This window comes from Streptomyces sp. NPDC059201, assembly GCF_042754585.1.
In the GTDB taxonomy this organism is placed as follows: domain Bacteria; phylum Actinomycetota; class Actinomycetes; order Streptomycetales; family Streptomycetaceae; genus Streptomyces.
The window spans coordinates 56,607-287,292 of sequence record NZ_JBHZBB010000002.1; the positions used below are offsets into that span (position 1 = coordinate 56,607).

At 72.5% G+C, this 230,686-nt stretch carries 184 protein-coding genes, 6 tRNA genes and 2 pseudogenes (1 of these 192 running past the window's edge); 124 read left to right on the top strand and 68 right to left on the bottom strand.

Annotated elements, in window-relative coordinates; all coding sequences use genetic code 11:
* The 4 genes from ACFXMG_RS06170 to ACFXMG_RS06185 form a co-directional block, all read right to left on the bottom strand.
* Nucleotides 1-227 carry the beginning of a hypothetical protein gene (locus ACFXMG_RS06170; protein ID WP_383818723.1) on the bottom strand. Its footprint begins 427 nt before the window's first position, so the window shows 227 of its 654 coding nt (coding positions 1-227); it begins with the start codon at nt 225-227; its stop codon lies off the left edge, out of view.
* 151 nt (nt 228-378) lie between these two features.
* The gene (locus tag ACFXMG_RS06175; protein WP_383818725.1) at nt 379-1,200 is read right to left on the bottom strand and encodes a DUF2637 domain-containing protein; all 822 of its coding nucleotides are present in this window, start codon (nt 1,198-1,200) and stop codon (nt 379-381) included.
* A gap of 107 nt (nt 1,201-1,307) precedes the next feature.
* Nucleotides 1,308-2,009: an ATP-binding protein gene (locus ACFXMG_RS06180; RefSeq protein WP_383818763.1), complete on the bottom strand. Its 702-nt coding sequence runs from the start codon at nt 2,007-2,009 to the stop codon at nt 1,308-1,310.
* Complete coding sequence (locus ACFXMG_RS06185; protein WP_383818765.1) at nt 2,006-2,929, bottom strand: hypothetical protein; 924 nt, start codon at nt 2,927-2,929, stop codon at nt 2,006-2,008. The genes ACFXMG_RS06180 and ACFXMG_RS06185 overlap by 4 nt, the downstream gene beginning before the upstream one ends.
* Before the next feature lie 269 nt (nt 2,930-3,198).
* On the opposite strand from ACFXMG_RS06185, the gene ACFXMG_RS06190 reads away from it, so the two are divergent.
* From ACFXMG_RS06190 to ACFXMG_RS06205, 4 genes are all read left to right on the top strand, one after another.
* Entirely contained in the window at nt 3,199-3,483 is a 285-nt protein-coding gene (locus ACFXMG_RS06190; protein ID WP_249463202.1) for a helix-turn-helix domain-containing protein, read from the top strand.
* 111 nt (nt 3,484-3,594) lie between these two features.
* Nucleotides 3,595-3,807, top strand: a complete 213-nt coding sequence (locus ACFXMG_RS06195; protein WP_383621955.1) for a helix-turn-helix transcriptional regulator — start codon at nt 3,595-3,597, stop codon at nt 3,805-3,807.
* Nucleotides 3,804-5,243 (top strand): tyrosine-type recombinase/integrase, encoded by a 1,440-nt coding sequence (locus ACFXMG_RS06200; RefSeq protein WP_383818728.1) that lies wholly within the window; start codon nt 3,804-3,806, stop codon nt 5,241-5,243. Before ACFXMG_RS06195 ends, ACFXMG_RS06200 begins: the two co-directional genes overlap by 4 nt.
* A 176-nt stretch (nt 5,244-5,419) precedes the next feature.
* The gene (locus ACFXMG_RS06205; RefSeq protein ID WP_383818730.1) at nt 5,420-7,567 is read left to right on the top strand and encodes a hypothetical protein; all 2,148 of its coding nucleotides are present in this window, start codon (nt 5,420-5,422) and stop codon (nt 7,565-7,567) included.
* Nucleotides 7,568-7,622: 55 nt separating this feature from the next.
* Here ACFXMG_RS06205 and ACFXMG_RS06210 read toward each other — a convergent pair whose 3' ends face one another.
* Complete coding sequence (locus ACFXMG_RS06210; protein ID WP_383818732.1) at nt 7,623-8,048, bottom strand: SUKH-3 domain-containing protein; 426 nt, start codon at nt 8,046-8,048, stop codon at nt 7,623-7,625.
* Between the two features lie 76 nt (nt 8,049-8,124).
* Between ACFXMG_RS06210 and ACFXMG_RS06215 the strand changes: the two genes are divergently transcribed.
* Both ACFXMG_RS06215 and ACFXMG_RS06220 read left to right on the top strand, forming a co-directional pair.
* Entirely contained in the window at nt 8,125-8,274 is a 150-nt protein-coding gene (locus ACFXMG_RS06215; protein ID WP_383818734.1) for a hypothetical protein, read from the top strand.
* Nucleotides 8,275-8,630: 356 nt separating this feature from the next.
* Complete coding sequence (locus tag ACFXMG_RS06220) at nt 8,631-12,356, top strand: hypothetical protein (protein ID WP_383818736.1); 3,726 nt, start codon at nt 8,631-8,633, stop codon at nt 12,354-12,356.
* 125 nt (nt 12,357-12,481) lie between these two features.
* Here the strand turns inward: ACFXMG_RS06220 and ACFXMG_RS06225 are convergent, their stop codons facing one another.
* The 4 genes from ACFXMG_RS06225 to ACFXMG_RS06240 form a co-directional block, all read right to left on the bottom strand.
* Nucleotides 12,482-12,745, bottom strand: a complete 264-nt coding sequence (locus ACFXMG_RS06225; RefSeq protein ID WP_383818738.1) for a hypothetical protein — start codon at nt 12,743-12,745, stop codon at nt 12,482-12,484.
* A gap of 162 nt (nt 12,746-12,907) precedes the next feature.
* Nucleotides 12,908-13,318, bottom strand: a complete 411-nt coding sequence (locus tag ACFXMG_RS06230; protein ID WP_383818740.1) for a hypothetical protein — start codon at nt 13,316-13,318, stop codon at nt 12,908-12,910.
* Between the two features lie 257 nt (nt 13,319-13,575).
* The gene (locus tag ACFXMG_RS06235; RefSeq protein WP_383818741.1) at nt 13,576-14,442 is read right to left on the bottom strand and encodes a serine peptidase; all 867 of its coding nucleotides are present in this window, start codon (nt 14,440-14,442) and stop codon (nt 13,576-13,578) included.
* Nucleotides 14,439-18,926, bottom strand: coding sequence for an AAA family ATPase (locus tag ACFXMG_RS06240; protein ID WP_383818743.1), 4,488 nt, complete (start codon nt 18,924-18,926; stop codon nt 14,439-14,441). The genes ACFXMG_RS06235 and ACFXMG_RS06240 overlap by 4 nt, the downstream gene beginning before the upstream one ends.
* 274 nt (nt 18,927-19,200) lie before the next feature.
* Between ACFXMG_RS06240 and ACFXMG_RS06245 the strand changes: the two genes are divergently transcribed.
* Nucleotides 19,201-19,974, top strand: coding sequence for a DUF317 domain-containing protein (locus ACFXMG_RS06245; protein WP_383818744.1), 774 nt, complete (start codon nt 19,201-19,203; stop codon nt 19,972-19,974).
* A gap of 189 nt (nt 19,975-20,163) precedes the next feature.
* Here ACFXMG_RS06245 and ACFXMG_RS06250 read toward each other — a convergent pair.
* Nucleotides 20,164-20,236: transfer RNA gene (locus ACFXMG_RS06250), tRNA-Arg, on the bottom strand.
* 299 nt (nt 20,237-20,535) lie between these two features.
* Between ACFXMG_RS06250 and ACFXMG_RS06255 the strand changes: the two genes are divergently transcribed.
* From ACFXMG_RS06255 to ACFXMG_RS06285, 7 genes are all read left to right on the top strand, one after another.
* The gene (locus ACFXMG_RS06255; RefSeq protein WP_383818745.1) at nt 20,536-22,155 is read left to right on the top strand and encodes a dynamin family protein; all 1,620 of its coding nucleotides are present in this window, start codon (nt 20,536-20,538) and stop codon (nt 22,153-22,155) included.
* A 1-nt stretch (nt 22,156) separates the two neighbouring features.
* Complete coding sequence (locus tag ACFXMG_RS06260) at nt 22,157-24,076, top strand: GTPase (RefSeq protein WP_383818747.1); 1,920 nt, start codon at nt 22,157-22,159, stop codon at nt 24,074-24,076.
* Between the two features lie 173 nt (nt 24,077-24,249).
* Nucleotides 24,250-24,783 carry a single-stranded DNA-binding protein gene (locus tag ACFXMG_RS06265; RefSeq protein WP_383818749.1) on the top strand — a complete coding sequence of 178 codons (534 nt, stop codon included), beginning with the start codon at nt 24,250-24,252 and terminating at the stop codon, nt 24,781-24,783.
* A gap of 224 nt (nt 24,784-25,007) precedes the next feature.
* Complete coding sequence (locus ACFXMG_RS06270) at nt 25,008-26,498, top strand: Cys-Gln thioester bond-forming surface protein (RefSeq protein WP_383818750.1); 1,491 nt, start codon at nt 25,008-25,010, stop codon at nt 26,496-26,498.
* A gap of 232 nt (nt 26,499-26,730) precedes the next feature.
* Entirely contained in the window at nt 26,731-28,395 is a 1,665-nt protein-coding gene (gene ettA, locus ACFXMG_RS06275; protein WP_383818751.1) for an energy-dependent translational throttle protein EttA, read from the top strand.
* A 7-nt stretch (nt 28,396-28,402) separates the two neighbouring features.
* Nucleotides 28,403-28,828: an acyl-CoA thioesterase gene (locus ACFXMG_RS06280; protein ID WP_383818753.1), complete on the top strand. Its 426-nt coding sequence runs from the start codon at nt 28,403-28,405 to the stop codon at nt 28,826-28,828.
* Nucleotides 28,825-29,499: a hypothetical protein gene (locus tag ACFXMG_RS06285; RefSeq protein ID WP_383818755.1), complete on the top strand. Its 675-nt coding sequence runs from the start codon at nt 28,825-28,827 to the stop codon at nt 29,497-29,499. The genes ACFXMG_RS06280 and ACFXMG_RS06285 overlap by 4 nt, the downstream gene beginning before the upstream one ends.
* 34 nt (nt 29,500-29,533) lie before the next feature.
* Here the strand turns inward: ACFXMG_RS06285 and ACFXMG_RS06290 are convergent, their stop codons facing one another.
* The 18 genes and pseudogenes from ACFXMG_RS06290 to ACFXMG_RS06375 form a co-directional block, all read right to left on the bottom strand.
* On the bottom strand, nt 29,534-30,484 hold the full coding sequence (locus tag ACFXMG_RS06290; protein WP_383818757.1) for an ABC transporter ATP-binding protein: 951 nt from the start codon (nt 30,482-30,484) through the stop codon (nt 29,534-29,536).
* Nucleotides 30,481-33,354 carry an FtsX-like permease family protein gene (locus ACFXMG_RS06295; protein ID WP_383818758.1) on the bottom strand — a complete coding sequence of 958 codons (2,874 nt, stop codon included), beginning with the start codon at nt 33,352-33,354 and terminating at the stop codon, nt 30,481-30,483. Before ACFXMG_RS06295 ends, ACFXMG_RS06290 begins: the two co-directional genes overlap by 4 nt.
* Nucleotides 33,354-36,674, bottom strand: a complete 3,321-nt coding sequence (locus ACFXMG_RS06300; protein WP_383818760.1) for an ABC transporter permease — start codon at nt 36,672-36,674, stop codon at nt 33,354-33,356. The genes ACFXMG_RS06295 and ACFXMG_RS06300 overlap by 1 nt, the downstream gene beginning before the upstream one ends.
* A 219-nt stretch (nt 36,675-36,893) precedes the next feature.
* Entirely contained in the window at nt 36,894-37,301 is a 408-nt protein-coding gene (locus ACFXMG_RS06305; protein WP_383818762.1) for a globin, read from the bottom strand.
* 63 nt (nt 37,302-37,364) lie between these two features.
* Nucleotides 37,365-38,237 (bottom strand): annotated as a pseudogene (locus ACFXMG_RS06310) (FHA domain-containing protein); the annotation flags it as partial.
* A 1,509-nt stretch (nt 38,238-39,746) separates the two neighbouring features.
* Nucleotides 39,747-41,072, bottom strand: a complete 1,326-nt coding sequence (locus ACFXMG_RS06315; RefSeq protein ID WP_383830625.1) for a VWA domain-containing protein — start codon at nt 41,070-41,072, stop codon at nt 39,747-39,749.
* Between the two features lie 49 nt (nt 41,073-41,121).
* Nucleotides 41,122-42,498: a PP2C family protein-serine/threonine phosphatase gene (locus tag ACFXMG_RS06320; protein ID WP_383830628.1), complete on the bottom strand. Its 1,377-nt coding sequence runs from the start codon at nt 42,496-42,498 to the stop codon at nt 41,122-41,124.
* 2 nt (nt 42,499-42,500) lie between these two features.
* Complete coding sequence (locus tag ACFXMG_RS06325) at nt 42,501-45,050, bottom strand: tetratricopeptide repeat protein (protein ID WP_383830639.1); 2,550 nt, start codon at nt 45,048-45,050, stop codon at nt 42,501-42,503.
* Nucleotides 45,051-45,061: 11 nt separating this feature from the next.
* A complete protein-coding gene (locus tag ACFXMG_RS06330) occupies nt 45,062-46,348 on the bottom strand; it encodes a hypothetical protein (protein WP_383830631.1) in 1,287 nt (428 codons plus the stop codon).
* Nucleotides 46,349-46,435: 87 nt separating this feature from the next.
* A complete protein-coding gene (locus ACFXMG_RS06335) occupies nt 46,436-47,464 on the bottom strand; it encodes a glutamate ABC transporter substrate-binding protein (RefSeq protein WP_383830634.1) in 1,029 nt (342 codons plus the stop codon).
* An 11-nt stretch (nt 47,465-47,475) separates the two neighbouring features.
* Nucleotides 47,476-48,921, bottom strand: a complete 1,446-nt coding sequence (locus ACFXMG_RS06340) for a hypothetical protein (RefSeq protein ID WP_384119828.1) — start codon at nt 48,919-48,921, stop codon at nt 47,476-47,478.
* Between the two features lie 308 nt (nt 48,922-49,229).
* The gene (locus tag ACFXMG_RS06345; RefSeq protein ID WP_383821500.1) at nt 49,230-50,204 is read right to left on the bottom strand and encodes an N-acetylglucosamine kinase; all 975 of its coding nucleotides are present in this window, start codon (nt 50,202-50,204) and stop codon (nt 49,230-49,232) included.
* A complete protein-coding gene (locus ACFXMG_RS06350) occupies nt 50,195-51,460 on the bottom strand; it encodes a 6-phospho-beta-glucosidase (RefSeq protein ID WP_383821497.1) in 1,266 nt (421 codons plus the stop codon). The genes ACFXMG_RS06345 and ACFXMG_RS06350 overlap by 10 nt, the downstream gene beginning before the upstream one ends.
* Before the next feature lie 7 nt (nt 51,461-51,467).
* Entirely contained in the window at nt 51,468-52,340 is an 873-nt protein-coding gene (locus tag ACFXMG_RS06355; protein ID WP_383821495.1) for a carbohydrate ABC transporter permease, read from the bottom strand.
* 3 nt (nt 52,341-52,343) lie between these two features.
* Nucleotides 52,344-53,345: a carbohydrate ABC transporter permease gene (locus ACFXMG_RS06360; RefSeq protein WP_383821492.1), complete on the bottom strand. Its 1,002-nt coding sequence runs from the start codon at nt 53,343-53,345 to the stop codon at nt 52,344-52,346.
* A gap of 16 nt (nt 53,346-53,361) precedes the next feature.
* Nucleotides 53,362-54,708, bottom strand: a complete 1,347-nt coding sequence (locus ACFXMG_RS06365; protein WP_383821489.1) for an ABC transporter substrate-binding protein — start codon at nt 54,706-54,708, stop codon at nt 53,362-53,364.
* Between the two features lie 99 nt (nt 54,709-54,807).
* A complete protein-coding gene (locus tag ACFXMG_RS06370; RefSeq protein WP_383821486.1) occupies nt 54,808-56,016 on the bottom strand; it encodes an ROK family protein in 1,209 nt (402 codons plus the stop codon).
* A gap of 181 nt (nt 56,017-56,197) precedes the next feature.
* Nucleotides 56,198-57,283: a mechanosensitive ion channel family protein gene (locus tag ACFXMG_RS06375; protein ID WP_383821483.1), complete on the bottom strand. Its 1,086-nt coding sequence runs from the start codon at nt 57,281-57,283 to the stop codon at nt 56,198-56,200.
* 240 nt (nt 57,284-57,523) lie between these two features.
* On the opposite strand from ACFXMG_RS06375, the gene ACFXMG_RS06380 reads away from it, so the two are divergent.
* Nucleotides 57,524-58,087: an HNH endonuclease gene (locus ACFXMG_RS06380; RefSeq protein ID WP_383821481.1), complete on the top strand. Its 564-nt coding sequence runs from the start codon at nt 57,524-57,526 to the stop codon at nt 58,085-58,087.
* 63 nt (nt 58,088-58,150) lie between these two features.
* Here ACFXMG_RS06380 and ACFXMG_RS06385 read toward each other — a convergent pair whose 3' ends face one another.
* Nucleotides 58,151-61,432, bottom strand: a complete 3,282-nt coding sequence (locus ACFXMG_RS06385) for a beta-N-acetylglucosaminidase domain-containing protein (RefSeq protein ID WP_383821516.1) — start codon at nt 61,430-61,432, stop codon at nt 58,151-58,153.
* 339 nt (nt 61,433-61,771) lie between these two features.
* Here ACFXMG_RS06385 and ACFXMG_RS06390 point away from each other — a divergent pair, with 339 nt between their 5' ends.
* The 3 genes from ACFXMG_RS06390 to ACFXMG_RS06400 are packed head-to-tail and all read left to right on the top strand — an operon-like array spanning nt 61,772 to nt 64,354.
* Nucleotides 61,772-62,014, top strand: coding sequence for a hypothetical protein (locus ACFXMG_RS06390; protein WP_383821513.1), 243 nt, complete (start codon nt 61,772-61,774; stop codon nt 62,012-62,014).
* 1 nt (nt 62,015) lies between these two features.
* Nucleotides 62,016-64,103 (top strand): 4-alpha-glucanotransferase, encoded by a 2,088-nt coding sequence (gene malQ / locus ACFXMG_RS06395; protein ID WP_383821478.1) that lies wholly within the window; start codon nt 62,016-62,018, stop codon nt 64,101-64,103.
* 20 nt (nt 64,104-64,123) lie between these two features.
* Nucleotides 64,124-64,354, top strand: coding sequence for a hypothetical protein (locus tag ACFXMG_RS06400; RefSeq protein ID WP_169084754.1), 231 nt, complete (start codon nt 64,124-64,126; stop codon nt 64,352-64,354).
* Between the two features lie 82 nt (nt 64,355-64,436).
* On the opposite strand, the gene ACFXMG_RS06405 is transcribed toward ACFXMG_RS06400, so the two are convergent.
* The gene (locus tag ACFXMG_RS06405; protein WP_383821476.1) at nt 64,437-64,943 is read right to left on the bottom strand and encodes a MarR family winged helix-turn-helix transcriptional regulator; all 507 of its coding nucleotides are present in this window, start codon (nt 64,941-64,943) and stop codon (nt 64,437-64,439) included.
* Between the two features lie 138 nt (nt 64,944-65,081).
* On the opposite strand from ACFXMG_RS06405, the gene ACFXMG_RS06410 reads away from it, so the two are divergent.
* From ACFXMG_RS06410 to alc, 4 genes are read left to right on the top strand one after another with little or no spacing between them, the layout of a single operon-like run.
* Entirely contained in the window at nt 65,082-66,092 is a 1,011-nt protein-coding gene (locus tag ACFXMG_RS06410) for an EamA family transporter (protein ID WP_383821473.1), read from the top strand.
* Nucleotides 66,093-66,097: 5 nt separating this feature from the next.
* Nucleotides 66,098-67,033 carry a DMT family transporter gene (locus tag ACFXMG_RS06415; protein ID WP_383821470.1) on the top strand — a complete coding sequence of 312 codons (936 nt, stop codon included), beginning with the start codon at nt 66,098-66,100 and terminating at the stop codon, nt 67,031-67,033.
* 9 nt (nt 67,034-67,042) lie between these two features.
* Complete coding sequence (locus tag ACFXMG_RS06420) at nt 67,043-67,969, top strand: LysR family transcriptional regulator (protein ID WP_383821467.1); 927 nt, start codon at nt 67,043-67,045, stop codon at nt 67,967-67,969.
* A 58-nt stretch (nt 67,970-68,027) separates the two neighbouring features.
* Nucleotides 68,028-69,152 carry an allantoicase gene (gene alc, locus ACFXMG_RS06425; protein WP_383821465.1) on the top strand — a complete coding sequence of 375 codons (1,125 nt, stop codon included), beginning with the start codon at nt 68,028-68,030 and terminating at the stop codon, nt 69,150-69,152.
* A 193-nt stretch (nt 69,153-69,345) separates the two neighbouring features.
* Here alc and pepN (ACFXMG_RS06430) read toward each other — a convergent pair whose 3' ends face one another.
* Together pepN (ACFXMG_RS06430) and ACFXMG_RS06435 are read right to left on the bottom strand one after the other, a co-directional pair.
* Complete coding sequence (gene pepN, locus ACFXMG_RS06430) at nt 69,346-71,925, bottom strand: aminopeptidase N (protein ID WP_383821462.1); 2,580 nt, start codon at nt 71,923-71,925, stop codon at nt 69,346-69,348.
* 139 nt (nt 71,926-72,064) lie between these two features.
* Nucleotides 72,065-73,081, bottom strand: coding sequence for an aspartate-semialdehyde dehydrogenase (locus ACFXMG_RS06435; protein ID WP_383821459.1), 1,017 nt, complete (start codon nt 73,079-73,081; stop codon nt 72,065-72,067).
* A 172-nt stretch (nt 73,082-73,253) separates the two neighbouring features.
* On the opposite strand from ACFXMG_RS06435, the gene ACFXMG_RS06440 reads away from it, so the two are divergent.
* Together ACFXMG_RS06440 and ACFXMG_RS06445 are read left to right on the top strand one after the other, a co-directional pair.
* Nucleotides 73,254-73,727 carry a sigma-70 family RNA polymerase sigma factor gene (locus tag ACFXMG_RS06440; protein WP_383821510.1) on the top strand — a complete coding sequence of 158 codons (474 nt, stop codon included), beginning with the start codon at nt 73,254-73,256 and terminating at the stop codon, nt 73,725-73,727.
* A 2-nt stretch (nt 73,728-73,729) separates the two neighbouring features.
* On the top strand, nt 73,730-74,536 hold the full coding sequence (locus ACFXMG_RS06445; RefSeq protein ID WP_383821456.1) for a hypothetical protein: 807 nt from the start codon (nt 73,730-73,732) through the stop codon (nt 74,534-74,536).
* A gap of 59 nt (nt 74,537-74,595) precedes the next feature.
* Here ACFXMG_RS06445 and ACFXMG_RS06450 read toward each other — a convergent pair whose 3' ends face one another.
* Both ACFXMG_RS06450 and ACFXMG_RS06455 read right to left on the bottom strand, forming a co-directional pair.
* The gene (locus ACFXMG_RS06450) at nt 74,596-77,913 is read right to left on the bottom strand and encodes a S8 family serine peptidase (RefSeq protein WP_383821454.1); all 3,318 of its coding nucleotides are present in this window, start codon (nt 77,911-77,913) and stop codon (nt 74,596-74,598) included.
* A gap of 195 nt (nt 77,914-78,108) precedes the next feature.
* Entirely contained in the window at nt 78,109-78,651 is a 543-nt protein-coding gene (locus ACFXMG_RS06455) for a CGNR zinc finger domain-containing protein (protein ID WP_383821451.1), read from the bottom strand.
* 149 nt (nt 78,652-78,800) lie between these two features.
* Here ACFXMG_RS06455 and ACFXMG_RS06460 point away from each other — a divergent pair, with 149 nt between their 5' ends.
* From ACFXMG_RS06460 to ACFXMG_RS06480, 5 genes are all read left to right on the top strand, one after another.
* Nucleotides 78,801-79,256, top strand: coding sequence for a VOC family protein (locus ACFXMG_RS06460; protein WP_383821449.1), 456 nt, complete (start codon nt 78,801-78,803; stop codon nt 79,254-79,256).
* A 132-nt stretch (nt 79,257-79,388) separates the two neighbouring features.
* Nucleotides 79,389-80,270 carry a pyridoxamine 5'-phosphate oxidase family protein gene (locus ACFXMG_RS06465; RefSeq protein WP_383821446.1) on the top strand — a complete coding sequence of 294 codons (882 nt, stop codon included), beginning with the start codon at nt 79,389-79,391 and terminating at the stop codon, nt 80,268-80,270.
* A gap of 212 nt (nt 80,271-80,482) precedes the next feature.
* On the top strand, nt 80,483-80,929 hold the full coding sequence (locus tag ACFXMG_RS06470) for an HPP family protein (RefSeq protein WP_383821508.1): 447 nt from the start codon (nt 80,483-80,485) through the stop codon (nt 80,927-80,929).
* A 22-nt stretch (nt 80,930-80,951) separates the two neighbouring features.
* A complete protein-coding gene (locus tag ACFXMG_RS06475; RefSeq protein ID WP_383821443.1) occupies nt 80,952-81,419 on the top strand; it encodes an NUDIX hydrolase in 468 nt (155 codons plus the stop codon).
* A 97-nt stretch (nt 81,420-81,516) separates the two neighbouring features.
* Nucleotides 81,517-82,746, top strand: a complete 1,230-nt coding sequence (locus tag ACFXMG_RS06480; protein WP_383821440.1) for a serine hydrolase domain-containing protein — start codon at nt 81,517-81,519, stop codon at nt 82,744-82,746.
* Nucleotides 82,747-82,749: 3 nt separating this feature from the next.
* Here ACFXMG_RS06480 and ACFXMG_RS06485 read toward each other — a convergent pair whose 3' ends face one another.
* On the bottom strand, nt 82,750-83,757 hold the full coding sequence (locus tag ACFXMG_RS06485) for a hypothetical protein (RefSeq protein WP_383821437.1): 1,008 nt from the start codon (nt 83,755-83,757) through the stop codon (nt 82,750-82,752).
* A gap of 137 nt (nt 83,758-83,894) precedes the next feature.
* Nucleotides 83,895-86,441, bottom strand: coding sequence for an aminopeptidase N (pepN, locus tag ACFXMG_RS06490; protein ID WP_383821434.1), 2,547 nt, complete (start codon nt 86,439-86,441; stop codon nt 83,895-83,897).
* A gap of 141 nt (nt 86,442-86,582) precedes the next feature.
* On the opposite strand from pepN (ACFXMG_RS06490), the gene ACFXMG_RS06495 reads away from it, so the two are divergent.
* Complete coding sequence (locus tag ACFXMG_RS06495) at nt 86,583-87,218, top strand: DsbA family protein (RefSeq protein ID WP_383821431.1); 636 nt, start codon at nt 86,583-86,585, stop codon at nt 87,216-87,218.
* Between the two features lie 152 nt (nt 87,219-87,370).
* On the opposite strand, the gene ACFXMG_RS06500 is transcribed toward ACFXMG_RS06495, so the two are convergent.
* Nucleotides 87,371-88,018 carry a superoxide dismutase gene (locus ACFXMG_RS06500; RefSeq protein WP_383821428.1) on the bottom strand — a complete coding sequence of 216 codons (648 nt, stop codon included), beginning with the start codon at nt 88,016-88,018 and terminating at the stop codon, nt 87,371-87,373.
* Between the two features lie 190 nt (nt 88,019-88,208).
* On the opposite strand from ACFXMG_RS06500, the gene ACFXMG_RS06505 reads away from it, so the two are divergent.
* Entirely contained in the window at nt 88,209-89,099 is an 891-nt protein-coding gene (locus ACFXMG_RS06505; protein WP_383821426.1) for a hypothetical protein, read from the top strand.
* A gap of 92 nt (nt 89,100-89,191) precedes the next feature.
* On the opposite strand, the gene ACFXMG_RS06510 is transcribed toward ACFXMG_RS06505, so the two are convergent.
* Nucleotides 89,192-90,640, bottom strand: a complete 1,449-nt coding sequence (locus tag ACFXMG_RS06510; protein ID WP_383821423.1) for an amino acid permease — start codon at nt 90,638-90,640, stop codon at nt 89,192-89,194.
* Between the two features lie 116 nt (nt 90,641-90,756).
* Complete coding sequence (locus tag ACFXMG_RS06515; RefSeq protein WP_383821505.1) at nt 90,757-92,151, bottom strand: amino acid permease; 1,395 nt, start codon at nt 92,149-92,151, stop codon at nt 90,757-90,759.
* Between the two features lie 262 nt (nt 92,152-92,413).
* On the opposite strand from ACFXMG_RS06515, the gene ACFXMG_RS06520 reads away from it, so the two are divergent.
* Nucleotides 92,414-93,007 carry a biotin transporter BioY gene (locus tag ACFXMG_RS06520; RefSeq protein WP_383821420.1) on the top strand — a complete coding sequence of 198 codons (594 nt, stop codon included), beginning with the start codon at nt 92,414-92,416 and terminating at the stop codon, nt 93,005-93,007.
* Between the two features lie 71 nt (nt 93,008-93,078).
* On the opposite strand, the gene ACFXMG_RS06525 is transcribed toward ACFXMG_RS06520, so the two are convergent.
* On the bottom strand, nt 93,079-94,512 hold the full coding sequence (locus ACFXMG_RS06525; RefSeq protein ID WP_383821416.1) for an amino acid permease: 1,434 nt from the start codon (nt 94,510-94,512) through the stop codon (nt 93,079-93,081).
* Between the two features lie 219 nt (nt 94,513-94,731).
* Here ACFXMG_RS06525 and ACFXMG_RS06530 point away from each other — a divergent pair, with 219 nt between their 5' ends.
* Nucleotides 94,732-95,226, top strand: a complete 495-nt coding sequence (locus ACFXMG_RS06530) for a ribose-5-phosphate isomerase (RefSeq protein ID WP_383821413.1) — start codon at nt 94,732-94,734, stop codon at nt 95,224-95,226.
* Entirely contained in the window at nt 95,226-96,035 is an 810-nt protein-coding gene (locus tag ACFXMG_RS06535; protein WP_383821411.1) for an Fpg/Nei family DNA glycosylase, read from the top strand. The genes ACFXMG_RS06530 and ACFXMG_RS06535 overlap by 1 nt, the downstream gene beginning before the upstream one ends.
* A gap of 125 nt (nt 96,036-96,160) precedes the next feature.
* Here ACFXMG_RS06535 and ACFXMG_RS06540 read toward each other — a convergent pair whose 3' ends face one another.
* Nucleotides 96,161-97,390 carry a GNAT family N-acetyltransferase gene (locus ACFXMG_RS06540; protein WP_383821408.1) on the bottom strand — a complete coding sequence of 410 codons (1,230 nt, stop codon included), beginning with the start codon at nt 97,388-97,390 and terminating at the stop codon, nt 96,161-96,163.
* A gap of 106 nt (nt 97,391-97,496) precedes the next feature.
* Between ACFXMG_RS06540 and ACFXMG_RS06545 the strand changes: the two genes are divergently transcribed.
* Nucleotides 97,497-98,639: a PP2C family protein-serine/threonine phosphatase gene (locus ACFXMG_RS06545; RefSeq protein WP_383821406.1), complete on the top strand. Its 1,143-nt coding sequence runs from the start codon at nt 97,497-97,499 to the stop codon at nt 98,637-98,639.
* A 137-nt stretch (nt 98,640-98,776) separates the two neighbouring features.
* On the top strand, nt 98,777-98,971 hold the full coding sequence (locus ACFXMG_RS06550; protein WP_189847604.1) for a hypothetical protein: 195 nt from the start codon (nt 98,777-98,779) through the stop codon (nt 98,969-98,971).
* Between the two features lie 100 nt (nt 98,972-99,071).
* On the opposite strand, the gene ACFXMG_RS06555 is transcribed toward ACFXMG_RS06550, so the two are convergent.
* Nucleotides 99,072-99,142 (bottom strand) — tRNA-Gly (locus tag ACFXMG_RS06555).
* A gap of 132 nt (nt 99,143-99,274) precedes the next feature.
* On the opposite strand from ACFXMG_RS06555, the gene ACFXMG_RS06560 reads away from it, so the two are divergent.
* The 5 genes from ACFXMG_RS06560 (at nt 99,275) to clpX (ending at nt 103,972) form a co-directional block, all read left to right on the top strand.
* Nucleotides 99,275-99,351 (top strand) — tRNA-Pro (locus tag ACFXMG_RS06560).
* Nucleotides 99,352-99,538: 187 nt separating this feature from the next.
* Complete coding sequence (tig, locus tag ACFXMG_RS06565) at nt 99,539-100,924, top strand: trigger factor (RefSeq protein ID WP_383821401.1); 1,386 nt, start codon at nt 99,539-99,541, stop codon at nt 100,922-100,924.
* A gap of 262 nt (nt 100,925-101,186) precedes the next feature.
* The gene (locus ACFXMG_RS06570) at nt 101,187-101,804 is read left to right on the top strand and encodes an ATP-dependent Clp protease proteolytic subunit (RefSeq protein ID WP_043221565.1); all 618 of its coding nucleotides are present in this window, start codon (nt 101,187-101,189) and stop codon (nt 101,802-101,804) included.
* A gap of 65 nt (nt 101,805-101,869) precedes the next feature.
* Complete coding sequence (locus ACFXMG_RS06575) at nt 101,870-102,532, top strand: ATP-dependent Clp protease proteolytic subunit (RefSeq protein WP_383821502.1); 663 nt, start codon at nt 101,870-101,872, stop codon at nt 102,530-102,532.
* Between the two features lie 156 nt (nt 102,533-102,688).
* Nucleotides 102,689-103,972: an ATP-dependent Clp protease ATP-binding subunit ClpX gene (clpX, locus tag ACFXMG_RS06580; protein ID WP_360309418.1), complete on the top strand. Its 1,284-nt coding sequence runs from the start codon at nt 102,689-102,691 to the stop codon at nt 103,970-103,972.
* A 69-nt stretch (nt 103,973-104,041) separates the two neighbouring features.
* Here clpX and ACFXMG_RS06585 read toward each other — a convergent pair whose 3' ends face one another.
* Entirely contained in the window at nt 104,042-104,986 is a 945-nt protein-coding gene (locus ACFXMG_RS06585; protein ID WP_383821398.1) for a hypothetical protein, read from the bottom strand.
* A gap of 138 nt (nt 104,987-105,124) precedes the next feature.
* Between ACFXMG_RS06585 and ACFXMG_RS06590 the strand changes: the two genes are divergently transcribed.
* Both ACFXMG_RS06590 and ACFXMG_RS06595 read left to right on the top strand, forming a co-directional pair.
* On the top strand, nt 105,125-107,746 hold the full coding sequence (locus ACFXMG_RS06590) for a valine--tRNA ligase (protein ID WP_383821395.1): 2,622 nt from the start codon (nt 105,125-105,127) through the stop codon (nt 107,744-107,746).
* A gap of 167 nt (nt 107,747-107,913) precedes the next feature.
* Entirely contained in the window at nt 107,914-109,053 is a 1,140-nt protein-coding gene (locus tag ACFXMG_RS06595; RefSeq protein ID WP_383821392.1) for a sensor histidine kinase, read from the top strand.
* 41 nt (nt 109,054-109,094) lie between these two features.
* Here the strand turns inward: ACFXMG_RS06595 and ACFXMG_RS06600 are convergent, their stop codons facing one another.
* Complete coding sequence (locus ACFXMG_RS06600) at nt 109,095-110,117, bottom strand: rod shape-determining protein (protein WP_383821389.1); 1,023 nt, start codon at nt 110,115-110,117, stop codon at nt 109,095-109,097.
* A 65-nt stretch (nt 110,118-110,182) separates the two neighbouring features.
* Here ACFXMG_RS06600 and ACFXMG_RS06605 point away from each other — a divergent pair, with 65 nt between their 5' ends.
* The 10 genes from ACFXMG_RS06605 to ACFXMG_RS06650 all read left to right on the top strand — a co-directional run bounded on the left by ACFXMG_RS06605 (nt 110,183) and on the right by ACFXMG_RS06650 (nt 122,873).
* Entirely contained in the window at nt 110,183-111,739 is a 1,557-nt protein-coding gene (locus tag ACFXMG_RS06605; protein ID WP_383821386.1) for a bifunctional folylpolyglutamate synthase/dihydrofolate synthase, read from the top strand.
* Nucleotides 111,740-111,745: 6 nt separating this feature from the next.
* Nucleotides 111,746-112,114 (top strand): DUF4233 domain-containing protein, encoded by a 369-nt coding sequence (locus tag ACFXMG_RS06610; protein ID WP_383821384.1) that lies wholly within the window; start codon nt 111,746-111,748, stop codon nt 112,112-112,114.
* Nucleotides 112,115-112,180: 66 nt separating this feature from the next.
* On the top strand, nt 112,181-112,594 hold the full coding sequence (gene ndk / locus ACFXMG_RS06615; RefSeq protein WP_351107245.1) for a nucleoside-diphosphate kinase: 414 nt from the start codon (nt 112,181-112,183) through the stop codon (nt 112,592-112,594).
* Nucleotides 112,595-112,829: 235 nt separating this feature from the next.
* Complete coding sequence (locus ACFXMG_RS06620) at nt 112,830-113,849, top strand: rod shape-determining protein (RefSeq protein ID WP_019886273.1); 1,020 nt, start codon at nt 112,830-112,832, stop codon at nt 113,847-113,849.
* A 76-nt stretch (nt 113,850-113,925) separates the two neighbouring features.
* Nucleotides 113,926-115,038, top strand: a complete 1,113-nt coding sequence (mreC, locus tag ACFXMG_RS06625; RefSeq protein ID WP_383821380.1) for a rod shape-determining protein MreC — start codon at nt 113,926-113,928, stop codon at nt 115,036-115,038.
* Nucleotides 115,035-115,703 carry a rod shape-determining protein MreD gene (gene mreD / locus ACFXMG_RS06630; protein WP_383821377.1) on the top strand — a complete coding sequence of 223 codons (669 nt, stop codon included), beginning with the start codon at nt 115,035-115,037 and terminating at the stop codon, nt 115,701-115,703. The genes mreC and mreD overlap by 4 nt, the downstream gene beginning before the upstream one ends.
* A gap of 19 nt (nt 115,704-115,722) precedes the next feature.
* Entirely contained in the window at nt 115,723-117,915 is a 2,193-nt protein-coding gene (gene mrdA / locus ACFXMG_RS06635) for a penicillin-binding protein 2 (RefSeq protein WP_383821373.1), read from the top strand.
* Nucleotides 117,916-117,919: 4 nt separating this feature from the next.
* Entirely contained in the window at nt 117,920-119,119 is a 1,200-nt protein-coding gene (rodA, locus tag ACFXMG_RS06640; protein ID WP_383821371.1) for a rod shape-determining protein RodA, read from the top strand.
* Nucleotides 119,120-119,151: 32 nt separating this feature from the next.
* Nucleotides 119,152-120,777, top strand: a complete 1,626-nt coding sequence (locus tag ACFXMG_RS06645) for a CHAD domain-containing protein (protein WP_383821368.1) — start codon at nt 119,152-119,154, stop codon at nt 120,775-120,777.
* A gap of 167 nt (nt 120,778-120,944) precedes the next feature.
* Nucleotides 120,945-122,873 (top strand): TIGR03960 family B12-binding radical SAM protein, encoded by a 1,929-nt coding sequence (locus ACFXMG_RS06650; protein WP_383821366.1) that lies wholly within the window; start codon nt 120,945-120,947, stop codon nt 122,871-122,873.
* 70 nt (nt 122,874-122,943) lie between these two features.
* On the opposite strand, the gene ACFXMG_RS06655 is transcribed toward ACFXMG_RS06650, so the two are convergent.
* Nucleotides 122,944-125,265, bottom strand: a complete 2,322-nt coding sequence (locus ACFXMG_RS06655) for a CDP-glycerol glycerophosphotransferase family protein (RefSeq protein ID WP_383830279.1) — start codon at nt 125,263-125,265, stop codon at nt 122,944-122,946.
* Nucleotides 125,266-125,682: 417 nt separating this feature from the next.
* Here ACFXMG_RS06655 and ACFXMG_RS06660 point away from each other — a divergent pair, with 417 nt between their 5' ends.
* A complete protein-coding gene (locus ACFXMG_RS06660; protein ID WP_383830276.1) occupies nt 125,683-129,270 on the top strand; it encodes a CDP-glycerol glycerophosphotransferase family protein in 3,588 nt (1,195 codons plus the stop codon).
* 69 nt (nt 129,271-129,339) lie between these two features.
* Here ACFXMG_RS06660 and ACFXMG_RS06665 read toward each other — a convergent pair whose 3' ends face one another.
* Nucleotides 129,340-131,376, bottom strand: a complete 2,037-nt coding sequence (locus tag ACFXMG_RS06665; RefSeq protein WP_383830273.1) for a glycosyltransferase family 4 protein — start codon at nt 131,374-131,376, stop codon at nt 129,340-129,342.
* Nucleotides 131,377-131,621: 245 nt separating this feature from the next.
* On the opposite strand from ACFXMG_RS06665, the gene ACFXMG_RS06670 reads away from it, so the two are divergent.
* From ACFXMG_RS06670 to obgE, 6 genes are all read left to right on the top strand, one after another.
* The gene (locus tag ACFXMG_RS06670) at nt 131,622-132,257 is read left to right on the top strand and encodes a hypothetical protein (protein WP_383830270.1); all 636 of its coding nucleotides are present in this window, start codon (nt 131,622-131,624) and stop codon (nt 132,255-132,257) included.
* Nucleotides 132,258-132,508: 251 nt separating this feature from the next.
* The gene (locus ACFXMG_RS06675; protein WP_383830267.1) at nt 132,509-133,300 is read left to right on the top strand and encodes a TIGR03936 family radical SAM-associated protein; all 792 of its coding nucleotides are present in this window, start codon (nt 132,509-132,511) and stop codon (nt 133,298-133,300) included.
* A 231-nt stretch (nt 133,301-133,531) separates the two neighbouring features.
* Nucleotides 133,532-137,395 carry an Rne/Rng family ribonuclease gene (locus ACFXMG_RS06680; RefSeq protein WP_384119690.1) on the top strand — a complete coding sequence of 1,288 codons (3,864 nt, stop codon included), beginning with the start codon at nt 133,532-133,534 and terminating at the stop codon, nt 137,393-137,395.
* Nucleotides 137,396-137,656: 261 nt separating this feature from the next.
* Entirely contained in the window at nt 137,657-137,977 is a 321-nt protein-coding gene (gene rplU, locus ACFXMG_RS06685; RefSeq protein WP_383821688.1) for a 50S ribosomal protein L21, read from the top strand.
* Nucleotides 137,978-137,991: 14 nt separating this feature from the next.
* Nucleotides 137,992-138,246, top strand: coding sequence for a 50S ribosomal protein L27 (gene rpmA, locus ACFXMG_RS06690; RefSeq protein ID WP_030494090.1), 255 nt, complete (start codon nt 137,992-137,994; stop codon nt 138,244-138,246).
* Between the two features lie 109 nt (nt 138,247-138,355).
* Nucleotides 138,356-139,795, top strand: a complete 1,440-nt coding sequence (gene obgE, locus ACFXMG_RS06695; RefSeq protein ID WP_383821692.1) for a GTPase ObgE — start codon at nt 138,356-138,358, stop codon at nt 139,793-139,795.
* 66 nt (nt 139,796-139,861) lie between these two features.
* On the opposite strand, the gene ACFXMG_RS06700 is transcribed toward obgE, so the two are convergent.
* Nucleotides 139,862-141,868 (bottom strand): PIG-L family deacetylase, encoded by a 2,007-nt coding sequence (locus ACFXMG_RS06700; protein WP_383821694.1) that lies wholly within the window; start codon nt 141,866-141,868, stop codon nt 139,862-139,864.
* 190 nt (nt 141,869-142,058) lie between these two features.
* Between ACFXMG_RS06700 and ACFXMG_RS06705 the strand changes: the two genes are divergently transcribed.
* On the top strand, nt 142,059-143,093 hold the full coding sequence (locus ACFXMG_RS06705; protein WP_383821697.1) for a hypothetical protein: 1,035 nt from the start codon (nt 142,059-142,061) through the stop codon (nt 143,091-143,093).
* A complete protein-coding gene (locus tag ACFXMG_RS06710; RefSeq protein WP_383821699.1) occupies nt 143,090-145,909 on the top strand; it encodes a stealth conserved region 3 domain-containing protein in 2,820 nt (939 codons plus the stop codon). The genes ACFXMG_RS06705 and ACFXMG_RS06710 overlap by 4 nt, the downstream gene beginning before the upstream one ends.
* A 75-nt stretch (nt 145,910-145,984) precedes the next feature.
* Here ACFXMG_RS06710 and ACFXMG_RS06715 read toward each other — a convergent pair whose 3' ends face one another.
* Nucleotides 145,985-147,742, bottom strand: coding sequence for a stealth family protein (locus ACFXMG_RS06715; protein WP_383821702.1), 1,758 nt, complete (start codon nt 147,740-147,742; stop codon nt 145,985-145,987).
* A 225-nt stretch (nt 147,743-147,967) separates the two neighbouring features.
* Here ACFXMG_RS06715 and galE point away from each other — a divergent pair, with 225 nt between their 5' ends.
* The 7 genes from galE to ACFXMG_RS06750 all read left to right on the top strand — a co-directional run bounded on the left by galE (nt 147,968) and on the right by ACFXMG_RS06750 (nt 154,930).
* Nucleotides 147,968-148,954, top strand: a complete 987-nt coding sequence (gene galE, locus ACFXMG_RS06720) for a UDP-glucose 4-epimerase GalE (protein WP_383821705.1) — start codon at nt 147,968-147,970, stop codon at nt 148,952-148,954.
* A 218-nt stretch (nt 148,955-149,172) separates the two neighbouring features.
* Nucleotides 149,173-149,607, top strand: coding sequence for a GtrA family protein (locus ACFXMG_RS06725; protein WP_383821708.1), 435 nt, complete (start codon nt 149,173-149,175; stop codon nt 149,605-149,607).
* A 16-nt stretch (nt 149,608-149,623) separates the two neighbouring features.
* Nucleotides 149,624-150,892 (top strand): glutamate 5-kinase, encoded by a 1,269-nt coding sequence (gene proB, locus ACFXMG_RS06730; RefSeq protein WP_383821710.1) that lies wholly within the window; start codon nt 149,624-149,626, stop codon nt 150,890-150,892.
* 184 nt (nt 150,893-151,076) lie between these two features.
* Nucleotides 151,077-151,583, top strand: coding sequence for a hypothetical protein (locus ACFXMG_RS06735; protein WP_383821712.1), 507 nt, complete (start codon nt 151,077-151,079; stop codon nt 151,581-151,583).
* A gap of 130 nt (nt 151,584-151,713) precedes the next feature.
* Nucleotides 151,714-152,997: a glutamate-5-semialdehyde dehydrogenase gene (locus ACFXMG_RS06740; protein WP_383821715.1), complete on the top strand. Its 1,284-nt coding sequence runs from the start codon at nt 151,714-151,716 to the stop codon at nt 152,995-152,997.
* An 88-nt stretch (nt 152,998-153,085) separates the two neighbouring features.
* On the top strand, nt 153,086-153,730 hold the full coding sequence (locus ACFXMG_RS06745) for a hypothetical protein (RefSeq protein WP_383821717.1): 645 nt from the start codon (nt 153,086-153,088) through the stop codon (nt 153,728-153,730).
* Between the two features lie 117 nt (nt 153,731-153,847).
* A complete protein-coding gene (locus ACFXMG_RS06750) occupies nt 153,848-154,930 on the top strand; it encodes a hypothetical protein (RefSeq protein ID WP_383821720.1) in 1,083 nt (360 codons plus the stop codon).
* A 27-nt stretch (nt 154,931-154,957) separates the two neighbouring features.
* On the opposite strand, the gene ACFXMG_RS06755 is transcribed toward ACFXMG_RS06750, so the two are convergent.
* Nucleotides 154,958-156,097, bottom strand: coding sequence for a M48 family metallopeptidase (locus ACFXMG_RS06755; RefSeq protein WP_383821722.1), 1,140 nt, complete (start codon nt 156,095-156,097; stop codon nt 154,958-154,960).
* A gap of 143 nt (nt 156,098-156,240) precedes the next feature.
* Here ACFXMG_RS06755 and ACFXMG_RS06760 point away from each other — a divergent pair, with 143 nt between their 5' ends.
* The 8 genes from ACFXMG_RS06760 to ACFXMG_RS06795 all read left to right on the top strand — a co-directional run bounded on the left by ACFXMG_RS06760 (nt 156,241) and on the right by ACFXMG_RS06795 (nt 160,835).
* Nucleotides 156,241-156,462, top strand: a complete 222-nt coding sequence (locus tag ACFXMG_RS06760; RefSeq protein ID WP_383821855.1) for a hypothetical protein — start codon at nt 156,241-156,243, stop codon at nt 156,460-156,462.
* Nucleotides 156,463-156,546: 84 nt separating this feature from the next.
* Entirely contained in the window at nt 156,547-156,711 is a 165-nt protein-coding gene (locus tag ACFXMG_RS06765) for a hypothetical protein (protein WP_030494103.1), read from the top strand.
* A 64-nt stretch (nt 156,712-156,775) separates the two neighbouring features.
* Nucleotides 156,776-157,396, top strand: a complete 621-nt coding sequence (nadD, locus tag ACFXMG_RS06770) for a nicotinate-nucleotide adenylyltransferase (RefSeq protein WP_383821727.1) — start codon at nt 156,776-156,778, stop codon at nt 157,394-157,396.
* Between the two features lie 19 nt (nt 157,397-157,415).
* Entirely contained in the window at nt 157,416-159,149 is a 1,734-nt protein-coding gene (locus tag ACFXMG_RS06775; RefSeq protein ID WP_383821730.1) for an LCP family protein, read from the top strand.
* A gap of 69 nt (nt 159,150-159,218) precedes the next feature.
* Nucleotides 159,219-159,656: a ribosome silencing factor gene (gene rsfS / locus ACFXMG_RS06780; RefSeq protein WP_383821732.1), complete on the top strand. Its 438-nt coding sequence runs from the start codon at nt 159,219-159,221 to the stop codon at nt 159,654-159,656.
* A complete protein-coding gene (locus ACFXMG_RS06785) occupies nt 159,653-160,306 on the top strand; it encodes a histidine phosphatase family protein (RefSeq protein WP_383821844.1) in 654 nt (217 codons plus the stop codon). Before rsfS ends, ACFXMG_RS06785 begins: the two co-directional genes overlap by 4 nt.
* A gap of 94 nt (nt 160,307-160,400) precedes the next feature.
* Nucleotides 160,401-160,473, top strand: a tRNA-Ala gene (locus tag ACFXMG_RS06790).
* Between the two features lie 188 nt (nt 160,474-160,661).
* Nucleotides 160,662-160,835 carry a hypothetical protein gene (locus tag ACFXMG_RS06795; protein ID WP_158718759.1) on the top strand — a complete coding sequence of 58 codons (174 nt, stop codon included), beginning with the start codon at nt 160,662-160,664 and terminating at the stop codon, nt 160,833-160,835.
* On the opposite strand, the gene ACFXMG_RS06800 is transcribed toward ACFXMG_RS06795, so the two are convergent.
* Entirely contained in the window at nt 160,814-162,118 is a 1,305-nt protein-coding gene (locus ACFXMG_RS06800) for a glycosyltransferase 87 family protein (RefSeq protein WP_383821735.1), read from the bottom strand. The genes ACFXMG_RS06795 and ACFXMG_RS06800 overlap by 22 nt on opposite strands.
* A 131-nt stretch (nt 162,119-162,249) precedes the next feature.
* Here ACFXMG_RS06800 and ACFXMG_RS06805 point away from each other — a divergent pair.
* The 11 genes from ACFXMG_RS06805 (at nt 162,250) to ACFXMG_RS06855 (ending at nt 174,963) form a co-directional block, all read left to right on the top strand.
* Nucleotides 162,250-162,322: transfer RNA gene (locus ACFXMG_RS06805), tRNA-Ala, on the top strand.
* Nucleotides 162,323-162,392: 70 nt separating this feature from the next.
* Nucleotides 162,393-162,465, top strand: a tRNA-Ala gene (locus ACFXMG_RS06810).
* A gap of 329 nt (nt 162,466-162,794) precedes the next feature.
* The gene (leuS, locus tag ACFXMG_RS06815; RefSeq protein WP_383821738.1) at nt 162,795-165,662 is read left to right on the top strand and encodes a leucine--tRNA ligase; all 2,868 of its coding nucleotides are present in this window, start codon (nt 162,795-162,797) and stop codon (nt 165,660-165,662) included.
* Between the two features lie 133 nt (nt 165,663-165,795).
* On the top strand, nt 165,796-166,575 hold the full coding sequence (locus tag ACFXMG_RS06820) for a hypothetical protein (protein ID WP_383821741.1): 780 nt from the start codon (nt 165,796-165,798) through the stop codon (nt 166,573-166,575).
* 66 nt (nt 166,576-166,641) lie between these two features.
* Complete coding sequence (locus tag ACFXMG_RS06825; protein WP_383821744.1) at nt 166,642-167,487, top strand: DegV family protein; 846 nt, start codon at nt 166,642-166,644, stop codon at nt 167,485-167,487.
* 110 nt (nt 167,488-167,597) lie between these two features.
* Nucleotides 167,598-168,536, top strand: a complete 939-nt coding sequence (locus ACFXMG_RS06830) for a helix-hairpin-helix domain-containing protein (protein ID WP_383821747.1) — start codon at nt 167,598-167,600, stop codon at nt 168,534-168,536.
* A gap of 17 nt (nt 168,537-168,553) precedes the next feature.
* A complete protein-coding gene (locus ACFXMG_RS06835; protein WP_383821847.1) occupies nt 168,554-171,058 on the top strand; it encodes a ComEC/Rec2 family competence protein in 2,505 nt (834 codons plus the stop codon).
* Nucleotides 171,059-171,166: 108 nt separating this feature from the next.
* Entirely contained in the window at nt 171,167-171,784 is a 618-nt protein-coding gene (locus ACFXMG_RS06840; protein ID WP_383821749.1) for a winged helix-turn-helix domain-containing protein, read from the top strand.
* A 5-nt stretch (nt 171,785-171,789) separates the two neighbouring features.
* Nucleotides 171,790-173,055 (top strand): MFS transporter, encoded by a 1,266-nt coding sequence (locus ACFXMG_RS06845; protein WP_383821751.1) that lies wholly within the window; start codon nt 171,790-171,792, stop codon nt 173,053-173,055.
* Between the two features lie 27 nt (nt 173,056-173,082).
* Nucleotides 173,083-173,952, top strand: coding sequence for an arylamine N-acetyltransferase (locus ACFXMG_RS06850; protein WP_383821754.1), 870 nt, complete (start codon nt 173,083-173,085; stop codon nt 173,950-173,952).
* 117 nt (nt 173,953-174,069) lie between these two features.
* Nucleotides 174,070-174,963, top strand: coding sequence for a YceI family protein (locus tag ACFXMG_RS06855; RefSeq protein ID WP_383821756.1), 894 nt, complete (start codon nt 174,070-174,072; stop codon nt 174,961-174,963).
* Here ACFXMG_RS06855 and ACFXMG_RS06860 read toward each other — a convergent pair.
* Entirely contained in the window at nt 174,960-175,202 is a 243-nt protein-coding gene (locus ACFXMG_RS06860; RefSeq protein ID WP_383821758.1) for a hypothetical protein, read from the bottom strand. The genes ACFXMG_RS06855 and ACFXMG_RS06860 overlap by 4 nt on opposite strands.
* A gap of 143 nt (nt 175,203-175,345) precedes the next feature.
* Here ACFXMG_RS06860 and holA point away from each other — a divergent pair, with 143 nt between their 5' ends.
* A complete protein-coding gene (gene holA, locus ACFXMG_RS06865; RefSeq protein ID WP_383821760.1) occupies nt 175,346-176,335 on the top strand; it encodes a DNA polymerase III subunit delta in 990 nt (329 codons plus the stop codon).
* A 257-nt stretch (nt 176,336-176,592) separates the two neighbouring features.
* On the opposite strand, the gene rpsT is transcribed toward holA, so the two are convergent.
* Nucleotides 176,593-176,859, bottom strand: a complete 267-nt coding sequence (gene rpsT, locus ACFXMG_RS06870; RefSeq protein ID WP_383821763.1) for a 30S ribosomal protein S20 — start codon at nt 176,857-176,859, stop codon at nt 176,593-176,595.
* A 251-nt stretch (nt 176,860-177,110) separates the two neighbouring features.
* Here rpsT and lepA point away from each other — a divergent pair, with 251 nt between their 5' ends.
* The 3 genes from lepA (at nt 177,111) to hemW (ending at nt 182,342) form a co-directional block, all read left to right on the top strand.
* A complete protein-coding gene (gene lepA, locus ACFXMG_RS06875) occupies nt 177,111-178,979 on the top strand; it encodes a translation elongation factor 4 (protein ID WP_383821766.1) in 1,869 nt (622 codons plus the stop codon).
* Between the two features lie 204 nt (nt 178,980-179,183).
* Complete coding sequence (locus ACFXMG_RS06880; RefSeq protein WP_383821768.1) at nt 179,184-181,061, top strand: AMP-dependent synthetase/ligase; 1,878 nt, start codon at nt 179,184-179,186, stop codon at nt 181,059-181,061.
* 48 nt (nt 181,062-181,109) lie between these two features.
* Complete coding sequence (gene hemW / locus ACFXMG_RS06885) at nt 181,110-182,342, top strand: radical SAM family heme chaperone HemW (RefSeq protein ID WP_383821770.1); 1,233 nt, start codon at nt 181,110-181,112, stop codon at nt 182,340-182,342.
* 107 nt (nt 182,343-182,449) lie between these two features.
* On the opposite strand, the gene ACFXMG_RS06890 is transcribed toward hemW, so the two are convergent.
* Both ACFXMG_RS06890 and ACFXMG_RS06895 read right to left on the bottom strand, forming a co-directional pair.
* Nucleotides 182,450-183,256 (bottom strand): DUF3097 domain-containing protein, encoded by an 807-nt coding sequence (locus tag ACFXMG_RS06890; protein ID WP_383821773.1) that lies wholly within the window; start codon nt 183,254-183,256, stop codon nt 182,450-182,452.
* Between the two features lie 10 nt (nt 183,257-183,266).
* On the bottom strand, nt 183,267-184,004 hold the full coding sequence (locus tag ACFXMG_RS06895) for an MBL fold metallo-hydrolase (protein ID WP_383821775.1): 738 nt from the start codon (nt 184,002-184,004) through the stop codon (nt 183,267-183,269).
* Nucleotides 184,005-184,142: 138 nt separating this feature from the next.
* Here ACFXMG_RS06895 and hrcA point away from each other — a divergent pair, with 138 nt between their 5' ends.
* From hrcA to ACFXMG_RS06940, 9 genes are all read left to right on the top strand, one after another.
* Nucleotides 184,143-185,162, top strand: a complete 1,020-nt coding sequence (gene hrcA / locus ACFXMG_RS06900; RefSeq protein ID WP_383821778.1) for a heat-inducible transcriptional repressor HrcA — start codon at nt 184,143-184,145, stop codon at nt 185,160-185,162.
* Nucleotides 185,163-186,302 (top strand): molecular chaperone DnaJ, encoded by a 1,140-nt coding sequence (dnaJ, locus tag ACFXMG_RS06905; protein WP_383821781.1) that lies wholly within the window; start codon nt 185,163-185,165, stop codon nt 186,300-186,302.
* A 111-nt stretch (nt 186,303-186,413) separates the two neighbouring features.
* Entirely contained in the window at nt 186,414-187,502 is a 1,089-nt protein-coding gene (locus ACFXMG_RS06910) for a nitronate monooxygenase (RefSeq protein WP_383821784.1), read from the top strand.
* Nucleotides 187,499-188,242, top strand: a complete 744-nt coding sequence (locus ACFXMG_RS06915; RefSeq protein ID WP_383821787.1) for a 16S rRNA (uracil(1498)-N(3))-methyltransferase — start codon at nt 187,499-187,501, stop codon at nt 188,240-188,242. Before ACFXMG_RS06910 ends, ACFXMG_RS06915 begins: the two co-directional genes overlap by 4 nt.
* Nucleotides 188,243-188,363: 121 nt before the next feature.
* The gene (locus ACFXMG_RS06920) at nt 188,364-189,698 is read left to right on the top strand and encodes an AAA family ATPase (protein ID WP_383821790.1); all 1,335 of its coding nucleotides are present in this window, start codon (nt 188,364-188,366) and stop codon (nt 189,696-189,698) included.
* Nucleotides 189,695-190,804, top strand: coding sequence for a tetratricopeptide repeat protein (locus ACFXMG_RS06925; protein WP_383821793.1), 1,110 nt, complete (start codon nt 189,695-189,697; stop codon nt 190,802-190,804). Before ACFXMG_RS06920 ends, ACFXMG_RS06925 begins: the two co-directional genes overlap by 4 nt.
* Before the next feature lie 60 nt (nt 190,805-190,864).
* The gene (locus ACFXMG_RS06930) at nt 190,865-191,224 is read left to right on the top strand and encodes a histidine triad nucleotide-binding protein (protein ID WP_150228136.1); all 360 of its coding nucleotides are present in this window, start codon (nt 190,865-190,867) and stop codon (nt 191,222-191,224) included.
* Between the two features lie 4 nt (nt 191,225-191,228).
* Nucleotides 191,229-192,131 carry a ribonuclease Z gene (locus ACFXMG_RS06935; protein ID WP_383821796.1) on the top strand — a complete coding sequence of 301 codons (903 nt, stop codon included), beginning with the start codon at nt 191,229-191,231 and terminating at the stop codon, nt 192,129-192,131.
* A gap of 10 nt (nt 192,132-192,141) precedes the next feature.
* Entirely contained in the window at nt 192,142-193,131 is a 990-nt protein-coding gene (locus ACFXMG_RS06940; protein WP_383821799.1) for an adenosine deaminase, read from the top strand.
* Nucleotides 193,132-193,181: 50 nt separating this feature from the next.
* Here the strand turns inward: ACFXMG_RS06940 and ACFXMG_RS06945 are convergent, their stop codons facing one another.
* A complete protein-coding gene (locus tag ACFXMG_RS06945) occupies nt 193,182-194,522 on the bottom strand; it encodes an MFS transporter (protein ID WP_383821802.1) in 1,341 nt (446 codons plus the stop codon).
* 368 nt (nt 194,523-194,890) lie between these two features.
* On the opposite strand from ACFXMG_RS06945, the gene ACFXMG_RS06950 reads away from it, so the two are divergent.
* The 5 genes from ACFXMG_RS06950 (at nt 194,891) to ACFXMG_RS06970 (ending at nt 200,372) form a co-directional block, all read left to right on the top strand.
* Complete coding sequence (locus ACFXMG_RS06950) at nt 194,891-195,964, top strand: PfkB family carbohydrate kinase (protein ID WP_383821849.1); 1,074 nt, start codon at nt 194,891-194,893, stop codon at nt 195,962-195,964.
* 104 nt (nt 195,965-196,068) lie between these two features.
* Complete coding sequence (locus tag ACFXMG_RS06955; RefSeq protein ID WP_383821805.1) at nt 196,069-198,192, top strand: PhoH family protein; 2,124 nt, start codon at nt 196,069-196,071, stop codon at nt 198,190-198,192.
* Nucleotides 198,193-198,203: 11 nt separating this feature from the next.
* Complete coding sequence (ybeY, locus tag ACFXMG_RS06960; RefSeq protein ID WP_383821808.1) at nt 198,204-198,701, top strand: rRNA maturation RNase YbeY; 498 nt, start codon at nt 198,204-198,206, stop codon at nt 198,699-198,701.
* Nucleotides 198,702-198,714: 13 nt separating this feature from the next.
* Nucleotides 198,715-200,022 (top strand): hemolysin family protein, encoded by a 1,308-nt coding sequence (locus ACFXMG_RS06965; RefSeq protein ID WP_383821811.1) that lies wholly within the window; start codon nt 198,715-198,717, stop codon nt 200,020-200,022.
* Nucleotides 200,019-200,372, top strand: a complete 354-nt coding sequence (locus ACFXMG_RS06970; RefSeq protein ID WP_376252231.1) for an MmcQ/YjbR family DNA-binding protein — start codon at nt 200,019-200,021, stop codon at nt 200,370-200,372. Before ACFXMG_RS06965 ends, ACFXMG_RS06970 begins: the two co-directional genes overlap by 4 nt.
* A gap of 19 nt (nt 200,373-200,391) precedes the next feature.
* Here ACFXMG_RS06970 and ACFXMG_RS06975 read toward each other — a convergent pair whose 3' ends face one another.
* Nucleotides 200,392-201,825, bottom strand: coding sequence for an MFS transporter (locus ACFXMG_RS06975; protein WP_383821814.1), 1,434 nt, complete (start codon nt 201,823-201,825; stop codon nt 200,392-200,394).
* Nucleotides 201,826-201,982: 157 nt separating this feature from the next.
* On the opposite strand from ACFXMG_RS06975, the gene ACFXMG_RS06980 reads away from it, so the two are divergent.
* From ACFXMG_RS06980 to ACFXMG_RS07010, 7 genes are all read left to right on the top strand, one after another.
* Nucleotides 201,983-202,804: a helix-turn-helix transcriptional regulator gene (locus ACFXMG_RS06980; RefSeq protein ID WP_383821852.1), complete on the top strand. Its 822-nt coding sequence runs from the start codon at nt 201,983-201,985 to the stop codon at nt 202,802-202,804.
* A gap of 27 nt (nt 202,805-202,831) precedes the next feature.
* A complete protein-coding gene (locus ACFXMG_RS06985) occupies nt 202,832-203,194 on the top strand; it encodes a cytidine deaminase (RefSeq protein WP_383821817.1) in 363 nt (120 codons plus the stop codon).
* 207 nt (nt 203,195-203,401) lie between these two features.
* Nucleotides 203,402-203,884 carry a hypothetical protein gene (locus ACFXMG_RS06990; protein WP_383821820.1) on the top strand — a complete coding sequence of 161 codons (483 nt, stop codon included), beginning with the start codon at nt 203,402-203,404 and terminating at the stop codon, nt 203,882-203,884.
* Between the two features lie 202 nt (nt 203,885-204,086).
* Entirely contained in the window at nt 204,087-205,424 is a 1,338-nt protein-coding gene (locus ACFXMG_RS06995; protein ID WP_383821823.1) for a beta-xylosidase, read from the top strand.
* Nucleotides 205,425-205,517: 93 nt separating this feature from the next.
* Nucleotides 205,518-206,465 (top strand): WxL protein peptidoglycan domain-containing protein, encoded by a 948-nt coding sequence (locus ACFXMG_RS07000; protein ID WP_383821826.1) that lies wholly within the window; start codon nt 205,518-205,520, stop codon nt 206,463-206,465.
* Nucleotides 206,466-206,494: 29 nt separating this feature from the next.
* Nucleotides 206,495-207,454, top strand: coding sequence for a GTPase Era (gene era / locus ACFXMG_RS07005; RefSeq protein WP_383821829.1), 960 nt, complete (start codon nt 206,495-206,497; stop codon nt 207,452-207,454).
* Between the two features lie 2 nt (nt 207,455-207,456).
* Nucleotides 207,457-207,849 (top strand): hypothetical protein, encoded by a 393-nt coding sequence (locus ACFXMG_RS07010; RefSeq protein ID WP_383821832.1) that lies wholly within the window; start codon nt 207,457-207,459, stop codon nt 207,847-207,849.
* A 186-nt stretch (nt 207,850-208,035) separates the two neighbouring features.
* Here ACFXMG_RS07010 and ACFXMG_RS07015 read toward each other — a convergent pair whose 3' ends face one another.
* Both ACFXMG_RS07015 and ACFXMG_RS07020 read right to left on the bottom strand, forming a co-directional pair.
* Nucleotides 208,036-208,287, bottom strand: coding sequence for a protealysin inhibitor emfourin (locus ACFXMG_RS07015; protein WP_383821835.1), 252 nt, complete (start codon nt 208,285-208,287; stop codon nt 208,036-208,038).
* A 21-nt stretch (nt 208,288-208,308) separates the two neighbouring features.
* On the bottom strand, nt 208,309-209,352 hold the full coding sequence (locus ACFXMG_RS07020) for a M4 family metallopeptidase (RefSeq protein WP_383821838.1): 1,044 nt from the start codon (nt 209,350-209,352) through the stop codon (nt 208,309-208,311).
* A 293-nt stretch (nt 209,353-209,645) separates the two neighbouring features.
* Here ACFXMG_RS07020 and leuA point away from each other — a divergent pair, with 293 nt between their 5' ends.
* From leuA to ACFXMG_RS07035, 3 genes are all read left to right on the top strand, one after another.
* On the top strand, nt 209,646-211,409 hold the full coding sequence (gene leuA, locus ACFXMG_RS07025; protein WP_383821841.1) for a 2-isopropylmalate synthase: 1,764 nt from the start codon (nt 209,646-209,648) through the stop codon (nt 211,407-211,409).
* Nucleotides 211,410-211,637: 228 nt separating this feature from the next.
* Nucleotides 211,638-213,014, top strand: coding sequence for a choice-of-anchor A family protein (locus ACFXMG_RS07030; RefSeq protein ID WP_383830526.1), 1,377 nt, complete (start codon nt 211,638-211,640; stop codon nt 213,012-213,014).
* 127 nt (nt 213,015-213,141) lie between these two features.
* Nucleotides 213,142-213,834: a TerB family tellurite resistance protein gene (locus tag ACFXMG_RS07035; protein WP_383830529.1), complete on the top strand. Its 693-nt coding sequence runs from the start codon at nt 213,142-213,144 to the stop codon at nt 213,832-213,834.
* A gap of 7 nt (nt 213,835-213,841) precedes the next feature.
* On the opposite strand, the gene ACFXMG_RS07040 is transcribed toward ACFXMG_RS07035, so the two are convergent.
* The 4 genes from ACFXMG_RS07040 to ACFXMG_RS07055 all read right to left on the bottom strand — a co-directional run bounded on the left by ACFXMG_RS07040 (nt 213,842) and on the right by ACFXMG_RS07055 (nt 219,158).
* Entirely contained in the window at nt 213,842-215,212 is a 1,371-nt protein-coding gene (locus ACFXMG_RS07040) for an FAD-binding oxidoreductase (protein WP_383830532.1), read from the bottom strand.
* 79 nt (nt 215,213-215,291) lie between these two features.
* Nucleotides 215,292-216,941, bottom strand: coding sequence for a LuxR C-terminal-related transcriptional regulator (locus tag ACFXMG_RS07045; protein ID WP_383830535.1), 1,650 nt, complete (start codon nt 216,939-216,941; stop codon nt 215,292-215,294).
* Between the two features lie 102 nt (nt 216,942-217,043).
* Nucleotides 217,044-218,411: an FAD-dependent oxidoreductase gene (locus ACFXMG_RS07050; protein WP_383830538.1), complete on the bottom strand. Its 1,368-nt coding sequence runs from the start codon at nt 218,409-218,411 to the stop codon at nt 217,044-217,046.
* A gap of 342 nt (nt 218,412-218,753) precedes the next feature.
* Nucleotides 218,754-219,158 carry a hypothetical protein gene (locus ACFXMG_RS07055; protein WP_383830541.1) on the bottom strand — a complete coding sequence of 135 codons (405 nt, stop codon included), beginning with the start codon at nt 219,156-219,158 and terminating at the stop codon, nt 218,754-218,756.
* Nucleotides 219,159-219,810: 652 nt separating this feature from the next.
* Between ACFXMG_RS07055 and ACFXMG_RS07060 the strand changes: the two genes are divergently transcribed.
* The 4 genes from ACFXMG_RS07060 (at nt 219,811) to ACFXMG_RS07075 (ending at nt 222,267) form a co-directional block, all read left to right on the top strand.
* Nucleotides 219,811-220,026: a hypothetical protein gene (locus ACFXMG_RS07060; protein WP_383830544.1), complete on the top strand. Its 216-nt coding sequence runs from the start codon at nt 219,811-219,813 to the stop codon at nt 220,024-220,026.
* Nucleotides 220,027-220,093: 67 nt separating this feature from the next.
* Nucleotides 220,094-220,843, top strand: coding sequence for a DNA repair protein RecO (gene recO / locus ACFXMG_RS07065; protein WP_383830547.1), 750 nt, complete (start codon nt 220,094-220,096; stop codon nt 220,841-220,843).
* A gap of 13 nt (nt 220,844-220,856) precedes the next feature.
* Nucleotides 220,857-221,681: an isoprenyl transferase gene (locus ACFXMG_RS07070; protein ID WP_383830550.1), complete on the top strand. Its 825-nt coding sequence runs from the start codon at nt 220,857-220,859 to the stop codon at nt 221,679-221,681.
* 37 nt (nt 221,682-221,718) lie between these two features.
* Nucleotides 221,719-222,267, top strand: coding sequence for a YcxB family protein (locus ACFXMG_RS07075; protein WP_383830553.1), 549 nt, complete (start codon nt 221,719-221,721; stop codon nt 222,265-222,267).
* A gap of 64 nt (nt 222,268-222,331) precedes the next feature.
* On the opposite strand, the gene ACFXMG_RS07080 is transcribed toward ACFXMG_RS07075, so the two are convergent.
* The 4 genes from ACFXMG_RS07080 to ACFXMG_RS07095 are packed head-to-tail and all read right to left on the bottom strand — an operon-like array spanning nt 222,332 to nt 225,469.
* The gene (locus ACFXMG_RS07080) at nt 222,332-222,742 is read right to left on the bottom strand and encodes a Fur family transcriptional regulator (RefSeq protein WP_383830967.1); all 411 of its coding nucleotides are present in this window, start codon (nt 222,740-222,742) and stop codon (nt 222,332-222,334) included.
* A gap of 59 nt (nt 222,743-222,801) precedes the next feature.
* Nucleotides 222,802-223,695, bottom strand: coding sequence for a metal ABC transporter permease (locus tag ACFXMG_RS07085; RefSeq protein WP_383830964.1), 894 nt, complete (start codon nt 223,693-223,695; stop codon nt 222,802-222,804).
* A 2-nt stretch (nt 223,696-223,697) separates the two neighbouring features.
* Nucleotides 223,698-224,462, bottom strand: a complete 765-nt coding sequence (locus ACFXMG_RS07090) for a metal ABC transporter ATP-binding protein (protein ID WP_383830961.1) — start codon at nt 224,460-224,462, stop codon at nt 223,698-223,700.
* A 23-nt stretch (nt 224,463-224,485) separates the two neighbouring features.
* The gene (locus ACFXMG_RS07095; RefSeq protein ID WP_383830959.1) at nt 224,486-225,469 is read right to left on the bottom strand and encodes a metal ABC transporter substrate-binding protein; all 984 of its coding nucleotides are present in this window, start codon (nt 225,467-225,469) and stop codon (nt 224,486-224,488) included.
* A 165-nt stretch (nt 225,470-225,634) separates the two neighbouring features.
* Here ACFXMG_RS07095 and ACFXMG_RS07100 point away from each other — a divergent pair, with 165 nt between their 5' ends.
* Nucleotides 225,635-227,017 (top strand): glycine--tRNA ligase, encoded by a 1,383-nt coding sequence (locus tag ACFXMG_RS07100; RefSeq protein ID WP_383830956.1) that lies wholly within the window; start codon nt 225,635-225,637, stop codon nt 227,015-227,017.
* Between the two features lie 224 nt (nt 227,018-227,241).
* The gene (locus ACFXMG_RS07105; protein WP_383825816.1) at nt 227,242-227,433 is read left to right on the top strand and encodes a DUF6243 family protein; all 192 of its coding nucleotides are present in this window, start codon (nt 227,242-227,244) and stop codon (nt 227,431-227,433) included.
* A gap of 178 nt (nt 227,434-227,611) precedes the next feature.
* On the opposite strand, the pseudogene ACFXMG_RS07110 reads toward ACFXMG_RS07105, so the two are convergent.
* Nucleotides 227,612-227,866, bottom strand: a pseudogene (locus tag ACFXMG_RS07110) (MFS transporter); the annotation flags it as partial.
* 46 nt (nt 227,867-227,912) lie between these two features.
* On the opposite strand from ACFXMG_RS07110, the gene ACFXMG_RS07115 reads away from it, so the two are divergent.
* Nucleotides 227,913-228,053: a hypothetical protein gene (locus ACFXMG_RS07115; protein ID WP_383825813.1), complete on the top strand. Its 141-nt coding sequence runs from the start codon at nt 227,913-227,915 to the stop codon at nt 228,051-228,053.
* Here the strand turns inward: ACFXMG_RS07115 and ACFXMG_RS07120 are convergent.
* Nucleotides 228,026-229,450, bottom strand: a complete 1,425-nt coding sequence (locus tag ACFXMG_RS07120) for an MFS transporter (RefSeq protein ID WP_383825810.1) — start codon at nt 229,448-229,450, stop codon at nt 228,026-228,028. The two genes, ACFXMG_RS07115 and ACFXMG_RS07120, sit on opposite strands and share 28 nt — an antisense overlap.
* Nucleotides 229,451-229,502: 52 nt before the next feature.
* Here ACFXMG_RS07120 and dusB point away from each other — a divergent pair, with 52 nt between their 5' ends.
* Nucleotides 229,503-230,639, top strand: coding sequence for a tRNA dihydrouridine synthase DusB (gene dusB / locus ACFXMG_RS07125; protein WP_383825807.1), 1,137 nt, complete (start codon nt 229,503-229,505; stop codon nt 230,637-230,639).
* Nucleotides 230,640-230,686: the final 47 nt, after the last annotated feature.

The following is a 230,686-nucleotide window of genomic DNA, read 5'->3' on the forward strand; positions in this document are numbered from 1 at the left end:
TCGCTCCCCGGCTTCGATCCGCCCCCGGTCGAAGCCTCCAGGACCTGCGCCCCCTGGCGCAGGTCCTCTCCCGCCCCTTCGGGGGCGGGTACGGCGGAAGCACTGCTTCCGCCCCAACTTGCTTCGCCTGGGGCAGCGTGGGTGGGTTTCTGCGGCAGTGCGGGCCGGTTGTTCGGCTGGGGCGGGATCGTCGAGGCAGGGGCGGGGTGCTGCGGGGTGGGTGTCATGCGGGGATCCTTCGGTGGGGCGGCGGGAGGAGAAGTCCGTGCTTCGTGGATGTCTCGACGGGGCTGGAGACTGTCCGGCAAGGCGGAGGGGACGAGCCGGTCGGTCCGGGTTGGGGCAACCCGGACCGACCGGAATGGGGTTGACCTGCGGTTATTTCCGGTCAGTGGTGCTCGGTGTTTCGGACGGCCCCTTGGGGACCGTTCCGTCGAGGCGGTTTACAAGCTCCGTGAGCCGTCCGTTGCTGATGGTGTGGCCGGCGGCGCGGAGGGTTGCCCGGATGGCCTTTCGGGTCTGCTCGCCCTCCATCTGCTCGACGATCCGCACGAACTCGTCGAGGTCTCCGGTCGGAGGGCGGCCGACCTTGCGCGGACGTACCGGGGGCTCGACGGCAGTGGCTGCCTCGGTGGCGCGGTTTGGGCCTTCGGCAGCGGACGGGGCGGGGATGGGATGTGGGCGGGGACGGTCCCCTTCCCGCGGGTGCTCGGTCACCGCAGATCCGGCTACCCGAAGATGGCCAAGGTGCGCCTTACGGTACGGGTAGGCGAGGTGCTGATGGATCTGGCGCATGAGGACGCCGAAGGCGAGGAGCGCTGCGGTCGGGGGTATGGCGGCGACGACGTAGTCGAGGACGGGGACGTCGGCGGGATCACGGGTGCCGGTGACGCCGGCGACGTTGAGGGCTATGGAGCCGAGGGATCCGGTGGCGGTGAGGGCGATGGCCCACCAGTCGGGCCTGTGGTGCAGACCGGCCCGGAGCATGAGGAGTTCACCGGCGACGACGAAGGCGTCGAGGGTGGCGGGCCAGGCCCACATGCGGGCGGGGGAGTTGCCGAGGCCGTGTTCTCCGGCGACCTCGGCGAGGTGGGCGTAGGAGAGCCAGAAAGAGACGGCGGTGAGGGCGATGATCACGGCACCGGCGGCGAGGAGGACGTACCAGTCGGCGCGGTGCGGGGCAGGGGAAGGTGTGGGCAAGCGGAGACGCTCCAAGGGCAGGGCAGGGCAGGGCAGGGCAGGGTGGTGAGACGTCCGTGGTGAGGGGCCGGACGGCTGGGGGAGGAACCGTGGCGTAGCGGCGGGCGTCAGGCGGCGGGTCTGGTGCGGCGGCGGTCGGGGCCGTCGAGAGTGGCGCGCTCGGTCATCTGGGCCAGGCGGGAGGCGACGCGGTCGCCGAGGGCCGCACGCAGCGCGTCGGTGGCGAGGTTGCTGGTGATCAGGGTGGGGCGCAGGTGCTCGTACCGGTGGTTGATCAGCCGGTAGGTGAGTTCCTCGGTCCACTCGCTGGTCTTCGCCGCGCCGAGGTCGTCCAGGAGCAGCAGCGGGCAGCGCATCAGGCCCTGCAGGTCGCGCTCGCTGTCGAAGCCGGGGCGCGGGCGCAGGCGGGCGTACAGGTCGGCGGCGGTGACGGCTTCCCAGCGCAGGCGGACCCCGGCGGCCAGCAGGGTGCGGATGGCGCCGTATGCCTGGTGGGTCTTTCCGGTGCCGGTCGGGCCGACGATCCGCAGCGAGGGGCCCTCCGCGATGCCCGGTGCGCCGGCGGGGCCGGGGCGTCCGGCGCGGGCGATCTCGTCCGCCCAGGCGGTGACCTGGGGGTGGTCGGCGAGGGCGTGGCGGTAGCGGGCGGGGATACGTCCTTCGGCCAGTTCCAGTGTGGTGACCGGCTCAGGTGCCGGCTCCTGGGCGGCAGCGTCGGGGGCGATGCCGCGCCGGGCCAGGATGTCGCCGAGTCGGCCGGTGATACGGGCGGGCTGCTGGGGAGCGCGGGTGAGGGCGGTGGCGGTCAGAGGTCGCCTCCGTAGGCAGCGGCGGTGTCGGTGGGGTTGGTCCACGCCTGGTGGGGCGTGGTGGTGGTGAGGGTTGCGTTCATGGCCTCGTGCACGAGGCTGGGCAGGGTGCTCGGGTGCAGGCCCTTGGCGCGGTGGCGGTCGAGGCCGGCGCGGATGTGATCCGGGGAGATGCCCTCGGCCAGGAGCTTCTTCACCTCGCGGCCGAGATGGCCGAGCACGTCCTGCGGCGGGCGATGGGGGCACGCGGCGGCGTACTCGCCGATCAGGTCCTTCGCCGAGACCGAGTCGGGCGTGGGGGCGCTTGCGCCCCCCAACGGGGGAGATCCTAGATCCCTGTTCCTAGGTCCTAGATCCGCACGGTGAGGGCTCACGGAGGGCTCGGGGAGTCCTCCGTGAGACTGCGGTGAGTGCTCACGGAAACGGCTCTGACCTGCGGATTCGTCGTTCCCGGAGGGGTCCGCGAGCCCTCCCGGTCGTGTCACGGAAGGCTCCGTGAGCCCTCCCGGACGACTCGCGGAACTCTCCGCGAGGGCTCCCCGCATCTGCGGTGAGGGCTCACGCGGCACCCCGAGATCATGGTGCGGGCACGGGGGCGTCCGGACGCCGCTGGGCCGGTTGATCTTCTGGTGCTTGGCGAAGGTGACGATGTGCAGGTACCGCTTGCCGTCCCCGCCCTCGTAACGGCAGATCAGCCCGGCGTCGTCGAGCTGGATGAGGTCGTCCTCGACCGCCTCCGGCCCGTGCTCGCGGCGCAGCGACCACAGCTGGCCGGCGATGACCGCGGCCTGGTCACGGAACCGGCCCTGGTCGTCGGCCTGGGTGAGCAGTCCGAAGAAGGTCCGCTCGGCGGACAGGGACACCGCCGCGAGGGACTCGGACGAGAACGCCTCGGGCTTGATGGTGCGGATACGGGCGATGGCGATCGACCGCCTTTCGGGAGGGGGTGGGGGAATCCGGCGTCGCCGGGGTGCATGGCCAACACAGCCACACCTGGTGCGCAGAAGTCCAGACTTTTCTAGGAATTCTGAGCAACTCGCCGGCATGTCGTGCCGAGGGGTCCGGCCACTGTAGGGGCGAATTCCCGGTCGGCGAAATCACCGCCGAAAATCACCGCGCGATCGGCATCGCTCACGGCAGACAGGAATGCCCTTCCGGACCGGTCGGCGCGCAAGCTACAACACCACCCATGCCGCCACGACCCCTCGCCATCGGACCCGCCGGACACGCCGCCGCCCACGCCATCGAACGCACCCGTACCGCCCGCGGCTACTCCCAGCGCCAGCTCGCAGCCCGCGTCACCGCGCTCGGTCGTCCCATGACCTTCACCGCGCTCTCCCGCATCGAACGCACCGTCCGTCGCTGCGACATCGACGATCTCGTCGCCATCGCCACAGCCCTCGGAATCGCCCCACAGATGCTTCTCGTCGACGCCCTCGCGTGCTCAGGGGCGGCCGGGCTGGGCGAAACATAGCCGACGATCCCCGGTTTCCCTAACCGGGGATTCTCCGGATCATTGTGGGTCCCGGAACGCCCGTCGATCCGATTCCTGCCAGAGTCATGCCCATTTACCGAAAGGGAAACCTTGCGCCGATCCCCGATAACCGCCGCCCGCCGCTCCGAAGAAAAGCTCACCGTCGACGAGCTCTGCGAAGAGCTGCGGATTTCCCGGTCTACCTTCTACGACTGGCGCCAGAAGGGACGCGCGCCCCAGTGCGTGAAACTCCCGAACGGCAGCCTGCGCGTCCGCCGCAGCGACCTGGAGAACTGGCTCATCGACTGTGAGGCCGCTGCGTGACCAACCGGTCCTACAAGGTCCGCTTCTACAAGACGGAGGTCTACGAGGGGAAGCGCGGCACCACCTACACCGTCCGGTGGTCCGTCGACGGTCGGCGGCACGGCGAGACGTTCAAGAAGAGCGCGCTCGCCGAGTCCTTCCGCGCCACCCTGCTCGTCGCCGCCAACAACGGCGAGCCCTTCGACCGGGACACCGGCCGTCCGGCCTCCCACGCCGCGCCGTCCACCGAGATCACCTGGTACGAGTTCGCCCTCCAGTACGTCGACATGAAGTGGTCCCGCATCTCGGCGAACAACCGCATCAGCACTGCCAAAGCCCTGACCAAGGCCACGCTCGCGCTCCTCCGCGTCGAGCCGGTCCAGTACGAGGGCGTCGACGTCCGCAAGGCGCTGCGCGAGTACGCCTTCAACAAGAACCGCCGGGACGAGGCCCTGCCCGAGTACCGGGCGATCCTGGCCTGGATCCGGCGCAACTCGCTCCCGATGAGCGCCTGGGAGGACACCAAGCACGTCGATACCGTCCTCCATGCACTCGACACCGTCCTCGACGGCACGCCGGCTGCCGCCAGCTCAGCCAAGCGCTACCGCCGCATCCTCAACGTGGCCCTGCGCCACGCAGTCCGCCAGAACGTCCTCCGGACCAACCCCATGCCCAAGGGGAAGGAGGACAACGCTGCCCCGAAAACCTCCGGCGCCGTCGACAAGCGCTCTCTCCTCAACCCCCACCAGGTGGCCGCGCTGCTCATGTGGATCGCCGCCCGCCCTCGCACCGGCCACCGACTCACCGTGTTCTTCGCGACCCTGTACTACGCCGGTCTACGCCCCGAGGAAACGGTTGCCCTGCGGGTCGAGGACGCCGTCCTGCCCGTGGCCGGCTGGGGCGAGCTCCGTGTCCACACGGCAGAGCCCGAGGTCGGCAGCCACTGGACCGACGACGGCGAGGTCCACGAGACCCGTAACCTCAAGGGCCGCGCATCCGGGGACACCCGCACGGTCCCCGTCCACCCCGACCTGGTCGCGAGCCTCCGGGACCTGATCGCCCGCGATCAGCTCAAGCCCGGCGACCTGCTCTTCCCCGGAGAGAAGGGCGGCCTCCTGGCCGGCTCGGTCTACCGGCGCATCTGGGCCAAGGCCCGCGAGGCCGTCCTGCCCGAGCACGAGTACGACTCGCCCGTCGGCAAGCGCGTGTACGACCTCCGCCATACCTGCCTGACCACCTGGCTCAACAACGGCATCCCGCCCGCTCAAGTCGCCGACTGGGCCGGCAACAGCGTCCCGGTCCTGCTCTCCACCTACGCCCGCTGCATCACCGGCCAGATCGCCGAACTCCAGCAGCGCATCGAAGGGCCCCAGGCCCTGCCCGGTCCGCGGTTGCCTTCGAGCGTCGGCCCTGTTCGTGCCGCAGTCTCTTCGGCGAGAGATGCTCAGGCACGGTGACGCTTCGACGTGATGCTTATCGTGCGTTGCCGGCCGAGCCGTGTCTTGAAGGCCGTTAGGTCCGATAGGCCGTCGCGTGACGCGGCCGGTTACTGCGACCAGTGGGAAGGATGCCCGAGGAGCCGTGCAGTTGGCTGCGGGAGGCTCTGTCAGGGGCGGATGGCACCATGCCCCGCATGGATCTCGCACACCCGCTCGACGGCCTGGATGCTGTGCCCTGGGCCTCCTCCTCCCACGCGTACGGCAGCGCGGAAGACGTTCCCGATCTGCTCCGGGCTCTGACAGGTACGGACGCCGCTGCGGCGTCCGAAGCGCTGTCGGAGCTGTACGGGAGCGTGCTGCATCAGGGGACGGTCTACGCGGCCAGCGCGGAAGCGGTGCCGTTCCTCGCCAGGATCGCGGCGGCGGGCCACCGTACGGCTGACGTCCTGGGGTTGCTCGGTGGCATGGCCGAGAGCGAGGACGAGTACGGGGTGGCGCCGGGTGGTGTCCGGGCGGCCGTGGCCGCGCAGTTGGAGCTGCTTCTGCCGTTGCTGGCCGATGCCGAGTCGGACGTCCGGCGGACCGCCGCCTGGGCGGTTTCACACACCCGCGACGGCAGAACCGTCCTGCCCGCCCTGGAGATCCGCTGGGCGGAGGAGATCGAGTCCGCCGTCCGGGCCGAGGTCCTGGCCGGGATCGCTCGGCTCGACCCGCAGCGTGGAGCGGCTGAGGCGGTTTCCGTCCTGGACCCGTCCCAGCCTGCCGTGGTGCGGCTGGCCGCCCTCTTCGCCTGCCTCGACGCAGGCGCTCCGTGGTCTGATTCCCTGCACGCGACGATGCTGACGCTCCTGCCGGCCGACTCCTTGCGTTCCGACTTCGACCTCGAACGCGGCGAGCCGCTGGCCGCCGTCGTCGAGGCCCTCCTGGGGCGGGATCGCGGACCGGAGCGGGAGGCGGCGTTCGCCCTGATCGACGCGGCCCTGCGCGACAGCCGGGCCGAGGTCCGGGCCGAAGGCGCCTGGGCGGCCGACCGCGCCTGCATGCTTTCCCGCAGTGCCCCACAGCAGTTGGTGGAGAGCCTGCGTGCGGCGGCTGTCGACGACAAGGCAGTGGTGGACATGGCGTCTCTCTTGGGGCGGCTGGCCCGCGCTGCCGAACCGGCTGCGGACGTGCTCGCCCCTCTTGCGGGACGGAACCTGGACCAGGAGGACGATCATGCCGACCGTGCTCTGGCCGCACTCGTGCTCGTCGCACCCGAGCAGGCTGCCCCGCTCCTCGCCGCCGGCCTCGGGCACCGCCCGCGTGCCCTCGACGCAGCGACCGGACTGTGGGACGCGGAGAGCGCGGCCTTCCCGTTCGACAGGGAACTCCTCGATGCCGTTCGCTCCCGCCTCTCCCAGCCCGCGGCGCTCAGCGGCAACGAACCATGGCAGCTGACCAGTCTGTTGGCCGGGTGGGGCGCCGAGGCGGCGGCTGCGCTGCCCGAGCTGTGCGCAGCGGTCCCCCATATTCCTGACCAGGCCACACGTGCTCTTGTCTCCGTCGCGGCAGACTGCGCTCCGTCGGATCGCGACATGGCCGTCGCCGCGCTGCGTGCGGCAGCCCAACGGGACGTCCTCCCGGCGGCGAAGGCCCTGTACGACCTCACGGACGATCCCGCGCCGCTGCTCCGATGCCTCGAACAGGAGCTCGGTTGTGGTGGCCCAGACGTGCGCGATGCCGCCAGGACCGCTGCCGCGCTCGGTTCCCGAGGAGCGGCTCTGGCGCCACTCCTGCGTGGGGCGCTCAGTGACCCGGGCAAGGACACCACGCCCGCGCTGGACACGGACACGGCCCTCGCCGAAGCCCTGTGGCGTGTCACGGGGGACCCGGAACCCGTCGTCGCCGTCCTTGCGTCGGTCTTCGACCGCGCCGCGCAGAGCCAGTGGACCCGCTGGTCGGTGGCGAGGGCCGCCCGGGCGACCGCGCTCCTCGGCCCGGCCGGTCGTCCGCTCACCGCCAGGCTGGAGGCGGCCCTCGACGATCCGGTGCAGGCGCCGGCCGCGGCGCTGGCCCTCGTAGCCGTGGCGGACCCTGCCGCTCTGGACCACGCCGCGCTCGCCTCGGCCGCCCTGGCGTCCGCCGAGTCGGACGCCGATCCGGCAGGGGCCTGCGACGCCCTGGAAGCCCTCGGAGGCGCCGTCCTGAGCGGCGACCACCTGCGCCGGCTCGAAGTCCTCGCCGATGGCGACGCCCGGGTGGTCCGCTCGGGAGTTGAGAACCGCATCATCCGCCAGGACGAAGCCTTCCGGGACCGCGCCCGGGCGCTCCTCGCCACGTTCAGGAATACCGCGACGTCCTGAGTGGACGACCACGAGCGTTGAGCCGGCGGCGCGGGACGTTCTCCTGCGCCCCGGCCTACTCGGGTTCCGGCATGCGAACGGGCATGACGCCGAGAACGAGGTTCTCCATGGCCTCGGGCATACGGCCGAAGCGGGCCAGCCAGTTGGCGACGACGTACAGTTCACCGTCCTCGCCCAGGCCGAGGAACGCGTGACCACCGGCGAGTTCGCCCACCGGGAAGAGGTGGTGGCCGATCTCCTCGCCCCACTCGTCGAAGCGGTCGGCTTCGCCCGGCGCCAGGAGCGGGTCCAGATCGAAGGGTTCTCGGGCGCGTGTGATGCCTGCACCTCCGTGCCCGACCACCAGTTCGCCGAACTCGCCCAGGAAGTCCTCGGCAGCGGCATGAGAGCGGAAGCCGTCCTGCTCCAATTGCTGTTTCCAGCCGGTCGTATCGACAGCCCGCCCGGGACGCCAGCCCGCCTCCCGTAGAACTCGCTCCACCTCGGACGACCATGCCTCCGGCCCCTCCGGCCCCTCCGGCCCTGGCCACCAGCATCAGCCGTGCGACGATCCCGGTGTGAACGCTCCAGAAGACCTTTCCGCCGCCGAGCGCGCATTCATGCTCAACGCCTTTGAGATCGACATCCTCCCGGGCGTCCGCGGCGATCTGGACGAACCCCTTGCATCGGCGTCGCCTGGAGAACTGCTCCTATCCTCCTTGCCCTGATCGACAGGGGGTGGATCGATGTGTGTCGTGTCATCCCATGGACGCCTCCGGGCGGGGGAGCCGGCGAACAGTCCGGTCCGCCCCTCGCTCGCGAAGAGCTGCTGAACGCCCTGGCTGACGCGGACAACTGGGAGTACCCGGAAAGCGGTGACTGGATCGGCTGCGTGACGCTCACCCACACACCGGAGGGCCGTCTGATCTCCTGGTGAGCCGCCTTGTCGACGGTCACGTAAATTCCCACGAGTCGCGTGTTCGGCTTCACGTAATTCCCCACCTCGCGGACGGGCCGCCGGACTAATGTCCCCCCTCCCCGAAACTGATCGCCACGCTGGCCGGCGCACCAGTACCGTGCCGACGTGACCATCTTCGAGGCTGACCAGATCAGGCCATCGGCGGACGACGTAGCGCTGCTGGCGGAAGGTTCTCTGTTCGCCCTGCGGCTGCAGGACTTCGGGCCCAAGCAGGAAGGCTCGGTCGTGCTGGGCCTGCTGCGCGACATCTGCGCCATGCTGTGCGAGCCGGAAGACCGCGAAGAGCCGTACGTCACCGCGCAGGCAATGTGCCGGGTTGCGATCGAGCGCCTGATGGAGATCGGCGGGAGCAATTACAAGGGGCTGAAGGCGGCCCAGGCTGAGGTCTCCAGGTCCCTCGGTACGGTCTTCAACAGGGACAGCTCTCGCAAGACCGCGACTCTGGTGGACGGCCTGATCGAGGTCCTGGACTCCCTGCCGATGTTCCCCCAAAAGGTGGACGCGGACAGTACTCTCGGGAAGACCATCGCCAAGTTGCTCCGCTCCCGGACCGCGGCTGCGGAAGCAGGTTACCCACCAATCTCGGCGCTCGGCGCGACCCAGAAGGTGCTGGACGCCGTCGACGGGCTCGGGACCACGGTGCCCCAGACGCTAACCGTCGGACACCCTCTGACAGTCGCGCTGCGCGAGCTCCACAAGATCCGGTCGGACGAGGAATTCCGACGTCAGGCGGTGCTCGATCGGCGGCTCGAAGCGATCGGTGCGGCCTACGCGCGGCTGTGCGAGATGGAGGAGCAGCAGGGCTCCTACCGGATCATGCAGCTGACCATGGTGGTCCACAACGAGACCGGCCAGCGGCCGGGCAAGGCAGAGAAGGCGGCATTCAAGCTCTGGACTGACCAGTACAGCATCGGGAACGCGGCCGTACACCCTGGTCGCGAGGCGAACGCGGTGACGGCGGTCGCAATGCTGCACGACTGCCTGGCCCTGATTCAAGAGCTCGTCGCCACGGTTGTCGACCAGGCCCCCGAGTGGGTGGCACTCGGCGCGGTCACTTCCCCGACTCCCGAGCAGATCCAGAAGGTCAACAACCTGCACAACCCCGCTGCCGCCCCCTACCTGTTCACGCGGTTCACCGGCTGGGACTGGCTGGAGAAACTGGACCCTGTCCGGCTTCTCCCGGAGGAGGACCGGTGGCCGGCCAGGCCCTACCTCGCGCGTCTCGCCGACGAGAATCCCGCCCGACTGGTGGAGTGGCTGAACAAGGACAAGCACCTGGAGACGATCTGGCGGTCCGGCCCCGGAGCCACCGCCGATCTCGTCCTGCTGTGCCGGCACCTCGGCAGCCACGGCGCGGCCCTGGTCACCGGCGCGCTGAAGAAGCACCCCGTCCACGGCGTACGGACCAGGGCGGTCTACTGGGCGCAGGAAACCCTGCCGGCACACCGGGACGCCGCGTGGGTGGAGGCGGCGGTCAAGGCATTGTCCGTCGGGTCGGACGGCTCCGCGGCCGACTCCTGGAGCATCCGTACCGTGCTGGCCCAGTTGCTGGAGGCCGGCCAAACGGGTGGCCCGAAACTGGCCCAGCGGGTTCGCACCGGACTCGCGGCCGTACTGGCCTCCCACCTTGCGGTCGAAGGCGTCCAGGGCCAGTTGCAGATCAGCGACGACCTGCGTGCGCCTAGCCTGGCTGGGGACCGGGCGCTGACAGGGGCCCGGCTCGCGGCGGCGGCCTGCATCGAGTTCGCTCGCATCGGGCTCAGCGAGGCAGGTACCAGCCTGGCCGAACGGACCGGCGCCTGGACGGCCAAGACCTTGGGCGGCTGGGAGCGCGAGCGGCTGATCGCGGTCCACCTGGTGGACGCCGCCGAGATCGCGCCGGCGGACGTCTCGTGGTGGAAGGCCGCCTTTGCGGTGCTCGCTCGCCTGGGCGCCATGACCTACCTCACCCCGGACGTCGGCCGGTTCGTCCAGGTGGCCATCGGCACTTGCGAACCGGCGGACCAGGTCGACCTCGAGGCGGCCCTGACCGAAGGCTTTGGCCCGGTGCCCGGCCCGGAGACACTGCGGGTCGCTCGCGCCGAGCTGGCCGACGACGACGCCCGTCTCGCCCGCACGCTCGCCTCCGTACTCGGCGGCACGGAGGCGTTGGCCGAGCTGCTCGGTGAGGATGCGGCCGACATGCCGGAGGTGAAGTGGGAGTCCGCTCTGCAGCCTGTCTGGCGGACCGTCTACTGCCTCTCCGAGGTGGCGCCCGCATCGGTGCTGGCGCCTTGGGGCCCGGTGGTGGACCTGCTGGCCGAGTTCACCGGGCCGCCCCCGGCACTCACCGAGCCGCTGATCAAGATTGGGCCGTACCCTGACCCCGGCGAAAGCACGGTGGCGGACTTCGTTACCCGGTGCAAGGAGCACGGTGTCCTTGAGGGCGCCGCTGAGCTCTCGGCACGCGCTTCGTCGCAGGGGGACTACTTTAAGCGCATGGACCTGAGGATGCTGGAGGCCGCCATCCACGCGGACCCCGCGGCCTGGGCGGCCGACATCTCGGCCGTCGCGGCCACCCTCAGCTCGTTCGACCTGCGCACGGTCTACCTGCAGACCCTGCACACTGACCGGCAGCAGGCATGCCTCACAGAAGACGACGGACGACTGCTCACCAACGCCTGCACCGCCGCCTGGGACCTGAAGAACCAGCTCGAAGCAGGTGAAGGCAGCGACGACCCGGGCATCGACGAACGCGCCCGCTACATCGTGGCCCAGCTGCTGCGCCAGGTCTGGGCACTCGGGGCCGACCCCGGCGTGGAGGAGGCCGCGGCCGTCACTTGGCTGATGACCGCCGTCCGCGCCTGGACCGCGCCCGCCTCGGTCCCGGACAACCCCTACGTCAGCGCGAGCGCCACCTCCGGCGGCCTCGCCCTGGTCGCCATCCTCCAGTGGTCCGTCCGCCGCGCAGCCGACCACGGTGAGCTGCCCGCCGAAGCCGTCACCCTGCTGACCGAGCTCGTCACCGACGGCCGCGACGACCGTGCCCTGGCCGCCATCGGCGCGGCCCTCACCCCGCTGCGCCACTACGCCCTGCCCTGGTACACCAACCACCAGGCCATCCTGCTCGACCTCGCCGCGCCGTCCGCCCCGATCCACACATGGCTGCGCTCGCTCCGCCGCCTCGGCCCCAACGAGTTCGCGGTTCTCGGCAACCTCGACCCCGGCAAGGTCATGGGCTACCTGCGCACCGGTGCACCCGAGGAGGTGTTCGACCGGTTCGCCACCACCCTGCTCCACTCCCCGGAAACCTTCGACACCGACTTCCTCGCCACGTTGATCAGCGGTGACGGCGGCCCGGCGGCCGTCTCGACGCTCCTCGGCGACATCGCCCGGGCACTACCCCTCGAAGACGTCGCCGGCCCCCACCCGCTGCACCAGCGCGCCTTGCAGCTCTGGGACCAGGCCCTAGACCTCGTCGACAGAGACCCCGCCCTCGCACCTGCCCTCGCAGGTATCGGCCACTTCGCCTTCGCCGAAGGAACCGACCAGCGCCAGTGGCTGACCCGGACCCTGCGCACTGTTGCCGCCACCCCAGACATCAAGTACCCCGACAGGGTCGCGCAGCGAGCCGCTCGCAGTGCCCAGAACCCGGATGCTCTAAGGATCCTGACCACGCTGGTGGCTGGCACCGGCGGGAGCCAAGACCAGATCGACTACCGGGCCCACGCCGTGATCCGAGCCGCGCAGGACGCCGTCGACACCTCCGAACCCGGGACCGAGGGCCGGGCCGGCCTCGGACAGGCCCTTGGCCGCTACGCCAACGACGTGGAACGTGCCACGGCCTGCTAGCGACCACTACCTGCGGCGGGCACCAATTGGCAGCCCGCCGCAGGGCACCAGGCGTCGCATCAGCCCACCCCATGTCCACATCAACGACGGGTGATGAAGCCGTCACGTGATTGGCCGGACAAGTCCTATTCGTCTTTCGACAGGTACCATCCGTGCTCACGATGCCTGGGCTTTGGTGGGTTCGGGTTCTCGCGGGCATATGCCTCGTTTGCGCGGCGGATCATCTCTACGTCGTAGCGGTGCAGCTCGTCGTAGAGACGATCCGCCTCGTTGACATCCTCGCAAGATACGTAACGCTGGCGCAGCGCCTCGCGCTCGTCTGCGAGTTCCGCGTCGGACAGAGGGCGGAGGCTACCGAGGCCACGCCCAATAGAGTCGAAGATGCCCACGCGTTGATGCTGACACACTGGGGACTACACCGCACTGTTGTCCGCCAACACCGCCTCGAAGGTGCGCGAAAACACCCCGCTCGCAGCCACCGAGATCACCCCCCCCGGAAGGCCCCATCCACAACTCTTGACTATTGCTCCGGACCCGATCCGGTAGCTGGCTCAGACGGCTACATGAGTGGGCCAAGCATCGGCGCGTCCGTAGGAGAGCACCTGGGCGAGGACTTCTCGGAACAGGACGACGTCCCTGGGCGGTGCTTCGATGACGGCTTCGATCTCGCCATCGCTCAAGCGCAGGTCTGCCAGTGCCTCAGGGCGGAGCGAGACGCGGAGGACGTTACCTGCCAGAACGGCTTCGCGTACACAGCCGTACGCGGTCCCCTGCCCGGCTGTGACCAGGCAGTGCGTGTCCATGCCCAGGGCGACCTCCTGATCACCTGGGTCTTCCTCGCCTGCCATGAACATCAAGATGAAGCCGCTTCCGTCCTCGCCCTCGGCAAGAGCAGCCTCGGTGAAGTAGCCGTCAGGGTCGATCTCGGTTGTGGCGACACGCGCAGTGAATCGGTATGTCATGACGGGGTTTCTATCAACGCGTCCAGCCGGGGCACGACATGAGGGCGGGGCGTCGGCGTTCCGCCCCCATGCGATGGCACCCATGACGCTGACTCCGGGATCCCCCTGGGAAAGTCCGGGGAGCATCCGGTTTGTCCTCTGCCATCCAATCGAGTCGTTTGACAGTGAATCTAGTCGTGTGAGGTGAGCGCGCTCCTGATTGCAGGAGCGTTACCTGCGACGACGGATCATCTGAGACGACGCGCACTGCCAGAATCTCAGGCGATCTGGTCCGGGATTGTCGGGTTGCGGACGAAGGGAGATATCGCTGCAGCGGTAAGCGGGGAGGACAAGTACGCTCCGAAGGTGTGGAAGTCGATACGGCCAATCGGTGTGTCGGCGTGCTGGTCAACGGGGAATCGGTCGCCAAGCCGATGAGGAATCGCCACCAGGTCCCCTGTGTCGGCGAGGTTCACCCAGTAGCGGACCCCGGCAGGTCGGGCACCCCGATCGGCGATTGGCGCGGGCACCAGGTGATCGAAAATCCCGCTCGGCAGGCCAAGGGGAGAGCCCAAGGTCACGAAGCAGTCCACGGTCAGTTCTGGGTGAGCATGGAGAGCCTCGTACGCGACGACGGAACCGAGGGAGTGCGCCAGCACCACGCGGGGGTGCACCCGTCGGATCGACTCGGCCACGGTAGATAGGGCGGCAGCCCGTACCTGCGGAACGTGGAGATAGCGGCGGACCTCGCCCGCCAGCTGGACGGCAAGCCGAATGACCGTCCCGATGGGAAGGTTGCGGCGTCGGGAAACCCAGGACAGGACCTGCCGCAGTGGTGCAGTAATCAGTCCTTGCCGTTCCTGGAGGTTGGGTGAACCTAGGGCCAGCGCCCAGGCGATGACGACGGACTCTTCTCGTTCGTCGAGGGCGAGTACATCCGGCATGACAGCCTGCCGCTCCGCGGCGTGGGTGTGGTGAGCGTAGTACGCGGCGTGCAGGGCAGGGAGCCGGTGGTCGTCCAATCCAGCGGCCTTGAAGCCATGCTGAAGTTTGAGCTGCCACTGCCCTGCTAGCTCGGTGGCCGCCTGTTCCGGCGAGCGGCCGCTCAGGTGGTTGCCGATGCCGTGCACTGCGACGATCGTCACTGCTCTGCTCCTTGCTCCGGGTAACAATGAACGGAGTACGCCGGGAATCGCCACGGGCCACCGGTGGTCACGCCGTCGACCTTGCTTATCTCGTACCAGTGTGCCTCCAGCCACACGACGTCAAATCCATCGGGCTTCAGTACGTCAACGAGAGCTTCGTGGAGTTCGGCCGTCGTCGCAGTGACGGGGCGAGCGTAGACCAGGCCGAAGGAAGGCGGCAGTCCTCCCTCCCACTCGCTGACGGTGTACAACTCCCATCCGTCTGCGCGGGCATCGCCGCATAGCAGTTCGCCCGGCAACCAAGCCAGGACGTGGGTGACGTGGACGGTCGGCCGCGTCGGTCGGAGTGCCGACGCCGCTGCGGAGCAGGCCCAGGCGAGGGCCGTGACATGGCCGGCCTTGCTGCCTATCAGCACGCCACCCTCGTAGGGGGCGATCGTGTGCACGCGATCCGGCACTGGGGCCGGTGCTCCGAGTGGATCGCCGGATTCGGCATCCCATGCCTGGACCTCTGCCTCACTGACAGCGGCCACGAGTACCGGCCTGCCGTTCACTTGGCTGATAGTCACCACCCGAGGGCCGGCCACGGGGACGGAGCCCACGAGTGAGGCCGTCACAAGGTCCCAGACCCGCACCTGATCGACGTCCGACGATTGCTCGGCAGCGAACAGGCGCCCGCCTAGCATCGCGATCGCTCCGATCCGGTCCAGCGTGATCGATTGTCGCAGGGTGCTGTCAGCCAGGGACCAGAGACAGACCCTGCGTTCGTTGTGGACGCTGATCAGGAGAGACTCGCCGCCTACGTCGCCCGCGACCAGCTCCGTGACCGGCCCCTCCACGCCGGAGAGGACGTGGGAAGGCGACTCCTTGCTTGTGTCCCACACGTGGATACTGCCGTCGGCACCGCCAACCATGGCCCATACCGAATCGCCGTGCGGCACAGCGGCCAACGCGGTGGCCGGGTCGGGGAGGCGGACCGTCGATTCCAGGGCATCCTCACGGACATTCCAGGTGTCGAGCTCGTTCTCCGTGGTCACCGTGATTACGTAGGACACGTCGCCAGCTGTCACGGTGGCGGCATGGCTCAGCCCGCCTACGTCGGTCAGTTCGTGAGCTTCGGCGCCGGTGCTCAGGTCCCAAACCTTGATCTCGCCAGACGCGAGTTCAGCGCTGATGGCGAGCTCTGAGCCGCCGAGCCGCATGGAGCCGAGAATTGTGGCGGGGTGCCAGTGGTTTTGGCCGTGACCGAACCGCGGGCAAACGTCCAGGTCCCACACCCGCATGTTGCCGTCGCGATGGGCGGTCAGCGCGAGCTGAAAGCGGCCGACATGACGGATGTCTGCGAGTGTCAGCCCGCGGTCTTTGGCCCCCGTGACGACGTGGACGGTCTCACCGTTCCCCCTCACCGCATACATGCTGGGGTGGTAGGCGATGAGGGAGAACAGCGGGGTGCGCACGTTAATGGGCTGGATCCGTACCTCCTGGAGCGGTCCCTCCGATGAGATGGTGACGGGCCGCTTGTTCAGATTCCGCAGCACCTTCGGCCCATGTCCGTGGGGCTCGGCGGAAACGTAGTGGAAGGCGAGGGAGCCGTCTGTGGACTCCACGCCGAGCAGCGAACCGATGGCGGCGTCCCCGGCTTCGACGGTGTCGAGGATCCTGCCGAACGACTCGCCCAGCAGGCCGACCAGGCTGATCTCGCCACTGACCCGACCGACTGCAAGAGCCGTTTCGTCCCCGGTGCCGACGACCGCCAGGGCTGAGACCCTCGCGCCGTCGATGCGCGTGTCGGCGACGAGCGCACTCGTCGCGAGGTCGTACAGCTGCAGTACGTTCTGGTCAGTAACCAAGGCAATGACCGCCCGCTCATCCAGATCCGCGATCACCACCTGGGTGATGGCACCCTCGTTTGTCCGGGGAGCCGAGAAGTACCGGAACGCGTCGTCGGGGCTCGGCGTGATGTCCCATGCCTGGAGGGAGCCGTCGGTGCCGGCGAAAACAGCGAGAAGCCGTCGACCGACGGAGCCCAGGGCCAGGGCTGACACCGTGGCGCCCAACTCGTCCTCGCCGATAACGTGCAGCAGGGACTCCTCAGGCAGGCCCGTGCTCCACTGCGTGCGGAGCGCGGCCTGTTCGTCGTGGAGACGGCGTGCGAGCCCGGCTGCCTGGTAGGTCGCCAGGCTCTGCTGAAGCCTGGCACGACGCGTCTCCAACGGCATGCGCTGGCCAAAGAGGCCGCCGATATCGAAGCGACCGAAGGCCGTCCGGTACGCGACCCCGGCTCGCCGCGCCGCCGGGGCCCTCGTCCTGTGGACGGCCTCCCAGATGCTGCTGTGGTCGGCGCGGACTAGGTACTCCGGGTCCAGGAACAAGGGGTCGACCGCAGATCCGCCCGGTACAGCGACGGCATGCTCCATAAGGTGTCGCAGGAGATACGGTGCGGCGAGGTCCCACCGAGGCCCCTCAGCGGCCCACCGCCCGGGGACGGCCGACAACAGCTCGTGGAAGAGCGTGTCGGCGAGCCCGTCGAGTTCGGCCCCTGCGTCACGGAAGTGCTCGGTGACCGTCTCGTGGAAGAACCGGTAGAGCTGACGTCCGTCCGCGTCGATGTTCGTCCGCAGATAGAAACGGGCGGTAGCCAGCTTCTCGCGGGCCTCGCCCGGCGTCAGCGGGCGGAGCTCCTGACCCGCGGCCATGGCGGCAGCGGTAGCCGCTGCGGCCACAAGCTCCAGCGGCATACCCTGCCCCCGCGCTTGTGCCAGCCCCACCATCAAGTGCCGCATCCACGGGTCGCCGTCCAGTGTGGCCCGCAGGTGTAGTTCGAGCAGGTCCGGCAGGCTCTGCGGCAGTCGGGCGACCGCCTCGGCGGGATTCAGGGTTACACCGCTTCGCAGGAAGTCGGCGAAGAGTGCTGCGACGAGGAAAGTGCTGCGATCGGGGCTATGAGCGATCGAGGTAGCCACCGCACGGGCTACGGACTCACGAAGGGCCTGGTCGCTGTAACCGGGTGCGCTGTACAGGATGTCGGCGATGTAGGTCGTGAGGTCGTCCGCGAGGTTCTCGACACCGGAGGAGGTGTCCAGGTCGAGCACCATCCCGTGGGTACCGGGCCCCTCCCAGAATTGGTGGCCGTCCGTCTGCGGCGGGCGCATCCCCACGAGCGCCCGGAAGGCGGAGCGGCCGTCAGAGCGGAGCGTGCCTAGGAGCTCAGGTAGCAGATCGCGGACGATACGGCCGCTCTCCAGGGCTTCGTCAACGGCATCGAGGATAAGTACCACCGGTTCTGGCAGGTCCTGGGCGATGCGTTTGAGCTCGTCCAGAGCTTGCTCGCTGCTAGCGACGGCCGGCTCCGCGTCCTCGGGAGTCAGCTGAACCGTGATCGAAGCGATCACCTCGTCCATGCTCCGGTGCCGGGCATGGACCGCGGCAAGAGTCGGGTACCGACGCTCCGGGCGGTACTGAGCAGGAATGCGGCCGACCAGTACGGTGCTCAGCTCAGCGAGCTGGTGGTGAGACAGGAAGACCGTCACCCCCAGCAGCGCCGACTTTCCGGCCCCAGGGCTTCCGGTGACAAGCAACAGGGGTTCGTCGCTCGCCAACCAGGAGCGAATCCGGGTCAGCTCACGGGTTCGCCCAGTGAAAAGGCAGCCGGTAATCGCAGAGGCGTCGTCCAGGCGGCCGGACGCCCGGGTGAGGAAGTGCACGGGGTCCAGACCGGGGTCGAACTCCGCCGCGAGCTCCCGAACTGCCAACCGGAGTCGGCTCCGAAGCCGCTGCCAGCCGTCAGTGCTAAACGCCGGGTTGGCGAAGAACTCCGGTACCGGCAACGAGGCGGCTCGGCGTGGCGAGTGCATCACGGTCTGCGGATACCCCTCGCCAAGGCGGACCAGCTCCCGCGCGATCTCGTCAGCGACAACCTCCACCGGCACGTGGGACAGCGCCGGAGAGATATCCCAGTGCCCCAAGCGGAGCCGCTCCAGCGCCTGGGCCGTGGCCTTGGTGAACCGCGCGTCGAAGGCGCTCTCGTCCGCCGTGCAGGCCGCAATCACCCAGGTCCTTCGGTCGTCCTCAGGAACGTCCTGGAACAGCTGGTAGTCCGTCGCGGCCCCTGCACCGCAAACATCGAGCAGGAACAGGACGGGCGACTGGTCGGAGCCGTGCTCGACCTCGTTCAGCCATCGGCCGACATCGATCGCCGACTCCGGGAGGTCGGCCGGACTGCTGTCGTGCACGGGCAGGTACAAGACCCGGCCACGAGAGATCCCGTGACCGGCAAAGTGAACGATGCGCGGCCGGCCCAACGAATCGTGCCGCAGGTGCCGCCAGCTCTCCTCGACGCTGACCCGGTCCGCGTCGATCACCGGTTCACTGACGTTCAGTCCGTCGAAGCGCGAGAGCACCACGGCGAGTTCACGCACCTGCGGTTCAACCGACGGCAGCGGAGACAACCCCTCCGACGTGGGGCTCCACTCGCCGTCGGCCACGTTCTCAAAGGCCCCCACCCCGAGCAGAAGTGCTCGAACCATCATCCCCCCGTGCCCGTACGATTCGGTCTCCAGGCTATCGGGATCGAGGCTGGTTGCCCCTCACGACTAGATTCACTGTCAGATAAGCCGAAACGGCTGGGTTCGCTGTCAAGCGTCTCAATTGGATGACAAAGGACACGGTTCGCCCGAGGCAGACAGGGAGGAGCACGAAAGGACTGGTCACGGCCCTCGGGCTATGTCAACGTGGACGACCGCCCGAGCCCTCGACCACGTGGAGGCGCCCCTGTACCCCCAACACTCCAGCGATTCCCGTCTTCCCGAACCTCCGTACTGGGTCACTCCTCGCCACCTGGCGGGCGATGACGATGCCCTGGCTGACCAGGCCGGCGCGGTCCTCGCCGCCGCAGGCTGGCGGATGTGGCCGACCGCCCGCGACACCCTCCTCTATACGAGCGCCAACGGGCTGTGCGGCGCCGAGTGGACGCGCGCCGCCTGCTCGTTCGAACTGGGAGACCTTCCGGTTGCCTGGCAGATCTCCGCCCGGTCGCATCCCGACAGCACCCTGCCGGAATGGAACGCGTACTTCACCGCCGGCGCCCCCCACGAGACCCTGACCGACTTCCTTCTCGCTCTCGACGCCCGCACGGATCCGGCCTTCTGCTTCGACAGCCCAGAGGCTGTCCTGGCGGCTGTCTGCGCCCAGGGCTGGGCCCGCGACATCGACCGTCCGCGCACCGCCGCTCTTGCCCCCGGACTCACGGCTGGAATCTCCCTGGAGGAAGTGCCTTCACTCGTTCGCGATGCCGACCCGCGGCCTGGGAGACTCGGCTGGCAGGCGTGGGCCGAACCCCGCGTCGGTGATGCCTACCTGTGGTGTGCGGCCTTCAGCGGCAGTACGCCGCATGACCTGGTCGCGATCTTCGCCTCCTCGCTCGCCGCGCCACACCCTGTGCAGCGCTCAATCCTGCCCGCCGGAGTCGAAGGGCAGCTCACCGTCATCCACCCGGGGACCCAACGGCAGCGAAAAGCACGCGGACCGGAGTGAGGCAGGGCAGCGGGCGGCCCCGAAACTTCGGGAAGTTTTCGGGAAATCCAGCCGCCAAGGGCCGTCTCTGACCGAATCCAGCCGGACAGATCCAGCCATCGGAGGCGCCCTGGCCGGCACCTCCTCCGCTGACCGAAAACGGCCCCTGACCAGCAAAAAGACCCTCCCGAAGGAGGGTCTTCGCTTGCGCGCCCCCGGCAGGACTCGAACCTGCGGCCAAGTGCTTAGAAGGCACCTGCTCTATCCGCTGAGCTACGGGGGCCGGTGGTGGCCGTGGGCCTGGTGGCCCGGGTGGGTGGGGTGGGGCTGCCGGGACAAGGATAGGGGTCCTGGCGGCTCGGCCCTGGTGCTTCACCTGCGTGGCACGATGTGGAGGTTCGGTGAAGCGAACCGATAATCGCAGGCAGGTGCGATTCGCGCAGCGCTTTTCGCACCGTGTGCGGCGGGTGTTGTGCACTCGTTATGCCCGGGGTAACGAGCGACCTCCTCTTCTTCGGCGCGCAGGGCCGCCATACGCTTCAAAAACGCTCACAAATTGGGCATTCTTCGCATGTGGTGACCTTGGACGAACGGCCTCAGCTGATCGACGCACTCTCCGCCCTGCGCGACCGAGTCGCGGCCGTGCGTCTTCCCCTTCCCCTTCCCGACGTGCCGCGCGCCCGGCAGACGCGGGCCGAGCTGCTGGCGCAGCTCGACGACTACCTCGTACCGCGGCTGAAAGACCCCGACGCGCCGCTGCTCGCCGTCGTGGGCGGGTCGACGGGGGCCGGGAAGTCGACGCTCGTGAACTCGATCGTCGGGCGGCGGGTGAGCGAGGCGGGGGTGCTGCGGCCGACCACCCGGACGCCGGTGCTCGTCTGCCACCCGGAGGACCACCACTGGTTCGCCGGGCTGCGCGTGCTGCCGCAGCTCACCCGCGTATGGCTGCCGCAGGCCGACGAGGACCACCCGGCCGAGGCGATCGAGGCCGAGGACAACGCGCTGCGGGTCGAGACCGCCGCCACCGTGCCCCGCGGGCTCGCCCTCCTCGACGCCCCGGACATCGACTCCCTCATCGTCGAGAACCGGCTCCTCGCCGCCGAGTTGATGTGCGCCGCCGACATCTGGGTGATGGTCACCACCGCGTCCCGGTACGCCGACGCCGTCCCCTGGCACCTGCTCCGTACCGCCAAGGAGTACGACGCCACCCTCGTCACCGTCCTCGACCGGGTGCCCCACCAGGTCATCGGCGAGGTCTCCCGGCAGTACGAGGCGCTGCTCGACAAGGCCGGGCTCGGGGACGTACCCCGGTTCACCATCCCCGAGCTGCCCGAGTCCACCGGCGGCGGGAGCGGGCTGCTGCCCGAGAGCGCCGTCGCCCCGCTCCGGGCGTGGCTCGCGCACCGCGCCGAGGACCCCGCCGCCCGCCAGCAGGCCGTCTCCCGCACCGCCTCCGGCGTCATCGACTCCCTCGACGCCCGCCTCCCCGAGCTGGCCGGCGCCGTCGCCGCGCAGTACGCCGCCGCCGTACGCCTCGGCGGCGCCGTCGAGGCCGCCTACCGCCGGCAGGGCGCGCGCGTGCGCAAGGAGCTCGGAAAGGGCGCCGTACTGGCCGGGGACGCGCGCGCACGCTGGCGCGCGTACCCCCGCGACAGCACCGCCGAGGAACTCCTCGACGCGCTCACCGAATCCCTCGCCGCCCTCCTCCACTGCTCCGTCTCCGCCGCCGAGGAGGGCATCCGCGACGCCCACCGCCGCGAACCGGCCGCCGGAGCCCTCCGCGCCGTCCCCGCCGGCGGCGACCGCCAGGTCGCCGAACGGGTCGGCCTGGAGGTACGCCGCTGGCGCCGGGTCCTGGAGGAACTGGCCGAGGAGGAGGTGCGGAGCGTGGAGAAGCCCGCCGGGCGCGGGGCCGCCCGCGCCGCCCTGCCCGACGCCGAGACCGTCGCCGCCCTGCTCGCCGCCTCCCTCCTCGGCGGCCGCCGCGCCCGCCCCGCCGGCGAGCGCCTCGCCGAACTCCTCGGCGCCCAGGCCGCGCTGCGCCTGCGCGACAAGGGCGGCGACCTCGTCCTCACCCACGTCGACCGCGTCCTGCACGCCGAGCGCGACCGGCGCCTCGCGCCCCTCGACGCCCTCGACGTCACCCCCGAGCCGCAGGCGGAGCTGATCGCCGCGCTCTCCGTACTCCAGAAGGAGAAGTGACGTGGCCGAGAAGCCGCCGGAGAAGACCGACCGTGAGCGGGACCGGGACAACGAGAGCCGACCGGGCCAGGACCAGGACCGCGGCCAGGCCCAGGTGCGGTGGGACGACGGGTTGATCGCCCGGCGGGCCGCCCAGCGGAGCGTGCCCGACGCGTCGTTCATCGGGGAAGGGGAAGGGGAAGCGGGGGCCGAGGGCGGAGCCGCCGCCAAGGACGCCGAGGACGCGCGGGGGTTCGGGGGGAGTTACGGGGGCGGGCTGCGGTCCCGGCTCGACGCCCTCCACGAGCTCGTCGGGCTCTCCCGTACGCGGGTCGAGAGCGCCGCCCTCGCCGAGGCCGGACGGGTGCTGGACGAGGCCGCCGCCCGGCAGCGGCTCTCCTCCCGGCACACCGTCGTCGCCCTCGCGGGCGCCACCGGCAGCGGCAAGTCCACCCTCTTCAACGCCCTCGCCGGCGTCGCCGTCTCCGAGACCGGGCTGCGCCGGCCGACCACCTCCGCGCCGCTCGCCCTCACCTGGTCGGAGGGGGCCGCCGGGCTCCTCGACCGGCTGGGCGTGCCCGGGCGGCTGCGCCGCCGCCCCCTCGCGGGCGGGGCGGCCGACGCCGAGCTGGCGCCGCTCGTCCTCATCGACCTGCCCGACCACGACTCGGCCGTCACCGCCCACCGCGACCAGGTCGACCGGGCGCTCGGCCTGGTCGACGCCGTCATCTGGGTGGTCGACCCGGAGAAGTACGCCGACGCGGCCCTCCACGAGCGGTACCTGCGGCCGCTCGCCGGCCACGCCGAGGTCACCTTCGTCGTGCTCAACCAGGTCGACCGGCTCGGCCCCGAGGCCGCCGAGCTCGTCCTCGACGACCTGCGCCGGCTCCTCGACGAGGACGGCATGGCGCTCGGCGAGCACGGCGAGCCCGGCGCCACCGTCCTGCCCGTCTCCGCCCTCACCGGCGAGGGCGTGGCCGAACTCCGCGAACTCCTCGCCCGTTTCGTCCAGGAACGCACCGCGCCCGAGCGGCGCATCGCCGCCGACATCGACGCCGCCGCGGCCAAGCTGCGGCCCGCCTACGTCGCCGACGCGCGGACGGGGCTCGGGGAGCGGAGCCGCGAGGAGTTCGCGGGCCGGCTCGCCGTCGCCGTCGGCGCCCAGGCTGCGGGCGAGGCCGCCGAGCGGGTCTGGCGGCGCGGCGCCATCCGCGCCTGCGGCTCGCCCTGGCTGCGGCTCCACCGCTGGTACGAGCGCAAGCGCTGGCACGGCTCCACCGATCCCCGGCTCGCGGCTCCCGTCGAGGACGAACTGACCGCCCGGCAGCGCGTCGAGCAGGCGGTACGGATCGTCGCCGACGAGGCGTCGCGCGGGCTGCCCGCGCCCTGGGCCCACGCGGTACGGGAGGCCGCCACGCGCGGCGCCGAGGGGCTGCCCGAGGCGCTGGACGAGCTGACCGTCACCCTCGGCGACCCGGCCGCCAGGCCGCCCCGCCCCGCCTGGTGGCCTGCCGCCGTCCTCGCCCAGGCCCTGATGACGCTCCTTCAGCTCTTCGGCGCCCTGTGGCTGGTCGCCCAGATCGTGGGCCTCGTGGAACCCGGGCTGCTGCCCCCGGTCCTGATCATGGTGGGCGGGATCGCGGGCGGACCGCTGATCGAGTGGGCCTGCGAGAGCGCCGTGAAGGGACCGGCCCGGCGGTACGGGCAGGAGGCCGAACGCAAGCTCGCCGAGGCGGCCGCCGCCTGCGGACGGGCCCGGGTCCTCGACCCCGTCTCGGCCGAACTGCTGCGCTACCGCGAGGTGCGCGAGCAGTACGCGAAGGTGGCCGGGCCCCGACCCTCGCCCCGGATCGTCGGCGCGGGCGGCCGCGGGGGCGGTGGCGGCCGGGGCGGCGGCGCCCTGCGGCTGGGCGCGACGCGGGCGGGAGCCCGTATCCGCTGACGGTTCCGCCGGGGGGGCGACCCAGCCTCCGTACATTCCCCCACCCATCACCCTCCCGGGTGGGCGAGTTGTCCACAGCCCGTCGGTCGTCCACAGGCGACGGCGGGCTTTTCGCCGCCCCGCCAGCATGGTGTCCACCAGGACGGCAGCAGGGCTCAGGGAGGGGCACGGACATGAACGACACGATGGTGACGCTGGTGGGGAACGTGGCGACGGCGGTGGATTTCCGGGACACCGTGGCCGGGACGGTGGCCCGGTTCCGGTTCGCGGTGACCGCGCGGCGGTGGGACCGGGAGCGGGCGGTCTGGACGGACGGCCCGACCAGCTTCTACACGGTCTCGGCCTGGCGGTCGCTCGGCGCCAATCTCGTGGCCTCGGTCTCGGTGGGGGAACCGCTCGTGGTGCACGGGCGGCTGAAGGTCCGTGAGGACGAGCGCGACGGGCAGCGCAAGACCTTCGTCGACATCGACGCGCTCGCCGTCGGCCACGACCTGACGCGCGGCACCTCCGCCTTCCGCAGGACCACCCGGACCGAGCCGAGGCCGGGGGCGCAGGGTCCTCCGGGCGCGGGGGAGGGCGACCTGACGGCGAGCGACCTGACGGAGAGCGAGGAGCGGCGGGGCCTCGTCCCGGCGGACGGAGCGGAGGGATCGGACGGAAAAGACCCCTGGACAACCGCCGCACACCAGCTGGTAACCGCCCCCTGACCTTGTGTTGTGGGGATTTGTCGACCAACTCGCCGAAGGTATAACGATTCCGAGACGGAATGGTTATCTCGTCGTATGACCGGGGACCGGGGTCTTCCGTCTCCCTAGGATTCCCGAGTACTCATGAGGCACATGAGCCCATCGAGTCAGTGAGTGTGCTGGCGGGTGCTCCCCCCACGCGGATGGACCACGTTCGCGGAGCGACTCGCCCGGAGGGGAAATCAATGTTTTCAGTTCGTGGGCGCGGTGCTGCCCGCCTGGCCGCTGCGACTCTGGTGACGGGTCTGGTCGCCTCCAGCGCCATAGCCCTCGCCGGCCCGGCCATGGCCGAGGACGGCAACGGCGCCGCCGCTGAGCTCGGTGGGCTCAGCGAGTCCGGCACGATCAAGATCGAGAGCGACCGGGGCAACTCCACCCAGCGGGGCGGTCTCTTCGACCTGACCGTCGACGGTGGCGGCACGCTCCAGGCGTACTGCATCGACCTGTGGACGTCCACCGACCCGGGTACGAAGTACAGGGAGACCGACTGGGACAAGTCGACCCTGCACGACAACCCGAACGCGGGCAAGATCCGCTGGATCCTTCAGAACTCCTACCCGCAGGTCAACGACCTCAACGCGCTGGCCGGCAAGGCCGGCGTGGGCGCCCTGTCGGGTGACGAGGCCGCCACGGGTACCCAGGCCGCGATCTGGAAGTACTCCGACAACGTCACGGCGACCCCGGAGGACCCGGAGGCCAAGGCGCTCGCCGAGTACCTGGTCGCCGAGGCCGCCAAGGCGCCGGACCAGGAGGAGCCGAAGGTCTCCCTGGCCGCCGCCCCCGCCTCCATCGCGGGCAAGGCCGGCGACAAGCTCGGCCCGTTCACGGTGACCACCACCGCCACCGACGCCGACGCGGTCAAGATCTCCCTGCCCGCCGACGCCCCGGCGGGCGTCAAGGTCGTCGACAAGGCCGGCAACGCGGTCACCGCCGTCGGCAACAACGCAGAGCTGTTCCTGGACGTCCCCGCCGGCACCGCCGACGGCAAGACCAAGATCGGCCTCCAGACCGAGACCGAGGTCTCGATCGGCCGCGTCTTCGGCAGCGTCGAGGGCCACGAGCAGACCCTGATCCTCGCGGGCAGCAGCAAGTCCTCGGTCAGCGCCGAGGTCACCGCGACCTGGGCGAAGAAGGGTGCGGTCCCGGCCGTCACCGTCGCCGAGAACTGCGCCAAGGGCGGCCTCGACATCACCGCCTCCAACGAGGGCGACGAGCCCTGGACCTTCGACGTGAAGGGCACCTCGCACACCATCGCCCCGGGCGAGACCAAGACCGTCACGGTCCCGGTCGCCGAGGACGAGGCGTACGACTTCACCATCACGGGTCCGAACTTCTCGAAGTCCTTCCAGGGCGTCCTGGACTGCAAGACCGCCCCGAGCCCGGAGCCGTCCACCGAGACCCCGTCCGAGACCCCCTCCGAGACCCCGTCGGAGACCCCCTCGGAGACCCCGTCGACCGGCACCCCGTCCGAGACCCCCTCGGCGAGCCCGTCGACCCCGGCGCCCAGCACCTCCACGGACGCCGCCACCGGCACCACCGGCACCACCGGCGGTGACCTGGCCGAGACCGGCAGCTCCAACGCCACCCCGATGATCGCCGGCATCGCCGTCGCGCTCGTCATCGCCGGCGGTGGCGCGGTGTTCTTCCTCCGCAAGAAGAAGGCCGCCGGTCAGTAAGCCGGTCGGCAAGCCGGCCGGTAGGTCGGTCGGCAGGAACGACACGGTATTGACGTCACGGGGTGAGCGCACCCCGTGACGGACGGCCCCGGACGCACCGCGTCCGGGGCCGTCGCACGTCCACGGGCCGGGGCCTCGGGGGCGGCGCCGGACGGTACTGGTTTCCGCCTGGGGGTGGCGGTGCGGCAAGATGGGTGTATCTGCCCACTCACTCTTTGCCGGACGGTTTCTCTTGGCTGAGTACATCTACACGATGCGCAAGACGCGCAAGGCGCACGGCGACAAGGTCATCCTCGATGACGTGACGCTGAGCTTCCTGCCCGGTGCGAAGATCGGTGTGGTCGGCCCGAACGGTGCCGGTAAGTCCACCGTTCTGAAGATCATGGCCGGCCTGGAGCAGCCGTCCAACGGTGACGCCTTCCTCAGCCCCGGCTACTCCGTCGGCATCCTCATGCAGGAGCCGAAGCTCGACGAGTCCAAGACCGTCCTCCAGAACGTCGAGGACGGCGTCGCGGAGATCAAGGGCAAGCTCGACCGGTTCAACGCCATCGCCGAGGAGATGGCCACGAACTACACGGACGAGCTCATGGAGGAGATGGGCAAGCTCCAGGAGGACCTGGACCACGCCGAGGCGTGGGACCTGGACGCCCAGCTGGAGCAGGCCATGGACGCCCTGGGCTGCCCGCCCGGCGACTGGCCGGTCGAGAACCTCTCCGGTGGCGAGAAGCGCCGCGTGGCGCTCTGCAAGCTCCTCCTGGAGGCCCCCGACCTGCTGCTCCTCGACGAGCCCACCAACCACCTCGACGCCGAGTCGGTGAACTGGCTGGAGCAGCACCTCGCCAAGTACAAGGGCACCGTCGTGGCCATCACCCACGACCGGTACTTCCTCGACAACGTGGCCGAGTGGATCCTGGAGCTCGACCGCGGCCGCGCCATCCCGTACGAGGGCAACTACTCCACGTACCTGGAGAACAAGGCCACCCGCCTCAAGGTCGAGGGCAAGAAGGACGAGAAGCGCCAGAAGCGCCTCAAGGAAGAGCTCGAGTGGGTGCGGTCGAACGCCAAGGGGCGTCAGGCCAAGTCCAAGGCGCGTCTCGCCCGCTACGAGGAGATGGCCGCCGAGGCGGACAAGATGCGGAAGCTGGACTTCGAGGAGATCCAGATCCCGCCGGGCCCGCGCCTGGGCTCCGTCGTCGTCGAGGTCAACAACCTCTCCAAGGCGTTCGGCGACAAGGTCCTCATCGACGACCTGTCCTTCACCCTGCCCCGCAACGGCATCGTCGGCGTGATCGGCCCGAACGGCGCCGGCAAGACCACGCTCTTCAAGATGATCCAGGGCCTGGAGATCCCCGACTCCGGCGAGATCAAGATCGGTGAGACGGTCAAGATCTCCTACGTCGACCAGGGCCGCGCCAACATCGACCCGAAGAAGACGCTGTGGGCCGTCGTCTCCGACGAGCTGGACTACATCAACGTCGGCCAGGTCGAGATGCCGTCCCGCGCCTACGTCTCCGCCTTCGGCTTCAAGGGCCCGGACCAGCAGAAGCCGGCCGGCGTGCTCTCCGGCGGTGAGCGCAACCGCCTCAACCTCGCGCTCACCCTCAAGCAGGGCGGCAACCTGCTGCTCCTCGACGAGCCCACCAACGACCTCGACGTCGAGACCCTCTCCTCGCTGGAGAACGCCCTCCTCGACTTCCCCGGCTGCGCCGTGGTCGTCTCCCACGACCGCTGGTTCCTGGACCGGGTCGCGACGCACATCCTGGCGTACGAGGGCGAGTCCAAGTGGTTCTGGTTCGAGGGCAACTTCGAGTCGTACGAGAAGAACAAGGTCGAGCGGCTCGGCGTGGACTCGACCCGTCCGCACCGCGCCACGTACAAGAAGCTCACCCGGGGCTGAGGCGGTCGTGGCGAGACACCTCTACAGCTGCCCCCTGCGCTGGTCGGACATGGACGCCTTCGGGCACGTCAACAACGTGGTCTTCCTCCGCTACCTGGAGGAGGCCCGGATCGACTTCATGTTCCGGCTGGCGCCCGGGGACGGCAGCCCGTCCTTCTCCGGCGGGTCCGTCGTGGCCCGCCACGAGATCGACTACCTCCGCCCGCTGGTCCACCGGCACGAGCCGGTGACCATCGAGTCGTGGGTCACGAAGATCGGCGCGGCGTCCCTGACGATCGCGTACGAGATCAAGGACCCCGAGGTCACCTACGTACGGGCCTCGACGGTCGTCGTGCCCTTCGACCTGGAGGCCCAGCGGCCGCGCCGCATCTCCGAGGAGGAGCGCAGCTTCCTCCAGGAGTACGTCGACGACGGGATGACGTCCGCCGCATGACCGTGCTCGCCCCGCTGCACTTCGCCGACCCCAGGGAGGCGGCGGCCCTCGCCGCCTTCCTGGCCCGGCTGGTGCACTACGACCGCGCCGCCGCCGTCCGCCTCCAGGCCGGGGGCGGCGCGCTCGCCGTGTTCGGACGCCCGCCGTCCTTCGAGGTCCTCGCGATCCGCACGGCCCGGCTGGTGGACGCCGTCGACCTCGACGTCACCGTCTCCGCCGGGGAACTCCTCGACGGCATCGAGGAGACGGCCGGCAAGGCCGTCGTCCCCGGCGCCGTCACCGGCCCGCCCTGGGCCGGTGTCCTCCCGCCCCGCTCCGGCTGGCGGCCCGTCGAGGGCCTGCCGGGCGCCGGGGAACTGCGCGGGGCGGTCGCCGCGGCCGTCGCCGAGTTCCGCCGCCGCGACGAGGAACTGCCCGAGGAGCGGCGCACCCGCGCCGAGCGCGACCGCCTCGGCCGCGAGATCTGGTCCCGCGTCCTCGGCGCGACCGGCCTGCCCCTGCGGGCCGTGCACGCCGCCCAGTCGCTGGGCTTCCTCCCGCCGGGGAAGTCCCCGGAGGAGCTGCCGGTCGTCCTGATGGCCGCCGGACCGTGGCTGCGCCTGCGCACCCCGTACGGCTCCGTCGCCCTCCGCACGACCCCCACGGGCCTCACCTTCACCCCGGCCCTCTAAAGGCGCACCCCCGGACGGGGATGCGCCGGTTCTTTCACCGCTCCGCATCCCCGTCCGGCCACACGCCGATGTGGTCCTGCTCCAGTTCCAGGGCGACGCGGTGCTCCATGCCCAGCGCCTGGGTGTAGTCCGCCGGGAGCTGGAGCCGGCCCGCGCGGTCGAGCATCGCGTACTCCCGCGCCACCAGCGACTCCTGGCCCTTCTCGTCGACCTCCGTGCGGCGCAGCACCTCGGAGGAGGTGCGGCCGTCGCGGATCGCGACCGTGCGGCGGACCTCGGTGGCGACCGCCTGGTCGTGGGTGACGATCACGATCGTCGTGCCCAGTTCCTCGTTGGCCCGGCGGAAGGCGGCGAAGACCTGCTCGCCGGTGGCCGAGTCCAGCTCGCCGGTCGGCTCGTCGGCGAGGAGGACCTTCGGGTCGTTGGCGAGGGCCACGGCGATGGCGACCCGCTGCTGCTGCCCGCCGGAGAGCTGGTGCGGCCGCCGGTCCCGGCAGTGCGCGATGTCCATCATCGTGAGCAGTTCCTCGGCCCGCTCGGCCCGCTTCTTCCCGCTGCCCGCCAGCTGCATGGGCAGGGCGACGTTCTGGGCGGCGGTCAGGTACGGCAGGAGGTTGCGGGCGGTCTGCTGCCAGACGAAGCCGACCACCTCGCGCCGGTAGCGCAGCCGGTCCTTGCCGGTCATCGCGAGGAGGTCGCAGCCGGCGACCCGGGCCGCTCCGGCGGTCGGCACGTCCAGGCCGGCCAGGATGTTCATCAGGGTCGACTTGCCCGAGCCGGACGCCCCGACCAGGGCCATCAGCTCGCCCTCCTTGACCAGCAGGTCGAGCCCCTGGAGGGCCTGCACCTCCACCCCGTCGGTGGTGAAGATCCGCACCAGGCGGTCGCAGGCGATCAGCGCGTCGTGGCCGTACGAGGGCCGGTCGCGGTGCGCGTTGGCCCGCCGCTCCAGCTCCTCCAGGGTCGCGTTCGCGGTCGTCGTCATCGTGCGTCTCCTGCCCTGAGTTCCTTCACCGAGCTCCTCCGCCCCGTCCACCACGCCTGTACGCCCGCCGCCGCCCCCGTCAGGAGGACCACGGCCACGGCCGGCAGCACCAGCGACCACGGGTCGGCCCGCAGCGGCACCCCGGCCAGTCCCGCGCCGCCCTCCGCGGTGGCGAGCGCCAGCCGGCGCAGGTCGATGCCCGGCGCGAGCAGCGGCACCGTCGCCCAGCCGGCCAGCGCCCCGCCGAGCGCGGCGAAGACCGCCGGCGGCAGCGCCTCCAGGCCGAGCAGCCGGCGCCCCTGCCGGCGCGTGAGGCCCATCGTCCGCAGCCGGGACAGCAGCGTCGCCCGCTCGGGGCCGCTCCGCGTCAGCGACAGCAGCACGGCGACCACCGCGTAGGCGGCGCCCGCGCCGATCGCGGCGGCGTAGAGCCCCTCGGCGCCGGACTGGAGCGGCGAGTCCACGTACGAACCGCGGGCCTCGGAGCTGAGCGTCACGTCGAAGTCCCGGGACTTCGCGGCGACCGCCGCCCGCAGCGCCGCTCCGTCGGGCGCGCCGCTCACCAGGACGGCGCTCTGCCGCCGGTTGGTGATGTCGGCGGCGTTGACCACGAGGAAGTCCTCGCCGCGTACCGCCGGGGTGGAGTCCCGTACGGCGACCACCTTCACGTGGAAGCTGCCGGCCGCCGCGATCAGCGGCATCGGCTCGGCGCCGAGGCGGGCGGCGACGTCGGGGGAGGCGAGCGCGGGCAGCACCCGGTCGGTGTCGCCGACCGCCTCCGGGCCGCCCTTCCCGGTCGGGGCGAGCAGCCCCGCCGCGAAGGCGCCGTTGTCGGTGCGCCGCGCGAGCTCCGCGTAGGCGGCCGGGTCGACGGCGACGAGCGGGGCGCTCATCGGCTGGTCGGTGGCGACCGGGGACGGCAGCGCCACCCCGTACTCGATCTGTACGGGCTGCGCCTCGCGGACGCCCTTCGTGCCGCGCACCGCCTCGGCGAGCCCGGCGGGCAGCGGGACGCCCTCGGTGCGGCCCTCGATCCGGGCGTCGGCGCCGGTGGCGAGCGTCGCCGCCCGGTCGCGGGCGGTGGCGACCCCGGCGAGGACCGAGCCGCCGAAGGCGGCCGTGGTCAGCGCGAGGACGAGCGCGAGCAGCGGCAGCACGCCGGTGGCCGAGGAGCGTCCGGCGCGGGCGAGGGCCAGCGGGCCGACGACGCCGCGCATCCGGCGGGCCGGTCGGGCCAGCCAGCGCAGCGGCAGCGGCTGGACGCGGACGAGCACCAGCGTGGCGATCACGCCGACGAGCACGGGGGCCGCGCTGACCAGGTGGTCGCCGGAGTCGGAGGTGCCGCGCAGCCGCAGCGAGCCGATCGCGCCGGCCGCCAGGACGAGCAGGGTCAGCTCGACGACGGTGCGGCGCCGCGACGGCTTGGCGTCCACCAGGTCCTCGCGGGCCCCGTGCAGCCGGGGCGCGCGGTGGCGCAGCACGGCGCGGACGGGGAGCACGAGGGCGGCGATCAGCGCGACCAGGGCGGCGCCGAGGACGGACGGGAGGAGCGGCGCGGAGCCGGTCAGGGCCGGGGCTCCCGGTGTGTCCGGGCCGCGGACCAGGACGATCGCGGCCGCCAGGCCGAGCGCGGCGGCCGGCACGGCGACCGCGGCGGTCTCGCCGAGCAGCCGGAAGCCGATGCCGGGCAGGGAGGCGCCGCGGGCCCGCAGCAGGGTCAGTTCGGTGTCCCGGCGGGAGAGGAAGAGCCCGCCGGTCATGGCGACGACCACTGCCGCGACGGCTCCGATGCCGAAGACGGCGACGGCGACGACGGGGGAGATCGCGGCGCCGGTCGCCGTGTAGGCGGCGAGGACCTCGTCCAGGCCGGTGGAGAGCCGGCCGGTGGGGCCGGTGACCCCGCGGACCTCGACGAGGGCGGGGCCGCCGGCCAGCGAGTCGAGGGCGGCGGCGAGCGGTCCTGCGTCCTGGGCGGTGAGGTGGTCGTCGGTGGGCGGGAAGCGCCAGTATGCCTCCGGGGTGCCCGTGGTGGAGGTGAGGGCGGAGCCGGACTCCGGGGAGACCAGGAGGGCGGCCTGCCAGTAGGACGTGACCTCGGTCGGGGAGGGCTTCAGGGCGAGGACGGCGGCCTTCAGCAGCGGCTCCACGACCCAGTACGGCCGCTCGGGGTCGCGCGGCTCGACGATGCCGGTGACGGTGAAGGCGACCGGGTTGCCGTCGGTGCCGGGCACGTGCACGACCGAACCGGTCTTGATCCCCAGGGACTTGGCGGTCGCCGTGGTGACGGCCGCCTCCGCGCGCTGCGGGGTGCCGGCGGGCATCCGGCCCTCGCGCAGGGTCGCGTGCGAGGCGAGGTCCGAGGGCGAGGCGAGGGTGAACTCGACCGGCTCGTTGTCCGGCTCCGGCAGCCACGGGTCGAGGCCCTCGATCCGGATCATCGTCCGGATGCCGTGCACGGTCTGTTCCCGGTCGGTGCCCAGCGGCGCGGGCAGGATCCCGCGCAGCCTCTCCTGGTCCTCCCGCAGGGTCCCCGGGGAGACCGTGACGCCCGACTCCAGCGGAGTGGTGACCTCCACCATGGACTGGTGGGCGGGGGCGGTACGGATGCCGTGCCGCAGCCCCTTCGTCTCGTACGCGTCCACCACCCGCGGCAGCGCGGCGGCGAGCAGCGCGGTCACGAACACCAGCAGCGCGAGGCCGGCGGCGGCGCCCGGCGCGGCCCGCAGCCGGGTGCGCACCCAGGGCGCGACAGCCCGGACGCGGGCCTTCTCGGACCCGCCCGCCACCGGTGGCGCGGGCGCGGGCCGGTGGTCGGGGGACTCGCCTGCGGGCTGCATCGGGCGGGACTCCTCGCGCGGGGCGTCGGTCATCAGTTGTCTCCCTGGTGGCGCAGGGACACCGCCGGGTCGTTGCGGCGCAGGGCGATGGCCGCGACGACCGCGAGCGGCAGGGCTGCGACTCCGGCGAGGAGCAGGGCCACCTCGCCGAGGGGCAGTTCGACCAGGACGGGCGGCACGGGCCGGGTGGCCCGGCCGGTGAGGACCACGAGCGGGACGACGATCCGGGCCAGCAGGGTGCCGAGGGCGACGCCCACCAGGAGCCCCACCGCGATCAGGACGCCCTGTTCGACGGCGAGGAGCCGGGCGAGGCGGCGGCGCGGTGCGCCGATGGCCCGCAGGATCGCGAACTCGGCGGCCCGTTCCCGTACGGATCCGGCCGAGCCGACCGCGAAGCCGACGGCGGCCAGCGCGGCGGCGGCCGCGGCCACCGCCATCAGGGCGGTGTGGGGGCCCGCGCCGAGCGGGTCGCCGAGCAGGTCCTCGGCGAGCTCGTCGCGGACGGTGATCTCGCCGGGCTCGTCGTCGGCGCGCTCGCGCAGCGCCTTCGCGACGGTGTCGGCCGCGCCGCGCTCGGCGGTCAGCCACCACTCGGTGGGCGCCACGGGAGCGGTCGGGTCGGTCGCGGCGAGGAAGCGGTTGACGGCCGTCAGGTCGACGAGGATGCCCCCGCCGTCCTGCGGGACGCCGCCCGCGGCCTCCGCGTCGGTGGTCCGGCCGGAGGAGCCGGTCGTCGGCAGGTCCTCGACGACCCGGGTGACGACGACGTCGATCCGGCGGCCGCCGAGGGAGAGCTGGACGCGGTCGCCCGGCTTCGTGCCGGACGCGGTGGCGAACGCCTCGGAGGCGAGGCCCGGCAGGAGGCCGTCCTGCTTCCCCAGGGGGGCGGCCAGCCGCACCGCGTAGGTCTCGGAGAGGGGCGGGTACGTCTCGGAGAAGGCGTTCTCCAGGTCGTACGGGACGGAGTACGGCGTCCCCCGGCCGGCCGCCGCCGGGGTACCGGCCCGGCCCTTCAGCTTCACCGGGTCCTGGGCGGAGCCGCGCAGCGTCTGGTCGCCGCCCGCGGTCCAGGCGGTCAGGGCGCGCGCGGGGTCGGCGGTGCGCAGCTCGCCGTCGGACCCGGTGGTGCCCAGCAGGTCGACGTGGACGGCGCGCTGGACGGGCGGCCCGAGCAGGTCCCCCTCGAAGAGCTCGCCGTCGGCCTCGATGCCGGTGAGGACGAGGCCGCCGCCGCTGTGCCCGGCGAGGTCGACGGAGAACCGGTGGGTGGCCCCGTCGGCGGGCAGGCTGCCCGCCGCCCGCCGGTTCGGGACGCCGTACGCGTCCTCCAGGACGAGGGTGACGCGGAGGGCGCCGCTGCTGCGCGGGGCCTGGTTCCGCAGTCCGACGACGAGCGAGGCGCTGCCCTCCGGCACGGCGAAGCCCGGCCGCGCGCCGCTCTTCGGCGAGAGCGGGTCCAGCAGCGCGGCGGGCGAGCCGCCCGCCAGGTCCTCGCGGATCAGCAGGCCGTCGGCGAGGCGGTCGGTGGTGGCGGCGAGGACGGTCGCGTTGTGGCCGGACACGTCCATGTAGGTCCGGTAGACCGGCGCGACCTCGCGGACGCCGGGGACGGCGGCGAGCCGCGCGGCCCGGTCCGGGTCGCCGGGGCCGATGCCCGTCACGCGGATCTGCGTACCGGCCCGGAAGTCGGCCTGGTCGTGCTGCGACCGCTCCCAGGAACGGCTCTGCCCGATCGCCAGCATGCCCATGGCCACCGCGAGGACCAGCAGCAGCACGGGACCGGCGCCGCGCAGCGGGCGGCGGCTGAACTGCCAGCCGGCCAGCGCGGCCGACAGGCCCCGGCCGCCCGCGGCGCGCCGCTCGGCCAGCTTGGCGGCGGGCGGCAGCAGACGCAGGGTCAGAACGGTGCCGGCGAGCAGCGCGAGCGCGGGCGCGGCGACGAGCACCGGGTCGACCGAGCCGCCGTCGGCGGCGGCCTCCGGCTGCCGCTGGAGCTGCCAGAGCGCGATGCCCGCGATCAGCAGCAGCGCGAGGTCCGCGCCGGCCCGGACCGGCCACGGCAGGCCGCCGCCGCGGGCCTTGCGCAGCGAGACGGCGTCGCCGTCCCGGGCGGCGAGCGCGGGGGCGACGACCGCGGCGGCGCAGGCCAGCGCCACGCCCGCGGAGACCAGCCAGACGGTGAGGCCGGGCGAGGTGTCGAGCCGTACCCCGAGCGAGGAGAGCGCCGACCGCTCGGCGAAGAGCCGGGTCAGCGGGCCGGAGAGCGGCGGGGCGACGAGGGCGGCGGGCAGCGCCAGGAGCAGCGCCTCGGCGCCGGCGAGCCCGGCGATCCGGCGCCGGGAGGCGCCGCGGGCGCGCAGCAGCGCGGTCTCGCCGGAGCGTTCGGTGCTCAGCAGCCGGGCGACGAGCAGCAGCGCGTACGCGGCGAGCATCACCAGCTGCACGGCGACGATGAGGAGGGTGGAGCGGGAGACGGCGAGGGCGCGTTCGGTCTGCGCCAGGACGGTCGGCAGGCCGGTGGTGACGCTGATGGTGGTCCCGAAGGAGGCGCTGTCCGCGAGGAGCCGCTCCGGCTCCCGGGTGGCCGCCTCGCGCAGGGACGCGATGCCGCCGGTGTCGAGGCGGGAGAAGTCGGCGCCGGCGAGCCACGCGGTCTCGCCGAGGGCGAGGGTGCCGGAGGCGAGCACGGCCGGGTCGGCGAGCAGCGGCCCGTAGGTGGTGAAGGAGACGGTCCGCACGCCGCGGCCGCCGGCCGGGTCGAGCAGCCAGTACGGGTCGGTGGTGTCGGCCGGCTCGTAGACGCCGGTGATCCGGACCTTCACGCGCCGGTCGGTGAGCCGGTCGGTGAGTTCGAGGACGACGCCCGGACCGGTCTTGAGCCGCTTTGCCGCCTCCTCGGGGAGGGCCGCCTCGACGACGCCGCCGGTGCGCGCGGCCGAGGGCCACGCGCCGCGGACGAGCGTGAGGCGGGAGCGGTCGAGCGCGGCGAAGTGGGTCAGGTCGGGGTCGCCCGTGCGGGCCGCGGGGGGCTGGAGCGAGCGGGGGAGCGCGTACGGCCCTGAGCTCTCCAGGCGCCGTACGGTGACGGGCAGTCCGTCGAAGGCGCGCCGGGCGCTCTCCGTGACGGTCTGGTCGGCGGAGGCCCGCCGCTCGGCCGGGACCTGCCCGGAGACGAGCAGGGTCGCGGCGGCGGCCGAGCGGTCACGCAGTCCGGCCTGGAGCGCGGCGTTCCCGATCGAGCCGGAGAAGCCGGCGAGGGTCGCGAGCACGGTCGTGGTCAGGACGACGGCGAGCAAGGCCGCGCCGAGCAGCAGCCGGTGAGCCCTGACGCGCAGAAGTACGAACCCCGTCACCCATCCCCCTGGCCGTTCCACGCGCGTCCGCATTCCGGCGAACACCTGTCGAACATTCGAAACGTACCGGGAATGCTTTCATCGGCCACGGGGTACTGGAAACCGCTTGGGCAGGGACCTTGATGCGATCGTGACCGTTATTCGGTCATCCGTCCCCGGAATGTGTTCATCCGGTGGCACGGAGTGGTCTGAACCTGCCCAGATGGGACGGGCTCTGGATCAGCCGGCGGTGTTGATCATCGAGGCGGCGGCGTACGTCATGTACCGCCACAGCTGGGCGTCGTGCTCCGGCGAGAGCTCCAGGCTGTCGATCGCGGCGCGCATGTGCCGGAGCCAGGCGTCGTGCGCGGCCTGGTCGACGGTGAAGGGGGCGTGGCGCATCCGCAGCCGGGGGTGGCCGCGGCGCGCGCTGTAGGTGCCGGGGCCGCCCCAGTACTGCATGAGGAAGAGGGCGAACCGCTCCTCGGCGGGGCCGAGGTCCTCCTCCGGGTACATCGGGCGGAGCAGCGGGTCCTCGGCGACGCCCTCGTAGAAGCGCCGGACGAGGCGGCGGAACGTCTCCTCGCCGCCGACCTGCTCGTAGAAGGTCTGCTCCTGCACCGCGTTGTCCCCGGGAATCTCGTTCACCGCTCCATGGTCTCAGACGGGGCGGCGGAGGACCGGAGGTCTAGGACCTCCGGCCCTCGGGGTTCAGCCGCGCCGGACGGTGATCGTCGTCCAGGCGCCGACGTGCACCTGGTCGCCGTCCTGGAGCTGGACCGGCACATACGGCTGGATCGGCTCCTCGCCGCCGTTGACCGTGGTGCCGTTGGTGGAGTTCTGGTCCACCACCGCCCACGAGCCGTCGGGCTGCTGCACCAGCACCGCGTGCTGGTGCGAGACGCCCGGGTCCTCCGGCGGCACGGCGAGGTCGATGTCGGGCGCCTCGCCGGTGGAGTGCCGACGGCGCCCGATGGAGACCTGGTTGCCCTGGAGCGGCAGCTGCTTCGGCGGCGCGTACGCGGGCAGGTTGAGCCCCGAAGCCTCCGGACCACTGCGGCGCATCATCGCCATGAAGTAGTCACGGTCCGGCCCGATGTGAGCGGTCCACTGCTGCGGGGGCTGCGCCGCGGACGGAGGGGAGAGCACCCAGTCGTCGTCGCCACGCGGCGGAGGAGCCTGGTGATGCGTCGGCTCGGCCCCGAGCGGCTCGGCCGGCCGGTTCACCTGCGAAGGCCGCGAGTCGTGGTACCCGAACGGATCCTGCGGCTGCGCGGGCGCGGTCGGCGACTGGAACCCCGGCGGCAGATTCAGCCCCGGCGGCGGCCCCGCGGCCCGGTTCGGCTGCGGCGCGGGCGCGATCGGCGTGTACGAGGTAGCGGTACCGGTCAGGAAGTTCCACCGGCACTCCTCGCAATAAGGCGCCATATGCTCCCGAGGCGTCCGACACTGCGGACACAACTCCGCCTGCGCGGTCGCATGAGGATCCCCACTGGCCCCGAACCCACCGGGTCCGCCCTGGTAGGGGGGCGGACCGGGCGGAGTAGCGCCGAAGCCGGGCGGGCTGCTGGGGCCTCCGGGGCCGCCGGCGGGGCCGCCGGCGGGGCCGCCGGGCGCACCGGGGCTGCCGGGGAAGCCCGGTCCGGCCGGGCCGCCGGGGTAGCCGGGGCCGCTGGCACCCGCTGGGGCGCCGGGGCCGCCGGGCGCTCCCGGACCGTCGGGGAAGCCCGGTCCGGACGGGCCGCCGGGTGCGCCGGGGCCGTCGGGGAAGCCGGGACCGCCAGCACCCGCCGGGCCACCGGGGAAACCGGATCCGGACTGGCCGCCGGGCGCGCCCGGACCGTCGGGGAAGCCGGGCCGACCGGCGCCCGCCGGGGCACCGGGACCGCCGGGGAAGTCAGGAGCACCGGGACCACCCGGGCTGCCGGGTGCGCCGGGGGCATCGGGGAAGCCGGGACCGCCGGCACCCGCCGGAGCACCGGGACCGCCGGGGAAGCCGGGTCCGCCTGGGCCGCCGGGCGTGCCAGGGCCGTCAGGGAAGCCGGGCCTGTCGGCGCCCGCCGGGGCGCCGGGGAAGCCAGGGCCACCGGGTGCGCCAGGGCCGTCAGGGAAGCCGGGACCGCCGGCACCCGCGGGGCCGCCAGGACCGGCCGGAGCGCCGGGCGCACCGGGACCGCCGGGGAAGCCGGATCCGGGCGGGCCGCCCGGACCGTCGGAGAAGCCGGGCCTTCCGGCGCCCGCCGGGGCGCCAGGACCGTCAGAGAAACCGGGGCCGCCGGCACCTGCCGGGCCGCCGGGGTAGCCAGGGCCACCGGGACCGGCCGGGGCGCCGGGGCCGCCGGGCGGACCGGGGAAGCCGGAGCCCGCCGGGCCACCGGGGGCACCCGGACCGCCGGGCGTGCCAGGTCTGTCAGGGAATCCCGGGCCGCCGGCGCCTGCCGGGCCGCCGGGGTAGCCAGGACCGCCGGGACCGGCCGGAGCGCCGGGGCCACCAGGCGTACCGGGGAAGCCAGAACCCGCCGGAGCGCCGGGTGCACCCGGGCCGCCCGAAGGGCCCGGGCTCCCGGGGTACCCGGGACCGGCCAGGCCACCGGGCGGACCGGGAAAGCCGGAGCCCGCCGGGCCACCAGGCGCACTCGGCCCACCAGGACCGTCAGGGAAACCGGGGCCGCCGGGACCGGCCGGGGCGCCGGGGTACCCGGGACCACCGGCACCGGCCGGGCCGCCGGGGCCGCCGGCCGGACCGGGGAAGCCGGAGCCCGCCGGGGCGCCGGGGCCGCCCGAAGGCCCCGGGCCGCCGGGGTAGCCGGGGGCACCCGGGCCGCTGGGCGCACCCGGGCCGCCCGGGGGCGTCGGGTGCGGGTAGCCGTAAGTCGGAGGGGGGCCGGGTGGGCCCGGGGGAGGGGGGACGAGAGGGCCGGGAGGGCCAGGGGGGCCGGGGGGAGGGGGTGGGGTGGCACTCGTCGGCGCACCCGCCCCGGCCATGCGGTGGCCGCAGACCTCGCACCAGTCGTCGGAGACCGACTGGTGTCCGTTCGGGCAGGTCGGCATGTCGGTGCTTCCCCCTCTCGTCGTCCGGCCCGGTGGGCCGGGCTACCTCTTGACGCGAACGGTCTTGGTGGAACGGGTCTCGAGTGTCATCTCGTCCGCCTCCGCGACCTTCGCCTTCAACCGCACAGTACCCGCCACAGCATCGACCACGTCCACCACCTTCGAAAGGAGTTTCGCGGTATCCGCGTTCCCGGAAGCCGCCGCCAACTGCACCGCGCGGCCCAGTTTCGCGGTCGCTCCGTCCCGATCGCCCGATTTGCGGGCGTCCAGGCCCTGCTGGATGGCGTCGGCGAGCTCCGCCTGGCCCGTGTAGTGGGCGACCTGCGGGTCGATGGCCGTGGTCATCGCCACGTCGTGCGTCCACACGGCCCGTATCAGCCCTTGGGACACCGGCCGGGCGTCGCCCCCGGCCGGGTCGGGGACGATCAGGGAGACCCGCGCCGCGAGCATCTCCTGCCCGACCGCGTTCGCCGGCACCCGCACGCGCACGTGGTAGTCGCGGGACTCGTCGCCCCAGGACCCGGTCGGGTAGTCCCCGGCGCGCGGCCCGGTGTCGGACCGCCGAGCGGTCAGGTCCGCGACCGACGGGGCGACCTGCTTCACGAAGACGAGCTCCGCGCCGACCGGCGTCCACAGCCGCAGCGCCACGTCGGCGACGCCCTTGCCCATGACGTTCTCCATCATGGCCGTGAAGTCGGCGGCGAGACCGGCCGGATCGGCCACGATGTCGGCGGAGCCGAGCAGCGCCGAGGCGATCCCGGTGACCTCCTTGACCTCCCAGTCGGTGCCGACCCCCCGCGCGTCGCAGGTGAAGCGGCCCGCGCAGGCGTCGAGCGCGGCCCGCAGCGCCTCGGGGGACTCGTGCTCGTTGCGCCCGTCGGTGAGCAGCACCGCGTGCCGGATGGTCAGGTCCTCGCCGCCGAGGAGGGCGTCGGCGAGCCGCAGCCAGGTGCCGATCGCGGTGCCGCCGTCCGCGGTGAGCCGGGTCAGCGCCTCCTTCGCCTCGGCGCGGGTCCGGGCGCCGGCGACGGCGAGCCGCCCGTCGCCCGGGTAGAGCGGGGTCGCGACGTGGTTGCCGGCGACGACGGCGAAGGAGGTGCCGTCGCGGAGGGTGTCGATCGCGGCGGCGGTGGCCGCCCGCGCGCCCTCCATCTTGGTCGGCGGGTAGTCCATCGACCCCGAGCAGTCGACCATGATCACCACACCGGCGGGTCCGCCGGCCGTGACGCCCCCCGCGCCGCTCGTTCCGCCGCCGGTCGCCGTCACGGTGACGACGGCGTCGACGTCCCGCCCGCCGACCGGCAGGTACTCGTTCTGGTAGACGTCCACCGAGAACTGCGGCACGGACGGCTTGGCGAAGTTCGCCATCTGGTTTCGGCTCCTCGGCGACGGTACGGACGCGGGTGGTGACGGGGGGTCAGGAAGAGCCTGCCCCCGCGGGCGGCGGGGCGAACGGCGTCAGCGCGACCGTGATGTTGTCGTGTCCGCCGCCGTCGAGGGCGTGCCCGACGAGGACCCGCGCCGCGTGCAGCGGCCGGAGCGCCGCGTCGGCGGGGAGGACCCCGGCCATGGACTCGGCGGCCTCGGCGTAGTTCCAGAGGCCGTCCGTGCAGACCACGACGACACCGGGCCGGTCCGGCTTGAAGGCGGCGGTGTGCGGCTCCAGTTCGTACGCGTCGGCGCCGAGCCAGCCGGTGATGGCGTGGGCGCGCTCGTCCGCGTACGCCTGCGCCTCGCTCATCAGCCCCGCCTTGACCATCTGCGCGGCCCACGAGTCGTCCTCGGTGAGCCGGGCGGCGGGAGCGCTGCGGTCGTCGGGCACCCAGTAGGCGCGGCTGTCGCCGACCCAGCCGACGACGAGCAGCCCGTCGGTGACGACGGAGCCGACGATGGTGCAGGCGGGGGAGTTGCCGCCGGGCGGGGTGTCGGCGTCCGCGCCGTCCGGCCCGCCGGTGCGGGCCAGCGCGGTGACGGCCTCGCCCGCGGCGACGATCGCCTCGTGCATGGCCTGCTGCGGATGGGTGCCGCGGGGCAGCGCCTCGTCGAGCACGCGGCCCGCGGCACGGGCCGCGGCGGCGGACGCCTCGTCGGGGCGGTGGGCGGAGGAGACGCCGTCGCAGACGATCGCGACGGTGGCCGGCCGGCCGTCGGGCAGGGCGGTCTCGGTGAGCGCGAACGAGTCCTCGTTGCGGTGGTGGCGCAGCCCGCGGTCGCTGACCGCGGCGACCGTGCCGAGCTCCCGCTCCATGTGGTCGCGCTCGCGGGGCTGGGCGTGCCCGCAGTTCTCGCAGTAGCCGTCCCCGTCGACCCGCCCGGCCCGGCAGGCCACACAGATCCCCTCGGGCACGTCCCCGGCAGCCGAAGCCCCCGACTCCGCCTGCGCCTCGGGCTCCGCGCGCACGGCGGCCCGCGGGTCGGGCGCGGCCAGCTCGAAGTCGCCCCCGCCGCGCACGGTCTCCCCACTCGGCGGCACCGGCCCGTCCGTCCGCACCGGCCCGTCCGTCCGCACCGGAACCGTCGGCAGGTCCCGCCCGCCCGAGTCGGTGCCCGGCAGCTCGCCGGGATGCTGGGTCAGCGTCGACAGCGAGCCGGGGTCCCGGGGCGGCGCCTCGGGCCAGACGGGCGCGGCGATGGGCATCGTCGGCCGGTCCTGCCCGTCCGGCGGCTCCACGACGGCCGACAGGTCGTAGCCGCAGGCCCCGCAGTAGCGGTCCCTGGGGTCCACGGGCTCCGCGCACTCCGGGTCGGGGCAGGCGGTGAGTCCGTGCGACGGCGGCTGGGGCTTCTGGGACATCCTCACACCCACGTCCTCGGGCGGTAGCGGTTGGCCCGCTCCACCAGTTCGATCCTCTCCTCGCCCCGCTGGGCGAGCCGGGCCAGCACCCGGTAGGCGCGCTCCAGGCCGAAGCGGAGCCCGCTCTCGTCCAGAGCGCTCCCGAGCAGCGGCTCCCCGCCGCCCGGCGCGGCACCGGGACTACCGGAGAGTACCCAGTCGAGGGCGGTGCCGAGCACCTCGGTCGCCAGCCGCTCCCGGCGCACCGGGTCGAGCCCGAAGCCGCCGAGCGCCGAGACCTGCGCGGCGGCCGCGGTCAGGTCCGCGCCGAGCGGTTCGCGCGGCGGGCGCCGCCGCAGCCGCGCCCGGACGGCCGCGACCCGGGCCGCCGTGTAGTGGATGGACGACTCCGGTACGGATTCGAGCGCGGCGACCGCCCCCGTCCGGTCCCCGGCGGCGAGCCGCACCCGGGCGAGCCCGAAGGCGGCGCTGACGAAACCGGGGTCGGTCGCCCACACCAGGTGGTAGTACTCGGCCGCGTTGTCGAGCTGGCCCAGCACCTCCGCGCAGACGCCGAGCGCCAGCTTGGGCGCGGGCTCGCCGGGGAAGGCGTCGTAGACCGCGTCGAAGGCGAGCGCCGCGTGCGTCAGGTCGCCGCCCACCAGCGAGGCCAGGCCCCGGTGCCACACCACCCGCCAGTCGTCCGCGTCCCACTGCTCAAGCGCGCCGAGCGTCTGCCCGGCGGAGACCTGGTCCCGCAGGTCGAGCTGGGCCCGCAGGGCGCGCAGCCGCAGCTCGGGGGTGTCCGCGGGCGCGGCCCGCAGCGCCCCGAGGAGCTCGGCGGGCGCGGCGGCCAGCAGACCGGCGAGGAAGCCGGCGTTGGCGTCCGACGGGTCGACCCGCGGCACCGGCAGCGCGAGCGCGGTGGCCGCCACGTCGACCGGGGCGAGCAGCGAGCCGAGGCCCTGCCCGGCGGGGACGCCCGCCTCCGCCGGGGCAGCGGAGCGCCGGGACCGGCCGGCGCGGCGCGCGCCGAGCACCGACACGTCCTCGGCCTGCTCGCCGAAGAGCACGGTGTCGGTGACCCGCGTCTCCGCGCCGAAGAGCGTGGACAGCGCGGGGCGGGGCCGCCCCGACTGGAGGGCTACGACCTCCCGCAGCACCCCGGTCAGCTGTTCCGCCATCTCCTCGGCGGAGGCGAAGCGGCGCGCCGGGTCCGGGTCGGTGGCCCGCACCAGGAACCGGTAGAACGACTCGTACCGCTGGAAGACCTCGATGTGCTCGGGCTCGGGCAGGGAGTCCGCGAAGACGTTGGTGTAGCCCTGGAAGTCGAAGGTGAGCACGGCCAGCGTGCGGGCCACCGTGTACAGGTCGCTGGCGACCGAGGGCCCGACCTCCGCGACCTCGGGCGCCTGGTAGCCGACCGTGCCGTAGATCGCCGACTCGTCGTCGTCCATCCGCCGGACCGCGCCCATGTCGATGAGCTTGAGCTGGTCCTCGGACTGGAGCGCGTTGTCCACCTTGAAGTCGCAGTACAGCAGGTTGCGGCTGTGCAGGTGGCCCAGCGCCTCCAGCGCCTCGATGCCGTACGCGCACGCCTGCTCGACGGGGAGCGGGTCGCGCCGGCCCTCGGGGGTCCGCCGGTCGTTGGCGATCTCCTTGAGGGACTTGCCGCCGACGTACTCCATGACGATGTAGCCGTCCAGGGAGCCGGTGCGCGGGTCGAGGTGCTCGACGAAGTTGTAGATGCGGACGATGTTGGAGTGCTCGATCTCGGCGAGGAAGCGGCGCTCCGAGATCGCCGCCGCCATGGCGTCCTGGTCGCCGGTGTCGAGCAGGCCCTTGAGGACCACCCACCGGTCCGAGACCGCCCGGTCGACGGCGAGGTAGATCCAGCCGAGGCCGCCGTGCGCGAGACACCCCGCCACCTCGTACTGCCCGTGCACCACGTCGCCCGCCCGCAGCTTGGGCACGAAGGAGTACGGGTGCCCGCACGAGGTGCAGAAGCCCTCGGTACGCCCCGGCCGGTCGCCGCGCGCGCGGCCCACCGGCGCCCCGCAGTCGGAGCGGGAGCAGAATCGCTTCCGCTCGGGCACCTCGGGGTCCGCCATCACCGCCGCGCGCGGGTTCGGGCGCGGCACCTCCGGGATCTGGACGAGCCCCGCGCCCAGCCGCTTCCGGGCCGACTGCGCGGTCGAGGAGCGGGAGCTGCGGACCGACACGGAACGGCCCGTGGCCTGCCCGGACAGCGCCCGCGACAGCCGCCCCGACACCGAGCGGCGCGAGGACGCCGAGCGGGACGAGGCCCGCGCGGACGCCCGCGAACCGCTGCGCGCGGACGACGAGTCGGGCCCCCAGGCCGCCGCCTCGGACGGCGTCCCGAAGCCGGCGCCCGCGCCCGTTCCCGTACCGTGCTTCCCGGGCACCGCGACCCCGGTCGGATTGGCCTGGAGCCGACCGCTGGGCGCCACCACCGGCGCGAGCCCGCAGGTGTCGCAGTACAGCTCGCCGCCGCCCACGTCCTCGTACGCGCCCTCGCAGGTGGGCCGCTGGCAGCTTCCCGCCCCGCTCACCGCCTGACCGCTCACCACTGTCGTCCTCCCGTGTCCGACGGATCCGACGGACCGGACAGCAGGTCCGCCACCGCCCGCTGGTAGCGCAGCACGGCCTGCTCCGCCGCCCGCAGGTCGCAGGGCGCGCTCCACAGCATCCGGCGCGCCGTGTCGTACCGCTCGGTCAGGAACGGGTCGTCCGCCCCGCCGAGCCGGGTCGCCTTCGCCCGGTACGCGTCCAGCCGGCCGCGCAGCTCCGCCCGCACCGCGAGCGGCGCCGTCACCGCCGTCAGCGATTCCCGGGCCCGCAGCAACTCCTCCTCCGCCTCCCGCTCCAGCGCGTCGAGCAGCGGCGACAGGCGGTGCCACCGGGCGTGCCGGCGGTGGTCGGCGGCGGCCTGGAGCCGCTCCTGGAGCGCCGTCGGCGGCCCGCTCACGGCCGGCACCTCGGAGGCGGCGATCTTCGCGAGCACCTCGCCGCGCGCCACCCGGGCCTCCGCGAGGGTCCGGTCCGCCCGGGACAGCACGTCCCGCAGCCGCAGCAGCCGCTCCTCGGAGTCCTGCCGCACCGCGAGGACCGCCTCGATCTCGCGCCGTACGTCCTCCAGGGCCAGGGCCGCCCGGTCGTAGCGCGCGGTGTCGGGGCGGCCCCCGCCGGGCGCCGAACTGCCCTCCGCCGGACGCCAGAACGCCAGCGGATCGGTCACCACCGTCGACCGCAGCTCCGTCAGCTCGGCCGTGATCGACTCCAGCTCGTCGCCGGCCGGATGCTCCCCGGGGCGCACCCCGACCGAGTGCGCCAGCGAGCGGGTCCGGCCCAGCTCGGCGGCGAGGAGGTCTATCCGCGCGGGCAGCGCCGACCACACCGCGTCCGCCGTGACCACCACGTCCAGGGAGACCGCGTACAGCTCGTTCATCCGCCGCACGAGCCCGTCGAGGGTGAACCGCTCGGCCAGCAGCGCCCGTTCACCGGCGCCGCCCGGCACGTGCACGGAGTCGCCGCGCAGCCGCTCGGTCAGCTCCGCCAGCTCCTCCCGGTTCGGCCACTTGTGCCGCGACCGGACCTCCCGGGCCCCCCGCAGCGCCGCCGTGTACGCGTCGAAGCAGCTCCAGAGCGCGGTGATGGTCCGCTCGGTCGCCGCCCAGCGCTCCCGGGTGGTGCCGGTCAGCCCCGCGCCTTCGAGGAGCCGCCGCCCGGCGTGGTCCTGGAGCGCGAGGAGCGAGTCCTCGACCGCCTTGTGCTCCGCGCCGAGGCGCGCCAGCGCACGGTCCACCTCGTCCCGGTCCATCACCGGCCCAGGGGGTCCCGTGACGCCCATCGCTCTCCTCATCTCCTCCGCCCCGGTGCGGGGCCGCTCGTCCCTACGCGCTGCTCGTGCCGTTCCTCCCGCGGCGGGCCGGGCCCGCTAGCGGTACAGCGGCTCGGGCGGCTCGGCCTTCCCGAGCCCCGCCTCCAGCCAGACGCCGTACGCCTCCTGCCAGCGGCCCTTGCGGTAGTCCTCCAGGACCTTGTTGACGCGGCGCACCAGGTCGTCGTTGCCGAGCTTGGCCGCCACCCCGTAGTACTCCTCGGTGAAGGGCTGCCCCTTCAGCTCCACCGCCGGGTCCTGCGCGGCCTGACCGGCCGCCAGGGCGTTGTCGGTGACGACGGCGTCGACCTCGCCCATCTGGAGCCGGACCAGGCAGTCCAGCTGGTTGGGCACGGTCAGCAGGTTCCGGTCGGCGGGGGTGCCGTCGCCCTCGTCCCTGATGACGGCGCCGAAGGACTTCTCCTCCAGGGCGTCATGGGCGGTGGAGCCCTCGGCGGTGCAGACCCGCCGGCCCTTCAGCGAGGCGTCGTAGCCGGTGATCGGCGACGTCTTGGGCGCCAGGACCTGCTGCCCGGCGCGGAAGTAGGCGGTGGAGAAGGCCACCTGCTTGATCCGCTTGCAGTTGATCGTCATCGTGCGGACCACCAGGTCCACCTTGCCGCTGTCCAGCGCCGCCATCCGCTGGTTCGTCGGCACCGCGCGGAGGACGATCGCCTCCTCGCTGCCCAGCAGGTCCTTGGCTATCGCCCGGGCCAGGGCGATGTCGAAGCCCTCCAGGGTGCCGGTCTCCGGGTCCCGGAAGCCCCAGCGGTAGCTGGACTGGTCGACGCCCACGATCAGCTTGCCCCGCTGCTTGATCGCGGCGACCGAGGGCCCGTCCGCCGTCGAGGGCCGCAGCGACGCCTCCGGACGCTCACAGGTGTCCGCCTTCACCTGGACGCCCGTGGCCACGCCGGGACCCGGCCCGAAGGGGCCGGCGGGGGGCGCCCCGCCCGCGTCCCGGGTCAGCGGCAGCAGGGTGAGGGAGGCGGTCAGGGCGCAGGCCACGCCCATCGCGGCCACGCCGCCCCAGCCCCGCAGCCGCCGTGCCGCCCGCCGCACCGGCGGCTCGCCGTCGTGTGCCATGCCGCCCCCTCTCACCGGTACTCCGACAGTCTTCGGTTGATGCCGAGCACCGCGCCGAGGGCGCCGAGGGCACCGAGCGCGGCCGCGCCCAGCGGCAGACCGGTCAGCGCGTCCACCGCCCCCCGCGCGGAGCGGGTGAACTGGTCCTGCTCGTGCGCGAGCGCCCGCTCCAGGGCCGCGTCGACCTGGTCGAAGGACCAGCCGGCCGACTCCTTCGGCTCCTCCGCCCCCTTCGGGCCGATGATCCGGTCCAGGGCGCCCTGGTAGTCGCCCGCCTCGCCGAGGTCACGCGCCGCCGCGTGCCGCTTCCGCCACTCCTCGGCCCGGGCCGACGCCTCCGTCAGCGGCGCCCGTCCGGCCTCGTCGTCGGCGAGCCGCGTCGCGCGGGCGAGCGCGTCGGTGAGCGCCGCCATCCCGGTCGCGAACTCCGCCTCGTACTTGTCGTTCTTCCCGTCCTCGGTGAGGACCGCGCCCCGGGCGACCTGCGTCAGGTTCTCGTTGGCACGGGCCTTGAGGGAGCTGATCCGCGCCTCGTTGAGCAGCTGGAGCGACTGCTGCCCCTCGGTCTGCGCGGAGCCGAGACCGGCCCGCGCCACCGTGTGCGCCCCGGCCAGCCACAGCAGCACCACCACGGAGGCGGCGGTGGCGGCGAGCAGCCCCCGGCTGAACACCCGGTTGGTCCGCCGGTACTCGCGCCGCTGCGCCCAGACCAGCACGCCGAGCGCGAGCACCCCGGCGCCGAGCGCCACGGAGGGCCAGGCGCGGGCGTCGTCGTCGTCCTGGTGCAGCCGGGCGGTCTCCGCCGCGTACAGCCGCTCGGCGGCGGGGAGGAGCCGGGTCGTCATCTCCTGGTTCGCGTACCGCAGATAGGCGCCGCCGAGCGGCAGGCCCTGCCGGTTGGCGGCCCGGGCCCGCTCCATCAGGCCCGCGTACCGCGGCAGCAGTTCGTTGAGCACGGTGATCTCGCGGGCCGCGCTTCCCGAACCGTCCGTGTTCGCCGCCGCCTTCACCAGGAGGCGGGAGGCGGTGGCGAGGTCGCGGTCGTAGCGGGCGCGGGACTCGGCGGGTTCGAGCGTCCCGGCGAGGAAGCCGGCCGCGGCCGTCGAGTCGGCGTCGGCGAGCGAGCGGTAGATCGCGGCGGCGTCCGCGCTCAGCGGCTGGCTGCGCCCCACGACGTCCTCGGCGGAGCCGGCCCGGCCGGCCGCCTCAAGTCCTGCGACCGTGCCCAGGGCCAGCACGAGCAGCGCCAGTACGGCCCCCAGGATCCGCAGCCGTCCCGGCTCGGTGGTCGCGGCCTCCCGCAGCACCTCGCGGCCGGTCGCCCACGCCCCCCGCGCGGGCGGCGGCGGCGCGGCCCCGACGGCGGCGGCGCGCGAGACCTGCCCCGGCACCGTCGGCCGCGCGGGCGCGGCTGCCGGCCCCCGCGCCTCGGCGGGCGCGCTCGGTGGCTGTGTCACGTGACCTCCCCCTCGGTCTCGACGTCGATCGACCCCGGCGAGCAGTATGGCCGCAGGCGGCCCGCCCGCACACCGGGAATGACACGATCTTGTGCCTATCGTGCCGCACCCCTACGGGACTTGCGCGGGCGAGCCCCCCTCACCGCCTCCCCGGACTCTCCCCGAACTCTCCTCGAACCCTCTTCGAACGCCCTTCACTCTGAATACGTCGGATCCCCCGGATCGGTTCCGCCCGGGCGATCGCTCGAACAGGTGAACATGACGTGGGGGCGCCTCCCGGGACAGGAGGACGCCCCACCACCGCGACGTCAGGCCGCGTAGTGCGCCCGCAGCCGCTCGGCCGCCTCCGGCGCCGCGCCCCACTCGTCCAGGGCGAGCAGCCCCGCGCCCAGCACCGGCGGCGCGGTCACGAAGCGGACGGCCGCCTTCGGGGCCCGCTCCGCGAGGAGTTCGCGGATCCGGTCCTCCAACTGCGGGTGCCGGGCGGCGAGCACGCTGCCGCCGAGGACCACCGGCGCCTCCTCGTCGAGGAGTCCGAGCCGCCGCAGCGCCACCGTCGACAGCGCCACGACCTCCTCGGCCATCCGGTGCACCAGGGACAGCGCCACCGGGTCGCCCTCCGCCGCCACCCGGAACAGCACCGGCGTCAGCTCGTGCCGCCGCGCGTGCGGGACCAGGCCCAGGTGCAGCGCCTCGATCAGCGCGTACATGGTCTTCCGGCCGAAGTGCGCGGGCAGCGCCCGGGCCAGCTCCGTCGGCTCGCCCCGGCCGTCCTCGGCGCGGGCCGCGAACCACAGGGCCTCCTCGGAGAGGCCGCCGCCCCCGCCCCAGTCGCCGGAGATCTTGCCGATCGCCGGGAAGCGCGCGGTCCGCCCGTCCGGGGTCATCCCGACGCAGTTGATCCCGGCGCCGCAGACCACGGCCACGCCGCGCGGCTCGTCGAGCCCGGCCCGCAGGATCGCGAAGGTGTCGTTGTGGACCCGTACCGAACGGCTCCACCCCCGCTCCAGCAGCTCCCGCTCCAGCTCCGCCTCCTCGACCGGCAGGTCGGCGTTGGCGAGACAGGCGGTGACATGGCCGAAGGCGACGGGGACACCGGCGTCCGCCGCGGCCCTCCCGACGATCTCCGCCAGCCCGTCGACCGCCGCCGCCACCCCGACCAGCGGGGGCTGGAAGCCCCCTCCGCGCGCGGAGCCCAGCACCGTGCCGTCCGGCGCGAGGACCGCCGCGTCGGTCTTGCTGTTGCCCGCGTCGACCGCGAGCAGCGCTCCGTTCACGCCCACGCGAGGTGCTCCCGGTTGTGCGCGATCAGCCGGTCGGTGAGCTGCTCGGCGTACGCGTACTGCCCGACCAGCGGGTGCGCGAGCAGCGCCTTGAAGACCCGCTCCCGGCCGCCCCGCAGGGCCGCGTCGAGCGCCAGGTCCTCGTAGGCCGTGACGTGCGCGATCAGACCGGCGTACAGCGGATCCACCGGCGCGACCGGCAGCGGCACCGCCCCGCCGGGGCCGACGGCCGCCTGCGTCTCGATGACGGCGTCGTCCGGAAGGAAGGGCAGCGTGCCCGCGTTGAGCGTGTTCACCACCTGGTACGGCGAACCCCCGCCGCCCAGCAGCGAGGCCGCCAGGTCCACGGCCGCCTCCGAGTAGAAGGCGCCGCCGCGCTTCCCGAGCAGCGCCGGCTTCTCGTCGAGCGCCGGGTCCCCGTACATCTCCAGGAGTTCCTTCTCCATCGCGGCGACCTCGGCGGCCCGCGACGGCTTGGTGCGCAGCTCCTCGACCACCTCGTCGTGCGCGTAGTAGTAGCGCAGGTAGTACGAGGGGACGACGCCGAAACGGTCCATCACCAGGCGCGGCAGGTGCAGGTCCCCGGCGATCGTGTCGCCGTGCTCGGCGAGCAGCCGCGGCAGCACGTCCTCGCCGTCCGGGCCGCCGAGCCGCACGCCGGTCTCCCAGGTGAGGTGGTTGAGCCCGATGTGGTCGAGGTGGATCTGCGACGGGGCCACGTCGAGGAGCTTCGCGAACTTGCGCTGGAACCCGATGGCCACGTTGCACAGCCCGACGGCCTTGTGCCCGGCCTTCAGGAGCGCGCGGGTGACGATGCCGACGGGGTTGGTGAAGTCGATGATCCAGGCGTCCGGGTTGGCGCGCCGGACCCGCTCGGCGATGTCGAGGACGACGGGGACCGTGCGCAGCGCCTTGGCGAGGCCGCCGGCGCCGGTGGTCTCCTGGCCGACGCAGCCGCACTCCAGGGGCCAGGTCTCGTCCTGGTTCCTGGCCGCCTGGCCGCCGACGCGGAGCTGGAGGAGGACGGCGTCGGCGCCCTCGACCCCGGCGTCCAGGTCGGAGGTGGTGACGATCTTCCCGGCGTGGCCCTGCTTGGCGAAGATGCGGCGGGCGAGCCCGCCGACGAGGTCGAGGCGGTCGGCGGCCGGGTCGACGAGGACGAGTTCGGTGATGGGCAGGGTGTCGCGCAGACGCGCGAATCCGTCGATCAGTTCGGGGGTGTAGGTGGACCCGCCCCCCACGACAGCGAGCTTCATTGGTGTCTCAGCCCTTCACTCCGGTCAGTGTGACTCCCTCGACGAACGCCTTCTGCGCGAAGAAGAACACGAGGATCACGGGGGCCATGACCAGGACGGTCGCGGCCATGGTCAGGTTCCAGTCGGTGTGGTGCGCGCCCTTGAAGGACTCCAGGCCGTAACTGAGCGTCCAGGCGGCCGGGTTCTCGGAGGCGTAGATCTGCGGCCCGAAGTAGTCGTTCCAGCAGTAGAAGAACTGGAAGAGGGCGACGGCGGCGATGGCGGGCTTCGCCATCGGCAGCACGACCCGCAGGAGGATGCGCAGTTCGCCGCAGCCGTCGATGCGGGCCGCCTCGACGTACTCGTCGGGGATGGTGAGGAAGAACTGGCGGAGCAGGAAGACCGCGAAGGCGTCGCCGAAGGCCATCGGGATGATCAGCGGCCACAGCGACCCCGACAGGTCCATCTGCTGGGCCCAGAACAGGTACATGGGGATGATCACGACCTGCGGCGGCAGCATCATCATCGAGATCACGAGCAGCAGCGACAGGTGCCGGCCGCGGAAGCGGAACTTGGCGAGCGCGTACGCGACGGGTATGGACGACACCACGACGAGGACGGTGCCGAGACCCGCGTACAGCAGCGAGTTCTTCCACCAGGTGAGGAAGCCGTCGGTCTGGAAGACCTTGACGTAGTTCTCGAAGTGCCAGGAGTTCGGGGTGAGGTCGCGGGTCAGCGCCTGCTGGTCGCTCATCAGCGAGGTGAGGACGACGAAGACGAACGGCAGGACGAAGAAGAGGGCCGCGGCGATCCCGAGCGAGTGCACGGCGATCCAGTGCAGCAGCGCCGTGCGGCGGGCCCGCTTCGCGGCGGGCTCCGCGGCGGTCAGGTGCAGGGTCATGGTTCAGTCACCCGAGCCGATCAGGCCGCCGCGCCGGCGCATGAGCAGCGCGGTGAAGGCCATGGAGAAGGCGAAGAGCACGAGCGCCACCACGCAGGCCGTGCCGTAGTTGAACTGGCTGAAGCCGAGGCTGTAGACGAGCTGCGGGAGCGTGAGCGTGGAGTCGTCGGGGTAGCCGGGGACGAAGGTGACGCCAGAGCCGCCCATCACGCCGGAGGCGACCTTGGAGGCCACGATCGGCTGCGTGTAGTACTGCATCGCGCCGATGACGCCGGTGACCAGCGCGAAGAGCACGATCGGCGAGATGTTCGGCAGCGTGATGTGGCGGAACCGCTGCCACGCGTTCGCCCCGTCCAGCTCCGCTGCCTCGTACTGCTCCTTGGGGACGTCGAGCAGGGCGGCCATGAAGATGACCATGAGGTCGCCGATGCCCCAGACGGCGAGGACGGTCAGGGCCGGCTTGGCCCAGTCCGCGTCGTTGAACCAGGCGGGGGCGGGGAGGCCGACGGCCTCCAGGAGCGAGTTGACCGGCCCGGTGCCGGGGTTGAGCAGGAAGACGAAGGCGAGCGTCGCGGCCACCGGTGGGGCCAGATAGGGAAGGTAGAAGAGGGTTCGGAAGACCCCGGTGCCGGTCTTGATCTTCGTGATCAGCAGGCCGATGCCGAGTCCGAAGACCACCCGGCAGCTCACCATGACGACACAGAGCCAGAGGGTGTTCTGGAGGGCGGGCCAGAACTGGGGGAAGGACGTGAAGACGTACTCCCAGTTGGCCAGTCCGCGCCACTCGGGCGGGTTGAGGCCGTCGTACTTCATCAGCGAGAAGTAGACGGTCGAGACCAGCGGATAGCCGAAGGAGAAGCCGAAGCCGATCAGCCAGGGCGCCATGAAGGCCAGGGTCCGCAGCGCGTTCCGCCGGCGCCTGGACCGGAGGGTGTTGCGTCCCCCGGGGGCGGAGGCGGCCGGTGCGGCGGCCGCCTCCTTCGCGGGCAGGGTGTCCGTGCTCATGGGTGGGATCCGGCCGTCACTTCGCCGCGGCGATGTCGCGGTCGATCTGGGCGGCGGTGTCCGCGAGCCCCTTCTTCAGGTCGGTGACCTGGCCCTTCTCGTACCGCTGGGCGAACTTCTGGAGGGTGTCCTGGTACGCCGAGCCGTTCACCGCGCCGTCGGAGGTGGTGGACTTCGGGTGCTGGGCGATGTCCAGGAAGGTCTTGAAGCGCGCGTCGAACTTCAGGTCGGGGGACTTCAGGGCCTCCAGGGTGGAGGGGACGTTCCCGATGGAGTTGGCGAAGCTCACCACGGCCTCGGTGTCCGTGGTCATGTACTTGACCAGCTCCCAGGCCGCGTTCTGCTTCTTGGACTGCGGCGCGATGCCCATGATCGTGCCGGAGAGGTAGCCCTTGCCGTACTCGGCGACCTCGTCGTCGGCGACCGGCAGCGGAGCGACGCCGACCTCGAACGGGACCTTGGCCTCCTTGATGAAGTTCAGCCGCCACTCGCCGTCCAGCTGCATGGCGACCTGGCCGGTCTGGAAGGGGTGCTTGGCGCCCCACTCGTCACCGAAGGTGGTCCGGTACTTGTCGAGCTTCTGGAAGCCGCCGAGCGCGTCCACCAGCGACTTCTGGTACGTCATCATCTCGGCGAAGCCGGGGTCGGTGCCCACCGTCGACTTGCCGTCCTGGCCGAAGTAGCCGTCGTGGCCCCACTGCGACATGTAGTGCGAGACGACCGTCTCGTAGCCGAGGTAGTTCGGCATGAAGCCGAGCGACTCGTACGAGTCGCCCTTGGCCTTCGTCAGCTTCTTGGCGACCTCGGTGAACTCGGACCAGGTCTTCGGCGGGGCCTCGGGGTCGAGCCCGGCCTTCCGGAAGGCGTCCTTGTTGTAGTAGAGCCCGTACGCGTCCGAGAGCAGCGGCAGCGTGCAGCGCTTCCCCTCGAACTGGGTGTACTCCTGGAGGACCTTCGGGAAGATCGTGTCGAGGTCCAGTTTGTCCTTCTCGACGAAGGGCTTGAGGTCGGCGAGCGCGCCGGTGTGGCAGAACTTGCCGACGTTGGCGGTGGTGAAGGACGCGACCACGTCCGGGCCGTTGGAGCCGCCGGCGCGGAGCGCCTGGCCGAGCTTGTCGTCGTTGATGTTGCCGACGATCTTCACCTTGATGTTCGGGTGGGCCTTCGTGAAGCGGGCGACGTTGTCCTCGATCGCCTTGACCTCGGCCGGGGCCGACCAGCCGTGCCAGAACGTGAGAGTGGTCTCGGCGTTCGGGTCGTCGGCCGCCTTGTTGCCGGCGGAGCCGGTACAGGCGGTGGCGAAGAGGGCGAGCGAGGCGGTGGCGGCGAGCGCGGCGGCGGCTCTGCGCGTGCGTGCGGGCATGGCGATGTCTCCCTGGGCGGGCGGCGGGCAGCGGGCGTCGGGGAAGAGGGAAGGGGGAAGGGGGAATTGGGGGGTACGGGACGAGCGAGGTGGCGCGGGTCAGCGCGAGGTGTCGAAGACCTCGTCGCGGGTGGTGGCGAGGGCGCTCTCCAGCGCCCCGCGCAGCACGGGTTCACGGGGGACGGTGGTGAGGACGAGCCGCGGCCGGGAGGCCGCGAGGTCGGCGAGCTCGGCCTGTACGCGGGCCCGCAGCGGTTCGCCGCCGGCGACGAGGACGTCTCCGGACAGCACGATCAGTTCGGGGTCGAGGACGGCGGTGACGGAGGCCAGACCGGTGGCGAGCCGTTCGGCGTACCGGTCGAGCAGCTCCGCGTAGCGGGCGTCGTCGGGGGTCTCGGCGGCCCGGGCCAGCAGCCCGGAGGCCACCGGCACGTACGGGTGGTCGGGGGTCTCGATGCCGGCCGCGCGGGCGATCCGCGGCACGGACTGGACGCCGGCGAGCTCCTGGAAGCCGCCGGAGTTGGCCTTGGCGACCTTGCGGACCAGCGGGGTGCCGGGGACCGGCATGAAGCCGAGCTCGCCGGCGCCGCCGGTGAAGCCGCGGTGCAGCCGGCCGCCGAGGACGAGGGCGGCGCCGATGCCCTCCTCGTTCCACAGCAGGACGAAGTCCTCGTGGCCGCGGGCGGCGCCGAGGGCCCGCTCGGCGACGGCCACCAGATTGACGTCGTTCTCGTACTCGAAGGGCATGGGCAGGACCGCGGCCAGCTCCTCCAGGAGGGTGGGGGAGTGCCAGCCGGGCAGGTGGGAGGCGTACCGGAGGCGTCCGGTGGCCGGGTCGAAGGCGCCGGGGGTGCCGATGACGAGCCGCCGGACGTCGGCGCGGGTGAGCCCGGCGGCCTTGACGGCCCCGTCGAGGGCGTCGGTGACCTGCCGGACCACGCCGTCGCCGGTGCGGCCCGCGGTGCGGAGCTCGTACTCGCCGACGACGGCGCCGGTGATGTCGGCGACGGCGGCGCGGATGCGGTGCTGGTTGACGTCGAGTCCGGCGGCGTGACCGGCGCGCGGGTCGAGCGCGTACAGCTGGGCGCTGGGGCCGGGACGGCCCTCGGTGGTGCCGGTGGCGCGGACCAGGCCGGCGGCTTCGAGGCGGGCGAGGAGCTGGGAGGCGGTCGGCTTGGAGAGGCCGGTGAGCTTGCCGATCCGGGTCCGCGAGAGGGTGCCGTGATCCAGGAGGAGGTCGAGCGCGGCGCGGTCGTTCATGGCCCGCAGGACCCGCGGAGTGCCAGGGGTTCCCTGGGTACCTGCCATGACGGTCGCACCGGCCTCTCACTGTTAGGAAAGTTTCCTATCTGGTGGGAGGAAGGTAGGACCGCCGCCACCGGGCCGTCAATACCCGGGAACGCGAGACGCCCCCCACGGCAACCGAAGCGTTACCGAAGGGGGCGTCGAAGAGGCGTCCAAGGGGCGCTCTAAGGGGAGAAGCGGTGGGTCAGGGCTTGCTGAGGTCCGTCCTCGGCAGCGGCGTCGCCGCCGCCGACTGCGGCGAGGTCGCGCTGGAGAACGCCGAGGGCGCCGCCATGCCCGCCGTCGGATCGGCCGGCGCCGCCTCCTCCACCTGCGCGGGCAGCCCGCCGACGATCCGGATGCCGGCCTCGTCCAGACCCCGCTTGATCCGCCAGCGCAGCTCGCGCTCGACGCCCAGCTTCTTGCCCGGCATCGTCTTCACGGAGACCCGGACGGTCATCGAGTCCAGCAGCACCTCGGTCAGACCGAGGATCTCCACCGGGCCCCACAGCCGCTCGTTCCACGGCTCGTCCTTGGCCATGGTCTCGCCCGCCGCCGTGATCACGGCCTGCACCTTGTCCAGGTCCTCCGTCGGCCGGACCGTCACGTCCACCGCCGCCGTCGCCCAGCCCTGGCTGAGGTTCCCTATCCGCTTGATCTCGCCGTTGCGCACGTACCAGACCTCGCCGTCGATGCCGCGCAGCTTCGTCACCCGCAGCCCCACCTCGACGACCTCGCCGGAGGCGACGCCCGCGTCGACCGAGTCGCCGACGCCGTACTGGTCCTCCAGGATCATGAAGACGCCGGAGAGGAAGTCCGTCACCAGGTTCCGCGCGCCGAAGCCGATCGCCACACCGGCCACACCGGCCGAGGCGAGCAGCGGCGCCAGATCGATGTCGAAGGCGCCCAGCACCATCAGCCCGGCGGTGCCCAGGATCAGGAACGACGCCACCGAACGCAGCACCGAACCGATCGCCTCGGACCGCTGCCGTCTCCGCTCGGCGTTGACGAGCAGTCCGCCGAGCGCCGTCCCCTCCACCGCCTGGGCGGAGCGGTTCATCCGCTCGATCAGCTTCGTCAGGGCGCGCCGGACGGCCCACCGCAGCATCAGGGCGACGACCACGATCAGCAGGATGCGCAGACCGGTGTTGAGCCAGGTGGACCAGTTCTCCTCCACCCAGCTCGCCGCGTTGGTGGCCTTCTCCGCCGCCTCGTCCAGAGACACCGGGATGGGCTCGGGTTCGGTGGCGGCCGCCAGGACGGACCAGGACACGGGACAACCTCCAGGCATCGCGTACGCAGGCCATCCACCCTAACGGGGCATCGGACGTGCACCCGTGGCCCTGTTCGAGGGAGAGACCGACCTCACCCGGGCACATACCCGGGAGACATGCCGATGTGGCCGAGAACACGTCCGGCGCGCCCCGAGCGATCGCGGGAACGTGGTGGCGCTCCGACCAGGCATGAGGAGAGACTGAGAGCAGTTCGTCCCGGCGCGAGCCACGCGCCGCCGGCGCCATAGGAGGCATCCGTGCCGCATGTCCTGGTCCTCAACGCGTCGTACGAGCCTCTGGGCGTCGTACCGCTCCGCCGCGCACTCGTCCTCGTTCTGGAGAACAAGGCCCTCTGCATCGAGGAGTCCGGCGCCTTCCTGCACAGCGAGCATCAGATCGTCCCCGCGCCCAGCGTGGTACGGCTGAAGCGCTTCGTGCGGGTCCCCTACCGGGGGCCCGTTCCCTTGACCCGCAGGGCCCTCTTCGCGCGCGACGGCGGGCGCTGCATGTACTGCGGGGGAGTGGCGACCAGCGTCGACCACGTCATCCCGCGCAGCCGGGGAGGGATCCACGCCTGGGAGAACGTGGTGGCCGCCTGCCGCCGCTGCAACCACCTCAAGGCCGACAAGCACCTGCGGGAGATCGGCTGGCGGCTGCGCCACCAACCCGCGCCGCCGACCGGCCTGGCCTGGCGGATCATCGGGACCGGCCACCGGGACCCACGGTGGCTGCCCTACCTCACGCCGTACGGCGCCGAGGACGCGATGGCCCGGATCGACTCCGTCGCCGACACCCCAGCGGGGGCGTTGACGACCGGCTGAGATCCGGGCCATCCGCGTTCCCGGGCCGAACCGGACGGGGTACGGAGCCGAGGGCGCCGCCGCTCAGCGGGCGGCGCCCTCCTCCGCCGCGCCCGGCCCCGAGGTCTCCGGTTCCGAGGTCTCCGGTTCCGGGGCCCGGGTGCCCTCCGGGGTCTTCGGCTCCTGGGTGTCCGTGCGGGCGTCCGTCACCGCGTACGTCTCCACCGACCAGAGCGAGTAGCCGTACGGGGTCGCCCGCCGCTCGCCCTGCACGCGCAGGAAGCGCGTGTCCGCCGCGTCCATCCGCACCGACTCCCGGCCGCCGCGCCCGTCCGTGACGTTCGCCGCGGTCCGCCAGTTCCGGCCGTCGGCCGAGACCTGCACGCGGTAGCGGGAGGCGTGCGCGTCCTGCCAGTGCAGCACCACCTGTCCTATCCGGGCCGGTTCGGACAGCTCCAGCTGGAACCAGGCCCCGTCCTCGGCCGGCGAGGACCAGCGGGTCGCCGGATCGCCGTCCACCGCGAGCGCGGCCGGGAAGTCCGGCGTCTCGTCGCCGGAGGAGGAGGCCGTCGCCGACCGGGCCAGGTCCGGGCCGCCCGTGCGCGGGAAGGCCCGCACCGTCAGGACCCGCTCCTCGCCCGCGAACGACACCGGCACCCGGTACTCCCCGGACGCCGTGCCGGGCGCCACCGACACCTCCATCGGCACTGTCGTCGTGCCGCCGCGCTCCACCGCGGCCTCCTTCGGCAGCCGTACGGTGATCCCCTTCGGCGGCCTCGCCGTCAGCGGGCCCCGCACCTCGGCCGCCCGCCGTCCGGTGAGCTCCAGGTCCACCCGGCCCGCCGGGCCGCCCGCCTCCAGGTCCGTCTCCGTCCGGGCCAGCTCCAGGCCGGCCCGCGGCCCGTCCGCGAACCACGGCACGAGCGAGCGCACGTCGGGCGCCGGACCCGTGCCGTCCCAGACGATCCGCAGCGCCTCGGCGCGCAGCCCCTTCAGCTCGGTCTGCGTCCAGCCGGTGGAGGAGAGCGGCCCCAGCGACCGCCAGCCCTCACCCGCGACATACGCCTCCACGCGCGCGTGCGCCTCCCCGGCGGCCTCCCGCTCCTGGGGAGTCTCGCCGGAGGGCTTCTCCGAGGACCGCCCGGTGTCGTTCCCGGAGCCGTCCCCAGAGCCGTCCCCAGTGTCGGTCCCGTCCCCGGGCGCCTTCCCGCCCGTGCCCGCCGCCTCGGCCGCGGGCCCCGCCAGCACCGTCACGGACTCCACCGGGCGCGCCCGGTCCAGCTTCACCGTGTACGAACCGGTGGCCCGGTCCACCACGCGCTCCGGGTCCTTGTCGGCGCCGGTCCAGGCCGCCGCGTCCTTCACCGCCCGGTCCAGGAACGGGTCGAGGACCCCGTCGCCGACCGTCACCCCGCTCGCCGCGATCCGGGGGCGCAGCGGCTCCAGGCGCAGCTGCGCCTGCCAGGCCGCGGGCCCGTCCCCGCGCGCCTGCGCGAGGAGCATGTCGACGGCGGCCTCGCCCGCCGCCCCGTAGCGCGAGAGCTGCTCCAGCCAGGGTCCGGACTCGGCGCGCAGGGCGCCGCCGGCCGTGCCGGCCAGCCGCTCGGGCGCCTCCCGCATCACGGTGAACGCGGCCCGCAGCTCGCTCCCGGCCTTCTCCCGGGCCGCCGCCGGGCCCGAGGCCCGGGCCGACCAGAAGGCGCTCATCAGCGGCTTGAGCCCGGCCGACTCGGCGTCCGGGGCGAGGATCGACGAGGCCGCGTTCCCGGCCAGCGCGCCGAGCGCCTCCCGCGCGGCAGGCTCGGGGCCCGCGAGGTCGGCGACGGCCGCCCGCCAGGACTCCCCGGGCCGGTAGCCGCGCGGGTTCCAGGCGAAGTCGGCGGTGGTGAAGAGCGGGATCCGGGAGGCGGCCGGCTGCTCCATCGCGTGCGCCAGATAGGCGGCGGAACCGGCCGCCACGGCCGGCTCCCGGCCCCGGGACGGGCCCAGGAAGAGCCGGTCCTGCGCGTAGTCGTTCACCGGGTAGTTGTCCATGGTGACCAGCGGGCGCTGCCCCAGGGCCGCCCGCACCCCGGCCAGTTCGGGGCCGGTGATGGTGCGCGGCACCACCCCGACGCCCGTCCACGCCACCCGCACGCGCGCGTCCAGGGCCCCGGCGAGCGCCGAGCGGTACTCGCTGGTGCCCTCCTGGTAGTACTCCGTCGGCAGCACCGTCAGCGGCTCGGCGTCCGGTTGGCGCTCGGTGAGGTGCCGGGCCACCGCGTTCGCCACGCGCGCGTGCGCCCGGGCCGCGCCCGCCGCGTCCCGCCCGAAGGCGTCGGCGTCCTCGTCGCAGGTCCACTCGCCGTACCCGGCGTCCGGGAACTGGAGCTGGAACGAGCGGAAGCCGAGCTCCGCCATCGCGTCCAGCTTCCGCGTCAGCGCCGCCACGTCCGCGTCCGAGGACAGGCACATCGACTGCGCGGGCGCCACCGCCCAGCCCAGCGTCACGTGGTTGGACCGGGCCCGCTCGGCCAGCGCGCGGAAGCCGGCCCGCTGCGCCTCCGGGTACGGCTCGCGCCACTGCGCGGCCCGGTACGGGTCCTCACCGGGCGCGTAGAGGTAGCGGTTCTGCTTGGTGCGGCCCAGGAAGTCGACCATCGCCAGGCGCTGCTCCGTCGTCCACGGCGTGCCGTAGAAGCCCTCCGCGAGCCCCCGCTCGGCGGTGCCGGGCCAGTCCCGGACGACGACGCCCGGCACCTCGCCGCCGACGCCGTCCGTCCCCTCGCCGAGGAGCTGACGGAGCGTCTGCACGGCGTGGAAGAGCCCGTCGTCGCCCGTCCCGTCCAGGACCACCGTGTCCCGCCCGCCGAAGCGGCCGGTGGCCAGCCGGTAGCCGCCGTCCGGCAGATCGGTCCGCTCGGCCACCCCGAAGGAGGCCAGCGCCTCCTGCGCCGCCGCCCCGGACGGCCCCGAGGCCCGGACGACCGGGCCCGCGCCCGGCAGCCCCTCGTGCACCGTCCGCACCCCGGCGTCGGCGAGCAGCCGCCGCAGGTCCGCCAGGGCGTACGGATCGGCGTCCTCGTCCGCCACCAGCGTCACCCGCTCCCCGAGCCGCACGGAGGGCCCCGAGGCCGTCAGCGACTGCGGACGGGGCCACACGGCGGGCACCGTGGGCGCCGCCTTGCGGGAGGGGCCGGTCCGGGGCGTGGGCACGGTCGGGGTCGCGGCGGGCCCGGTGGGCGACAGCGGGGAGGCGGTCAGGTCGGGCACCGCCACCGGGAGCGGGGCGGCGCCCGCCGAGCCGGGCACGGCACCGCCGAGGAGTCCGCCGATGACGGCGGCGGCGACCGCGGTCGCCGTACGCGGTCCGCGTCCCGGACGCACGGGGGTCACGGAGGTCTCCCTTCGCCGGGACCGGGACCCGCCGGATCGTCAGGGGAGGGCCCCGCCCGGCCGGTTGGTCACGAGCGGATCACGAGCCCACCACCCGTCGTACGGAGGTGTCAATGCGACGGGGCGAAGTGTCGGCTTTGCCCGGTGAACCACCGGCGAGCTGTCGCCCTTTCGCCACGTTCCCCCGGTAAAAGGGGCAAAGGGAGGCGTGGTGGGTAGGGCTCACCCCGTCGCACCCGCGGCCGCCGGCCACCAGCCCGACCGGCCACCACGTCGAGACGAAACCGGGAGACCCCCGTGACCACGACCGCCCGTCATCCCTCCGGACGGATACGGATCCCACGCCAGGCCGCCGCCGACGGCGCCCCGCCGGCCGGCGAACCCGCACCGGCCGGCGCCGCGCCGCTGACCAGCGAGCCCCCGTGCGCCGACCTCGCGCCGCTCACCAGCGAGCCCCCGCTCGCCGGTGCCGCGCCCCTCACCAGCGAGCCGCCCCTCACCGGCGCCGCCCCCCTCACCAGCGAGCCCACCGCCCCCGGAAGCCGGTGCGGCACGGAGCCCCCCGGAGTGTGAAGTGACCCTGGCCCGCCTCGCCGCCCGTCACGGCGTCGCCACCGAGTTCAGCCCGTCCGAGGGCGTCACCGCGCCCGTGCCCGAGGCCACCGTGGTCGCGGTGCTCGGCGCCCTCGGGGTGGACGCGACCACCCCGGAGGCGGTCGCCGCCTCCCTCGGCGCGGCGGAGCGGGCCGACCGGGAGCGCCTCCTCCCGCCCACCCTCGTCCGGCACACCGGCGAAGGACCGCCCGCGCCGCCCGCCGGACTGCCCGACGGGACCCTGCTGCGGGTCACCACCGAGACCGGCGCCGTGCACCACGGCGCCGACTGGGGGCGGCTGCCGCTCGGCGTGCACACCGTGGACGCCGACGCCCCCGACGGGCGCACCGCCCGCGCCACCCTGATCGTCGCCCCCGCGCGCGTGCCGGCCCCCGCCACGCGCGCGTACGGCCTGCTCGTCCAGCTCTACTCGCTGCTCTCCGAACGCTCCTGGGGCATGGGCGACCTCGGCGACCTGCGCGAGCTCGTCTCCTGGGCGGGCCGCGCGCACGGCGCCGGCTTCGTCCAGGTCAACCCGCTGCACGCGGGCGTGCCCGGGGAGCCCTCGGACCCGTCCCCGTACCGCCCCTCCTCCCGGCGCTTCCCCGACCCCGTCCACCTGCGGATCGAGCAGATCCCCGAGTACGCCCACCTGGCCACCGGCCGCCGCGACGAGCTGGACCGGATCCTCGTCTCCGCCGCCGAACTGCGCGAGAGCGTCCTCGCCAAGGGCACCACCGTCGACCGGGACGCCGTCTGGGCGCTCAAGCTCCGCGCCCTGGAACTCCTCGCCACCGTCGACCTCGGACCCGGCCGGCGCGCCGACTACCACGACTTCCTCGCCGAGCGCGGCCGCGCCCTGGAGGACCACGCCACCTACCAGGCCCTCGCCGAGCTCCACGGCCCCCACTGGCGCGCGTGGCCCGCGCCGCTGCGCACCCCGGAGGGCGCCGGGGCGGCGGTCCGCGCCGACGCGGTGCTGACCGCGCGGGTCGACTTCCACTGCCGGCTGGCCTGGCTGACGGACCGGCAGCTCGGCGAGGCGGCCGACGCGGCCCGGGAGGCCGGGATGGCGGTCGGGCTCGTCCACGACCTGGCCGTCGGCGTGCACCCCGAGGGCTCCGACGTCTGGGCCCGGCAGGGCGACTTCGCCGCCGGGATGTCGGTCGGCGCGCCGCCCGACGCCTTCAACTCCCGCGGCCAGGACTGGGGCCTGCCGCCGTGGCGCCCCGACGCCCTCGCCGCCGCCGGGTACGCCCCGTACCGCGGGCTCCTGCGCGAACTCCTGCGGCACGCGGGCGCGCTGCGCATCGACCACGTGATGGGCCTGTTCCGGCTCTGGTGGGTGCCGGAGGGCCGGGAGCCCACCGAGGGCACCTATGTGCGGTACGACGCCGAGGCGATGCTGGCCGTCCTCGTCCTGGAGGCGCACCGGGCCGGCGCCCTCGTCGTCGGCGAGGACCTGGGCACCGTCGAGCCGGGCGTCCGCGAGGCCCTCGCCGGGCGCGGGGTGTTCGGCACCTCGGTGCTCTGGTTCGAGCGGGACTGGGCGGGCGGCGGCGCTCCGCTGCCGCCGGAGGCGTGGCGGGCCGACTGCGTGGCCACCGTCACCACCCACGACCTGCCCTCCACCGCCGCCCGGCTCTCCGGCGACCACGTGGTGCTGCGGCACCGGCTCGGCCTGCTCTCCGGCGACCTGGCGCGCGAGCGGGCCGCCGACGCGGCGGAGACGGCCGAGTGGCGCGGGGTCCTCCAGCGGCTCGGGCTGCTGCCCGAGGGCCCGGGCGGCGAGGAGGCCGAGATCCGGGCCCTGCACCGCTTCCTGGCCCGCACCCCGGCCCGGATGGTGGGGGTCTGGCTGCCGGACCTGGTGGGGGACCGCAGACCGCAGAACCTGCCGGGCACCTGGGACGAGTACCCCAACTGGCGGCTGCCGGTCGCGGGCCCCGACGGGCAGCCGCTCACCCTCGAACGGATCGCCTCCTCGCCCCGCGCGCACGCCCTGCTGAGGACCGCCGCCGAGGGCGTCGGAGCCCGTACGGCACCCCCGGGCGCGCGGGCCGTTTAGGTGTTCGCTACTTTTGCACCGTGGACAAGAAGAACGCCCTGCGCGCCGGCGCCGTCGCGGCCGGTACGACGCTGATGATGCTGCTCATGTCGTCCCCCGCGCTCGCGCTGACCCGCGACGACGGTGACGACCCGGCCCCCAAGCTGGAGGTCATCGAGACCCTCGGCCTCTTCGTGGCGGCCCCGCTGGTGCTGTTCCTGGTCATCGCCGGCCTGGTGATGGTCCTCGACAAGTCCCGCAAGAAGGCGTAACCGCCTCCTCCGTCCGTTCCCGAGGGCGCCGCACGGCCACCGGCCGTGCGGCGCCCTCGCGCGTCCGCGGGGCCGCCCCGGCTCAGGCGGTCGTCGCGAGCAGCTTCCGCAGGAGGCCCGCCAGCTGCTCCGCCTCCTCCTCGGTCAGCGCCGACTCCAGCGCCTCCCGCTGCCGCTCCAGGCCCGCGCCGACCGCCTGGTCCACCAGCTCCCGGCCGCGCTCCGAGAGCGTGACGCGCAGTCCGCGCCGGTCGTGCGGGTCGGGGCTGCGGCTGAGCAGCCCGGCCTTCTCCAGCTTGTCCAGCCGGCCGGTCATCCCGCCCGTGGTGATCATCAGCGTGGCGGTCAGCTCGCGCGGTGAGAGCGTGTACGGCTCCCCGGACCGGCGCAGGGTCGCGAGCACGTCGAACTCCCCGAGCGCCATGCCGTAGGGCGCGTACGCCTTGTCCACCCGGCCGCGCATGGCGGCCGCGAGCCGGTAGATCCGCCCGAAAACCGCCATGGGGCGCGTGTCCAGATCGGGGCGGACCGCCGCCCACTGGTCGGTGATGGCGTCGACGGCGTCGTGCGCGGGGGGCTGCGTCTTCATGACCTCAGTGTTCCGCTCCTTCGCGGTCGATGGCAAGAAAGCCACTTGCAAGTAAGTAGCTTAGTGCTAAGTTAATTACCGCCAAGCAAGAAGCACTCCGGTCCGCCGGAGACCGCATCGCTCAGGGGGAGTCCTGCCATGTCCCGTAAGGCGGCCACCGTCGCGCTCACCGCCCTCGCCCCGATCTCCTGGGGCTCGACCTACTTCGTGACCACCGAGTTCCTGCCGCCCGACCGGCCCCTCTTCACCGGCCTCATGCGGGCCCTCCCGGCCGGCCTGCTGCTCCTCGCGCTCACCCGCAAGCTCCCGAGCGGCGCCTGGTGGTGGAAGTCGGCGGTCCTCGGCGCGCTCAACATCGGCGCCTTCTTCCCGCTCCTGTTCCTGGCGGCCTACCGCCTGCCGGGCGGGGTCGCCGCCGTCGTCGGCTCCGTCGGCCCGCTCTTCGTCGTCGGCCTCGCCGCGCTCTTCCTCGCCGAGAAGCCCACCGCGCGGACCCTGCTCACCGCCGTCGCCGCCGCCTTCGGCGTCAGCCTCGTCGTCCTCAAGGCCGGGGCCGCGTTCGACCTGATCGGCGTCGGCGCCGGACTCCTCTCCTCCCTCTCGATGTCCGCGGGCGTCGTCCTCACCAAGCGCTGGGGCCGCCCCGAGGGCGTCGGCGCCCTCGCGACCACCGGCTGGCAGCTCACCGCCGGCGGCCTGGTCATCCTGCCCCTCGCCTTCCTGGTCGAGGGCGCCCCGCCCGCCCTCACCGGCACCCACCTCGCCGGCTACGCCTACCTCGCCCTCGGCAACACCGCGATCTCGTACTTCCTCTGGTTCCGCGGCATCGAGCGGCTGAGCGCCTCCTCGGTCACCCTCCTGGGCCCGCTCTCCCCGATCACCGCCGCCGTCATCGGCTGGGCCGCCCTCGGCCAGGCGCTCGGCCCGGTGCAGCTGCTCGGCATGCTGATCGCCTTCGGCGCCACCCTGGTCGGCCAGCTCGCCCCGGCGAAGCCCCGACCCGACGCCCGGCCCGAGCCCGAGACCGACGCCCAGCCCGAGACCGAGGCCGATCGCGAGCCCGGGGCCGTACCCGTACCGTTCAGTTCTGCTGAAAAGAACGGTCAGGAACTTTCGATGGACCTGGAGGTTTCGGGGGTGCGACGGTAGGCGCCATGAGCCTCACGACACCCCGCCACCCGACCGCGCCCGCCACCCCCGACGACCACCCGAGACCGGCACCCGCCAAGGGCGCCGGTCTCGGCCTGCTCCTCGCCCTCCTCGCCACCGTCATCTGGTCCGGCAGCTTCGTCGCCACCCGCGACCTGGCCGACTCCGTCCCGCCCGTCCAGGCCGTGTTCTGGCGCTGGATCATCGCCCTCGTCGCCGTCGCCCCCTTCGCCGCCCGCCCGTTCTGGCGGCAGCGCGCGGTCATCCGCCGGCACCTCGGCTACACCGCCCTCGCCGCGCTGTTCGGCGTCACCCTCTACAACACCCTCGTCCACCAGGCCGGTCTGACGACCTCCGCCACCAACATGGGCATGATCATGGCCGCCGCCCCGGTGATCATGGCGGTCTACGCCCGGCTCGGCGGCGAACGGCTCGGCGCCCGCCGCCTCCTGGGCATGGCGATCGCCGTCCTCGGCGTGCTGCTCCTCGTCGGCAAGGGCTCCCTCGCCGTCGACCTCTCCGCCGGCGACCTGTGGATGTTCGCGGCGGCCCTCTCCTTCGCCTCGTACAGCGCGCTCCTCAAGCGCAGGCCCGCCGAGATCGACGGACTCGCCTTCCTCTGCGCCACCTTCGTGCTCGGCGCGCTCATGCTCGCCCCCGCCTACGCCGTCTCCCTCGCCGTCCAGGGCGGCTTCCCCGCCACCCCCGGCACCGTCGGCCCCCTGCTCTACATCGGCGTGCTCTCCTCCGCCGTCGCCTTCTTCGCCTGGAACAAGGCGATCTCCCTGATCGGCGCCGCCCGCGCCGGAGTCGTCTACTACCTCCAGCCGGTCTGCGCCGCCCTCCTCTCGTACGCCCTCCTTGGCGAGCGGCTCGGCCTCGCCGGCGGCGCCTGCATGGCGCTGATCCTCGGCGGAGTGGCCCTCAGCTCGGCCAGGTAGGTTGCGCGCATGACCGAGTGGGACATCAAGAAGCTGCACATCCTGCGCACCCTGCGCGACCGGGGCACCGTCACCGCCACCGCGGAGACGCTCCTGATGACCCCCTCGGCCGTCTCCCAGCAGCTCACCAACCTCGCCAGACAACTCGGCGTGCCGCTCCTTGAGGCCCACGGGCGGCGCGTCCGGCTCACCGACGCCGCCCACCTCGTCCTGCGCCACGCCGAGGCGGTCTTCGCCCAGTTGGAGCGCGCCGACGCCGAACTCGACGGCTACCTCCGGGGCGAGGCCGGCCAGGTGCGGGTCGCGGCCTTCTCCACCTCCGTGCCCGCCCTCCTCGTCCCCGCCGTACGCCAGCTCCGCACCGCCCACCCCGGGCTCGCCGTCCGCATCCGGGAGGCCGAGGCGGCGGAGGCGTACGAACTGCTCACCGCCGGCGAGGTCGACCTCGCCCTCTCGCTCGCCGCCCACGCGCCCACCGCGCGCGACCCCAAGTTCAGCCGGATGCCGCTGCTCGCCGACCCCCTCGACGTCGCCCTGCCCGCCGGCCACCCGCTCGCCGACGCCCCCGGTCTGCGCCTCGCCGACCTCGCCGCCGAGCCCTGGATCTTCGGCGGCTCCGGCCCCTGGTCCGAGATCACCACCGCCGCCTGCGAGGCCGCCGGCTTCGTGCCCGAGCAGGCCCACAGCGCCTCAGGCTGGACCGCGATCCTCGCCATGGTCGAGGCGGGGCTCGGCATCGCCCTCGTGCCCCGGATGGCCTCCGCCGACCGCCGGGGCGGCACCGGGGTCGTCATGCGGGTCCTCTCCGCCGACCAGCCGCGCCGCCACGTCGTCGCGGCCGTACGGCGCGGCGCGGAGGGCGGCCCGGCGGTCGCCCGGGTGCTCGCCGCCCTCCGGCAGACGGCCGCGGCCCGCGAAACCGTTCAGCGGAACTGAACGACGTCATCGAAAACATTCGATGGACCGCGGACTTCCGGCGGAGGAGAGTCGGACCATGACCGCCATCGAGGACACCCAGGACCCGCACGCCAACGACGCCGCCCCCTACTCCGGAGGCGACCCGTACGCCGACTACCGCACCGGCGACTTCCCCTTCACCGAGCTGGTCGACCTCGCCGACCGCCGCCTCGGCGGCGGCGTCGTCGCGGCCAACGACGAGTTCTTCGCCGAGCGCGAGAACCTCCTCGTCCGCGAGCGGGCCGTCTTCGACCCGGAGCACTTCGGCCACAAGGGCAAGATCATGGACGGCTGGGAGACCCGCCGCCGCCGCGGCGCCGACGCCGAGAACGTCTTCCCCGCCCCCGAGGACCACGACTGGGCGATCGTCCGCCTCGGCGCCCCCGGCGTCATCCGCGGCCTGATCGTCGACACCGCCCACTTCCGCGGCAACTACCCGCAGAAGGTCAGCGTCCAGGCCACCGCCGTCGAGGGCAGCCCCAGCCCCGCGGAGCTGCTCGACGCCAAGTGGGAGGAGCTCGTCCCGCCCACCCCCGTGCGCGGCCACGCCGCCAACGGCTTCACCATCGACAGCGACCGCCGCTGGACCCACGTACGCCTCTGTCAGCACCCCGACGGCGGCGTCGCCCGCCTCCGCGTCCACGGCGAGGTGCTCCCCGACCCCGAGTGGCTGGACCTCCTCGGCACCATCGACCTGCTCTCCGTCCTCAACGGCGGGTCGTACGAGGACGCCTCCGACAAGTTCTACTCCTCGCCGACGCAGATCATCCTGCCCGGCACCTCCCGCAAGATGGACGACGGCTGGGAGAACCGCCGCCGCCGCGTCCGCGGCACCAACGACTGGGTCCGCTTCCGCCTCCCGGCCCAGGGCGCCGTCCGCGCCGTCGAGATCGACACCGCCTACCTCAAGGGCAACTCGGCCGGCTGGATCGCCCTCCAGGGCCGCAACGGCGAGTCCGGCGAGTGGTTCGAGATCATCCCGCGCACCCGCCTCCAGCCCGACACCCTGCACCGCTTCAAGCTCCCCGCCCAGGCGGTCGTCACCCACGTGCGCCTCGACGCCTTCCCCGACGGCGGCGTCGCCCGCATGCGCCTGCACGGCGCCCTGACCGAGGAGGGCGCCGCCGACCTGCGCGCCCGCTTCGACCGCGCGAGCCGCTAGGCACCAGGAACCGGCGAAGGGGCGCCTCCGTGGGGGAGGGCGCCCCTTCGTCGTACGGATACCGCGGGTGTCTACCGGCAGATACCGCGGGTATCTACCCGCTCCTGCCGGTAGACACCGCGCGTGTCTATTCGCTCCCGCCGGCAGACACCGCGCGTGTCTATTCGCTCCCGCCGGCAGACACCGCGGGTCTCTACTTCGCCGCCGCCGTGTCCGCCGCGCGGGCCTTCAGGGCCCGCTCGACGCCCGCGCGCGACTCCGTCACCAGACGGCGCAGCGCCGGGACCGGGTCGTTCGCCGCGATCCACGCGTCCGTCGCGTCCAGCGTCTCCTGGGAGACCTGGAGCGTCGGGTAGAGACCGACCACGATCTGCTGGATCATCTCGTGGCTGCGGGTCTCGGCGACGCGCTTGATCGACGCGAAGTACTTCTCCGTGTACGGCGCGAGCAGCTCGCGCTGGTCGGCCTGGACGAAGCCGCCGATCACCGCCTCCTGCACCGCGTTGGCCAGCTTGTCGTCCTCGACGACCGCCGCCCACGCCTCGGCCTTCGCCGCGTCGGTCGGACGCCCCGCACGGGCCGTCGCCGCGTGCCGCTCGCCGGCCGCCGTGCGGTCCCGCTCCAGCTCCGCCGCGATCTCCGGCTCGTCGAAGACGCCGGTGGCGGCGAGGCGCTGCACGAACGCCCAGCGCAGCTCGGTGTCGACGGCCAGGCCCTCGATCGTCTCGCGGCCCTCCAGGAGCGCGGCGAGCAGGTCGAGCTGCTGCGGCGTCCGGGCGGTCGCGGCGAAGGCCCGCGCCCACGCCAGCTGGTGGTCGCTCGCCGGCTCGGCCGCCTTGAGGTGCATGAGCGCCGCCTCGGTCCAGCGGGTCAGGCCCGCGTCCCGCCACTCCGGCGCCGCGTACAGCTCCAGGGCGGCCTTGACCTGGCCCTGGAGGGACTGCACCACGCCGATGTCCGACTCCTTGGCGATGCCGGACAGCACCAGCTCCAGGTAGTCGCGGGTGGCCAGCTCGCCGTCCCGGGTCATGTCCCAGGCGGAGGCCCAGCACAGCGCCCGCGGCAGCGACTCGGCGAAGTCGCCGAGGTGCGCGGTCACGTTGTGCAGCGACACGTCGTCGAGGCGGACCTTGGCGTACGACAGGTCGTCGTCGTTCAGCAGGACGACCGCCGGGCGGGACTTGCCCACCAGCGCCGGCACCTCGGTCCGCCCGGCCGCCTCGATGTCCAGCTCCAGGCGCTCGGTGCGGACCAGCTTGCCGGCCGCGTCGAGGTCGTAGAAGCCGATCGCGATGCGGTGCGGGCGGAGCACGGCCTCGCCCTTGGCGCCGGCGGGCAGCGCCGGGGCCTCCTGCCTGACCGCGAAGGCGGTGATCGAGCCGTTCTCGTCGGTCTCGATCTCCGGGCGCAGGATGTTGATGCCGGCCGTCTCCAGCCACGCCTTCGACCAGGTCTTCAGGTCGCGCCCGGAGGTCTCCTCCAGCGCGCCCAGCAGGTCGCTCAGGCGGGTGTTGCCGAAGGCGTGGCGCTGGAAGTACGCCTGCACGCCCTTGAAGAACTCGTCCTGGCCGACGTAGGCGACGAGCTGCTTGAGGACCGAGGCGCCCTTGGCGTACGTGATGCCGTCGAAGTTGACGAGCACGTCCTCCAGGTCGTTGATCTCGGCCATGATCGGGTGCGTCGACGGCAGCTGGTCCTGGCGGTAGGCCCAGGTCTTCTCCGCGTTGGCGAAGGTGGTCCAGGCGTTCGGCCAGCGGGTGCCCGCGACGGACGCCTGGCAGGCGACCGAGGTGTAGGTGGCGAACGACTCGTTCAGCCAGAGGTCGTTCCACCACTCCATGGTCACGAGGTCGCCGAACCACATGTGGGCCAGCTCGTGCAGGATGGTCTCGGCGCGGCGCTCGTAGGCCGCGTCCGTCACCTTCGAGCGGAAGACGTACTGGTCGCGGATGGTGACCGCGCCCGCGTTCTCCATCGCGCCCGCGTTGAACTCCGGGACGAACAGCTGGTCGTACTTGGCGAACGGGTAGGCGTACGCGAACTTCTCCTGGAACCAGTCGAAGCCCTGCCGGGTCACGTCGAAGATGTGGTCCGCGTCCAGGAACTCCGCCAGCGACGGACGGCAGTAGATGCCCAGCGGCACGACCTGCCCGTCCGGGCCCTCGTAGGTCGAGTGCACCGCGTGGTACGGGCCGACGATCAGGGCGGTGATGTACGAGGAGATCCGCGGGGTCGGCTCGAAGGCCCACACCCCGTCCTTCGGCTCCGGGGTCGGCGAGTTGGAGATGACGCTCCAGCCCTCCGGCGCCTTCACCGTGAACTGGAAGGTCGCCTTCAGGTCCGGCTGCTCGAAGGAGGCGAAGACCCGGCGCGCGTCCGGCACCTCGAACTGCGTGTAGAGGTACGCCTGCCCGTCGACCGGGTCGACGAAGCGGTGCAGGCCCTCACCGGTGTTGGTGTACGCGCAGTCCGCGACGACCCGCAGCTCGTTGCGGCCCTGCTTCAGGTGGGGCAGCGCGATCCGCGCGTCGCGGAAGACGGCTGCCACGTCCAGCGAGCGCCCGTTCAGCACGGCCTCGTGGACGGCGGGGGCGACGAGGTCGATGAAGCTCTCGACGCCTCCCTGGGCGGAATCGAAGCGGACGGTGGTGACGGACCTGTAGGTCCCGCCCTCCTGCGCACCGGTGAGGTCCAGTTCGACCTCGTACGCGTCCACGGTCAGCAGCGCCGCCCGCGCCGCCGCCTCTTCACGGGTCAGGTTCGTACCAGGCACCCGGTCAACTCCTCGGTTTCGTGACGTTTGGGCCATCCTTCCACGGGGCGCTCGGCCCGCGCATCGGACATTTCCCAGGGCGAACACGGCGAGGGGCGGCCGTCCCGCGGACGGCCGCCCCTCGTGCGGAAGATCCGGCTCAGCCCTTGAGCTCGGCCGCCACCAGCTCCGCGATCTGCACCGCGTTGAGCGCGGCGCCCTTGCGGAGGTTGTCGTTGGAGAGGAAGAGCGCGAGGCCGTTGTCCACGGTCTCGTCGACGCGGATGCGGCCCACGTACGAGGCGTCCTTGCCGGCCGCCTGGAGCGGGGTCGGGATCTCGGAGAGCTCGACGCCCTCGGCGTCCTTCAGCAGCTCGTAGGCGCGCTCGACGCTGATCGGGCGGTCGAAGCGGACGTTGACCTGGAGCGAGTGGCCGGAGAAGACCGGGACGCGGACACAGGTGCCGGAGACCTTGAGCTCCGGGATCTCCAGGATCTTGCGGGACTCGTGGCGGAGCTTCTGCTCCTCGTCGGTCTCGAAGGAGCCGTCGTCGACGATCGAGCCGGCCAGCGGGACCACGTTGAACGCGATCGGACGCTTGTAGACGGCGGGCTCGGGGAACTCGACGGCCTCGCCGTCGAACGCCAGCTGCTCGGCCCGCTCGGCCACGGCACACGCCTGGGTGCTCAGCTCGGCGACGCCGGCCACGCCCGAGCCGGAGACGGCCTGGTAGGTGGTGGCGATCAGCGCGGTGAGGCCGGCCTCCTGGTGCAGCGGCCTGAGGACCGGCATGGCGGCCATCGTGGTGCAGTTCGGGTTGGCGATGATGCCCTTCGGGCGGTCCTTGATCGCGTGCGGGTTGACCTCGGAGACGACGAGGGGGACCTCGGGGTCGCGGCGCCAGGCGGAGGAGTTGTCGATCACGACCGCGCCCTGGGAGGCGACCTTCTCGGCGAGGGCCTTGGAGGTGGCGCCGCCGGCGGAGAAGAGGACGATGTCCAGGCCGGTGTAGTCGGCGGTCGAGGCGTCCTCGACCGTGACGCCGTCCACGACCGTGCCCGCGGACCGGGCGGAGGCGAAGAGCCGCAGCTCGTCCACCGGGAACTTGCGCTCGGTCAGGATCTTGCGCATGACTGTGCCGACCTGACCGGTGGCTCCGACGATTCCGACCTTCACGGGGACTCCTCCGTACGTGTGAGCAGGGGCTGCCGCTCCATGATGCGTGCCGCGTGCTGCTTTTTGTCCAATCCATTGTCCGAGGGGCGGGACGCGGTCCGGAGGGCGAACGTTTCCGGCCGGTCCCGCGTCGTAGGGGCGACACGGAGCGGGAGGGGGCGGGGTGGAGCAGATGGACGCGGCGCTGGTGGACCGGGTGCGGGCGGTCCTGGCGCTGGGCGGGGTGCCGTACGCGGAGCTCCAGGACGGGGTGCAGCAGGTGGGGCTGCGCCTCCTGGAGGCCCGCGCGAAGGGGGACCCGCCGCGCTCCCCGGCCGCCTGGTGCGCGGTGGTCGCGACCCGGGTGGCCGCCGACTGGCACCGGGCGCGGCGGCGCGAGGAGCGGCTCGGCGCCCGCCTGACCGCGCTGCCGGACCCGCCGGGCGGCGGCGGCGAGGAGGCCCGGGTGCTCGCCCTCGCCGTCGCGGACGGCCTGGAGGCGCTCCCGGACCACCACCGGCAGGTCCTGGTGCTGCGCTTCTACGCGGACCTGCCGGTGGCCCGGATCGCCGAGGAGCTGGGGGTCCCGGAGGGCACGGTCAAGAGCAGGCTGCACGCCGCCGTCCGCGCGATGCGGCAGCGGCTCCACACGAACGAGGTGGTGTGAGGGTGGACGAGCTGGAGAGGGACCCGCTGACGCGGGCCCTGTTCCCGGAGGACGGGGACGGGGACGGGGATGGACACGGCCGGGATGGACACGGAGACGGCCGGGACGTGGCCGGGGACGGCCGTGACGGTGCCGTGGGCGGCCATGACGGTGCCGGGGACGGTGCCGCCGACGACCCGGAGGTCGCCCGCGCCCTCGCGGACGTGGCCCTCCTGAGAGAGCAGTTGGGCGTCCTCGCCGCCGCGCTCACGGCGGAGCCCGTACCTGAAAACCATGCCGTACGGCTCCGGTCGCGGCGGCGCGGGCGGACCGCCGCGTGGGCGCTCGCCGCCTGCGTGGCGCTGGGCGCGCTCGGCACCGGCGGGGCGTGGCTGGCCGCCCGGCCGCCCGCGGTGCTCGCCGGCGGCGGCGCCGCGGCCGACGCCAAGCTCACCGGCGCCGGGCTCGTGGCCTGCGCGACGGACGTCGCCGAGGGCACGGTGGTGCGCGCCGAGCCGCTGGCGGAGGGGGAGTTCCGGGTGGTGCTGCGGGTGGAGCGCCGCTACAAGCCGGCCGGGCCGGACTCCGGGGAGCTGGCCTTCCGGGGGTGGGCGGCGGAGCCCTCGTACTACCGCCCCGGCACGCGGATGCTGGTGGTGGTCTCCCGCTTCCCGGGCGAGGGCGTCCTCACCTACCGGCAGGACCGGGAGCCGCCCGGCGAGCTCGGCGAGGACGTCGGCCCGGTCCGCGACGAGCTGGAGTACGGCCGGAAGTGGATCGGGAAGGCCCTCCCGGAGGCGGCGACCGCGACCTGCCCCGGCAGGGGCTGAGGAACGCGGAAGGGGCGGGCATCCTCACCGGATGCCCGCCCCTCCTTACCGCGGGGGTGTTACGGGGTGACGCTGCCGATCAGGACGCTGCCGGTGCCCGCGACGGTGCCGCGCGCGTTCAGCAGCTGGACCTCGCCGAAGAACTGGCGTCCCTCGGGGGCCGGACCGCCGACGACGACCTCGGCCGGGACCTTGGTGCTCGCACCGTTGGCCAGCGGGTAGGTCTTCGTCTCGTCGACCTTCACGGTGCCGAGCGCCGAGGAGAAGTACACGTCCTTGTAGTCGTAGGTCGTGCCGCCCTCGGCGTGGACCGCGTAGCCGTCGATGACGACGGTGTACGTGCCGGCCTTCGGCTTGACGAGGGAGACGGCCTCCTCCGAGTCGCCGTCGGCCGCGGAGGCGACCTTGACGCCGTTCAGGAGGACGGTCAGGTCGAGGTCGGCGGCCTTGTCGGAGGTGTTGCCGATCCCGATGTCGAGCCGCTCGACGCCCTCACCGATGGTGACGGTCTTCGTCTGCTGCTCGTGGTGCTGGATGGTCGGGGTCTCGACCTTGGCCGAGCCCAGCGAGCCGCCCTTCAGCTTGCCGTCGATGCCGGCGAACTTGTTGGTGACGGTCCACTCGACGGCGGACGGGGTGCCGATCTTCGCCTCGCCGACCGTCTGGACGGCCGGGTCGAAGGAGGCGCCGAGGACGGTGACGTCCAGCTTGTACGGGTTGTTCAGGTCCGGCGAGGTGCGGCGCGCCTCGACCTCGATCTCCCAGACGCCGGCCTGCGGGTTGGCGTAGGAGCGCTGGTCGGGGCGGCAGGTGTTCGCCGGGTTGTAGTGCGGGTAGCACATGGTGGTCGCGGTCGGGTCGACCGGGACGCCGTACGGGTGGATGGAGATGAACCGGGTCTGGCTCTTCTCCTTCAGGCCGCCGATGGCGACCTCAAGAGAGGTCGCGCCCTTCGGGACGGTCACGAAGTACGACTTGTGGCTGTTGCGCTGGACCGAGCCGGAGGCGGTGAAGCCGTAGCCGGGGGAGACCAGGTCGCTCGCGACGACCGAGGTGGCGAGGATCTGCTTGTCGACGCCCTCGGTGCGCTCGTCGTCGGCCTCCAGGATCACGCTGTGCACGCCGGCGGTGCGCGGGCGGGCCTCCAGCTTGACGGTGACCGGCTTGTTCAGCGGGAGGCGGACCTCGTCGTCGCCGAGGATCCGGAAGGTGCCGTCGTTGTACTTGAGGTCCAGCTCGTGCTCGATGGCACGGTCGGGGCCGCTGGTACGGGTGACGGTGACGTCGTAGACCTTCTTCTGGCCGACCTTGAGGCCGCCCTCGCGGTCGTACACACCGGTGCCGGTGTGCGGGGCCGGGAAGATCACGGTGTCGACCGGGGCCTCGACCTTGTAGGAGTGGGCGGTGGCCCCGTCCTTGATGGAGTCCCAGGCTTCTTCGATGTCGATGAGACCGGCGCCCTGCTCGTGGGCCGCGACACCGGAGATCCGCTGCGCGGTCGAGGTGAGGGCGGTGCGGAGGGTCAGCGGGGAGAGCTCGATGCCGCGCTGCTTGGCGGCGGAGAGCAGCAGCGCGCTGGCGCCCGCGACCTGCGGGGACGACATCGAGGTGCCGTTGAGCATGCCGTAGCCGGCCGGGAGGCTGTAGCCCGCCTCGGCGACGCCGGCGCCGGCCTGCCAGGTCGGGATGGTGTTCACGGCCGAACCCGGGCCGGTGATCAGCGGGGTGGCGCCGCCGTCCTCACGCGGACCGCGCGAGGAGAACGGGAACATGGCGTACTTCTTGTCCACGGCGGAGCCGTAGTTGGCCGCCCAGGTCGACTGGGAGACCGCCGCGCCGACCGAGAGGACCTTGTCGGCCAGGCCGGGGTCGCCGATCGTGTTGGTGCCAGGGCCGGAGTTGCCGGCCGAGATCACCAGCTGCACGCCGTACTCGTCGATGAGACGGGTGTAGAGGCGGGCGCGGACGTTGTCGCCGTCGTTCAGCGCGGGCAGGCCGCCGATCGACATGTTGACGATGTCGACGCCGCGGTTGACGACGAGGTCGACCATGCCCTCGGTGAGGGCGGTGTTGGTGCAGCCGCCGTCCCAGGTGCACGCGCGCGAGGAGACGATCTTCGCGCCGGGGGCCGCGCCGTTCATCCGGCCGCCGAAGAGGCCCTTGGCGGCGGTGATGCCGGCGACGTGGGTGCCGTGCGAGGACTCGACGACGCCGATGTTGACGAAGTCGCGCTTCTGGCCGACCCAGGGACCGCCGTACGGGTCCATCGGGACGTCCTTGCGGATCTCCACGACGAACGGCGTGCGCTCGGCGACGTCCGTGGCCGGGTTGTCGGTGCCGAAGTAGCCGACGCCGTACCCGTCCTTGAACGGCTTCATCGGCTCGTTGTCCGTGAAGTCGTTGTCCTGGTCGGTGTCGACGCGGACGGTGCCGGCGGCCGGGTCGTACAGCATGCCGAAGACGTCGGTGGTGTCGCCGTCGCGGTTGATGTCACCGGCCGGGTCGCCGCCCGCCGTGACGGACTCGCTGAAGCGGCTCCACTGGTAGGCGCCCTCGGGGGCCTTCCACGACTGCGTGGCCGCGGTGAAGACCGGGCCCGCGACCGGGGTGACCTGGGGGCGCCAGGTGCCGTCGGCGTCCACGATCGGGTCGGTGGAGGTCACCCAGTCGACGATCTTGCGCTCGCCGGTGGTGGTCTTCTGGAGGGCCGGGTGGGCCAGGTCGACGCCCGAGTCCAGGATGCCGATGGTCACGCCGCGCCCGTCGGCGCGCGGGTGGTCCTCGACGAACTCGACCGCGCCCGTCTCGTGCGACGGGTTGTACGGGTTCTTCGCCGGGGTGTACTTCGACGGCGCCGGGTAGGTCCGGTCGACCGTCGTGCCCTCGACCGCGCCGGAGACACCGGCGTCGGGACGGGGGTCGTCCAGCTGGATCTCCGCCTGGAGGTCCACGGACTGGACGGAGGAGAGCTTGGTGGCCGCCTTGATCGCGGCGTCGGCCTTGCCGGTCGGCAGGGTCGCGCGGACGTAGCCGAGCTCGTCGTTGCGGTTGCCGACCGAGCCGCCGGGGACGGCGTCGAGCTGGCCCGCGACCTGCTCGGTCGCGCCCGGCGCGGTGGCGACGAGGATGGTGACGTGCGGCTCGCCGGCGGCCTCGGCCTCGGTGAGGCGCTGCGCGTCGGTGGCGCCGAGCTTGTCGGCGGGCTCCGCGGCCTTCACCGGGGGCGTCGTCGCCGGGGCGTCGGCGGCGAGGACCGGGGCGGCACCGGCCGCGACGAGCGCGGTCACCAGGCCGGCGGCGGCGGCGATCCTGGCCGCTCGTCTGGTCCCGGCGGTCGAGCGCCCGGGTATGGAGCTCTGCGTTTCGGGGGTGGTCATTTACATCCCTGTTTGTGAAAGAAGAGAGTCCGGAATCCGGTACCGGATGACCGCTCAGCCTTTCGCAAATGACAGGGCTTTGTGGAGAGTTCTTGGAGGGCGGGTTGTGCCGGTGGCGTACATCCGCCACCGCGCCCCATACGCCACACACGACGAATCGCCCTCAACGAGGGCGATTCGACCGGGTCTTGTGGATCACTGTTCCTTGGTACGGGCGTAATGCCGGGACGCCTTCGCGCGGTTGCCGCACGTCGCCATCGAGTGCCAGCGCCGGGTGCCGTTCCGCGAGGTGTCCAGGAAGTGCAGGATGCACGCCTCATGCGCACATGTCCTGATCCGGTCCGGCGCGGTCCGCAGCAGGTCCAGGTAGTCGCGGGCGGCCGTCCAGGCCGGCCCCCACGCCGGATCGGCGAACTCGGCCCGCTCGCCGGGACCTTCGGCGGTGAGTACGGCACGGATCCGGCCGTGCTCCAGGACGGCGTCGAGCCGCGCGATCGCGTCCGGGTCCCCGGGCCGGTCGACCAGCGCCTTCAGCGCCTCGCGGGCGGTGAGGGTGTGCCGGAGGGTGGCCTCGTCGGCGGCGAAGCGCGCGTCGAGCCCGTTCGCCGCGAGCCAGACGGCGAGCCCCTCGGTGCCGTCGAGGAGGTCCTGGCGCTCACCCTCGCTGATCCAGCGGGTGTTCAGCAGATCCAGGGAGACCGGCTCGCCGGTGAGCGGCCGCGGGTCGGTGACGGTCATGACGGGCATCCTCTTCGATCTCCCGGACGATCTAACCCCTCAAGCGTAAATGACAGGTTGCACCCCAACGCTCCTAACCCCTAAAGTCAAAGTAAGCGGTTAGCCCAGCCAGGGGCGACCGAAGACGAACCGAAGACAAGGGGACCGTCATGTCCGCGATCGGCACGCTGAACACGGCACACATCGGCATCAACGTCACCGACCTGGACCGCTCGCTCCGCTTCTACGGAGAGGTCCTCGGCTTCGACGTGATCGGCTCGGCCGACGCCGACGGACGCCGCTACGCCTTCCTCGGCCAGGGCGGCACACTCGCCGTCACCCTCTGGCAGCAGGCCGAGGGCGGGTACGACGCGACCCGCGCCGGCCTCCACCACCTGGCCTTCGAGGCCGAGTCCATCGAGAAGGTCCGCGAGGCCGAGACCGCCCTCAAGGCGGCGGGCGTCACCTTCGCCTACGACGGCGTGGTCGCCCACGGAGAAGGCACCCCCTCCGGCGGCATCTTCTTCCACGACCCCGACGGCACCCGCCTGGAAATCACCACCCCCAAGGGCGCAGAAGAGGCCCCGACCCCGAACGGAAACGCCCCCACCTGCGGCTTCTTCTAGCAACCACCCAAGGTGTGGGCAGGCGTTCCGCAAGGGGCGGAACGGGTGGGCACACCGCCGAACGCGCACCCGCGCCAGGGACGCCGCCCCCGCCCCCGCACCCCGAGAGCCCGCACCCACCTGGAGGCCGCCATGCCAACCGCGTACCACCAAGGCTCGCTAGCCATCCAGAACCGCCTCGGCCTCCAAGCCGCCGCCGCCCACATTGCCCCCAGCATCCGCCCCGGCATCCGCCAGGTAGCCGCCGCCTTCCTGGAAGCCCAGCCCATGCTGGTCCTAGCCGCGGCGGCCCAGGACGCGAAGGTCTGGGCAACCCTCCTCACCGGCACCCCAGGCTTCGCCCGAGCGACAGGCCCGCACACAATCTCGCTCGCGGGCGGGCCCGCACCGGGAGACCCCCTAGCAGACGCCCTCTCCCGAGAGACCCGCGTAGGCACCCTCGCCCTGGACCCCCGCACCCGCCGCCGCATGCGCCTCAACGGCACCGCCCGCCCCAGCGCCCGCGGCCTGCTGATCGAGGCGGACCAGGTCTTCTCCAACTGCCCCAAGTACCTCCAGAAGCGCGAGCTGTACGGCTCCGATCCCGCCGCCCCGGACACCCCGCCCGCCCTCCGGGGCGAGGTCCTCACGGAGGCCCAGCTGGCCACCGTCCGCGCGGCCGACACCTTCTTCGTCGCCACCACGGGACCGGACGGCGTCGACGCCAGCCACCGCGGCGGCAACCCGGGCTTCGTCCGCGCCGAGGACCCCCGCACGCTGGAGTGGCGGGACTACCCCGGCAACGCGATGTTCCTCACACTCGGCAACCTGGAGACCGACGGCAGGGCGGGTCTCCTCTTCCTGGACTGGGAGAGCGGCACGACCCTCCAGCTCAGCGGCCGGGCGGAAACGGTATACCGTCTGGAGGAGCGGACCGTCCGCTTCCGGGTCGACAGCGTCGTCGAGACCCCGGCCGCCAGCCCCCTCCGCTGGTCCGCGCCGGAGTACTCCCCGGCCAACCCGACCACCCCCTGAACCCTGAACCGCACCCTGCCCGCCCGCACGCGGACTCCCGATCCACGATCCCGAGGAACCCGTGACCCCTGCCACCCAGGCTCCCGAGGCCACCGTGCCCGCGCCGTCCGCGCCCCCGACCCCCCAAACCCCCACCCAAGCCCCCACCCAAGCCCCCACCCAAGCCCCCACCCAAGCCCCCGCCCCCACCCCCGCCGCCCCGCCCGCGCCCCCTGGCGGTGCTCGCCGCCACCGGCGCCAGCACCGCCGCCCTCCTCCTGCTGGTCGCCCTCGGCACGGTCCTGCACCACCCGCTGCTCATCCCGCCGCTCGCCGCGAGCATGGCGCTGGTCGCGGCCTCGCCCGACCTGCCGCTCTCCCAGCCCCGCTCGGTGATCGGCGGTCAGCTCCTCTCCGCCCTCACCGGCTTCGCCGTCCTCGCCGTGGCGGGCCCCGGCCTGTGGAGCGCCGCCGTCGCCGGCGGACTCGCCCTCGGCGCGATGATGCTCGCCCGCGCCCCCCACTCCCCGGCCGCCGCCACCGCGGTGATCGTCGCCCTGGAAGCCCCACCCTTCGCCCCCTTCACCGCCCTCCTCCTCGCCTCCTGCCTCCTGCTCATCGCGGTCGGCCTCCTCGCCGCCCGCGCGACCCGTCGTACGTACCCCGTGTACTGGATCTAGCCATCCCCCTAACCTGCTGCGCATGAAGCAGGAGCTGCGGGTGGCGGCCTACGCCGTGGTCGTGCGGGACGACGCGATACTGCTCGCCCGGTGGGTCGCCAGGGACGGCGCCAAGCGGTGGACCTTGCCCGGTGGGGGGCTGGATCACGGCGAGGAACCCCTCGAAGCCGTCGTGCGCGAGGTCGCGGAGGAGACGGGGTACGCGGTCGAGCCGACCGCGCTCCTCGGCATCGACTCGATCATGCGCCAGTGGATCGCCCGGCTCGGTGTCCCCGGCTCCTTCCAGGGGCTGGGGATCCTCTACGAGGCCCGGATCACCGGCGGGGAACTCCGCAACGAGACCGGCGGTTCCACCGACCTCGCGGCCTGGCACCCGCTGGACTCCGTGCCCGGTCTGCCCCGGGTCGAGCTCGTCGACATCGGGCTCGACCTGTGGCGGGAACGCCCCCCCGCGGGCCGCTCCCGGCTCGCGGGTCGGCCGAACGGCTGAAAACGGCTCAACCGGTACGCGCCCGCTCAACCTCCCCGCCCCGTCCCCGGTCCTCCCCGCCGACCGCACCACAGGACCAGGGACACAGGGGACCCACATGACCACCGCCCGCACCGCCCGTACCGTCGTCGCCGCGGCCCTCGCCGCCGGACTCACCGTCACCGCGCTCGCCGCCCCCGCCCTCGCCGCGAGCCCCGCCCCCGCACCCGCCCCCGCCCCCGTGAAGAAGGGCCACGCGGCCACCCAGGCGGCGCTCCAGGCCAACGTCGACGCCGGCGTCCCCGGCGCCGTCGCCCAGGCACGGGTGGACGGCCGCTCCTGGACCGGCACCGCCGGCGAGCGCGGCGGCGACGACCGCTACCGCGTCGGCTCCATCACCAAGACCTTCGCCGCCACCGTCCTCCTCCAGCTCCAGGCCGAGGGCCGGATCGACCTCGACGACCCGGTCGACAAGTGGCTCCCCAAGCTCGTCAGCGGCAACGGCCACGACGGGCGGAAGATCACCGTCCGCCAGCTCCTCAACCACACCAGCGGCGTCTACAGCTACACCGAGGACCCCGCCTTCCAGGAGAAGACCTTCGGCCCCGGCTTCCTCCAGCACCGCTACGACACCTGGAAGCCGCGCGACCTGGTCGGGATCGCCATGGAGCACGCCCCCGCCTTCGCCCCCGGCACCTCCTGGAGCTACTCCAACACCAACTTCGTCCTGGCCGGCCTGGTCATCGAGAAGGTCACCGGACGCCCCTACGGCAAGGCCGTCGAGAACCGGATCATCAAGCCCCTCAAGCTCCGCGCCACCAGCGTCCCCGGCACCAAGGTCAACATCCCCGGGCCGAACAGCCGCGCGTACTCCACCCTCGTCCCCGACGCCTCCGCCCCCGTCCACGACGTCACCGAGCTCAACCCCTCCCTCGCCCACGCCGCCGGCGAGATGATCTCCGACTCCGCCGACCTCCAGACCTTCTACCGCGCCCTCCTCAAGGGCCGGCTCCTTCCCAAGACCGAGCTGCGCGAGCTCACCACCACCGTGGCGGTCTCCCCGCAGTACCCCGACTACCGCTACGGCCTCGGCATCTCCTGGCAGAAGCTGAGCTGCGGCACCGAGATCTGGGGCCACGGCGGCGGCATCCACGGCTCGCTCTCGGAGGCGTACACCACCCGCGACGGCCGCCACACCCTCGCCGCCAACATCAACGCCGACTGGACCGGCAACACCCAGGCCATCGTCGAGGCCGAGTTCTGCGGCGCCCTCCCGGCCAAGAAGCAGCCCACCACGGAGCAGCCCACCACGGAGCAGCCCACCCAGGAGCAGCCCACCATGAAGTAGCCCTCACCGGGGCAGGACGACGACATAGGCGGCGGGCTGCCGCTCCGACGCGGCCATCAGCGCCGTACGGACCACGGTGGCCTGCTGCTCCATCGCCTCGCGCAGCTTGCGCGGGGTCAGGTGGACAACCGTGATGCCCAGCCGCTCCAGGTGCTCCCGCTTGCGGGTGTACTCGGACCACAGCGCGTCCTCGTCCTGCCGCGGCGCCCGGGTGTCCAGCTCCACCGCCACCGCCTGGTCCGGCCAGTAGGCGTCCACCCCGCCCAGGTGCGGGCCGCCCGGCAGCCGCAGGTCCACGTTCCACACCGGGTCCGGCAGCGCGAAGTTCCGCACCATCTCGTACAGCCGCTCCTCCGACAGCGCCCGCCCCTCCACCAGGAGCGAGTCCACCGCGTCCACCACGTGCGGCCGGGTAAGCAGCCGCGACCGGCTCAACTCCCGCACCAGCACCGGGGGTTCGCAGTGCCCGCCGCGCACCGCCTCGGTCAGCAGCCGCCGTACCGTCTCCGCGTCGTGCAGCCCCGAGACCGCGTCGGCGAGCGCCCGGGCGACCGGCGCGACCGGCAGCCCGCCCAGCTCCACCGGCTCCGGCGACTCGGCCGACCGCACCACCCGCACGAAACCGGTCGACCGCAGCCGCCGGGTGCGCCCCACGAGGACGTCGATCCGGTCCAGGGCGGCCGCCGGGGGAGCGGAGGAGAAGCCGTGCAGGGCGAGCGCGGCGAGACCGGTGAGCATCGCGCCCGGGCCGTGCGCAGGCGCCGCGCCGTCCCGGCGGGCGTAGAGCAGCGCGGCCCGCAGCCGGTCGTCGCTGGTCGGGGCGCCGGGGTGGAGCAGGAAGACGCCGGGCAGCAACTGCTGCCAGTCGCCGCCGGCCGCGGCCCGCCCGGCGACCTCGGCGGCGGGCACGCCCATGGCCTTCAACTGGCCGGTGGACGCGAGCCGTTGCGTGAGGCCCCCGGTGGAGGGGAGGGGGCGGGGGCGGGGGGTGATGGGGGTGTTGTGGTTCATGCCGGGGGTCTTCCGCGCCCCGGCCCGGCCCTAACGGCCTGTTACAAGGTGGTCGCGCAATCCGGACAACCCCGCACTAAAGTACGCGCGTTCGACTGCCGAGAGGGGCCGCGCCCGCGGACCCCTCCCGGCACCGCTCACGCCTCCAGCGCGTCGCACTCCTGCGCCCGCAGGGCGCGGGCCAGGTCGTCCCGGGCCTCCAGGACCAGGCGCCGCAGCGCCGGAGCCGCGGCCGCGTGCTCGTCCAGCCAGGCGTCGGTCGCCGCCAGGGTCTCCGGACGGTCCTGGTACGCGGGGAAGAGGCCGCGCACCACGTCCATGCCGATCTGGATCGACCGCTCGGCCCAGATCCGCTCGATCACCGCGAAGTACTTCTCCGCGTACGGGGCGATCAGCTCGCGCTGCGAGGGCTGGGCGAAACCGGCGATGGTCGCGCCGACCAGCGCGTTCGACAGCGCGTCGGACTCGACGACCTGCGCCCACGCCTGCGCCTTGACGGCCGCCGTGGGCCGGGCGGCGAGCAGCCGCACCTGGTGGCGCTTGCCGCTGGCGGTGTCGTCCCGCTCCAGCTCCTCGCCGATCCGCTTCTCGTCGGCCCGGCCGGTCTCGGCGAGCGGGGAGAGCAGCGCCCAGCGCAGCTCCTGGTCCACGCCGAGGCCGTCGATCCGCGCGGTGCCGGCGAGCAGCCCCTCCAGGAGCTGGAGGTCGGCGTCGGAGGAGGCGGTCGCGGCGAAGAAGCGGGCCCAGGTCAGCTGGTGCTCGCTGCCCGGCTCGGCGATCCGCAGCTCGCGCAGTCCGCCCTCGGCGAGCAGCCGCCCGCCCTCCGCGCGCCACTGGGGGGCCGCGTAGTGGGTGACGGCGGTCCGCGCCCAGGCGTGCACCATCTGGAGGACGCCGATGTCGGTCTCCCGGCCGGCGAAGGCGAGCACGGCGGCGACGAAGTCGCGGGCCGGCATCAGCCCGTCCCGGGTCAGGTTCCACAGCGCCGACCAGCACAGGGCGCGGGCCAGGGGGTCGGTGATGGAGCCGAGGTGCGCGCGGAGGGTGTCGAGCGAGCCCTCGTCGAAGCGGATCTTGCAGTAGGTGAGGTCGTCGTCGTTGACGAGGATCAGATCCGGCCGCTCGCTGCCCGTCAGCCCGTCGACGACGGTGCGGACCCCCGCGACGTCGGTCTCCACGCGCGCGTACCGGACGAGTTCGCCGTCGGAAAGGCGGTAGAGGCCGACCGCGACCCGGTGCGGGCGCAGTTCGTCGCCGTCCTGGAGGACGGCGAGCTCGGTGATCCGGCCCTCGGCGTCGTAGGTGACCTCGGGGGCGAGGACGTTGACGCCGGAGGTCTGGAGCCAGGACTTGGACCACGCCTTCATGTCGCGGCCGGAGGTCTCCTCCAGGACGGCGAGCAGGTCGGCGAGGCGGGTGTTGCCGTAGGCGTGGCGCTTGAAGTAACGGCGCGCGCCCTCCAGGAAGGCGTCCCGGCCCACGTAGGCGACGAGCTGCTTGAGGACGGAGGCGCCCTTGGCGTACGTGATGCCGTCGAAGTTCAGCTTGGCGTCCTCCAGGTCACGGATGTCGGCCGTGATCGGGTGGGTGGAGGGCAGCTGGTCGGCGCGGTAGGCCCACGCCTTGCGGTTGTTGGCGAAGGTGACCCAGCTGTCGGTGAAGCGGGTGGCCTCGGCGAGCGCGAAGGAGCCCATGAAGTCGGCGTACGACTCCTTCAGCCACAGGTCGTCCCACCAGACCATGGTGACGAGGTCGCCGAACCACATGTGGGCCATCTCGTGCATGATCGTGTTGGCGCGCCGCTCGTACGCCGCCCGCGTGACCTTGCCCCGGTAGATGTACTCCTCCATGAAGGTGACCATGCCGGGGTTCTCCATGGCGCCGAGGTTGTACTCGGGCACGAACGCCTGGTCGTACTTCCCGAAGGGGTACGGGTAGTCGAAGGTGTCGTGGAAGAAGTCCAGGCCCTGCTTGGTGATCAGGAAGACGTCGTCCGCGTCGAAGTGCTTCGCGAGCCCCTTGCGGCACATCGCGCCGAGCGGGATCTCCAGGTCGCCGCGCCGGTAGGTGTCGGTGACGTAGTGGTACGGGCCGGCGACCACGCAGGTGATGTACGAGGAGATCGGCTTCGTCTCGGCGAAGCGCCACACGCCGTCGTCGCCCCGCTCGCCGGCGCCGTTGCTCCAGACCGTCCAGCCCTCGGGCGCGGTCGCCTCGAAGCGGTACGGGGCCTTGAGGTCGGGCTGCTCGAAGCAGGCGTGGACCCGGCGGGCGTCGGCCGGCTCGTACTGGGTGTACAGGTACACCTCGCCGTCCTCGGGGTCGACGAAGCGGTGCATGCCCTCGCCGGTGCGGCTGTACGCGCACTGCGCGTCGACGACCAGCACGTTCTCGTCGGCGAGGCCGTCCAGGGCGATCCTGGCCCCGTCGAAGACGGCCGCCGGGTCCAGCGCCCGCCCGTTGAGGGTGACGGAGGTCACGGAGGGGGCGAGGAGGTCGACGAAGGTCGCGTCGGCCTCGCCCGTACGACGGAAGCGGATCGTCGTCACCGAGCGGAAGGTGCGTACCGCCTCCGTGGACTCGCCGACCGCCGACCTGAGGTCGAGGGCGACCTCGTAGCCGTCGACGGACAGCAGCGCGGCCCGCTCGCGGGCCTCGTCGCGGGACAGGTTCTCACCGGGCACGGTCACTCCTTCGTGGCGTGTTCGAAACAGCACCGATCCTCCCATGCGCACCTTTCACCCGGCGCACGGGAATGCCGACACGGTCGGTCGGTGTTGCGCCAATTCGGCGCACCCGATCGTCCGACCGCCCCGAGGAGTGACATGTCCGAGAGCAGGACCACCGCAGAGTTCTTCTTCGATCCGCTGTGCCCGTGGGCGTGGATGACCTCCCGGTGGATGCTGGAGGTGGAGAAGGTCCGCCCGGTGGACGTGCGCTGGAAGGTGATGAGCCTCGCGGTGCTGAACGAGGACCGGCTGGACGAGCTGCCGGCCGAGTACCGGGAGATGCTGGAGACGCAGGCGTGGGGTCCGGTGCGCGTCGTGGTGGCGGCCCAGCAGCTGCATGGCGACGAGATCCTCGGCAAGCTCTACACGGCGCTCGGCACCCGCTTCCACAACGGCGGCGAGGGCCCGACCCGCGAGGCCATGGCGGCCGCCCTGCGCGATGTCGGTCTGCCCGAGGACCTGGTGGAGTACGCCGACAAGGACACGTACGACACCGAGCTGCGCGCCTCGCACGCGGAGGGCATCGGGAAGGTCGGCCAGGACGTCGGCACCCCGGTCGTCGCGGTGCCGGGTCCGGACGGCGAGGAGGTCGCCTTCTTCGGCCCGGTCGTCACCCCGACCCCGCGCGGCGAGGCCGCCGCGCGCCTGTGGGACGGCACCCTGCTGGTGGCCTCGACCCCGGGCTTCTACGAGATCAAGCGCACCCGGACGGCGGCGCCGAGCTTCGAGTAGTCCGGCCCGTACCCATGGAAGAACCCCCGCGATTCACTCCCCCAAAGCTGCCTTTGGGGGTGCCCCCAATCGCGGGGGTTCTTTCATACGCCTGCCCGGTGAAGGTTGAGAAGACGATCACGAGCAGGACGAGCGGGGGGCCGTCGGCCGGGTCAGAACGAGATCAGCGGCACGCTGGCCTTGGCGGCCTGGTAGCGCTTGTTCACGTCCTGCCAGTTCACGACCTGCCACATGGCGTCGATGAAGTCGACCTTCTGGTTCTTGTACTGGAGGTAGAAGGCGTGCTCCCAGGCGTCGAAGACGAGGACCGGGACGGAGCCCTGGCCGACGTTGCCCTGGTGGTCGTAGACCTGCTCGACGATGAGGCGGCCGCTGATCGGCTCGTAGGCGAGGACACCCCAGCCGGAGCCCTGGGTGGTCGCCGACGCCTTGGTCAGCTGGGCCTTGAACTTGGCGAAGGAACCGAAGGACTCGGTGATCGCGTCCGCGAGCTCGCCCACGCCGTCGGCCGCGAGCGGCTCGCCGCCGCCCTCGCCGCCCTTCGGGCTGGCCATGTTGTTCCAGTAGATGGAGTGGAGGATGTGGCCCGAGAGGTGGAAGGCCAGGTTCTTCTCGAGGCCGTTGATCGAGCCCCACTGGTCCTTGTCGCGCGCCTCCTCCAGCTGCTCCAGGGTGTCGTTCGCACCCTTGACGTAGGCGGCGTGGTGCTTGTCGTGGTGCAGCTCGATGATCTGCGGGTTGATCACCGGTTCCAGCGCCGCGTAGTCGTACGGCAGCTCCGGAAGTGTGTAGATCGCCATGTGTGCCGAGCCCTTCGACTGACTGCTTATTGCAACCTATATGCAAGTGCAGGCTAACAGCACCTGCACAAATTGTTGATCAGCCCTTGGTCCTAGGCCCGCCGACCCGCTCGACTGCTTCCGCGCGCTCCGCCGAACGGCGTAGGCGCCCCCTGTCCCCGGGCCGTTCGAGATCCCTAGCGTGCGGGGCATGAAGCTTCCCCTGAGACTCGCGGCCGCCGGTGCCCTCGTCGCCCTGCTCGCCGGCACCGCCCAGGCCGCCGCCCCCTGGCGGCAGGTCGGCACCGACGCCCGGAGCGGCGTCAGCGGCCTCGCCGACGAGGGCGCCGGCACCGCCCTCGTCGTCTACGACAACAAGCGCGCCGGGCAGCAGCGCCTCTCCCGGCTGGCGTACGGCACGGACCCCGCCACCGTCACCCCGCTGGCCTGGGAGGGCGCCGAACCGGTCGACCTGGAGGCGGTCGAGGCGATCCCGGGCCTGCCGGGGGAGTACCTCGCCCTCGCCTCCCGCGGCATCGTCTACCGCCTGAAGGTCACCGGCACCACGGCCACCGTCGTCGAGTACACCCCGCTGCCCGCGATCGGCGCCGACGACGACTTCGAGAGCTTCGCGCTCGTCGCCAGGGACGGGCGGTTCGCCGCCCTGTGGGCGGACCGCGGCGCGGGCCCCGAGCGGCCCGCCACCCTGTACGCCGCCCCGGTCACCTTCGCCGCGTGGGGCGAGCCGAGGTTCGGCGCGGTCACCCGGCGCGCCTTCACCGCCCCGTACCCCGCGGACGCCGGGACCCGCCACATCTCCGACATCTCCGTCACCGGCTCCGGCCGGATCCTGGTGAGCTCGGCGTCGGACGCCGGTGACGACGGCCCCTTCGACTCCGCCGTGACCGAGGCGGGGCAGGTGAGTCTGACCGCCACCGGCCGGGTACGGATCTCCCTGACGGCCGGCCCGGTCCCGCTCGGCACCTTCCCCGGCTACAAGATCGAGGCAATCGAGTGCCTCCCCGGCGGCGAGGCGCTCCTCGGCACCGACGACGAGAACAAGGGCGGTTACGTCCGCACGGCGCCCTACTGCGGAACCTGACCCGGCCCCCGGCCCCGGCCGCGTACACACGCGAACGCCCCGCCGGGCGGAAAAGCCCGGCGGGGCGTGCGAGGGGGGCGTACGGGGAGGGGTCAGACCTTCTCGGACGGCTCCGGGGCCGCGGTCCCGGCCGCCTTCGCGCGGGCCTGCTGGAGGGCCAGGCCGACCGCGGCGAGGACCAGGGTCAGGGCGCCCGTCGCGTACAGCTGGACCCGGGTGCTCTCCTCACGGGCCATCAGGAAGAAGATCGCGGCCATGCCGGCCAGCGCCACCCAGGTCAGCACCGGGAACATCCACATGCGCACGACCAGCTTCTCCGGCTCCTCGCGCTCGGTGCGGCGGCGCAGCACCAGCTGGGAGGCGGCGATGAAGAACCAGACGACGAGGATGATCGCGCCGATCGTGTTGAGCAGCCAGATGAACGCCTTGTCCGGCGACCAGTAGCTCAGCAGCACGGCGCCGAAGCCGACGACCGAGGAGAGCAGGACGGCCGGGCGCGGCACGCCGCCGTAGGTGCGGCCGAGCGCCTTCGGGCCCTGGCCGCGGCCGATCAGCGAGCGGGCCATGCGGGAGGCGCCGTAGATGTTGGCGTTCATCGCGGAGAGCAGGGCGATCAGCACGACCACGTTCATGATCTGCCCGGCGGCCGGGATGCCCAGGTGGTCGAGGGTGGCGACGTACGGGCCCTTCTCGACGACCGCCGCGTCGTCCCAGGGGACGAGGGTGACGATGACCGCCATCGAGCCGATGTAGAAGAGCGCGATGCGCCACATCGCCGTACGGACCGCCTTGGCGACGCCCTGCACGGGGTGCTCGGATTCGGCCGCCGCGATGGTGACCGTCTCCAGGCCGCCGTAGGCGAAGACGGAGGCGAGCAGGCCGACGATCAGGCCCTCGGAGCCGTTCGGGAAGAAGCCGCCGTCACCGGTGAGGTTGGCGGTGCCGGGGGCGGGCGCGTCGGAGCCGGGGAGGAGGCCGGCGATGGCGAGGACGCCGATGCCGAGGAAGAGGACGATCGCGCCGACCTTCAGCGCGGCGAACCAGAACTCGAACTCGCCGAAGTTCTTCACCGCCGCCAGGTTGGTGCCGCAGAAGACCAGCATGAAGAGCGCCACCCAGGCCCACTCGGGGGTGCCCGGGAACCAGCCCGTCATGATGTTGGCGGCGCCGATGCCCTCCAGGCCGACGGCCACGCAGAGCAGGAACCAGAAGGCCCAGCCGGCGGTGAAGCCGGCCCACGGGCCGAAGGCGCGCTCGGCGTGGACGGAGAAGGAGCCGGAGGCGGGGTTCGCCGCCGACATCTCGCCGAGCATCCGCATCACCAGCATGACGAGCACGCCGGAGATCGCGTACGCGACGACGATCGAGGGACCGGCGGCGGCGATGCCGGCGCCGGAGCCGACGAAGAGGCCGGCGCCGATGACGCCGCCGAGCGCGATCATCGACAGGTGGCGCTGCTTGAGGCCGTGGGAGAGGCCCTCGGAGGGAGCGGCGGTGCCGTCCTCACGGTCGGCCTGCGCGGGCGCGGTGGTCCGGGACATGGGCAACCCTGTTCATAGGCTGAGACGGGGAGGGGAGCACACAGTCTGGGTGCCGGTACCGGTGAGAGGGAACGGTTGTCCGCTATACGGTCACGACCTTCACACAAGGTGAAGATTCAGTTCCGTTTCGTCGCGGCCGTCCGCAGCTCCCGCAGCCACGCCACGAGCAGCACGGCGGCCGTCGCCCCCGCCGACCACAGCACCTGCGGCCGCGCCCCGTCGTCCGTCAGCATCAGGACCAGGACCGCGCCCATCGCCGCCAGCGCTGTCCACGTCAGCCACGGGAAGCCCCACATCCGCAGCGTCAGCGTCTCCGGCGCCTCCCGCTCGATCCTCGGCCGCAGCCGCAGCTGGGACACCGCGATCAGCGCCCACACGAAGAGCAGCACCGCGCCGACCGCGTTGAGCATGTAGAGGAAGACGGAATCCGGCCACTTCAGATTGAGCAGGACGGAGACGAAGCCGAAGGCCACCGAGGCGAGAACCGCCCGGCGCGGCACGCCCCCGCCGGACACCTTCAGCAGCCCCTTCGGCGCCTCGCCGCGCTCCGCGAGCGAGAAGACCATCCGGGAGGAGCCGTACAGATTGGCGTTGAGCGCCGACAGCAGCGCCACGAAGACCACCACGTTCATGATCTGCCCCGCGCCTGGCACCCCGATCGCGTCGAGCACCGCCACGTACGGCGACTCGCCCGGCGTCATCGACGTCCACGGCAGCAGGGTCACGATCACCAGCATCGAGCCCACGTAGAAGAGGAGGATCCGCCACACGGCGCTGCGCACCGCCCGCGCCACGTTCCGCGCCGGGTCCTCGGACTCGGCCGCCGCGATGGTGACGACCTCCAGACCGCCGAAGGCGAAGACCACCGCGAGCACCCCGGAGACCACCCCGGACCAGCCGTTGGGCAGGAAACCGCCCTGCCCGGTCAGGTTCGCGAGCCCCACCGGATCCGTGTCCGGCAGCCAGCCGAACACCGCCAGCGTGCCGAGGATCAGGAAGAGCACGATCGCGCCGACCTTCAGCGCCGCGAACCAGAACTCGAACTCGCCGAAGTTCTTCACCGCCGCCAGGTTCGCCCCCGTGAAGACCACCATGAAGAGCAGCACCCAGCCCCACTGCGGGACCCCCGGCACCCAGCCGTGCGCGATCCGCGCCGCGCCCGTCGCCTCCACGGCGAGGACGACGACCAGCAGGAACCAGTACAGCCAGCCCACCGAGAACCCGGCCCAGCGGCCCAGCGCCCGCTCCGCGTGCACCGAGAACGCGCCGGACGCCGGCATCGCCGCCGACATCTCGCCCAGCATCCGCATCACCAGCATCGCCAGCGCGCCCGCGATCAGGTACGAGAGGACGATGCCGGGCCCGGCGACCGCGATGCCCGCACCCGAGCCGACGAAGAGACCCGCGCCGATGACCCCGCCGAGCCCGAGCATCGTCAGGTGACGCTGCTTCAGGCCGTGGGAGAGCGGCTCCGGTTCGGTGAGCGGGGACGGTGGTGCGGCGTCGCGCATGGTGGGGGACTCGCGCTCTGGGAGGAGGGGCACTTTATGGAGACCCCACAGTCTCTCCGCTGACCGGCCCTTGACGCAAAAGGGGCGACATGGGCCGACTCCCCAGTGACAAGCGTCACGTGGCGCCCGGCGCGTTCGCCGTCCTTTGTCGGAACCCCATGAAGCCCCGGCCGGTGGCTTTGTCGGCGGCTGACGGTGATCGAGCGTTCACTCCTGGCATAGCGTCGACCTGTCCCGACACCCTCACCCCCGCGGAGTACCGATGAGCACCGCCGCCGCCCCCGCCCGCACCCTCCGTACGGGCACCGTCCTGGCCGACCTCCTCCCCGCGAGCCGCGTCCGCGACGTCGCCCTCGTCGTCGGCGGCGCCGCCCTCACCGGCCTGGCCGCGCAGATCTCCCTCCCGGTCCCCGGCTCCCCGGTCCCGGTCTCCGGCCAGACCTTCGCCGCCCTGCTCGTCGGCACCGCCCTCGGCGCCCGCCGCGGCTTCCTCTCCCTCGCCCTCTACGCCGTCGTCGGCATGGCGGGCGTCCCGTGGTTCGCCCAGGGCTCCTCGGGCTACGCGATGCCGTCCTTCGGCTACATCCTCGGCATGCTCCTCGCCGCCACCGTCGTCGGCGCCCTCGCCCGCCGCGGCGCCGACCGCTCGGTCCTGCGCACCGCCGGCACGATGGTCCTCGGCTCCGCGATCATCTACGCGGTCGGCGTGCCCTACCTGGCCCTCGCCACCGGCATGAGCCTCGGCCAGGCGGTCGCCGCCGGCCTGACCCCCTTCCTCATCGGCGACGCCCTCAAGGCAGCCCTCGCCATGGGCGCCCTCCCGGCCGCCTGGAAGCTCGTCGGCCGCAAGGGCTGACACCGGCGGAGCACGTACGGAGAAGGGCCCGCCGCTCCAGCAGGAGCGGCGGGCCCTTCGCGTACGTCCGGCTAGACGCGGGAGGTCTTCTTGACCCGCTCGCGGACCAGCGCGATCGCCAGCACCAGCGCGGCCACCAGGAGCGAGAGCACGATCTGCTCACGGGCGCTGCCGCCGTCGTAGATCATGTAGCCGAGGACGAAGACGATCATGCCGATCGTCGCCCACGTCAGGTACGGGAAGAGCCACATCCGCACGACGAGCTTCTCCGGCGACTCGCGCAGGATGATCCCGCGCATCCGCAGCTGGGTCACGCAGATGACCAGCCAGACGAAGAGCGCCACCGCGCCGGACGAGTTCAGCAGGAAGGCGAAGACCGTGTCCGGCCACTGGTAGTTGAAGAACACCGCGACGAAGCCGAAGACCACCGAGGCGAGGATCGCGGTGCGCGGCACGCCCCGCTTGTCGACCTTGGCGAAGCCCTTCGGCGCGTCCCCGCGCTGCCCGAGCGAGAAGGCCATCCGGGAGGCCGTGTAGAGGCCCGAGTTGAGGCAGGACAGCACGGCGGTCAGGACGATCACGTTCATGATCTGGCCGGCCGCGGGGATGCCGATCGAGTCGAGGGCGGCGACGTACGAGCCCTTCTCGGTGATCGACGGGTCGTTCCACGGCAGCAGCGTCAGCACCACGAAGATCGAGCCCAGGTAGAAGACGCCGATCCGCCAGATCACGCTGTTCGTCGCCTTGGTCACGGCCCGCTGCGGGTCCTCCGACTCACCGGCCGCCAGCGTCACGATCTCGCTGCCCATGAACGAGAAGACCACCATCAGCACACCGGTGAGGATCGCGCCCGCGCCCATCGGCAGGAACCCGCCCGCGTCGGTGAGGTGCGCGAAGCCCGCGCCCGGGTTGTCCGAGCCCGGCAGCACGCCGAAGACCGCGAGCAGGCCGATCGCCACGAAGGCGCCGATGGCGACGACCTTGATCCCGGCGAACCAGAACTCGAACTCGCCGTACGAGGCCACCGAGGCCAGGTTCGTCGCGGTGAGCACCACCATCACGATCAGCGCCCACGCCCACTGCGGCACGGCCGGGATCCAGCTCTCCAGGATGACCGCGCCCGCGGTCGCCTCGACGGCCAGCACGACGACCCAGAAGAACCAGTACAGCCAGCCGATGGTGAAACCGGCCCAGCGGCCGAGCGCCTGGTCGGCGTAGGCCGAGAAGGAGCCCGAGGAGGGCCGCGCGGCGGCCATCTCGCCGAGCATCCGCATCACGAACACGACCATCGCGCCGACGAGGGCGTACGAGAGGAGGATCGCGGGGCCGGCGGCGGCGATGCCGGAGCCGGAGCCGACGAACAGGCCGGCGCCGATGACGCCGCCGATCGCGATCATCGACAGATGGCGGTTCTTGAGCCCGGCCTTGAGGCCGTCGGACTGCGGGGTCTCACCGGGGTCGCCGGTGCTGCCGCCTTCCTTGGCGAGGGTCGGCTGCGTGTTCATGAACGCTTCCTTCGGGTGTGGGGGGCGGCTCGGGTCACGAGCCCTGGTTATGAAACCTGGCGACCGGCCAGTACGGAAGGGCTGATTCCGGATCGTGATTCGCGCCATATTCGGGACAAAAGGTCCGGACCATCCGGGACGGAGGTCCATGACCCGCCGGGACCAAGGTCCCGACCCCGCTGACGCCTGCCCCGTCCCGGCCGTGCCACACTCGGGACCATGCGCGTCTACCTCGGTTCCGACCACGCCGGCTACGAACTCAAGACCCACCTCGTGCAGTGGCTCACGGCCCACGGCCACGAGCCCGTCGACTGCGGTCCCCACATCTACGACGCCCTCGACGACTACCCGCCGTTCTGCCTGCGCGCCGCCGAGAAGACGGCCGCCGACGCGGACAGCCTCGGCATCGTCATCGGCGGCTCCGGCAACGGCGAGCAGATCGCCGCCAACAAGGTCAAGGGCGTCCGTGCCGCCCTCGCCTGGAGCGAGCAGACCGCCGCCCTCGGCCGCGAGCACAACAACGCCAACGTCGTCGCCGTCGGCGCCCGCATGCACACCGAGGAGGAGGCGACGAAGTTCGTCGAGATCTTCCTCTCCACCCCCTACTCGGGTGACGAGCGCCACACCCGCCGCATCGAGATGCTGAGCGCGTACGAGACCACCGGCGAGCTCCCCGCGATCCCGGCCCACCACCCGCAGGAGCCCACCGCCTGATGCCCGAAGGGCACACCATCCACCGGCTGGCCGCCGACCACCGTGAACGGTTCGGCGGCCGGCCCGTGCGCGTCTCCAGCCCCCAGGGCAAGTTCTCCGACTCCGCCGCCCTGCTCGACGGCTCCGTCCTGGAGACCACCGAGGCCCACGGCAAGCACCTCTTCCTCGGCTTCCCGCGCGACGAGTGGATCCACATCCACCTCGGCCTCTTCGGCAAGGTCGGCTTCGGCGACGCCCCCGCGCCCCCGCCGACCGACACCGTCCGGCTGCGCCTGACGAACCCCGAGTCGTACGTCGACCTCCGGGGCCCCACCACCTGCGCGCTCCTCACCGACGCCGAGAAGCAGGCGATACACGCCCGCCTCGGCCCGGACCCCCTCCGCCCCGCCGACGGCCCCGACGCCGCCTGGCGCCGCGTCTCGAAGTCCCGCACGACGATCGCCGCCCTGCTCATGGACCAGAAGGTCATCGCCGGCGTCGGCAACGTCTACCGCGCCGAGGTCCTCTTCCGCCACGGCATCGACCCGTACCGCGCGGGCAGGGACCTGACGGCGGGGGAGTGGACCGCGATCTGGGACGACCTCAGGGCCCTCATGCGCGAAGGCGTCCGCCTCAACCGCATCGACACCGTCCGCCCCGAGCACACCCCCGAGGCGATGAACCGCCCACCGAGAGTGGACGACCACGGCGGCGAGGTCTACGTCTACCGCCGCGCGAACATGCCCTGCCACCTCTGCGGCACCGAAATCCGCACAGCAGACCTGGCAGCCAGAAACCTCTTCTGGTGCCCCACCTGCCAGCACCGCTGACGCGGCGCCGCCCCCGTTGTGGGCATGAGTTCCGCCTGGGGGTCCCCCCTGGACGAAGTCCTTGGGGGAGGAACGGGTGGGCACAACGCCCCCAGGGCGACGCCCGACCCGTACCGCGCCCACCCCTAGAACCCGTGCGGCAACCAGGGCGCGACATCGGACCCGAACGCAACAGACGCCTCCGCGAGCGCGCCCGCCCGCAGCTCGGTGACGCGCCCCGCGCCCGCAAGCGCCGCCAGGGACGTACCCCCCAGGTACACCGCCCCCAACTCCCGCACGGACAAGGCAAGATCAGCCGCATCAGCCGTACGCGTACACACCGCTCCCTTCGCGTCCCCCGACAGCCTCCACCGCCCCGCGTTCCAAGGACAGAACGCGTCCTCGACCTCGAACACGACCTCCACCGGCGCCCGGTACGTCCGCGCCTCCAGCGCCGCCCCCACGTCCACCAGCCGTACGAACAGCCCCTCCCGCACCGTCGGTTCGCACCGCCGCACGTCCGAGACGAGGTGCGTCCAGGCCGCGTCCACGGGCGAACTGTTCACCCGCACCTTCCCCGTCAGGTCCACCGAGCACAGGAACCGCCACAGCGCCGCCTCCGCCGCCCCGTCGAGCCCCAGCAGCTCGTGCACGGTCACCGAACCGTCCGCGCCCGCCCAGCTCCACTCCGGCTTGATCGCGTAGTACGCGTACCCCACGACCTCCCCGCCGCGCTCCGCCACCACGCACAGCCGCGCCGAGGACCCCTCCCGCGAACCCGGCGGGTCGACCAGCGGCAGCCGCTCCCAGCCGGGCCGCCGGGCCAGCATCCCGGGCCGGCGCGGCACCACACGCGCGTACACCGCCTCCGTCGCCGCCGAGGACTCCGCCACCGCCACCATCCGCAGCGACACCGCGTCCGTCCCGGCCGGCACGTCGAGCCGCACCCGGGCCGTGTCGATCACCGCCCGCTGCGTCCAGGTCGCCGCCGCGTAACCGAACCGCCCGTAGATGACCGCCTCCGAGGCCGTCAGCACGGCCAGCGGCTCACCCAGCGCCCGTACGTCGTCGAGCTGCCGCCGCATCATCGCCGTCAGCATCCCCTGCCGGCGATGCGTCCCGGCCACGCTCACCATCGTGACGCCGGCGGCCGGCACCGAGGCACCGCCCGGCACGGTCAGCCGGAACGAGAACGCCCCCGCCGTCGCCACCGCCCGCGCGCCGTCCCAGACCGCCAGGGACCGCTCGCACTCGGTCAGGTCCCGCCACAGCGCCCGCTCCTCCGGCTCCTCCGGCACACCGCCGAAAGCGAGCTCCAGCGCCTCGAACCAGCGATCCCACTCGGACGGGTCGAGCACCCGCAGTTCAGTCGTCATATGCCATCGATATCAGCGGCCCGCGCCCGAGGCGACCCGATTTCGCGCACCTTGTCACAGGGGTACCCCTGCACGGGACCGGCACGGGTGGATAGGGTCCAGGCCAATGGCCCACCACGGAGTGAACACGTACGCGGCCCGGCTGCGCAGGCGCGCCCACCGGGCCCGCGTCGCGCTGCGCCGGACCGGCGTCGACTACTTCCGCGGCGGCGCCTCCGACCGCCTCGCCTTCGCGGGGCTCCTCCTCACCATCCCCGCCATCGTCGGCGGCACCGTCCTCGACCCGGTCTGGTGCTCGCCCGCCGCCCTCGTCCTGCCGATCGTGGCGGGCGGGCTGCTGCTGCGTCCCGCCAGCCTCCTCGGCCTGTACGCGGCGGCCGCCGGCGGCCTGATCGTCGAGTCCGCGATCCTCGGCCCGTACGGCGAGGGTCCCGCCCGCGTCACCCCCGGCACCGTCCTGGTGGTCGCCGCCTGCGGCCTCTTCGGCCTGCTCATCGCCCAGTTCCGGGCCCGGGTCGGCGTGCCCTGGCGGCGCGGCGGCACCATGCTCTTCGACCTGCGCGAACGCCTCCGGGTGCAGAGCGCCCTGCCCCGGCTGCCGCGCGGCTGGCACCGCGAGATGGCGCTCCGCCCGGCCGGCGGCCAGTCCTTCTCCGGCGACTTCGTCGTCGCCGCCCGCACCCACGGCGGCCGCACCCTGGAGGTCGTCCTCACCGACGTCTCCGGCAAGGGCATGGACGCCGCCTCCCGCTCCCTGCTGCTCTCCGGCGCCTTCGGCGGCCTCCTCGGCTCGCTCCCGCCGCACGGCTTCCTGCCCGCCGCCAACGGCTACCTGCTCCGGCAGAACTGGGACGAGGGCTTCGCCACCTCCATCCACCTCGTCCTCGACCTGGACTCCGGCGACTACGAACTCTTCTCCGCCGGCCACCTGCCCGCCCTCCAGCTCCACTCCGGCACCGGCCGCTGGGAGGAGAAGGACGGCGACGGCCCCCTCCTCGGCGTCTACGACGGCGCCGAGTTCCACCCGGTCAAGGGCACCCTGCACGCCGGCGACGTCCTGATGCTCTTCACCGACGGCCTCGTCGAGGCCGCCGACCGGGACCTCGCCGAGGGCATCGACCGCCTCACCGGAGAGGCCGACCGCTGCGTCTCCGGCGGCTTCGAGGGCGTCGCCTGGCACCTGATCGAAGCGGTCGCCAAGGACGTCAACGACGACCGCGCGCTCCTCCTCATCTCGCGCCCCGCCTGAACCTTTCCGCCCTCCTGCGTGTCCCACGATTCGTCACCCGCCGCAGAGGGCAAAGGGGTTGGTGGCACGATGGAGGCGCGGGGGTGTCCGGATGCACACCTCGTGCTGGGCGGGACCGACCGAGGGTGTGATCAGTTGTGGCCATTTCACTGTCTGTGGTGTTGCTGTTGGCGATCGTCCTCGTGGTGCTGATCCGCGGTGGCAGCCTCAAGGGCGGCCCTGCCGTGATCGCCGTCCTCTTCGGCTTCTTCCTCGCCTCCACGGGCATGGCCGACGACATCCAGCGCTTCCTGGACTCGATAACCCAGACGATCGGCTCCATCAAGTTCTGACGGACCTGACGGACCTGATACGGCTCCGATACGGACCCCGACGGAAACGGCTCCGGGCCCGGTCCCTCGAGAGAGGAACCGGGCCCGGAGCCGTACACAGAGCGGGCGACGGGAATCGAACCCGCGTAGCTAGTTTGGAAGACTAGGGCTCTACCATTGAGCTACGCCCGCACAGGACGCGTCGCAGGCCGGAAAGGCCGCGGCACGGACAGCATCGTAGCCGGTCCGGAGCGGTCCGTGCACGCCCCCGGAAAGAGGGGGCGTCACAGCGTCCCCGTACATGTACCCTACGTGTCGCACCGACGGGGTGTGGCGCAGCTTGGTAGCGCGTCCGCTTTGGGAGCGGAAGGCCGTGGGTTCAAATCCCGCCACCCCGACCAGCTTGATCCTCTTGAATCCCCCGCGGCCCCGACCTCGCGGGTTCTTGATCACGTTGTGGGCCGGATCCCACGTGCGGTTACTATGCAAGCTGCGTGCCCGTGTGTCTTTCTGACCGGGCCCATCGGCCGGAACCGCCCCGCGCGGCCCGTCCGGAATCCCTGAATCAGCCACCAAGGAGACCGAACCGTGAAGAGCGCCGTGGAGACCCTGAACCCGACTCGGGTTCGGCTCACTGTCGAGGTGCCCTTCGAGGAGCTCAAGGACAGCCTCGACGCGGCGTACAAGAAGATCAACCAGCAGGTCACGGTCAAGGGCTTCCGCAAGGGCAAGATCCCCGCGCGCGTCATCGACCAGCGCTTCGGCCGCGGCGCCGTGCTGGAGGAGGCCGTCAACGACGCGCTCCCGAAGTTCTACACCGAGGCCGTGAACGAGGCCGAGGTCAACCCGCTGGGCCAGCCCGAGGTCGACATCACGGAGCTGAAGGACGGCGAGCTGCTCTCCTTCACCGCCGAGGTCGACGTCCGCCCCGCCATCGAGATCCCGGACTACTCCGGCATCGAGGTCGAGGTCGACGCCATCGAGGTCACCGACGAGGACATCGAGAAGTCCGTGGAGCAGCTCCGCGAGCGCTTCGCCTCCACCAACCCGGTCGAGCGCGCCGCCGCCGAGGGCGACGTCGTGACCGTGGACCTGACCGCGAAGGTCGACGGCGAGGTGCTGCCCGACGGCATCGCCGACGGCGTCTCGTACACCATCGGCTCCGGCGAGCTGCTCGACGGCATCGACGCCGCCGTCACCGGCCTGGAGGCCGGCGGCGAGGCCACCTTCGCCTCGGAGCTGAAGGGCGGCTCGGCCGCGGGCAAGGAGGCCGAGGTCACCGTCAAGGTCACCGCCGTCGCCGCCCGCGAGCTGCCCGAGCTGGACGACGAGTTCGCGCAGATGGCGTCGGAGTTCGACACCCTCGACGAGCTCAAGGCCGACAGCCGCAAGCGCCTCGAGAACATGAAGCAGTTCGACCAGGCCACCCAGGCCCAGGAGCGCGTCCTGGAGAAGTTCCTGGAGCTGGCGGAGATCCCCGTCCCCGAGAAGCTGCTCGAGGACGAGGTCAACACCCGCAAGCACAACCTGGAGCACCACCAGCTCGGCCAGATGGGCCTGAGCCTGGAGAAGTACCTGGAGCTCCAGGGCAAGACGGTCGAGGAGTTCGAGGCCGAGACCAAGGAGCAGGCGGTCAAGGGCATCAAGACCCAGTTCCTCCTCGACGAGCTCGTCTCCAAGGAGGAGCTGAACGTCGAGCAGGAGGAGCTCACCGAGCACCTGTTCCGCCGTGCCGCCTCCTCCGGCATGTCCCCCGACCAGTTCGCCCAGGCCGTCGTCCAGGGCGGCCAGGTGCCGATGCTGGTCGGCGAGGTCGCCCGCGGCAAGGCCCTCGCGGTCGTCGTCGAGGCCGCCAAGGTCGTCGACACCAACGGTGAGGTCGTCGACCTCTCCGACGACGAGGACGAGGTCGAGGCCGCCGCCGAGACGGTCGAGGCCGTCACCGGCGAGGCCGAGGTCGCCGAGGAGAAGTAGGCCCCACCAGGCCGACGCCGAGGCCCGCGCCTCGCGCGCTCCGTATCGCGCCACGGGCCCGGACGCACTGCTGTGCGGCCGGGCCCGTGGACGTACGCGGACCCTTTACACGCGGCCGACCACCTTGCGCTCCCAGCGAACAGTTCGGGAACCGGGATGGCGTTGTCCTACCTGCGCGTTAGGGTCCATGGATACGGGGGCACTGCCCTCTGAACGAGACGCTGAGACGGCCCGGTGCCGTCGGAGACGAGCAGGTGGATACGTGACGAATCTGAAGCCTTACGCCGCGGGTGAGCCGTCCATCGGTGGTGGCCTCGGCGACCATGTCTACAACCGGCTGCTCGGCGAGCGCATCATCTTCCTCGGCCAGCAGGTCGACGACGAGATCGCCAACAAGATCACCGCCCAGATGCTCCTCCTGGCCGCCGACCCGGAGAAGGACATCTTCCTGTACATCAACAGCCCCGGTGGCTCCGTGACGGCCGGCATGGCCGTCTACGACACCATGCAGTACATCCCCAACGACGTCGTGACCATCGGTATGGGCATGGCGGCCTCGATGGGCCAGTTCCTGCTCACCGGCGGCACCCCCGGCAAGCGCTTCGCGCTGCCGAACACCGACATCCTGATGCACCAGGGCTCCGCCGGCATCGGCGGCACCGCCTCCGACATCAAGATCCAGGCCGAGTACCTCCTTCGTACGAAGAAGCGCATGGCCGAGATCACCGCGCACCACTCCGGCCAGACCGTCGAGGCGATCATCCGCGACGGCGACCGTGACCGCTGGTTCACCGCGGAGGAGGCCAAGGACTACGGCCTCATCGACGACATCATCACGCACGCCGCGGGTGTTCCGGGCGGCGGCGGCACGGGCGCCTGAGCGTCGCCGGCCCGCCGAAGAGCCCCAGCCCCCCGCCGAACGCCACCAGGACGGTGAACACCCAGATGCAGAACAACCTCTCCCCGAGCGGCCTCTACACCGGCGCGCCGATGGACAACCGCTATGTCGTCCCCCGCTTCGTCGAGCGCACCTCGCAGGGCATCCGCGAGTACGACCCGTACGCGAAGCTGTTCGAGGAGCGCGTGATCTTCCTCGGCGTGCAGATCGACGACGCGTCGGCCAACGACGTCATGGCGCAGCTGCTGTGCCTGGAGTCGATGGACCCGGACCGCGACATCTCGATCTACATCAACAGCCCCGGCGGCTCCTTCACCGCGCTGACGGCGATCTACGACACGATGCAGTTCGTGAAGCCGGACATCCAGACGGTCTGCATGGGCCAGGCGGCCTCCGCCGCGGCCGTGCTCCTCGCCGCCGGCACCCCCGGCAAGCGGATGGCCCTGCCGAACGCCCGTGTGCTGATCCACCAGCCCTCCGGCGGCACCGGCCGCGAGCAGCTCTCCGACCTGGAGATCGCCGCCAAGGAGATCCTGCGGATGCGCGACCAGCTGGAGACCATGCTGGCCAAGCACTCCACGACGCCGATCGAGAAGATCCGCGACGACATCGAGCGCGACAAGATCCTGACGGCCGAGGACGCCCTCGCGTACGGCCTGATCGACCAGATCGTCTCGACCCGCAAGAGCACGGCCGCCGCGGCGCACTGACGCCCGACCTTCCCCTGGCACGGGGTGCGTGGCCGAATCGCGACCATGTGAACCGTGCCAAGGGGGGCCCGAACGGGGGGCCCGGCAAGGTACCGTCGAATATGAGGCACCAGGAGTCGCTGAACCAGGCGCTCCCAGGCGAAGGGGAAGCACCTCGTGGCACGCATCGGTGATGGCGGCGACCTGCTCAAGTGCTCGTTCTGCGGAAAGAGCCAGAAGCAGGTGAAGAAGCTCATCGCGGGACCCGGTGTGTACATCTGCGACGAGTGCATCGACCTCTGCAACGAGATCATCGAAGAGGAACTCGCGGAGACGAGCGAGGTGCGCTGGGAGGAACTCCCCAAGCCCCGCGAGATCTACGAGTTCCTGGAGGGCTACGTCGTCGGCCAGGAGCCGGCGAAGAAGGCCCTCTCGGTCGCTGTGTACAACCACTACAAGCGCGTCCAGGCCGGCGAGAACGGCGGCGGGGCGGGCCGTGACGACGCCATCGAACTGGCGAAGTCCAACATCCTGCTGCTGGGCCCCACGGGCTCCGGCAAGACGCTCCTCGCGCAGACGCTGGCGCGGATGCTCAACGTCCCGTTCGCCATCGCCGACGCGACGGCGCTGACGGAGGCCGGCTATGTCGGCGAGGACGTCGAGAACATCCTGCTCAAGCTGATCCAGGCCGCGGACTACGACGTCAAGAAGGCCGAGACCGGCATCATCTACATCGACGAGATCGACAAGGTCGCCCGTAAGAGCGAAAACCCGTCGATCACGCGCGACGTCTCCGGCGAGGGCGTGCAGCAGGCCCTCCTGAAGATCCTGGAGGGCACCACGGCCTCCGTCCCGCCGCAGGGCGGCCGGAAGCACCCGCACCAGGAGTTCATCCAGATCGACACGACGAACGTGCTCTTCATCGTGGGCGGCGCCTTCGCCGGCCTGGAGAAGATCATCGAGTCGCGGGCGGGCGCCAAGGGCATCGGCTTCGGGGCGACCATCCGCTCCAAGCGCGAGATCGAGGCGAGCGACCAGTTCCAGGAGGTCATGCCGGAGGACCTGGTGAAGTTCGGGATGATCCCCGAGTTCATCGGCCGTCTCCCCGTCATCACCTCGGTCCACAACCTGGACCGCGAGGCGCTCCTCAAGATCCTGGTCGAGCCGCGCAACGCGCTGGTGAAGCAGTACCAGCGCCTCTTCGAACTCGACGGCGTGGAGCTGGACTTCGACCGTCCGGCCCTGGAGGCCATCGCCGACCAGGCCATCCTCCGCGGCACCGGCGCGCGCGGCCTGCGCGCCATCATGGAGGAGGTCCTCCAGTCGGTGATGTACGAGGTCCCCTCCCGCAAGGACGTGGCCCGCGTCGTCATCACGGCGGACGTCGTCCGCAACAACGTGAACCCGACCCTGGTCCCCAGGATCGTCAAGAACGACGGCCGCCACGAGAAGTCGGCGTAGCGGCAGGCACGAAGAAGGGGCGCCCCCACCGGACCGGCGGGGGCGCCCCTTCGTGTGTCTACCGGTGCGTCAGATCTTGACGCGGACTTCCTTGCGGAGCTTGGCGGCGATGGCGGCGACGTCTTCGATGGTTCCGCCCTTGCCGGTCATCATGTCGGCCAGGTTGAAGTGCGTCACGTAGGCGAGCGTGCTGTGGTCGCCCCAGACGCAGAAGGGCATGGTGACCTCCTTGGGGCCGAGGCCCCCGGACTCCTCGCCCGTCGGCGCCTTGACCTCCTGGCACTTCAGCACGGCGCCCTCGAATCCCTCGGGCGTGACCGTCCTGGGCTCGCCGACCAGCTGGCCCTTCTCCTTCGGGTCCTTCTCGGCCTCGATCTCAGCCTTCATACCGGCGAAGACGTTGTCGACGGTCTTCTCCGGGTCCGCGATCTCGCCGTACGCGCCACCGAACGCCAGCATCTTGCCGGCGAGCGGGTTGCTCTCGTCCTTCGTCTGCCACGAAGCGTTGGCGCGCTGGGCCCCCTTGACGCCGTACCCCTCCGCGTCCTTGATGAAGTCGTCCTCGGTCGACTGCTTGCCCTCGTCCGGCGCCTTCTTGTACTCGCCCAGCACCGTCTCCGGCGTCACCAGCTTGTGCGGGCCGTCGTTCGCGACGTCGGCGCCGCCACCGCCGCCGATCACGAAGTACGCGCCGACCGCGATCGCCGCCACGACGGCCACCGCGCCGATGATCAGCGGGGACTTGCTCTTCTTCGGGGCCGGGGGGTGGGGCACGTAGCCGCCGGGGGTCTGCGGGGCGCCGTACTGGGGCTGCTGGCCGTAGGGGTTGGGCTGCTGCTGGGGGTAGCCGTACGGCGGCTGCTGCTGCGGCGGCACGCCCTGCGGGGCCTGCTGGGGGTAGCCGTAACCGGGCTGCGGCGCCTGCGGCTGGCCGTACGGGCCGGGCTGCTGGCCGTAGGGCCCGGGCTGCTGCGGCTGCTGGCCGCCGTACGGACCCGGCTGGTTGTAGCTCATCGACTGCTTCCCCTCACAGGACGTTTATGCGTAGCGAACATCCTGTCGGAAGCGATCAGGTGATGGAGCGGTGGGGGTCACACCGTTACGGAACAATCGCGTTTCGGGACAGAGCCGCGACCCCCCTAAACTGGGCCCGTGACCGAGAACACTCAGCAGCAGACAGCGCCCACCACCGAACTGCCGACCCAGTACACGCCGGCCGAGGTAGAGGGGCCGCTGTACGAGCGCTGGGTGGAGCGGGGGTACTTCGAGGCGGACGCGAAGAGCGAGAAGCCGGCGTACACGATCGTCATCCCGCCGCCGAACGTCACCGGCTCGCTCCACCTGGGCCACGCCTTCGAGCACACGCTGATCGACGCCCTCACCCGCCGCAAGCGCATGCAGGGTTTCGAGACGCTGTGGCAGCCCGGCATGGACCACGCCGGCATCGCCACCCAGAACGTCGTCGAGCGCGAGCTCGCCAAGGAGGGCAAGTCCCGCCACGACCTGGGCCGCGAGGCGTTCGTCGAGCGCGTCTGGGAGTGGAAGGCCGAGTCCGGCGGTCAGATCGCCGGCCAGATGCGCCGCCTCGGCGAGGGCCTGGCCTGGAGCCGGGACCGCTTCACCATGGACGAGGGCCTGTCCCGCGCCGTCCAGACCGTCTTCAAGAAGATGTTCGACGACGGCCTGATCTACCGCGCCGAGCGCATCATCAACTGGTGCCCGCGCTGCCTGACGGCCATCTCGGACATCGAGGTGGACTACCAGGAGGACGACGGCGAGCTCGTCTCCATGAAGTACGGCGACGGGGACGACACCATCGTCGTCGCCACGACCCGCGCGGAGACGATGCTCGGCGACACCGCCGTCGCCGTCCACCCCGACGACGAGCGGTACGCCCACCTGATCGGCAGGCGGATCAAGCTGCCGCTGACCGACCGTACGATCCCGGTCGTCGCCGACACCCACGTCGACCCGGAGTTCGGCACCGGCGCCGTCAAGGTGACCCCGGCGCACGACCCGAACGACTTCGCCATCGGCCAGCGCCACGGCCTGGAGTCCATCGAGGTCCTCGACGAGCGCGGCATCATCACCGTCCACGGTCCCTTCCAGGGCCTGGACCGTTTCGAGGCCCGTTCCGCGATCGTCGCCGCCCTGCGCGCCGACGGCCGGATCGTCGCCGAGAAGCGCCCGTACGTCCACTCCGTCGGCCACTGCTCGCGCTGCAAGACGACGCTGGAACCGCGCCTGTCGCTCCAGTGGTGGGTCAAGGTCGAGACGCTGGCCAAGGCCGCCGGCGACGCGGTCCGAGATGGCCAGGTGAACATTCACCCGGCCGACATGTCGCAGCGCTACTTCGACTGGGTCGACAACCTCAACGACTGGTGCATCTCGCGCCAGCTGTGGTGGGGCCACCGCATCCCCGTCTGGCACGGCCCGAACGGCGAGCTGGTCTGCGTCGGCCCCGACGACGAGGCGCCCACGGGCGAGGGCTGGACGCAGGACACCGACGTCCTCGACACGTGGTTCTCCTCCGGCCTGTGGCCGTTCTCCACGCTCGGCTGGCCGGAGCGGACCCCGGACCTGGAGAAGTTCTACCCGAACTCCGTCCTGGTCACCGGCTACGACCTCATGTTCTTCTGGGTCGCCCGGATGATGATGTTCGGCCTGTACGCGATGGACGGCCAGCCGCCGTTCCGCACGATCGCCTTCCACGGCATGGTCCGCGACGAGTTCGGCAAGAAGATGTCGAAGTCGTTCGGAAACACGGTCAACCCGCTGGACTGGATGGACAAGTACGGCTCCGACGCCCTGCGCTTCACCCTGGCCAAGGGCGCCAACCCCGGCGTCGACGTCCCGATCGGCGAGGACTGGGTCCAGGCGTCCCGGAACTTCGCCAACAAGATCTGGAACGCGACCCGCTTCGCGATGATGAACGGCGCCACGGTCGAGGGCCCGCTGCCGGACGTCGCGGACATGTCGGCGACCGACCGCTGGATCCTCTCGCGGCTGAACAAGGTCGTCGCCGAGGCGGACGCCTTCTACGACGACTACCAGTTCGCGAAGCTCGCCGACGCCCTCTACCACTTCGCGTGGGACGAGGTCTTCGACTGGTACGTCGAGCTGTCCAAGACGACCTTCTTCGACGGCGGCGAGCAGGCCAAGGTCTCGGCCCGCGTCCTCGGCGAGGTCCTCGACGTCACCCTGCGCATGCTGCACCCGATCGTCCCCTTCGTCACCGACACCCTGTGGACCACCCTCACCGGCGGCGAGTCCCTCGTCGTCGCGGACTGGCCGAAGGACAGCGGCTTCCGCGACGAGGCCGCGGAGAAGGAGATCGAGCTGGTCCAGCAGGTCGTCACCGAGGTCCGCCGGTTCCGTTCCGACCAGGGCCTCCAGCCCGGCCAGAAGGTCCCGGCCCGCCTGGACGTCACCGGCACCGCGCTGGCCCCGCACGAGGCGGCCATCCGCCAACTGCTGCGCCTCCAGCCGGAGGGCGAGGGCTTCTCCGCCACCGCCTCCCTGCCGGTCGCCGGCGCCGAGGTCGCGCTCGACCTGTCCGGCACCATCGACGTCGCCGCCGAGCGCAAGCGCCTCGCGAAGGACCTCGCCGCCGCCGAGAAGGAGAAGGCCCAGGCCGAGGCCAAGCTCGGCAACGAGGCGTTCCTGGCGAAGGCGCCCGACAACGTCGTGGACAAGATCAAGGGCCGGCTGGCCAAGGCGGACGAGGACATCGCCCGCATCCAGTCCCAGCTGGACCGCCTGCCGCAGGCGTAGCCCGTACGGAGGAAGGGCCCGGGACCGCCACGGTCCCGGGCCCTTCCGCGTGTCCGGCGTCCGGCCCCCGGGGCGGGCCACGGGAACCCGGACGAAGTGCCTGATCTCACAGCAGACGGGACTTCAGGTCCACGGCGTCGGGACCAAGGACCCTGGATGATGGAGGCATGTTCCGCCTCCCCGCCGTGCCCGCGCTGCGCCGCTGTGTGGACCGGTGGGCCGTCTCGCCCCGCGCCCTGGACGTCGTCACGGCGCTCAGCGCCTTCGCCCTGATGGTGCTGGACGTGCCCGGACTCGCCCGGGCGGACAACTCCCTCACCGGCGTCACCGCCACCCTGGTCCTCGCCGCGGGCGCCGCGACCCTGGTGCTGCGCCGCCGGGCGCCCTGGGTGCCGTACCTCGTCGCGCTCGGACTGCTGGGCTGGCTCCACGAGCTCACCATGATCCAGTTCGCGCTGTACTCGATCGGGCGCTTCCGGGGCCGCCGGGCCGCGATCGTCGCGACCCTCCTCTACGTGGCGGTCGCGTACGCCTACTTCCACACGCCCGGCTGGCCCGTCCGGCACGGCGCCACGCTGAGCGACTTCCTCAGCCTGGTCATCCCCATCGGCGTGCTCGCCTCGGGCGTCGGCATCGCCGCGTACCGCCAGGACCTCGTCCGCGCCCTGGAGGTCCAGCGGCGCGACGCCGCCGCCCGGCAGGCCGTCCAGGACGAGCGCATCCAGGTCGGGCGGGACGTCCACGACCTCGTCGGGCGCGAGCTGACCGTGCTCGCGGTGCGGGCCGAGGTGCTCTCCGTACGGGCCCGGGGCGACGCCCACCAGAAGGACTTCGAGGAGCTGGCCGACACCGCCCGGCGCGCCCACCTCATGCTCAACGAGACCATCGTCCGGCGCGCCGACCGGGAGGGTGCCACGCCAGGACTGGAGGGCCTCGCCGACCTGGCCGCCGAGAGCGAGCGGATGGGCGGCCCCGTGGAGCTGGACGTGGCCGCGGCCGTGAAGGCGCTCTCGCCGCTGCGGCAGGCCGCGGTCTACCGGGTGGTCCAGGAGTGCCTGACGAACGCCGCGAAGCACGCGCCGGGCCTGCCGGTGCGGGTCGGGATCGGCGTCGAGGGCCCGGACCTGTGGATCGAGGTCCGCAACCCGCTCCCGAAGACCCCGCCGGACCGCGCCCCCGTCTCCACCGGCACCGGCCTCGTCTCGATGCGCGAACGCGTCTCCAGCATGGGCGGCACCCTCACGGCGGGGGAGGAGGACGACACCTACGCGGTCCGGGCGACCCTCCCGTCGGGCCTCGGCCGCTGAGCCCGCGTGTCCGGTACGGACCGGACCCCGCCCCGTACGGCCTAACGCGCCGATTCCGCCTTGCCCAGGACCCGCTGGAGGCCGTCGAAGTCCTCCACGCAGCGGCCCGAGCCCAGGGCCACGCAGTCGAGCGGGGCGTCGGCCACGGAGACCGGGATGCCGGTGGCCGAGGCCAGCCTGAGGTCGAGGGCCGGGAGGAGGGCTCCCCCGCCGGTCAGGGTGATGCCGTGTTCCATCACGTCGCCGGACAGCTCCGGCGGGCACTCCTCCAGGGTCACCCGGACCGCCGCGACGACCGCCTCCACCGGCTCGTCCAGGGCATGCCGGACCTCGGGGACGGTCAGCTCCACCGTCTGCGGCAGGCCGCCGACCTTCTCCCGGCCGCGCACGGTGAAGGTGCGCCGCTCGAACTCCTCGTCGCCCGGCACCGGCCACGCCGAGCCGATCGCCACCTTCACGTCCTCCGCCGTCCGCTCCCCGATGAGCAGCGAGTGCTCCTTGCGGACGTAGTCGGTGATCGCCGCGTCGAACCGGTCGCCGCCGACCCGCAGCGACTGCGCGGTGACGATGCCCCCGAGCGAGATCACCGCCACCTCGGTCGTCCCGCCGCCGATGTCGACCACCATCGAGCCGCGCGGGTCGGAGACCGGCAGGCCCGCCCCGATCGCCGCCGCCATCGGCTCCTCGATGAGGTGGACGGCCCGCGCGCCCGCCGAGATCGAGGCGTGCACGATCGCCCGCCGCTCGACCGGCGTCACCCCGCTCGGCACGCACACGACCATCCGGGTCCGCGGCCGGCGCCGCCCCGGCACAGCCTTGCGGACGAAGTGCCGGATCATCTCCTCGGCCGCCTCGTAGTCGCTGATCACGCCGTCCCGCAGGGGCCGGATCGCGGTGATCGACCCCGGGGTCCTGCCGATCGTCTCCTTCGCCTCGGCGCCGACCGCGAGCGCGTGCCGCGAGCCCTCCTGGACCGCCACCACGGACGGCTCGTTGAGCACGATGCCCTGCCCGCGCGCGTAGAGGAGGGTGTTGGCCGTGCCGAGATCGATGCCTATGTCCATGATCGCCAAGTTTGCCGCGCCGCCCCGGCGGACGGCGGACCGAAGGTCCCGAAAGGGGTGGGTCCATGGTCCTGTCGGTGGGTCTCCGTAGACTTGGGTCCGTGAGTGACCCGAGCGACCCGCGCGACCACGCCGACCACACCGACGACGGCTTCGACGACATCGTCGGCGAAGCGACCGATCGCGACCCCGACCTGGCGGTGATCGAGGCCGGCAGCCGCACCCTGCGCGCGCAGGCCGGACCGCCGCTGGGCGACCCCGTGCCCACCCGCCCCGAGGACCCGGAGCTGGACAAGGCGCTCCGCGAGGTCGAGACCGAGCTCTCGACCCGCTGGGGCGAGACCAAGCTGGAGCCGTCGGTCAAGCGGATCGCGGCCCTGATGGACGTGCTGGGCGAGCCGCAGCGCGCGTACCCCTCGATCCACATCACGGGCACCAACGGCAAGACGTCGACGGCCCGCATGATCGAGTCCCTGCTCACCGCCTTCGAGCTGCGCACCGGCCGCTACACCTCGCCGCACGTGCAGACCATCACCGAGCGGATCAGCCTGGACGGCGCCCCGATCTCCGCCGAGCGGTTCATCGAGACCTACCAGGACGTCAAGCCGTACGTGGAGATGGTCGACGCCCGGGAGGAGTACCGCCTCTCCTTCTTCGAGGTCCTCACCGGAATGGCCTACGCGGCCTTCGCCGACGCCCCGGTCGACGCGGCCGTCGTCGAGGTCGGCATGGGCGGCACCTGGGACGCGACGAACGTGATCGACGGCTCCGTCGCCGTCGTCACCCCGATCGACCTGGACCACACCGACCGGCTCGGCGAGACCACCGGCGCGATCGCCGGCGAGAAGTCCGGGATCATCAAGCCCGGCGCGACCGTCATCCTGGCCCAGCAGCCGGTGGACGCCGCCCAGGTCCTCCTCAAGAAGGCCGTCGACGTCGACGCGACCGTGGCCCGCGAGGGCATGGAGTTCGGCCTCGTCTCCCGCGAGGTGGCCGTCGGCGGACAGCTGCTGACGCTGCGTGGGCTCGGCGGCGAGTACGACGGCGTCTTCCTGCCGCTGTACGGCGCCCACATGGCGCACAACGCGGCCGTGGCGCTCGCCGCCGTCGAGGCGTTCTTCGGCATCGGCGCCGAGCACGCCCGCACGCTCGACATCGAGACCGTCCGGCGCGCCTTCGCGCAGACCTCGTCGCCCGGCCGCCTGGAGGTCGTCCGCTCCTCCCCGACGGTCATCCTGGACGCCGCGCACAACCCGCACGGGGCCCGCGCCACCGCCGAGGCCGTCTCCGAGGCGTTCGGCTTCTCCCGGCTCATCGGCGTCGTCTCCACCAGCGGCGACAAGGACGCCCGCGGGCTCCTGGAGGCGTTCGAGCCGATCTTCGCGGAGATCGTCATCACCCAGAACTCCACCGCCCGCGCCACCGACGCCGACACGCTCGCCGCGGTCGCCGTCGAGGTCTTCGGCGAGGACCGGGTCGTCGTCGAGCCCCGGCTGCCCGACGCCCTGGAGGCGGCGATCACGCTCGCCGAGGAGGAGGCCGAGTACGGCGGCGCCGGCGTGCTGGTGACCGGTTCGATCTTCACGGTCGGCGACGCCCGGCTGCTGCTCAAGAGGGGCTGACCCGGAATGCGCACGCTCTGCTCCTCCACGCTCATCGGCGAGTTCTTCGTCATCGGCTTCGCCGGTCTCGTCGCGATGAAGGACGACAGCCTCACCACCTCCACCGTCTGGTGGGTGTGCGGCGTCGCGATGGTCCTCTCCGTGCTGCTCTGCGGGATGATCACCCGTCCCGGTGGTGTCCAGCTCGGCTGGGCGCTCCAGATCGGGCTGATCCTCAGCGGCTTCTTCGTCCCCGTCATGTTCTTCCTCGGGGCCGTCTTCGCCGTGCTGTGGTGGTGCTCGGTGCACTACGGGCGCCGGGTGGACGAGATCAAGGCCCGCTGGGCCGCCTCGAACGGCGCGGCCCAGGGCTCCGCAGGGCCTGACGCTGCGTGACGGAGGGCGGTGCGGGCCCTGTAGATTCATAGGCCCGCACACACCCCTCCCGAAGGAGTTCCCCCCGTGAGCCAGCGCACGCTCGTCCTGCTCAAGCCCGACGCGGTCCGCCGCGGTCTGATCGGCGAGATCATCGGCCGCATCGAGCGCAAGGCCGGCTGGACCCTCGCGGCCCTGGAGCTGCGCGAGCTGGACCAGGAGACGCTGGAGCAGCACTACGGCGAGCACAAGGGCAAGCCCTTCTACGAGCCGCTGATGGGCTTCATGTCCTCCGGTCCGGTCGTCGCGCTCGTCGTCGAGGGCGAGCGGGTCATCGAGGGCGTCCGCCAGCTGGCGGGCCCGACCGACCCGATCGCCGCCGCCCCGGGCTCCATCCGCGGCGACTTCGGCACCATCGTCCGCGAGAACCTCATCCACGCCTCGGACTCCGAGGAGTCCGCCGCGCGCGAGCTGAAGATCTTCTTCCCGGGTCTCGCCTGACCCGGCCGGGCGTGACGATGGGCTGACCTGCCGTCAGCCGAAAGCGGCACCGTGTGGGGCGACCGAAGGAATTCGGCCGCCCCCAGGCATATGAACGCCAATCCCGGGAACGGATCGCCGCGTCCTACCGTCACCTAGTACAGAGGTGGACCAGCGCGCGCCATCCGCGTGAGCGGCACTACGATGAAAACTCTTCGCCGCACCACCCTCAGCCATGGGAAACAAGGGGAACTTCATGTCGTTCATCGGCCGTGACATGGCTGTCGACCTCGGGACCGCCAACACGCTGGTGTACGTCAGGGGTCGAGGCATCGTCCTCAACGAGCCGTCCGTCGTCGCGATCAACACCAACACCGGCGGAATCCTCGCGGTGGGTGCCGAGGCGAAGAAGATGATCGGCAGGACCCCCGGCAACATCGTCGCCGTGCGCCCGCTGAAGGACGGCGTCATCGCCGACTTCGAGATCACCGAGCGGATGCTCCGCTACTTCATCCTCAAGATCCACAAGCGGCGCTACCTCGCCCGCCCCCGGGTCGTGGTCTGCGTGCCCTCCGGCATCACCGGAGTCGAGCGCCGCGCCGTCATCGAGGCGTCCACCCAGGCCGGCGCCCGTCAGGTGCACATCATCGAGGAGCCCATGGCCGCCGCCATCGGCTCGGGCCTCCCCGTCCACGAGGCCACCGGCAACATGGTCGTCGACATCGGCGGCGGCACCACCGAGGTCGCGGTGATCTCCCTCGGAGGAATCGTCACGGCACAGTCCATCCGGGTCGCCGGCGACGAGCTGGACAACGCGATCATCCAGCACATCAAGAAGGAGTACTCCCTCCTCCTCGGTGAGCGCACCGCCGAACAGATCAAGATCACCATCGGCTCGGCCTACGACCTGGAGCAGGACGAGCACACCGAGATCCGCGGCCGCGACCTCGTCTCGGGCCTCCCCAAGACCGTCGTCATCTCGGCCGCCGAGGTCCGCAAGGCCATCGAGGAGCCGGTCAACGCGATCGTCGACGCCGTCAAGACCACGCTCGACAAGTGCCCGCCGGAGCTCTCCGGTGACGTGATGGACCGCGGCATCGTTCTCACGGGTGGCGGCGCCCTGCTCCGCGGCCTCGACGAGCGGCTCCGCCGCGAGACCGGCATGCCGATCCACATCGCCGAGGACCCGCTGGACTCGGTGGCGCTCGGATCGGGCAAGTGCGTCGAGGAGTTCGAGGCCCTCCAGCAGGTCCTGGACGCCCAGCCGCGCCGCTGACGGATCGGCCGGGCGCGAGCCCGTACGGTACGAAGATCTGCACAACGAACCACGAGGAAGGGCACGGCCGCCGCACGTGAGGGACACACGAGAGAGCCGGCTGCTCCTGGTGCTGCTGGTCGCCGTCGCGTTCGCGCTGATCACGGTGGACATCCGCGGCGGCCAGGAGTCGCCGGTCGACGGCGCCCGGCAGGCCGCCGCCGCCGTCTTCGGCCCGGTCGAGAACGGAATGGCGGCGGCCGTCGACCCCATCGGCAACGCCATAGGCGCCGTCCGGGACTCCGGCGAGCGGCACAACCGGATCGCCGCCCTGGAGAAGGAGAACGCCGAGCTCAAGGCGGAGCTCGGCAGCGACGACCGCAACCGCAACCGGCTGCGCGAGCTCGACTCCCTGCTCAAGACCGCCGGCGCCGGCCAGTACGGCATCAAGGGCGCGCAGGTCATCGCCATAGGGTCGGCCCAGGGCTTCTCCTGGACCGTCACCATCGACGCCGGCGCGCGCGACGGCATCCAGCGCGACATGACGGTGCTCAACGGCGCCGGACTCGTCGGCCGGGTCACCACCGTCGGCCCGTCGACCTCCACGGTCCTGCTCGCCAACGACCCCGACTTCACCGTCGGCACCCGCATGGAGAAGACCGACGAACTCGGCTTCGCCACCGGCCAGGGCGACCGGCCGCTGCTGGTCCAGCTCCTCAACGGCAAGGCCAAGGTGAAGGCGGGCGACCGCCTCGTCACCTTCGGCTCGGCCGGCGACCGGCCCTTCGTGCCCGGCGTGCCCGTCGGCGAGATCGTCCGCGTCGACCCCATGGGCGGCGGCCTCACCCGCAACGTCTACGTCCGCCCGTACGTCGGCTTCAGCAAGCTCGACATCGTCGGCGTCGTCGTCCAGGCTCCCCGATCCGACCCGCGCGACACGGTGCTGCCGCAGAAGCCCAAGCCCGCGCCGACCGTCACGGTCACGGTCACCGCGAAGCCGCCCGCCGAAGGCGAGCAGGCCGGCGAGCAGGCCCAGGGCGAGGCGGCCGACCAGCCGGTCCAGGGCGAGGCGGCCGACCAGCCGGTCCAGGGCCAGGCGCAGGACCAGGCCCAGAAGCCGGACGGCCAGGCACAGAACCCGAACGGCCAGGCCCAGAAGCCGAACGGCCAGGCACAGAACCCGAACGACCAGGAGGACGCGACACCGTGAAGTTCAACCGCATCCTCCTCTCCGCGACCCTGATCGTGGTCGCCCTCGTCGTCCAGGTCACCGTCCTCGCCCGGCTCCAGCTCCCCGGAGCCGTACCGGACCTCGTCCTCCTCACCGTCGTCGCCCTCGCCCTCGTCCACGGGCCCGTCACCGGCTCGCTCGTCGGCTTCTCCGCCGGCCTCCTCGCCGACCTGGCCCCGCCCGCCGACCACGCCGCCGGCCGCTACGCGCTCGTGCTCTGCGTCGTCGGCTACCTCGTCGGCCTCGTCCGGCCCGAGAACGGCCGCTTCACCTCCGCGGTCGGCCCGATGGCCGCCGTCGTCGGCGCGGCCGTCGGCTCGACCCTGCTCTACGCGGGCGTCGGCGCCCTCGTCGGCGACACCGCCGCCCGCCACGTCGGCCTCGGCTCCCTGCTCTTCACCGCCGTCGTCTACGACCTGCTGCTGGCGCCCTTCACGGTGCCGCTCATCATGGCCCTGGCCCGCCGCGCGGAGAACGACCCGGTCGCCGACGCCACGGGGGCGGGCGCGGGAGACGTCGCCTCCGGCTGGCTCTCCTCCGGCACCGGCCTGAGGATCGGCACCCAGCGCGGCGGCCTCCGCGTCAAGGCCGCCCGCACCCGGGCGGGCCGCGCCGGACGCATCAAGGGAGTCAAGCGACTGTGACCGAGGGGGCACCGGCAGCATGAGCAACATCCCCGAGACCGGACGGACCCCACGGGTCCAGACCCGGCTCGTCGTCATCCAGGTCCTCGTCTTCTCGCTGCTGCTCACCCTGGGCGGCCGGCTCTGGTACCTCCAGATCCGCAACGGCAAGGAGTACGCCGACGAGGCCAAGTCCAACAACATCCAGCAGGTCGTCACGCCGGCCGTCCGCGGCTCGATCCTCGACGCCCGCGGCGTCCCGCTCGCCGACAACGAGACCCGGCTCGTGGTCTCCGCCTCGCGCACCGAGCTGATGAAGATGAAGGACGACGGCAAGGCCGTCCTCACCCGGCTCGCCGGCGTCCTGAACATGAAGCCCGAGGACGTCGCCAACAAGATCCGGCTCTGCGACTCCCAGACGCCCAAGCCCTGCTGGAACGGCTCCCCCTACCAGCCGATCCCGGTGACCGACGAGGCCACCGTCCAGCAGGCGCTCACCATCCGGGAGAGCACCGAGGACTTCCCCGGCATCACCGCCGAGCTCACCGCCGTCCGCCGCTACCCGGCCCCCGGCAAGGCCCGTACCTCCCAGGTGCTCGGCTACCTCTCGCCCGTCACCGACGACGAGATCACCAAGGCCAAGGACACCGACTCCCCGTTCCTCCGCTCCGACCAGGTCGGCCGCTCCGGCATCGAGCGCACCTACGACAAGGAGCTGCGCGGCAAGGCCGGGGTGACCCGCTACGAGGTCGACAACCTCGGGCGCGTCATGGGCCAGACCAAGTCCGACCCGGGCGTGGCCGGTTCCACCCTCGTCACCAGCATCGACGCCCGCGTCCAGTCCGTCGCCGAGTACGAGCTCGCGCAGGCGATGAAGACGGTCCGCGGCGAGACGGACAAGATCACCGGCCGCAAGTACGAGGCCGACTCCGGCGCCGTCGTCGTCATGGAGACGAAGACCGGGCGGGTCGTCGCCATGGCCTCCCAGCCCGACTACGACCCCAACGTCTGGATCGGCGGCATCTCCGCGAAGGACTACGCCGCCCTCACCAGCAAGAAGTCCAACTACCCGCTGCTCAACCGCGGCATCCAGGGCCAGGCGCCGGCCGGCTCCATCTTCAAGGTGATCTCGGCGAGCGCCGCCGTCCGGGCGGGCTACGACTTCAACGACACGTACAACTGCAGCGCCTCGTACAGCCTCGGCAGCCGCAGCTTCGCCAACTTCGAGTCCCAGGGGCACGGCCCCATCACCCTCGGAGACGCCCTCAAGTACTCCTGCAACACCGTCTTCTACGCCCTCGGCCACAAGGAGTGGCAGAAGGACGGCGGCATCACCGCGAACAAGGACTCCAAGGACTGGTTCTACGTGACCGCCCGCGACTTCGGCCTCGGCTCGGAGACCGGCATCGACCTGCCCAACGAGGTCAAGGGCCGGATCCCCGACCGCCAGTGGAAGCAGGCGTTCTGGGAGGCCAACAAGGACGCCTGGTGCAAGCAGGGCAAGAAGGGCGGCAGCTACGTCGAGCAGATCGCGTACGAGAACTGTCTTGAGGGCAACCAGCTGAAGGCGTACGACAGCATCAACTTCGCCATCGGGCAGGGCGACGTCCTCGTCACCCCGATCCAGATGGCCACCATCTACGCGGCCATCAGCAACGGCGGCACCCTCTACGACCCCTCCGTCGGCAAGGCCGTGATCAGCCCGGACGGCAAGCAGGTCCGCGAGATCAAGCCCACGTCCCACGGCAAGCTGCCGGTCAGCGCCGAGACCGTCCGCGACCTCGACAAGGGCCTGCGCTCGGTCGTCGAGCCCGGCGGCACCGCCGCCTGGCGCTTCGGCGGCTGGCCCCAGGACAAGATCCCGATGCGCGCCAAGACCGGCACCGCCCAGGTCTACGGCAAGCAGACCACCTCCTGGCTCGCGACCTACACCGACGACTTCACCATCGTCATGACCATCTCCCAGGGCGGCACCGGCTCCGGCGCCTCCGGCCCCGCCGTCCGCAACATCTACGACGCCCTCTACGGGCTCGACGACGCGGGCAACCAGAACCTCAAGCGCGCGCTGCTCCCCGGGCCGCAGAAGACGCTGCCGAAGGTCAACCCCGACGGCACCATCGACGCCCCGGTGATCAAGGCGTACGACCCCAAGTCCCAGCTGGTCGACCCGAACGGGACGGACGGCGTCGCGCCGCCGCCGCTCGCGGGCACGCCCCCCAACAGGAGGGACTGACCCGATGCCGAAGCGGAGGAAGTTCTTCGTCTCCCGTTACGCCCCCGAGCGCGGCACCGTCGCCCGGCTGACCGCCCGTGACTCGGTGCTGCGCCGGCTCGACTGGCCGATCCTGCTCTCGGCGCTCGCGCTCTCCCTCATCGGCTCGCTGCTGGTGTGGTCGGCGACCCGGGGCCGTACCGAGCTGAACAACGGGGACCCGTACTACTTCCTCTTCCGGCACCTGCTGAACACCGGTATCGGCGTGGTGCTGATGATCGGCACGGTCTGGCTCGGCCACCGCACCCTGCGCGGGGCGGTCCCGGTCCTCTACGGCCTGTCGATCGTGCTGATCCTCGCCGTCCTCACCCCGCTCGGCGCGACCATCAACGGCGCCCACGCGTGGATCGTGGTCGGCGGCGGCTTCTCGCTCCAGCCCAGCGAGTTCGTGAAGATCACCATCATCCTGGTGATGGCGATGCTGCTGGCCTCGAAGGTGGACGCGGGCGACCAGCTCCATCCGGACCACGGCACCGTCGCCAAGGCCCTGGTGCTCGCCGCCCTCCCCATGGGCATCGTCATGCTCATGCCCGACCTGGGCTCGGTCATGGTGATGATCGTCATCGTGCTCGGCGTCCTGCTGGCCTCCGGCGCCTCCAACCGCTGGGTCCTCGGCCTCATCGGCTCCGGCATCGCGGGCGCGGTCCTCGTCACCACCCTCGGCATGCTCGACGAGTACCAGATCAACCGCTTCGCCGCCTTCGCCAACCCCGATCTCGACCCCTCCGGCGTCGGCTACAACACCAATCAGGCCCGCATCGCCATCGGCTCCGGCGGCCTCAAGGGCGCGGGCCTCTTCAACGGCCACCAGACCAGCGGCCAGTTCGTCCCCGAACAGCAGACCGACTTCGTCTTCACCGTCGCGGGGGAGGAGCTGGGCTTCATCGGCTCCGGCTTCATCCTGCTGCTGCTCGGCATCGTCCTCTGGCGCGCCTGCCGGATCGCCCGCGAGACGACCGAGCTGTACGGCACCATCGTCGCCGCCGGCATCATCGCCTGGTTCGCCTTCCAGGCGTTCGAGAACATCGGCATGAACCTCGGCATCATGCCCGTCGCCGGTCTGCCGCTGCCCTTCGTCTCCTACGGCGGCTCCTCCATGTTCGCCGTCTGGGTCGCGATCGGACTCCTCCAGTCGATCCGGGTGCAACGCCCGATGACCGCCTGACGCCACGCCGCCCCGGCGGCTAGATTCGAAGCATGGCGGAGACGAAGCGCGAGATCGAGCGGAAGTACGAAGCCACCGCGGAGACCCGGCTGCCGGACCTCACCCGCGCGGCCGGCGTCGCGGCGGTGACGGGCGAGGGCGTCACCGTCCTCGACGCGGTCTACTACGACACGGCCGACCTGCGGCTCGCCGCGGACTCCCTCACCCTCCGGCGCCGCACCGGCGGCCGGGACGAGGGCTGGCACCTCAAGTTCCCCGTCGCGGTCGGCGTCCGCGACGAGATCAGGGCCCCGCTCTCGGACGAGCTCCCACCCTCCCTGGCAGCCCTCCTCCGCTCCCGAGTCCGCCACGCCGAGCTACTCCCCGTAGTCCACCTCCACTCCTCACGCGACGTACGCCACCTGAGAGACACCAACGGCACGATCCTCGCCGAACTCTCCATCGACACGGTCCACGCGGAACGGCTTCTGGGCGGGCGGGACGAGGGGGCGGCGGGGGCCGCAGCGGGGACTGGCGGAGGGGCCGCCGCAGGGACCGCCGGACGGACCGCTGCCGGGACTGCCGCAGGGGCCGTCGCCCCGACCGCCTCGCGGACCGCCGCCTGGACCGAGATCGAGGTCGAGCTGGCCGACGGGGCCGACCCGGGCGTTCTCGACGTCGTCGAGAAGCGGCTGCGTAAGGCGGGGATTCGGGCCTCCGACGCTCCCTCCAAGCTCGCTCGTGCTCTCGACGAGACCGGGTTGGCGCCGGGCGGAGTGGCGGAGGCGGGGGGCGAGGGATCGGCGGGCGCCGCCGTGTTCGCGTACGTACGCGAACAGGTCGAGGCCCTTGTGCGGCTCGACCCCGCCGTGCGCCGTGACCTGCCCGACGCCGTCCACCAGATGCGTGTCGCCTGCCGGCGCCTGCGCAGCGCCTTCAAGACCTACCGCCGGGTCCTCGACCGGGAGGTCACCGACCCGGTCGGCGCCGAGTTGAAGTGGCTCGCCGGCGAGCTCGGGCACGCCCGTGACCAGGAGGTACTGGACGCCCGGCTGCGCGCCGCGCTCGACGACCTGCCGCGCGAAGAGCGCCGCGGGCCCGTCCGCCGCCGGCTGCGCGCCTGGGACCGGGCCCGCGCCCGCGCCGCCCGCCGCCGCGGCCTCGACGCCCTCGACTCCGCCCGCCACCTCGCCCTCCTCGACGCCCTCGCGGGCCTCCTCGCCGACCCGCCGCTGCGCCCCGGCGCCCGGAAGAAGGCCGCGAAGGCGCTGCCGAAGGCGGTCCTCCGCGACCACGCCCGGCTCGCCGGACGGATCGCCCCCGCCCTCGCCCTGGCCCCCGGCCACGAGCGCGACCTCGCTCTCCACGAGGCCCGCAAGGCCGCCAAACGGGCCCGGTACGCCGCCGACGCCGCCGTCCCCACCCTCGGCAAGCCCGCGAAACGGCTCGCGAAGAGGGTGAAGGCCGTCCAGAGCCTCCTCGGCGACCACCAGGACGCCGTCGTCGCCCGCACCGCCCTGCGCGACCTCGCCGCCGACGCCGAGAAGGCCGGCGAACCCTCCTTCACCTGGGGCGTTCTCCACGCGAAGCAGGAAGCCTCCGCCGAGACCCGCGAACACGAGCTGCCGGAGGTGTGGGAGCGGGCCGTCACCGAACACGCGGCCGGTCGTTTGATCTGACGAGTGATCTCCCCGCGCGAGGGGGGATGGCCCGCCGTGCGAGTCCGCTGAGGGCCGCTGGGCTCTGTGCTCCCCGCGGCAGCGGGGGTGGAAGATCGTTGTGTGGGGGGTGCTCCGTAGCGCGTTACGCTTGAGAGTCGCCCCCTGCCAGCTCACGAAGGTTCGAGATGTCTGCTGCCGAGTCTGTCTTCCCACAGCTCGAAGCTCTGCTCCCGCACGTGCAAAAGCCGATCCAGTACGTCGGTGGAGAGCTGAACTCCACCGTCAAAGCCTGGGATGAGTGCGACGTCCGCTGGGCTCTGATGTACCCGGACGCGTACGAGGTCGGTCTGCCCAACCAGGGCGTCATGATCCTCTACGAGGTACTGAACGAGCGCGAGGGCGTCCTCGCCGAGCGCACCTACAGCGTGTGGCCGGACCTCGAAGAGCTGATGCGCGAGCACAAGGTGCCGCAGTTCACGGTCGACAGCCACCGCCCGGTCGGCGCGTTCGACGTCTTCGGCCTGAGCTTCTCCACCGAGCTCGGCTACACGAACATGCTCACCGCCCTCGACCTGGCCGGCATCCCGCTCGACGCGGCGGACCGCACCGTCGACCACCCCATCGTGCTCGCCGGAGGCCACGCCGCCTTCAACCCCGAGCCGATCGCGGACTTCATCGACGCGGCGATCATCGGCGACGGCGAGCAGGCCGTCCTCGACATGACCGAGATCATCCGCGCCTGGAAGGCGGAGGGCCGCCCCGGCGGCCGCGAGGAGGTCCTCCTCCGCCTCGCCAAGACCGGCAGCGTCTACATCCCGGCGTTCTACGACGTCGAGTACCTGCCGGACGGCCGCATCGGCCGCGTCGTCCCCAACCGCTCGGGCGTGCCGTGGCGCGTGTCCAAGCACACCGTCATGGACCTCGACGAGTGGCCGTACCCCAAGCAGCCCCTCGTCCCGCTCGCGGAGACCGTCCACGAGCGCATGTCCGTCGAGATCTTCCGCGGCTGCACCCGCGGCTGCCGCTTCTGCCAGGCCGGCATGATCACGCGCCCCGTGCGGGAGCGAAGCATCACCGGCATCGGCGAGATGGTCGAGAAGGGCCTCAAGGCGACCGGCTTCGAGGAGGTCGGCCTCCTCTCCCTCTCCTCCGCGGACCACACCGAGATCGGTGAGATCGCGAAGGGCCTCGCGGACCGCTACACCGAGGACAAGGTGGGCCTCTCCCTCCCCTCGACCCGCGTCGACGCCTTCAACGTCGACCTGGCCAACGAGCTGACCCGCAACGGACGCCGCTCCGGCCTCACCTTCGCCCCCGAGGGCGGCTCCGAGCGCATGCGCAAGGTCATCAACAAGATGGTCTCGGAAGAGGACCTCATCCGTACCGTCTCGACGGCCTACGGCAACGGCTGGCGCCAGGTGAAGCTGTACTTCATGTGCGGCCTGCCGACGGAGACCGACGAGGACGTCCTCCAGATCGCCGACATGGCGATGAACGTGATCGCCGAGGGCCGCAAGGTCTCCGGCCAGAACGACATCCGCTGCACCGTCTCCATCGGCGGCTTCGTCCCCAAGCCGCACACCCCCTTCCAGTGGGCCCCGCAGCTGTCGGCCGAGGAGACGGACGCGCGCCTCCTCAAGCTCCGCGACAAGATCCGCGGCGACAAGAAGTACGGCCGCTCGATCGGCTTCCGCTACCACGACGGCAAGCCCGGCATCGTCGAGGGCCTCCTCTCCCGCGGCGACCGCCGCATCGGCGCCGTCATCCGCGCGGTCTACGAGGACGGTGGCCGCTTCGACGGCTGGCGCGAGCACTTCTCGTACGACCGCTGGATGGCCTGCGCCGAGAAGACCCTCCCCGAGTACGGCGTGGACGTCGCCTGGTACACCACCCGCGAGCGCTCCTACGAGGAGGTCCTGCCCTGGGACCACCTGGACTCCGGCCTCGACAAGGACTGGCTCTGGGAGGACTGGCAGGACGCCCTCGACGAGACCGAGGTCGAGGACTGCCGCTGGACCCCGTGCTTCGACTGCGGCGTCTGTCCGGCGATGCAGACCGAGATCCAGGTCGGCCCCACCGGCAAGAAGCTGCTGCCGCTGTCCGTGGTCAAGTAGTCCCGCGGAAAAACGAAAGAGGGGCGCCCGGACGGATCTCCGTCCGGGCGCCCCTCTCGTGTGCCTGGTGTCAGTGGGTGACGTGTTCCGGCTTCGTGGCCGGGGTGGTCGGGGTGGGCGTTTCGGCGGTCTCGGCGGTTTCCGGGGTGGGGGCCGGGGTGCGGTCTTCGACGGGGATCACGGGCGGGGTCGGGGACTCCTGCTCCAGGAAGACCGCGCGGACGACGCGCTCGGCGGCGTGGCCGTCGTCCCAGGCGCAGAAGCGCTCGCGGAAGGCGCGGCGGAGGGCGGCGGCGGGTTCGGCGGCCCAGGCGCCGGTGCGGAAGGCCGCGATCAGCTCGTCCTCGGTGGTGGCGATCACGCCGGGGGTGTCGCCGGGCTCGCCGGAGAGCAGGTCGAAGGTCACACCGCGGCAGGTGCGGTACATCTCCCAGTCGTCGGCGTAGGTGACGATCGGCCGGTCGAGGTTGGCGTAGTCGAACATGATCGACGAGTAGTCCGTGACCAGGGCGTCCGCCGCCAGGCACAGCTCCTCCACCGACGGGTGGCGGGAGACGTCGACGAGCGCGCCCCGCTCGGCGAGCGCGTTCAGCTCGGGGTCGGCGCCGTAGAAGTAGTGGGCGCGGACCAGGAGGACGTAGTCGGGGCCGAGCTCGCGGGCGAAGCGGGCCAGGTCCAGCCGGGAGACGAAGGCGTCCCGCTGGTGGTCGCGGACCGTGGGCGCGTACAGGATCGCCTTCTTGCCGGGGGCGATGCCCAGCGCGCCGCGGATCCGGCGGACGTCCTCGGCGCCGGCCCGGTAGTAGACGTCGTTGCGCGGGTAGCCGGTGTTCAGGGTGCGGAAGGGGGCCGGGTAGACCCGCTCCCACTGCTCGGTGGAGTGCTGGTTCGAGGAGACGCTCCAGTCCCAGCGGTCGACCCGCTCCATGAGCTTGTCGAAGTCCAGGCTCTTCGCGACGGCCGGGTAGTGCTGCTGGTCCAGGCCCATCCGCTTGAGCGGGGTGCCGTGGTGGGTCTGGAGGTGGACCTGCCCGGGGCGCTTGACCACCGAGTCCGGGAAGTTCACGTTGTTGACCAGGTACTTCGCCCGGGCCATGGCCTTCCAGTAGCCGAAGGTGGCGGGGGCGACCCGGGAGATGCCGGCGGGCAGCTTCCCGGCGTGCGCCTGGTTGACCACCCAGACCCCGCGCAGGTTCGGCGCGAGCTTCTTCGCGGCGTCGTGGATGGCGAGCGGGTTGCAGCCGGGGGTGCGGCCCCAGTAGGCCGAGTAGACGGCGAGGTTGTCGTCGACGGGGAGCCGGCGCTGCATCGCGTAGTACGTCTTCAGCGCCTTGCGGCCGCCCCAGCGCTTCGAACGGCCCAGCGCGCGGAAGGCGGTCTCGCGGGTGCCGTTGGCCGCCTTGAGCGACTCGAAGGCGGCGTACGAGCCGGTCCTCAGGACCTTGAACTTCAGGCCGTTGACGCCGGGCGGCGGGGTGAAGCCCTTGGGCTCGTTCCTGCGGTAGCTCTTGCCGGCCTGGTGGACGTAGGCGCGGCGGTGGCTGCGCGGTATTCGGAAGCCGCGCGCGAGGGTGTAGAGGAAGTGGCTGACCATCCGCTCGAAGACGATCTTGCGGTAGTCGTCCAGTCCGGGGCGCCCTTCGAGGTAGTCGAAGGCCCGCTGGTACTGCTCGAAGATCACGAAGTGCTTGCGGGGCGAACTGCTCCGCATGGAGCTGCCCTGGCGGCGCTGGCGGTACTCGACGACGACGTACTCCAGACCGGCGACGCGCTGGGCGGCGGCCATGGTCGTGTAGACCATGAGGGCGTCCTCGTACAGCCCGTCGGTGAACCGGAAGCCCTCGCCGGTGAAGCCGCCGGTGGTGAAGAAGTCGCGGCGGTAGACGCGGTTCCAGACGACGGCGAAGACCCGCAGCAGCTCCAGCGCGTCGACCGGGCGGACCACCCGGTCGCCGATGGTGGCGAGGTGCTTGCCGGACTTGCTCGCCTCGATGCTGCCGTCCACGTGCGTGCGGACGTAGTCGAAGAGGAGGATCTCCGGGTCCTGGGCCTCGTCGAGCCGCCGCGCGAGGGCTTCGAGGGAGCCGGGGCGTATCGAGTCGTCGCCGTCGAGGAAGAGCAGGTAGTCGCCGCGCGCGTGGGCGATGCCGGTGTTGCGGGCGGCGCCGATGCCGCCGTTCTCCTCGCGGTGGACGGCGCGCACGCGCGGGTCCCGGGCGGCGAACTCGTCGATGATGGCGCCGCTGCTGTCCTGGGAGCAGTCGTCGACCGCGATGATCTCGAAGTCCTGGTGACTCTGCGTGGTGATCGAGGTGAGGCACTCGCGGATGTAGCCCTCGACCCCGTACACGGGGATGATCACGCTGAATCGGGGGGCAGCTGCAGCCGGCATGTTCGTGTTTCTCCTCAGTCGAACCCGCTCGAACGCAGTATGACAGGCATGTCATAGCCCTCCGCGAGCCGACGGGGGCCAGATGGCATGGCTCACAGATGAGAACCGGGCCAACGACGAACGAATTCCGTGAGGACGGATCGTCTACTCTGAAGTGCTGTGGCGAGAGGGTGGCCACGGCGCCGCCCGGGTTCCACGAGGTCCAGCGGGCCCGGACTCAGGCGGGGTGGAAGAGTCGGCAGCAGAGCTGCGAACGGGGTACGGGAGAGGTGCTGCAGTTCGACGGCGGGTATGCGGCCCAGTATTTTGTCCGTCTGACCCCTGGGTCCGACGGAGATCACCACACACGTCCCCGTTGTCCCCAGACCCGCTCGGCCACATCGAGCCGGTCTGAAATGGAAAGGAACGCAGAACTTCATGGCACCCCGGCTCAGCGTCATCGTCCCGATCTACAACGTGGCGGAGTACCTACCCGCCTGCCTCAACTCGCTCGCCGTCCAGACCTTCCGGGACCTGGAAGTGCTGATGATCGACGACGGGTCGACGGACGAGTCGAACTCCATAGCCGCTGAGTTCGCGGAGCGGGACGAGCGCTTCCGGCTGATCCGCAAGGAGAACGCCGGTCTGGGTGCCGCGCGCAACACGGGCCTCGACGCCTTGGCGCCGGAGAGTGAGTACCACACCTTCGTCGACAGCGACGACGTCATCCCGCCGGACGCCTACCGGGTCATGATCGAGACCCTCGACGAGACCCAGTCCTCCTTCGCGGCGGGCAACGTCGAGCACATCAACTCGACCCGGGTGTGGCAGTCGCCGATGCACCGCTTCATCTCGCAGGGCACGGTCCGCAAGACGCACGTCCGCAAGAAGCGGATCCTGCTCAACGACCGTATCGCCTGCAACAAGGTCTTCCGCCGTTCCTTCTGGGACCAGCACGCGTTCCGCTTCCCCGAGGGTGTGCTGTACGAGGACATCCCGGTCACCATCCCGGCCCTGTACCTCGCCGAGTCCGTCGACATCATCAGCCAGACCACGTACTACTGGAGGCTGCGCGACGGCGTCTCCAACCCGTCGATCACCCAGCGCCGCAACGTGCCGAAGGCCGTCCGCGACCGCGCCTCCGCCGTGGTGGGCGTCAGCCGCTTCCTCGCCGGGCAGCCGGGCGCCGAGGCCCTGAAGCGCGACTACGACCGCACGGTGCTCACCGGCGACCTGCGCATCTTCCTCAACGTCATGCCCGACGGCGACGCCGAGTACCACGCCGAGTTCATGCGCACGACCAACGAGTTCCTCGACGGCATCGACTTCAGCCTGATCGAGACGCTCCCCACCCCGCTGCGCGTCAAGTGGCTGCTCACCCGCAAGCACGCCGTCAAGGAGCTCATCGCCTTCATCCAGGCCGAGCGCATCGGCGAGCCGGTCCCGCTCGAAGGCGTCCTGCGCAAGTACGCCAAGTACTCCGCGCTCGACACCCAGCCGAACCTGGTCCCCAAGAAGCTCCTCCGGGTCGACAAGGACCTCCAGCTGCGCTCCCCGCTCACCGAGCTGCGCTGGGAGGACGGCAAGCTGAAGCTGGCCGGCCACGCCTGGATCGACCGCGTCGACCACACCGGCAAGCACGGCATCGTCAAGGTGCTCCAGCTGAAGAAGGACGGCACCCAGCGCCGTACGCTCATCCCGCTCGGCAACACCTTCGCCCCCGCGGCCACCACCGACTCCGGGCACAAGGGCCGCGGCCACAACTTCGACTGGGCCGGCTGGGAGACCGTCATCGACCCGGCGCGTCTGCGCAAGGGCGACCAGTGGCAGGAAGGCGTCTGGCACGTCGGCATGCGCGTCATGTCCGGTGGCCTCGTGCGCTCCCGCTCCGTGCACTCGTACGGCTTCGACCGCCTCACCTACCCGCCCTACCAGTGGCTCGACGAGGAGTACCGCCTCCTCCCCGAGCTGCGGAAGGCCGCGCTCAAGCTGCGTGTCGAGAAGGTCTCGGCCCTCGTCACGGGCTTCCGTCCCGAGGGTGACGAACTCGTCGTCGAGTGCAGCTTCCGCGAGGCCGTCGCCGAGGGCACCGAGCTCTTCCTGCGGGTCATCCACCAGGGCAGCGGCGAGGTTCTCCTCTACCCGGCCGAGGTCCTCGACCACTCCGGCACGCACAAGCCGCTGCGCGTCCGCGTCCCGCTCCGTGACATCGCCCTGCTCCCCGAGCACCTGGACGCCGCCACCCCCGACGCCGCGAAGACCGCGCGCCGCAACTGGAGCACCCAGCTCCGCATCGAGGAGCCCGGCCAGCGCCCGCGGAACGTCAAGACCGTGATCAAGGACGGTCTCGCCGACCTCCAGGTCCGTCTGCCCGAGTCCTTCGGCGAGGGCGCCGACCTCAACGAGGTCGCGGTCATCGGCGGCACCAACGGCTACTTCAAGTTCTCGGGCCGTCCGCTGCGCGGCAAGATCACCGACATCGCGGAGTCCGACGGCACGTTCACGATCCGCGGTACGGCCCCGGCGGACCTGACGGGCTACCACCTGGTCGTCAGCGCGAAGAGCCGCTTCGACGAGCGGAAGGTCCCGCTGACCCTGCACGCGGACGGCACCTTCGAGGCGTCCTTCCGCCCCTCCCGGATGTCGGGCGCCTCCGGCAACCTGCCGCTGAAGACCGGCCGCTGGGTCTTCCGCCTGGACGGCGCGGAGGAGACCGACCCGCAGCTGACGCTCGTCGCGGACCGGCTCGCCGTGCCGCAGTTCCCGATGAAGGGCGCCGCCGACGGCCGCGACTACCGTCTGGAGATCCTCTGGCAGGACCACGCGCAGCTCATCTGCCTGCCGGACCTCAACGACCGGGAGCACGGCGCCAACCGCCAGTACCAGCTCCGCCAGGAGGTCTACGAGGCCGGCCGCGCGCTGCCGCTGCGCGACCAGGTCCTGTACATCAGCTACAACGGCAAGCAGTTCTCGGACAGCCCGCGCGCGGTCCACGAGGAGCTGCTGCGCCGGGGCTCGGACGTCGAGCACCTGTGGGCGGTCCGCGACGGCCAGGTCGAGCTGCCCGACACGCTCAAGGCGGTCCGCTTCCAGGGCGCCGACTGGTACGAGGCGCTGGCCCGCGCCCGGTACATCGTCACCAACGGCCACCTGCCGCACTGGATCAAGCGGCGCGAGGGCCAGGTCATCGTCCAGGCGTGGCACGGCACGATGCTGAAGAAGATCGGCCTGGACATCACCGCCCCGGCGTTCGACCCGAACTACCACGCGCGGCTGATCGAGGAGGCGGCGAACTGGAACATCCTCGTCTCGTCGAACCGCTTCAGCACGCCCATCCTCAAGCGCGCCATGGGCTACGACGGTCTGATCGCCGAGACCGGCTACCCGCGCAACGACTACCTCTACGCCGAGGACCGCGACGAGCGGGCCGAGGCCGTGAAGGAGAAGCTCGGCCTGCCGAAGGGCAAGAAGGTCGTGCTGTACGCGCCGACCTGGCGTGACGACCTGTCGCACAGCCGCGGCCAGTTCAAGTTCGACCTCCGCGTCGACCTGGAGGACGCCCGCCGCCGCCTCGGCGACGACCACGTCTTCCTCGTGCGCCGCCACTCGAACATCGTGGACCTCGTCCCCGGTGCCGGGAACGGCTTCGTCTTCGACGTCTCGGAGTACCCGGACATCGCGGACCTGTACCTGGCGGCCGACGTCATGATCACGGACTACTCCTCGGTCATGTTCGACTACGCCCACCTCAAGCGTCCGATGCTGTTCTTCACGTACGACCTGGAGCACTACCGGGACCGCCTGCGCGGCTTCTACTTCGACTTCGAGCAGGACGCCCCCGGTCCGCTCATCGGCACCTCCGACGAGCTCATCCAGGCCATCCTCGACGTCGACGAGGTGGCGGCCGAGTACAAGGAGAAGTACGACGCGTTCCACCACAACTTCTGCGACCTCGACGACGGTCACGCGTCGGAGCGTCTGGCCGATCTGATGTTCAAGACGGCCCGGGACGGCGCGCCGCTGTAACCCCCGGTGCGGAAAAGGGCCCCGGCCCGCAGGGAGACCTGCGGGCCGGGGCCCTTTCGCCGTTCCGCGCTACTTCTTGTCGATGATCTTCAGCGACATCTGGCCGTTGCTGGCGAAGTACGGGCGCAGCTCGTGGTTGGTGCCTCCGACGGCGCTCGCCACGGCCGTGGGGGCGGAGGCGAGGCGACCCCGCCAGCCACTGGTCTTCGGCTTGGTCTCCGTGGAGGCCGAGACCGGCGCGCCGGAGGACTTCACGACCGGGTACGGGAAGGTGAAGACGTCCATCGGGACGAGGACGTCCGTGGCGAGCTTGCAGACGCGGACCCGCGGGGACTCCTGGTCGGGCAGCAGCCACAGGTCCCAGACGTCCTCGGTACCGCTCTCGTGGAGGCGGGCCGCGGCGGCGTTGTCCAGGGTCGCCGTGAAGCGGCCGTCGGTGCCGGGCTTCACCGGGAAGGTGAAGTTCTTGTCGGCCTCCTTGCGGTGGACGGCCTCGATGACGCTGCCGGTGCCGAGCTCGACGCCCCAGGCGGCGGCGTCCACGACGATCGAGGTGGCGTCGGCCTTGATGGCCGCGACCTCGACGTGCTGGGCGCGCACGCGGCTCTGGACGCGCAGGGTGCCGTCCGTGTGCGCGTACGGCAGCAGCAGCGACAGGGCGGGGCCCTCGGTGCGCGGGTGCTTCAGCGACAGGATGTGCAGGGTGTCGCAGCCGGTCGAGCGCAGCGGCAGCTCCGCGCCGGCGGCGCGGATGGTGAGCTGCCAGTCGCCCTCGACGAGCCTGCCGAGCGTGGGGACCAGCGCCTCGCCGCCGACGAAGGGCAGGACGACGTCCTCGGCCTTCTTGCGGATGTCCTTGCAGACCAGCTCGGCGTCGCCGCCGGCGGCCAGGCCGTCGACGCGGACCCGGACGTCGCCCTGCGGGGTGACCACGGCGGCGGCCTCGCGCGGGATGGCCCGGCGGGCGCGCATGTCCTCGATGAGCTTCTCGAAGCGCTCCGCGGTGGCGGCCTCCTGGAAGCGGACCACGTTGGCCACGGCGGCCGTGGCCATCTTCCGGCGCAGGTCGTCGTCGGAGATCAGCTTCTCGATGTGCTCGGCGAGCGCCTCCTTGTCGCCGACGGGTACGACGTAGCCGTCCTCGCCCTGCCTGATGATGTTGCGGGGGCCGTGCGGGGCGTCGTAACAGATCGCCGGGAGACCGGCCGCCATCGCCTCGACGGTGACGTTGCCGAACGCCTCCAGGCGGGAGGGCAGCACGAAGAGGGACGCCTTGGCGAACTCCGGGGTGACCGGAGTGGCGGGGCCCATCAGGAAGATCTGGTTGTTGCTGCCGGTCTCGTCGATCTTCCTGCGCAGGTTGGCGCGCTCGGGGCCGGAGCCGTAGATCCGCAGGGTCCAGTCAGGGTGGCGCGGTGCCACGGTGGAGAACGCCTCGATGAGATCGGCGAAGCCCTTGTGCGACTTGAGCAGACCGGCGGTGACGACGATCTTGTTCTCGCCCGTGGACATCTGGCCCTCGTGGGCCGGGATGCAGTTGGGCAGCGCGGCGAGCATGTGGCTCACCCCGGGGACGTAACGGGCGATGGTCTCCAGCTCGTCCGGCGTCGGCGCCGTGATCGCGTCCATCTTCGGGTACGCGTCCCGGAAGAGGGCGTCACGGATGTGCGGGCCGTACTGCGCGGGGCGCGAGTGCTCCGTCGCGACCTTGAGGTAGTCGCCCTCGGCGTACGCCAGCATGATCGTGATCTTGGGGTTGGTGCTGACCACCACGTCGGCGTCGGTCGTCGCCAGGTACTCCATCAGCCGCTTCTCCGCCAGGCGGCTGACCCACGGCTTCTTGTCCGCCGGCTCGTTCGGGTAGATGAGCGGGAAGACGTCGAGCATCGGGTCGTCGATGTCGGACGTGTGCGAGTGCTTCCGCATGTCGGTCAGAGCGAGCGTCTTCACCCGCGGGTCGAGCGGGAAGTACGGCTTGTCGAGGCTGCGGCGGAGCGCTACCAGCTCGACCTCGTGGTCGTCCGCGAGCGCGCCGGCCAGGTTGTGGATCGCGCTGACGACACCGCCGATGTGGCAGCGGTCTACCAGGATGAACGATATTTTCACGCCGAGCCTCGATGTCTGCGGTTTGAGGGATGACCCCCCAGGGGTGGGGGCTGTGCGTCGTCCGCCGCGTACGGAGATGACGCACCTTGGGTACGGAGGTGACGCACCTTAGGTTACGGGGCTGTCTCGGGGAAGCGGGGCGAGTCGGTCCGCCTCGGCCGGTTCCTCACCCTCCCCCACGTAACACCTTGGTTTCGGCCGCGCCAACCGGAAACCCGCCACCGGCCCGGGGCGTCGTTCTGGGCATGAACACGGAAAACCCGGGCTGTCTCACGGGAGTGGCGCGCGCCATCGCCCTCGTCGTCGTCCTGCCCGTCCGGCTGGTCTGGGACGCCCTCGCCTGGTGCTTCACGCAGCTCTGGCGCTGGGTCCTCGCCCCGATCGGCCGAGCCCTCGCCTGGCTGCTCCACCACCTCGTCGTCATCCCCCTCCAGTGGCTGTGGGAGTGGGTCCTCGCCCCGGTCGGCCGAGCCCTGTGGTGGCTGATCGACCTGCTCGTCCTCACCCCGCTCGCCTGGCTCTGGCGCTGGGTCCTCGTCCCCGTCGGCAAGGCCCTCTGGTGGGTCGTCGACCTCCTCCTCGTCACGCCGCTCACCTGGCTCTGGCGGTACGTGCTCGGCCCCGTCTGCCGCTTCGTCGGCGCGGTCCTCGCCTGGGCCTGGCGAATCGCCGGGCAGGTCTCGCGGGCGGTCGGCCGGGCGATCCGCTGGGTCCTGTGGCACGGGATCGGCCGCCCCCTCGCCTGGGCGTACCGGGTGATCCTCACCCCGGTCGGCCACTGGCTGCGCACCTGGGTGTGGGGACCCGTCGCCGCCGTCGGCCGCGCCGTCCGCACCGCCACCCGCGAGGTGTGGACCGCCCTCTTCGGCGCCTCCCGCTGACCCTCCCGGCCGCGGACCCGGCGCCCCGCCCGGGAACCTGAGGTGGCCCGGGCGCGTACTCTGGGTAGTACAACGAACGTACCCGGCGCGGCGCCCGCCCCCGAGATCTCCCCGCCCCGCGGGGGTGGTCCGGGCGGACGCCCACGGGACGCCCAAGAGCTTCCGGGCGGAGCGCCACCGCGCCCGCCCCGCACCGAGGAGAAGAACCACTGGGCAAGCGACAGCCCGAAGGCCCGCCGCCCGCACCGGCGGTGCAGCGCATCCGTCTGCGCTACACCAAGCGCGGCCGCCTCCGGTTCACCAGCCACCGCGACTTCCAGCGCGCCTTCGAGCGCGCCCTGCGCCGCGCCGAGGTGCCCATGGCGTACTCGGCCGGATTCACCCCGCACCCCAAGGTGTCGTACGCCAACGCCGCCCCCACGGGTACGGGCTCCGAGGCCGAGTTCCTGGAGATCGCCCTCACCGAGCGCCGCGACCCGGAGATCCTGCGGGCCCTGCTCGACGAGTCCCTCCCGGACGGCCTCGACATCACCGACGCCGTGGAGGCCCGCACCTCCGGCCTCGCCGACCGGCTCACCGCCTCCGTGTGGGAGCTCCGGCTCGACGGCGTCCCCGTCGACGACGCCCGCAAGGCCGTCGAGGCGTTCCTCGCGGCCGAGACCGTGGAGGTCCAGCGCAAGACCAAGAACGGGGTCCGCACCTTCGACACCCGTTCCGCCGTCGCCGAGCTCGTCGCGGACCGTCCCCAGGGCGATCCCCAGGGTGATAGGCCCGCCGACGATGCCTGTGCGATACTGCGGCTGGTTGTTCGGCACGTGACACCTGCCGTGCGACCCGACGACGTCCTGTCCGGTCTCCGAGCTGTGGCCGACCTGGCGCCGCCGGTCCCCGCAGCGGTGACCAGGCTGGCGCAGGGGCTCTTCGACGAGGAGTCCGGCACGGTGACCGACCCGCTCGCGCCCGACCGCGAGGCAGTCACGGCCGCCCCCACCACGGCCGCCGCGACCGCCCCGGCGACGGCGCCGGAGGCAGGCCCCGCGTAGGGGACGCCGTCGAGCGCAGCCCTGGCACTCGGGAGCCACCTGGGTCGGGCAGCGCACTGACCAGAAGACTTTCGCCAGGCCGTACGCATCGGGCGTACGGAACCGGCGAGCCAGACATTCAGCTCCCGTGCGGCGCCCGCGCCCCGGACGGCGGCACCGCGCACGACGCGCGTCCGTGCCGCAGCCGGAATCCGACGCGGCGCCCGGGAGCGTGACGGGAGAACCGCCCGCATGCTCGAAGAGACCAACGAGACCAACGACAGCAACGCCCCCGGGGACAAGCTGCCGCCGCGCCGCCGGCGCCGCGCCGCTTCCCGGCCCGCCGGCCCGCCGGTGACGGCCGCCGGCGAGACCGCCGAGGCCACCGAGGCCCCCGCCGAGGTCGTGGAGACCACCCCGGCCGCCGAGACCCCGGCCGCCGAGCCGGAGGCCGCCCCGGCCCGTACCCGCCGCCGCGCGACCCGCAAGACGGCCGCCCCGGCGCCCGTGGCCGAGGAGACCGCCGAGGCCCCCGCCGCCGAGGCCGAGCCGGTCGCCGAGGTCGTGGAGACTGCCCCGGCCGCAGAGCCGGAGGCCGCCCCCGCCCGTACCCGCCGCCGTGCCACCCGCAAGGCCACCGCGCCGGTGACCTCCCCGGCCGCCGCCGAGGAGACGGCCGAGGCCGAGCCCGCCGCGGAGGCCGTGACGGTCGCCGACGTCGTGGAGGCCGCCCCCGCCCGCACCCGCCGCCGCGCCACCCGCAAGGCGACCGCGCCGGTCACCTCCCCGGCCCCGGCCGAGGAGCCCGCCGAGACCGTGGCCGCCGTCGAGGCGCCGGCCGAGCCGGTCGAGTCGGCCGAGCCGGTCGTCGAGGCCGCCCCGGCCCGTACCCGCCGCCGTGCCACCCGCCGCGCCGCCGCCCCCGAGGTCGTCACCCCGGACGTGGCGGCCGAGCTCGCCGCGCCGACCTCCGGCGAGGAGCTGCCCGAGGACACCGTCGAGGCGATCGCCTCCCACGGTGCCGAGGTCGCCGCCGCCGAGACCGCCGCCACCCGTGGCCGCGGCCGCCGCCGCGTCAGCACCCCGCAGTTCACCTCCGAGCCGCCGACCGCCGAGGAGGCCCCGCGCCGCCGCCGCGCCGAGCGTCCCGCCGTCGCCGTCTTCCAGGCCCCGGTCTTCGCCGAGCCGATGTTCCAGACGCCGGAGACCGCCGCGTTCGCCGCCGCCGCTGCCGCCGAGGTCGACGAGGAGGAGCCGGAGGAGACCGAGGAGGCCGTCGCCGAGACGGTCGAGGCCGTCGAGCCCGCCGAGCGCGCCGAGACCGGCTCGCGCCGCCGTCGCCGCCGCCGCGGCGAGCCCGTCGCCGTCGAGCCCGTCCCGTCGACCGTGGCCGACGAGCCCGAGGTCGAGCACGTCGCCGACGAGGCCGAGGCGGAGGAGGCCGAGGAGGCCGACGAAGCCGACGAGTACGGCGACCGTCCGTCCCGCCGCCGCCGCCGTGGTGGCCGTCGCCGCCGTCGCGGCGAGTCCGCCGAGGCGGAGGAGGCCGAGGAGACCGACGAGTCCGACGAGCTCCACGCCGAGGAGGAGGACGAGTCCGAGGAGTCCGAGGACGCCGACGACGAGTCCGGCCTGTCCGGCAGCAGCAGCTCCCGCCGCCGTCGCCGCCGGCGCCGCCGCAGCGGTGACGCCGCCGGCGAGAGCGAGTCGGCCGACGAGGACGGCGTCCGCACGGTCGTCAAGGTCCGCGAGCCCCGCTCCAAGCCCGAGCCGTCCGACGAGGTGCAGTCCATCAAGGGCTCCACCCGCCTGGAGGCCAAGAAGCAGCGCCGCCGCGAGGGCCGCGAGCAGGGCCGCCGCCGCGTCCCGATCATCACCGAGGCCGAGTTCCTCGCCCGCCGCGAGGCCGTCGAGCGCGTCATGGTCGTCCGCCAGAACGGCGAGCGCACCCAGATCGGCGTCCTTGAGGACAACGTGCTCGTCGAGCACTACGTCAACAAGGAGCAGGCCACCTCGTACGTCGGCAACGTCTACCTGGGCAAGGTCCAGAACGTGCTGCCGTCGATGGAGGCCGCCTTCGTCGACATCGGCAAGGGCCGCAACGCCGTCCTGTACGCCGGCGAGGTCAACTTCGAGGCGCTCGGCATGGGCCACGGCCCGCGCCGCATCGAGTCCGCCCTCAAGTCCGGCCAGTCGGTCCTGGTGCAGGTCACCAAGGACCCGATCGGCCACAAGGGCGCCCGTCTCACCAGCCAGGTCTCGCTGCCCGGCCGCTACCTCGTGTACGTCCCCGAGGGCTCGATGACCGGCATCAGCCGCAAGCTCCCGGACACCGAGCGCGCCCGGCTGAAGACCATCCTCAAGAAGATCGTCCCCGAGGACGCGGGCGTCATCGTGCGCACCGCCGCCGAGGGCGCGAGCGAGGACGAGCTGCGCCGCGACGTCGAGCGCCTCCAGGCGCAGTGGGCCGACATCCAGAAGAAGGCGAGCCAGATCTCGACGTCCGCGCCGAGCCTGCTCTACGGCGAGCCGGACATGACCGTCCGGGTCGTCCGCGACATCTTCAACGAGGACTTCTCCAAGGTCATCGTGAGCGGTGACGACGCCTGGGAGACCATCCACGGCTACGTCTCGCACGTCGCGCCCGACCTGGCCGACCGCCTGACGCGGTGGACCAGCGAGGTCGACGTCTTCGCCACCTACCGGATCGACGAGCAGCTGATGAAGGCGCTCGACCGGAAGGTCTGGCTGCCGTCCGGCGGCTCGCTGGTGATCGACAAGACCGAGGCGATGATCGTCGTCGACGTCAACACCGGCAAGTTCACCGGCCAGGGCGGCAACCTGGAGGAGACCGTCACCAGGAACAACCTGGAGGCGGCCGAGGAGATCGTGCGCCAGCTGCGGCTGCGCGACCTCGGCGGCATCGTCGTCATCGACTTCATCGACATGGTCCTGGAGTCCAACCGCGACCTGGTGCTCCGCCGCCTCCTGGAGTGCCTGGGCCGTGACCGGACCAAGCATCAGGTGGCCGAGGTCACCTCGCTCGGCCTGGTGCAGATGACCCGCAAGCGGGTCGGCCAGGGCCTCCTGGAGTCCTTCTCCGAGACCTGCGTCCACTGCAACGGGCGCGGTGTCATCGTCCACATGGAGCAGCCGGCCACCCACGGTGGCGGCGGTGGCGGCAAGCGCTCGAAGAAGCGCGGCCGTGGCGGCGAGGAGCACGTCCACGACCACGCCCACGAGACGCACGAGGCCGAGGCCCCGGCGGAGACCGAGGCCGAGGTCGCGGCCGAGCTGGCCGCCCCGGTGGCCGTGCCCGTCCCGATCGCCCCGGACGAGGAGCTGTACGGCAGCGTCGCCGAGGCCGAGGCCGCCGCGACCCGTGGCCGTGGCCGCCGCCGCGTCACCCGCAAGGTGACCGCGCCGGTGACCCCGACCGCCGCCCCGGCCCCGACGCCGATCGCGCAGCCGGAGCCGCAGCCGCAGCCGGAGCCCGAGGTCGTCGTGGCCGAGACCGTCGTGCCGGAGCCCGTCGCGGCGGAGCCCGCGCCGGAGCCGGTCGTGGAGGAGGCCGTGGCGCCCGCGCCGCGTGGCCGCCGCCGCGCCACCCGCCGCGCGACCTCCCCGGTCGTCGCGACCGGTGAGCCGGCCGCCGAGGCCGAGGTCGTCGTCGCGGTGACGGAGCCGGTGACGGTGCCGGTGACCGAGCCGGAGGCCGTACCGGAGCCGGAGCCGGTCGTGGAGACCGCGCCCGAGCCGGTCGTCGAGCCCGCCGCCGAGGAGGCCCCCGTGGCCGCCGCGCCGCGTGCCCGCCGCCGGGTGGTCCGCAAGGCCACCGCCCCGGCCGGTGCCCCCGCCGGCGCCGAGGCCGCCGAGATCGTGGTGGCCGCGGCCGCCCCGGCCGAGGCCCCCACGGCGGACGCCGAGCCGGCCGAGGAGACCGAGGCCGCCCCGGCGGCCAAGAAGGCCGCCCGGAAGACCGCGAAGAAGGCCACCGCCAAGAAGGCCGCCACGAAGAAGACGGCGGCCAAGAAGACGGTGGCGAAGAAGACCGCCGCGAAGAAGACCACGGCCAAGAAGGCCGCGGAGAAGACCGCGGCCCCGGCCCAGGACTGAGCCGGTACCGCCCCGGCGGCCTCCCCTCCCGAGAGGGCGGCCGCCGGGGCGGTCCGCACCCGCACGGGCGAATTTGACCCCCTGTGGCAGGCGCCCGTAACCTAGACCGTCGGCGTGTCAATGGCGCGCCGCGCCTCTGAGCACCCCCCTCCCGCTCGTCGGGAGAGGCCGCTCGTCCGATCCGGATCGTCGCGGGCCCCCGGGCCCGTGCGTGGGTGGCTGGCGTCAGAGGTCCCGTTCCCGAGTGAGAGAGAGATCCGCGTGTACGCCATCGTGCGCAGCGGTGGTCGCCAGCACAAGGTTGCTGTCGGCGACATCGTTGAGGTTGACAAGATTTCCACCGCCAAGATCGGCGACACGGTCGAGCTCTCGACCCTGCTCGTGGTCGACGGCGAGGCCGTGACCAGCGACCCGTGGGTCCTGGCCGGCATCAAGGTCCAGGCCGAGGTCGTGGACCACACCAAGGGCGCCAAGATCGACATCCTGCGCTACAAGAACAAGACCGGCTACCGCCGTCGCCAGGGTCACCGTCAGCAGTACACGGCGATCAAGGTCACGTCCATCCCGACGGCCGCGAAGTAAAGAGGGACTGAGCAATGGCACACAAGAAGGGCGCATCGTCCACCCGGAACGGTCGCGACTCCAACGCCCAGCGGCTCGGCGTGAAGCGCTTCGGCGGTCAGGTCGTCAACGCCGGTGAGATCCTGGTCCGTCAGCGCGGCACCCACTTCCACCCGGGCTCGGGTGTCGGTCGCGGTGGCGACGACACGCTGTTCGCCCTGCAGGCCGGTTCGGTGCAGTTCGGCACCTTCCGTGGCCGCAAGGTCGTGAACATCGTTCCGGTCGCCTGATCGGACGCTTTGCGGAGGCGGACCTCACTTCCCGGCAGGGAAGCGGGTCCGCCTTTCGCGTGTTACTAGATAGACATTCCTGTACATAGCTTTCTGGAGGCACAGAACCATGACCACCTTCGTGGACCGCGTCGAGCTGCACGTCGCCGCGGGTAACGGAGGCCACGGCTGCGCCTCCGTCCATCGCGAGAAGTTCAAGCCGCTCGGCGGACCCGACGGCGGCAACGGCGGCCGTGGCGGCGACGTGATCCTGGTCGTCGACCAGTCCGTCACGACGCTCCTCGAGTACCACCACTCGCCGCACCGCAAGGCCACCAACGGCAAGCCCGGCGAGGGCGGCAACCGCGCGGGCAAGGACGGCCAGGACCTCGTCCTGTACGTGCCCGACGGCACGGTCGTCCTCGACAAGAAGGGCGACACCCTCGCGGACCTCGTCGGCCACGGCACGACGTACGTCGCCGCCCAGGGCGGCCGCGGCGGCCTCGGCAACGCGGCGCTGTCCTCGGCGCGCCGCAAGGCCCCCGGCTTCGCGCTGCTCGGTGAGCCCGGCGACCTCGACGACATCGTCCTGGAGCTGAAGACGGTCGCCGACGTGGCGCTCGTCGGTTACCCCAGCGCCGGCAAGTCCTCGCTGATCTCCGTCCTCTCGGCCGCCAAGCCGAAGATCGCGGACTACCCCTTCACGACCCTGGTCCCGAACCTCGGCGTGGTGACGGCCGGCTCGACCGTCTACACCATCGCCGACGTCCCCGGCCTCATCCCCGGCGCGAGCCAGGGCCGCGGCCTCGGCCTGGAGTTCCTGCGGCACGTCGAGCGCTGCTCGGTCCTCGTCCACGTCCTCGACACGGCGACGCTGGAGTCCGACCGCGACCCCGTCAGCGACCTCGACATCATCGAGGAGGAGCTGAAGCAGTACGGCGGCCTCGACGACCGCCCGCGCATCGTCGTCCTCAACAAGATCGACATCCCGGACGGCCAGGACCTCGCGGACATGATCCGCCCCGAGCTGGAGGAGCGCGGCTACCGCGTCTTCGAGGTCTCCGCGGTCGCCCGCACCGGCCTGAAGGAGCTCTCCTTCGCCCTCGCCGACATCGTCGGGAAGGCCCGCGCCGCGAAGCCGAAGGAGGAGGCGACCCGCATCGTCATCCGCCCGAAGGCCGTCGACGACGCCGGCTTCACCGTCACGTACGACGAGCAGGAGGACGTGTACCGGGTGCGCGGTGAGAAGCCGGAGCGCTGGGTCCGCCAGACCGACTTCAACAACGACGAGGCCGTCGGCTACCTCGCCGACCGCCTCAACCGCCTCGGCGTCGAGGACGCGCTCCTGAAGGCCGGCGCCCGCGCCGGCGACGGCGTCGCCATCGGCTCCGAGGAGAACGCGGTCGTCTTCGACTGGGAGCCCACCCTCGTAGCCGGCGCCGAAATGCTCGGCCGCCGAGGCGAGGACCACCGCCTGGAGGCCCCCCGCCCCGCAGCCCAGCGCCGCCGCGACCGCGACGCGGAACGCGACGACGCGGACCGGGAGTACGACGAGTTCAACCCGTTCTAGCGGGACTTCGGGAACCCCTGGTGGCCTTGGCCGCCGGGGGTTTCTGTGTTTTCGGGGGTGCGGGGGTCAGGCTGGGGTGCCGGTGAGGGTGTAGGTCGGGGGGTCTGCTGGGGTGGTGGGGGTGAGGAGGGGGGTGTTGGTGGTGAGGGTGAGGGTGAGGGTGACCTTGCCGTAGCCGGGTATCGGGGGGCGGGCCAGGGTCGTCCAGCGGCGGGTGCGGCCGAGGGGCAGTCGGGCTACGAGGACCGTGTCGCTCGCCGACTGGCGGTAGGCCAGGAGGACCGCGCCGTCGGGGGCGGTCGCCGCGTCCGGTACGTCTCCGGGGCGGACGTCCGGCGGGCGGGCACCGAGGTGCAGGTCGCCGCCGGGGGTGCGCTGCGCCCAGTGCTCCACCCGTTCGGCGGAGGCGCCGAAGAGATGGACGAGGCCGCTCCCGTCGACGGTCGCGGCGAGCCCCTCCTGTATGCCGCCACCCGGCAGCGACCGCCACCCCGACCAGGTGCCGTCGGTGCCGAGGACCCGCGTGCTGACGCCCTTGTCCCCGTTGCGTACGAAGACGTGGACGCGCCCGTCCGAGCCGGTCACGGCGGTCGGCGGGCCTGTCAGCCGGGTGCGGCGCGGCTCCGTCTCCGGATTGCCGAGCCCGAGCCACTCCTCCTCGAACGCCCCGCCCGGCGTCCGCTGCCGCAGCAGCACGATCTCCCGCAGGTTCCGCCGGTCGTCGCCCTCCAGGGACGAGAAACGCAGGCCGAGGACGAGGTGCCGGCCGTTCGGGGCGCGTACCACGGAGAGCGACGGGGCGAGCGGCCCGCCGCCCAGGTCCTCGGGCGGCCCGAACGCGCCCGAGGCCCCGGACCGCCGCCGCGCGAGCCGCGTCCCGAGCACCGCGTACTCGCTCACGCGCCCGTCCGGCCCGGTCACCGCCCGCGGCCCCGCGTCGGGGTGGCGCCGGCGGGTGGACCGTATCCACCCCTTCTTCGAGGCGAGCGCCGCCGCCCCGCCGAGCGCGTAGTCGCCGCAGCCGGACGGATTGCCGCACTGCCACCCCGGGTCGCCCCCGTACGCGTCGAGCAGGTGCGCCTTGAACGCGACCGTGGCCGGCGGCAGATTGTGCGGCCAGCGCTGGTTGTAGTAGCCCCGGTACGACTCCGTACGGAAGACCGGCGCCCGGCCGCCGCCCCCGCCCCGGCGGGCGAGCGCCGCCCAGGCGAAGAGCCCGGCGGCGGTGTGGTCCGGGTGGTCGGAGTAGCCGTCCTGGTCGCTGCCGCGCGGATGCTCCCGGTCGTGGACCTGCGCGTCCGGGTCGGGATCGAGCGTGCGCACCAGCGTCGGCCGGATCCGGTCGAGCAGGAAGACGAGCGTGTCGACGAGAGCCCGCCGGGTGTACGTGAAGCTCCGCAGGACCGGCGACTCCGGGGCCGACTGGGTGGGCAGCGTGACCCCGGGGCTGTCCCACAATCGGGTGAGATTCACGGCGCTCCGCCCGTTCCGCGCGTGCATCCGCAGATCGAGGAAGATCAGCTCGGCGCTGAGGCCCCCGTGGACGAGCCGGTTCACCTCCGCCTGGCGCCCGCCGGGCAGCGCGAGGACGGACCGCTCCCACGCGGTGAAGAGGGGCGCGCCGAGCATCCGCGCGTACGCCTGCCGCAGCCCCTGCTGGCGGGCCGAGACATAGGCCGGCACGTTCGGCTCGGGCGGCGGCCCGCCGGGTGCCGCGTTGCGGCCGAAGGACCCGCCGTCGGTGACGTACACCGAGGTCACGGGCGTACCGGCGGTCAGGTCGTCGGCGAGGTCGGGGTTCATGAAGAAGAGGTCGTCGTCCGGGTGGGCGACGATCTGGAGGACCGCGGCCCGCCCCTCGGCGGCGAAGCCCGTACCCGCCTCGCCCCGGGTTCCGGCGAGCCGCCGCACCGGGACCGGGCCGCCGCCCGCGACCACGGAGGAGGGCCCCCGGTCCGGGCGCGAGGAGCCGCCGCAGCCTCCGACCGCTCCGGCGAGGGCGACGGCGGCGGCCGAGGTGAGCAGCCCGCGCCGGGACGGCACGGCGTGGTCGAAAGCGGTCCAGAGTCCCATGGCCCCCGTGCCTTCCTGTCTCTCGAAGGGGATTGCCACGGGGAGAGGGAGGAATCGGTCATCCGGGTTTCATCCGCGCGCGTGAGTGTCGTCACCCCTCGGACACGTGTGCACCGATTTGCCTTTGTTGGGGGGCCTTGCCACTATGTGGCGCCGACTGCCAACCCCCTGAACGGAAGCCGGGATTGTCGTGAGTGACGCCTTGCTGCCCTACGCGGTGGGTGCCGCGAAACGAGCCCGGCGAGTGGCGGTGAGGATGCGCCGGCGGGTCGAGCGGCTGCACACCGCACCGGCGTTCGGCGGGCGGATCCCGCCCCGGCCCGCGCTCCGCCCGCTCCACCTCTCCGTCCTGGGTGGCCGCACCCTCAACGTCGCCGTGCTCGTGCCGCCCGCCACCGAGGTCGCCTCCGCCCGGCTCGAACTCGTGCGCGGCGGGCGCGTGCACCGGCTGCCGCTGGAACTCGAACCACAGACCGACGGCACCCGCCTCCTCACGGCGACCACGGCCCTCCGCTTCACACCCACCCCAGGCGACGGCGACACGACCGAAGCCGCGGAAGCCGCAGAGCCAGGCCCCGGCCTCCCCCTCTCCGCCGGTCTCTGGCGCATCGCCACCGTCCTCACCCGCCCCGACGGGCAGGAGGTGCGCACCGGCGTCGCCGCCGTAGCCGTCCCCTCCTCCGACGGCCCCGTCGCCCCCGTCTCGCCCGACCCGTACGGCGGCGCCCACTTCCGGCTGATGCGTTCGGTCGACGGTTTCGCCGTCCTCAAGGTCCGCGCCCCCGCCCACCAGGCCGAGCTCGACACCTTCGCCCTCCGCTGGGACCGGATCACCGTCCGCGGCCGGATCGTCGCCCCGCAGGCCCCGCCCGCCGCGTACACCGCCCAGGCGGTCCGGCGCGGCGGTGGCGCCGTCGTCCAGGCCCCGCTGGAGTGGGACGGCGACAGCTTCGCCTTCGACCTGCCGCTGGCCGGCATGGTCTCCGGCCGCAGGGCGCTGCGCTGGGACATCCAGCTCCAGCAGGGGCGCACCGGCCTCAGGATCGGGCGCCGGCTCACCGACCTGCGCCGGCGCAACCAGGTGATCCGCACCTCGTTCCGGATCATCGCCCTGGAGGACGGCTCGCTCCTCCGCGTCCATGCCTACATCACCTCGGCCGGGGCGCTCGCCGTCTCCTGCGTCGGATTCGAAGGCGCCCCCGGCGGCGCGGAGGAACGCGTATGAAGATCACCATCCTGCTCACCTGGGGCGACGCCATGGGCGGCACGGAGATGGCCGCCTACACCCAGGCCGCCCAGCTGATGCCGCGTCATGAGGTCGAGGTCCTCAGCGTGTTCAGGACGGAGGAGGAACCCTTTCTCCCGGAGGCGAAGGGCGTGCCCGTCCGCTACCTGGTGGACCGCACCGGCCGCTCCCCGCGCCCCGTGCGCCCCTCCACGCTCACGGCGGGCGAGTGCGAGGCGCTCGCCAATCTGCCCAGCGAGCTGATCGCCACCTCCTGGGAGCCCACCTTCGACCGGCTCTCCGACATCGAGATGACCGCCGCCCTCTCGGGGCTCGACGCGGACGTCCTGGTGACCACCACCCCGGCCCTGATGGCCGCCGCGGTCGGCCTCGCCCCCGCCCGGGTGGCCGTCGTCCACCAGGAGCACCGGGTCTCCCAGCTGCGCGGCGCCACCGGCGAACCGCTCCTCACCCACGCCCCCCGGCTCGACGCCCTCGTCTCGCTCACCGAGCTGACCACCGACTGGTTCGCCGAGTCGCTCGGCACCGCCGCCCCGCGCCTCGCCACCATCCCCAACGCGATGCCCGAGGGGTACCGGCCCCGCTCCGACCTCGGCTCGAAGACCGTCGTGGTGGCCGGGCGACTCGTCCCGGAGAAGCAGCTCGACCACGCGATCCAGGCGTTCGCCGAGGTCGCCGGCGAGCACCCCGGCTGGACGCTGCGGATCTTCGGCGACGGCCCCCAGCTCTCCGCCCTGCGCCGGCTCGTCGAGGGTCTCGGCGTGCACGACCGGGTCGAACTCGTCGGCCGCAGCCGCCGGATGGCCGAGGAGTGGGCCACGGCGGCGATCTGCCTGATGCCCTCGCGCGTCGAGTCCTTCGGCCTGGTGATGCTGGAGGCGTTCACCGCGGGCGTCCCGGTCGTCGCGTACGACACCCTCACCGGCCCCTCCCAGATCGTCCGCCACGAGGTGGACGGCCTGCTGGTGCCCGCCGACGACATCGGCGCGCTCGGCATGGCCCTCTCCCGCCTCATGGGCGCCGACGACCTGCGTACGGCCTACGGCGCGGCCGCCCGTACCGGGGCCCGCGAGCGCTTCGCCCCGGAGATCGTCACCGCCCGCTGGGACGAGCTCTTCACCGCCCTCCACGTCGAGGGCCCGGCCACCCGCGCCGCCGCCCGCGCCGACCGCGCCGCCCACCGGGTCGCCGCCGGAGGCAGCCGCAGCTTCGCCGTCTCCGCGCCGATCAGCAGGCTCTCGCCCTCCGCCGACGAGCAGAAGGCCCGCGAGGTCATCCTCCAGGCCAAGGACCCCAAGTCCCTGGCCCGCTCGGCCGGCCGGCTCGCCGAGGTCCGCGACGACGTGCCGTCCTGGCGGATGGGCGAGATCAACCTGGAGCTGACCGCGGGTGCCCTGGAGCGGCACGGCGTCCCCTTCGTCCTGCTCCACGACCCCACCACCGTCAGCCACCGCCTCGCCGTCAAGCAGACCGACCGGGAGCGCGCCCTGCGCGCCCTCGGCACCGAGCTGCACGGCCGCCCGGTCTACGCCGAGCTGGTCGCCCCCCGGACCGCCGCCCCCGGCGCCCGGCTCGCCGAGTCCCTCGTCCACGCCCCCGAGGTCGCCGGCGTACGGATCTTCAAACCGCTCGTCAGCGACAGCCGGACCCTGCGGTACGGGCCGGTGTACGGCTGCGGCGTCGAGTTCTGGGCCGAGGAGGAGGGCGACACCGGCTGGTACGCCGCCCCCCGCGGCACCACCCTCGTCGGCCCCCGCCTGCCCTCCCTCGACGGGGACGCCCGGATCTCCGTCGCCGGCCGGGAGTACCCGACCCTGGAGGTCTTCACCAAGAAGCTCATGTGGAACGTCGACTTCCCCGTCGACGCCGTCTACACCTGGGTCGACGACACCGACCCCGCGTGGCGCGCGAAGCGCGACCACGCCCGCCGGGAGCAGGGGCTCGCCACCGACGACGCCCAGTCCGGCGACGTCCGCTTCCGCAACCGCGACGAGCTGCGCTACTCGCTGCGCTCCCTCGCCGCGCACGCCCCCTGGATCCGGCGGATCTTCCTCGTCACCGACGACCAGGTGCCGTCCTGGCTGGACACCGCCCACCCGTCGATCGAGGTCGTCGGCCACCGCGAGCTCTTCGCCGACCCGGACTGGCTCCCCACCTTCAACTCGCACGCCATCGAGTCCCAGCTGCACCGCATCGAGGGCCTCGCCGAGCACTTCCTCTACGTCAACGACGACGTGTTCTTCGGCCGCCCGCTCGCCCCGAACAAGTTCTTCCAGTCGAACGGCAACTCGCTCTTCTTCCGCTCGCCCACCGCCGTCCCGCCCGGCGAGGTCACCGAGGAGACCGAGGGCTACTTCGTCGCCGCCAAGAACAACCAGGTCCTCCTGGAGGAGGCGTTCGGCCGGATCGCCACCCACGGCTTCCTGCACACCCCGCACCCGCTGCGCCGCAGCGTCCTCGCGGAGATCGCCGAGCGCTGGCCGGAGGAGACCGCGCGGACCGCGGCGACGCCGTTCCGGGGCCGTACCGACCTGTCGATCACCTCCTCGCTCCACCACCACTACGGCTACCTGACGGGCAAGGCGTCGCCCGGCGGCATCTCCGCCGCGTACGCCAACATCGGCGACTACAAGCACCACGTCGCCCTCAGCCGCCTCCTGGCGGCCCGCCACCGCGACGTCATCTGCGTCGGCGAGTCCGCGGAGGCGGAGGTCCCCCTGGACGAGCAGGACCGCGTGCTGCGCGCCTTCCTGGAGGCGTACTTCCCGGTGCGCTCGCCGTACGAGAAGGACTGAGGCACTGGGGTACGCGTGAGGCCCCGGGTACGCGTGAGGGGGGCGCCCGGCCGGGCGCCCCCCTCCGTCGTGTGGTTACCGCTTCTCGTACGGGCTCGGGACCGGGAAGTACGCCTCCAGGAACGGCGTGATGAGGTCCTTCTGCCCGCCCGCGTCCTGCTCCGTCGAGACCGTGTCGTTGACGCAGAAGACCGCCCGGTCGCGCTGGGCGAGGAGCCGGCCGAGCCGGGTCTCCGTCCACGGGTGGGTGAGGTCCAAGTACGCGTACGGCAGGTCGTTCGACGGGACCGCGCGGCCGGTGTGGAACGCGTAGTAGTGGTGCAGCGAGGAGGCGATGGAGATGTCGTCGACGCTGCGGAACCGGTTCGCCTCCGTGCGGCCGTACTCGACGGCGAACTCCGTCTCGATCTCGGCGAGCACGCTGCGCCGCAGCGGATGCGGCATGTGCTTCATCTTCTGCACCAGGACCGAGCCGTACCGCTCCTCGATCAGCCGGCGGTTGTTCTTGCCCGCGGCCGCCACCGGCGGGTCGTCGACGCTCCGCTCGCCCAGCGGCACCAGCGCGGGGGAGGGGAAGAACTTGCTGAGCCCGCTCGCGTGGAAGAAGTCCCCGGGGGTCAGCTCCCGGCTGAGCATCACGTCGTCGTTGAGGTAGAGGAAGTGCTCGGCGAGCCCGTCGATGTGGTGCAGCTGAGACTCGATCGCGTGCGAGTTGAAGGTCGGCAGCACCTCGGGGGAGCGGAAGATCTCCTTGTGCGAGATCACCCGCAGACCGGCGGCGGTGGGGTCCAGCCACTCCGGCGTCTGGTCGTCGGTGACCAGGAAGACGTTCCGCACCCAGGGCGCGTAGAGGTGCAGGGAGCGCAGCGAGTAGCGCAGCTCGTCGCGGCTGAGGTAGCGCGCCGCGTTGGCCGCCTCCGCGTGGTACGCCTCGCCGGCGTACTCCGCGCGCCGCCGCAGCCACTCCGGGTCCGAGCCGTCCACCCAGGTGTAGACGACGTCGACGGGGAAGGTGACCTGGTCGGCGCGGACGACGGCGGTCTCGGCGCGGGCCGGGACGAGCGGGGCGTCGGCGGGGGCGGTCACGGCGCGCGCGCGGACGTCGGTGAAGTCGGTGAAGCAGGACTCCGGGGCGTCGACCATCCGGCCGTCCCGGGGCAGCGTGGCGGTGACCCGGCCGGGCCGGGGCGCGGCCAGCTCGCCGTCCTCCTCGCGCCAGAACTCCACGTCGCAGCCGTACGGCTCGCCGAGCTTGAGCTGGTGGGTGGGGTCGGCGCGGTACCAGGTCACGCGCAGGACGGCGGCGGTACGCAGCCGGTGCCAGGTCCCCGCGGAGAAACCGGGCTGGGAGTGGCGGCCCGACGGGCCCTTCCCGGTGACCGGGGCCGCGTAGCCGGGCTCCCGCTCGCAGGCGCGGGCGAGGGCGGCGAGCACGGCGGCCCGGTCCTCCTCGCGCACGGCCACCGCGGACGAGGTGTCCGACTTGCCGGGGACGCAGAAGTGCGGGACGCCGGCGGCGGAGAGCGCGCCGAGCACCGCCTCCAGATTGGCCCGGCGGGCCCGCAGGGGGGTGATGCCCTCGGCGATCAGGGCCACCTTCGGCTCCCGGCCGACGCTGATCACCGCGCGGCCCGGTCCTGCGGTGAGCGCCGCGTACCGCCTGGCCAGCCGGTTGCGTCGGAGGCGCTCGGCGGCCGCCGTCCCGCTGGCGATGCGCAGTTTCACGCGGCGGCGCACATCGGCGTCCACCTGCGCGACGACGGCCCGTCGCACGCGGTCGGGAACGGCTCGGCGGTAGACCCCCAGCAGCCGGGGTGACTCGGGATTTCGCACTGCTGTTTACTCCTCGAACACGTACATATGCGGAGAGTGAGCAGCACCAGTATGCCGCCTCCGCGGACCGCTTCCAGGGCGCGCGAGCACCGCTCACGCGCCCCCCTGCGGCGGGTGCTCCGGGGCCTCGACGCCGGTACCGGGGCCGCCCGGCGGGCAGCAGGTACGGTGTATTTCCGCGGTCGACCTCCGCGGATGCTCAGCGACAAGGGATGTGGGGAGAGCATGACGTACCTGATCACCGGTGGTGCCGGATACATCGGCGCGCACGTGGTCCGGGCCATGACGGCGGCGGGGGAGCGGGTCGTCGTCCTGGACGACCTGTCGACGGGATACGCGCACCGCGTGCCCGAGGGCGTACCGCTGGTCGTCGGCTCCACCCTCGACCGCGAGCTGCTCGACCGGACGCTCGCCGAGCACGGCGTCACCGGCGTGGTCCACCTCGCGGCGAAGAAGCAGGTCGGCGAGTCCGTCGAACTGCCGCTGCACTACTACCGCGAGAACATCGTCGGCCTCACCGTCCTCCTGGAGGCGGTCGCCGCGGCCGGCGTGCGCAACTTCCTCTTCTCCTCCTCCGCCGCCGTGTACGGCATGCCGGACGTCGACCTCGTCACCGAGGAGACGCCCTGCGCCCCGCTCAGCCCGTACGGCGAGACCAAGCTCGCCGGCGAGTGGGTGGTCCGCGCGGCCGGCCAGGCGCACGGCATCGCCACCGCCTGCCTGCGGTACTTCAACGTGGCGGGCGCGGCCACCCCCGAGCTCGCCGACACCGGCGTCTTCAACCTGGTGCCGATGGTCTTCGAGCGGCTCGACGCCGGTGAGTCCCCCCGGATCTTCGGCGACGACTACGCCACCCCGGACGGCACCTGCATCCGCGACTACATCCATGTCGAGGACCTCGCGGACGCCCACCTGGTCGCCGCCCGCAAGCTCGCCGAGTGGGCCGAGGCGGGCGAGCCGCGCGACCTCACCGTCAACATCGGGCGCGGCGAGGGCGTCTCCGTGACCGAGATGGTCGCGCTGATCAACGAGATCACCGAGCACACGACCGAGCCCGTCGTCACCCCGCGCCGCCCCGGCGACCCGGCCCGCGTCGTCGCCTCCGCCGACCGCATCGCCGCCGAGCTGGGCTGGAAGGCGCGGTACGACGTCCGCGACATGATCGGCTCCGCCTGGGCCGGCTGGACCGCCCGCCGAGGCGCCGCCGTCTAACCCCCTCGCCCGCAACGCCGAACGGCCCTCTCGTACGCATCCGTACGAGGGGGCCTTCGCGTCGGTACGGAGGGGCTACGAGGCGGCCTTCGCACCGGTACGAGGCGGGCGCCGCGCCCGTACGAGGCGGGTGCCGCGCCCGTACGAGGCGGCCGTTCGTCGTGCGGGGGTCGCCCGCCCGGCATGCCCCGTTCATCTCTCGGCGATCTGATGGGCCCATGCGAGACCAGCTCGGCCAGATCATCCGCTTCGGCGTGGTGGGCGGGATCAACACCGGCACCTTCTTCGGCTGCTACCTGCTGCTGCACCCCTGGATGCCGTACTTCGCCGCGTACACCCTCGCCTTCCTGCTCAGCATGGTCGGCTCCTTCTTCCTCAACACCTACTTCACCTACCGCACCCGCCCCACCTGGAAGAAGTTCGCCCTCTTCCCCCTCACCAACGTCACCAACTACGTGGTGCAGAGCGCCGGTCTGTACGCGCTCGTCACCTGGGCCGGCATGGACGACCGGATCGCGCCACTCGTGGCCGCCGTCGTCGCCATCCCCTTCACCTACCTGATCTCCCGCCGGATCCTCGTCAGCCGCGCCCCCGACCGGCCTTCCGGTCCGGAAGGCGAAACGGAGGAGCGGCAGCCCTCCCGGCTCGCGTAGATTGCCCCTCGCGACCGTGCCGGGAGCGCACGGCGCCGGAACAGCGAGCGAGGCGCAGGTGGCGACGGAGATGGCGACGGTGCAGCAGGACATGAACCGACAGGACGTGACCCCGCAGACCGCGAGCCCGCAGCTCACGACCCCTCAGCTCACGACCGCGCCGTCCGTGACCCGCCCCTTCGTCACCGAGGCGCGCCGGATCGTCGTCAAGGTCGGCTCCTCCTCCCTCACCACCGCCGCCGGCGGCCTCGACGCCGACCGGGTCGACGCCCTCGTCGACGTCCTCGCCAAGGTCCGCAGCGGCGGCGAGAAGGAGATCGTCCTGGTCTCCTCCGGCGCCATCGCCGCCGGCCTCGCCCCGCTCGGCCTCACCCGCCGCCCCAAGGACCTGGCCCGCCAGCAGGCCGCCGCCAGCGTCGGCCAGGGCCTCCTCGTCGCCCGCTACACCGCCTCCTTCGCACGCTACGGCGTCCGCGTCGGCCAGGTGCTGCTCACCACCGACGACACCAGCCGCCGCGCCCACTACCGCAACGCCTACCGCACCCTCGACCAGCTCCTCGCCATGGGCGCGCTGCCGGTCGTCAACGAGAACGACACCGTCGCCACCGACGAGATCCGCTTCGGCGACAACGACCGGCTCGCCGCCCTCGTCGCCCACCTCGTCCGCGCCGACCTCCTCGTCCTCCTCTCCGACGTCGACGGCCTCTACGACGGCGACCCCGCCAAGCCCGGCACCTCCCGGATCGCCGAGGTCGGCGGACCCCAGGACATCGCCCACGTCGAGATCGGCTCCGCCGGCAAGGCCGGCGTCGGCACCGGCGGCATGGTCACCAAGGTCGAGGCCGCCCGGATCGCCGCCGCCGCCGGCATCCCCGTCGTCCTCACCTCCGCCAGCCGCGCCGCCGACGCCCTCGCCGGCCGCGACACCGGTACGTACTTCCAGCGGACCGGCCGCCGCTCCGCCGACCGTCTCCTCTGGCTCGCCCACGCCTCCACGCCCCAGGGCTCCCTCGGGCTCGACGACGGAGCCGTGCGGGCCGTCGTCGAGGGCAAGAAGTCGCTGCTCGCCGCGGGCATCGCCGCCGTCGAGGGCGACTTCGTCGCCGGCGACCCGGTCGAGCTCCGCGACGGCACCGGCCGCCCCGTCGCCCGCGGCCTCGTCAACTTCGACGCCAAGGAACTCCCCCGGATGCTGGGCCGCTCCACCCGCGAACTCGCCAGGGAACTCGGCCCCGAGTACGAGCGCGAGGTCGTCCACCGCGACGACCTCGTCGTCCTCGGCTGACGCTGTCCAAAACCGCGTGCGGAAGCCCTTGCGAAACCGCCGCCGAAACGGCTGAAACTCCTGCCATCCGGAAGGGACCTTTACCAAAACCGCCCCATACGGCGGCTCGGACTGGTCAACTTTGTCTCGGGGGTAACGAGCAACGCGGGGTACAGCACCACACGCATCACACAGGAGGCCGCCGGTGAGACGAGCGCGCCCAGGGGCACTGCCCCGCGGGACGGCCGAACGCGCCCTGACGAGTGTCGAGGCCGGAGCCGACTTCGACGCGGCACGGGACGAGGACACGGAAGGCAGGAGCACAGCAGCCGAGACGGGTGCACGGGACGGCGGCGCGGGGGAGCGCCCCCTGTCCAAGCTGTGGCACGTCACCCTCAGCGTGTCCGGCGTCGAGTCGCCGCTGAAGGAGGTGCGGCGCGGGCTGGAACAGCTCGCCCACGACCACCCCTTCCTGCTGACCAGCCGCTACGCCAACGACCACGCCGAGATCCGGTACTGGGAGGAGGCCCGCGACCTGCACGACGCGGCCGCCGTCGCCCTCCGGCTCTGGGGCGAGCACCGGCAGACCGCGAAGCTCCCGCCGTGGGAGATCGTCGGCCTGGAGGTCATCGACCGGGAGACCTACCACCTCCGGATCGCGGAGGGCTACGGCCCGCCGCCCGCCGCCCCGGTCGGAGTCCACCCCTACTGACCGGCCGGGGGCCCGGGTCCTGACGGGCCGGGCCCCCGCCGTCCGTACGGTGGCACGGGCGCGTCTCGCACTGCGGGATGCGCCCGTCGTACGTGCCTGACGGACCCGCCCGTGCCAGTACCCTGCGGGCATGACCTCGCTCACGCCCCTCGACAACCTGACCCCGGTCACCCGGGCCGCCTACCAGGCCCGTGGCGCCGCCGCACAGATCGCGCCACTGCCGCGCTCGGTCAAGGACGAAGCCCTCCTCGCCATCGCGGACGCCCTGGAGGTCCGCACCGCGGAGATCGTCGAGGCCAACGCCGAGGACATCGCCAAGGCCCGGGAGGCCGGCACCAGCGAGTCGATCATCGACCGGCTCACCCTCACCCCCGAGCGGGTCCGCGCCATCGCCGCCGACGTCCGCCACGTCGCCGCCCTGCCCGACCCGGTCGGCGAGGTCGTCCGCGGCTCCACCCTCCCCAACGGCCTCGACCTCCGCCAGGTCCGCGTCCCCCTCGGCGTCGTCGGCATCATCTACGAGGCCCGCCCCAACGTCACCGTCGACGCCGCCGCCCTCTGCCTCAAGGCCGGCAACGCCGTCCTCCTCCGCGGCTCCTCCTCTGCCTACGCCTCCAACACCGCCCTCGTCACGGTCCTCCGCGACGCCATCGGCGGCGCCGGGCTGCCCGCCGACGCGATCCAGCTCGTCCCCGGCGAGTCCCGCGACTCCGTCCGCGAGCTGATGCGCGCCCGCGGCCTCGTCGACGTCCTCATCCCGCGCGGCGGCGCCTCCCTCATCCGCACCGTCGTCGAGGAGTCCATCGTCCCGGTCATCGAGACCGGCACCGGCAACTGCCACGTCTACGTCGACGCCGACGCCGACCTCGACATGGCCGTCGCCATCCTGATCAACTCCAAGGCCCAGCGGGTCAGCGTCTGCAACTCCGCCGAGACCCTCCTGGTCCACCGGTCGATCGCCGACGCCTTCCTGCCCCGCGCGCTCGACGCGCTGGCCGAGGCCGGCGTCACCGTCCACGCCGACGAGCGGGTCCTCGCCCACGCCGAGGGCACCAAGGCCACCGTCGTCCCGGCCACCGCCGAGGACTGGGAGACCGAGTACCTCTCCCACGACATCGCCGCCGCCGTGGTCGACTCCCTCGACAAGGCCGTCGAACACATCCGCATGTGGACCTCCGGCCACACCGAGGCCATCGTCACCACCTCGCAGGCCGCCGCCCGCCGCTTCACCCAGCTGGTCGACTCCACCACGGTGGCCGTGAACGCCTCCACCCGCTTCACGGACGGCGGACAGTTCGGCTTCGGCGCGGAGATCGGCATCTCCACCCAGAAGCTCCACGCCCGCGGCCCCATGGGCCTTCCGGAGCTCACCTCCACCAAGTACATCGTCACGGGCGACGGTCACATCCGGTAACACCATCCCGCACACCTCCTTTCGGTACGGGCGGGGAGAGTTCGCACTCTCCCTGCCCAAAAGCACTTCCCCGGTCTACTCTGAATCCGTGCCGGACGACGTGGGGGGCAGGCCGTCCCCGAACGGCTGGGAGCCCGACGACGAGCGCGGAGGCGCCGACGAGGGCCGCTGGGACGTGGTCCTGGACGAGGAGTTCGTCCGGGCCGCCGCCATCCACGAGCCGACGGCCGTCGAGCGACTCCTCGCCTCCGCCCAGGCCCGCGCCGAAGCCGAATCCGCCCGCGCCCGCGCCCTGAGGGGCGCCGGGGACGAGGACCTCTACGACGACGGCCGTGACCCCGTCGGCCTCACCTACGAGCCCGACGACATCGGCGACGACGCCAGCCCCTACGGCCGCCACGGCGGCGCCCTGCGCCCCTACAAGGGCAGCGCCCGCTGGCACCGGCCCATCGCCTGGCTCCTCGCCCTCCTCATGGGCATCGGCATGGTGGCCCTCGCCTTCACCGCCGTCTACCGCGGCGCCGCCGCCAACCGCCAGGACCAGGTCCCGCCGGCCTCCACCGGCGTCGACCAGCCCAACCCGGCCCCGCCCGCCGCCTCACCGGCCGCCGCGCCCCCGGTCCCGGTCCTCACCGGCACCCCGGCCACCGCCGCCGCCCCACGGGCCACCGCCCGCCCCGCGACCGCCGACCGGACATCCCCGCCGGCCTCCGTCGCGCCCCGCACACCCTGACACCACCCGGACGGCCGCCCCGGCCCCGCCCGGAGCGTCACCCCGACGGCGGAAAACTTCCGAACTTGTCGTGTACCTGGGCGTTTACCGAGGCCGCCGCCGACCTACCCTGAAGGTATGGCAGGGCGTGGCGACCCGCCTGAGGGGACTCCCGAGGGACTCCCCGGCGGTGAGGACGAGTACCGAGCCGTCGTCTTCGACGAGGCGTTCGTCCGCGCTGCCCACCTCCAGGAGTTCTCTGCCAACGAACGGATGGGTGAGCACGCGCTCGCCGTCCGCAGCCGCCCCGGCACCGGCCGCCGCCGCGCAGGCTCCGGCCAGGCCCTCCTCCTGGTCCTGCTGATCCTCCTCGCCTTCGGCACGGCCGTCTATCTCGGCCTGCGCAACCCCTACCAGCCCCCGGTCGACCAGCGCGCCGAGCCGCTGCGTACCACCGTCGTCCCGCTCGCCCCGCAGGGCCCCGTCCCCGGCGGCGACCCCGCCCGGCTCCTCGCCCGCAGCCCCGCCGCCGAGCACGGCACCGCCGCCGCCGGCATCGACCTCCCGGTCGCCGCCCGCACCACCCACTTCTCCGAGGGCCAGGTCGTCACCGCCCTCAGCATCGCCAAGGACTACCTCGTCGCCTCCTCCCTGGAACCCGACGTCCTCGCGAGCCAGACCGTCCGGCCCGCCCGCCTGCTGATCGACCCCGATCAGCTCGCCCAGTTCGACCGCAGCGTCGAGTCACCCGCCGACGACGGCCGGCACGCCCTCGCCGCCTGGGTCGTCCGCTTCGACCCGCGCCAGGTCGCCGTCGCCGAGCCCGCGCCCCGCGTCCAGGGCACGCTCCGCTTCGCCGAGGTCACCCCCGACACGCTGGACGTCACCACCGACCACACCTTCACCTACGCGCTGCGCCCCGCCGCCCAGGTCCCGGGCGCCCCCGCCGCGGCCTCCCTCTTCACGGTCCACCGCACCCTGCACCTCCGCTTCGACCGCGAGGACCTGCGCATGCACCGGGCCGAGCTGCTGACCAGTACCGTCGAGGCAGGACCGCAGGCGTGCGGCGCGGACACCGGCGGCGGGCTCAGGCCGCTGCTGGCCGGTGCCGAGGTCCCGGCGAAGGCCGGACCGGCCCTCACCGACCCCTACGCCACCGGCCGCCCCGGCGCCCCCGCCCTCTGCGGAGCCCTCGCCCCGGCCGCCCAGCCCAAGCCCTGACGAGCCCCGGATACGCGCGGGCCCCGGCTACTCGCCGGACCCCTTGCCCGAGCCCTCGCCCGTGTCCTTGTCCGCGTCCCCGCCGGCGTCCTTGCCCGTGTCCTTGCCGGGCTCCTTCGGGGCGCCGCCGCCGAACACCGTCCGGAGGCGTCCGCCCAGGTCGCCCGCGAGGTCACCGGCGCCGCCGGCTATGTCACCGACCAGCTTGAACAGGGGATCCTTGCTCTCCTTCACCGTCTGCGCGTAGTGCCCGGCCGACTCCCGGAAGGAGTCCGTGACCGAGGCGTCCTTGTCCTCAGACCGCTTCGGGTAGTGGCCGTCCAGCAGCCGCTGGTAGTCGCGGCTCTCCGACCACTTCTTCAGCTCCGCCGCCCGCACGGTGGTGAAGGGGTGCGAACGCGGCAGCACGTTGAGGATCTTCAGGACGGAGTCCCGCAGGTCACCGGCCTTCTCGTACTCGTCCGCCTGGGCGAGGAACGCGTCCACGTTCATCTCGTGCAGATGGTTGCCGCCGGCGAGCTTCATCAGACCCCGCATCGACGCCTGGAGGTCCTGCCCCACCAGCAGCCCAGCCCGGTCGGCCGAGAGCTCCGACTTGCGGAACCACTCGCGCAGCGCGGTCACGATCGCCATCACCGCCACGTTCCCCAGCGGGATCCAGGCCACCTTCAGCGCCACGTTCGTCAGGAACAGCAGCACCGTCCGGTAGACCGCGTGGCCGGAGAGGGCATGACCGACCTCGTGGCCGATCACCGCCCGCATCTCCTCCTCGTCGAGCAGCTCGACGAGCCCCGTCGTCAGCACGATCACCGGCTCGTCCAGGCCCACGCACATCGCGTTCGGCACCGGGTTCTGCGTCACGTACATCGCCGGGACCTTGTCCAGGTCCAGGACGTAACAGGCGTCCCGCAGCATGTCGTTGAGGTGGGAGAACTGCGCGTCGCTCACCCGGACGGAGTCGGAGAGGTAGAGCAGTCTGAGGCTGCGCTCGGGCAGTAGCCCGCTCAGCGCCTTGAACACCGTGTCGAAACCGCTCAGCTTCCTCAGCGCCACCAGCGCCGAACGGTCCGCCGGGTGCTCGTAGGCCCGCGAGGAGATGTCGGGGAACCGCTTGCGCTGCCTGCTCGGCACGCTCCCCTGCTTGTTCCCGTCATGGTTCTCGGTCATGAACGCCCCCTGCCCATCCGTACGAGTCGGTCCTCGTCCCCCTGACACGTCCCACCCTAGGCGAGGGCGCTACCGTGGGCGGAGGGCCTGTGGACAACTCGCGTCCCGCTCGGCCCTGTGGACAACGAGGGAGCACGACCCGCATGCCGGACACCGCCGCCACCGCAGCCCTCACCGGGATCGCCGCAGCAGCGCAGCAGGGCCCGGGTGACACGCTCCGTATCGTCCTGCTGATCTCCATGGTCGGCGGCGCCCTCCTCGCCTGGTTCCTGCTCCGCGGATACGGCGGCGCCGAGAGCGCCGACCAGCCCGCCGACACCCCCGCCCGTGGAGAGTCCGGGGACGCCGAGGACGCCAACGCCTGAGTCGGCGTGAGCCGGGCGGGACGGCCCGCATACGATGTGCGCGAAGTCTCCGCTCCCACCCCCGATCGGATAGGTCTGCCGAAGATGAGCCTCCACAGCACCGCCGCCAACCTCGTCACGCTTGCCTCCGAGGGCGCCGAGCACGGTGGCAACCACGACAGCCTCAACCCGTACGTCACGGGCGGTGGCGCCTTCCTCGCGCTGATGCTGCTGCTCTGGATCACCACCCGCTTCAACCGCGACCGCTGAGCCGGACGTACACCGGGAGGCCGCTGAGCCGGCGTCCGCCGCCGTGCCAGTAGGCTCTGCACGCATGGGAGAGCAGGAAGTGCCTACTGGCGGCAGCGGCAAGCGCCGCCTCGGCGTGATGGGCGGGACGTTCGACCCGATCCACCACGGACACCTGGTGGCGGCCAGCGAGGTCGCCGCCCTGTTCCACCTGGACGAGGTGGTGTTCGTACCGACCGGTCAACCGTGGCAGAAGAGCCACAAGGCCGTGTCCCCCGCCGAGGACCGCTATCTGATGACGGTCATCGCCACGGCCTCCAACCCGCAGTTCTCGGTCAGCCGCATCGACATCGACCGCGGCGGCGCGACGTACACCATCGACACCCTGCGCGAACTGCACTCCCTCAACAGCGACGCCGACCTCTTCTTCATCACCGGGGCCGACGCGCTCTCGCAGATCCTCACCTGGCGGGACGCGGACGAGTTCTTCGCCCTCGCCCACTTCATCGGCGTCACCCGGCCGGGCCACGACCTCACCGACGACGGACTGCCCAAGGGCGGAGTCTCCCTCGTCGAGATCCCCGCCCTCGCCATCTCGTCCACCGACTGCCGCGCACGGGTCGCGAAGGGCGACCCCGTCTGGTACCTCGTCCCGGACGGCGTGGTCCGCTACATCGACAAGCGCCAGCTGTACCGCGGCGAGTGAGTCCCGGGGAGGGGCACCGGTGAACGACCAGCAGAACCCGTACGACCCGTACCAGCCGCAGCCGCAGATCATCGGCTACGACGCCTACGGGCAGCCCGTGTACCAGCAGCCGGCCCAGGCCCCTCAGCAGTCCGCGTACGACCCGTACGCCGGACAGCAGCAGACGTCGTACGGCTACGACCCCTACGCCCAGCCCCAGGCCCCGCAGCAGCCCCAGGCCCCCCAGCAGCCCTCGTACGACACGTACGACGGCCGGCAGGGCCACGCGCAGGCCCAGGGACAGGGACAGGCGCAGGGCTACGTCCAGCAGCCCGCCTACGACCCGTACGAGACCTACGGCGGCGGACAGCAGTGGCAGACCGCCGAGCCCGCCGCGCCCGTCGCCGCCCCGCCCGCCGGAGTCCCCGGCCAGCGGCCCGCCCCCGAGCCGCCCGCCGCCGCGCCCGCCCCGCCGGCGCCCCGCCGGCCCGCGGCCGACGAGGACCGGGAGTACCGCACCGAGCAGTTCTCCTTCATCGAGGAGCCCGACGAGGACTCCGAGGACGTCATCGACTGGCTCAAGTTCACCGAGAGCCGCTCGGAGCGCCGCGAGGAGGCCCGCCGCCGAGGCCGCAACCGGGTGATCGCCCTCGTCGTCGTCCTGGTCCTCGCCGTCGTCGGCGGCGTCGGCTACCTCTGGTCCGCCGGACTCCTCCCCGGCACCGGCGACCCCGAGCAGAAGGACCAGGCCGCCACCGGCCCGCAGCAGCGCGACACGATCATCCTCCACCTCCACGACCTCCGGAGCGGAAGCACCTCCACCGCCCTCCTCGTGGACAACACCACCACCAAGCAGGGCACCACCGTGCTCCTGCCCAACTCCCTCGCCGTCGCCGACGCCGAGGGCTCCGCCACCACCCTCGGCAAGTCCGTCGAGGAGGACGGCTCCAGCGGCACCCGCGAAGCCCTCGACACCCTCCTCGGCGCCAAGATCGCCGGAACCTGGCGCCTGGACACCCCGTACCTCGAGAACCTCGTCGAGTACCTCGGCGGCATCGAGGTCGACACCGACGCCACCGTCCCGGACCCCAAGGGCAAGAAGGGCGCCGAACCGCTCGTCACCAAGGGCGAGGGGCAGACCCTCAACGGCCGCGCCGCCGTCGCCTACGCCAGCTTCCGCGCCTCCGGCGAGGCCGAGGCCAAGCAGCTCCAGCGCTTCGGCCAGGTCGTCAACGGCATGCTGCGCAAGATGCCCAGCGACGCGGGGAACGCCATGGCCGTCATCGAGTACCTCCAGCAGATCGCCGACCCGTCGCTCCCCGAGAAGGACCTCGCCGCCTCCCTCGCCCAGCTCGCCGACCACGCCAAGACCGGCGCGTACAAGACGGCGCTGCTCCCCGTCGGCCAGGACGGGGCGCTCGCCGAGGGCGGCGGCGACAGCGTGGTCAAGGACATCCTCGGCGGCAAGGTCACCGCCGTCGACGCCGGCGGGGTGCCGCGGGTCTCGATCAAGGACGGAACCGGCGAGGACGCCGTCGAGGCGGCCAAGATCGTCCTGATCAACGGCGGCTACGCCTTCGTCGGCGGCACCAAGACCGAGAGTCGGGCGAAGTCCGAGGTCGTCTACGCCGATGACGCCCAGAAGGCGACGGCCGTCGAGGTCGCCGAGACCCTCGGTCTGCCGGCCGGATCGGTCACCAAGGGCAAGCCCGCGGGCACCGCCGCCGTCACCGTCGTCCTCGGCCGGGACTACGAGATTCCGGGCGCCTCGTAAACGTTGACGGGGTCGTCGGCGGTCCGTGAGACCCTGGAGGGGTACTGGACCGCCGACGAAAGCCTGCTTGTGACCGCCACGGATCGCTCCATCGAGCTCGTCAACGCCGCCGCCCAGGCGGCGGCCGACCGGCTCGCTCACGACATCATCGCGTACGACGTCAGCGACGTGCTGTCGATCACCGACGCCTTCCTGCTCGCCTCCGCGCCCAACGACCGCCAGGTCAAGTCGATCGTCGACGAGATCGAGGAGCGGCTCCAGAAGGAGCTCGGCGCCAAGCCGGTGCGCCGCGAGGGCGACCGGGACGCCCGCTGGATCCTCCTCGACTACGTCGACATCGTCGTCCACGTGCAGCACAGCGAGGAGCGCGTCTTCTACGCCCTCGAGCGGCTGTGGAAGGACTGCCCCGAGCTGCCCCTCCCGGAGGACGCCCTCAAGACCCGCGGCAAGGCGGCCGAGCACGCCTCCCTGACCGGCGCCGACAGGGCGGACGGTGAGCTGAGCTGAGCGCCCCCAAGGGCGGCAGCGGCCGCCGTATCGTCCTGTGGCGCCACGGCCAGACGGCCTGGAACCTGGAGCGCCGCTTCCAGGGCTCGACCGACATCGAGCTCACGGAGGCCGGCGTCCACCAGGCCCGCCGGGCCGCCCGGCTCCTCGCCGCCCTCGCCCCCGACGCGATCGTCGCCTCCGACCTGAAGCGGACGGCGGCCACCGCCGCCGAGCTGGCCGGTCTCACCGGTCTCACCGTCGCCCACGACGCCGCGCTGCGCGAGACGTACGCGGGGGAGTGGCAGGGGCTCACGCACGACGAGATCGTCGCGCGGTTCGGCGAGCAGTACGCCGCGTGGAAGCGCGGCGAGCCGGTGCGTCGGGGCGGCGGCGAGCTGGAGACCGAGGTGGCCGACCGGGCCGCCCCGGTGATCCTGGAGCACGCCGACAAGCTCCCGCAGGACGGCACCCTGGTCGTGGTCAGCCACGGCGGCACCATCCGGACCGCCATCGGCCGGCTCCTCGGTCTGGAGCCGCACCACTGGGAGGGCCTGGGCGGCCTCTCGAACTGCTCCTGGTCCGTCCTCGGCCAGGGCGCGCGCGGCTGGCGCCTCCTGGAGCACAACGCCGGCTCGCTGCCCGAGCCGGTCCTCGGCGACGACACCTGAACCCGGGCCGGGCCCCAGCGGCCCGGATTTCACTTTCCGGCAGGTCACCGGCTAAAGTTCATCTTGTTCGCAGCGCCGAGCGCGAAGAACACGAGGGGCTATAGCTCAGTTGGTAGAGCGCCTGCATGGCATGCAGGAGGTCAGGAGTTCAATTCTCCTTAGCTCCACAGTCACCGGATCCCGCTCCCCGCAAAGGGGGGCGGGATCCGTCGTTTTGTCACTTCTGGGCGGCCGCCCCGCCATGGCAGAATCGGACGGCCGGAGGGGGAACCAGGTCCGGACGGGAGGGTGGCCTTTGGGTGCGCACAGGCGGAAGTGCGACTGGTGCGGCAGCGGCACGCCCATCGTGCGGGACATGGACCCCGTCAATCCCGACTACCAGTACTGGTGCGAGGAGTGCGCGCGGGCGCTGATCATAAAGGGCGACCCGATCGAGACCTACCGCGAACTCGAGGGGGAGCCGATCTACGGCCGGCTCCTCGACGAGCACTGCACCCTCAAGCGGTTCTACTCCTTCGCCACGGCCTGAGGCTCCCGGACCACGACGGCCTCCGGGGAGGACGCCGGGGCCGCCGGACGGCGCGTCCGCCACACCACGAGCGCGTACCCGGCGAAGAGGGCCGTCGCCGTGAGCGGATAGACCGCCGACAGCAGCATCTGACCCGCGTTCTGGTCGAGTTCGGGACGCCCCGGGTCGTGCGGCACCCACCACAGCGCGAACGACGCGAAGGCCAGGCCGACCGCGCCCGTCACCGCCCACGCGCGCGTGGCGCGGTCGTACAGCAGGATCAGCAGCGGCACGCACCAGACCCAGTGGTGGGACCAGGAGATCGGCGAGACCATCAGCGCCGTGAACGCGGTGACGACCACGGCCACCGCCTTGTCGCCGCGCACCGCCGCCCGTACCGCGAGCGCCATCGCCGCGCCGCCCAGCAGGATCGCGGCCGCCAGCCACCACAGGCCGGGCGAGTCCGTGTGCATCAGCCGGGCGAGGACGCCGCTGAGGGACTGGTTGGCGGTCTCCTCCGCGTGCCCGACCCGGCCCGTCTCGAACAGCGTCCGCGTCCAGAAGGTCTTGGAGTCCGCGGGCAGCGCCACCACCATGGCCAGGGTCGTCACCAGGAAGACCCCGGTCGCCGTCAGCGCGGTGCGCAGCCACTGGTTCATCGCGCGGTCGCGCCGCCACAGCAGCAGGCCCGCGGCGAGGAGCAGCACGACGAAGAGCCCCGGTGTGAGTTTCACCGCGGTCGCCAGGCCGATGCCGAGGCCGGCCCAGCGGCTTCCCTCACGGCGGGTGAAGTCCCACAGCACGACCACCGCGACCAGTAGGTTGATCTGCCCGTACCGCAGCGTCGTCCACACCGGCTCGCACCAGACCACGACCGCCGCGACCCACAGTGTCGTACGCCACAGGTCGGCGCGCCGCGCGGGCGAGGCGAGCACGGGGCGGACCAGCTGGAGCGAGAGCCGCACCAGGGCCACCACCAGCAGCAGGTTCCCCGCCGTGGAGAGCGTCCGCATCAGAGGGACGTCCACCAGGGTCAGCGGCAGGAACAGCACGGCGGCGAACGGCGGATAGGTCATCGCCAGGTTCGCCGAGGTGGCGCGCATCGCGTACAGGTCGCCGCCGGCCCGCAGGGTCTCGGCCTCGGCCCGGTAGACCATCACGTCGAGCATGTTCACGTGGGCGACGCGCTGCGCCACCCAGAAGGCCGCGAACGAGATCAGACAGACCGCCGCGGCGGCGACCAGGGGCCACGGCCGGGCGCGGGACGGGGAGGACGGAGAGGGGGAAGACGCGGAGGGGGACACAGGGGGCGACCCTACCCGGAGCCTCCGGCAACGCCGGAGAAACGGATTTGGAGATCTGCCCGGCGGACGGTTACTGTTCTGTCCGTCGCCGCGAGGAAGACCCGAGAGGGCCCGGGCGGAGACGATCTCGAGGGGCTATAGCTCAGTTGGTAGAGCGCCTGCATGGCATGCAGGAGGTCAGGAGTTCAATTCTCCTTAGCTCCACAGAAGGGCAGACGGGCCATCCGTATCGGATGGCTCTCCGCGCTTCTGCGGTAAGCTGAACGCCGCACGAGGGGCTATAGCTCAGTTGGTAGAGCGCCTGCATGGCATGCAGGAGGTCAGGAGTTCAATTCTCCTTAGCTCCACAGATCAGAGAAGCGGGTCATCCGGATCGGATGGCCCGCTTCTTCGTGTCCCAGACAGAGTCGCTGCGAGAGCCGCCGAGAGAGCCGCAGGCAGAGCCGCCGCGAGAGCCGCCGCCCCCTGGACATCGATGCGGCCCGTGTGAGCGCTGCGGTACCCTGGCGCCATGCGTGCCGTACGCCTCCTGCTTATCGAGCCGCGCTGACCAGTCCCGACGGGCGGAAGAAACCCCGTCGGAGTCGGCGCGGCGTCCCCTCCTGTGCGAGGGGATTTTTCATTTCGTGGCAGTTCGTGGCAGTGGGCAGAGACGATCGATGGAGCTTCTAGGACCATGACCGAGATCAACACGGCCGCCGAGACGGCGGCCCCGCATCGCTACACGGCGGCCATGGCCGCCGACATCGAGGCACGCTGGCAGGACGTCTGGGACGCCGAGGGCACCTACGAGGCGCCGAACCCCTCCGGCGACCTGGCGGGCGACCCCGAGGTCGCCTCCCGGCCCAAGAAGTTCATCATGGACATGTTCCCGTACCCCTCCGGTGCGGGCCTCCACGTCGGCCACCCGCTCGGCTACATCGCCACGGACGTCTTCGCCCGCCACGCGCGCATGACCGGCCACAACGTGCTCCACACCCTCGGCTTCGACGCCTTCGGCCTGCCCGCCGAGCAGTACGCCGTGCAGACCGGCACGCACCCGCGCGTGTCCACCGAGGCCAACATGGAGAACATGAAGGTCCAGCTGCGCCGGCTGGGCCTGGGCCACGACAAGCGCCGGTCGTTCGCCACGATCGACCCGGACTACTACAAGTGGACCCAGTGGATCTTCCTCCAGATCTACAACTCCTGGTACGACGACGAGGCCGGCAAGGCCCGTCCGATCGCCGAGCTGATCGAGCGGTTCGAGAACGGCACGCGTGAGGTTCCCGGCACCACGCGCGCGTGGAGCGACCTGACCGCCGCCGAGCGCGCCGACGTCCTGGGCGAGTACCGCCTGGCGTACGCCTCCGAGGCGCCGGTCAACTGGTGTCCCGGCCTGGGCACCGTCCTCGCCAACGAGGAGGTCACCGCCGACGGCCGCTCCGAGCGCGGCAACTTCCCCGTCTTCAAGGCCAAGCTGCGCCAGTGGAACATGCGCATCACCGCCTACGCGGACCGCCTGCTGGACGACCTCGACGGCCTGGACTGGCCCGAGGCCATCAAGCTGCAACAGCGCAACTGGATCGGCCGCTCCGAGGGCGCCCGCGTCGACTTCCCGGTCGGCGACACCGGCGCCATCACCGTCTTCACCACCCGCCAGGACACCCTGTTCGGCGCCACCTACATGGTCCTGGCGCCCGAGCACGACCTGGTCGACAAGATCGTCCCGGCCGAGTGGCCCGAGGGCACCCACGCGGTGTGGACCGGCGGACACGCCACCCCCGGCGAGGCCGTCGACGCCTACCGCAAGCAGGCCGCCGCCAAGTCCGACGTCGAGCGGCAGGCCGACGCCAAGGAGAAGACCGGCGTCTTCACCGGCGCGTACGCGACCAACCCGGTCAGCGGCGAGCAGGTCCCCGTCTTCATCGCCGACTACGTCCTCGTGGGCTACGGCACCGGCGCCATCATGGCCGTCCCCGCCCACGACCCCCGCGACTTCGCCTTCGCGCGCGCCTTCGAGCTGCCGATGCGCTGCGTCGTCCAGCCGAGCGACGACCGCGGCACCGACCCGTCGACCTGGGACGACGCCTTCGGCTCGTACGAGGCGAAGCTGGTCGACTCCGCCAACGACGAGATCTCCCTGGACGGCCTGGGCGTCGTCGAGGCCAAGGCGAAGGTCACCGCCTGGCTGGCCGACCGCGGCATCGGCGAGAGCACCGTCAACTTCCGCCTCCGCGACTGGCTGTTCAGCCGCCAGCGGTACTGGGGCGAGCCCTTCCCGATCGTCTACGACGAGGACGGCGTCGCCCACGCCCTGCCCGAGTCGATGCTCCCGCTGGAGCTGCCCGAGGTCGAGGACTACTCGCCGCGGACCTTCGACCCGGAGGACGCCGACACCCAGCCCGAGACCCCTCTCTCCCGCAACGAGGAGTGGGTCAACGTCACCCTCGACCTGGGCGACGGGCCGAAGAAGTACCGCCGCGAGACCAACACCATGCCCAACTGGGCGGGTTCCTGCTGGTACGAGCTGCGCTACCTCGACCCGCACAACGCCGAGAAGCTGGTCGACCCGGCCATCGAGCAGTACTGGATGGGCCCGCGCGACGGCATGCCCACCGGCGGTGTCGACCTGTACGTCGGCGGCGCCGAGCACGCCGTGCTCCACCTGCTGTACGCCCGCTTCTGGTCCAAGATGCTCTTCGACCTGGGCCACATCTCCTCGGCCGAGCCGTTCCACAAGCTCTACAACCAGGGCATGATCCAGGCGTTCGTCTACCGCGACGCCCGTGGCATCGCGGTGCCGGCCGCCGAGGTCGAGGAGCGCGACGGCGCGTTCTGGTACGAGGGCGAGAAGGTCAGCCGCGTCCTCGGCAAGATGGGCAAGTCCCTGAAGAACGCCGTCACGCCCGACGAGATCTGCGTCGAGTACGGCGCCGACACCCTGCGCCTGTACGAGATGGCGATGGGCCCGCTGGACGTCTCCCGCCCCTGGGACACGCGCGCGGTGGTCGGCCAGTACCGGCTGCTCCAGCGGCTGTGGCGCAACATCGTCGACGAGGCGACCGGCGAGGTCACCGTCGTCGACGCCGCGCCCGACGAGGACACGCTGCGCGCCCTGCACAAGGCGATCGACGGCGTCTCCGGCGACATGGCCGGGATGCGCTTCAACACGGCCATCGCCAAGATCACCGAGCTGAACAACCACCTGACCAAGACCGGCGGCGCGCTCTCCCGCTCCGTCGCCGAGCAGCTGGTCCTGCTGGTCGCCCCGCTCGCCCCGCACATCGCGGAGGAGCTGTGGCGCCGCCTGGGCCACACCGACTCGGTCGTCCACCAGGACTTCCCGGTCGCTGACCCGGCGTACGTGGTCGACGAGACCGTGACCTGCGTCGTGCAGATCAAGGGCAAGGTCAAGGCCCGTCTGGAGGTCTCCCCGGCGATCTCCGACGCCGAGCTGGAGACGCTGGCCCTGGCCGACCCGCACGTCGTCAACGCCCTCGGCGGCGCCGAGATCCGCAAGGTGATCGTGCGCGCGCCGAAGCTGGTGAACATCGTGGCCTGAGTGCCTCGGCGGGCCTAGGGGTTTCCCCTACGGGCAGGTTGGGGGTTCCGATGGAACCTCCAGCCTGCCCGTTCCGTTTACCGTGGAAGGACCACAGCCGTGGGACGCCGACGGAGCCTGAGGAGCCACCCACATGGAAGCCACGATTGTCACGATCCTGGCGCTGCTCTTCCTCTCGTTCGTGGCGCTCGGGGTCTACGCCACGGTGAAGGTGGCCAAGGCGGCGAAGCGCGGCGTCGACCGGACCCTCGACCAGGCCCGCCGCACGGTCGAGGACACCACGCTTCGGGCGAAGAGCTTCGGTCAGGCCGGCGTCGCCGCCGAGCTGGCCAAACTGCGGCTCTCGCTGCGCACGTCGATGCGCGCCACCCAGGACGCGCTCCAGGCGGGTGCGGTCGAGGACGCCTCGCTGCGGGAGTCTCTCGACCTCTTCGCACGGCTCAGCGCCCATGGACGCGAGCTCGACGAGGACCTCAAGCGCCTGGAGCGTGAGCCGAACAAGGCGTACGTGGCCGGGCAGCTGCCCGGGCTCACGGAGCGGACCGAGCGGATCACCGGCTCGGCCGACGCGCTGCGGCAGGCCGCCCGCGACCGGGCCCGCCGGTTCGCCGAGGACGACCTGGACTCGCTGAGCGCGCAGATCGACGTCGAGGCGGGCGCGCTGCGCCACTGGACCACCACCGACGACCTGGGAACGGCCGGACCGGAGGCCGCGCAGCCGGCCTGGTACGAGACGGCCCCCGGGCCGCAGCAGGCGCAGTCGCAGCCGCAGGGACAGGCGCAGAGGCCGTCTCAGGGGCAGTCCCAGGGGCAGTCGCAGGCCGGGGACGCGCCGCAGGCGATCACCGCGCCGGACCCCCGGGCGACCTCGTACCCGTGGGAGAAGACGGCCCGTCCTGAGTCCGCCGGCTGACCGTCGGACGGGCTGTGACCGGGGCCGGGCTGCCGAGCGGCGGTCGCTGCGGGTAACCTCCCGCTCATGTCCCGGCATGTCGCGATCGTCACTGATTCAACGGCCTACCTGCCACCCCGGACGATGGAGCGGCACGCCATCACCGCGGTCCCGCTGACCGTCGTCATCGGCGACCGCGCCCTCCTGGAGGGCACCGAGATCTCGGCCAGATCGCTCGCCGAGGCGTTGCAGAAGCGGCGGCCCGTCACCACCTCCCGGCCCAGCCCCGAGGTCTTCGCCGCCACCTACCGCGAGGCCGCGGAGGCGGGTGCGCGCGGGATCGTCTCCCTCCATCTCTCCGCCGAGGTGTCCGGCACCTACGACGCCGCCGTGCTCGCGGCGAAGGACGCGCCCATTCCCGTACGGGTCGTGGACACCCGCATGATCGGCATGGCCCTCGGCTTCTGCGCCCTCGCGGCCGCGGAGGTCGTGGAGGCGGGCGGCTCGCTGGAGGAGGCGGTCGCGGCGGCCGAGAAGCGCGCCGGGGACACCTCTGCCTACTTCTACGTCGACACCCTGGACTATCTGCGCCGGGGCGGGCGGATCGGGACCGCGCAGGCCCTGCTCGGCTCCGCGCTCGCGGTGAAACCGCTCCTCGAACTCGACGGCGGGCGCATCGAACTGAGGGAGAAGGTGCGGACCGCGTCGAAGGCGATCGCGCGGCTGGAGGAGTTGGCCGTCGAGCAGGCCGGCTCCGGCCCCGTCGACATCGCCGTCCACCACCTCTCCGCGCCGGAGCGTGCCGACGCGCTCGCGGAACACCTCAGGGAACGGGTGCCCGGCATCGCGGAGCTGCACGTCAGCGAGGTCGGCGCGGTCATCGGCGCGCACACGGGGCCGGGGCTGCTCGCGGTGGTCGTCTCACCGCGCTGAGACGGGCTCTCTCACCCTTGTGGGTGAGGGAGTTGTCCACAAGCGCGTCGTTCTCCACGGAGTTGGGTGGGCGACGGCACGGGGCTGTGGCGGACCCTACCGTCGAGGACATGGATCTTCGTACGGCCGCCTTGCCGGCCTCTTCTGCTTTGTCGTCATCCGTCACCTCCTCGCCTTCCTCCCGGTTCAGGCCGGGTGCTTCGGGGCCCCGTCGTGCTGGGCGTGAGGCGGGGGTCGTACGGGAACGGGGGGACGCGCTGTTCCCGCCGCCGGTCTCGGAGCCGGTGGTCGAACCGCCGGTGGATGTCGTGGTGGGGGAGCGGCGGTGGCGGGCCGCTGTGCGGGAGCGGTTGCCGTTGTGGGTGCAGACACGGTGCGGGCTGGAGCCGAGGTCGCTGGCGGCGCTGGGCGTGGTGCTGGTGGTGGCGGCCTGTGCGGCAGGTGGTTTCTTCTGGGCGGGGCGACCGGAGCAGGTGCGGGCGCCGGAGCTCCTGCGGGTCGCGCCGGTGGCGGCTTCGCCCGCGGCGGCTTCGCCTGTGGCGGCGGAGGCGTCCGGACCTGGTTCGGGGGGTGGTTCGGGCGGTCCTGGTGGTGTCGGCGCCTCGGCTGAGGTCGTCGTGGACGTGGGAGGGAAGGTGCGTCGGCCGGGGGTGCTGACGCTGCCGGCCGGGTCGCGGGTCGCGGACGCGTTGCGGGCCGCCGGGGGTGTGCGGGCGGGGGCGGATCTGACGGGGCTCAATCGGGCCCGGGTCCTCTTCGACGGCGAGCAGGTGCTCGTCGGGGTGCCCGGAGCGCAGGGCGGCGGGGGTGGGCCGGGGGCTGGGGCTGGGGCGGGGTCGGGGCCCGGTGGGAGTGGTGTGCCGTTGAGCCTCAACACGGCTACGGCCGAGCAGTTCGACGGGCTGCCGGGAGTGGGGCCGGTGCTCGCGCGGCGGATCGTCGATCACCGCACGGAGCACGGCGGGTTCCGCGCGGTCGAGGAGCTGCGCGAGGTCGACGGGATCGGCGAGCGGCGCTTCGCCGACCTCCAGCCGTTGGTGCGGCCGTGAACCGGGACGAGGCCGGAGTGGCCGTGTCCGGGGAGGAGGGGGTGTGGAGGGAGGAGCCGGTCGATCTGCGGCTCGTTCCGCCCGCGCTGGCCGCTTGGGCGGCCGCAGCCGTGGCGCTGGGGGTTGCGGGCTGGTGGGTGGTCGCCGGTGTGGGGCTCGGTCTGGCCGGGGCGGCGGCGTTGCTGACACCGGCGGTGGCGCGGCGGCTGACCAGGGGGCGGGATGCCGTCTCGGAGGGAGGTTCGGGCGCTGGGGGTGGTGGCGGTGGGTCGCCGGGGTGGAGGTTGCGGGCCACCGCTTCGGCCGGGGTGTTGTTGTGCGCGGCGGCGGGGGCCGCTTCGGCGGGGCTGCATGCCGCGGATCTGCGGCGGGGGCCGGTGCCGGTCCTGGCGCAGGAGTACGGCAGGGCCTGGGCCGAGGTGACGGTGACCTCGGATCCACGGCTCACCAGGCCCCGGGTGAGCGGGCGGGCGATGGTGCCGGTCTCGGTGGTGATGGACGCCGAGGTGGTCCGGGTGGGGCGGGCGGGCGGTGTGGACGTGCGGACCCGTGCGCCGGTGCTGCTGATCGTGCCTCCCGGGGAGGGGCGGGACGCGTGGTTGCGGCTGCTGCCGTCCACGCGGCTGCGGGTCGCCGCCCGCTTCGCGCCGCCCCGGGAACCCGGGGACCCGTATGCGGCCGTGCTCAAGACCAGGGCCGGGCCGCCGTGGATCGTGGGATCGCCGAGCGCGCTCCAGCGGACGGCCGGTGAGTTGCGGGCGGGGCTGCGCGCGGCGACCGACGGGCTCGAACCGGACGCGCGGGCGCTGCTTCCCGGGCTTGTCGTCGGGGACACCTCCCGGATCGGCACCGAGTTGCGGGACGCCTTCGAGGCGACGGACCTCACGCACCTGCTGGCCGTGTCCGGGAGCAACCTCTCAATTGTTCTGCTGCTGCTCATCGGGCGTCCGGGGCGGGCCCGGCAGGTGGAGCGGGGCGGGCTCGCTCCCCGGATCGGGCTCTCGTTGCGCGGCACCGCGCTGGCGGGGGCGGGGCTCACGCTGGCGTTCGTGATCGTGTGCCGGCCGGAGCCGAGCGTGCTGCGGGCGGCGGCGTGCGGGCTGGTCGCGTTGCTGGCGATCGCCACCGGCCGCAGGAGGTCGCTGATCCCGGCGCTGGCCACGGTGGTCCTCGTCCTGGTGCTGTACGACCCCTGGCTGGCGCGGAGTTACGGGTTCCTGCTGTCGGTGCTGGCGACCGGGGCGCTGCTGGTGGTGGCGCCGGGGTGGAGCGAGGCGCTGCGGCGGCGCGGGGTGCCGGGTCGGCTCGCGGAGGCGTTGGCCGCCGCGCTGGCGGCGCAGGCGGTGAGCGCGCCGGTCGTGGTGGTCTTCGCGGCCCGGATGAGTCTGGTGGCGATTCCGGCGAACCTGTTCGCGGAGCTGGCGGTGGCGCCCGCGACGGTGTTCGGCTTCGCGGCGCTCGCGGTGGCGCCGGTGTGGGCGGCGGGGGCTGAGGGCCTGGCGTGGGTGGCGGGATGGCCGGCCGGGTGGATCGCCGGGGTGGCCCGGGCGGGCGCGGCGCTGCCGGGGGCGGAGCTGGCGTGGCCCGGGGGCTGGTGGGGAGGGGCGGCGCTGGCGCTCGTCACGGTCGCGGTGGTGGCCGGGGTGCGGCGGCTGCGGCATCCGACCTGGCCGGTGGTCGGCGTGGTCGTGCTGCTGGTGCTCGTGGTGGCGAGACCGGTGCCGCTGGTGCGCTGGATCTCCGGGTGGCCGCCGCCGGGCTGGGTGTTCGCGATGTGCCAGGTCGGGCAGGGGGACGCGACGGTGCTCGCGGCCGGCGGGGGCGCGGGGGTGGTGGTGGACGCCGGGCCGGATCCGGCGGCGGTGGACCGCTGTCTGCGTGAACTGGAGGTGAGCCATGTGCCGTTGCTGGTGCTCACGCACTTCCATGCCGACCATGTGGCCGGTCTTCCGGGGGTGTTGAGGGGGCGGGCCGTGGGGGCGATCCAGACCACGGGGCTCGACGAGCCGCCCGGGCAGGCGGAGTTCGTCCGGCGGGTGGCGGGCTCGGCGGGGGTGCCGGTGGTACGGGCGCAGCCGGGGGAGCGGCGGCGGACCGGGGCGCTGGAGTGGCGTGTGCTGTGGCCGCCCGCCGGGCCGGGGCCGCCGGGCGGCGGGGCGAACGACGCGAGCGTCACGCTGCTGGTCCGGGGGCCGGGCGGGGTGAGCGTGCTGCTGCTCGGCGATCTGGAGCCCCCGGCGCAGCGGGCGCTGTGGCGAGCGCATCCGGAGCTGGGCGCGGTGGACGTGCTGAAGGTGGCGCATCACGGGTCCGCGCACCAGGACCCGGGGCTGACCGCGGCGGTGCGGCCGCGGCTGGCACTCGTCTCCGCAGGTCGGGACAACCAATACGGGCACCCTTCGCCCCGGACTCTGGAGGCGTTGCGGGCGGGCGGGGCGCGGGTGCTGCGGACCGACCGGGACGGGGCGATCGCGGTGGCGGGCGCGGGGAGGGAGCTGGTGGCCGTGGCGCGGGGGTGGTGACCGGAGCGAGGGGCCGGGGCTGCGGAGGGGCGCTTCCGGAGGGGCTTAGCAAGAAACGTTTGTAAAGGAATGCTTGTAAAGGAGTCTTTCTATAGATAGCTTTACATCATGCCGGAGAACAGCGCACCGCAGCCCGAGGGCACGAAGGCCCACAGCGTCGAGCTCACCGACCCCCGGGCTCTGCGGGCCTACGCCCACCCCCTGCGGATGACCATCGTCGGACTGCTTCGGCGGCACGGGCCGTTCACCGCCACCCGGGCTGCCGAGCTGACCGGCGAATCGGTGGCCAGCTGCTCGTACCACCTCCGGATACTCGCCAAGTACGGGCTCGTGGAGGAGGCGCCGGGCGGGCGCGGCCGGGAGAAGCCCTGGCAGGCCACCGCCCGGTATACGGAGTGGCCCGCCCACAGTGAGGACCCGGCGGTCGCCCAGGCGACCGACGCGCTCAGCATCGCCGCCGCCGAGCTCTACTTCGCCCGGTTCGCGCGGAGCCTCGCCGGCCGGGGGGACGTACCGAAGGAGTGGCGGGAGGCCGAGGCGTTCGGGGACACCTTGGTCTACCTCACCCCCGGGGAGCTCAGCTCCCTCAAGGAGCGGATCGACGAGCTGTTCCGCCCCTACGAGGACCGCCAGGACGACCCGGCGCTCCGGCCGCCGGGCGCGCTGCCCGTCAGCTTCATGAAGATCGCCTATCTGGATCCGGACACCGAGCACGAGAAGGAGTGACAGGGATGGCCCTCACCGCGCGGGTCCCGGCGCTGCTGCGCGAGCGGACGTTCCGCCGCTACTGGACGGGGCAGACGGTCTCGCTCGTCGGTGACCAGATCTCCCTCATGGCCCTGCCCCTCGCCGCCGTGCTCGTGCTCGGCGCCGACGCGGCGCAGATGGGCTGGCTCAAGACCCTCGAACTCCTCCCGGCCCTGCTCCTCAACCTGCCCTTCGGGGCCTGGGTCGACCGGCGGGCCGACCGCCGGCGAATCATGATCGCCACGGACCTGGGGCGGGCCGCGCTGCTGGTCACCCTGCCCGTCGCCTACGCCTTCGACCTGCTGACGCTCGGCCAGCTCTACGCCGTCGCCTTCGGGGTGGGCGCCCTGTCGGTGCTCTTCGAGGTCTGCAACTCCACGCTCTTCGCGGCCCTCGTCCCCACCGAGCGCTTCGTGCAGGCCAACTCGCTGGTGAACGGCAGCCGTTCGATGGCGTGGCTCGCCGGGCCCAGTATCGGAGGCATCCTGGTGCAGGTGCTCACCGCACCCCTGGCGCTGCTGGCGGACGCCGTCACCTACCTGGTGTCGGCGGGCTACCTGGCGAGGATCCGGCCGGTCGAGCCCGCCCCAGCGCCCGCAGCGAAGGGGCACTTCACGGAGGGGATGCGGTGGGTGCTGCGGGAGTCGTCGATGCGGGCGCTCTTCGCCGCCTCCGGCACCGTCCAGTTCTTCAACTACATGTTCCACACCCTCTTCGTGCTCTACGTGACCAAGGACCTCGGTCTCGGCGCGGGCCTGCTCGGCCTGGTGCTCGGCACCGGAGCCGTCGGCGGACTGCTCGGGGCGGCGTGCAGCGGCGCCGTCGTCCGCCGGCTCGGCATCGGCGGCTCCATCGTCGCCGGCTTCCTCGGCTTCACCCTGCCGCTGGTCCTCATACCCGCGGCGGACGGGCCGCTGCCCCTCGTGGTGGGCGTCCTGTTCGCCGCCGAGTTCCTGTCCTGCGCCGGCGTGATGATCGTCGACGTGGCCGCCGGGTCCTTCCAGATGGCACTCATACCCGACACCATGCGCGCCCGGGTCATGGGCGCCTTCCGCACCCTCAACCACGGCTTCCGCCCGATCGGCGCCCTCGTCGGCGGCCTGCTGGGGACCGCGATCGGCATCCGCCCCACCCTGTGGGTCGCCACCGTCGGCGCCGTCTTCGCGGTGCTCTGGCTGCTGCCCTCGCCGCTCCCGCGGATGCGTGAACTGCCCACCCAGGAGCGGGAACCGGCAGCCACCGCGCCCTGACACGGGGCGAGCGGGCAGACTGCCCCCATGACCGATCATGAAGAGTCCGGGGGACTGCCGGACACCGCCGTGGAGCGGTACCTGGAGCGCATCGGCGCCGGACGGCCGGAGCGGGCGGACGCCGGGGCGCTGCGGGAGCTGCATCTGCGGCACCTGCGGGCCGTGCCCTTCGAGAACCTCTCCATCCACCTCGGGCAGGACATCGTCCTCGACGAGAAGGCGCTGGTCGAGAAGGTGACCGTGGCCCGGCGGGGCGGGTTCTGTTACGAGCTGAACACCGCGTTCGCCGCGCTGCTCCGTGCGCTCGGCTACCGGGTCGAGCTGCTCCAGGCGCGGGTGCTCGGACCGGACGGGCGGGTGGGGATCCCGTACGACCACATGGCGCTGCTGGTGGTGGACGCGGACGGGGGGAGGTGGCTGGCCGACGTGGGCTTCGGGGACCACAGCCACCACCCGCTCGCCTTCGACGAGCGCGGGGAGCAGGCCGATCCCTCGGGGGTCTTCGTGATCCGGGAGCTCCCGGGGGCGGACGGGGACCTCGATGTGCTGCGGGACGGCAAGCCGCAGTACCGGCTGGAGTCGCGGCCTCGGGTGCTCGCGGACTTCGAGGCCGGGGCCTGGTACCACCGGACCTCGCCCGAGTCCCACTTCACCCGCGGGGTGATCTGCTCGCGGCTCACCGAGGACGGCCGGGTCAGCATCGCGGGCCGGAAGCTGTACCGGACCGTGGCGGGCGAGCGCACGGAGCGGGAGCTCGGTACGGACGAGGAGCTGCGCGAGGCGTACCGGGAGCTGTTCGGCATCGTGCTGGACGAGCTGCCCGTCGTGCCCGTCGTGCCCGTCGTGCCGGTCGCGCCCGTCGTGCCGGCCGCGCCGGTCGTACAAGGAGAAGGGTAAGCGGAATCCGTAATTCGGACTCGTCGGTAATAAGGCCGCGTTTGCCTCGAACGCCCCAGGGGTGATCGAATGCGAACTCGTTGCATAGTGAACGAGTCGCACGGGGGTGCGTGGAGAATGTTCGGTGGTCTCTTCGGCAAGCGGGGGAACGGTGGCGGCGGCGGCCGGGGCGGGGCCCTCGCCGGGTTCGCCGTGCCGGCCTCGGCGGGAGTGCTGAGCTGCCGGGTGCTCGACCCCGTGCACGAGCCGCTGCGGCAGGCCGAGTTCGCGCTCACCGACGCGGCGGGGCGCAGGGTGCTGGGGGGGGAGACGGACCCGTACGGCACCCTTCTCGCCACCGTGCCGGCCGGTGAGTACCGGATCGCCGTGACCTCCGACGGGTACACGCCGCATCACGCCACCGCCGTGGTCGACCAGGGTGCCCACGCGGACCTCGGGGACGTGATGCTCCAGGTCGCGCCGCAGCCGCCGCTGCCCGAGCCGGGCGACTGGGAGATCGATCCCACCCACTCCCAGATCGGCTTCACCGCCCGGCACATCGGGCTGGCGCGGATCCACGGGCGGTTCAACAGCTTCGCCGGGGCGATACGGATCGCCGAGCGCATGGAGCACTCGGCGATGCACGTCGTCATCGACGCGGCGTCGATCGACACGGGTGTCCAGATGCGCGACGACCATCTGCGCTCCGGGGACTTCCTGGACGTCGGTGTCCATCCGACCATCGAGTTCTTCAGTGATCGCTTCACCCACCGGGGCGGCAGCCGCTGGAACGTCGCGGGCGCGCTCAGCCTCCACGGTGTGAGCCGTACGGTCACGCTGGACACGCAGTACCTGGGCATCGGCAGCGGGCTGGAGGGCGAGACCCGCGGCGCCTGCCGGGCCACCACCGAGCTCCACCGCGAGGACTTCACCCTCACCTGGCAGACGCTGCTCGCGCGGGGCATCGCCGCCGTCGGCTCCAGCATCGCCATCGATCTGGACGTCCAGATCGTGCGGAAGGCCGCGGGCTAGGGGGCTTCCAGCCAGCCCTCGTACTCGGCGGCGAAGTCGTCCAGCGCGGTCGGGTCGAGACGGCCGTCCGGGTCCTCGACCACCACCAGCCACTGGGCGTCCTCGGCGTCGTCCTCGCCGGCCAGCGCGTCCCGGACCAGTTGCGGTTCCTCGGCCACACCGAACCGGGCGGTCAGCTCCTGGGCCAGCTCCTCGGCGGCGTCGCGGTCGGGGAGCACCAGTACGTGTCGTTCACTCACCCGGCCATTCTCGCCCGGGGGCGGGGCGGCCGGTGGCGCCGGGTCGGTTGTCGGTGCCGGGGCGGCCTTCGGCGCCGGGCGGCTGTCGGCGTCGGCGGCGGGAGCGGGGGCGCTGTCGGTGGGGCGTGGGATGCTGGATCGCGATGGCCACCAGAAAGACTTCCAGCGACGACCTCCTCGGCCCCGTCACGCTCGCCGTGGGTCAGGAGGACCTGCTCCTCGACCGTGCCGTCCGGGAGGTGGTGGCGGCCGCGCGGGCCGCCGACGCCGACACGGACGTACGGGACCTCACCCCCGACCAGCTCCAGCCGGGATCCCTCGCCGAGCTCACCAGCCCCTCGCTCTTCGCCGAGCGCAAGGTGCTGGTCGTGCGGAACGCGCAGGACCTCTCGGCGGAGACCGTGAAGGACGTGAAGGGGTACCTCGACGCGCCCGTCGAGGACATCACGCTCGTCCTCCTCCACGCCGGCGGCGCGAAGGGCAAGGGGCTCCTCGACGCGGCGCGCAAGGCGGGGGCGCGGGAGGTGGCCTGCCCCAAGACCACGAAGCCCGCGGAGCGGCTGACGTTCGTGCGGCAGGAGTTCCGGACGCTCGGGCGGTCCGCCACGCCCGAGGCGTGCCAGACGCTCGTCGACGCCATCGGCAGCGACCTGCGGGAGCTGGCCTCCGCGGTGGCGCAGCTGACGGCGGACGTCGACGGGACGATCGACGAGGCGGTCGTCGGGCGCTACTACACCGGGCGGGCCGAGGCATCGTCCTTCACCGTGGCCGACCGGGCCGTGGAGGGGCGGGCGGCGGAGGCGCTGGAGGCGCTGCGCTGGTCGCTGTCCACCGGTGTCGCGCCCGTGCTCATCACCAGCGCGCTCGCGCAGGGCGTACGGGCCATCGGCAAGCTCTCCTCCGCCCGCGGCGGCCGGCCGGCCGACCTCGCGCGCGAGCTGGGCATGCCGCCGTGGAAGATCGACCGCGTACGGCAGCAGATGCGCGGCTGGACCCCCGACGGCGTCTCCCTCGCCCTCCGGGCCGTGGCCGAGGCGGACGCGGGCGTGAAGGGCGGCGGCGACGACCCCGAGTACGCCCTGGAAAAGGCGGTCGTGGCGGTAGCCCGCGCCGCCAGAATGCGCCGCAACTGACACACCCCCCCCGCACCTCCCCCGCACTGTGCGGCCCCCGTCGGGGGGGGCCGCCACGCCTGGGAGTGGGTACGGCGAAGGCCCCGGGTGCTCCTGGGGAAGGAGCGGCCCGGGGCCTTCGTCCTACTGCTTTGTGGTCCCGTACACGCGTGGCGAACGCGTATCGCGTACGGGCCGGGTGGCCGGACGGGAGCGGTAGAGAGGGTCCGCTGGGTCCCGTGCGGCCGGGGTACAGCCTGAGATCAGGAGATCCGGTCTCAGCCCTGGAGGGAGGAAACCTTGACCGCCAGCGCCGACTTCTTGTTGGCGGCGGCGTTCTTGTGGATGACACCCTTCGAGACAGCCTTGTCGAGCTGACGCGAGGCGGCGCGAGCGGCCACGGTGGCCTTCTCGAGGTCGCCGGCGGCGACAGCCTCACGGGCCTTGCGGATCGCGGTCTTGAGCGACGACTTGACGGCCTTGTTGCGCAGGCGCGCCTTCTCGTTGGTCTTGTTCCGCTTGATCTGGGACTTGATGTTCGCCACTGAAAGAGCCTTTACAGGTTCGATGTTTCTTCAGGATGTGCCACGCGGCTGAGAGGGCACACGAGACACAGCTGTCCACGGTATCAGGCGCCCTCCCGCCCGCCCAAACGAGGCCCCGGCGAGGTCCCCGCGAGGCCCTTACGCCGTCCTGACGAGTTCGCGGAACGCCCGAACCGGACGCCCGGCCGTGGGCATGGGACGATGGGGGCTACGTATCCGTTCCGAACACCGCCCCGAGACGAGAACCCTGCGTGCCCGCGACTCCTACCAACGTGCCCGAGCCGAGCCGTACCGACCCGGCTCTGATCCGCAACTTCTGCATCATCGCGCACATCGACCACGGCAAGTCCACGCTCGCCGACCGGATGCTCCAGCTGACCGGTGTGGTCGACCAGCGGCAGATGCGCGCCCAGTACCTCGACCGGATGGACATCGAGCGTGAGCGCGGCATCACGATCAAGTCCCAGGCGGTCCGGCTGCCCTGGGCCCCCACCGAGGGGCCGGAGCAGGGACGTACGCACATCCTCAACATGATCGACACCCCCGGGCACGTCGACTTCACGTACGAGGTCTCGCGGTCGCTGGCCGCCTGCGAGGGCACGATCCTGCTGGTCGACGCGGCCCAGGGCATCGAGGCGCAGACCCTCGCCAACCTCTACCTGGCGATGGAGAACGACCTCACGATCGTCCCGGTCCTCAACAAGATCGACCTGCCGGCCGCCCAGCCGGAGAAGTTCTCCGAGGAGCTGGCCAACCTCATCGGCTGCCAGCCGGAGGACGTGCTCAAGGTCTCCGCGAAGACCGGCATGGGTGTCGAGGCGCTGCTGGACCGGGTCATCAAGGACGTGCCGGCGCCGGTCGGCGTCGCCGACGCGCCCGCCCGCGCGATGATCTTCGACTCCGTGTACGACTCGTACCGGGGCGTCGTCACGTACGTCCGCGTCGTCGACGGGCAGCTCAACAAGCGCGAGCGCATCAAGATGATGTCGACCGGCGCCACCCACGAGCTCCTGGAGATCGGCGTCTCCTCCCCGGAGATGACGCCGTCCGACGGCCTCGGCGTCGGCGAGGTGGGCTACCTGATCACCGGTGTGAAGGACGTCCGCCAGTCCAAGGTCGGTGACACGATCACCTCCCTGCACAAGGGTGCGACCGAGGCCCTCGGCGGCTACAAGGACCCGAAGCCGATGGTCTTCTCGGGCCTCTACCCGCTGGACGGCTCGGAGTACCCCGACCTCCGCGAGGCGCTCGACAAGCTCCAGCTCAACGACGCCGCGCTGGTCTACGAGCCGGAGACCTCCGCCGCGCTCGGCTTCGGCTTCCGCGTCGGTTTCCTGGGCCTGCTCCACCTGGACGTCATCCGGGAGCGGCTCGAGCGCGAGTTCGGCCTCGATCTGATCGCCACCGCCCCCAACGTGGTCTACCGCGTGGTCATGGAGGACGGCAGCGAGCACACGGTCACCAACCCGAGCGAGTTCCCCGAGGGCAAGATCGACGATGTGTACGAGCCCGTCGTACGCGCCACGATCCTGGCCCCCAGCGAGTTCATCGGCGCGATCATGGAGCTGTGCCAGACCCGGCGCGGCACGCTGATCGGCATGGACTACCTCTCCGAGGACCGGGTGGAGATCCGCTACACCCTGCCCCTCGCCGAGATCGTCTTCGACTTCTTCGACCAGCTGAAGTCCAAGACGCGCGGGTACGCCTCCCTCGACTACGAGCCCACCGGCGAGCAGGCGTCCAGCCTGGTCAAGGTCGACATCCTGCTGCACGGCGACAAGGTCGACGCGTTCTCCGCCGTCACCCACAAGGACGCCGCCTACGCGTACGGTGTCCGGCTCGTCGCCAAGCTGCGCGAGCTCATCCCGCGGCAGGCGTTCGAGGTGCCCATCCAGGCCGCGATCGGCTCCCGGGTCATCGCCCGCGAGACCATCCGCGCCATCCGCAAGGACGTCCTCGCCAAGTGCTACGGCGGTGACATCTCCCGGAAGCGGAAGCTGCTGGAGAAGCAGAAGGAAGGCAAGAAGCGCATGAAGATGGTCGGCTCGGTGGAGGTGCCGCAGGAGGCCTTCATCGCCGTGCTGTCGAGCGACGAATCGGGCGGCAAGAGCAAGAAGTAGTCAGTTCGGCCGACATGAACGGGTCCGCGTGCCTCCGGCGCGCGGACCCGTTCGTTATCCACAGGCCCTTACGTACCGGACGTCGGCGCTCTAATCTGAAGCCCCCCGAAGGTTACTCGTGAGTTAGTTACGCATTCGTGCGTGTATGAGTCCCGCATCCGTAGTTGCACCGCCAACAGGCACTGCCGCCGCCCGGAGGACGACGTGAGCGACAACCAGACCCAGATCGACAACCGGCCGCCCTCCGTCGCGGCGCTCTTCCTGGAACGGGTCGAGCGCACTCCCGACGCGGAGGCGTACCGCTACCCGGTGCCCCCGGCCTCCGGCACGGGGCCGGACGACTGGAAGTCGCTCAGCTGGGGCCAGGCCGCGCGGCGCGTCTTCGCCATCGCCGCCGGACTGGTCGACCTCGGGGTCCAGCCGGAGGAACGCATCGCCCTCGCCTCGTCCACCCGGGTCGAGTGGATCCTCGCCGACCTCGGCGTGATGTGCGCCGGCGCCGCCACCACCACGGTCTACCCGCAGACCAACGCCGACGAGTCCGCCTTCATCCTCTCGGACTCCGAGTCGAAGGTGCTCATCGCCGAGGACGCCGCCCAGCTCGCCAAGGCGGTCGAGCGCCGCGCCGACCTGCCCGGCCTCCACCACGTCGTCGTCATCGACGCCGAGGGCGCCGACACCTCCGACGAGTGGGTCCTCACCCTCGCCGACCTGGAGGCGCGCGGAGCCGCGTACCTGGAGAAGCACCCCGAGGCGGTCAGGGAGCGGGTCGCCGCGATCACCGCCGACCAGCTCGCCACCCTCATCTACACCTCCGGCACCACCGGCCGCCCCAAGGGCGTCCGCCTGCCGCACGACAACTGGTCGTACATGGCCAAGGCCATCGCCGCCACCGGCCTCGTCACCCAGGCCGACGTCCAGTACCTGTGGCTGCCGCTCGCCCACGTCTTCGGCAAGGTCCTCACCTCCGGCCAGATCGAGGTCGGACACGTCACGGCCGTCGACGGCCGCGTCGACAAGATCATCGAGAACCTGCCGGTGGTCCAGCCGACCTACATGGCGGCCGTCCCCCGCATCTTCGAGAAGGTCTACAACGGGGTCGCCGCCAAGGCCCGGGCCGGCGGCGGCGCCAAGTACAAGATCTTCCAGTGGGCCGCCGGAGTCGGCCGCGAGTACGCCAAGGCCACCCAGGACAACTTCCGCCGCACCGGCACCGCCTCCGCGCCCTTCGGCCTCACCGCCAAGCACAAGGTCGCCGACGCCCTCGTCTTCGCCAAGATCCGCGAAGCCTTCGGCGGCCGGCTGCGCGCCTGCATCTCCGGCTCCGCCGCCCTCGCCCCCGAGATCGGCTACTTCTTCGCCGGCGCCGGCATCCACATCCTGGAGGGGTACGGCCTCACCGAGTCCTCCGCCGCCTCCTTCGTCAACCCCGGCGAGGCGTACCGCACCGGCACCGTCGGCAAGCCGCTCCCCGGCACCGAGGTCCGCATCGCCGACGACGGCGAGATCCTGCTCCGCGGCCCCGGCATCATGGAGGGCTACCACGGCCTGCCCCAGAAGACCGCCGAGGTCCTGGAGGCCGACGGCTGGTTCCACACCGGCGACATCGGCGAGCTCTCCGCCGACGGCTACCTGCGGATCACCGACCGCAAGAAGGACCTCATCAAGACCTCCGGCGGCAAGTACATCGCCCCCGCCGAGGTCGAGGGCCAGTTCAAGGCCGTCTGCCCGTTCGTCTCCAACATCCTCGTCCACGGCGCCGACCGGAACTACTGCACCGCCCTCATCTCCCTCGACGAGCCCGCCCTCCTCGGCTGGGCCGCCGAGCACGACCTCGCCGGCAAGTCCTACGCCGAGATCGTCGCCGCCCCGCAGACCCAGAAGATGGTCCAGGGCTACGTCGACCGGCTCAACGAGGGCCTCCAGCGCTGGCAGACGATCAAGAAGTTCCGCCTCCTGCCCCGCGACCTCGACATCGAGCACGGCGAGCTCACCCCCTCCCTGAAGCTGAAGCGACCCGTCGTGGAGCGCGAGTACAAGGAGCTCATCGAGGAGATGTACACGGGCTCGCGCGAGGCCTGATCAGGAGCGGCCCGCGGTCACCCCGGGCAGTGCGGGACAATGGACCCCATGCCTTCCGTACTGCCCGATGGTGAGCCCATGCCCGAGGACGGGGCGCTGCCCGCGCGCGCCCTGGAAGGGGCCGGGGAGCGGCCGCTCGGGTTCTATCTGCACGTGCCGTACTGCGCCACGCGGTGCGGCTACTGCGACTTCAACACGTACACCGCGAGCGAGCTGCGCGGTGCCGGGGGCGTGCTCGCCTCCCGGGACAACTACGCCGGACAGGTCGCCGAGGAGATCCGGCTGGCGCGGAAGGTGCTCGGCGACGACCCCCGGCCCGTGCGGACCGTGTTCGTCGGCGGCGGCACGCCCACGCTGCTCGCCGCCGGGGACCTCGTACGGATGCTGGCGGCGATCCGGGACGAGTTCGGGCTCGCGGACGACGCCGAGGTGACGACCGAGGCGAATCCGGAGTCCGTGGACCCCGCGTATCTGGAGGAGCTGCGGGCCGGGGGCTTCAACCGGATCTCCTTCGGCATGCAGAGCGCCCGGCCGCACGTGCTCAAGATCCTCAACCGGACCCATACGCCGGGGCGGCCCGAGGCGTGCGTCGCGGAGGCGCGGGCGGCGGGCTTCGAGCACGTCAACCTGGACCTGATCTACGGCACCCCCGGCGAGTCCGACGACGACTGGCGTGCCTCGCTGGACGCGGCCATCGGAGCCGGGCCCGATCATGTGAGCGCGTACGCCCTGATCGTCGAGGAGGGTACGCAGCTGGCGCGGCGCATCCGGCGGGGCGAGGTGCCGATGACCGACGACGACGTGCACGCGGACCGGTATCTCATCGCCGAGGAGGCGTTCGAGAAGGCCGGGTTCTCCTGGTACGAGGTCTCCAACTGGGCCACCTCGGAGGCGGGGCGGTGCCACCACAACGAGCTGTACTGGCGCGGCGCCGACTGGTGGGGCGCGGGGCCCGGCGCCCACTCGCACGTGGGCGGGGTGCGGTGGTGGAACGTCAAGCATCCGGGGGCGTACGCGGCGGCGCTGGGGGCCGGGAAGTCGCCGGGTGCCGGGCGGGAGCTGCTGAGCGAGGAGGATCGGCGGGTCGAGCGGATTCTGCTGGAGTTGCGGTTGCGGGAGGGGTGCCCGTTGGAGTTGCTGCGGGAGCAGGGGCTTGCGGCGGCGGCGCGGGCGCGGGACGAGGGGCTGCTTGATGCGGGGCCTTACGCTGCCGGGCGGGCTGTGTTGACGTTGCGGGGGCGGTTGCTCGCCGATGCTGTGGTGCGGGATCTGGTGGATTGAGGTTCGGGCGCGTGAGCCTGGGCGCGGCCTAGCGCGCCGTTCCGTTGTGCCCACCCGTTCCGCCCCGGCGGAACGCATGCCCACAACGGGGTGGGGGAGGGCGGCGGCTAGTCCGCCGTTACGAAGTCGATTAGGTGTTCTACCTTGCCCAGGAGGGCTGGTTCCAGGTCCTTGTAGCTCTTTACGCGCTTGAGGATCGCTTGCCAGACCGCGCCCGTGTTGTCGGCGGGCCAGCCCAGGGAGTGGCAGGTGCCTGTTTTCCAGTCTTGGCCTCGGGGGATTTCGGGCCAGGCTCGGATGCCCAGGACCGAGGGTTTCACCGCTTGCCAGATGTCGATGTAGGGGTGGCCTACGACCAGGACGTCGGGGGAGGTGACCTGGGCGGCGATGCGGGACTCCTTGGAGCCGGGGACCAGGTGGTCCACCAGGACGCCCAGGCGGGCGTCGGGGGCCGGGGCGAAGTCCGCGACGATCGCGGGGAGGTCGTCGACGCCCTCCAGGTACTCCACCACCACGCCCTCGACGCGCAGGTCGTCGCCCCAGACGCGTTCGACGAGCTCCGCGTCGTGGCGGCCCTCCACGTAGATGCGGCTCGCCCGCGCCACGCGCGCGCGTGCGCCGGGGACGGCGATCGAGCCGGAGGCCGTACGGGTGGGGCGGGCCGGTCCGCCGGACGCGGGGCGGACCAGGGTCACCACGCGGCCCTCCAGGAGGAAGCCGCGCGGCTCCAGCGGGAAGACCCGGTGCTTGCCGAAGCGGTCCTCCAGCGTCACCGTGCCCGCCTCGCAGCGGATCACCGCCCCGCAGAAGCCCGTCGCGACCTCCTCGACCACCAGGTCCTGGTCGGCCGGGACCTCGGGGGCGGGGGCCTGCTTCTTCCAAGGAGGCGTCAGGTCCGGGTTGTAGCTGCGCATTTCGGGGACGCTACGACACCTGGAAGCGGCGTGCCAGTTCATCGCGCTGGCGTCGTACGAAGGCGGCGTCGACCGTCGCGCCGTGGCCGGGGACGTACAGGGCGTCCTCGCCGCCCAGGGCGAGGAGGCGGTCGAGGGCGTCGGGCCAGCGGGCGCCGACCGCGTCCGGGCCCGCCTGGGGCTCGCCGGACTCCTCGACCAGGTCGCCGCAGAAGACCGTCTCGCGCTCGCCGGGGACGAGCAGGACCAGGTCGTGGCCGGTGTGGGCGGGGCCCACGTTGGCGAGGAGGACCTGCCGGCCGCCCAGGTCGAGGGTCCACTCGCCGGTCACGGTGTGGCGCGGGGCCACCAGTGCCTCCGCCGCCTCCGCCGCGGCCCGCTCGTCGGCCCCGTGCCGTACCGCGTCCCGGTACAGCTCCTCGCGGGTCCGCGCGGAGGCGAGGAGCTCGTCGGTGCCGACCGCGCCGAAGACCTCCACGCCGGCGAAGGCCGCCGTGCCGAGGACGTGGTCGAAGTGGGGGTGTCCGAGTGCGATGTGCGTCACGCGCCGGCCGCCGGTGATCGCCTCCGCCTGGGCCCGGATCTCGGCGCCCTCGGCGAGCGTGGCGCCCGTGTCGTACAGCAGCACGGCCCGTTCCCCCACGACCAGTCCGGTGGTCGCGTCCCAGGTGGGGAGCCGTCGGCGGCCCACTCCGTCCGCGAGCCGTTCCCACCCCTGAGCCGCCCAGACCGCCTCGTCGATGTGCATGCCACCGACGCTAGCGGGTCCGCCTCCTTGCCAGGAGCGACGGGCCCGGCCGTACACTGGCCGGGGGTTTCCTGGCACTCGGGCAGGGCGAGTGCCAAAAGCGGAGCAACCGGAACGGCTGGAGCGGGAGGTGTGCGCGTGCTGAGCGAACGCAGACTCGAGGTGCTGCGCGCCATCGTCCAGGACTACGTCGGGACGGAGGAGCCGGTCGGCTCCAAGGCGCTCACCGAGCGCCACAAGCTCGGCGTGTCGCCCGCCACCGTGCGTAACGACATGGCGGTGCTGGAGGAGGAGGGGTTCATCGCCCAGCCCCACACCAGCGCGGGCCGGATCCCCACCGACAAGGGCTACCGCCTCTTCGTGGACCGGCTGGCCGGCGTCAAGCCGCTGTCGACCCCCGAGCGGCGCGCCATCCACAACTTCCTCGACGGCGCCGTGGACCTCGACGACGTCGTGGGCCGTACGGTGCGGCTGCTCGCGCAGCTGACCCGGCAGGTCGCCGTCGTGCAGTACCCGTCGCTGACCCGCTCCTCGATCCGTCACGTCGAGCTGCTGTCGCTGGCCCCGGCCCGGCTGATGCTCGTCCTGATCACGGACACCGGACGGGTCGAGCAGCGGGTGATCGACTGCCCCGCGCCCTTCGGCGAGACCTCCCTCGCCGATCTGCGGGCCCGGCTGAACAGCCGGGTCGGCGGCCGTCGCTTCGCCGACGTGCCGCAGCTGGTGCAGGACCTCCCGGAGTCCTTCGAGGAGCCGGAGGACCGCGCCACGGTCTCCACCGTGCTCGCGACGCTCCTGGAGACGCTCGTGGAGGAGCACGAGGAGCGGCTGATGATCGGCGGCACCGCCAATCTCACCCGCTTCGGACACGACTTCCCGCTGACCATCAGGCCCGTCCTGGAGGCCCTTGAGGAGCAGGTCGTGCTCCTCAAGCTGCTCGGCGAGGTCAAGGAATCGGGCATGACCGTACGCATCGGGCACGAGAACGCCTACGAGGGGCTGAACTCCACGTCCGTCGTCTCGGTCGGCTACGGTTCGGGCGGCGAGGCAGTCGCCAAACTCGGCGTGGTCGGACCGACCCGCATGGACTACCCCGGAACGATGGGAGCGGTACGCGCAGTGGCACGTTACGTCGGACAGATCCTGGCGGAGTCGTAAGTGGCCACGGACTACTACGCCACACTCGGCGTGCGCCGCGACGCTTCCCAGGACGAGATCAAGAAGGCCTTCCGGCGCCTCGCCCGCGAGCTTCACCCGGACGTCAATCCGGACCCGAAGACGCAGGAGCGGTTCAAGGAGATCAACGCCGCCTACGAGGTCCTGTCGGACCCGCAGAAGAAGCAGGTCTACGACCTGGGCGGCGACCCCCTCTCCGCCTCCGGCGGCGCGGGCGCGGGCGGCTTCGGGGCCGGTGGCTTCGGCAACTTCTCCGACATCATGGACGCCTTCTTCGGCACGGCCTCGCAGCGCGGACCGCGCTCGCGGACCCGCCGCGGCCAGGACGCCATGATCCGTCTGGAGATCGACCTCAACGAGGCGGCCTTCGGCACCACCAAGGACATCCAGGTCGACACGGCCGTCGTCTGCACCACCTGTTCGGGTGAGGGCGCCGCGCCCGGGACCTCCGCGCAGACCTGTGACATGTGCCGCGGCCGCGGCGAGGTCTCGCAGGTCACCCGGTCGTTCCTCGGCCAGGTCATGACCTCCCGGCCCTGCCCCCAGTGCCAGGGCTTCGGCACCGTCGTCCCGACCCCGTGCCCCGAGTGCGCGGGCGACGGGCGCGTCCGGTCGCGCCGCACGCTGACGGTGAAGATCCCGGCCGGTGTCGACAACGGCACCCGGATCCAGCTCGCGGGCGAGGGCGAGGTCGGCCCCGGCGGCGGCCCCGCCGGCGACCTGTACGTCGAGATCCAGGAGACCCCGCACGAGGTCTTCCAGCGGCGCGGCGACGACCTGCACTGCACGGTCACCCTCCCGATGACGGCGGCGGCGCTCGGCACCAAGGTGCAGCTCCAGACGCTCGACGGCCTGGAGGAGATCGACATCCGGCCGGGCACGCAGTCGGGCCAGTCGGTCCCGCTGCACGGCCGGGGCGTCACCCACCTGCGGGGCAACGGCCGCGGCGACCTGATCGTCCACGTCGAGGTGCAGACCCCGTCGAAGCTCGACCCCGAGCAGGAGCGCCTGCTCCGCGAACTGGCCAAACTGCGCGGCGAGGAACGCCCCACCGGCCAGTTCCAGCCGGGACAGCAGGGTCTGTTCTCCCGGCTGAAGGACGCGTTCAACGGGCGTACGTGATCGCGGGCTCGGTCAGGGCCTCGACCGGGGCGTGATCGGTGTGTGAGAGGGGCGGCACTCTGAGTGCCGCCCCTTTCCCTTGTGGGGGAAGGGGCATGACACGATGCCCATATGTCCACCACCGCGCTGAACGATCTCTTCCGGTACCCGATCGTGCAGGCCCCCATGGCGGGTGGCGCTTCCTGTCCCGCGCTCGTCGGCGCCGTCGCCGAGGCCGGTGCGCTCGGTTTCCTCGCCGCCGGGTACAAGACGGCCGGCAGCCTCTACCAGGAGATCAAGCAGGTCCGCGGGCTCACCGGAAAGCCCTTCGGCGTCAACGTCTTCCTGCCCCAGACCGGCCCCACCGTCGACCCCGCGGCCATCGAGGTCTACCGCCACCAGCTCGCCGGGGAGACCGGCTGGTACGAGACCCCGCTCGGCGAGACCGACGACTGCCGCGACGACGGGTACGAGTCCAAGCTGGCGATCCTCCTGGACGACCCGGTCCCCGTCGTCTCCTTCACCTTCGGCTGCCCGAAGCCCGAGACCTTCGAGGCGTTCACCCGCGTCGGTACGTACACGATCGTCACCGTCACCTCCGCCGAGGAGGCCCGGATCGCCCAGGCGGCGGGCGCCGACGCGCTGTGCGTCCAGGGCGTCGAGGCGGGCGGCCACCAGGGCTCGTACCGCGACGACCCCGCCGACGAACAGCCCGGCACCGGCCTCCTCGCCCTCGTCACCCAGGTCCGGGAGGCCACCGCGCTGCCGCTGGTCGCCGCCGGCGGCCTGATGCGCGGCGCGCAGATCGCGGCCGTCCTCGCCGCCGGGGCCGCCGCCGCCCAGCTCGGCACCGCCTTCCTCGTCTGTCCGGAGTCCGGCGCCCACCCGCTGCACAAGCGGGCCCTGACCGACCCGCTCTTCAACCGGACCGCCCTCACCCGGGCCTTCTCCGGCCGCCCCGCCCGCGGACTCGTCAACCGCTTCATGCGCGAGCACGGGCCGTACGCCCCCGCCGGCTACCCGGAGATCCACCACCTCACCGCCCCGCTGCGGAAGGCCGCCGCCACCGCCGGAGACGCCCAGGGCATGGCCCTGTGGGCCGGCCAGGGGCACCGGCTGGCCCGCGAGCTGCCCGCCGGGGAGCTCGTCGAGGTGCTCGCCGCCGAACTCGACACCGCCCTCACCGACCTCGCCGACCCGGCCCTCAGGAGTGCCTCATGACCGCCCCCGTCTTCGTCGTCGACGCCGTCCCCGGCGCCGGCACCTTCGTCCTGGAGGGGCCCGAGGGACGGCACGCCGTCTCCGTGAAGCGGCTCCAGGCAGGCGAGGAGCTCGTCCTCACCGACGGCCGGGGCCGCTGGGCGCGGTGCGTGGTGCGGGACGCCGAGGGCAAGGACCGGCTGACCGTCGAGGTGACGGAGGACCACGAGGACCCCGCCGAGGAGCCCCGGATCACCGTCGTCCAGGCCCTGCCCAAGGGCGACCGGGGCGAGCTGGCCGTCGAGACCATGACCGAGACCGGCGTCGACGCGATCGTGCCGTGGGCGGCCTCCCGCTGCATCACCCAGTGGCGCGGCGACCGCGGCCTCAAGGCGCTCGCCAAGTGGCGCTCCACCGCCCGCGAGGCCGGCAAGCAGTCCCGCCGCACCCGCTTCCCCGAGGTCGACGACCTCATGTCCACCAAGCAGGTCGCCCAGCTGCTCGCGGGCGCCGACTTCGCGGCCGTCCTGCACGAGGACCGCGACCACCCGAGCGACGCCCTCGCCACCGCCGCGCTTCCCCCGAAGGGCTCGATCGTGCTGGTCGTCGGCCCCGAGGGCGGCGTCTCCCCGGAGGAGCTGGCCGCCTTCGAGGCGGCGGGAGCGAAGCCGTACCGCCTCGGCCGGAGCGTCCTGCGGACCTCCACGGCGGGGACGGCGGCCACCGCGCTCGTCCTCGGCCGCACCGGCCGCTGGGGCTAGCCACGCGGGGACGGGACCACGCAGGGGCCCGTTGTCCACAGGGGGGTCGGTCGGGGCCCGTTGTCCACAGACTGGGGGACCCGCTGTCCAAGCGCCTCAGGTCTTTTCTAGGCTGACCCGTATGGCCGACGAGTCCCCCCTGATCCGCAGTCTGCGCGCCGCGGTCGCCGCCGCGCCCGGCGACGTGCCCCTGCGCCTCCACTTCGCCGAACTCCTCCTCGCGGAGGGGCGGAACGACGAGGCCGTCACGGAGGCCGCCGTCGCCCTCCAGCACGCGCCGGGGGACGCGGACGCCCGCGCGCTGATGGTCCGCGCGATGGGGATGCCGCCGGTGGCCCCCGCGCCCGCGCCCGTACCCGAGCCCCCGGCCGTACGGCCCGAGGCCCCGCAGGCCCCGCAGGCCCCGGCGCCCGCGCCCGGTCCCGTACCGCAGCCCCCTTCCCAGCCCGAGGCCAAGCCCTCCTTCGACTGGGCCGCCGCCGAGGAGCAGGTGTCCGACGTCGTCGGGCCGCGGTTCCTGGAGGAGGCGCAGGCCGAGGGCGGGGACGGGCTCGCCGGGGACGCCGCCGCCTGGGACGTGGACGCGCCCGGAGCCGTACGCCTCGCGGACGTCGGCGGCATGACGGACGTCAAGGACCGGCTCGAAGCCGCCTTCCTCGCTCCCATGCGCAACCCCGAACTGCGCCGCCTCTACGGCAAGTCGCTGCGCGGCGGGCTCCTCCTGTACGGACCTCCCGGCTGCGGCAAGACCTTCATCGCGCGGGCCGTCGCCGGCGAGCTCGGCGCGAACTTCCTCACCGTCTCGCTCTCCGACGTCCTCGACATGTGGATCGGGGCCTCCGAGAAGAACATCCACGACATCTTCGAGACCGCCCGCCGCCAGGCCCCCTGCGTCGTCTTCCTCGACGAGCTCGACGCCCTCGGCGGCAAGCGCTCCCGCACCCACAGCAACGGGCTGCGCAACGTCGTCAACCAGCTCCTCACCGAGCTCGACGGCATCGCCTCCGGCGCCGGCAACGAGGGCGTCTTCGTCCTCGCCGCCACCAACGTGCCCTGGGACGTCGACCTCGCCCTGCGCCGCCCCGGCCGCCTCGACCGCACCCTCCTCGTGCTGCCGCCGGACGCGCCCGCCCGCGAGGCGATCCTCCGCTACCACCTGCGCGACCGGCCGATCGAGGCCGTCGACCTCGGCAAGCTCGTCAAGGTCACCGAGGACTTCTCCGGCGCCGACCTCGCGCATCTGTGCGAGACCGCCGCCGAGGCCGCCCTCCTCGACTCCGCCCGCACCGGCTCCGTCCGCCTCATCACCACCAAGGACCTCCTCGGCGCCGCCAAGCAGATCCGGCCCTCCACCGAGCCCTGGTTCGCGGCCGCCCGGAACGTCGCCATGTTCGCCAACGAGGGCGGTCTCTACGACGACCTCCTCGCCTACCTGAAGCGGAAGCGCAAGCTGTGACCACCCCCGCCACGCCCTCCGCGCTCGCCCGGGCCGAGGCGCTCTACGAGGCCGGCCGGTACGAGCAGGCCGGGGAGCTCGCCGCCCGGCACCTCGCCGGCGACCCCGAGGACGCCGACGCGCTGACCCTGCTCGCCCGCTGTCAGCACCGGGCGGGCAACCACCCCGCCGCCCTCGTCGCCGTCGAACAGGCCCTGCGCGCCGAGCCCGAGCTGGTCATGGCGCACCTGATGCGCACCCAGATCCTGCTCGCCCTCAAGCGGTACGGCGACGCCGAGGCCGCCGCCCACCGCACCGTCGAGCTCGCCCCGCAGTTCTGGGGCAGCCACTACGCGCTGGGCACCGCGCTCGCCGAGACCGCCGAGGCGGGCGGCGGGCGCGACCGGGCGCGGACGGCCGCCGCCTACGAGGCCGCGCGGACCGCCGTCGCCCTCGGCCCCGAGGAGGACGCCGCCCACTTCCTCGTCGGCCTCACCGCCCAGCGGCGCGGCGACCACGCCACCGCGCGCCAGGCGTACGAGACGACCCTGCGGCTCAACCCGCAGAGCAGCGAGGCCCACAACAACCTCTCCCTGATCCGGCTGCGCCGCCGCTGGTTCCGGCGCGGGGCCTGGACCCAGGCCGCCGAGGGCTTCGTCGCCTCCGCCGCGCTCGACCTCACCGACCGCAAGGCCCGCTACAACCTGGAGGCCATGGCCTGGGGCACCGCCGCCGGGGCCCGCTGGGTCGCCCTGCTCGGCTTCATCGCCTCCGCGCTCGGCTCCGCCCCCGTCCGTACCGGCGGGACCGGCGCCGACGCCCTCGTGCCCTTCGCCGTCGGCGCCGTGGTGCTCGTCGGCGCCTGGGCCGGCTGGGCCGTGTGGATGGCCCGCCGGGTGCCGCCCCGGCTGCGCCGCCCGCTGCTGCTGGTCGCCCGCAACTGCCGGCCGGTGCTCGCGATGGCCGCCTCCGTCGGACTGCTCGGCCTGTACTCGGCCGTCACCATGGCGCTGTGGTCCTTCGACGCCGGAGTGGTCGGGGCGCTCGGCACCCCGCTCTTCTGGGCCGTGGTCATCACGTACTGGGTGAGCCGCTCGGCCCTCAACCGGAGGATGCCCAAGGACTGACCGGAGCCGCCGGATAGCATGCGCAGGTACTGACCACCCGAGGGCGAGGAGGCCCGGAGCATGGCCGGAGAGCCGCAGAGCGACTGCCTGTTCTGCAAGATCGTGGCGGGGGAGGTGCCGGCGACGCTCGTCCGCGAGACCGAGACCACGCTGGCCTTCCGCGACATCAACCCGCAGGCGCCCACCCACGTGCTCGTCATCCCGCGCCTCCACTACCCGGACGCCGCCTCGCTCGCCGCCGCCGCGCCGACCGTCGCCGCCGACGTGCTGCGCGAGGCCGGCGAGGTCGCCGCGCAGGAGAAGGTCGACGGCAGCGGCTACCGCATCGTCCTCAACACCGGCGCCGGCGCCGGCCAGACCGTCTTCCACGCGCACGCGCACGTGCTGGGCGGCCGCGGTCTCAACTGGCCCCCCGGATAGGCACGTGTCCGTCCGCGAACTCGTCGTCCTCGGCACCGCCAGCCAGGTCCCGACCCGGCACCGCAACCACAACGGCTACGTGCTGCGCTGGGACGGCCACGGCCTCCTCTTCGACCCCGGCGAGGGGACCCAGCGGCAGATGCTGCGGGCCGGGGTCGCCGCGCACGACCTGGACCGGATCTGCGTCACGCACTTCCACGGCGACCACTCGCTGGGCCTGGCCGGGGTGATCCAGCGGATCAACCTCGACCAGGTCCCGCACCCGGTCACCGCCCACTTCCCGGCGAGCGGCCGGCACTTCTTCGAGCGGCTGCGGTACGCCACCGCCTACCGCGAGACCGTCGAGCTGGCCGAGGCGCCGGTCGCGGAGGACGGGGTCCTCGCCGTCACCGGGGCGTTCACCCTGGAGGCCCGCCGGCTCTCCCACCCCGTCGAGTCCTTCGGCTACCGGCTCGTCGAGCCCGACGGGCGCCGGCTGCTGCCCGAGCGGCTCGCCGCGCACGGCATCAAGGGCCCCGACGTCGGCCGCATCCAGCGCGAGGGCAGCCTCGGCGGGGTCGGCCTGGACGAGGTGAGCGAGGTCCGGCGCGGGCAGCGCTTCGCCTTCGTCATGGACACCCGCCTCTGCGACGGCGTCCACGCCCTCGCGGAGGGCGCCGACATGCTCGTCATCGAGTCGACCTTCCTCGACGAGGACGTCCGGCTCGCCGAGGACCACGGCCACCTCACCGCCGGACAGGCCGCCGCCGTCGCCCGCGACGCGGGCGTGCGGCACCTCGTCCTCACCCACTTCTCGCAGCGCTACTCCGACCCGTCGGAGTTCGAACGGCAGGCCCGCGCCGCCGGATTCGCGGGCGAGCTGAGCATCGCCCAGGACCTCATGAGGGTCCCCGTACCGAAGAGATAGAGCACCACCCATGCCCCTCCCCAAGGCCGAACTCCACCTCCACATCGAGGGCACCCTCGAACCCGAGCTGGCCTTCGCCCTCGCCGCCCGCAACGGCGTCACCCTGCCCTACGCGGACACCGAGGAACTGCGCGCCGCCTACCGCTTCGGCGACCTCCAGTCCTTCCTGGACCTCTACTACGCGCTGATGGCGGTCCTGCGCACCCCCGAGGACTTCACCGCGCTCGCCGACGCCTACCTGGAGCGGGCCGCCGCGCAGGGCGTCCGGCACGCCGAGATCTTCTTCGACCCGCAGGCGCACACGGCGCGCGGCGTCCCGTTCTCCACCGTCGTCGAGGGGCTGAGCGCCTCCCTCGACCGCGCCGAGGAGCGGTACGGGATCTCCACCCGGCTCATCCTGTGCTTCCTGCGCGACGAGTCCGCCGAGTCGGCCCTCGCGACGCTGGAGGCCGCGAAGCCGTACCTGGACAAGATCACCGGCGTCGGTCTGGACTCGGCCGAGGTGGGGCACCCGCCGGCGAAGTTCCGCGCCGTGTACGAGGAGGCCGCCCGGCTCGGGCTGCGCCGGGTCGCGCACGCGGGCGAGGAGGGACCGGCGGAGTACGTCCGGGAGGCGCTCGACGTCCTCGGTGTGGAGCGGATCGACCACGGGCTGCGCTGCATGGAGGACCCGGAGCTGGTCGAGCGCCTGGCGCGCGAGCGGATCCCGCTGACCCTGTGCCCGCTGTCGAACGTCCGCCTCCGGGTGATCGACACGCTCGCCGACCACCCGCTGCGGGCCATGCTCGACGCGGGGCTCCTGGTCACCGTCAACTCCGACGACCCCGCCTACTTCGGCGGCTACGCGGGCGACAACTACGACGCCGTGCGCGACGCCCTCGCCCTCGACCCCGAGCAGCTCCGCACCCTGGCCCGCCACTCCTTCGAGGCGTCCTTCCTGGACGACGACGAACCCCGCCGCGCGCGCTACCTGGCCGAGGTGGAGGCGTACACCTTCTGACGGCGACGCCGACACCGAAGCTGACGCCGACGTCGGTGTCGGCGTCGGCGTCAGCCGCGGTCCGAGGGGCGGGCCAGGCGGACGGTGGCCTTGGTGAGGCGGCGGCGGGTCGTCGTGGGGGCCGGGATCGGGGCGATCTGCTGTTCGGGGGCGCCGACCTGGGGGAGCAGCGCCGTCGTCGACGGCGCCACGCCCGCGACGAACGCCGCCGGAGCGCCACCGCGGCGGCGGATCGAGCCAGGGACCAGCGGGCGGCCGGAGACGTGCAGGGCGACCGCCGTCAGCGGGGCCGCGACGAGCAGCAGCAGACCGCCGAGGACCGCGCCCATGCCCGGGTAGCCGGCCGTCTCCGACAGGACGCTGCCGACCACCGGGCCGCACGCCGTGCCCAGGGAGGCGGCCGAGCCGACCAGGACCGCCCAGCGGCCGCGCGGGTCGAGCGAGGCGGCCAGGCCGAGGAGGTAGGAGAGGACCACCGGGTAGACGGTGTTCCAGAGGATCTCGCCGGTCGCGAAGGACGCGAGACCGCTCGCGTTCGAACTGAGCAGCACGCAGAGCGCGATCAGGACCGTGCCCGCGCCGATCGGCACCGCGCGGCCGAGCCGCGAGCCGAGCGCCCCGGCCGCCGTGACGCCGGTCAGGCCCGCGCCGAGCGCCAGCGCGAAGACCGCGCCGACGGTCACCTCGGAGAGCCCCGCCTGGCCGGTGCCGATCCGGCCGCTCACGCCCCACAGCGCGTTCTGGGCGAGGGACCAGCACACGACGCAGCCGGCGAGCACGGCACCGGCCCGGCGGTACGGCAGAGGTCCGGCGGTCTCCGGGACGGAGACACCCCGGTACGCGCGCGTGGCACCCGGAAGACGGCCGGTGACCGGCCAGACCAGGACCGCGGCGCACGCCAGCGCCAGCAGCGGCAGGGAGTGCCCGCCGCCGAGCCGGGGCAGCGTCAGGTACAGCGCGCCGGCCGTCGCCGAGACCGACAGCAGGCCGAGCGTGGAGGCCCGCTGCGGGTCCGGCTGCCCGGCGATCCCGGAGGCCGCCACCGCCGTCGCCGTGCCCGAGCCGAAGCCGCCGAGGACCACCCCGGCGATCACCAGCGGCAGGGTGCCGGTCGCGGCGGCGGAGCCGTACCCCACGGCCATCGCGAGCAGTCCGAGGCGGGCCGCCCGGCGCGGTCCGATCCGCTCCACGCGCGCGGCGAGCGTGAAACCGGCGGAGGCGGAGCCGAGCAGCAGCACCGAACCGACCAGACCGGCCTGGGACGGGCCGAGGCCAAGGCCGGCGGCGAGCCGGCCGACGACGGTCGGCAGCAGGTACGGGGCGAGGTAACCGGCCGAGAAGAGGGCGACGAGGGCGGCGAGGGCCCCTCGGGCGCGCGGGCGCGACGACATGGGCGTTCCAGGAACTGAACGGAGAAATGAGACGGCGCCCCGGTGATCCACGGGGTCGCGGCACCATGTGTATCAAGCAACCGAATGGGCGGAGAAGGTGTTCTCTGCCGATTCATCCTGTGATCTAGGACACAATCGGTTTGGATGGGTCGGGACGGGGCAGAGGGCGGCGATCCGTCGCGTCACTCCCCGTCACTCCGACCCCATCGGGCACACTGTCCGGACCGGCACCCGGTGCCGATCCCGCCGTACCACGACCGGGGAGTTCCACCGTGAGCACAGCCAGCGGAGACCAGCGCGGAGAGCAGCGCGGAAACCAGCGCGGAAACCAGCGCGGAGAGCAGTTCGGAGAGCGCCCGGAGGCCGGCATCGACCCGCTGGAGACCGTCCGCGAACCCGCCGACCCGGCCTGCGACGTCTTCCTGACCGGCACCGTCTTCCTCGACATCATCTTCACCGGGCTCGACAGCGCCCCCGTCCGCGGCACCGAGTCCTGGGCCCGCGGCATGGGCTCCAGCCCCGGCGGCGTCGCCAACATGGCCACCGCCCTCGCCCGCCTCGGCCTGCGCACCTCCCTCGCCGCCGCCTTCGGCGACGACCACTACGGCGAGTACTGCTGGGACGCCCTCGAACAGGGCGAGGGCATCGACCTCGCCCTCTCCCGCACCGTCTCCGGCTGGCACTCCCCGGTCACCGTCTCCATGGCCTACGAGGGCGAGCGCACGATGGTCTCCCATGGCCACGAGGCGCCCCGGCCCGACGGCGCCCCCGTCCGCCCGCCGCGCGCCCGCGCCGCCGTCGCCTCCCTCGCCCCCGGCCGCACCGAGGAGTGGGTGGCCCGCGCCGCCCGCGACGGCGCCAGGGTCTTCGCCGACGTCGGCTGGGACGACACCGGCCGCTGGGATCTGGCCGCCCTCGCCGACCTGGAGCACTGCGAGGCGTTCCTGCCCAACGCCGCCGAGGCGATGCGCTACACCCGCACCGACTGCCCCCGCGCCGCCGCCCGCGCGCTCGCCGACAAGGTCCGCTACGCCGTGGTCACCCTCGGCGCCGAGGGCGCGTACGCCGTCGACGGGGCCACCGGCGAGACCGCCGAGGTCCCGGCCATCCGCGTCGAGGCCCTCGACCCCACCGGCGCGGGCGACGTCTTCGTCGCCGGCTTCGTCACCGGCACCCTCGCCGACTGGCCGCTCGCCGACCGCCTCGCCTTCGCCGGCCTCACCGCCGCCCTCTCCGTCCAGGAGTTCGGCGGCTCCCTCTCCGCCCCCACCTGGACCGAGATCGCCGCCTGGTGGCAGCACGTCCAGCACGACGACCGCCAGGACCCCGAGGCGCTGCGGGCCCGCTACGCCTTCCTCGAAGCCCTCCTCCCGGCCCCCGCCCACCCCTGGCCGCCCCGCCGCGCGGTGCCCACCATCGGCTTCCGGGCCGCGGTCCCGTAAACCGCTACGGGCACACGCGTACCAGGTCGTAGGCTGGGTGCGAGAGGTTGTCGAGCAGCGAGAACCCCGCAGCAGGAGGTAGGCGCAGGCCAGAGGGCCGGCCCATGACGCAGACACCCACAGCTCCCAACGGAACGCCGGGCGAGGCCCGTGCCCACTTCGCGGTGCCCGCCAAGCACCCCATGGTGACCGTCCTCGGCTCCGGCGACTCCCTGCTCCGCGTGATCGAGCAGGCGTTCCCCCGGGCGGACATCCACGTCCGGGGCAATCAGGTCAGCGCGGTCGGCGACGCCGCGGAAGTCGCCCTCATCCAGCGCCTGTTCGACGAGATGATGCTGGTGCTCCGCACCGGACAGCCGATGACGGAGGACGCAGTGGAACGCTCCATCGCCATGCTCAGAGCGAGCGAGAACGGCCAGGCGGAAGCCGGCCAGGAGACCCCGGCCGAGGTGCTCACCCAGAACATCCTCTCCAACCGCGGCCGCACCATCCGCCCCAAGACGCTCAACCAGAAGCGCTACGTCGACGCGATCGACAAGCACACGGTCGTCTTCGGCATCGGCCCCGCCGGCACCGGCAAGACCTACCTGGCCATGGCCAAGGCCGTCCAGGCCCTCCAGTCCAAGCAGGTCACCCGCATCATCCTGACCCGCCCCGCGGTCGAGGCCGGCGAACGCCTCGGCTTCCTCCCCGGCACCCTCTACGAAAAGATCGACCCCTACCTGCGCCCGCTCTACGACGCCCTGCACGACATGCTCGACCCCGACTCCATCCCCAAGCTCATGGCGAGCGGCACGATCGAGGTCGCGCCCCTAGCGTACATGAGGGGCCGGAGTCAACCCGTTTTCACGAATGTTTTGACGCCGGACGGCTGGCGTCCCATCGGGTCCCTGGAGGTCGGCGACCTCGTCATCGGCTCCAACGGCGAGCCCACCCCCGTCCTCGGCGTCTACCCGCAGGGCGAGCGGGACATCTACCGGGTCTCCGCCCAGGACGGCTCCTGGACGCTGTGCTGCGGCGAGCACCTGTGGACGGTCCGTACGGCCTCGGACAAGCGCCGGAACAAGCCGTGGCGGGTCCTGGAGACCCAGGACATGATCGGTAACCTGCGGGCCGCACACGCCCGCCGGTACGAGCTGCCGCTGCTCACCGCGCCCGTGGCCATGCCCGAGCGTGAGGTCCCGATGGATCCGTACGCGCTGGGACTGCTGCTCGGGGACGGCTGCATCTCAAGGGCCGGCACTCCGTCGTTCACTACCGCCGACCCCGAGCTCATCGCTTCCGTAGAGGCTGCGGTTCCCGGAATCAAGGTGCGGGCGCGAGGAGGCTACAACTACCTCATCAACCGTGTGCCCACTCCGGCCGATGGCGAAAGCGGTCTTCTTACACACCCGCTGAAGCAGGCGTTGCGTTCCCTTGACCTGTTCGGCACCAAAGCCCACTCGAAGTTCGTCCCCGACGACTACCTGCACAACACCGCCGAGGTCCGCCTCGCCGTGCTCCAGGGCCTCCTCGACTCCGACGGCGGTCCGGTCACGCAGAAGGACCGCACCTGCCGGATCCAGTACTCGACCGCCTCGATCGTGCTCCGCGACGACGTGATCGCCCTGGTCCAGTCGCTCGGTGGCGTCGCCTACACCCGGCGTCGCAAGGCCGAAGGCCGGGCGAAGAGCAGCACCACACGGGGTGAGTTCCGCTACGACTCCCACATCGTCGACATCCGCCTCCCCGAAGGCATCGAGCCCTTCCGGCTCGCCCGCAAGCGGGACGCCTACCACGCGGCCGGCGGCGGCGGTCGGCCGATGCGGTTCATCGACTCCATCGAGCCCGCCGGGCGCGAGGAGACCGTCTGCATCCAGGTCGCGGCCGAGGACTCGCTGTACGTCACGCAGGACTACCTGCTGACGCACAACACGCTCAACGACGCGTTCATCATCCTCGACGAGGCGCAGAACACGAGTCCCGAGCAGATGAAGATGTTCCTCACGCGGCTGGGGTTCGACTCGAAGATCGTCATCACCGGTGACGTGACGCAGGTCGACCTGCCGAACGGGACGAAGAGCGGGCTGCGGCAGGTGCAGGACATTCTGGAGGGCGTCGAGGACGTCCACTTCTCGCGGCTCACGTCGCACGATGTCGTCCGGCACAAGCTCGTCGGCCGTATCGTCGACGCGTACGAGAAGTACGACAGCGCCAACGAGCAGCGCACCGGCCGCAACGGGAAGTAGAAGCACCGCACATGTCGATCGACGTCAACAACGAGTCCGGCACCGAGGTCGACGAGCAGGCGATCCTGGACATCGCCCGCTACGCCCTCGGGCGCATGCGGATCCACCCGCTCTCCGAGCTCTCGGTGATCGTGGTGGACGCGGAGGCGATGGAGCAGCTCCACATCCAGTGGATGGACCTCCCCGGACCGACGGACGTCATGTCCTTCCCGATGGACGAGCTGCGCCCGCCGGCCAAGGACGACGAGGAGCCCCCGCAGGGGCTCCTCGGCGACATCGTGCTCTGCCCCGAGGTCGCCAAGCAGCAGGGCGAGGACGCCCCCACGAAGCACTCCATGGACGAGGAGCTCCAGCTCCTCACCGTCCACGGCGTCCTCCACCTGCTGGGCTACGACCACGAGGAGCCGGACGAGAAGGCCGAGATGTTCGGCCTCCAGGCGGCGATCGTCGACGGCTGGCGCGCCGAGAAGGGCCTCACCGGCCCGTCCCCCGCCCCGACCGTCAACTGACCCCGCGCGCCCGATGAGCATTCAGCTGATCCTCGGCGCGGTCGCCCTGGTCGTCGTCGCCTGGCTCGCCGCCTGCGCCGAGGCCGGGCTCGCCCGTGTCTCCAGCTTCCGCGCCGCCGAGGCCGTCCGCTCCGGGCGGCGCGGCGCCGAGAAGCTCTCCCAGGTCGCCGCCGACCCCACCCGCTACCTCAACGTGGCGCTGCTCGTCCGCGTCGCCTGCGAGATGGCCGCCGGCGTCCTCGTCACCTACGCCTGCCTGGAGTACTTCCCCGAGACCTGGGAGGCGCTGCTCGTCGCGATCGGCGTGATGGTCCTGGTGAGTTACGTGGCCGTCGGCGTCTCGCCGCGCACCATCGGCCGCCAGCACCCGCTGAACACGGCGACCGCCGCCGCGTACGTCCTCCTGCCGCTGGCCCGGATCATGGGCCCGATCCCGCAGCTGCTGATCCTCATCGGCAACGCGCTGACGCCGGGCAAGGGCTTCCGCAAGGGCCCCTTCGCCTCCGAGGCCGAGCTGCGGGCGATGGTCGACCTCGCCGAGCAGGAGTCCCTCATCGAGGACGACGAGCGCCGGATGGTGCACTCGGTCTTCGAGCTGGGCGACACCCTGGTCCGCGAGGTGATGGTGCCCAGGACCGACCTCATCTGCATCGAGCGGTACAAGACCGTCCGGCAGGCCCTCACCCTCGCCCTGCGCTCCGGTTTCTCCCGGATCCCGGTGACGGGGGAGAACGAGGACGACATCGTCGGGATCGTGTACCTGAAGGACCTGGTCCGCAAGACGCACATCAACCGCGACGCCGAGGCCGACCTGGTCTCCACCGCGATGCGCGCGGCCGCCTTCGTCCCCGACACCAAGAACGCGGGCGACCTGCTGCGCGAGATGCAGCAGGAGCGCAACCACGTCGCCGTCGTCATCGACGAGTACGGCGGCACGGCCGGCATCGTCACCATCGAGGACATCCTGGAGGAGATCGTCGGCGAGATCACCGACGAGTACGACCGGGAGCTGCCGCCGGTCCAGGAGCTCGGCGACGACCGCCACCGGGTCACCGCCCGCCTCGACATCGGCGACCTGGGCGAGCTGTACGGCTTCGGCCCCGACGAGTTCGACGACGAGGACGTGGAGACCGTCGGCGGTCTGCTCGCCAAGGCCCTCGGCCGCGTCCCGATCTCCGGCGCCTCTGCCGTCGTCGCCCTGCCGGACGGACGGGAGCTGCGGCTGACCGCCGAGGCCCCGGCCGGCCGCCGGAACAAGATCGTCACCGTGCTCGTCGAGCCGGTCGTCCCGGCCGGAGCGGAGGGGAAGGGCCAGGAATGACCCCGGACCGGCTGCGCGCCTTCTGCCTGGAGTTCAACGACGCCACCGAGGAGTTCCCCTTCGGGCCCGACACCTCGGTCTTCAAGGTGGCGGGGAAGCTCTTCGCGCTCTCCTGGCTCGACGGCGAGCCGCTGCGGGTCAATCTCAAGTGCGATCCGGAGGACGCCGTACGGCTCCGCGAGGAGTACCCGGCGATCACCCCCGGCTATCACATGAACAAGCGGCACTGGAACACGGTCGAGGTGGCCGGGCTCCCGGACCGGATGGTCCGGGAGCTCATCGAGGACTCGTACGACCTGGTCGTCGCCGGACTGCCGAAGGCGGTACGGCTCCGCCTCGACCGGCCGTAGCCCTCACCCCCGGTGGTGCTCACCGGGCGCGCCGCAGGCCCAGGGCGATCAGGACCGCCGCGCCCAGCACGATCGCCGCGTCCAGCGCGATGACCGTGCGCACCCCGTCGTACAGGCTGTCGCCGGTGGTGGCGAGGACGCCGAAGAGCGGGATGCCGACGGTCAGGCCGACCTGCTGGGTGGTGGTGACCAGGCCGGTCGCCAGGCCCTGCTGCTCGTCGGGGACGCCGGAGGTGACGGTGACGCCGTACGAGATGATCGCGACCAGGTGGAACATCGAGGCCACCGAGACGGCGACGGTGGCGAGGACCGCGCCCGAGCCGGAGCTGATGCCCAGCAGGGCGGTGCCGAAGAGGCCCTGCCCGGCGAGGCCGGCGGCCAGGGTGCGGCGGGCGCCGAAGCGGCCGATCAGGCGGGGCGCGAGGGTGCCGGCGAGGACCGACACGACGCCCTGGGCGCCGAAGACCAGACCGGTGGCGAAGCTGGACAGCCCCAGGGTCTCCTGGAAGTACAGGGTCAGCACGAAGATGAGGGTCGACATCATCGAGAAGGTGACGAGCCCGCCCAGGTTGCCGAAGGCGACGGTGCGCCTGCGCAGCATCGGCAGGGACACCAGCGGGGCGGCGCTGCGGGACTCGACGACCACGAAGGCGATGAGCAGCGTGACGCCTGCGACCAGGGTGACCAGGACGTCCGCGCCGCCGAAGCCGCGCTCGGCGGCGGTCGACAGGGCGTAGATCAGGGACAGCAGACCGCCGGTGACGGTCACCGCGCCGGGCACGTCGAGCCGGGGCCGCTCGGGGGTGCGGGACTCGGCGAGCAGCCGGGGCGCGAAGGGCAGCACCAGGGCGCTGAAGAGGGCGAGCAGGCCCATGGTGGAGCGCCAGCCGAGGGTGTCGGTCATGACGCCGCCGAGGACCATGCCGACGGTGAAGCCGAGCGAGAGCAGGGTGCCGGAGATGCCGAGCGCCCGCTCGCGCAGCGGGCCCTCGGGGAAGGTGGTGGTCAGCAGGGACATGCCGGTCGGGACGATCGCGGCGGCGCCGACGCCCTGGAGGGCGCGGGCGGCGAGGAAGACGGCGGGGCTCCAGGCGAAGGTGGCGAGGACGGAGGCCGCGCCGAAGACCGCGAGGCCCGTGAGGAACAGCTTCTTGCGCCCGTAGAGGTCGCCGATCCGCCCGAAGAGCAGCAGGAAGCCGCCGGACGGCAGGGCGAAGGCGGTGACGGCCCACTGGAGGGCCGAGGGGCTGAGCCCGAGGTCGGCGCCGAGCGCGGGCAGGGCGACGTTCAGGACGGAGAAGTCCAGCGACACCATGAACTGGGCGGCGCACAGCACGATCAGGACGAGCCGGGCGCGGCCGGTGAGCGCGGGGGCCGGCGGCTTGGGTGTGGTGGCGGGCGCGGACGGGGGAGTGGACGGAGGGGAGGAGGGGGGAGGGGACACGGTTGCCATGCCCACGACTCTCGTGGCCGGGGAACAACGCTGGGGAGCGGGAACTTATCCTGTTGGTCGTACCACCAGGCGTCCGGGGGAGGAAGCACACGTGGTCACAGCGCTGGAGAGCGCGGGCGGCAAGGCGCACCGACTGGCCGAGCTGCGGGAGTTCCTGATGAGCCGCCGGGCCCGGGTGAGCCCCGCGGAGGCCGGTCTGCCGGACGGCGGCGCCCGGCGCCGCACGCCGGGGCTGCGTCGCGAGGAGGTCGCCGTCCTCGCCGGGGTCGGGGTGTCCTGGTACCAGTGGCTGGAGCAGGGCCGCGACATCACCGTCTCGCCGCAGGTCCTCGACGCCGTGGCGCGGGTGCTGCGACTCAGCCCGGCGGAGCGCCGTCATCTGTACGTCCTGGCGGGGCTGAACCCGCCGGCGCCTGAGGTCGATCCGGGGGCGCGGGACATGTGCCACGGGCTGCGGCGGCTGATCGAGGCGTGGATGCCGTTCCCGGCGCACATCATGGACGTCTACTGGAACACGGTCATGTACAACGACTCGGCGGCGATCGTGCTCGGGATGCGGCCGGAGATCGTCCAGAACTGCCTGGTCTCCTTCTTCACGGACGCGATCTACCGGTCGCGGGCGAGCGGCTGGGAGGAGATCGCGCCGACGGTGGTGGCGCAGTTCCGGGCCGCGTGCTCGGAGAGCCCGGAGGACGAGGGGTTCCGGGCGGTGGTCGAGGAGGCCAGGGAGGCGAGTCCCGAGTTCGCGGAGCTGTGGGAGCAGCGGGACGTCATGCCGGGCGGCCAGACCCGCAAGGTCCTGGAGCACCCGCTGGCGGGCCCGCTCCATCTGGAGGCCACGCAGCTGCGGGTGCCGGCCCGTCCGGACCTGGTGATCGTGCTGCACACGCCGCTGCCGGAGGAGGGGACGGCCGCGAAGCTGGAGTGGCTGGTCTCGCCGGAGGGGCGGCGGGGGGCGATGTACCCGCTGGCGGGCTGACCGGGTGCCCCGACCTATGCTCGGTCCATGACACTCAGCAGTGAGCACGGCGACCTCGGCGCCGAGGACCTGAAGATCATCACGCTGGCGCGCAGCGCCCGCGCCCGCAACGGCGTGCCCGAGGGCGCGGCCGTACGGGACGAGACCGGCCGCACCTACGTGGCGGGCACGGTGGAGCTGGAGTCGCTGAAGCTGAGCGCGCTGCGGACGGCCGTGGCGATGGCCGTGGCCAGCGGGGCGCGGTCGCTGGAGGCGGCGGCCGTGGTGTCCAGCGCCGAGGCCGCGTCGGACGAGGACCGGGCGGCCGTGCGGGACCTGGGGGGCCCGGGGACGCCGGTGCTGCTCGCGGGCCCGGACGGGCTGCTGCGCGCGGCGGTCACCGCGGGCTGAGCGCCGCTGTGAGGTGAGTGGGGTCCGGCCACGGCCGGGCCCTTGCGCGTTTGTGAAGGATCTCCGCGACTTCTCTTGCCTTCCCGTGCCGTCTGCGTCTCAATAGGCGGCGGACGGTCCGACGGACCGTCAGATCCACCGGTATTCCGCCAATCCACGCAGCGCCCGCACCCCTGCGTTCGTCATCGGAAGGGGTACGAACTCGCCATGAGAAGAAGCACTCTAGGGGCGGCCGGGGCGCTCGCCGCGGGCCTCGCCACCATGTCGCTCGCCTTCGCCCCCACGGCGTCCGCCGCCGTCTCGCCGGGCTCGGCGACGGCCACGTACGACTGTGGGAGCTGGGGTGGCGGCACCGCCACGATCACCATGACCCACTCGGGGAGCACGGCCCAGGTCTGGATCACGGCCCCGGTCACCACGCCGGTCGCCGTCGGCGCGGACACGATCAACTCCACCTTCACCCTGGACAACTCCACGGGTCCCGACCGGGTCTTCACCGGGAAGAAGAACCCGGCGATCCCGGCGGGCGGCACGGCGAACCTGGGTCCGCTGACCGCCACCCCGGTGGTCGCGGGCGACCGGCTCAACTCGTACTTCGCCGGCACCGCCCTCAAGCTGGTGATCTTCGGCGTCACGGTGAACTGCGACGCGCTGACGTCGCAGTCCCCGGGGAACTTCGTCATCAGCTGATCCACCGCACACCCGTGACCGGTGCCGCCCCGAGGGCGGCGCCGGTCTTCGGCGTGTGCACCGACATTCCGGAGAAGTCCGCACAACGCCCGATCCTGCCATTATCTGATGGGTCATCAGTCGATGGCGTCCGTCGTTATTGACTTCTCTCGCCCCTCAGCCGTCAATGGCGCCCTCTCGACCCTCAGGAGGGGGCACTCACATGGCATTCACCCGAACCCGGGCGGCGGCCCGAAGACGGCGGTGGACCGCCGTTCTCGGCGCCACCGCCCTCGCGTTCGCGGCCGGCGGCGCGCTCGCCGCCCCGGCGCAGGCGGTCGGCTCCGCGCAGTCGGTGCAGTTCCAGACCCGCTGCATCCCGCCGCCCATCGCCGGCATCCCGCCCATCGAGGGCACCACCACCGCGGTGGTCTCGGTCGACAACCCCACCCCCAAGGTCGGGGACACGGTCAAGGTGACCTACGCGATCACCAAGCCCGCCGCGTCGAACCCGGTCGACCTCGCGCTCCCGGCCGACATCCTCACCCCGAGCGGCAAGGTCGTCCTCGGCGGCGCCCAGACCGGCACGGTCAGCGTCACCGGCCCCAAGAAGAACCCGCCGGTCCCCGGCAAGGGCGCCTTCCCGGGCTTCTCCATGACCGGCTCGTTCACGGTCACCAAGGCCGGCGCGATCACCCTCTCGCCGGGCGACTACAACATCCACACCAGCTACATCATGGAGCTGGACACCCCCTGTACGGTGCTCAACCCGCCCGCCCCCGTCTCCGAGACGGTCCAGGCCGGCGACCAGCCCGTGCCCAACGCGCGGACCCTCGCCCTCGGCACCGCCTCCGGCGCCCCCGGCGTCCGGGTCACCGTCACCGGCGCCAAGTTCACCCCGCTCGCCCAGGTGACCGTGGTCGCCCGCGCCGGGGCCGCGGAGACCGCCGACCGGATGACGGTCACCACCGACAGCGAGGGCGGCTTCGTCGCCCGGCTCAAGGTGAACGACCTGGCCACCACCGGGATCGTCGCGTACGAGGGCGGCTCCTGGAACGCGGAGAAGGGCGCCGGCCCGATCCCGTACCAGGTCGTCGACGACACCCCGACCCCGCCGAACAGCCAGAAGATCACCGCCACGGTCAAGGCGGGCGAACTGTCCATGACCCAGGCCGGTGACGCCGTCTCGCTCTCGGCGGTCGACTTCGGCCAGGGCGGAGCGGCCACCGGAGCCCTCCAGACGGTGACGGTCAAGGACTTCCGCGGCGGCCCCGCGGGCTGGTCCGTGACCGGCAAGGTCACCGACTTCACCGGCCCCGGCGGAGCCATCGGCGCCGACCGGCTCAGCTGGACCCCGGCCTGCGTCGCCAAGGAGGGCAGCCCCAGCGCCTGCACGGCCGGCACCGCCGGACCCGTCGGCACCGGAGCGACCCTCGCCTCCACGGCGAACGGCACGGTCACCGGAGGCGAGTTCACCGTCGACGCCCAGCTCGCGCTGGACGTCCCGGCGTTCACCGCCCCCGGCGCCTACGCGGGCGTGCTCACGCTGACCCTGTCCTGACAGCGGCCGAAGGGCCGGCCGGGCGCACCTTCCCGGCCGGCCCCGAGGCCGCTCACCCACGTCTCCCCACCGCACCCCCGGGGGTTCCGCACCGTGCGACGCAAGCTGTACGTCCTCCTCCTGAGCGCCGCCCTGCTGCTCCTCGGGGCCCCGGCCGCCCAGGCCGCCGAGAACGGCGAGTGGGCCGTCTACCCGGCCGCCGCCCGGCTCGGCGAGCGCCCCTACTACTTCCTCACCGCCGACCCCGGCACCACCCTCCGCGACAAGGTCACCGTCGCCAACAAGACCGCCGCCCCGCTCACCTTCCGGCTCTACGGCGCCGACGCCTACAACACCGAGCGCGACGGCGGCTTCGCCATCCGCACCCTGAAGGAGGAGCAGACCGGCGCCGGCGCCTGGATCGAGCCCGACCGCACCACGGTCACCGTCCCGGCCCGCTCCGCCGTCACCGTCCCCTTCACCCTCACCGTCCCCGCCGACGCCGTCCCCGGCGACCACCCCGGCGCCGTCGTCGCCCTCGACGAGCGGATCACCCCCGCGGGCGGGGGCAGCGTCGCCATGGGCGTCCAGCGGGCCGTCGCCGCCCGCGTCTACCTCAAGGTCAGCGGCCCCGCCGTGCCCGCGCTCGCCGTCGAGGACGTCGTCCTGGAGCAGGACCGGCCGGTCGTCCCCGGCACCCGGGAGAGCGTCGCCCTCGTCACGTACACCCTCCACAACCGGGGCAACGTCACGCTCAACCCCAAGGTCGTCCTCTCCGCCGAGGGGCTCTTCGGGCGGACCCTGCTCGACCGCGACCTCGCCCAGGTGCCGTCCGAGCTGCTGCCCCGGCAGCGGATCCGGCTGACCGAGAAGTGGATCGGCTCGCCGCAGCTCGACTGGGGCGAGGTGACCCTCGTCGCCACCGCCAAGGACGTCCGCGAGAGCGCCGGAGTCTCCTTCCTCGCCCTGCCCTGGCTCGTCGCCGGAGTGCTGGTCCTGGGCGCCGGCGGCGGCCTCGCGGGGTGGCGGATCCGGCGCCGCGGGGCCCGGCCGGGACACTGAGTGCGTGGCGGGGCCGCTCATCGGGGACAATGGCCCCCATGAGCGTGCGCAGTGATGAGACCGATGAGAACACCGCCCCCCACCGGGCGGGCTTCGCCTGCTTCGTCGGGCGCCCCAACGCGGGCAAGTCCACCCTCACGAACGCTCTGGTCGGTCAGAAGGTGGCGATCACCTCCAACCGCCCCCAGACCACCCGGCACACCGTGCGCGGCATCGTGCACCGCCCGGACGCCCAGCTGATCCTGGTCGACACCCCCGGGCTCCACAAGCCGCGCACCCTCCTCGGCGAGCGGCTCAACGACATCGTCCGCACCACCTGGGCCGAGGTCGACGTGATCGGCTTCTGCCTGCCCGCCGACCAGAAGCTCGGCCCCGGCGACCGCTTCATCGCCAAGGAGCTCGCCGAGATCAAGAAGACCCCCAAGGTCGCCATCGTCACCAAGACCGACCTGGTGGACTCGAAGACCCTCGCCGAGCAGCTGATCGCCATCGACCAGCTCGGCCGGGAGCTCGGCATCGAGTGGGCCGAGATCGTGCCCGTCTCCGCCGTCGGCGACAAGCAGGTCCAGCTCGTCGCCGACCTGCTCATCCCGCTCCTGCCGAAGTCCCCGCCGCTCTACCCGGAGGGCGACCTCACGGACGAGCCGGAGCAGGTCATGGTCGCCGAGCTGATCCGCGAGGCCGCGCTCGAAGGCGTACGGGACGAGCTGCCGCACTCCATCGCGGTCGTCGTCGAGGAGATGATCCCGCGCGAGGGCCGCCCCGCCGACCGGCCGCTGCTCGACATCCACGCCAACGTGTACATCGAGCGCCCCAGCCAGAAGGGCATCATCATCGGCCCCAAGGGCAGCCGCCTGAAGGAGGTCGGGATGAAGTCCCGCAAGCACATCGAGGCCCTCCTCGGCACCCCGGTCTTCCTCGACCTGCACGTCAAGGTCGCCAAGGACTGGCAGCGCGACCCCAAGCAGCTCCGCCGCCTGGGCTTCTAGCCGTGCTCGACGAGGCGACGGCCCGTTTCGTCGACGGGGCGACCGCCCTGCCGCCCGCCGCCCTCGCGACGGCCTTCGACCGGATGGTCGACGGCCGGAGCACGGGCGGCCGGGAGGCCAGCCACGCGGCGTCGCCGTCGGCGGCCCAGAACTCCGTGCTGAACCACCGCGTCCGCGCCGCCCTCCTGCCCCGCGCCGACGAGCTCGACGGGCACCTCACCGGACTGCACTCCGACGCGATCGCGGCCGTCGGCATCGCCTCCCGCGCGGTCCTCAAGCGCGCGAGGCTCACCCCGGAGCAGTACGCCCTCCTCGTCACGCCCTTCACCGACCTGGGCGTCCCCGCCCCGGCGCACCCGGCCCTCGACCCGCCCGGAGACGGCGTGCCGGCATGACGCCGTGACGCTGATCATCAAAGGGGCGGCCTGAAGGACAGCAGGAAGCTGCCCGAGGGCCCGCTGCTCGTCGCCGTCCGTCAGGGCGCGGGCGACTGGTCCCTGGAGGTCCGGGAGCCCCGGGAGCCCGAGGAGAGCAAGCCCCGCGGCCTCTGGCGCCGTCTGTTCCGGTCCTAGGCGAAACGCCTAGGCGCCCTCCTTGAGGACCCGCGTCACGAGGGTCCGCTGCGCCTCCGTCAGGTGGGGGTCGGCGCAGCGGACCGTCCGGCCGTCGATCGTGATCTCGTAGGCGAAGCCGTCCGGGACGCCCCGGGTGCCCTCCGGAGCCGCCGCCAGGACGGCGGAGGCCAGGGACTGCCACTCGGGGCCCGAGACCTCCACCTCCGCCGACCGCTCGATGCCCGCGAAACCACCGGTGCGCCGCACTCGAATCCGCATGGGCCCTGTCTACCAGCCCGCTCAGTCGGTCGGTACGCCCACGGCCGCCCACGCCTTCATGACGGCCTGGATCTCGGCCGCGTCGCCGTACCGCGCCCTCGCCGCCGCCACCGTCGCCGCCGCGAACTCGGTGAAGCGGGTCTCGGGGGCGAGCGTCCCGCCCGTCATGACGTCGTACCAGATCCGCCCGGCCCGCTCCCAGCTGTTGCCGCCCAGCTCGGTCGCCACCAGGTAGAAGGCGTGGTTCGGGATGCCGGAGTTGATGTGCACCCCGCCGTTGTCCCGGCCGGTGCGCACGTAGTCGTCCATGTGGGCCGGCTGCGGGTCCTTGCCGAGCACGTCGTCGTCGTACGCGGTCCCCGGCGCCTTCATCGAGCGCAGCGCGGTCCCCTCCACGTCCGGGTGGAAGAGGCCCTCGCCGATCAGCCAGTCGGCCTGTTCGACGCTCTGGCCGAGCGCGTGCTGCTTCACCAGGGCGCCGAAGACGTCGGAGACGGACTCGTTGAGCGCGCCGGACTGGCTGAAGTACTCCAGGTTCGCCGTGTACTGGGTGAAGCCGTGCGCCAGTTCGTGCGCGATGACGTCCACCGGCAGGGTGAAGTCGAGGAAGATCTCGTCGTCGCCGTCGCCGAACACCATCTGCTCGCCGTTCCAGAAGGCGTTGCCGTACTTCTCGTCGTAGTGGACGGTCGCGAGCAGCGGCAGCCCGGCGCCGTCCATCGAGTCGCGCCCGAAGGCGTCCCGGAAGAGCGCGAAGGTGGCGCCGAGGCCCGCGTAGGCCCGGTTGACGGTGGCGTCGGCGGTCGCCTCCTCGCCCTCGTCGCGGACCTTCACACCGGGCAGTTCGGTACGCCGCTGGGCGTCGTACACGGTGCGGCGCGGGGCCGCGGGCTCGGCCGGGGTACCGGCGGGGGCGGCGGCCGGGCGGGGGAGGACGCGGGCGGTGCGGGCCGAGGCGTCGGCGATGAGGGTGCGGCGGGCGGCGGCGGCGACGGCGGGGTTCTCCGAGGCCGCGAGGTGCTCCAGGAGGTGGGGCGGCACGATCGCGCAGAAGGGGGAGGTCATGCCTCGAATCTGGCACTCCGTGACGGTCGTGTCACGAGTTGCGACGAGGATTGGCGAAATGGAGTGATGAGTCACCTTTCGGCCTTGACGGCAGGGCCGTCCCGCATACTGAAACGGACGTCCGCCTTTCCCGGCCCTGGGCTATGGTGACGCACATCATGCGTTTCGGGCTGCTTCTCCTTAGCTGCCGCGGCGAGGGCCTGTAGTCGTAGGCCGACCCCCTCCCCGCGGGTTTCGGTGTTGCGTTCGACAGTCGGCCGTCCCCCGTGAAGGACCCCGAGGAGCCCTACGCAATGTCCCAGTCTCCGTTCGTCAGCCGTCCGACGCCGATCACCAACGCGACGCACGAGCAGAAGCCGTCCGGCATGCCGATCCACAAGTACGGCCGCTACGAGGCCGTCGAGATCCCGGACCGCACCTGGCCCGAGCAGCGCATCACCAAGGCGCCCCGCTGGCTCTCCACCGACCTGCGCGACGGCAACCAGGCCCTGATCGACCCGATGTCCCCGGCCCGCAAGCGCGAGATGTTCGACCTGCTGGTACGCCTGGGCTACAAGGAGATCGAGGTCGGCTTCCCGTCCTCCGGCGAGACCGACTTCGCCTTCGTCCGCTCCATCATCGAAGAGGGCGCGATCCCGGACGACGTCACCATCTCCGTCCTGACCCAGGCCCGCGAGGACCTGATCGAGCGGACCGTGGAGTCCCTGGTCGGCGCCCACCGCGCCACCGTCCACCTGTACAACGCCACCGCGCCGACCTTCCGCCGGGTCGTCTTCCGCGGCTCCAAGGACGACATCAAGCAGATCGCCGTCGACGGCACCCGCCTGGTGATGGAGTACGCCGAGAAGCTGCTGGGCCCGGAGACCACCTTCGGCTACCAGTACAGCCCCGAGATCTTCACCGACACCGAGCTGGACTTCGCCCTGGAGGTCTGCGAGGCCGTCTGCGACGTCTGGCAGCCCGGCCCCGGCCGCGAGATCATCCTCAACCTGCCCGCCACCGTGGAGCGTTCGACCCCCTCCACCCACGCGGACCGCTTCGAGTGGATGTCCCGGAACCTGACCCGCCGCGAGCACGTCTGCCTGTCGGTCCACCCGCACAACGACCGCGGCACCGCCGTCGCCGCCGCCGAACTGGCCATCATGGCCGGCGCCGACCGCATCGAGGGCTGCCTGTTCGGGCAGGGCGAGCGCACCGGCAACGTCGACCTGGTCACCCTGGGCATGAACCTCTTCAGCCAGGGCGTCGACCCGCAGATCGACTTCTCGCAGATCGACGAGATCCGCCGCACCAGCGAGTACTGCAACCAGATGGAGGTCCACCCGCGCCACCCCTACGCGGGCGACCTGGTCTACACCGCCTTCTCCGGCTCCCACCAGGACGCCATCAAGAAGGGCTTCGACGCGATGGAGGCCGACGCGGCCGCCCAGGGCAAGACCGTCGACGACATCGAGTGGGCCGTCCCGTACCTGCCCATCGACCCCAAGGACGTCGGCCGCTCCTACGAGGCCGTCATCCGGGTCAACTCGCAGTCCGGCAAGGGCGGCATCGCGTACGTCCTGAAGAACGACCACAAGCTGGACCTGCCCCGCCGGATGCAGATCGAGTTCTCCCGGATCATCCAGGCCAAGACCGACGCCGAGGGCGGCGAGGTCACCCCGGCCGCGATCTGGTCCGTCTTCCAGGACGAGTACCTGCCCAACCCGGAGAACGCCTGGGGCCGCATCCAGCTGCGCTCCGGCCAGTCCACCTCGGACACCGACGGCACCGACACGCTGAAGGTCGAGGCGGTCGTCGACGGCGTCGAGACCGTCCTGACCGGTTCCGGCAACGGCCCGATCTCCGCCTTCTTCGCCGCCCTCCAGTCGGTCGGCGTGGACGCCCGCCTGCTGGACTACCAGGAGCACACGATGAGCGAGGGCGCCTCCGCGCAGGCCGCCTCGTACATCGAGTGCGCCATCGACGGACGGGTGCTGTGGGGCATCGGCATCGACGCCAACACCACCCGCGCCTCCCTGAAGGCGGTCATCTCGGCGGTCAACCGCTCCGCGCGCTGACCTCACGCTCCGTACGGCGCCCCGCCCCCTCCGTGAGGGGGCGGGGCGCCGTCGCGTGTGAGGTGCGTCACGGTTTCAGGCTCGCTTAAGGAAGATCATGGCGACATGACGGAATCGGCGTCATATGGGGGGAGTTGACGGCACATCAAGGTCTGACGGATGGTACAGACCATCCCCCCCGGGCCCCCCACGCCTCCCCTCCCCGTACTCCCTGACCTGGAGTTCCGCATGCGCACGTCCGCTGCCGTGGCCACCGTCCTCGCGGTGACCGGAGCCGCCCTCGCCTGGGCACCCGCCGCTTCCGCCGCCACCACCGAGTGCGCGCCGCATCCGCTCGGCACGGCCGGGCTGTACGCGGAGTTCGTCGAGCGGGACTCGGTACGCCACTCGGACTCCGAGGGCGCGGTGGCGGTCGGCGGCGACGCGACGTTCGGCGACCCGGCGCAGCCCTCCGGCTTCTCGGTCGGCTACCAGCTGACCCCCGGCGACCTCGCGAAGCTCCCCGGCGGCCACAGCCTCGTCGTCGGCGGCACCCTCTCCGCCAACCAGGTCGTCATCACCAAGGGCACCGGCATCGCCGGCAAGGTCGTGAACGCCTCCGGCGGGAAGAACTTCGGCGTCGACGGCCCGATCACCGAGGGCGCCTCCCCGGTCGACTTCGGCAAGGAGTTCGCGGGCCTGCGCGCCCGCTCCGCCGGCTGGGCGGCCGAGAAGCCCAACGGCACGGTCTCCGCCTCCGGCGACGGCCTCTTCCTCACCGGCACGGACAGCGGGCTCAACGTCTTCGCGGTGGACGCCGCCGACCTCCAGAAGGCCCGCTCGATCACCCTGGACGTCCCGGTCGGCGCCTCGACCCTGGTGAACGTGCTCGGCGCCACGTACGACATGAGCGCGAACGCCACCTACGGCGTCTACTACAAGAACCTCTCCGGCGGCCCGGCCGTCGTCGACGACTACAACGTGCCGGACCCGGCCTACCGGACCATCCGCTCCAAGCTGCTGTGGAACTTCCCGCAGGCCACCACGGTGAAGAAGAACTACACCTCCTGGCCCGGCACGATCCTGGCGCCGAACGCCACCGTCCACATAGGCGGCCCCGGCGTCGGCCCCGGCCACGTCAACGGCGCGGTCATCGCCAAGGACCTCGTCACCGTCCCCGGCGCCGAGACGCACCAGATGACCTTCGCCGGCTGCCTCCCCGGGGAGACCACGCCCGGCCCGGTCGTCACCCCGGAGACCCCGAAGCCGACCGACACCCCGGTCCCCACACCGCCGGCCACCACCGAGCCGCCCGCCGCCACCACCTCGGCCCCGGCGCCCACCACCTCCGCCCCCGGCACCCCCGAGACCACCTCGCCGGCGCCCTCCGGGACCGTCTCGGAGTCGCCCTCGGAAGCGCCCTCCGGCACCCCCTCCGCGAGCACCGCTCCCGCCGGGACCCCGGACGAGACCGGGCCGACGCCCGCCCCCTCCGCGACCACCCCGGAGGGTGATCTCGCGTCGACGGGTTCGGCCATCGGGCCCGGGGTCATCGGGGCGGCGGTCGGCGCGCTGGTGCTCGGCGGAGGCTTCCTGGCCTTCGCGAAGCGGCGCCGCCGGGCCTGAAACCCCGGTGTCGTGTCTCGGCCAACTCCGGTGCGAAGTACGGACGAGGTGCTGACGTCACATCAAGGATGTGGCTAACATCACGCCAACGCACCGGCAGTGCAGCCGGGCCGTTGAGGAGGTGCGCGTGCGTTCTGCCCGGAAAACGCGTGGTGGGAAGCTGACCGTCTGCGGCATCCGCACCTCCTGGAACACCATCGGCGACGGCGAGTTCTTCTGCGAGGAGTGCGGCGGCGACCGGAACTACCGGCGCCGCACCGGCCGCCGCCGGTTCGCCGTCCTCGGCGTCCCGCTCCTGCCCCGGGGCTGTACCGGCCCGGTCGTGGAGTGCGCCGCCTGCCACACCCACTTCGGCACCGAGGTGCTGGAGCGGCCGACCACCGGCCGCTTCTCCGGGATGCTGCGGGACGCCGTCCACACCGTCGCCCTCGCCGTCCTCGCGGCCGGCGGCACCGGCTCCCGCGAGGTCCTCGACCGGGCTGTGCACGCCGTCCGGTCCGCCGGGTACGCCGACTGCACGGCCGTCCAGCTCGTCGACCTGGTCGAGGCGCTGGAGGCCGACACCGGGCGGTTCATGCCCGAGATCAACCCCGAGGGCGCCCTCCTCGCCATCGAGATCCACGAGGCCGTCGCCCCGCTCACCCCGCACCTGGAGCCCGCCGGACGCGAGGCGCTGCTGCTCCAGGCCGCCCGGATCGCGCTGGCCGACGGCGGCTACAGCCCGGCCGAGCAGGAGGTCCTGGGCACCGTGGGCACGGCGCTCGGCCTCCCGCCCGAGGACGTCCTGCGGCTCCTCGCCTCCGCCCGTACGGTCTCCTAGGGCGTCCTCACGGCGCGATGTTCTGGTTGAGCCGGAACGCGTTGTCGGGGTCGTAGCGGCGCTTCACCTCGCGCAGCCGGGCGTAGTTCTGCCGGTAGTTCACCCGCACCCGGTCCTGGTCGTCGGTGTCCATGAAGTTCACGTACCCGCCCGCCTCGGTGTGCGGGCGCAGGGCCCGGTCGTAGGCGCGGGTCCACTCGATGCCGGCGGCGGTGCCGGCCGGGTCGGTCCAGGTGGCGCCGAAGGAGTGCGAGACGTCCGCGTCGCGGTAGGCGAAGGCGGTCTCCTCCGGGCCGGTGCGGTGGCAGGCCCCGTCGATCGGGAAGAGCGCGGTGTCGGACTCCATGGTCGGCAGGGTGGCCCCGTACTCGGCGTGCGCCGCGGCCGCCCCGGCGCTCAGCCCGCGGCTGAAGTTCCCCTTCCAGTAGTGGTACAGGCCGGCGGGCAGCTGTGCGTCGAAGAGCGTGTTGATCACCGGGTACGGCATCCGCTCCATGAAGCGGCCGACCACCGGGCCCAGTCCGTCCAGGAGGGCCAGGACCTTGTCGTCCCGGTCGGGCGGGCCGCTGAAGCAGGTGAAGGCGGCGCAGACCGGGCGCCCGTGCCAGCGCTCCGGCAGGAACGGTTCCTCCGGGCCGAGGGCCAGCACCAGGATCACGTTCAGCTCCTCCGGGGCGGCGGTGGCCGCCTCGTACCAGGCGCGGATCACCGCCTCGTCCAGCGGATAGCAGGTCAGCCCGCCGAAGACGTCCGCCAGTGGGTGCAGCCGGTAGACGAACTCGGTCACCACGCCGAAGTTCCCGCCGCCGCCGCGCAGCGCCCAGAACAGGTCGGGACGGCGCTCGGCGTCGCAGGAGACGAGGGTGCCGTCGGCGGTGACGACCTCCGCGCCGGTCAGGTTGTCGCAGCTCAGGCCGTACCGGCGGGCGAGGTGGCCCATGCCGCCGCCGAGGGTCAGCCCGGCGATCCCGGTCGAGGAGATCACCCCGCCGGTGGTCGCGAGCCCGAAGGCGTGGGCCGCGTGATTGAAGTCGCCCCAGGTGGCGCCGCCGCCGGCCCGGGCCGTCCGGGACCCGGGGTCGACCCGTACCTCCCGCATCGGGGAGAGGTCGACCACCAGGCCGTCGTCGACCGTGCCGAAGCCGGCCACCGAGTGGGCGCCGCCGCGCACCGCGAGCGGGAGGGCGTGCTCCCGGGCGTGGCGGACCGCCGCGATCACGTCGCCGGTGTCCGCGGCGCGGACGACGACGGCGGGCCGGCGGTCGTGCAGGGCGTTGTAGACCCGCCGGGACTCCTCGTACGAGGGGTCCCCGGGGGTGACGACGGTGCCGCGCACGGCACCGCGGAGCGTGTCCAGGGTCTCCGTCGAAGTGGTCATGCTCCCGGTGTACGCGGGCGGGCGCGGCGGCCGCATCGCCCGGACCGCCCATCCCGGGAAGGGACGGCGGGTGGGCCGTTCAGACCAGGCCGTGCGCGTAGGCGTAGGCGGTCGCGGCGGAGCGGGTGGAGACGCCCAGCTTGGCGAAGATGTTGTTGAGGTGCCGGGCGACCGTGTGCTCGCTGATGACGAGGGCGCGGGCGACGCCCTTGTTCGTGGCGCCCCCGGCGACCAGCCGCAGCACCTCGGCCTCGCGGGCGGTCAGACCGCCGGGCAGCCGGCGCCGGGACGCGGCCGACAGCAGCGCGGCGGCCCGGCGGGCGTCCGGCGCGGCGCCGAGCCGCTCGAAGCCGTCCCGGGCGAAGGCCAGCTCCAGCCGGGCGGCCTCCTCGTCCCCGGCGGCCCGGTCGGCCGCGGCGAGCAGCATCCGCGCCTGGGCCGCCTCGTACGGCACCCGCAGCCGCAGCCATCCGTCGAGCGCCCGCCGAAGGACCGGCAGCGCCTTGCCGGGTCCGGCGGCCAGGGCGACCGCGCCGGTCGCGGTGTCGGCGAGGGCGCGCAGCAGCGGCACGTCTCCGGCCAGCGCGTCCAACTCCGCCGCCGCGCCCGCCGCGTCCCGTACGGCTCCGACGGCGAGGGAGACCTCGGCGGAGGCGGCGAGCAGCCGGGCCCGGGCCAGCGGGTCGAGGCGGGCGTCCTGGCAGGCCAGGGCGAGCCGCAGCCCAGCGGCCGCCGCGTCCGCGTGGCCCTGGGCGAGCCGCAGCAGCGCGAGTCCCGGCTGGGGGAGCCGGCCCAGCTCGTGGGCGTGGGCGTAGGAGCGGGCGGCCTCGTCGAGGCGGCCCTGGCGGCGCTGGACGTCCCCGGCGGCGCAGTACGCGGCGGCGGCCGCCTCCAGGCAGTCGACCGGCACCTCCCGGCAGGCCCGCCGGGCCTCCTCCTCGGCGGCGGTCCACTCCCCGAGGAGGTCCAGGACCTCGACCCGGTGGGCCCGGCAGACCCCGCGGAAGGGGTTCTCGCCCGAGCCGACGGCGGCGCACCACTCCATCGCGGTACGGGTCCACTCGACGGCCCGCCCGAAGTCGGCGGTCTCCATGCACTGGGTGAGGGCCAGGCAGTACAGCCAGCCGGTGAAGAGGCTGCTCAGCTCGCCCGCCTCCGCCGCGCACATCGCCTCGTCGAGGAGGGCGAGGCCCTCGGCCCTGCGGCCCTGGGCGAACAGGGCGGCGGCGGACGCCTGGCGGCTGAGGGCCAGCAGGTCGGGGCTGCCGGAGCCCTCGGCGAGGCGGGTCATGCGGCCGGTCGCGGCCAGGGCGGCGGCGCCGTCGCCGCGGGCGGTGGCCTCCTCGGCGTCGGCCCAGGCGAGGAAGGACTGCTCGGGGCAGGGCGGCAGCGCCTCCAGGTGGTGGCGGGCGCGGTGCAGCCAGCCGGCGGCGACGGCGGGCCTGCCCAGGCCCGCGTACTCGTAGTGGAGCCACCAGGCGGCCATCCCGGCGCCCCGGTGGTCGCCGGCCGCCATGTGGGCGGCGTGCGCCCGCAGCCGGGCGGTGACGGACTCGTCGAGGTGCCCGGCCCACCAGGCGGCGTCGGAGAGCGCGGCGAGGTCCCCGGCGGTCAGCGCGCGCTCGGGGTGCAGGTCGCAGGCGTGCAGCAGCGCGTACGCCTCGGCCCAGGACTCCCGGGCCACCGCCTCCCGGGCTTGGACGGCCCGGTCGGCCACGGGTGCGGACACGGCCCTCACCTCTTCCGGCCTCCCCGGTCCCTCCAGCCTAGGTCCGGACGCGGGAAGGGGGCACCCGGTGGATGCCCCCTTCCCGCGTGGTGCGGTGGCGCGTCAGCCGATGGCGCCGCTCGCGCGAAGCATGTCCTCGCGCTCGACGATCTTCACGCGCTCGCGGCCCTGCGGCTCGCCCAGCGCCTTCTCGGCGGCGTCGAGGGCGTACCAGCCCTCCCACGTCGTGTAGGTGAGGCCCTTGCCCTCCAGGAAGGCGACGACCGCGTCCGGCTCCGGGCTGGCCGGGGTGAGCAGCCGGCCCCCGGCGAAGTCCGCCAGGAGGTTCGCGACGGTCTCGTTGGCGTCGCCCTTGGTGTGGCCGATGAGGCCGACCGGGCCGCGGCGGATCCAGCCGGTGACGTAGGTGGAGGCCAGGTGCTCCTCGCCCTCCATCACGCGGCCGCCCTGGTCCGGGACGGTGCCGCTGACGGTGTCCCAGGGCAGCTTGGGCAGCTCGTCGGAGAGGTAGCCGACGGCGCGGTAGACGGACTGGACGTCCCAGTCGGTGGTGACGCCGGTGCCCTTCACGTTCCCGGTGCCGTCGAGCTCGGTGCGCTCGGTGCGCAGGCCGACGACCTCGCCGTTCTCGCCGAGGATCTCGACGGGCGACTCGAAGAAGTGCAGGAAGAGCTTGTGCGGGCGGTCGCCGACGTCGCGGATCGCCCAGTTCTCCAGGGTCTTGGCGACCATGTCGGTCTGCTTGTTCTTGCGCCGCTCGGCGATCGAGCCCTCGTCGTAGTCGATGTCCTCGGGGTTGACGATGACCTCGATGTTCGGCGAGTGGTCGAGCTCGCGCAGCTCCATGGGGCTGAACTTGGCCTGGGCCGGGCCGCGGCGGCCGAAGACGTGGATCTCGACGGCCTTGTTGGCCTTGAGGCCCTCGTGGACGTTGGCCGGGATCTCGGTCGGCAGCAGCTCCTCGGCGGTCTTGGCGAGGATGCGGGCGACGTCGAGGGCGACGTTGCCGACGCCGAGGACGGCGACCTTCTCGGCGGAGAGGTCCCAGGTGCGCGGGACGTCGGGGTGGCCGTCGTACCAGGAGGCGAAGTCGGCGGCGCCGAAGGAGCCGGCCAGGTCGACGCCGGGGATCTTCAGCTCGCGGTCGAACATGGCGCCGGTCGAGAAGACCACGGCGTCGTAGAAGGAGCGCAGGTCGTCGAGGTGCAGGTCGGTGCCGTAGTTCACGTTGCCGAAGAGGCGGACCTGCGGCTTGTCGAGGACCTGGTGGAGGGCGGTGATGATGCCCTTGATCCGCGGGTGGTCGGGGGCGACGCCGTAGCGGATCAGGCCGAAGGGGGCCGGCATGCGCTCGAAGATGTCGATGGACACGCCCGGCTCGGTGGCGGTGTCGGACTTCAGCAGCGCGTCGGCGGCGTAGATGCCGGCGGGGCCGGCGCCGACGATCGCGACCCGGAGGGGGCGGGGCATGACTGGGTTCCCTTCGCAAGCGGGGTGCGGCGAAGCCGCCGACACTTAGGCCACCCTAATTAACGCCCCGCGCGAAGTGGTACCCGACCCTGGTCTATGCCCCCATAAGGCCAGCTTATGACTTCCCAAAGGATGGGCTGGGGGTGGGGTCCGTCGGTCGAGCCGGTCCCGTCCGGGTAGACGTACGCGCCCCGGGTCTCGGCCCGGGTGGCGGTCGCCGTGACGCCGTACGTCCGCAGCTCGGCGCGCACCCGCGCGATCGCGCCCGACAGAAAGGTGACCTGCTCGTGCGGAGGGGGAGGTCGGCATGGGCGTGATCGTCGAGCGGGGGCGCCGCCCCGGTCAGTCCCTCGGTTCCCCGTCCCCTCGGCCCCGGTGCCCGAAGAACGCGGCGACGGTGGCCGCGAGGCCCTTCCGGCGGCCGGGGGGCTCCGGGGTGCGGGGCGTGGTGGTCGTCACGAGGTCGGGGCCGTCGGGGGCCGGGACCGCGGGCAGGGCGGCGGTCACGGCGTCCGCGAAGACGAGCGCGGCGGTCTCGTCGACGTCGGTGACCCGGTAGATCGTCGGCTCGTTCGCGCCCGAGGCCGTGAGGACGATCGCGAGGGACCGGCCCTCGGCGTGGACGAACGAGATCGCCGCCAGGGGTATGTGGTGCTCCTTGTCCGGGCGGTGCAGCGTGACCGGCCCGCCCGCGAAGCGGAGAACCGATTCGCCACCGCGCAGGACCAGAGAGGGGGTGGCCGTCATCGTCCGCTTTCCTCCGCCGCCGTCGGTGCGTCCCGGGGCGTCTCCGGCGACAGGGTGACGCTCCCGCGCCGATCGTAGGGGCACCGGCCCGCCCCGCACCACGCCCGCCCCGCCGGACCGGCCCGCCGGGCCCGTCCCGCGCGCCCCCCTCATGCGCCCCGGCGTACGCCGGGAGCGAAAACTGGGGGTGCTCCGGGAATACCTCCGCGACGGCCCGGGACGGCCGTTCGAGAATCCCCCGGATTTACGGGACTTCGCCGATTCCGCGACCGACCCGGCGGCCGCGAATCGAATTATCCGCTCGAACATCCCGGCCCGGGTGGTGCACGGGAACGGCCCGAACTCCCTTGGTGCGCCCCACGATTCTACGGATCACCGGTCACCCGGGAGTGGGGAAGCCGGAAATGGATTCAGAAAGGCATACGTTGGTGAAGGAAGAACCAGAAGAGAACGACCACGGGGGAAGTCGGAGCGGCGCGGCGCGCGGAGCCGGAATTGCGCGGGAACGGCACGGAGGGAATCCCCACCCCGGCCGGGACCGGTGCCCGGCTCCGCCGTTCCGCCGTCCCCTCGGCCGCTCGTTCGCAAGGGACACCGCACGGTGGCCCGGTCCGGCACCACCGGACCCGGACCGCCGGGGAGGAGGGCCGGCATGGCACTACAGATCGGGGCGTACGTCGTGGAGATCCGCACCGGGCGGGTCGCCAGAGTGATGGGCCACGAAGGCCCCTACGTCCAGCTCCGGCCGCTCGGCGGCGGACGCGAGTGGGACGTGGCGCCCGAGGAGCTCCGCGAGGCCACCTCCGCGGAGCGCCTCAGCGCCGCCACCGCCCACGCCAACGCCCGCAGCAGGGGCGAGGTCCCCTGACCCTCCCCGGCCCCTCCCCGGGCGGGAGGCGGCCGGGCGCCCTCCGGCGTACGGGAGAATGGGGGGCATGAGTCTGTTCCGTGACGACGGCGTCGTGCTGCGCACCCAGAAGCTGGGCGAGGCGGATCGCATCATCACGATCCTCACGCGCGGGCACGGGCGGGTGCGGGCCGTCGCGCGCGGGGTGCGGCGGACCAAGTCGAAGTTCGGCGCCCGCCTCGAACCGTTCTCGCACGTGGACGTGCAGTTCTTCGCCCGGGGGAGTGAGCTGATCGGACGCGGGCTGCCGCTCTGCACCCAGAGCGAGACCATCGCCGCGTACGGCGGCGGCATCGTCACCGACTACGCCCGCTACACCGCCGGCACCGCCATGCTGGAGACGGCCGAGCGCTTCACCGACCACGAGGGCGAACCGGCCGTGCAGCAGTACCTCCTGCTCGTCGGCGGGCTGCGCACCCTCGCCCGGGGCGAGCACGCCCCCCATCTCATCCTCGACGCCTTCCTGCTCCGCTCCCTCGCCGTGAACGGCTACGCCCCCTCCTTCTCGGACTGTGCCAAATGCGGCCTCGACGGCCCGAACCGGTTCTTCTCGGTCGCCGCGGGCGGTGTCATATGCGGCGACTGCCGGGTCCCCGGAAGCGTCGTACCCTCGGCGGAGGCCCTCGGCCTGCTCAGCGCGCTCCTCACCGGCGACTGGGCGACGGCGGACGCGTGCGAGCCGCGTCACGTCAGGGAGGGCAGCGGGCTCGTGTCCGCCTATCTGCACTGGCACCTGGAGCGCGGACTGCGCTCCCTGCGGTACGTAGAGAAAAGCTAGGAGAGACCACGCCATGGCCATCGCACGACTCCTCGGGCGCCAGCGTCGGGAATACAGCACCCCCGAACCGCACCCCTCCGGCGCCCGCCCGCCGAAGCTCCAGACCGAGCTGATCCCGGAGCACGTCGCGATCGTCATGGACGGCAACGGCCGCTGGGCCAAGGAGCGCGGACTGCCCCGCACCGAGGGCCACAAGGTCGGCGCCGAGCAGGTCCTCGACGTCCTCCAGGGCGCGATCGAGATGGGCGTCGGCGCGATCTCGCTCTACGCCTTCTCCACCGAGAACTGGAAGCGCTCCCCCGAGGAGGTGCGCTTCCTGATGAACTTCAACCGCGACTTCATCCGCAAGTCCCGCGACCAGCTCGACTCCCTCGGCGTGCGCGTCCGCTGGGTCGGCCGGATGCCCAAGCTGTGGAAGTCCGTGGCCAAGGAGCTCCAGGTCGCCCAGGAGCAGACCAAGGACAACACCAAGCTCACGCTGTACTTCTGCATGAACTACGGCGGGCGCGCCGAACTCACCGACGCGGCCCAGGCGCTCGCCGAGGACGTGAAGGCCGGCCGGCTCGACCCGGCGAAGATCACCGAGAAGACGATCCAGAAGTACCTCTACTACCCGGACATGCCGGACGTGGACCTCTTCCTTCGCCCCAGCGGCGAGCAGCGCACCTCCAACTACCTGATCTGGCAGAGCGCGTACGCCGAGATGGTCTTCCAGGACGTGCTGTGGCCCGACTTCGACCGCCGTGACCTGTGGCGCGCCTGCGTCGAGTACGCCCAGCGCGACCGCCGCTTCGGCGGGGTCGACCCGGCCGACCTCGCCGTCCTCGAGAAGGGCTGACGAAGGGCCCCGCGACCGTGCCGCTAGGATCCGGCGCGTGAACGGGACTTCGGACGACTCCACCGACCACGACCGGATCGAGCTCGCCTACCCCGCCGTCTTCGCGGACGTGCGCGAGGCGGTACGCGTCAGCCTGCGGGCCGCCCGCTGGTGGCGGGTGCTGCGCTGGGTCGCGTACGTCCCCGCCGTCCTCGCCCTCCTGATCGCCGTCCTGGAGCTGCTGCTCCCGGGGGAACCGGACGCGGGGACCGTGGCCGAGATGACGGGGCTCGCCGTCGCCGCCGTCGCCGTGCTCCACCTGACGGCCTGGGCGGTCGCCTGGGCCGTCTTCCGGGCCGTCCGCGGCCAGGGCGAGGCCCGGGCCGTCGTGGACGCCGAGGGCGGCCGGTGGACCGCCCGGGACATCCAGCAGACCATCCGCTGGGGGCTGCTGCCCCGGTACGTGGAGACCGACCGGCTCTTCGTGCTGCTCACGCCCCGCAACACCGGCTCCGGCTTCGCCTACCTGCCCAAGCACGGTCTCGCGGGACCGGCCGACGCCGACCGGCTCCGGGCGCTCCTCGACCGCCACAGCAGCCGCGTGTGACACACGTGAGGGGCCCGCGCCGGAATCGCCCGGCGCGGGCCCCTCACGTATGTCAGGTCTCAGCTCACTTCGCCGCGCACTCCGCGCAGGTGCCGAAGATCTCGACCGTGTGCGCCACGTTCACGAAGCCGTGCTCCGCCGCGACCGACTCGGCCCACTGCTCGACCATCGGGCCCTCGACCTCGACGGCCTTGCCGCAGGCGCGGCAGACCAGGTGGTGGTGGTGGTCGTCCGACGAGCAGCGCCGGTAGACGGTCTCACCGTCGCTGGTGCGCAGCGCGTCCACCTCGCCCGCGTCCGCCAGCGACTGGAGGGTGCGGTAGACAGTGGTCAGGCCGACGGAGTCGCCGCGGTGCTTGAGCATGTCGTGCAGTTCCTGCGCGCTGCGGAACTCGTCCACCTCGCTCAGAGCGGCCGACACGGCGGCGCGCTGCCGGGTCGAGCGGCCGCGTACGGGGGGTCCTGCCGTCGCCACGGGGGCCTCCTTGATGTATCCGTTGCCCCCGCCATTCTGCCAGTCCCCCCTGTGCCGGGTCAGACCCTGACGTCGTCTCCCGCCCGGCGCCCCGCCGGGACCGGTACGGCGCAGCCGTCCTCGGCCGCCGCCTCGGCGGCCTTGGCGCGCCGTTTGGCGAGCGGGGCGGCCAGCAGCGTCATGAGGACGAAGACCCCGATCGCGTACAGGACGATCGTCGCGCCGGGCGGGACGTCGGCGTAGTACGTGGTGACGGTGCCGGCCAGGGTGACGACGACGCCCGTCGCCACGGACAGGACGAAGGTCGCCCGGAAGGACTTGGACAGCTGCTGCGCGGCGGCGACCGGCACCACCATCAGCGCGCTGACCAGGAGCAGGCCGACGACCCGCATCGCGACGGTGACGGTGACGGCGGCGGTGACCGCGATCAGCAGGTTGAGCAGGCGCACCGGCAGGCCGGTGACCCGGGCGAACTCCTCGTCCTGGCTGACGGCGAAGAGCTGCCGGCGCAGGCCGATCGTGACGAGGACGACGAAGGCGGCCAGGACGGCGATCGCGGTGACGTCCTCGGTGGAGACGGTGGAGAGCGAGCCGAAGAGGTAGGAGAGCAGGTTGGCGTTGGAGCCGCCGCCGACCTGGATCAGCATGACGCCGCCGGCCATGCCGCCGTAGAAGAGCAGCGCGAGCGCGAGGTCGCCGCGGGTCTTGCCGTACGCCCGGATCAGCTCCATCACCACGGCGCCGGCGACGGCGACCAGGGTCGCCATCCAGACCGGGTTGGCGGACATGAGGAAGCCGAGGCCGACGCCGGTCATGGCGACGTGCCCGATGCCGTCGCCCATCAGGGCCTGGCGGCGCTGGACGAGGTAGATGCCGACGGCGGGGGCGGTGATGCCGACGAGGACGGCGGCGAGGAGCGCCCGCTGCATGAAGGCGGGTTCGAGGAAGTCCATGGTCAGCTCAGCAGTCCCGTGCGGAGCGGCTCGCCGGCCGCGTGCGGATGTACGTGGTCGTGGCCGGGCAGGGCGTGCTGGCCGAGGGCCTCGGGCGGCGGTCCGTCGTGGACGACGCAGCCGTCGCGCAGGACGACCGCGCGGTCGATGAGGGGCTCCAGCGGGCCCAGCTCGTGGAGGACGAGGAGGACGGAGGTGCCGCCGGCGACCTGGTCGCGCAGGGTCGAGGCGAGGATCTCCTGGCTCGCGAGGTCGACGCCGGCCATCGGCTCGTCCATGATCAGGAGCTCGGGCTCGGAGGCGAGCGCGCGGGCGATCAGGACCCGCTGGTGCTGGCCGCCGGAGAGCGCGGAGACGGAGTCCCTGGCGCGGTCGGCGAGGCCGACGAGGTCGATGGCCCGCTCGACGGCGGCCTTGTCGGCCCTGGTGGCGAAGCCGAACCTGCGGCGGGCGAGCCGGCCGGAGGAGACGACCTCGCGGATGGTGGCGGGCACGCCGGCCGCGGCGGTGGTGCGCTGCGGTACGTAGCCGACCCGGGCCCAGTCGCGGAACCGCTTCCGCTCGGTGCCGAACAGCTCGATGGCGCCGCCGGTCAGCGGCACCTGGCCGATGATCGCGCGGACGGCGGTGGACTTGCCGGAGCCGTTGGCGCCGAGCAGGGCGACGACCTCGCCGCGCCGGACGGTGAGGTCGACGCCCCGGAGGACGGGGCGGGCGCCGAGGGCCGCGGTGGCTCCGCGGACGGAGATGACGGGCTCGTCGCTCACGAGTGCCTCCTGCTGTGCCGTGGTCACTTCGCGCCGAGGGCCTTCTTCAGCGCGGCGAGGTTGGACTGCATGACCTCGATGTAGTCATCGCCCTGGGACTTGTCCGTGATTCCCTCCAGCGGGTCGAGCACGTCGGTCCTGAGACCGGCGTCCTTCGCCAGGGTCTTCGCGGTCTTGTCGCTCGCGAGGGTCTCGAAGAAGACGGTGGAGACCTTGTCGGCCTTCGCGATGTCCTGGAGTTCCTTGATGCGGGCGGGGCTCGGCTCGGACTCGGGGTCGACGCCGGAGATGCCCTCCTGGTCCAGGTGGTAGCGCTCGGCGAGGTAGCCGAAGGCGGAGTGGGTGGTGATGAAGGTGCGGGTCCCGGTGTTCTTGAGACCGGTCTCGAAGGCGGTGTCCAGGTCGCCGAGCTTCTTCACCAGGGCGGCGGTGTTCTTCTCGTAGTCGGCGGCGTGGTCCGGGTCGGCCTTCGCGAAGGCGGCGCCGACGCCCTTGGCGACCTCGGCGTACTTCACGGGGTCGAGCCAGACGTGGGGGTCGGTGCCGGCCTCGGAGCCGTGGTCGTGGCCCTCGTGGGACTCCTCGCCCTCGTGGGCGTGGTCGTGGCCCTCGTCCGTGCTGGTGCCGTGGGCTTCGAGGGTGGTGAGGGTCGCGGCGTCGACCGTGTGCTCGACGCCGGCCTGGTCGATGGCCTTGTCGACGGCGGGCTGGAGGCCCTTGAGGTAGAGGAGGACGTCGGCGTCGGCGAGCTCGCCGATCTGCCGGGGCTTGAGCTCCAGGTCGTGGGGCTCCACGCCGGGCTCGGTCAGCGTCTTGACGGCCACGTGGCCGCCGCCTATCTGCTCGGCGAGGTACTGCACGGGGTAGAACGACGCGATGACGTCCAGCTTGCCGTCCGTCCCCTTGTCCGCGGCGGACGAGTCCCCGCCGCAGGCGGAGAGGGTGACGAGACCGAGGGCGACGGCTCCGGCGACGGCGGTGGTGGGTATCAGACGGCGTACGTTCATGACACTCATTTTCAACAAAATTGGAAACGGTTGTCAATTGCCGGAGCTGTGGTCCGGGCCACGTCCGCCTCGGGGCCGCCGGCCGCCGAACCGATTTGATACGGGGGGTGCGGGCGCCGGTAACCTGTGGCATTCGCACTTCGTCGTCGTAATGAAGAGAGCACCGTGGCCGCCGACAAGATCGACACCATCGTCAGCCTGAGCAAGCGCCGTGGCTTCGTCTACCCGTGCAGCGAGATCTACGGCGGTCAGCGTGCCGCCTGGGACTACGGACCGCTGGGTGTCGAGCTCAAGGAGAACATCAAGCGCCAGTGGTGGCGTTACATGGTCACCGCGCGCGAGGACGTCGTCGGTATCGACTCGTCGGTCATCCTGGCGACCGAGGTCTGGGAGGCGTCCGGTCACGTCGCCACCTTCACCGACCCCCTGACCGAGTGCACCTCCTGCCACAAGCGCTTCCGCGCCGACCACCTGGAGGAGGCGTACGAGGAGAAGCACGGCCGCCTCCCCGAGAACGGCCTCGCCGACATCAACTGCCCCCACTGCGGCAACAAGGGCACCTTCACCGAGCCCAAGAACTTCTCCGGCCTGCTCGCCACGCACCTCGGCCCGACCCAGGACAGCGGCTCCGTCGCGTACCTGCGTCCCGAGACCGCGCAGGGCATCTTCACCAACTTCGCCCAGGTCCAGCAGACCTCGCGCAAGAAGCCCCCGTTCGGCATCGCGCAGATGGGCAAGTCCTTCCGGAACGAGATCACTCCGGGCAACTTCATCTTCCGGACCCGCGAGTTCGAGCAGATGGAGATGGAGTTCTTCGTCAAGCCGGGCGAGGACGAGGAGTGGCAGGAGTACTGGATGCAGCAGCGCTGGAACTGGTACACCGGCCTGGGCCTGCGCGAGGAGAACATGCGCTGGTTCGAGCACCCGCAGGAGAAGCTCTCCCACTACTCCAAGCGCACCGCCGACATCGAGTACCGCTTCTCCTTCGGCGGCAGCGAGTGGGGCGAGCTGGAGGGCGTCGCCAACCGCACCGACTACGACCTGAGCGCCCACTCCAAGGCGTCCGGCGCCAACCTCAGCTACCTCGACCAGGAGTCGGGCGAGCGCTACACGCCGTTCGTCATCGAGCCCGCCGCCGGTGTCGGCCGCACCATGCTCGCCTTCCTGCTCGACGCGTACACCGAGGACGAGGCCCCGAACGCCAAGGGCGTCATGGAGAAGCGCGTCGTGCTGCGCCTCGACCACCGCCTGGCCCCGGTCAAGGTCGCGGTCCTGCCGCTCTCCCGCAACCCGCAGCTCTCCCCGAAGGCCAAGGGCCTCGCGGCGGACCTGCGCCAGAACTGGAACATCGACTTCGACGACGCCGGCGCCATCGGCCGCCGCTACCGCCGTCAGGACGAGATCGGCACCCCGTTCTGCGTCACCGTCGACTTCGACACCCTCGACGACAACGCGGTGACCGTGCGCGAGCGCGACACCATGAAGCAGGAGCGCGTCTCCCTCGACCAGATCCAGGGCTACCTGGCCAGCCGCCTGATCGGCTGCTGAACCGTCTGATCGCGTTCTGATCGTGTACGCGGGAGCCCCCGGTCCGGAGTGTCGGACCGGGGGCTCCCGCGTACGCGCCCCGGGGCCACCGGAAAACCGGGTGCGGCGGTCCGGACCGGGCCGGTACGGTGCGGGCATGTTTGCTCACCTCCCGATCTACGAGTGAGAGCGGCGCGCAGGCCGATCCACCGACCACCGCCCACCTCATCGAAGGGGAGACCCCCATGGCGAAGAGCCGCAACAACCTCCTCGGCGTCGGCGGACAGCGCAAGAAGCTGTCCCGCGCCGAACAGCACGGCGCCGGGCAGGGCCGCGCCGCCGACCGCCGCTCCGCGGAGGAGAAGAAGCAGGACCTCCTGAAGAAGATGCGCGAGCGCACCCAGGACGACACCGCCACCGCCACCGCCACCGAGTAGCCGACCGCTCGGCACCGAGCGGTCGCCGAGCAGTCACCGACACCGAAGGGCCCGGACCGCGCAGCGGCCCGGGCCCTTCACCGTCCCCGCCCCAGCTCGTCGCGCCCTCAGCCCGTCGTCCTCGGCAGGCGGAGCGCGTACAGGCCCGTGAGGAGGGCCAGGACGAGCTGGATCAGCCCAGCGCGAGGAGCACGATCGGCACGTTCACCAGGAAGGCCGCGCGCCGGCCGAGGCCCGCCACGTCCGCCGCGACCAGCAGACCGCCCAGGAACTGACCGCCGGCGAACGCGAGCCCGTTGGTCGCCCCGTACAGGCTCAGCGCCTTCGCCCGGCGGGCGCTCGTTGTCGAGGAGTGAAGGGTCGCCAGCACCTGCGGCAGCATCAGCGCCGCCGCGGCACCCTGTGCCACCCGGGCCGCGACCAGGGTCCGGGCGATCTGGGCCCGGCACGACGTGGTCGCCCCCGGCGGACGGACCAAGGTGATCCGCAACGCCCTCGTCGAGCCGCTGCGCTTCGACCACACCAACAGGACCCGTCCTCGTCACCTACGACGGACGGGCTGCGCCCGGCTCCTGGAGCTGGTGGTCCGGGATCAGGCCGGGCGGCCGCTCGCCGCCTGAGCGCCGGTCTCCTCCACGGCCAGGGCGCGGGCGGTCCGCTCGGCCGTGCCGCGCGCCCAGCGGCCGGTGGTGAGGGCGCCGGCCAGCAGGACGGCGAGCCCGCAGGCGGTGACCACCCAGTAGCCGGGCCGGGCCGCCGCGACGAAGGCGTCGGGGGAGGCGGTCAGGCCCGCCGCCAGGAGGGTGCCGGTCACCGCGACGCCGAGGGTCTGGCCGGTCTGGCGGCTGGTCGAGGCCACCGCGGCGGCCACCCCGGCCTGCGCCCGGGGCATCCCGGAGACGGCGGTGTTGGTGATGGGCGCGTTGACCAGGCCGAAGCCGATCCCGAAGAGGACGTAGCCGGTGAAGAGGAGGACGTCGTCCGTCTCCGCCTCGAAGGCGGCGAAGAGCAGGGAGCCGGCCGCCATCGCCGTGCCCGCGAGGAGGAGCGGCAGGCGGGGGCCGCGGGAGCCGGTCAGCCGGCCGGAGAGCGGGGCGAGGAGGAAGGTCGTGCCGGCCAGCGGCAGCATGTGCAGGCCCGCCTCCAGGGCGTTCAGTCCGCGCACGTCCTGGAGGTAGAGGGTGTTCAGGAAGAGGAAGCCGCCGAGCGCGCCGAAGGCGCAGACCGCGATCACGACGGATCCGCCGAACGGGGCGCTGCGGAAGAACCGCAGGTCGATCAGGGGCTCGCGGCGCCGGGGCTCGTACAGCAGCAGCCCGGTCAGGGCGAGCGCCGCGAGCCCGGCGAAGAGCGGGTCCGTCTCGATGATCGCGTACGTCAGCGAGGCCAGCAGCGCCGTGACCAGGAGCTGGCCCACCGGGTCGGGGCGCCGGGGGCGGGGCGCGCGGGACTCGGGGACGTACCGGAGGGTCAGGAGGAGGGCGGTGAGGGCCACCGGCAGGTTGACCCAGAAGACGGCCCGCCAGCCGACCGTCTCCACCAGGAGACCGCCCACCAGGGGGCCCGCGGCCATGGAGACGCCGACGACCGCGCCCCAGACGCCGATCGCACGCGCGCGTGCCGCCGGTTCGGTGAAGGTATTGGTGATGATCGACATGGCCACCGGGTTCAGCATCGAGCCGCCGACGGCCTGCACCGCGCGGAAGGCGATCAGGGCCTCCTGGTTCGGCGCGAGCGAGCAGAGCAGGGAGCCGAGGGCGAAGACGACCAGACCGGTGGTGAAGACCCGGCGGCGGCCGATCCGGTCGGCGGTGGAGCCGGCGAGCATCAGCAGCGAGGCGAGGACCAGGGTGTAGGCGTCGATCGTCCACTGCATCCCGGAGACGGAGGCGTCCAGATCGCGCCGGATCGAGGGCAGCGCGACGTTCAGCGCGGTGTTGTCCAGGCTGACGATGAGCAGGCTCATGCAGCAGATCGCGAGGACCACGAGCCGGTGTCTCCGGGTGAGCTCGGTCATGGGCGGATCGTACGGCTGTCTAACGATCGGCGTGGTGCGGGACAATGGGCCCATGACCGCGTTCTCCCCCCTCTCCATCGGCCCGCACGTCGTGCAGCCCCCGGTGGTGCTCGCCCCCATGGCCGGCATCACCAACGCCCCCTTCCGCACCCTCTGCCGCGAGTTCTCCGGCGGCAAGGGCCTCTTCGTGAGCGAGATGATCACGACGCGGGCGCTGGTGGAGCGCAATGAGAAGACGATGCAGCTCATCCGCTTCGACGAGACGGAGAAGCCGCGCTCGATCCAGCTGTACGGGGTGGACCCGGTGACCGTCGGCAAGGCGGTGCGGATGATCGTCGACGAGGACCTCGCCGACCACATCGACCTGAACTTCGGCTGCCCGGTGCCGAAGGTGACCCGCAAGGGCGGCGGCTCGGCGCTGCCGTACAAGCGGCCGCTGCTGCGGGCGATCCTCCACGAGGCCGTGACCAACGCCGGCGACCTGCCGGTGACGATGAAGATGCGCAAGGGCATCGACGACGACCACATCACCTACCTGGACGCGGGCCGGATCGCGGTCGAGGAGGGCGTGACGGCGATCGCCCTGCACGGGCGGACGGCGGCGCAGCACTACGGCGGTACGGCCGACTGGGACGCGATCGCGCGGCTCAAGGAGCACGTGCCGGAGATCCCGGTGCTGGGCAACGGCGACATCTGGTCGGCGGACGACGCGGTGCGGATGATGCGCGAGACCGGCGTCGACGGCGTGGTCGTGGGCCGGGGCTGCCTGGGCCGTCCGTGGCTCTTCGCGGACCTGGTGGCGGGCCTGGAGGGCACCGGCGGGTACCGGACGCCGGCCCTGCGGGAGGTCGCGGACGTGATGGTGCGGCACGCGACGCTGCTGGGGGAGTGGCTGGGCGACGAGCAGCGGGGTGTCGTCGACTTCCGCAAGCACGTGGCCTGGTACCTGAAGGGCTTCTCGGTCGGTTCGGAGATGCGCAAGAGCCTGGCGGTCACCTCGTCCCTGGAGGCGCTGCGCGCTCAGTTGAGCGAGCTGGATCTGGACCAGCCGTGGCCGGTGGGTGCGGACGGCCCCCGGGGTCGTACGTCCGGAAACAACCGGGTTGTCCTGCCGGACGGCTGGCTGAAGGACCCCTACGACTGTGCCGGAGTGAGCGAGGACGCCGAGCTGGACACGTCCGGCGGCTGAGATTTTCGGCCTTTCGGGGGAGTGATCCTCGCCACCTCTGAGGGGGG

Bases quoted from the DNA above. Each gene is read 5' to 3' on its own strand.
- ACFXMG_RS06350 (WP_383821497.1), bottom strand. From the start codon at position 51,460: ATGAAGCTCGCTGTCGTGGGGGGCGGGTCCACCTACACCCCCGAACTG.
- ACFXMG_RS07070 (WP_383830550.1), top strand. From the start codon at position 220,857: ATGGCCATCGCACGACTCCTCGGGCGCCAGCGTCGGGAATACAGCACC.
- ACFXMG_RS07095 (WP_383830959.1), bottom strand. From the start codon at position 225,469: ATGAACGTACGCCGTCTGATACCCACCACCGCCGTCGCCGGAGCCGTC.
- ACFXMG_RS06825 (WP_383821744.1), top strand. From the start codon at position 166,642: ATGTCCCGGCATGTCGCGATCGTCACTGATTCAACGGCCTACCTGCCA.
- ACFXMG_RS06945 (WP_383821802.1), bottom strand. From the start codon at position 194,522: ATGTCGTCGCGCCCGCGCGCCCGAGGGGCCCTCGCCGCCCTCGTCGCC.
- holA (WP_383821760.1), top strand. From the start codon at position 175,346: ATGGCCACCAGAAAGACTTCCAGCGACGACCTCCTCGGCCCCGTCACG.
- rpmA (WP_030494090.1), top strand. From the start codon at position 137,992: ATGGCACACAAGAAGGGCGCATCGTCCACCCGGAACGGTCGCGACTCC.
- ACFXMG_RS06450 (WP_383821454.1), bottom strand. From the start codon at position 77,913: ATGACCACCCCCGAAACGCAGAGCTCCATACCCGGGCGCTCGACCGCC.
- ACFXMG_RS06575 (WP_383821502.1), top strand. From the start codon at position 101,870: ATGCAGAACAACCTCTCCCCGAGCGGCCTCTACACCGGCGCGCCGATG.
- ACFXMG_RS06440 (WP_383821510.1), top strand. From the start codon at position 73,254: ATGGACGCGGCGCTGGTGGACCGGGTGCGGGCGGTCCTGGCGCTGGGC.
- ACFXMG_RS06980 (WP_383821852.1), top strand. From the start codon at position 201,983: ATGAGCCGCCGGGCCCGGGTGAGCCCCGCGGAGGCCGGTCTGCCGGAC.
- ACFXMG_RS06700 (WP_383821694.1), bottom strand. From the start codon at position 141,868: ATGGGACTCTGGACCGCTTTCGACCACGCCGTGCCGTCCCGGCGCGGG.
- ACFXMG_RS06595 (WP_383821392.1), top strand. From the start codon at position 107,914: ATGTTCCGCCTCCCCGCCGTGCCCGCGCTGCGCCGCTGTGTGGACCGG.
- ACFXMG_RS06670 (WP_383830270.1), top strand. From the start codon at position 131,622: ATGAACACGGAAAACCCGGGCTGTCTCACGGGAGTGGCGCGCGCCATC.
- ACFXMG_RS06480 (WP_383821440.1), top strand. From the start codon at position 81,517: ATGACCACCGCCCGCACCGCCCGTACCGTCGTCGCCGCGGCCCTCGCC.
- ACFXMG_RS06525 (WP_383821416.1), bottom strand. From the start codon at position 94,512: ATGAACACGCAGCCGACCCTCGCCAAGGAAGGCGGCAGCACCGGCGAC.
- ACFXMG_RS06485 (WP_383821437.1), bottom strand. From the start codon at position 83,757: ATGAACCACAACACCCCCATCACCCCCCGCCCCCGCCCCCTCCCCTCC.
- ACFXMG_RS06295 (WP_383818758.1), bottom strand. From the start codon at position 33,354: ATGACCGACGCCCCGCGCGAGGAGTCCCGCCCGATGCAGCCCGCAGGC.
- ACFXMG_RS06205 (WP_383818730.1), top strand. From the start codon at position 5,420: ATGGATCTCGCACACCCGCTCGACGGCCTGGATGCTGTGCCCTGGGCC.
- era (WP_383821829.1), top strand. From the start codon at position 206,495: ATGGCCCCCATGAGCGTGCGCAGTGATGAGACCGATGAGAACACCGCC.
- ACFXMG_RS06415 (WP_383821470.1), top strand. From the start codon at position 66,098: ATGAGCCTCACGACACCCCGCCACCCGACCGCGCCCGCCACCCCCGAC.
- ACFXMG_RS06455 (WP_383821451.1), bottom strand. From the start codon at position 78,651: ATGACCGTCACCGACCCGCGGCCGCTCACCGGCGAGCCGGTCTCCCTG.
- ACFXMG_RS06920 (WP_383821790.1), top strand. From the start codon at position 188,364: ATGGCCGACGAGTCCCCCCTGATCCGCAGTCTGCGCGCCGCGGTCGCC.
- ACFXMG_RS06650 (WP_383821366.1), top strand. From the start codon at position 120,945: ATGTCTGCTGCCGAGTCTGTCTTCCCACAGCTCGAAGCTCTGCTCCCG.
- ACFXMG_RS06915 (WP_383821787.1), top strand. From the start codon at position 187,499: ATGACCGCCCCCGTCTTCGTCGTCGACGCCGTCCCCGGCGCCGGCACC.
- ACFXMG_RS06405 (WP_383821476.1), bottom strand. From the start codon at position 64,943: ATGAAGACGCAGCCCCCCGCGCACGACGCCGTCGACGCCATCACCGAC.
- ACFXMG_RS06680 (WP_384119690.1), top strand. From the start codon at position 133,532: ATGCTCGAAGAGACCAACGAGACCAACGACAGCAACGCCCCCGGGGAC.
- ACFXMG_RS06930 (WP_150228136.1), top strand. From the start codon at position 190,865: ATGGCCGGAGAGCCGCAGAGCGACTGCCTGTTCTGCAAGATCGTGGCG.
- ACFXMG_RS06540 (WP_383821408.1), bottom strand. From the start codon at position 97,390: ATGACGACTGAACTGCGGGTGCTCGACCCGTCCGAGTGGGATCGCTGG.
- ACFXMG_RS07120 (WP_383825810.1), bottom strand. From the start codon at position 229,450: ATGACCGAGCTCACCCGGAGACACCGGCTCGTGGTCCTCGCGATCTGC.
- recO (WP_383830547.1), top strand. From the start codon at position 220,094: ATGAGTCTGTTCCGTGACGACGGCGTCGTGCTGCGCACCCAGAAGCTG.
- ACFXMG_RS06410 (WP_383821473.1), top strand. From the start codon at position 65,082: ATGTCCCGTAAGGCGGCCACCGTCGCGCTCACCGCCCTCGCCCCGATC.
- ACFXMG_RS06190 (WP_249463202.1), top strand. From the start codon at position 3,199: ATGCCGCCACGACCCCTCGCCATCGGACCCGCCGGACACGCCGCCGCC.
- hemW (WP_383821770.1), top strand. From the start codon at position 181,110: ATGCCTTCCGTACTGCCCGATGGTGAGCCCATGCCCGAGGACGGGGCG.
- ACFXMG_RS07105 (WP_383825816.1), top strand. From the start codon at position 227,242: ATGGCGAAGAGCCGCAACAACCTCCTCGGCGTCGGCGGACAGCGCAAG.
- mrdA (WP_383821373.1), top strand. From the start codon at position 115,723: ATGAGCAACATCCCCGAGACCGGACGGACCCCACGGGTCCAGACCCGG.
- galE (WP_383821705.1), top strand. From the start codon at position 147,968: ATGACGTACCTGATCACCGGTGGTGCCGGATACATCGGCGCGCACGTG.
- ACFXMG_RS06660 (WP_383830276.1), top strand. From the start codon at position 125,683: ATGGCACCCCGGCTCAGCGTCATCGTCCCGATCTACAACGTGGCGGAG.
- ACFXMG_RS06465 (WP_383821446.1), top strand. From the start codon at position 79,389: ATGCCAACCGCGTACCACCAAGGCTCGCTAGCCATCCAGAACCGCCTC.
- ACFXMG_RS06515 (WP_383821505.1), bottom strand. From the start codon at position 92,151: ATGCGCGACGCCGCACCACCGTCCCCGCTCACCGAACCGGAGCCGCTC.
- ACFXMG_RS06655 (WP_383830279.1), bottom strand. From the start codon at position 125,265: ATGCCGGCTGCAGCTGCCCCCCGATTCAGCGTGATCATCCCCGTGTAC.
- ACFXMG_RS06510 (WP_383821423.1), bottom strand. From the start codon at position 90,640: ATGTCCCGGACCACCGCGCCCGCGCAGGCCGACCGTGAGGACGGCACC.
- ACFXMG_RS07085 (WP_383830964.1), bottom strand. From the start codon at position 223,695: ATGGACTTCCTCGAACCCGCCTTCATGCAGCGGGCGCTCCTCGCCGCC.
- dusB (WP_383825807.1), top strand. From the start codon at position 229,503: ATGACCGCGTTCTCCCCCCTCTCCATCGGCCCGCACGTCGTGCAGCCC.
- ACFXMG_RS06460 (WP_383821449.1), top strand. From the start codon at position 78,801: ATGTCCGCGATCGGCACGCTGAACACGGCACACATCGGCATCAACGTC.
- ACFXMG_RS06990 (WP_383821820.1), top strand. From the start codon at position 203,402: ATGAGAAGAAGCACTCTAGGGGCGGCCGGGGCGCTCGCCGCGGGCCTC.
- ACFXMG_RS07020 (WP_383821838.1), bottom strand. From the start codon at position 209,352: ATGACCTCCCCCTTCTGCGCGATCGTGCCGCCCCACCTCCTGGAGCAC.
- ACFXMG_RS07015 (WP_383821835.1), bottom strand. From the start codon at position 208,287: ATGCGGATTCGAGTGCGGCGCACCGGTGGTTTCGCGGGCATCGAGCGG.
- ACFXMG_RS06740 (WP_383821715.1), top strand. From the start codon at position 151,714: ATGACCTCGCTCACGCCCCTCGACAACCTGACCCCGGTCACCCGGGCC.
- ACFXMG_RS06600 (WP_383821389.1), bottom strand. From the start codon at position 110,117: ATGGACATAGGCATCGATCTCGGCACGGCCAACACCCTCCTCTACGCG.
- ACFXMG_RS06230 (WP_383818740.1), bottom strand. From the start codon at position 13,318: ATGACATACCGATTCACTGCGCGTGTCGCCACAACCGAGATCGACCCT.
- ACFXMG_RS06360 (WP_383821492.1), bottom strand. From the start codon at position 53,345: ATGAGCACGGACACCCTGCCCGCGAAGGAGGCGGCCGCCGCACCGGCC.
- ACFXMG_RS06985 (WP_383821817.1), top strand. From the start codon at position 202,832: ATGACACTCAGCAGTGAGCACGGCGACCTCGGCGCCGAGGACCTGAAG.
- ACFXMG_RS06910 (WP_383821784.1), top strand. From the start codon at position 186,414: ATGTCCACCACCGCGCTGAACGATCTCTTCCGGTACCCGATCGTGCAG.
- ACFXMG_RS06895 (WP_383821775.1), bottom strand. From the start codon at position 184,004: ATGCACATCGACGAGGCGGTCTGGGCGGCTCAGGGGTGGGAACGGCTC.
- ACFXMG_RS06545 (WP_383821406.1), top strand. From the start codon at position 97,497: ATGGCCCACCACGGAGTGAACACGTACGCGGCCCGGCTGCGCAGGCGC.
- ACFXMG_RS06365 (WP_383821489.1), bottom strand. From the start codon at position 54,708: ATGCCCGCACGCACGCGCAGAGCCGCCGCCGCGCTCGCCGCCACCGCC.
- ACFXMG_RS06320 (WP_383830628.1), bottom strand. From the start codon at position 42,498: ATGTCCCAGAAGCCCCAGCCGCCGTCGCACGGACTCACCGCCTGCCCC.
- ACFXMG_RS06585 (WP_383821398.1), bottom strand. From the start codon at position 104,986: ATGAGCTACAACCAGCCGGGTCCGTACGGCGGCCAGCAGCCGCAGCAG.
- ACFXMG_RS06995 (WP_383821823.1), top strand. From the start codon at position 204,087: ATGGCATTCACCCGAACCCGGGCGGCGGCCCGAAGACGGCGGTGGACC.
- ACFXMG_RS06290 (WP_383818757.1), bottom strand. From the start codon at position 30,484: ATGACGACGACCGCGAACGCGACCCTGGAGGAGCTGGAGCGGCGGGCC.
- ACFXMG_RS06265 (WP_383818749.1), top strand. From the start codon at position 24,250: ATGAACGACACGATGGTGACGCTGGTGGGGAACGTGGCGACGGCGGTG.
- ACFXMG_RS06970 (WP_376252231.1), top strand. From the start codon at position 200,019: ATGACCCCGGACCGGCTGCGCGCCTTCTGCCTGGAGTTCAACGACGCC.
- alc (WP_383821465.1), top strand. From the start codon at position 68,028: ATGACCGCCATCGAGGACACCCAGGACCCGCACGCCAACGACGCCGCC.
- leuA (WP_383821841.1), top strand. From the start codon at position 209,646: ATGTCCCAGTCTCCGTTCGTCAGCCGTCCGACGCCGATCACCAACGCG.
- ACFXMG_RS06610 (WP_383821384.1), top strand. From the start codon at position 111,746: ATGCGCACGCTCTGCTCCTCCACGCTCATCGGCGAGTTCTTCGTCATC.
- ACFXMG_RS06495 (WP_383821431.1), top strand. From the start codon at position 86,583: ATGTCCGAGAGCAGGACCACCGCAGAGTTCTTCTTCGATCCGCTGTGC.
- ACFXMG_RS06285 (WP_383818755.1), top strand. From the start codon at position 28,825: ATGACCGTGCTCGCCCCGCTGCACTTCGCCGACCCCAGGGAGGCGGCG.
- ACFXMG_RS06855 (WP_383821756.1), top strand. From the start codon at position 174,070: ATGTTCGGTGGTCTCTTCGGCAAGCGGGGGAACGGTGGCGGCGGCGGC.
- ACFXMG_RS06975 (WP_383821814.1), bottom strand. From the start codon at position 201,825: ATGGCAACCGTGTCCCCTCCCCCCTCCTCCCCTCCGTCCACTCCCCCG.
- ACFXMG_RS06710 (WP_383821699.1), top strand. From the start codon at position 143,090: ATGAAGATCACCATCCTGCTCACCTGGGGCGACGCCATGGGCGGCACG.
- ACFXMG_RS06420 (WP_383821467.1), top strand. From the start codon at position 67,043: ATGACCGAGTGGGACATCAAGAAGCTGCACATCCTGCGCACCCTGCGC.
- ACFXMG_RS06375 (WP_383821483.1), bottom strand. From the start codon at position 57,283: ATGCCTGGAGGTTGTCCCGTGTCCTGGTCCGTCCTGGCGGCCGCCACC.
- ACFXMG_RS06355 (WP_383821495.1), bottom strand. From the start codon at position 52,340: ATGACCCTGCACCTGACCGCCGCGGAGCCCGCCGCGAAGCGGGCCCGC.
- ACFXMG_RS06315 (WP_383830625.1), bottom strand. From the start codon at position 41,072: ATGGCGAACTTCGCCAAGCCGTCCGTGCCGCAGTTCTCGGTGGACGTC.
- ybeY (WP_383821808.1), top strand. From the start codon at position 198,204: ATGTCGATCGACGTCAACAACGAGTCCGGCACCGAGGTCGACGAGCAG.
- rodA (WP_383821371.1), top strand. From the start codon at position 117,920: ATGCCGAAGCGGAGGAAGTTCTTCGTCTCCCGTTACGCCCCCGAGCGC.
- ACFXMG_RS06605 (WP_383821386.1), top strand. From the start codon at position 110,183: ATGGTCCTGTCGGTGGGTCTCCGTAGACTTGGGTCCGTGAGTGACCCG.
- ACFXMG_RS06955 (WP_383821805.1), top strand. From the start codon at position 196,069: ATGACGCAGACACCCACAGCTCCCAACGGAACGCCGGGCGAGGCCCGT.
- ACFXMG_RS06535 (WP_383821411.1), top strand. From the start codon at position 95,226: ATGCCCGAAGGGCACACCATCCACCGGCTGGCCGCCGACCACCGTGAA.
- obgE (WP_383821692.1), top strand. From the start codon at position 138,356: ATGACCACCTTCGTGGACCGCGTCGAGCTGCACGTCGCCGCGGGTAAC.
- ACFXMG_RS06505 (WP_383821426.1), top strand. From the start codon at position 88,209: ATGAAGCTTCCCCTGAGACTCGCGGCCGCCGGTGCCCTCGTCGCCCTG.
- ACFXMG_RS06530 (WP_383821413.1), top strand. From the start codon at position 94,732: ATGCGCGTCTACCTCGGTTCCGACCACGCCGGCTACGAACTCAAGACC.
- ACFXMG_RS06830 (WP_383821747.1), top strand. From the start codon at position 167,598: ATGGATCTTCGTACGGCCGCCTTGCCGGCCTCTTCTGCTTTGTCGTCA.
- ACFXMG_RS06850 (WP_383821754.1), top strand. From the start codon at position 173,083: ATGACCGATCATGAAGAGTCCGGGGGACTGCCGGACACCGCCGTGGAG.
- ACFXMG_RS07050 (WP_383830538.1), bottom strand. From the start codon at position 218,411: ATGCCCCGCCCCCTCCGGGTCGCGATCGTCGGCGCCGGCCCCGCCGGC.
- ACFXMG_RS07055 (WP_383830541.1), bottom strand. From the start codon at position 219,158: ATGACGGCCACCCCCTCTCTGGTCCTGCGCGGTGGCGAATCGGTTCTC.
- leuS (WP_383821738.1), top strand. From the start codon at position 162,795: ATGACCGAGATCAACACGGCCGCCGAGACGGCGGCCCCGCATCGCTAC.
- ACFXMG_RS06845 (WP_383821751.1), top strand. From the start codon at position 171,790: ATGGCCCTCACCGCGCGGGTCCCGGCGCTGCTGCGCGAGCGGACGTTC.
- ACFXMG_RS07030 (WP_383830526.1), top strand. From the start codon at position 211,638: ATGCGCACGTCCGCTGCCGTGGCCACCGTCCTCGCGGTGACCGGAGCC.
- ACFXMG_RS06330 (WP_383830631.1), bottom strand. From the start codon at position 46,348: ATGGGCGTCACGGGACCCCCTGGGCCGGTGATGGACCGGGACGAGGTG.
- ACFXMG_RS06965 (WP_383821811.1), top strand. From the start codon at position 198,715: ATGAGCATTCAGCTGATCCTCGGCGCGGTCGCCCTGGTCGTCGTCGCC.
- ACFXMG_RS06820 (WP_383821741.1), top strand. From the start codon at position 165,796: ATGGAAGCCACGATTGTCACGATCCTGGCGCTGCTCTTCCTCTCGTTC.
- ACFXMG_RS06475 (WP_383821443.1), top strand. From the start codon at position 80,952: ATGAAGCAGGAGCTGCGGGTGGCGGCCTACGCCGTGGTCGTGCGGGAC.
- ACFXMG_RS06370 (WP_383821486.1), bottom strand. From the start codon at position 56,016: ATGGCAGGTACCCAGGGAACCCCTGGCACTCCGCGGGTCCTGCGGGCC.
- nadD (WP_383821727.1), top strand. From the start codon at position 156,776: ATGGGAGAGCAGGAAGTGCCTACTGGCGGCAGCGGCAAGCGCCGCCTC.
- ACFXMG_RS06795 (WP_158718759.1), top strand. From the start codon at position 160,662: ATGGACCCCGTCAATCCCGACTACCAGTACTGGTGCGAGGAGTGCGCG.
- ACFXMG_RS06750 (WP_383821720.1), top strand. From the start codon at position 153,848: ATGGCAGGGCGTGGCGACCCGCCTGAGGGGACTCCCGAGGGACTCCCC.
- ACFXMG_RS06620 (WP_019886273.1), top strand. From the start codon at position 112,830: ATGTCGTTCATCGGCCGTGACATGGCTGTCGACCTCGGGACCGCCAAC.
- ACFXMG_RS06500 (WP_383821428.1), bottom strand. From the start codon at position 88,018: ATGGCGATCTACACACTTCCGGAGCTGCCGTACGACTACGCGGCGCTG.
- ACFXMG_RS07040 (WP_383830532.1), bottom strand. From the start codon at position 215,212: ATGACCACTTCGACGGAGACCCTGGACACGCTCCGCGGTGCCGTGCGC.
- ACFXMG_RS06940 (WP_383821799.1), top strand. From the start codon at position 192,142: ATGCCCCTCCCCAAGGCCGAACTCCACCTCCACATCGAGGGCACCCTC.
- ACFXMG_RS06520 (WP_383821420.1), top strand. From the start codon at position 92,414: ATGAGCACCGCCGCCGCCCCCGCCCGCACCCTCCGTACGGGCACCGTC.
- ACFXMG_RS06890 (WP_383821773.1), bottom strand. From the start codon at position 183,256: ATGCGCAGCTACAACCCGGACCTGACGCCTCCTTGGAAGAAGCAGGCC.
- ACFXMG_RS06645 (WP_383821368.1), top strand. From the start codon at position 119,152: ATGGCGGAGACGAAGCGCGAGATCGAGCGGAAGTACGAAGCCACCGCG.
- ACFXMG_RS06840 (WP_383821749.1), top strand. From the start codon at position 171,167: ATGCCGGAGAACAGCGCACCGCAGCCCGAGGGCACGAAGGCCCACAGC.
- ACFXMG_RS06760 (WP_383821855.1), top strand. From the start codon at position 156,241: ATGCCGGACACCGCCGCCACCGCAGCCCTCACCGGGATCGCCGCAGCA.
- ACFXMG_RS06725 (WP_383821708.1), top strand. From the start codon at position 149,173: ATGCGAGACCAGCTCGGCCAGATCATCCGCTTCGGCGTGGTGGGCGGG.
- ACFXMG_RS06755 (WP_383821722.1), bottom strand. From the start codon at position 156,097: ATGACCGAGAACCATGACGGGAACAAGCAGGGGAGCGTGCCGAGCAGG.
- ACFXMG_RS06765 (WP_030494103.1), top strand. From the start codon at position 156,547: ATGAGCCTCCACAGCACCGCCGCCAACCTCGTCACGCTTGCCTCCGAG.
- ACFXMG_RS06335 (WP_383830634.1), bottom strand. From the start codon at position 47,464: ATGGCACACGACGGCGAGCCGCCGGTGCGGCGGGCGGCACGGCGGCTG.
- ACFXMG_RS06270 (WP_383818750.1), top strand. From the start codon at position 25,008: ATGTTTTCAGTTCGTGGGCGCGGTGCTGCCCGCCTGGCCGCTGCGACT.
- ACFXMG_RS07060 (WP_383830544.1), top strand. From the start codon at position 219,811: ATGGCACTACAGATCGGGGCGTACGTCGTGGAGATCCGCACCGGGCGG.